Annotated in this window: 167 protein-coding genes, 5 pseudogenes and 1 riboswitch (2 of these 173 cut by a window edge); of the genes and pseudogenes, 86 read left to right on the forward strand and 86 right to left on the reverse strand. The window is 68.0% G+C overall.

Annotated elements, in window-relative coordinates:
• From QXK92_RS12880 to ctpC, 4 genes are all read left to right on the forward strand, one after another.
• Positions 1-1192: the 3' portion of an LCP family protein gene (locus QXK92_RS12880; RefSeq protein ID WP_371934511.1), read on the forward strand. It extends 284 nt beyond the left edge of the window; 1192 of the gene's 1476 nt are visible here — the last part of the coding sequence; its start codon lies beyond the left edge, outside the window; the stop codon is at positions 1190-1192.
• On the forward strand, positions 1180-1899 hold the full coding sequence (locus QXK92_RS12885; RefSeq protein WP_306241992.1) for a TIGR03089 family protein: 720 nt from the start codon (positions 1180-1182) through the stop codon (positions 1897-1899). Before QXK92_RS12880 ends, QXK92_RS12885 begins: the two co-directional genes overlap by 13 nt.
• A 183-nt stretch (positions 1900-2082) precedes the next feature.
• On the forward strand, positions 2083-2364 hold the full coding sequence (locus QXK92_RS12890; RefSeq protein WP_306241993.1) for a DUF1490 family protein: 282 nt from the start codon (positions 2083-2085) through the stop codon (positions 2362-2364).
• 82 nt (positions 2365-2446) lie between these two features.
• Positions 2447-4543, forward strand: coding sequence for a manganese-exporting P-type ATPase CtpC (ctpC, locus tag QXK92_RS12895; RefSeq protein ID WP_306244392.1), 2097 nt, complete (start codon positions 2447-2449; stop codon positions 4541-4543).
• A 57-nt stretch (positions 4544-4600) separates the two neighbouring features.
• On the opposite strand, the gene QXK92_RS12900 is transcribed toward ctpC, so the two are convergent.
• Positions 4601-5266 carry a cation transporter gene (locus QXK92_RS12900; protein WP_306241995.1) on the reverse strand — a complete coding sequence of 222 codons (666 nt, stop codon included), beginning with the start codon at positions 5264-5266 and terminating at the stop codon, positions 4601-4603.
• 135 nt (positions 5267-5401) lie between these two features.
• Between QXK92_RS12900 and QXK92_RS12905 the strand changes: the two genes are divergently transcribed.
• From QXK92_RS12905 to QXK92_RS12915, 3 genes are all read left to right on the forward strand, one after another.
• Positions 5402-6328 carry an SAM-dependent methyltransferase gene (locus tag QXK92_RS12905; RefSeq protein WP_306241996.1) on the forward strand — a complete coding sequence of 309 codons (927 nt, stop codon included), beginning with the start codon at positions 5402-5404 and terminating at the stop codon, positions 6326-6328.
• Positions 6328-7494, forward strand: coding sequence for a CoA transferase (locus tag QXK92_RS12910; protein WP_306241997.1), 1167 nt, complete (start codon positions 6328-6330; stop codon positions 7492-7494). Before QXK92_RS12905 ends, QXK92_RS12910 begins: the two co-directional genes overlap by 1 nt.
• 219 nt (positions 7495-7713) lie before the next feature.
• Positions 7714-11340, forward strand: a complete 3627-nt coding sequence (locus tag QXK92_RS12915; protein WP_306241998.1) for a PE family protein — start codon at positions 7714-7716, stop codon at positions 11338-11340.
• On the opposite strand, the gene QXK92_RS12920 is transcribed toward QXK92_RS12915, so the two are convergent.
• Entirely contained in the window at positions 11337-11999 is a 663-nt protein-coding gene (locus QXK92_RS12920; protein WP_306241999.1) for a TetR/AcrR family transcriptional regulator, read from the reverse strand. The genes QXK92_RS12915 and QXK92_RS12920 overlap by 4 nt on opposite strands.
• 312 nt (positions 12000-12311) lie before the next feature.
• On the opposite strand from QXK92_RS12920, the gene QXK92_RS12925 reads away from it, so the two are divergent.
• Positions 12312-14579 (forward strand): bifunctional SulP family inorganic anion transporter/carbonic anhydrase, encoded by a 2268-nt coding sequence (locus tag QXK92_RS12925; protein ID WP_306242000.1) that lies wholly within the window; start codon positions 12312-12314, stop codon positions 14577-14579.
• On the opposite strand, the gene QXK92_RS12930 is transcribed toward QXK92_RS12925, so the two are convergent.
• From QXK92_RS12930 to QXK92_RS12955, 6 genes are all read right to left on the reverse strand, one after another.
• Positions 14565-15005: a response regulator gene (locus tag QXK92_RS12930; protein ID WP_306242001.1), complete on the reverse strand. Its 441-nt coding sequence runs from the start codon at positions 15003-15005 to the stop codon at positions 14565-14567. The two genes, QXK92_RS12925 and QXK92_RS12930, sit on opposite strands and share 15 nt — an antisense overlap.
• Complete coding sequence (locus tag QXK92_RS12935; protein ID WP_306244393.1) at positions 15002-16534, reverse strand: CHASE3 domain-containing protein; 1533 nt, start codon at positions 16532-16534, stop codon at positions 15002-15004. The genes QXK92_RS12930 and QXK92_RS12935 overlap by 4 nt, the downstream gene beginning before the upstream one ends.
• A 74-nt stretch (positions 16535-16608) precedes the next feature.
• Positions 16609-17799, reverse strand: coding sequence for a PP2C family protein-serine/threonine phosphatase (locus tag QXK92_RS12940; protein ID WP_306242003.1), 1191 nt, complete (start codon positions 17797-17799; stop codon positions 16609-16611).
• A gap of 252 nt (positions 17800-18051) precedes the next feature.
• Positions 18052-19221 (reverse strand): acyl-CoA dehydrogenase, encoded by a 1170-nt coding sequence (locus QXK92_RS12945; RefSeq protein ID WP_306242004.1) that lies wholly within the window; start codon positions 19219-19221, stop codon positions 18052-18054.
• A gap of 20 nt (positions 19222-19241) precedes the next feature.
• Positions 19242-19760 carry a 5-(carboxyamino)imidazole ribonucleotide mutase gene (gene purE / locus QXK92_RS12950; RefSeq protein ID WP_306242005.1) on the reverse strand — a complete coding sequence of 173 codons (519 nt, stop codon included), beginning with the start codon at positions 19758-19760 and terminating at the stop codon, positions 19242-19244.
• Entirely contained in the window at positions 19747-20985 is a 1239-nt protein-coding gene (locus QXK92_RS12955) for a 5-(carboxyamino)imidazole ribonucleotide synthase (protein ID WP_306242006.1), read from the reverse strand. Before QXK92_RS12955 ends, purE begins: the two co-directional genes overlap by 14 nt.
• Before the next feature lie 99 nt (positions 20986-21084).
• Between QXK92_RS12955 and QXK92_RS12960 the strand changes: the two genes are divergently transcribed.
• A complete protein-coding gene (locus QXK92_RS12960; RefSeq protein ID WP_306242007.1) occupies positions 21085-21783 on the forward strand; it encodes a GtrA family protein in 699 nt (232 codons plus the stop codon).
• Here QXK92_RS12960 and QXK92_RS12965 read toward each other — a convergent pair.
• From QXK92_RS12965 to QXK92_RS12975, 3 genes are read right to left on the reverse strand one after another with little or no spacing between them, the layout of a single operon-like run.
• A complete protein-coding gene (locus QXK92_RS12965) occupies positions 21738-22256 on the reverse strand; it encodes a PH domain-containing protein (RefSeq protein WP_306242008.1) in 519 nt (172 codons plus the stop codon). The genes QXK92_RS12960 and QXK92_RS12965 overlap by 46 nt on opposite strands.
• An 11-nt stretch (positions 22257-22267) precedes the next feature.
• Positions 22268-23074, reverse strand: coding sequence for a biotin--[acetyl-CoA-carboxylase] ligase (locus tag QXK92_RS12970; protein WP_306242009.1), 807 nt, complete (start codon positions 23072-23074; stop codon positions 22268-22270).
• Positions 23071-24648 carry an FAD-binding protein gene (locus tag QXK92_RS12975; RefSeq protein WP_306242010.1) on the reverse strand — a complete coding sequence of 526 codons (1578 nt, stop codon included), beginning with the start codon at positions 24646-24648 and terminating at the stop codon, positions 23071-23073. Before QXK92_RS12975 ends, QXK92_RS12970 begins: the two co-directional genes overlap by 4 nt.
• 64 nt (positions 24649-24712) lie before the next feature.
• Between QXK92_RS12975 and QXK92_RS12980 the strand changes: the two genes are divergently transcribed.
• The 8 genes and pseudogenes from QXK92_RS12980 (at position 24713) to QXK92_RS13015 (ending at position 31704) form a co-directional block, all read left to right on the forward strand.
• Positions 24713-26353: an acyl-CoA carboxylase subunit beta gene (locus tag QXK92_RS12980; RefSeq protein ID WP_306242011.1), complete on the forward strand. Its 1641-nt coding sequence runs from the start codon at positions 24713-24715 to the stop codon at positions 26351-26353.
• A pseudogene (locus QXK92_RS12985) lies at positions 26329-26649 on the forward strand (acyl-CoA carboxylase subunit epsilon); the annotation flags it as partial. The gene QXK92_RS12980 and the pseudogene QXK92_RS12985, both read left to right, overlap by 25 nt.
• Positions 26646-27287 carry a nucleoside triphosphate pyrophosphatase gene (locus QXK92_RS12990; RefSeq protein ID WP_306242012.1) on the forward strand — a complete coding sequence of 214 codons (642 nt, stop codon included), beginning with the start codon at positions 26646-26648 and terminating at the stop codon, positions 27285-27287. The pseudogene QXK92_RS12985 and the gene QXK92_RS12990, both read left to right, overlap by 4 nt.
• A gap of 10 nt (positions 27288-27297) precedes the next feature.
• Positions 27298-27786 (forward strand): pyridoxamine 5'-phosphate oxidase family protein, encoded by a 489-nt coding sequence (locus QXK92_RS12995; protein ID WP_306242013.1) that lies wholly within the window; start codon positions 27298-27300, stop codon positions 27784-27786.
• Between the two features lie 14 nt (positions 27787-27800).
• Positions 27801-28694: a sulfurtransferase gene (locus QXK92_RS13000; RefSeq protein WP_306242014.1), complete on the forward strand. Its 894-nt coding sequence runs from the start codon at positions 27801-27803 to the stop codon at positions 28692-28694.
• 4 nt (positions 28695-28698) lie between these two features.
• Complete coding sequence (locus tag QXK92_RS13005) at positions 28699-29118, forward strand: SufE family protein (protein WP_306242015.1); 420 nt, start codon at positions 28699-28701, stop codon at positions 29116-29118.
• A 128-nt stretch (positions 29119-29246) separates the two neighbouring features.
• Positions 29247-31040, forward strand: a complete 1794-nt coding sequence (locus QXK92_RS13010; RefSeq protein ID WP_306242016.1) for an acetyl/propionyl/methylcrotonyl-CoA carboxylase subunit alpha — start codon at positions 29247-29249, stop codon at positions 31038-31040.
• Between the two features lie 277 nt (positions 31041-31317).
• Positions 31318-31704: an STAS domain-containing protein gene (locus QXK92_RS13015; protein WP_306242017.1), complete on the forward strand. Its 387-nt coding sequence runs from the start codon at positions 31318-31320 to the stop codon at positions 31702-31704.
• On the opposite strand, the gene QXK92_RS13020 is transcribed toward QXK92_RS13015, so the two are convergent.
• The 3 genes from QXK92_RS13020 to QXK92_RS13030 form a co-directional block, all read right to left on the reverse strand.
• The gene (locus QXK92_RS13020; RefSeq protein WP_306242018.1) at positions 31675-32463 is read right to left on the reverse strand and encodes an RNA polymerase sigma factor SigF; all 789 of its coding nucleotides are present in this window, start codon (positions 32461-32463) and stop codon (positions 31675-31677) included. The two genes, QXK92_RS13015 and QXK92_RS13020, sit on opposite strands and share 30 nt — an antisense overlap.
• Positions 32464-32470: 7 nt before the next feature.
• A complete protein-coding gene (locus QXK92_RS13025; protein ID WP_306242019.1) occupies positions 32471-32908 on the reverse strand; it encodes an ATP-binding protein in 438 nt (145 codons plus the stop codon).
• Between the two features lie 424 nt (positions 32909-33332).
• The gene (locus tag QXK92_RS13030; protein WP_306242020.1) at positions 33333-33725 is read right to left on the reverse strand and encodes a hypothetical protein; all 393 of its coding nucleotides are present in this window, start codon (positions 33723-33725) and stop codon (positions 33333-33335) included.
• Positions 33726-33924: 199 nt separating this feature from the next.
• Between QXK92_RS13030 and QXK92_RS13035 the strand changes: the two genes are divergently transcribed.
• Genes QXK92_RS13035 through nei2 form a run of 3 tightly spaced genes read left to right on the forward strand, consistent with a single transcriptional unit; the run spans position 33925 to position 39926 of the window.
• On the forward strand, positions 33925-34602 hold the full coding sequence (locus QXK92_RS13035; protein ID WP_306242021.1) for a TetR/AcrR family transcriptional regulator: 678 nt from the start codon (positions 33925-33927) through the stop codon (positions 34600-34602).
• A 33-nt stretch (positions 34603-34635) separates the two neighbouring features.
• Positions 34636-39174 carry an ATP-dependent helicase gene (locus QXK92_RS13040; RefSeq protein ID WP_306242023.1) on the forward strand — a complete coding sequence of 1513 codons (4539 nt, stop codon included), beginning with the start codon at positions 34636-34638 and terminating at the stop codon, positions 39172-39174.
• Positions 39175-39176: 2 nt separating this feature from the next.
• A complete protein-coding gene (gene nei2 / locus QXK92_RS13045; protein WP_306242024.1) occupies positions 39177-39926 on the forward strand; it encodes an endonuclease VIII Nei2 in 750 nt (249 codons plus the stop codon).
• A gap of 9 nt (positions 39927-39935) precedes the next feature.
• On the opposite strand, the gene QXK92_RS13050 is transcribed toward nei2, so the two are convergent.
• The 3 genes from QXK92_RS13050 to pstS form a co-directional block, all read right to left on the reverse strand.
• Positions 39936-40853 carry a PHB depolymerase family esterase gene (locus tag QXK92_RS13050; protein ID WP_306244395.1) on the reverse strand — a complete coding sequence of 306 codons (918 nt, stop codon included), beginning with the start codon at positions 40851-40853 and terminating at the stop codon, positions 39936-39938.
• A 23-nt stretch (positions 40854-40876) separates the two neighbouring features.
• Positions 40877-42085 (reverse strand): PPE family protein, encoded by a 1209-nt coding sequence (locus QXK92_RS13055; protein WP_306242025.1) that lies wholly within the window; start codon positions 42083-42085, stop codon positions 40877-40879.
• Positions 42086-42180: 95 nt separating this feature from the next.
• A complete protein-coding gene (gene pstS, locus QXK92_RS13060; RefSeq protein ID WP_306242026.1) occupies positions 42181-43254 on the reverse strand; it encodes a phosphate ABC transporter substrate-binding protein PstS in 1074 nt (357 codons plus the stop codon).
• Positions 43255-43570: 316 nt separating this feature from the next.
• Between pstS and QXK92_RS13065 the strand changes: the two genes are divergently transcribed.
• Positions 43571-43840, forward strand: a complete 270-nt coding sequence (locus tag QXK92_RS13065; RefSeq protein WP_306242027.1) for a DUF732 domain-containing protein — start codon at positions 43571-43573, stop codon at positions 43838-43840.
• A gap of 79 nt (positions 43841-43919) precedes the next feature.
• A complete protein-coding gene (locus tag QXK92_RS13070; protein ID WP_306242028.1) occupies positions 43920-44129 on the forward strand; it encodes a hypothetical protein in 210 nt (69 codons plus the stop codon).
• Here QXK92_RS13070 and QXK92_RS13075 read toward each other — a convergent pair.
• Genes QXK92_RS13075 through mgtA form a run of 3 tightly spaced genes read right to left on the reverse strand, consistent with a single transcriptional unit; the run spans position 44126 to position 50550 of the window.
• The gene (locus QXK92_RS13075) at positions 44126-47029 is read right to left on the reverse strand and encodes an arylsulfatase (protein ID WP_306242029.1); all 2904 of its coding nucleotides are present in this window, start codon (positions 47027-47029) and stop codon (positions 44126-44128) included. The genes QXK92_RS13070 and QXK92_RS13075 overlap by 4 nt on opposite strands.
• Positions 47026-47892, reverse strand: coding sequence for a pseudouridine synthase (locus QXK92_RS13080; RefSeq protein WP_306242030.1), 867 nt, complete (start codon positions 47890-47892; stop codon positions 47026-47028). Before QXK92_RS13080 ends, QXK92_RS13075 begins: the two co-directional genes overlap by 4 nt.
• A 45-nt stretch (positions 47893-47937) precedes the next feature.
• The gene (mgtA, locus tag QXK92_RS13085) at positions 47938-50550 is read right to left on the reverse strand and encodes a magnesium-translocating P-type ATPase (RefSeq protein WP_306242031.1); all 2613 of its coding nucleotides are present in this window, start codon (positions 50548-50550) and stop codon (positions 47938-47940) included.
• Between the two features lie 378 nt (positions 50551-50928).
• Here mgtA and QXK92_RS13090 point away from each other — a divergent pair, with 378 nt between their 5' ends.
• Positions 50929-51543: a DUF5994 family protein gene (locus QXK92_RS13090; RefSeq protein WP_306242032.1), complete on the forward strand. Its 615-nt coding sequence runs from the start codon at positions 50929-50931 to the stop codon at positions 51541-51543.
• Positions 51544-51569: 26 nt separating this feature from the next.
• Here QXK92_RS13090 and QXK92_RS13095 read toward each other — a convergent pair whose 3' ends face one another.
• The 4 genes and pseudogenes from QXK92_RS13095 to QXK92_RS13110 form a co-directional block, all read right to left on the reverse strand.
• On the reverse strand, positions 51570-55466 hold the full coding sequence (locus tag QXK92_RS13095; protein WP_306242033.1) for a PE family protein: 3897 nt from the start codon (positions 55464-55466) through the stop codon (positions 51570-51572).
• Positions 55467-55839: 373 nt separating this feature from the next.
• Positions 55840-57378: an FMN-binding glutamate synthase family protein gene (locus tag QXK92_RS13100; protein WP_306242034.1), complete on the reverse strand. Its 1539-nt coding sequence runs from the start codon at positions 57376-57378 to the stop codon at positions 55840-55842.
• 49 nt (positions 57379-57427) lie between these two features.
• Complete coding sequence (locus QXK92_RS13105) at positions 57428-59179, reverse strand: glycerol-3-phosphate dehydrogenase/oxidase (RefSeq protein WP_306242035.1); 1752 nt, start codon at positions 59177-59179, stop codon at positions 57428-57430.
• Between the two features lie 18 nt (positions 59180-59197).
• Positions 59198-60674 (reverse strand): annotated as a pseudogene (locus QXK92_RS13110) (NAD(P)H-quinone dehydrogenase); the annotation flags it as partial.
• A gap of 58 nt (positions 60675-60732) precedes the next feature.
• On the opposite strand from QXK92_RS13110, the gene QXK92_RS13115 reads away from it, so the two are divergent.
• Positions 60733-61218 carry a gamma-glutamylcyclotransferase gene (locus QXK92_RS13115; RefSeq protein WP_306242037.1) on the forward strand — a complete coding sequence of 162 codons (486 nt, stop codon included), beginning with the start codon at positions 60733-60735 and terminating at the stop codon, positions 61216-61218.
• On the opposite strand, the gene QXK92_RS13120 is transcribed toward QXK92_RS13115, so the two are convergent.
• Entirely contained in the window at positions 61165-63453 is a 2289-nt protein-coding gene (locus QXK92_RS13120; protein WP_306242038.1) for an MMPL family transporter, read from the reverse strand. The genes QXK92_RS13115 and QXK92_RS13120 overlap by 54 nt on opposite strands.
• A gap of 161 nt (positions 63454-63614) precedes the next feature.
• On the opposite strand from QXK92_RS13120, the gene QXK92_RS13125 reads away from it, so the two are divergent.
• The 4 genes from QXK92_RS13125 (at position 63615) to QXK92_RS13140 (ending at position 74234) form a co-directional block, all read left to right on the forward strand.
• Positions 63615-65132, forward strand: coding sequence for an NAD(P)/FAD-dependent oxidoreductase (locus QXK92_RS13125; RefSeq protein ID WP_306242039.1), 1518 nt, complete (start codon positions 63615-63617; stop codon positions 65130-65132).
• Between the two features lie 393 nt (positions 65133-65525).
• Positions 65526-71852 carry a type I polyketide synthase gene (locus tag QXK92_RS13130; RefSeq protein ID WP_306242040.1) on the forward strand — a complete coding sequence of 2109 codons (6327 nt, stop codon included), beginning with the start codon at positions 65526-65528 and terminating at the stop codon, positions 71850-71852.
• Positions 71849-73207 carry an aminotransferase class I/II-fold pyridoxal phosphate-dependent enzyme gene (locus QXK92_RS13135; protein ID WP_306242041.1) on the forward strand — a complete coding sequence of 453 codons (1359 nt, stop codon included), beginning with the start codon at positions 71849-71851 and terminating at the stop codon, positions 73205-73207. Before QXK92_RS13130 ends, QXK92_RS13135 begins: the two co-directional genes overlap by 4 nt.
• 1 nt (position 73208) lies before the next feature.
• Positions 73209-74234 (forward strand): alcohol dehydrogenase catalytic domain-containing protein, encoded by a 1026-nt coding sequence (locus QXK92_RS13140; RefSeq protein ID WP_306242042.1) that lies wholly within the window; start codon positions 73209-73211, stop codon positions 74232-74234.
• Between the two features lie 18 nt (positions 74235-74252).
• Here QXK92_RS13140 and QXK92_RS13145 read toward each other — a convergent pair whose 3' ends face one another.
• Positions 74253-75422 (reverse strand): M20 family metallopeptidase, encoded by a 1170-nt coding sequence (locus tag QXK92_RS13145; RefSeq protein ID WP_306242043.1) that lies wholly within the window; start codon positions 75420-75422, stop codon positions 74253-74255.
• Complete coding sequence (locus QXK92_RS13150; RefSeq protein WP_306242044.1) at positions 75419-76600, reverse strand: M20 family metallopeptidase; 1182 nt, start codon at positions 76598-76600, stop codon at positions 75419-75421. Before QXK92_RS13150 ends, QXK92_RS13145 begins: the two co-directional genes overlap by 4 nt.
• Before the next feature lie 409 nt (positions 76601-77009).
• Here QXK92_RS13150 and QXK92_RS13155 point away from each other — a divergent pair, with 409 nt between their 5' ends.
• On the forward strand, positions 77010-78713 hold the full coding sequence (locus QXK92_RS13155; RefSeq protein WP_306242045.1) for a PPE family protein: 1704 nt from the start codon (positions 77010-77012) through the stop codon (positions 78711-78713).
• A gap of 19 nt (positions 78714-78732) precedes the next feature.
• Here the strand turns inward: QXK92_RS13155 and QXK92_RS13160 are convergent, their stop codons facing one another.
• Positions 78733-79407 carry a cutinase family protein gene (locus tag QXK92_RS13160; protein WP_371934162.1) on the reverse strand — a complete coding sequence of 225 codons (675 nt, stop codon included), beginning with the start codon at positions 79405-79407 and terminating at the stop codon, positions 78733-78735.
• Here QXK92_RS13160 and QXK92_RS13165 point away from each other — a divergent pair.
• Positions 79387-80241 (forward strand): purine-nucleoside phosphorylase, encoded by an 855-nt coding sequence (locus QXK92_RS13165; RefSeq protein WP_306242046.1) that lies wholly within the window; start codon positions 79387-79389, stop codon positions 80239-80241. The genes QXK92_RS13160 and QXK92_RS13165 overlap by 21 nt on opposite strands.
• A gap of 3 nt (positions 80242-80244) precedes the next feature.
• Complete coding sequence (locus tag QXK92_RS13170; RefSeq protein WP_306242047.1) at positions 80245-81804, forward strand: phospho-sugar mutase; 1560 nt, start codon at positions 80245-80247, stop codon at positions 81802-81804.
• 80 nt (positions 81805-81884) lie between these two features.
• Here the strand turns inward: QXK92_RS13170 and upp are convergent, their stop codons facing one another.
• On the reverse strand, positions 81885-82508 hold the full coding sequence (gene upp, locus QXK92_RS13175) for a uracil phosphoribosyltransferase (RefSeq protein WP_306242048.1): 624 nt from the start codon (positions 82506-82508) through the stop codon (positions 81885-81887).
• A 93-nt stretch (positions 82509-82601) separates the two neighbouring features.
• Between upp and QXK92_RS13180 the strand changes: the two genes are divergently transcribed.
• The 4 genes from QXK92_RS13180 (at position 82602) to QXK92_RS13195 (ending at position 86060) form a co-directional block, all read left to right on the forward strand.
• A complete protein-coding gene (locus QXK92_RS13180; protein ID WP_306242049.1) occupies positions 82602-83462 on the forward strand; it encodes an alkaline phosphatase family protein in 861 nt (286 codons plus the stop codon).
• Between the two features lie 33 nt (positions 83463-83495).
• On the forward strand, positions 83496-84827 hold the full coding sequence (locus tag QXK92_RS13185) for a primosomal protein (RefSeq protein WP_306242050.1): 1332 nt from the start codon (positions 83496-83498) through the stop codon (positions 84825-84827).
• Between the two features lie 128 nt (positions 84828-84955).
• Positions 84956-85483: a PE family protein gene (locus QXK92_RS13190; RefSeq protein ID WP_306242051.1), complete on the forward strand. Its 528-nt coding sequence runs from the start codon at positions 84956-84958 to the stop codon at positions 85481-85483.
• Positions 85484-85574: 91 nt separating this feature from the next.
• Positions 85575-86060: a PE family protein gene (locus QXK92_RS13195; protein WP_306242052.1), complete on the forward strand. Its 486-nt coding sequence runs from the start codon at positions 85575-85577 to the stop codon at positions 86058-86060.
• Here the strand turns inward: QXK92_RS13195 and QXK92_RS13200 are convergent.
• Together QXK92_RS13200 and QXK92_RS13205 are read right to left on the reverse strand one after the other, a co-directional pair.
• The gene (locus tag QXK92_RS13200; RefSeq protein ID WP_306242053.1) at positions 86057-86947 is read right to left on the reverse strand and encodes an alpha/beta fold hydrolase; all 891 of its coding nucleotides are present in this window, start codon (positions 86945-86947) and stop codon (positions 86057-86059) included. The two genes, QXK92_RS13195 and QXK92_RS13200, sit on opposite strands and share 4 nt — an antisense overlap.
• Positions 86948-86960: 13 nt before the next feature.
• Positions 86961-87110, reverse strand: coding sequence for a hypothetical protein (locus tag QXK92_RS13205; RefSeq protein ID WP_306242054.1), 150 nt, complete (start codon positions 87108-87110; stop codon positions 86961-86963).
• A 240-nt stretch (positions 87111-87350) separates the two neighbouring features.
• Here QXK92_RS13205 and QXK92_RS13210 point away from each other — a divergent pair, with 240 nt between their 5' ends.
• Together QXK92_RS13210 and QXK92_RS13215 are read left to right on the forward strand one after the other, a co-directional pair.
• Positions 87351-90596 (forward strand): LuxR C-terminal-related transcriptional regulator, encoded by a 3246-nt coding sequence (locus QXK92_RS13210; RefSeq protein ID WP_306242055.1) that lies wholly within the window; start codon positions 87351-87353, stop codon positions 90594-90596.
• A gap of 130 nt (positions 90597-90726) precedes the next feature.
• Complete coding sequence (locus tag QXK92_RS13215; protein WP_306242056.1) at positions 90727-91038, forward strand: hypothetical protein; 312 nt, start codon at positions 90727-90729, stop codon at positions 91036-91038.
• A 77-nt stretch (positions 91039-91115) separates the two neighbouring features.
• Here QXK92_RS13215 and QXK92_RS13220 read toward each other — a convergent pair whose 3' ends face one another.
• Genes QXK92_RS13220 through QXK92_RS13230 form a run of 3 tightly spaced genes read right to left on the reverse strand, consistent with a single transcriptional unit; the run spans position 91116 to position 93879 of the window.
• Entirely contained in the window at positions 91116-92198 is a 1083-nt protein-coding gene (locus QXK92_RS13220; RefSeq protein WP_306242057.1) for an adenosine deaminase, read from the reverse strand.
• The gene (locus QXK92_RS13225; protein WP_306242058.1) at positions 92195-93481 is read right to left on the reverse strand and encodes a thymidine phosphorylase; all 1287 of its coding nucleotides are present in this window, start codon (positions 93479-93481) and stop codon (positions 92195-92197) included. The genes QXK92_RS13220 and QXK92_RS13225 overlap by 4 nt, the downstream gene beginning before the upstream one ends.
• Complete coding sequence (locus QXK92_RS13230; protein ID WP_306242059.1) at positions 93478-93879, reverse strand: cytidine deaminase; 402 nt, start codon at positions 93877-93879, stop codon at positions 93478-93480. Before QXK92_RS13230 ends, QXK92_RS13225 begins: the two co-directional genes overlap by 4 nt.
• 274 nt (positions 93880-94153) lie before the next feature.
• Between QXK92_RS13230 and sdhC the strand changes: the two genes are divergently transcribed.
• Genes sdhC through QXK92_RS13250 form a run of 4 tightly spaced genes read left to right on the forward strand, consistent with a single transcriptional unit; the run spans position 94154 to position 97537 of the window.
• Entirely contained in the window at positions 94154-94492 is a 339-nt protein-coding gene (gene sdhC, locus QXK92_RS13235) for a succinate dehydrogenase, cytochrome b556 subunit (RefSeq protein ID WP_306244400.1), read from the forward strand.
• The gene (locus tag QXK92_RS13240) at positions 94489-94956 is read left to right on the forward strand and encodes a succinate dehydrogenase hydrophobic membrane anchor subunit (RefSeq protein WP_306242060.1); all 468 of its coding nucleotides are present in this window, start codon (positions 94489-94491) and stop codon (positions 94954-94956) included. The genes sdhC and QXK92_RS13240 overlap by 4 nt, the downstream gene beginning before the upstream one ends.
• A 23-nt stretch (positions 94957-94979) precedes the next feature.
• Positions 94980-96734: a succinate dehydrogenase flavoprotein subunit gene (sdhA, locus tag QXK92_RS13245; protein ID WP_306242061.1), complete on the forward strand. Its 1755-nt coding sequence runs from the start codon at positions 94980-94982 to the stop codon at positions 96732-96734.
• Positions 96734-97537 carry a succinate dehydrogenase iron-sulfur subunit gene (locus tag QXK92_RS13250; protein WP_306242062.1) on the forward strand — a complete coding sequence of 268 codons (804 nt, stop codon included), beginning with the start codon at positions 96734-96736 and terminating at the stop codon, positions 97535-97537. The genes sdhA and QXK92_RS13250 overlap by 1 nt, the downstream gene beginning before the upstream one ends.
• Here QXK92_RS13250 and QXK92_RS13255 read toward each other — a convergent pair.
• Complete coding sequence (locus QXK92_RS13255; protein ID WP_306242063.1) at positions 97534-99999, reverse strand: serine/threonine-protein kinase PknD; 2466 nt, start codon at positions 99997-99999, stop codon at positions 97534-97536. The genes QXK92_RS13250 and QXK92_RS13255 overlap by 4 nt on opposite strands.
• 42 nt (positions 100000-100041) lie before the next feature.
• Between QXK92_RS13255 and QXK92_RS13260 the strand changes: the two genes are divergently transcribed.
• Entirely contained in the window at positions 100042-100902 is an 861-nt protein-coding gene (locus QXK92_RS13260; RefSeq protein ID WP_306242064.1) for a hypothetical protein, read from the forward strand.
• On the opposite strand, the gene QXK92_RS13265 is transcribed toward QXK92_RS13260, so the two are convergent.
• Positions 100814-101371, reverse strand: a complete 558-nt coding sequence (locus QXK92_RS13265) for a hypothetical protein (protein WP_371934163.1) — start codon at positions 101369-101371, stop codon at positions 100814-100816. The genes QXK92_RS13260 and QXK92_RS13265 overlap by 89 nt on opposite strands.
• 78 nt (positions 101372-101449) lie before the next feature.
• On the opposite strand from QXK92_RS13265, the pseudogene QXK92_RS13270 reads away from it, so the two are divergent.
• Positions 101450-102052 (forward strand): annotated as a pseudogene (locus QXK92_RS13270) (carboxymuconolactone decarboxylase family protein); the annotation flags it as partial.
• Here the strand turns inward: QXK92_RS13270 and QXK92_RS13275 are convergent.
• Positions 102053-102604: a hypothetical protein gene (locus QXK92_RS13275; protein WP_306242065.1), complete on the reverse strand. Its 552-nt coding sequence runs from the start codon at positions 102602-102604 to the stop codon at positions 102053-102055.
• A 179-nt stretch (positions 102605-102783) separates the two neighbouring features.
• Here QXK92_RS13275 and QXK92_RS13280 point away from each other — a divergent pair, with 179 nt between their 5' ends.
• Positions 102784-104196 carry a PE domain-containing protein gene (locus tag QXK92_RS13280; RefSeq protein ID WP_306242066.1) on the forward strand — a complete coding sequence of 471 codons (1413 nt, stop codon included), beginning with the start codon at positions 102784-102786 and terminating at the stop codon, positions 104194-104196.
• On the opposite strand, the gene QXK92_RS13285 is transcribed toward QXK92_RS13280, so the two are convergent.
• The gene (locus QXK92_RS13285; protein ID WP_306242067.1) at positions 104180-105100 is read right to left on the reverse strand and encodes a sigma-70 family RNA polymerase sigma factor; all 921 of its coding nucleotides are present in this window, start codon (positions 105098-105100) and stop codon (positions 104180-104182) included. The genes QXK92_RS13280 and QXK92_RS13285 overlap by 17 nt on opposite strands.
• 194 nt (positions 105101-105294) lie before the next feature.
• Here QXK92_RS13285 and QXK92_RS13290 point away from each other — a divergent pair, with 194 nt between their 5' ends.
• Both QXK92_RS13290 and QXK92_RS13295 read left to right on the forward strand, forming a co-directional pair.
• Positions 105295-105489, forward strand: coding sequence for a LuxR C-terminal-related transcriptional regulator (locus QXK92_RS13290; RefSeq protein WP_306242068.1), 195 nt, complete (start codon positions 105295-105297; stop codon positions 105487-105489).
• Positions 105490-106815 carry an aspartate aminotransferase family protein gene (locus QXK92_RS13295; RefSeq protein ID WP_306242069.1) on the forward strand — a complete coding sequence of 442 codons (1326 nt, stop codon included), beginning with the start codon at positions 105490-105492 and terminating at the stop codon, positions 106813-106815.
• Positions 106816-106822: 7 nt separating this feature from the next.
• Here QXK92_RS13295 and QXK92_RS13300 read toward each other — a convergent pair whose 3' ends face one another.
• The 5 genes from QXK92_RS13300 to QXK92_RS13320 form a co-directional block, all read right to left on the reverse strand.
• A complete protein-coding gene (locus tag QXK92_RS13300) occupies positions 106823-107272 on the reverse strand; it encodes a YqhA family protein (RefSeq protein ID WP_306242070.1) in 450 nt (149 codons plus the stop codon).
• Positions 107256-108506, reverse strand: coding sequence for a cytochrome P450 (locus QXK92_RS13305; RefSeq protein ID WP_306242071.1), 1251 nt, complete (start codon positions 108504-108506; stop codon positions 107256-107258). The genes QXK92_RS13300 and QXK92_RS13305 overlap by 17 nt, the downstream gene beginning before the upstream one ends.
• Complete coding sequence (locus tag QXK92_RS13310; RefSeq protein ID WP_306242072.1) at positions 108503-108958, reverse strand: 2,4'-dihydroxyacetophenone dioxygenase family protein; 456 nt, start codon at positions 108956-108958, stop codon at positions 108503-108505. Before QXK92_RS13310 ends, QXK92_RS13305 begins: the two co-directional genes overlap by 4 nt.
• Positions 108959-109072: 114 nt before the next feature.
• Complete coding sequence (locus QXK92_RS13315; RefSeq protein WP_306242073.1) at positions 109073-111343, reverse strand: VIT domain-containing protein; 2271 nt, start codon at positions 111341-111343, stop codon at positions 109073-109075.
• Positions 111340-111957, reverse strand: coding sequence for a MerR family transcriptional regulator (locus tag QXK92_RS13320; RefSeq protein ID WP_371934554.1), 618 nt, complete (start codon positions 111955-111957; stop codon positions 111340-111342). Before QXK92_RS13320 ends, QXK92_RS13315 begins: the two co-directional genes overlap by 4 nt.
• 124 nt (positions 111958-112081) lie before the next feature.
• On the opposite strand from QXK92_RS13320, the gene QXK92_RS13325 reads away from it, so the two are divergent.
• From QXK92_RS13325 to QXK92_RS13350, 6 genes are all read left to right on the forward strand, one after another.
• Positions 112082-113317 (forward strand): D-alanyl-D-alanine carboxypeptidase family protein, encoded by a 1236-nt coding sequence (locus QXK92_RS13325; RefSeq protein WP_306242075.1) that lies wholly within the window; start codon positions 112082-112084, stop codon positions 113315-113317.
• A gap of 20 nt (positions 113318-113337) precedes the next feature.
• Positions 113338-113661 (forward strand): hypothetical protein, encoded by a 324-nt coding sequence (locus QXK92_RS13330; RefSeq protein WP_306242076.1) that lies wholly within the window; start codon positions 113338-113340, stop codon positions 113659-113661.
• Positions 113658-115007 carry a sugar porter family MFS transporter gene (locus tag QXK92_RS13335; RefSeq protein ID WP_306244401.1) on the forward strand — a complete coding sequence of 450 codons (1350 nt, stop codon included), beginning with the start codon at positions 113658-113660 and terminating at the stop codon, positions 115005-115007. Before QXK92_RS13330 ends, QXK92_RS13335 begins: the two co-directional genes overlap by 4 nt.
• On the forward strand, positions 115007-115180 hold the full coding sequence (locus QXK92_RS13340) for a hypothetical protein (protein ID WP_306242077.1): 174 nt from the start codon (positions 115007-115009) through the stop codon (positions 115178-115180). Before QXK92_RS13335 ends, QXK92_RS13340 begins: the two co-directional genes overlap by 1 nt.
• Before the next feature lie 127 nt (positions 115181-115307).
• Positions 115308-116423 carry an N-acetylglucosamine-6-phosphate deacetylase gene (gene nagA, locus QXK92_RS13345; RefSeq protein ID WP_306242078.1) on the forward strand — a complete coding sequence of 372 codons (1116 nt, stop codon included), beginning with the start codon at positions 115308-115310 and terminating at the stop codon, positions 116421-116423.
• A gap of 63 nt (positions 116424-116486) precedes the next feature.
• Entirely contained in the window at positions 116487-116846 is a 360-nt protein-coding gene (locus QXK92_RS13350; RefSeq protein WP_306242079.1) for a nuclear transport factor 2 family protein, read from the forward strand.
• Here QXK92_RS13350 and yhjD (QXK92_RS13355) read toward each other — a convergent pair.
• The 3 genes from yhjD (QXK92_RS13355) to trpS are packed head-to-tail and all read right to left on the reverse strand — an operon-like array spanning position 116830 to position 119760.
• Positions 116830-117861 carry an inner membrane protein YhjD gene (yhjD, locus tag QXK92_RS13355; RefSeq protein WP_306242080.1) on the reverse strand — a complete coding sequence of 344 codons (1032 nt, stop codon included), beginning with the start codon at positions 117859-117861 and terminating at the stop codon, positions 116830-116832. The genes QXK92_RS13350 and yhjD (QXK92_RS13355) overlap by 17 nt on opposite strands.
• The gene (gene yhjD / locus QXK92_RS13360; RefSeq protein WP_306242081.1) at positions 117858-118739 is read right to left on the reverse strand and encodes an inner membrane protein YhjD; all 882 of its coding nucleotides are present in this window, start codon (positions 118737-118739) and stop codon (positions 117858-117860) included. Before yhjD (QXK92_RS13360) ends, yhjD (QXK92_RS13355) begins: the two co-directional genes overlap by 4 nt.
• Position 118740: 1 nt before the next feature.
• Complete coding sequence (gene trpS / locus QXK92_RS13365; RefSeq protein ID WP_306242082.1) at positions 118741-119760, reverse strand: tryptophan--tRNA ligase; 1020 nt, start codon at positions 119758-119760, stop codon at positions 118741-118743.
• A 191-nt stretch (positions 119761-119951) separates the two neighbouring features.
• Between trpS and QXK92_RS13370 the strand changes: the two genes are divergently transcribed.
• The 4 genes from QXK92_RS13370 (at position 119952) to QXK92_RS13385 (ending at position 124280) form a co-directional block, all read left to right on the forward strand.
• Entirely contained in the window at positions 119952-120749 is a 798-nt protein-coding gene (locus QXK92_RS13370; RefSeq protein ID WP_306244403.1) for an alpha/beta fold hydrolase, read from the forward strand.
• A gap of 56 nt (positions 120750-120805) precedes the next feature.
• Positions 120806-120924, forward strand: a riboswitch (SAM riboswitch).
• A gap of 121 nt (positions 120925-121045) precedes the next feature.
• Positions 121046-122401, forward strand: coding sequence for a bifunctional o-acetylhomoserine/o-acetylserine sulfhydrylase (locus tag QXK92_RS13375; RefSeq protein WP_306242083.1), 1356 nt, complete (start codon positions 121046-121048; stop codon positions 122399-122401).
• 11 nt (positions 122402-122412) lie between these two features.
• Positions 122413-123552, forward strand: a complete 1140-nt coding sequence (locus QXK92_RS13380; RefSeq protein WP_306242084.1) for a homoserine O-acetyltransferase — start codon at positions 122413-122415, stop codon at positions 123550-123552.
• Positions 123549-124280 (forward strand): class I SAM-dependent methyltransferase, encoded by a 732-nt coding sequence (locus QXK92_RS13385; RefSeq protein ID WP_306242085.1) that lies wholly within the window; start codon positions 123549-123551, stop codon positions 124278-124280. Before QXK92_RS13380 ends, QXK92_RS13385 begins: the two co-directional genes overlap by 4 nt.
• 16 nt (positions 124281-124296) lie before the next feature.
• Here QXK92_RS13385 and QXK92_RS13390 read toward each other — a convergent pair whose 3' ends face one another.
• From QXK92_RS13390 to QXK92_RS13405, 4 genes are all read right to left on the reverse strand, one after another.
• Positions 124297-124863 (reverse strand): carboxymuconolactone decarboxylase family protein, encoded by a 567-nt coding sequence (locus QXK92_RS13390; RefSeq protein WP_306242086.1) that lies wholly within the window; start codon positions 124861-124863, stop codon positions 124297-124299.
• Entirely contained in the window at positions 124860-125171 is a 312-nt protein-coding gene (locus QXK92_RS13395; RefSeq protein ID WP_306242087.1) for a hypothetical protein, read from the reverse strand. Before QXK92_RS13395 ends, QXK92_RS13390 begins: the two co-directional genes overlap by 4 nt.
• Before the next feature lie 60 nt (positions 125172-125231).
• Positions 125232-129995, reverse strand: coding sequence for a serine/threonine-protein kinase (locus QXK92_RS13400; protein WP_306242088.1), 4764 nt, complete (start codon positions 129993-129995; stop codon positions 125232-125234).
• Positions 129996-130097: 102 nt separating this feature from the next.
• Complete coding sequence (locus QXK92_RS13405; protein ID WP_306242089.1) at positions 130098-131543, reverse strand: FAD-binding oxidoreductase; 1446 nt, start codon at positions 131541-131543, stop codon at positions 130098-130100.
• Positions 131544-131749: 206 nt separating this feature from the next.
• On the opposite strand from QXK92_RS13405, the gene QXK92_RS13410 reads away from it, so the two are divergent.
• The gene (locus QXK92_RS13410; protein WP_306242090.1) at positions 131750-132181 is read left to right on the forward strand and encodes a DUF732 domain-containing protein; all 432 of its coding nucleotides are present in this window, start codon (positions 131750-131752) and stop codon (positions 132179-132181) included.
• Between the two features lie 52 nt (positions 132182-132233).
• On the opposite strand, the gene QXK92_RS13415 is transcribed toward QXK92_RS13410, so the two are convergent.
• Positions 132234-132527, reverse strand: a complete 294-nt coding sequence (locus QXK92_RS13415) for a DUF3017 domain-containing protein (RefSeq protein ID WP_306242091.1) — start codon at positions 132525-132527, stop codon at positions 132234-132236.
• Positions 132528-132534: 7 nt separating this feature from the next.
• Positions 132535-133380: a bifunctional methylenetetrahydrofolate dehydrogenase/methenyltetrahydrofolate cyclohydrolase gene (locus QXK92_RS13420; protein WP_306242092.1), complete on the reverse strand. Its 846-nt coding sequence runs from the start codon at positions 133378-133380 to the stop codon at positions 132535-132537.
• 81 nt (positions 133381-133461) lie between these two features.
• Between QXK92_RS13420 and QXK92_RS13425 the strand changes: the two genes are divergently transcribed.
• Positions 133462-134658 carry an NADH:flavin oxidoreductase gene (locus tag QXK92_RS13425; RefSeq protein ID WP_306242093.1) on the forward strand — a complete coding sequence of 399 codons (1197 nt, stop codon included), beginning with the start codon at positions 133462-133464 and terminating at the stop codon, positions 134656-134658.
• Here the strand turns inward: QXK92_RS13425 and QXK92_RS13430 are convergent.
• The 3 genes from QXK92_RS13430 to QXK92_RS13440 form a co-directional block, all read right to left on the reverse strand.
• The gene (locus QXK92_RS13430) at positions 134655-138521 is read right to left on the reverse strand and encodes a PE family protein (RefSeq protein WP_306242094.1); all 3867 of its coding nucleotides are present in this window, start codon (positions 138519-138521) and stop codon (positions 134655-134657) included. The two genes, QXK92_RS13425 and QXK92_RS13430, sit on opposite strands and share 4 nt — an antisense overlap.
• A 27-nt stretch (positions 138522-138548) precedes the next feature.
• The gene (locus QXK92_RS13435) at positions 138549-149210 is read right to left on the reverse strand and encodes a PPE family protein (RefSeq protein WP_306242095.1); all 10662 of its coding nucleotides are present in this window, start codon (positions 149208-149210) and stop codon (positions 138549-138551) included.
• 231 nt (positions 149211-149441) lie between these two features.
• A complete protein-coding gene (locus tag QXK92_RS13440; RefSeq protein WP_306242096.1) occupies positions 149442-160640 on the reverse strand; it encodes a PPE family protein in 11199 nt (3732 codons plus the stop codon).
• Positions 160641-160929: 289 nt separating this feature from the next.
• Between QXK92_RS13440 and QXK92_RS13445 the strand changes: the two genes are divergently transcribed.
• From QXK92_RS13445 to QXK92_RS13455, 3 genes are read left to right on the forward strand one after another with little or no spacing between them, the layout of a single operon-like run.
• Positions 160930-163581 (forward strand): ATP-binding cassette domain-containing protein, encoded by a 2652-nt coding sequence (locus QXK92_RS13445; protein ID WP_306242097.1) that lies wholly within the window; start codon positions 160930-160932, stop codon positions 163579-163581.
• A gap of 29 nt (positions 163582-163610) precedes the next feature.
• Positions 163611-166175, forward strand: coding sequence for an ATP-binding cassette domain-containing protein (locus QXK92_RS13450; protein ID WP_306242098.1), 2565 nt, complete (start codon positions 163611-163613; stop codon positions 166173-166175).
• Between the two features lie 16 nt (positions 166176-166191).
• Positions 166192-167289 (forward strand): FHA domain-containing protein, encoded by a 1098-nt coding sequence (locus tag QXK92_RS13455; RefSeq protein ID WP_306242099.1) that lies wholly within the window; start codon positions 166192-166194, stop codon positions 167287-167289.
• Between the two features lie 53 nt (positions 167290-167342).
• Here QXK92_RS13455 and QXK92_RS13460 read toward each other — a convergent pair whose 3' ends face one another.
• From QXK92_RS13460 to QXK92_RS13470, 3 genes are all read right to left on the reverse strand, one after another.
• A complete protein-coding gene (locus QXK92_RS13460; RefSeq protein WP_306242100.1) occupies positions 167343-167705 on the reverse strand; it encodes a hypothetical protein in 363 nt (120 codons plus the stop codon).
• 447 nt (positions 167706-168152) lie between these two features.
• Entirely contained in the window at positions 168153-169400 is a 1248-nt protein-coding gene (locus QXK92_RS13465) for an amidase domain-containing protein (RefSeq protein WP_306242101.1), read from the reverse strand.
• A gap of 88 nt (positions 169401-169488) precedes the next feature.
• Positions 169489-169806, reverse strand: a complete 318-nt coding sequence (locus QXK92_RS13470) for a YbaB/EbfC family nucleoid-associated protein (protein ID WP_306242102.1) — start codon at positions 169804-169806, stop codon at positions 169489-169491.
• A 108-nt stretch (positions 169807-169914) separates the two neighbouring features.
• Between QXK92_RS13470 and QXK92_RS13475 the strand changes: the two genes are divergently transcribed.
• On the forward strand, positions 169915-170250 hold the full coding sequence (locus QXK92_RS13475; RefSeq protein WP_306242103.1) for a hypothetical protein: 336 nt from the start codon (positions 169915-169917) through the stop codon (positions 170248-170250).
• A 428-nt stretch (positions 170251-170678) separates the two neighbouring features.
• Positions 170679-171140: pseudogene (locus QXK92_RS13480) on the forward strand (ABC transporter permease); the annotation flags it as partial.
• A gap of 14 nt (positions 171141-171154) precedes the next feature.
• On the opposite strand, the gene QXK92_RS13485 reads toward QXK92_RS13480, so the two are convergent.
• The 6 genes from QXK92_RS13485 to QXK92_RS13510 form a co-directional block, all read right to left on the reverse strand.
• Complete coding sequence (locus QXK92_RS13485) at positions 171155-171700, reverse strand: pentapeptide repeat-containing protein (protein WP_306242104.1); 546 nt, start codon at positions 171698-171700, stop codon at positions 171155-171157.
• 5 nt (positions 171701-171705) lie between these two features.
• Positions 171706-172299, reverse strand: coding sequence for an ATP/GTP-binding protein (locus QXK92_RS13490; RefSeq protein WP_306242105.1), 594 nt, complete (start codon positions 172297-172299; stop codon positions 171706-171708).
• On the reverse strand, positions 172280-172654 hold the full coding sequence (locus QXK92_RS13495) for a DUF742 domain-containing protein (protein ID WP_306242106.1): 375 nt from the start codon (positions 172652-172654) through the stop codon (positions 172280-172282). The genes QXK92_RS13490 and QXK92_RS13495 overlap by 20 nt, the downstream gene beginning before the upstream one ends.
• Positions 172630-173061, reverse strand: coding sequence for a roadblock/LC7 domain-containing protein (locus tag QXK92_RS13500; RefSeq protein WP_306242107.1), 432 nt, complete (start codon positions 173059-173061; stop codon positions 172630-172632). The genes QXK92_RS13495 and QXK92_RS13500 overlap by 25 nt, the downstream gene beginning before the upstream one ends.
• A complete protein-coding gene (locus QXK92_RS13505; protein WP_306242108.1) occupies positions 173058-175709 on the reverse strand; it encodes an ATP-binding protein in 2652 nt (883 codons plus the stop codon). The genes QXK92_RS13500 and QXK92_RS13505 overlap by 4 nt, the downstream gene beginning before the upstream one ends.
• Before the next feature lie 220 nt (positions 175710-175929).
• Positions 175930-177633: an alpha/beta hydrolase domain-containing protein gene (locus tag QXK92_RS13510; protein WP_306242109.1), complete on the reverse strand. Its 1704-nt coding sequence runs from the start codon at positions 177631-177633 to the stop codon at positions 175930-175932.
• Positions 177634-177788: 155 nt separating this feature from the next.
• Here QXK92_RS13510 and QXK92_RS13515 point away from each other — a divergent pair, with 155 nt between their 5' ends.
• On the forward strand, positions 177789-178253 hold the full coding sequence (locus tag QXK92_RS13515; RefSeq protein WP_306242110.1) for a tRNA (cytidine(34)-2'-O)-methyltransferase: 465 nt from the start codon (positions 177789-177791) through the stop codon (positions 178251-178253).
• Here the strand turns inward: QXK92_RS13515 and QXK92_RS13520 are convergent.
• From QXK92_RS13520 to QXK92_RS13535, 4 genes are all read right to left on the reverse strand, one after another.
• Positions 178250-178924 carry a bifunctional 2-polyprenyl-6-hydroxyphenol methylase/3-demethylubiquinol 3-O-methyltransferase UbiG gene (locus QXK92_RS13520; protein WP_306242111.1) on the reverse strand — a complete coding sequence of 225 codons (675 nt, stop codon included), beginning with the start codon at positions 178922-178924 and terminating at the stop codon, positions 178250-178252. The genes QXK92_RS13515 and QXK92_RS13520 overlap by 4 nt on opposite strands.
• Before the next feature lie 109 nt (positions 178925-179033).
• Entirely contained in the window at positions 179034-179204 is a 171-nt protein-coding gene (locus QXK92_RS13525; RefSeq protein ID WP_306242112.1) for a hypothetical protein, read from the reverse strand.
• A gap of 49 nt (positions 179205-179253) precedes the next feature.
• The gene (locus tag QXK92_RS13530; RefSeq protein WP_306242113.1) at positions 179254-180822 is read right to left on the reverse strand and encodes an FAD-dependent monooxygenase; all 1569 of its coding nucleotides are present in this window, start codon (positions 180820-180822) and stop codon (positions 179254-179256) included.
• A gap of 20 nt (positions 180823-180842) precedes the next feature.
• The gene (locus tag QXK92_RS13535; RefSeq protein ID WP_306242114.1) at positions 180843-181481 is read right to left on the reverse strand and encodes a nitroreductase family protein; all 639 of its coding nucleotides are present in this window, start codon (positions 181479-181481) and stop codon (positions 180843-180845) included.
• A 22-nt stretch (positions 181482-181503) separates the two neighbouring features.
• Between QXK92_RS13535 and QXK92_RS13540 the strand changes: the two genes are divergently transcribed.
• Entirely contained in the window at positions 181504-181914 is a 411-nt protein-coding gene (locus QXK92_RS13540; RefSeq protein ID WP_306242115.1) for a TIGR03667 family PPOX class F420-dependent oxidoreductase, read from the forward strand.
• Between the two features lie 79 nt (positions 181915-181993).
• Here the strand turns inward: QXK92_RS13540 and QXK92_RS13545 are convergent, their stop codons facing one another.
• Positions 181994-185296 carry an error-prone DNA polymerase gene (locus QXK92_RS13545; RefSeq protein ID WP_306242116.1) on the reverse strand — a complete coding sequence of 1101 codons (3303 nt, stop codon included), beginning with the start codon at positions 185294-185296 and terminating at the stop codon, positions 181994-181996.
• A gap of 305 nt (positions 185297-185601) precedes the next feature.
• Here QXK92_RS13545 and QXK92_RS13550 point away from each other — a divergent pair, with 305 nt between their 5' ends.
• From QXK92_RS13550 to QXK92_RS13565, 4 genes are all read left to right on the forward strand, one after another.
• A complete protein-coding gene (locus QXK92_RS13550) occupies positions 185602-186723 on the forward strand; it encodes a wax ester/triacylglycerol synthase domain-containing protein (protein ID WP_306242117.1) in 1122 nt (373 codons plus the stop codon).
• A gap of 36 nt (positions 186724-186759) precedes the next feature.
• Positions 186760-187890: a trehalose-phosphatase gene (gene otsB / locus QXK92_RS13555; protein ID WP_306242118.1), complete on the forward strand. Its 1131-nt coding sequence runs from the start codon at positions 186760-186762 to the stop codon at positions 187888-187890.
• A gap of 106 nt (positions 187891-187996) precedes the next feature.
• Positions 187997-190417 (forward strand): PE family protein, encoded by a 2421-nt coding sequence (locus tag QXK92_RS13560; RefSeq protein ID WP_306242119.1) that lies wholly within the window; start codon positions 187997-187999, stop codon positions 190415-190417.
• Between the two features lie 107 nt (positions 190418-190524).
• A complete protein-coding gene (locus QXK92_RS13565; RefSeq protein ID WP_371934512.1) occupies positions 190525-191955 on the forward strand; it encodes an APC family permease in 1431 nt (476 codons plus the stop codon).
• Positions 191956-192001: 46 nt separating this feature from the next.
• Here QXK92_RS13565 and QXK92_RS13570 read toward each other — a convergent pair whose 3' ends face one another.
• A complete protein-coding gene (locus QXK92_RS13570) occupies positions 192002-192871 on the reverse strand; it encodes a MaoC family dehydratase (protein ID WP_306242122.1) in 870 nt (289 codons plus the stop codon).
• A 93-nt stretch (positions 192872-192964) separates the two neighbouring features.
• Here QXK92_RS13570 and QXK92_RS13575 point away from each other — a divergent pair, with 93 nt between their 5' ends.
• Positions 192965-193675, forward strand: coding sequence for a histidine phosphatase family protein (locus tag QXK92_RS13575; protein WP_306242123.1), 711 nt, complete (start codon positions 192965-192967; stop codon positions 193673-193675).
• Positions 193676-193725: 50 nt separating this feature from the next.
• A complete protein-coding gene (locus QXK92_RS13580; protein WP_306242124.1) occupies positions 193726-195744 on the forward strand; it encodes an SDR family oxidoreductase in 2019 nt (672 codons plus the stop codon).
• Here QXK92_RS13580 and cmaA1 read toward each other — a convergent pair whose 3' ends face one another.
• Positions 195745-196608: a cyclopropane mycolic acid synthase CmaA1 gene (gene cmaA1 / locus QXK92_RS13585; RefSeq protein ID WP_306242126.1), complete on the reverse strand. Its 864-nt coding sequence runs from the start codon at positions 196606-196608 to the stop codon at positions 195745-195747.
• Between the two features lie 14 nt (positions 196609-196622).
• Here cmaA1 and QXK92_RS13590 point away from each other — a divergent pair, with 14 nt between their 5' ends.
• Both QXK92_RS13590 and QXK92_RS13595 read left to right on the forward strand, forming a co-directional pair.
• Positions 196623-197558: a nucleoside hydrolase gene (locus QXK92_RS13590; RefSeq protein WP_306242127.1), complete on the forward strand. Its 936-nt coding sequence runs from the start codon at positions 196623-196625 to the stop codon at positions 197556-197558.
• Between the two features lie 337 nt (positions 197559-197895).
• Positions 197896-198243 (forward strand): WhiB family transcriptional regulator, encoded by a 348-nt coding sequence (locus tag QXK92_RS13595; RefSeq protein ID WP_371934165.1) that lies wholly within the window; start codon positions 197896-197898, stop codon positions 198241-198243.
• Positions 198244-198416: 173 nt separating this feature from the next.
• Here QXK92_RS13595 and QXK92_RS13600 read toward each other — a convergent pair whose 3' ends face one another.
• Positions 198417-199994, reverse strand: a complete 1578-nt coding sequence (locus QXK92_RS13600) for a DNA polymerase Y family protein (RefSeq protein ID WP_306244405.1) — start codon at positions 199992-199994, stop codon at positions 198417-198419.
• A gap of 2 nt (positions 199995-199996) precedes the next feature.
• Positions 199997-200626, reverse strand: a complete 630-nt coding sequence (locus tag QXK92_RS13605; RefSeq protein WP_306242128.1) for a hypothetical protein — start codon at positions 200624-200626, stop codon at positions 199997-199999.
• A 32-nt stretch (positions 200627-200658) separates the two neighbouring features.
• Between QXK92_RS13605 and QXK92_RS13610 the strand changes: the two genes are divergently transcribed.
• Complete coding sequence (locus tag QXK92_RS13610) at positions 200659-201369, forward strand: hypothetical protein (protein WP_371934513.1); 711 nt, start codon at positions 200659-200661, stop codon at positions 201367-201369.
• A gap of 6 nt (positions 201370-201375) precedes the next feature.
• Here the strand turns inward: QXK92_RS13610 and QXK92_RS13615 are convergent, their stop codons facing one another.
• Both QXK92_RS13615 and guaA read right to left on the reverse strand, forming a co-directional pair.
• A complete protein-coding gene (locus QXK92_RS13615) occupies positions 201376-202302 on the reverse strand; it encodes a phytanoyl-CoA dioxygenase family protein (RefSeq protein ID WP_306242132.1) in 927 nt (308 codons plus the stop codon).
• Positions 202303-202358: 56 nt separating this feature from the next.
• A complete protein-coding gene (gene guaA / locus QXK92_RS13620; RefSeq protein WP_371934167.1) occupies positions 202359-203912 on the reverse strand; it encodes a glutamine-hydrolyzing GMP synthase in 1554 nt (517 codons plus the stop codon).
• Positions 203913-204038: 126 nt separating this feature from the next.
• On the opposite strand from guaA, the gene QXK92_RS13625 reads away from it, so the two are divergent.
• The 4 genes from QXK92_RS13625 (at position 204039) to QXK92_RS13640 (ending at position 209762) form a co-directional block, all read left to right on the forward strand.
• Positions 204039-205961: a PPE family protein gene (locus tag QXK92_RS13625; RefSeq protein WP_306242134.1), complete on the forward strand. Its 1923-nt coding sequence runs from the start codon at positions 204039-204041 to the stop codon at positions 205959-205961.
• Between the two features lie 168 nt (positions 205962-206129).
• A complete protein-coding gene (locus QXK92_RS13630; protein WP_306242135.1) occupies positions 206130-206528 on the forward strand; it encodes a cold shock domain-containing protein in 399 nt (132 codons plus the stop codon).
• A gap of 80 nt (positions 206529-206608) precedes the next feature.
• A complete protein-coding gene (locus QXK92_RS13635) occupies positions 206609-207400 on the forward strand; it encodes a beta-phosphoglucomutase family hydrolase (protein WP_306244406.1) in 792 nt (263 codons plus the stop codon).
• A complete protein-coding gene (locus tag QXK92_RS13640; protein ID WP_306244408.1) occupies positions 207390-209762 on the forward strand; it encodes a glycoside hydrolase family 65 protein in 2373 nt (790 codons plus the stop codon). Before QXK92_RS13635 ends, QXK92_RS13640 begins: the two co-directional genes overlap by 11 nt.
• Before the next feature lie 10 nt (positions 209763-209772).
• On the opposite strand, the gene QXK92_RS13645 is transcribed toward QXK92_RS13640, so the two are convergent.
• A complete protein-coding gene (locus tag QXK92_RS13645; protein WP_306242136.1) occupies positions 209773-210402 on the reverse strand; it encodes a C39 family peptidase in 630 nt (209 codons plus the stop codon).
• Positions 210403-210499: 97 nt separating this feature from the next.
• Positions 210500-211069 (reverse strand): TetR/AcrR family transcriptional regulator, encoded by a 570-nt coding sequence (locus QXK92_RS13650; protein ID WP_306242137.1) that lies wholly within the window; start codon positions 211067-211069, stop codon positions 210500-210502.
• Between the two features lie 61 nt (positions 211070-211130).
• Here QXK92_RS13650 and QXK92_RS13655 point away from each other — a divergent pair, with 61 nt between their 5' ends.
• Together QXK92_RS13655 and QXK92_RS13660 are read left to right on the forward strand one after the other, a co-directional pair.
• Positions 211131-212036 (forward strand): TauD/TfdA family dioxygenase, encoded by a 906-nt coding sequence (locus QXK92_RS13655; protein ID WP_306242138.1) that lies wholly within the window; start codon positions 211131-211133, stop codon positions 212034-212036.
• 65 nt (positions 212037-212101) lie between these two features.
• Complete coding sequence (locus QXK92_RS13660; RefSeq protein WP_306242140.1) at positions 212102-213001, forward strand: TauD/TfdA family dioxygenase; 900 nt, start codon at positions 212102-212104, stop codon at positions 212999-213001.
• A gap of 80 nt (positions 213002-213081) precedes the next feature.
• Here QXK92_RS13660 and QXK92_RS13665 read toward each other — a convergent pair whose 3' ends face one another.
• The 3 genes from QXK92_RS13665 to guaB form a co-directional block, all read right to left on the reverse strand.
• Complete coding sequence (locus QXK92_RS13665; RefSeq protein ID WP_306242141.1) at positions 213082-214818, reverse strand: GMC oxidoreductase; 1737 nt, start codon at positions 214816-214818, stop codon at positions 213082-213084.
• 122 nt (positions 214819-214940) lie between these two features.
• Positions 214941-216068 (reverse strand): GuaB3 family IMP dehydrogenase-related protein, encoded by a 1128-nt coding sequence (locus tag QXK92_RS13670; RefSeq protein WP_306244410.1) that lies wholly within the window; start codon positions 216066-216068, stop codon positions 214941-214943.
• Between the two features lie 8 nt (positions 216069-216076).
• Positions 216077-217666: an IMP dehydrogenase gene (gene guaB, locus QXK92_RS13675; RefSeq protein ID WP_306242142.1), complete on the reverse strand. Its 1590-nt coding sequence runs from the start codon at positions 217664-217666 to the stop codon at positions 216077-216079.
• Positions 217667-217857: 191 nt separating this feature from the next.
• Between guaB and QXK92_RS13680 the strand changes: the two genes are divergently transcribed.
• Positions 217858-218271, forward strand: coding sequence for a DUF5319 domain-containing protein (locus tag QXK92_RS13680; protein WP_065135424.1), 414 nt, complete (start codon positions 217858-217860; stop codon positions 218269-218271).
• Between the two features lie 212 nt (positions 218272-218483).
• Here the strand turns inward: QXK92_RS13680 and QXK92_RS13685 are convergent.
• From QXK92_RS13685 to QXK92_RS13695, 3 genes and pseudogenes are all read right to left on the reverse strand, one after another.
• Positions 218484-219374: pseudogene (locus tag QXK92_RS13685) on the reverse strand (anti-sigma-D factor RsdA); the annotation flags it as partial.
• A complete protein-coding gene (gene sigD / locus QXK92_RS13690; RefSeq protein WP_055579203.1) occupies positions 219367-219942 on the reverse strand; it encodes an ECF RNA polymerase sigma factor SigD in 576 nt (191 codons plus the stop codon). The gene sigD and the pseudogene QXK92_RS13685, both read right to left, overlap by 8 nt.
• Before the next feature lie 80 nt (positions 219943-220022).
• Entirely contained in the window at positions 220023-220868 is an 846-nt protein-coding gene (locus tag QXK92_RS13695; RefSeq protein WP_306244412.1) for a hypothetical protein, read from the reverse strand.
• Positions 220869-221217: 349 nt separating this feature from the next.
• Between QXK92_RS13695 and QXK92_RS13700 the strand changes: the two genes are divergently transcribed.
• The 3 genes from QXK92_RS13700 to QXK92_RS13710 all read left to right on the forward strand — a co-directional run bounded on the left by QXK92_RS13700 (position 221218) and on the right by QXK92_RS13710 (position 225148).
• Positions 221218-222690: a PPE family protein gene (locus tag QXK92_RS13700; RefSeq protein ID WP_306242144.1), complete on the forward strand. Its 1473-nt coding sequence runs from the start codon at positions 221218-221220 to the stop codon at positions 222688-222690.
• Positions 222691-223128: 438 nt separating this feature from the next.
• Positions 223129-224382, forward strand: a complete 1254-nt coding sequence (locus tag QXK92_RS13705; RefSeq protein ID WP_306242145.1) for a PPE family protein — start codon at positions 223129-223131, stop codon at positions 224380-224382.
• A gap of 457 nt (positions 224383-224839) precedes the next feature.
• Entirely contained in the window at positions 224840-225148 is a 309-nt protein-coding gene (locus tag QXK92_RS13710) for a WhiB family transcriptional regulator (RefSeq protein WP_306242146.1), read from the forward strand.
• A 62-nt stretch (positions 225149-225210) separates the two neighbouring features.
• On the opposite strand, the gene QXK92_RS13715 is transcribed toward QXK92_RS13710, so the two are convergent.
• Both QXK92_RS13715 and QXK92_RS13720 read right to left on the reverse strand, forming a co-directional pair.
• A complete protein-coding gene (locus tag QXK92_RS13715) occupies positions 225211-225747 on the reverse strand; it encodes a peroxiredoxin-like family protein (RefSeq protein WP_306244414.1) in 537 nt (178 codons plus the stop codon).
• A gap of 49 nt (positions 225748-225796) precedes the next feature.
• Complete coding sequence (locus QXK92_RS13720) at positions 225797-226723, reverse strand: LLM class F420-dependent oxidoreductase (RefSeq protein ID WP_306244416.1); 927 nt, start codon at positions 226721-226723, stop codon at positions 225797-225799.
• A 256-nt stretch (positions 226724-226979) separates the two neighbouring features.
• Here QXK92_RS13720 and QXK92_RS13725 point away from each other — a divergent pair, with 256 nt between their 5' ends.
• A complete protein-coding gene (locus QXK92_RS13725) occupies positions 226980-228749 on the forward strand; it encodes an NAD-binding protein (protein ID WP_306242147.1) in 1770 nt (589 codons plus the stop codon).
• Here QXK92_RS13725 and glnA read toward each other — a convergent pair.
• Entirely contained in the window at positions 228746-230182 is a 1437-nt protein-coding gene (gene glnA, locus QXK92_RS13730) for a type I glutamate--ammonia ligase (RefSeq protein WP_306242148.1), read from the reverse strand. The two genes, QXK92_RS13725 and glnA, sit on opposite strands and share 4 nt — an antisense overlap.
• A gap of 112 nt (positions 230183-230294) precedes the next feature.
• Between glnA and QXK92_RS13735 the strand changes: the two genes are divergently transcribed.
• Positions 230295-230686 carry the 5' portion of a superoxide dismutase family protein gene (locus QXK92_RS13735; protein WP_306242149.1) on the forward strand. The gene runs 346 nt beyond the window's last position, so the window shows 392 of its 738 coding nt (coding positions 1-392); its start codon is at positions 230295-230297; its stop codon lies off the right edge, out of view.

The following is a 230686-nucleotide window of genomic DNA, read 5'->3' on the forward strand; positions in this document are numbered from 1 at the left end:
CATCATCCTGGTCCGCATCCCCAACAACGGGAAGTCGGCGACCGCGATCTCGATCCCCCGCGACTCCTACGTCCAGGCCCCCGGGCTGGGCAAGACCAAGATCAATGGCGTCTACGGCCAGACCCGCGAGATCAAGCGCACCAGCCTGGTACAGGCCGGCGCCTCGCCCACCGAAGCCGCGACGGCGGGCACCCAGGCCGGTCGCGAGGCACTCATCAAGACGGTGGCCGACCTCACCGGCGTCACCGTCGACCATTACGCCGAGATCGGGTTGCTCGGCTTCGCCCTGATCGCCGACGCCCTGGGTGGCGTCGAAGTCTGTCTCAAAGACGCTGTCTACGAACCGCTTTCGGGTGCCGACTTCCCGGCCGGCCAGCAGCGGCTGAACGGCCCGCAGGCCCTGAGCTTCGTCCGGCAGCGGCACGAGCTGCCGCGCGGCGACCTGGACCGGGTGGTCCGGCAGCAGGTCGTCATGGCCTCGCTGGCACACCGGGTGATCTCCGGTAAGACGCTGTCCTCCCCCGCCACCCTCAAACGCCTGGAGGCGGCGGTCCAGCGCTCGGTGGTGATCTCGGAGGGCTGGAACATCATGGACTTCGTCCAGCAGGTGTCGAAGCTGACCGGCGGCAACGTCGCGTTCGCCACCATCCCGGTGCTCGACGGAGCCGGCTGGAGCGACGACGGCATGCAGAGTGTGGTGCGGGTGGACCCGCACGCGGTGCAGGAGTGGGTCGGCGGCCTGCTGCATGAGCAGGACCAGGGCAAGACGGAGGAACTCGCCTACACGCCCGGCAAGACCACGGTGAACGTGATGAACGACACCGACATCAACGGCCTGGCCTCCGCGGTACTGGATGTGCTGAGCGCCAAGGGCTTCGCCGCCGGCACGGCAGGCAACAACGACGGCGGCCACGTCAAGAACAGTCAGGTGCGCGCCGCCAAGACCGACGACCTCGGCGCCCAGGAGATCGCGCGGCAACTGGGCGGTCTACCCGTCGTCGCCGACTCCTCCATTGCGGCCGGGTCGGTGCGGGTGGTGCTGGCCAACGACTACACGGGTCCCGGCTCTGGCCTGGACGGCGGGTCGCCGACGCCGGCCCGCGCCTCGACCGTCGGATCGGTCAACAGCAACGTGCCAGCGCCGTCGCCGATCCTCACGGCGGGCTCGGAGAAGCCGGAGTGCATCAACTGAACCCGACCCTGGCCGGGGCCATCCTGGACCCGATGCTGCGTGCCGACCCGGTCGGCCCGCGCATCACCTACTACGATGACGCGACCGGCGAGCGTATCGAGCTGTCGGCGGTGACACTGGCCAACTGGGCCGCCAAGACCGCCAACCTGTTACGCGACGAGCTGGGCGCCGGGCCGGATAGTCGGGTCGCGGTGTTGCTGCCGGCGCACTGGCAGACCGCGGCGGTGTTGTTCGGGGTGTGGTGGATCGGTGCCGAGGCGGTGCTCGACGGGCCGGCTGATGTCGCACTGTGCACCCTGGACCGGCTCGACGAAGCCGACGCTGCCGTCGCCGGCGGCGAGGTTGCCGTGCTGTCGCTGGACCCCTTCGGCCGAGCCGTCCCCGACCTGCCGATCGGCGTCACCGACTATGCGACCGCCGTGCGGGTGCACGGCGATCAGATCGTGCCCGAACCCCGGCCGGGACCGGCGCTGGCCGGTCAGTCGACCGGCCAGCTGATGGCCGCCTGCGTGCAGTCGGCGGCGATGCAGGGCCTGGCGCCGGGCGAGCGGGTGCTGTCCACGGCGACGTGGGAGCGGCCGGAGAAGGTGGTGGACGGGCTGTTGGCGGTGTTGTCGGTCGGCGGATCGCTGGTGCAGGTGGCCAATCCGGATCCGGCGGCGCTGCAGCGGCGGGTCGAGATGGAGAAAGTGACCAAGGTTCTCTAGCGCGCGGCGCCCCCAGCACCCCCTCGCCCGCTGACTCTGCGCGATTGGCGGGAAAGTGCGAGAGGGGCCCGCCACACACGCAGACTCAGTCCAAGCGCGGCGAGCCGCCCGGGCAATACATGTTGATATCGCTATATTTCGATGTTAGCGTTGCCGGAAAGACGACAAGGGAAAGGTGCGGCAATGGCGGTGCAGGTGCTTTTGGCCAAGGCGGCTTCGACAGTGATCACCGGCTTGGCCGGTGTGACCGCGTACGAGGTGCTGAAGAAAGCCGCCAAGAAGGCGCCGTTGCACGAAACCGCGGTCAAGGGAGCCGAATTGGGCCTGCGCAGCACCCGCAGGGCCGAGGTGGCCGCCGAGTCGGCCCGGCTCAAGATCGCCGACGTAATGGCCGAGGCGCGGGAACGGATCGGCGAAGAGGCGCCCACGCCGGCCGTCGGTGACGTCCACGACCACGACCACTGATCCCGTGGCCCTCGCGCTGGTTCCTGACATCGCGCCGGCCGAAGACCCTGCGCTGCAGGTGATTTCCGATGCGGCCGGACGCATGAGAGTCCGGGTCGACTGGGTCTGCCGCAATTCCCGGCGCGCTGTCGCCGTGGAGGAAGCCGTCGCCAAATGCAACGGGGTACGCGTGGTGCACGCCTACCCGCGCACCGGTTCCGTCGTCGTCTGGTACTCGCCCAGACGCTGTGACCGCGCCGCCGTGCTGGAGGCGATCAGCGGCGCGGCACGCGTCGCCGCGGACCTGATCCCTTCCCGCGCACCGCATTCCGAGGAGATCCGTAACAGCGACGTGCTGCGCATGGTGATCGGCGGTGCGGCGCTGGCGCTGCTCGGCGTGCGGCGGTACGTGTTCGCCCGGCCGCCGCTGCTGGGTCCCAGCGGCCGGATGGTGGCCACCGGCGTGACCATCTTCACCGGCTACCCGTTCCTGCGTGGCGCCCTGCGCTCCGTCGGCTCGGGCAAGCTCGGCACCGACGCACTGGTCTCGGCGGCGACGGTGGCCAGCCTGATCCTGCGCGAGAACGTCGTCGCGCTCACCGTCCTGTGGCTGCTCAACATCGGCGAGTATCTGCAGGACCTGACCCTGCGCCGGACGCGGCGAGCCATCTCGGAGTTGCTGCGCGGCAATCAGGACACCGCCTGGGTCCGGCTGGCCGAGGGCCAGGAGGTTCAGGTCCCGATCGACACCCTGGAGATCGGCGACGAGGTGGTGGTGCACGACCACGTCGCCATCCCGGTCGACGGCGAGGTGGTCGAGGGCGAGGCGGTGGTCAACCAGTCCGCGATCACCGGCGAGAACCTGCCGGTCAGCGTCGTCGCCGGGGCACACGTGCACGCCGGTTCGGTGGTGGTGCGCGGGCGCCTGGCGGTGCGCGCCGAGGCCGTCGGCAACCAGACCACCATCGGGCGCATCATCACCAGAGTCGAAGAGGCACAGCATGACCGGGCCCCGATCCAGACCGTCGGCGAGAATTTCTCGCGCCGATTCGTGCCCACGTCGTTCGTCGTCTCGGCCCTGACCCTGCTGGTCACCGGCGACGTCCGGCGCGCCATGACCATGCTGCTGATCGCCTGCCCGTGCGCGGTGGGCCTGTCCACCCCGACGGCCATCAGCGCCGCGATCGGCAACGGCGCGCGCCGCGGCATCCTGATCAAGGGCGGATCGCACCTCGAACAGGCGGGCCGGGTCGACGCGATCGTCTTCGACAAGACCGGAACGCTCACCGTGGGACGGCCGGTGGTGACGAATATCGTCTCGCTGCATAAGGATTGGGAGCCCGAGCAGGTGCTGGCCTATGCCGCCAGCTCGGAGATCCACTCGCGCCACCCGCTGGCCGAGGCCGTCATCCGCTCCACCGAGGAGCGCCACATCAGTATCCCGCCGCACGAGGAGTGCGAGGTGCTGGTCGGTCTGGGCATGCGGACCTGGGCCGACGGCCGCACGCTGCTGCTGGGCAGTCCCGGCCTGTTGCGCGCCGAGAAGGTCAAGGTGTCCAAGAAGGCGCAGGAGTGGGTCGGCAAGCTGCGCCACCAGGCCGAGACGCCGTTGCTGCTCGCGGTGGACGGCACCCTGGTGGGCCTGATCAGCCTGCGCGACGAAGTGCGGCCGGAGGCCGCGGAGGTGCTGAACCAGTTGCGCGACAACGGTGTTCGCCGGATCGTCATGCTCACCGGCGACCATCCCGATATCGCCGAGGTGGTCGCCGACGAGCTGGGCATCGAGGAGTGGCGCGCCGAGGTGATGCCCGAGGACAAGCTCGAGGTGGTGCGCCGGCTGCAGGACGAGGGATACGTCGTCGGGATGGTCGGCGACGGCGTCAACGACGCGCCGGCGCTGGCGGCCGCCGACATCGGCATCGCGATGGGCCTGGCCGGAACGGACGTCGCGGTGGAGACCGCCGACGTCGCGCTGGCCAACGACAACCTCTACCGCCTGCTCGATGTACGGGACCTGGGCGCGCGGGCGGTGGACGTGATCCGGGAGAACTACGGCATGTCGATCGCGGTCAACGCCGCCGGCCTGCTCATCGGCGCCGGGGGCGCGCTGTCACCGGTGCTGGCCGCGATCCTGCACAACGCGTCGTCGGTGGCCGTGGTGGCCAACAGTTCGAGGCTGATCCGGTACCGGCTGGACTAGCGCCGTGGCGATCGCAAGCGCGGCGGAGCCGGGCGCTGCGGGTCGCCACCACCGGGTCTAGCAACAGTCCTTGCCGCGCCAGGCCAGCACACCCTGCCACATGGCCACGCACGCCACGGCCAGTCCGATCGCCGGATCGACCCACCACCCGGCGGGCCAGGCCGCGGTGATCGCCAACCCGGCCAGCACTCCGGCCGCCTGCGTGGCGCACAGATAGTTCTGGGTGCCCTCGCCCTCGGTCGCACCGGAGTGCAGGCGCGCACCCACCCGGTGGTTGGCCCAGCCGAGAGCCGGCATCAATACCAGTGCCAGCGCGGTCAGCCCGATGCCCAGCACCGAGGTCTCGGAGTGCTCGCCGCCGAGGAAATGCCGGATGGATTCCGCGGCGACATAGGGTGCCACCAGCCAGAACGACACCGCGACGCCGCGTTGTGCGCGCCGCTCGGCGGTCGGGGACAGGGTGCGGTCGCCGGTGAAGCGCCACAGCACCATCGCGCTGGCCAGCCCCTCGGACGCTCCGCCCAGCGCCCAACCGGTCAGGGCGATCGACCTGACCGCGATGCCCTCCCATAGCCCGACGCCACCCTCGATGAGCAACACCGCCAGGCTGATCCACGCCAGCCGGCGGGCCCAGACCACGTTGCGCTCCCAGTCGGCAGACTCCTGGTGGCACGCGTGGTCGACGACGCCGGCAGGTTCACCAACAGCGCCCGGACGAGTCATTTCCGCGATGGTAGTGGCCCGCCCGCGGGTGCGCCCGGACCGACGCGCACCCGGCCCCCGTCGGACGCCTTCACCCGTCCTCTCCACCTGGTTAGTTACAGTGGCTAACCACCAGGTCAGCTGCGGGAGGATCACATGGTGCGCACCGACGACGACACCTGGGACCTGGCGTGCAGTGTGGGCGCGACCGCCACCATGGTGGCGGCCGGACGTGCCCGCGCCAGCAGAGCGGGGTTGATCGACGACCCCTTCGCCGAGCCGCTGGTACGCGCGGTCGGCATCGACTTCTTCACGCGATGGGCACGCGGTGAACTGGATACCGCCGACGTCGACTTCCCCGACGCCCCGTGGGGCATGCAGCGCATGACCGACCAGCAGGCGGCCCGCACCCGCCACATCGACGAGTTCTTCGCCGCTACCCAGCGGGCCGGGATTCGCCAGGCGGTGATCTTGGCGTCCGGCCTCGACGCACGCGGATACCGGCTGCCGTGGCCGGAGGACACCATCGTCTTCGAGATCGACGTCCCGCAGGTCATCGAGTTCAAGTCGGTGACCTTGGCGGCGCTGGGCGCCGCTCCCACCGCCGACGTGCGGGGCGTGCCGGTCGACCTGCGACACGACTGGCCGTCGGCGCTGCGCGCGGCCGGCTTCGACACCACCTCCCCCACCGCCTGGGCCGCCGAGGGCCTGTTCGGGTACCTGCCGCCGGCCGGCCAGGACCAGCTGCTCGACGACATCTCCGCGCTCAGCGCCGGCGGCAGCCAGCTGCTGGCGGAGGTGTTCTTCGCCGCTCCGGCCAGCCGCGAGCTCTACGACGCCATCTTCGCCAGGTGGTACGAGCACGGCCTGGGCGTGGAGATGGACCGGCTGGGCTACCCCGGCGACCGCAACGACGTCGCCACCTATCTGCGGCGACACGGCTGGCACGTCACGCGCATCCTGCTCAACGAGCTGTTGGTGGCCAACGGGTTTCGGCCGCATACCGTCGGCCGCTCCAGCGACGAAAACCTGTTCACCGAGAACTACTACTGCACCGCGGTGCTTTCAGGAAGGTCCGTTTGATGCCGAATTCCGCCAAGCCCCTGGACGGCTTCCGGGTACTCGACTTCACCCAGAACGTGGCAGGGCCGCTGGCCGGTCAGATCCTGGCCGACCTGGGCGCCGAGGTCGTCAAGATCGAAGCGCCCGGCGGCGAGCAGTCCCGCAGACTCACCTCGGTGCTACCCGGCCGGCCGCCGCTGGCCACGTATTTCCTGCCCAACAACCGGGGCAAGAAATCGGTGGCGGTGGACCTGACCCAGGAGGATGCCAGGCAGCAGATTCTGCAGCTGGCCGACACCGCCGACGTCGTGCTGGAAGGATTCCGGCCCGGCGTCATGGAACGACTGGGTCTGGGCCCCGACGAGTTGCGGGCGCGCAATCCCAGGCTGATCTACGCGCGGCTGAGCGCCTTCGGCGGCAACGGCCCCAACGGCACCCGCCCGGGCGTCGACCTGATGGTGGCCGCCGAGGCCGGCATGTGCACCGGCATGGCCACCCCCACCGGCAAACCGCAGATCATTCCGTTCCAGTTGGTCGACAACGCCAGCGGGCACGTGCTGGCGCAGGCGGTGCTGGCCGCGCTGCTCAATCGGGAGCGGCACGGGGTGGGCGATCTGGTGCAGGTCGCGATGTACGACGTCGCCGTCAGCCTGCAGGCCAATCAGCTGACCATCCATCTGAACAAGCCCAGCGATCCGCCCGCCCAGCCCGCTTCTCCGGCCAAGAAGCGCAAGGGGGTCGGCTTCGCCACCCAGCCGTCAGACGCGTACAAAGCCTCCGACGGCTATCTGTTGATCAGTGCCTACGTGCCCAAGCACTGGACGAAGCTGTGCCAGATCATCGGCCGGCCCGACCTGGTCGAAGACGAGCGGTTCGCCGACCAGCGGTCGAGGGCGATCAACTACCCCGAGTTGACCGAGGAACTGGAATCGGCGCTGGCCGCCAAGACCGCGGCCGAGTGGGTTGAGCTCCTGCAGGAAGGCGGCCTGATGGCGTGCCTGGCCTACACCTGGAAGCAGGTGGTGGACACGCCGCTATTCGCCGAGAACGACCTGTCCCTGAAGATAGACGGCGGGGACGACGCCATTACCGTCGTTCGCACGCCGGCGCGTTACTCGAGCTTCGACGCCAGGGTCACCGATCCACCGCCGGCGGCCGGCCAGCATAATGACCAGTTTCTGACCTAGTCAGGTCATTTCCGCTGGAAGAAGCCGCTTCGAGCGCTTTCTCCAAAAGACCGCATCGCGAATCTTCTGAGGAATATTCAATTTCTTTTTCTGAAGAAAATTCAGTTTCTCTGTCGCGCCATTTTTTATGCGTAAAACACTGCAATTCTTCGTCCAATCGGATTAAGGTCCTTCTCGTCTTGAACGAGATACCGACTACGGACGGGGTGTAACGCAGCGATGTTCTTTACGACGGTTGCCCCAGAGGCGCTGACAGCGGCGGCGGCGAACGTGCAGGGCATCGCCGCGGCGCTCGGTGAGGCCAACGCGGCGGCCGCCTCCGGAACTACCGGCGTGCTGGCCGCGGGTGCCGATCAGGTGTCGACGGCACTCGCGTCGCTGTTCTCCGGTCACGCCCTGGACTACCAGGCGGTCAGCGCGCAGGCGGCCCTGTTCCACTCGCAATTCGTCGAGGCGCTCGACGGGGCGGCGAACTCGTACGCCGCCGCTGAGGCGGTCAACGCAAGCCCGCTGCAATCCATCCAGTCGCTGCTGTCGCGTCCGATCATCGGCAACGGTGCCGACGGCACTGCGGCCAGCCCCAACGGCCAGGACGGCGGCTGGCTGTACGGCAACGGCGGCAACGGCTACAACGGCGCTGGTGGCAATGGCGGTAGCGCGGGGCTGATCGGCAACGGCGGCGCAGGTGGCACCGGCGCCGACGGGGCCGCCGGGTCCGGCGCAGCCGGTGGCACCGGGGGGTCCGGCGGGCGCGGCGGCTGGCTGTGGGGCAACGGCGGCGCGGGTGGCGCCGGCGGCGTAGGCGGCAGCGGCGCCACCGGCGCCGCGCACGTCACGGGTAGCGCTGGCGGCAACGGAGGAACCGGCGGAGCCGGAGGCGCCGCCGGCTTGTTCGGCACCGGCGGCGCGGGTGGCGCCGGCGGTGCCGCGGGGCAGGGCGGCGGCAGCACCGCGTCGCCCAGCAATCCAACCGGCGAAGGCGGCATAGGCGGGATTGGCGGTGTCGGCGGCGCCGGCGGTGCCGGAGGCTGGCTCTACGGCCAGGGCGGGGCGGGCGGCATCGGCGGTGCGGGCGGTGCCGGCGGCACCGGCGCTGACGGCACCGACTACCAGGGCCAGGCGTATGGCGGGTTCGGCGGGAACGGCGGTGCTGGCGGAACGGGCGGCGGCGGCGGATCCGCGGGCCTGTTCGGCGACGGCGGGGCGGCCGGCCTCGGTGGCCGCGGCGGCGACGGCGGGACCGGTGGAATCGCCACTCCAACGTGGAATGGCAGCGGCGGATTCGGCGGCTACGGCGCAGCCGGCGGTAGTGGCGGCGTCGGGGGTGACGGCGGTTGGCTGCTCGGCACGGGCGGCGCCGGCGGCAACGGCGGACACGGCGGCAATGGTGGGGTCGGCGGCCAAGGCTTGGGCCCGGCCAGCGGCGGCGACGGCAGCAAGGCAGGCGTCGGCGGCAGCGGGGGTGCCGGTGGCGGCGGCGGACGATTGTTCGGCACCGGCGGCGCGGGAGGCAACGGGGCCCTCGGCGGTAATGGCGGCAAGGGCGGTATCGCCGGCACCGTCGCGCCCACCCAGGGCGCCGCTCCGCCGCTGGGCGGCAATGGCGGCGACGGCGCAGCCGGCGGCGTAGGCGGCACGGGTGGTAGCGGCGGCTGGCTGTTCGGCGACGGTGGCGCCGGCGGCGCCGGCGGCGGCGGTGGCCACGGCGCGAATGGAGTCGCCACCACCGTCGATACCACCAGTCGCGGCGGCAGCGGCGGTGATGGCGGCGCCGGCGCAATGGGTGGTCGCGGCGGCGCCAGCGGCTGGCTGATCGGCACCGGCGGGGCCGGTGGCAACAGCGGCGACGGCGGCGGTGGCGGCAACGGTGGCGCGGGTTACGGCACGTACAACAAGGGCGGCAACGCCGGCAGCGGTGGCGCCGGCGCCACCGGCGGAGCCGGCGCGGACTCGGGACGACTGTTCGGCACCGGCGGCAACGGCGGGATGGGCAGCAACGGCGGTGCTGCCGGCCAAGCCGGTACCGGCCAGGGCGGCAACGGCGCCGCAGGCAGCGTCGGCGCCAACGGCGACGGCGGCGCCGGCGGGTCGGCATGGGTGTTCGGCGACGGCGGCGACGGCGGTTACGGCCCAGTGGCCGGCGGCGCCGCGGGCCGCGCCGGATATGTGATCGGTGACGGCGGGGCCGGCGGCAGCGGCGGGCAGGGCGCGGCCGGGGCAGACGCCGGACAGCTGTTCGGCACCGGCGGTCGCGGGGGTGACAGCTCGGCCTCCGCGACGGCCGGCGCCGCGGGCGGCCGCGGCGGCTGGCTGTACGGGGTGGGCGGCGGCGGCGGCAACGCCGGCGCCGGCGCCAACGGAGGAACCGGCGGCAACGGCGGCTACCTGTTCGGCGACGGCGGCAGCGGCGGCAACGGCGGTGCCGGTGACACCGGTACCGGCGGCAATGGCGGCGCCGCAGGCAGCGCCGGGCTGTTGATCGGCGACGGCGGGTCCGGCGGGAACGGCGCGCCGGGCGCCTACGGGTTCGACGGCGGGCTGGGGGCGCAGGGTGCGGCCGCCGGTCGGCTGATCGGCAATGGCGGCAACAGCGGCAACACCTTCGCCGCCGGAGTGTCCGGCCACGACGGCGGCGCCGCCGGTCTCATCGGCGGAAACGGCGGCAACGGCGGCGACTCGGGCGCGGGCGCGGCCGGCGGCCGGGGCGCGGACGCCGGTTGGCTCATCGGCGCGGGCGGCGACGGCGGCAATGCGGGCAACCTCGACGGCACCAACCCGTCCGGAGTGAACGGCGCCAACGGTGGCATCGGGGGCCGCGGCGGCTATCTCTACGGGGTCGGCGGCGACGGCGGCGACGGCGGATCGGTGGAAGTCTCCGGCAGCGGCGGTAACGGCGGTCAGGGCGGCTCCGTCGGGCTCTGGGGCAGCGGCGGCGACGGCGGCAACGGCGCGCGGGGCGGTGACGGGAGCGGCAGCGCCGCCGGCGGCAGCGGCGGCACCGGCGGCGCCGGTGGCGCGGCCGGATTGCTCTACGGCGCCGGCGGCAACGGCGGCAACGGCGGATGGGGCGGCCTCACCTACTACACGGCGGGTGCCGGCGCGACCGGTGGCCTCGGCGGCGCCGCCGGCAACGGTGGCCACGGTGGATACCTCTGGGGTGTGGGCGGCGCCGGCGGCAGCGGCGGCAACGGCGGCTTCGGCATCGCCGGTAACGGCGTCCAGATCGCCGGCGGCAGCGGCGGCGCCGCAGGTGCCGGCGGCGATGTCGGCCTGATCGGTGTCGGCGGCGCGGGAGGCGCCGGCGGTGAAGGCGGCAGCGCCTACAACCTGTCCGGAACCTTCAGTAAGGCCCCGGGCGGAGCCGGAACCGACGGCGGCGACGGTGGCCACGGCGGATACCTGTGGGGCGTCGGTGGGGCCGGCGGCAACGGCGGCGATGCCGGCACCGGTGGCAATGTGAGCTCCGTCAGCGCCGCCGGCAACGGCGGCGACGGCGGCAGCATCGGGCTGGGCGGCATCGCCGGCAATGGTGGAGCCGGCGGCCACGGCAGCAACGCCGGCGTCTCGACCGGCCAGGGTGGTGCCGGCGGCAACGGCGGCAACGGCGGGAGTGCCACCGGTCTGATCGGTTATGGCGGCGATGGTGGCATCGGCGGCGACGGCGGCAGTGCCACCGGAACCGGCGGCAATGGTGGCAACGGCGGCAACGGCGGCAACGTCAACAGCCTCATCGGTATCGGCGGCAACGGCGGGGCCGCCGGCGCAGGCCAGTCCAGCGCGGACGACGGCACGGCGGGCGCCGCCGGACACGGCGGCCTCATCGGTATCTCGGGGGTCGCGGGCTAGCTCAACTGGTCGAGATCGACGTCACCGACCCAGGCGAGATCCGGCAGCGGCACCCGGCTGATCCGCACCGCCTCGTCTGCCGGCATACCGAACAGCCTGAGCAGGCCTTCGGTGACCTCGTCCACCGTCTTCGCGTCGTCGCGATCCGGCTGGTCGTGCAGTAGCTGACCCAGCGCCAGCAAAGACCCGGCGCCGAGCACCATCGCCAGTTCGGGGTCCGTGACCGTGAACCGCCCGGCGGCCGCCGCGGCGCCGATGTCCCGGACACCGCGCGGGCCCAAGCCCTTGTCCGCCATGATCAGTTGCATCCCCAGCGCGAGTCCTATCCGGCTTTCCTTGGGCCGCAGCCGGAACAGCCGTCCCGTCAGGCGGTAGCGGGCGGCGAACTTCTCCGCCGGGTCCTCGATCGCGTCGGTTAGCGCGTCCAGCAGTGCCCCCTGCGCTTCGATGACGTCGTTCACCGCGGCCTGAAACAGTTCTTCCTTGCTGTCGAAGTGGTTGTAGAACGATCCGACACCGACGTCGGCGGCCTGGCTGATGTCCTGCACCGGCACCTCGAGCTGGCCGTTGGCGATGAACGTCTGCGCGGCCTTGATCAGTGCGGCCCGGGTGCGCTGCTTGCGCAGGTCCATACGGCTGGGTGACTTGTCGGTGGCCATTTCCCTCTCCCGGTAGACAGCGCCCTCACCTTAGATCAGAAGCGCGGACTCTCACCGAACCCCAACGTTCCGCTGGTGCAGCCCGGGGCGGCGCCGCGCATTCTTTGAATTGGGAATGAATCGGCGTGGGATTTGCCGAATCCCGCAGGCCCACATGGACGATTTGGTCAGGCGTTGGTAGTGGGATTCAAAGAAATTTGCTGATCACAAATATATGGCGAATCCGGGTCGCCGACGCCCGGTGGACATCAGATGGACCCCATCCGTTCACGCCGGTCCGTTTGCCTGGGCAGACCGACCCAGAGGAGTGTTATGAGTAGCGCTGTCGTCGAGCCGCAGCAGTCGCGAAAGATCCTGCCGAACTTGCGCTACGACGTCCCGGCATCACTGGTCGTCTTCCTGGTGGCGCTGCCGCTGTCGCTGGGTATCGCGATCGCGTCGGGGGCGCCGCTGATGGCCGGGCTGATCGCCGCGGTCAGCGGCGGCATCATCGCCGGCTCGGTCGGCGGGTCGGTGCTGCAGGTCAGCGGACCGGCCGCGGGCCTGACGGTGGTGGTGGCCGGACTGATTGACGAGTTCGGCTGGGAGATGACGTGTGTGATCACCGTCTGCGCGGGAGCCGTGCAGATCCTGCTGGGCCTGGTGCGGGTCGCGCGTGCCGCACTGGCCGTCGCCCCGGTGGTGGTACACGCCATGCTGGCCGGTATCGGCGTGACCATCGTGTTGCAGCAGATTCACGTGCTGCTGGGCGGATCGTCGCGCAGCTCCGCGTGGGCGAACATCGAGGCGCTGCCCAGCGGAATCCTGAACCACGAGTTGCACGAGGTGATCGTCGGCAGCACCGTGATCGCCATTCTGCTGCTGTGGCCGAAGCTGCCACCCAAGGTCAGGTTCATCCCGGGTGCGCTGGTGGCGATCGTGGCGGCCACCGCCCTGTCTCTGATCGTCGACCTCCAGGTGGAGCGAATCAACCTGTCCGGCAACTTCTTTGAAGCCATCGGGCTGCCCCACCTACCGCCGCTATCGCCGGGCGGGCACCCGTGGACACAGGAGATCGGCGCGGTCGCACTGGGGGTGGTGACGGTTGCGCTGATCGCCAGCGTCGAGTCGTTGCTGTCCGCGGTGGGCATCGACAAGTTGCACAGCGGGCCGCGCACCAACTTCAACCGGGAGATGCTCGGGCAGGGCAGCGCCAACGTGGTCTCCGGCCTGCTCGGCGGACTACCGGTCACCGGCGTCATCGTGCGCAGCTCCACCAACGCGGCAGCGGGTGCCCGTACCCGCACATCGGCGGTGCTGCACGGCGTCTGGATCCTGTTGTTCGCGTCGCTGCTGACCAGTCTGGTGGAGCTGATTCCCAAGGCAGCGCTGGCGGGCCTGCTCATCCTGATCGGCATTCAGCTCATCAAGCTGGCCCACATCAGGGTCGCGGTACGCACCGGGAACTTCGTCATCTACGCCATCACCATCGTCTGCGTGGTGTTCCTCAATCTGCTGGAAGGGGTGGCGATCGGGCTCGCTATCGCAATCCTCTTCCTGCTGGTGCGACTGGTCCGCGCGCCCATCGAGGCCCGGCCGATCGGCGACGAATCCAAGCAGTGGCACGTCGACATCGACGGCACCCTGAGCTTCCTGCTACTGCCGCGGTTGACCAATGTGCTGTCGACACTGCCGCCGGGTACCGAGGTCACCCTCAACCTGAACGCCGACTACATCGATCACTCGATCTCCGAAGCGATTTCGGACTGGAAGACCGCGCACGAGGCGACCGGAGGCTCGGTGCACATCGTCGAGACTTCGCCCGCCAATCTGTCCAGCGCGCACAGCAGCCCGCCCAAACGCCACTACACCGCGCGCTCGTTGCGCGAAGCTCCGTGGCCGTCGCGGCGTGATGCCAATGATGGCGGTACGGACTCGTCGATCCTGGACGGCGTCAAGCAGTACCACCGCGTGGGGGTGGGCGCCCTGCACCGGCACGTCCACGAACTCGTCAGTTCGCCGAACCCGGACACCCTGTTCCTCACCTGCGCCGACTCCCGGATCCTGCCGGACACCATCACGGCCAGCCGGCCCGGGGATCTCTACATCGTCCGCAATGTCGGCAATCTGGTGCCCACCGATCCCGCCGAGCGCTCCGTGGATGCCGCGCTGGACTTCGCGGTCAACCAGCTGGGGGTCAGTTCGGTTGTCGTCTGCGGACATTCGTCGTGCCGCGCGATGCAGGTGGTGCTTAACGACGACACCGGCGTGGCGAACCGACCGATAGGCCAGTGGCTGCACTACGCGGACGACAGCGTCGCCGCGTTCCGGGACTGCCACCCCGCCCGGCTGAGCAGCACGTCCAACGGCTTCGCTTTCAGCGAACTCGACCAGCTGTCGATCGTCAACGTCGCCGTCCAAGTCGGGCGACTCACGCGCCACCCGCTCCTGGCGCCGCTGGTGGCGTCCGGGCAGCTGCGCGTCGTCGGCATCTTCTTCGACTTCGCGACCGTGCACGTACACGAGATCAACGAGCACGGCATCGTGCACGCCACCGAAGCGAGCCCGGTTGCGAAGGAAGCGGTCTCAGCCGTTCGGTAGACGAACCACCTGCACGAAGAACTCGTCGATCTGGCGCACCGCATTCATGAACTGGTCCAGGTCCACCGGCTTCGTGACGTAGGCATTGGCGTGCAGTTTGTAGCTGCGCAGAATGTCCTCTTCGGCCGAGGACGTGGTGAGCACCACCACCGGAATTCGACTCAGCTCCGGGTCGGACTTGATCTTCTCCAGCAGGTGCCGGCCGTCGTACTTCGGCAGATTGAGGTCGAGCAGGATCAGATCCGGCCGCGGCGCGTGCTCGTAGCCGCCCCGGCGGTAGAGGTAGTTCAGGCCTTCCTCACCGTCGTGCGCCACATGCAGCCTGTTGTTGAGCTTGTTGTGCTCGAACGCTTCCCGGGTGATCAGCTCGTCGCCGGGGTCGTCTTCCACGAGCAGGATGTCGATTGCGCGGGCGGGTGATGTCATGCGTCTGCTCCTTCGAGTGTGGCCTCAGCGTCGGGTTCAGCCTCGGATTCCGGTATGGGTAGCGTGAATTCGAAGCGCGTCCCATCGGTGTAAGTGGTGTCGATCCAGACTGTCCCGCCGTGGTGTTCGACGATCTTCTTGCACATCGCCAGTCCCAGCCCGGTTCCACCATAGGTGTCGCGGCCGTGCAAGCGCTGGAAGATGATGAACACCTTGCTGACGAACTCCTCGGGGATGCCGATGCCGTTGTCGGACACGCTGAACACCCAGTTGCCGCGGTGGTTGTCGACACCCTGGCGACAAGCGATGACGATGCGCGGCGCGCGGTCTTCCCGGCGGAATTTCACGGCGTTGCCGATCAGGTTCTGCCACAACATCGTCAGCAGCGTGGGATCGCCGAAGACCTGGGGCAGCGGCTGCTTCGGGTGGACGACCTCGGCGCCGGACTCCTCGATCGCCGCGGCGAGGTTGGCGACTGCCGTGTCCAGGGCTGTGCCGAGTTCCACCTTGGTGTACTTGGTGTTCAGGCGGCCGACCCGGGAGAAGCTGAGCAGGTCGTTGATCAGCACCTGCATGCGTTTAGCGCCGTCGACGGCGAAATCGATGTATTGGATGCCCCGCTCGTCGAGCTTGTCGCCGTAGCGTTTCTCCAGTAGCTGGCAGAACGACGCCACCTTGCGCAGCGGCTCCTGCAGATCGTGGGACGCGACGTAGGCGAACTGCTCGAGCTCCGCATTGGACCGGCGCAGCTCGGCCGCCTGCTCGTCCAGCTGGAGTTGGGCCGACTGCGACGCCTCGAGTTCGGAAACGATCCGCTGCCGCATGTTCTCCACGTCGACAGCGATGCCCCGGATATCCGCGGGCCGGCGCGGCGGTTCGATGCTGTCACTGAAGTGGCCGTCGGTGATCTGCCGGCACGAAGCGGCCAGCCTGGCCAGCGGACGGGAGACGGCACGCTGCACCAGGATCCCCAGCAGGGCCGCCGTGACGAAGAAAATCAGCACCATGGCGCCCAGCACCTGGTCCCGCCAGTTGTTCATGCGTAACAGTTGGCCGGCGCCGCGGTCTCGGGCCGCGCTGAGGTGGTCGTTCTGCGCGGCGAAAAGCTGTCGGATGTAGTCGAATTCGGCTTTGCCAAGCGCCACCGTCGCGCCGGGCACCACGGCCGGCGTGTTCGGGGTCACGCTCGCGATGAGCGGCTCAGCGTAATCCCTGCGCCAATTGGCGGCGGTGGCCTCGATGGCATCCAGGTCGGCGGTCAGGTCGGGGCGACGGGTGAGCCTGCCCCGCAGCTCCCGGGCGGCGACCTGCTCGGCGGCCACCCCCTCGTAGTAGGGCCCGAGGAACTGCCGGTCCGCGGAGATCAGGTATCCCCGCAGCCCGGTTTCCTGGTCACGCAGTGCCGATTGCAACTGGTACGCCGATACCCGCGCGGGCTGGATGTTGTCTCGGAGCTCGCGGGCCAACTCGTCGGTGCGGTCCAGCAGGACGGCACCGATCACCGCACCCAGCAGCACCAGTAGGCCCATCGTGGACAGCACGAGGGCGAGCCATCCCCTGACGGTGAACTGCTTTTTCGGCAGCGAACCCGACGCGTCGGTCCTCACGGGCGACCGGTCCGCTCCACGCGCACCACCGCGATGTCGTCGGTGAGCCCACCCTGGTCCTGAGCCAGCTCCTGGGCTCCGTCGATCAGGGCGTCGACGAACTGCGCACCGGCCAGCCCTGCGTGCCGGCACGCCAGCTCGAGCAGGCCGTCCTCGCCGAGCCGGCGCGGCCCGCGGCCCGCGTAGCCTTCGAAGAGCCCGTCGGTGAGCAGCAGCAATCCGTGACCGGCCGGCACTTCCAGCTGGTGTTGCGGCCAGTCGCTGCCGCGCAGGCCCAGTGCCGGACCGTACGGAGGCTCGATCCACTCGACCGAACCGGGCCCGTGCAGCAGCATCCCGGGATGACCCGCGCGGATGGAGGTGACCGGCCCCTGTGCCGGAATCGCCAAACTGAGCACCGTGGCGAAGACGCCGTTCTCGGCCCGTTCGGCGTGTAGCACCCGTTCCAGCTGACGCATCTGTTCCACACCGTGAATACCGGCGAAAGTCAAAGTGCGCCAAGCGATCCGCAGCGCCGCGCCGAGCGCCGCCTCGTCCGGGCCGTGCCCGGCGACGTCGCCGATCAGCACGTGGGTCACCCGGTCGGGTGTCTGCACCACGTCGTAGAAGTCGCCACACAGCAGGGCGTTCTCCCGGCTCGGCCGGTATCGGGCCACGATGTCGACGCCCGGGTCGTCCAGCAGCAGCGGGGACGGCAACAAGCCCCGTTCCAGCAGCGCGTTCTCGCGGGCGCGCAGCTGGCTGGCGTGCAGGTCGGCGGCGATCAGCTCGGCGCGCTTGCGTTCTATCGCGTAGAACAGCGCGCGCCGCAACATCTCGGGTTCGACGCGGCCCTTCACCAGGTAGTCCTGCGCACCGGCGGCCACCGCGGACGCGCCGAAGTACTCGTCGTTGAGTCCGGTCAGGACGACGATCGGCACGGTGGCGTCGCTCTTGAGGATGCGGTCCAGGGCGTCGATGCCGTTGGCGTCGGGCAGGTTCAGGTCGAGCAGGACGCAGTCCGGCCGGGCGGAGGCGAGCTGGCGCTCGGCGTGTTCCATCGACTGCGCCCACACCACCTCGATGTCGGCGACGGTGTCGGCGATCAGTTCTTCGACCAGCACGGCGTCCGCGCGGTCGTCCTCCACGAGCAGAAGAGACAGCGATTGCCACGTCGCCGCCGGGTCCAAGGGACCGGCCACCGTCATGAGGGACCCGCCGGTCCGCGGTGCGCAGGCGCAATCGCCTCAGTCACCTCACACCCCCTGGGCAGTGGAAACGTTTGAGCGGCACGACAGCGCGACGGCAGCGGCGAGTACGCCGACACCGCCCCTGCGCGTTCGTTGCCACCCCGACTGGCTGCTCAATCGCGGGGACTTGGTCGTCAGCTGGATACTAAGCGGTTGGACTGGGGTTCTCTCCCCAGTTGAAGAAACTGCATGGCATCTAACCAGAGGTGCTCAGCGCAGCAGCGCCCGTGACATCACGACCCGCTGTATCTGGTTGGTTCCCTCGTAGATCTGGGTGATCTTGGCGTCGCGCATCATCCGCTCGACCGGGAAGTCGACGGTGTAACCGGCACCGCCGAACAGCTGTACCGCGTCGGTGGTGACCTCCATGGCCACATCCGACGCCAGACACTTCGACGCCGCGGAAATGAAGCCGAGGTTGCCCTCACCGCGTTCGGCGCGCGCGGCCGCGGAGTACACCATCAGCCGCGCCGCCTCCACCTTCATCGCCATGTCGGCGATCATGAACTGCACGGCCTGGAAGTCGCTGATCGACTGACCGAACTGCTTGCGGTCCTTGGTGTAGGCGATCGCGGCGTCCAGCGCCCCCTGGGCGATGCCGACGGCCTGGGCGCCGATGGTCGGGCGGGTGTGGTCCAGGGTGGCCAGCGCCGTCTTGAACCCGGTGCCGGGATCGCCGATCATCCGGTCGCCCGGAATCCGGCAGTTCTCGAAGTACAGCTCCGTGGTGGGCGAGCCCTTGATGCCGAGCTTGCGCTCCTTGGGGCCGACGGTGAAACCCTCGTCGTCGATGTGCACCATGAACGCGGAGATACCGTTCGCGCCCTTGTCCGGGTCGGTCACCGCCATCACCGTGTACCAGCTCGACTTGCCGCCGTTGGTGATCCAGGCCTTGGCGCCGTTGAGGATCCAGTCGTCTCCGTCGGCCTTGGCCCGGGTCCGCATGGACGCCGCGTCCGAGCCCGCCTCACGTTCGCTCAGTGCATAGGAGGCCATGGCGGAGCCGTCCGCGATCGAGGGCAACACCTGCTTCTTCAGCTCGTCGGAGCCGCGCAGTATCAGCCCCATGGTGCCCAGCTTGTTGACCGCGGGGATAAGCGAGGCGGAGGCGTCGACCCGGGCCACCTCCTCGATGACGATGCAGGCCGCCACCGAGTCCGCGCCCTGACCGCCGAACTCCTCGGGCACGTGCACGGCGTTGAAGCCGGACGCGTTGAGTGCGTCCAGCGCCTCCTGGGGGAACCGGGAGTTCTCGTCCACGTCGGCGGCGTGCGGCGCGATCTCCTTCTCCGCCAGCGCGCGAATCGCCGCCCGCAACTCCTGGTGTTCCTCGGGCAACTGGAACAAATCGAACGACGCGTCTCCGGACCAACCAGCCATCTCTGCCAGCCTCCTCTTTCCTATTCGCGGGCTAACTTACCCGCAAGTCTTTGCAGTTCCGCATCCTTGGCTCGCACGGTTTCGGCCAGCTGATTCTGAAACGCGACAATGCGCGCCCGTAGTTCCGGATCTGACGATCCGAGCATCCGGACCGCCAGCAGACCGGCGTTGCGGGCGCCGCCGATGGACACCGTGGCCACCGGAACGCCGGCCGGCATCTGCACGATCGACAGCAGCGAGTCCAGGCCGTCGAGCCGGGCCAAGGGTACCGGCACGCCGATCACCGGCAGCGGCGTCGCCGAGGCCACCATCCCGGGCAGGTGGGCGGCGCCACCCGCCCCGGCGATGATCACCTCGATGCCGCGATCGGCGGCCTGCCGGGCGTAGTCGAACATCACACCCGGGGTGCGGTGCGCCGACACGACGCGGACCTCGTGCGCAACGTCGAACTCGGTGAGCGCGGCCGCGGCGTCCTGCATCACCGTCCAGTCGCTGTCGCTGCCCATGATCACGCCGACCCGGGGGTTAGTCATGGTCATGTGGATCCCATCCATCCGTCCATTGCCCGTGGGCCAACCAGTGTGCGGCCAGATCGGCACGTTCGCGCAGCTCGGCGAGGTCTTGCGGACCGGCGGCATCGGTGCCGAGGAAGTTGATGTGACCGACCTTGCGGCCAGGGCGCTCGGTCTTGCCGTAGAGGTGTACGCGGGCATCGGGCATCCGGGCGAACAGATGGTGCAGCCGTTCGTCGATGCTCATGTCCGGTGTCTGCGCCGCGCCCAGCACGTTGGCCATCACCGTCACCGGCACGGTGGCGTCGGTGTCGCCCAGCGGGTAGTCCAGCACCGCGCGCAGGTGCTGCTCGAACTGGCTGGTGCGGGAACCGTCCATGGTCCAGTGCCCGGAATTGTGTGGTCGCATCGCCAGCTCATTGACTAGGAGGGGCCCAGCAGCGCTCCCCGTTGTCTCGAACAGTTCGACGGCCAGCACGCCGACCACGCCCAGCTCCCCGGCCAGCCGCAGCGCGAGCCGCTGGGCGTCGGCGGCCACATCCGGCGCCAGATCCGGCGCCGGCGCGATCACCTGCACACAGATGCCGTCCTGCTGCACCGTCTCGACCACCGGCCACGCCGCACCCTGGCCGAACGGCGAGCGGGCGACCAGCGCCGAGAGTTCGCGGCGCAGCGCCACCCGCTCCTCGACCAGCACCGACACATCGCCGGCGAGGTACTCGCCCGCGATCTGGCGGGCGTGGGCAAGATCACGTGCCATCTGCACGCCGCGCCCGTCATAACCGCCGCGGGCCGCCTTCACCACCAGTGGGCCGCCCACCTCCCCCGCGAACGTGTCCAGCTCATCCAGCGCGTCCGCGTCTTCGATGCCCAGGTAGCGCGGCACCGGGGCACCGAGAGCCTCCAGCCGCCGCCGCATCACCAGCTTGTCCTGGGCGTGCACCAGCGCCTCCGGCGGCGGCAGCACGTTGACGCCCTCGGCGACCAGCTTGACCAGCAGTTCGTTGGGCACATGCTCGTGGTCGAAGGTCAGCGCCGTGGCACCGGCGGCGACCCGGCGCAGGTCCTCCAAGTCGGTGTGCGAGCCGACCACCACGTCGGGGGCGACCTGGGCGGCCGGCTCGTCGGCGGTGTTAGCCAGCACGCGCAGGCTCTGCCCCAGGGCGATGGCGGCCTGATGGGTCATCCGGGCTAGTTGCCCACCGCCGACCATGGCCACCAGCGGGGTACGTGGTCTCGGCACGGCCATCATGTTGTCACGGCGCCTGACCGGCGTGTTTTCCGGCTCTCGTACCAAATCGTTATGTACCATTTTGCGCCGAATTCGAGATCGTCCGTAGACTGGCGTGCTGTGTCCTTTGCCGATGCCACAATTGCGCGCCTCCCCGGGGTGGTTCAACCCTTTGCGATGCGCCACCACGAGCTGATCAAATTTGCCATCGTGGGCGGCACCACATTCATCATTGACTCGGCAATTTTCTACACGCTGAAGCTCACAATTCTCGAATCGAAGCCGGTCACGGCAAAGGTGATCGCCGGGATTGTGGCGGTCATCGCGTCCTACGTGCTCAACCGCGAGTGGAGCTTCCGGGACCGCGGCGGCCGCGAGCGCCACCACGAGGCCCTGCTGTTCTTCGCGTTCAGCGGCGTGGGCGTGCTGTTGAGCATGGCTCCGCTGTGGTTCTCCAGCTACGTGCTGCAACTGCGGGTGCCGAACGTGACGCTGACGGTGGAGAACCTCGCCGACTTCCTGTCGGCCTACATCGTCGGCAACCTGCTGCAGATGGCATTCCGGTTCTGGGCGTTCCGGCGCTGGGTGTTCCCCGACCAGTTCGCGCGCAACCCGGACAAGGCGCTGGAGTCCGCGCTGACGGCCGGCGGCATCGCCGAGGTCTTCGAGGACGCCTTGGAGGGCGGGCTGGAGGACAGCAACGTCACGCTGCTGAAGTCGTGGCGCAACCGGCGGGCCAAGGGCACCGGGCGCCTGGGCGCCTCGGGCGCGGCTCAGCTTGGCGACTCCTCCGAGCCGAGGGTGTCGAAGACTTCGTGATACAGCAGCGCGTGCACCTCGCGTAGCCGCGGAATGTTGTAGAACTCCAGCGGGTCCTGGGACGCCGATTCGATGATCAGCGTGCCGGTCCGGAACATCCGCTCGAAAATCTTGTCCCGGAATTCCACGCTGTTGATCCGCGCCAGGGGGATGTCGATGCCGCTGCGGGTGAGCACCCCGTGCCGGTACATCACCCGCCGGTTGGTGACGACGAAGTGCGTGGTCAGCCAGGACAGGAACGGCCACACTGTCAGCCAGCCGATGATGATCAGCCAGATGCCCCAGACGACGCCCTGCAGGATGTTCTTGGTGAGCTGCGCCCACTGGGTCGAGTTGACGAAGCCCGACCCCACCCCCGCCAGCGCCGTCACCAGCAGCAACGTCAGGACGGGCAGGATCAGCCGCTTCCAGTGCGGGTGACGATGAATCACGACCTGCTCGCCGGCGGCCAGCGCGTTGTCGGGGTAGCCCATGTCGCGCGAGATTACCGCAGGTGCACCACATCGCCCGCGGAAATCACGACGGTCTCGCCGGACTTCGCGGCGTCGCTGTCCCAGGTTTCCAGGATCAGCCGGCCCTGCTCGTCGATGTCGCGGGCGATCCCGACGATCTGCCGGCCACCGGGAAGTTCGGCGCGCACCCGTGAACCGAGTGTCAGGCTGCGGGCCCGGTAGTCGTTTGCCAGCTGGGGGTCGGCGCCGTCGGCGGCGCGCCAGCCGGTGATCCGCTCCCCGAGTTCGCGCAGGATCCGGCAGACGAGCACGTCGCGGTCGGGGTGCTCGACCCCCTCGCCCCGCAACGAGGTGGCTCCAGGCACGCCGGCCGGGGCCTCGCTCACGTTGAGGCCGACGCCGATCACCGCGTACGGCTTGGTCACCTCGGCCAGGATCCCGGCCAGCTTGCCGTGCCCGGTCAGCACGTCGTTGGGCCACTTGAGGCCCGCCTCGACGGTGGTGGCGGTGGCCACCGCGTCGGCCACCGCCAGGCCGGTGGCCAGTGACAGCCACCCCCAGCCGGAGGTCGGGACGTCATCAACCCGCACGCCGACCGACATGGTGATCTGCTCTCCCGGGGACACCCATTGACGGTCATGGCGCCCGCGCCCGGCCGTCTGGTGCTCGGCGATCAGCACCTGGCCGTCGATGTCGGTGCCGGACGCGGCGCGCGCCAGCAGGTCGGCGTTGGTGGAACCGGTCTGTCCGACGACATCGAGGCGCTGCCAGTAGGACTGCCCGCCGATGACCTGGGTGCGCAGTGCGGCCTCGTCGAACAGCTGATCCCGATCAGTCATCCGGTCAGCCTATCCAGCATGTCCCGCACGGCCAGGTAACTGAACACCATGCTGGTGCCGATCGGGTTGCCGCCACCCGGGTACGCGGTCCCACTGGGTGCGGCCATGGTGTTGCCGGCCGCATACAGGCCCGGAATGGGGCGCCCGGACCTGTCGAGCACCCGCGCCGCGGTGTCGGTGCGCAGCCCGCCCTTGGTGCCCAGGTCCGAGATGCCGAACGCGGCGGCGTGAAACGGCGGCCGGTCGATGGGCACCAGGGGCGACGCGCCGCCGGAGAACGCCCGGTCGAACGCCTCGTCGCCGCGGCCGAAATCCTTGTCGACTCCGGTGCCGGCGAAGTCATTGAAGCGGGCCACGGTGGCAGCCAGTCTCGGCCCGGGGACACCGATCTTGGCGGCCAATTCCTCCAGCGTGTCGGCGGTGTGCCACAGCCCGGCCTCGACATACTTCTCGGTCTCGACGATCGGGACGTTGGCGGCCTTGACCGGCGGCCGCTCGCCTTCCTTGTCGTCGTAGACCATCCAGTACGGCAGGGCCAGCGAGCCGTCTTGCAACTGGGCGATGATCTCGCGGCCGGCCCGGTCATAGGCCCGGGACTCGTTGACGAATCGGTCGCCGTCCTGGTTGACGAAGATGCCGCCGGTGAACCACAGCGCGAAGGCGGAGCGGCCGTCGGGGTGGGTCATGCCGGGCGACCACCACGCCTGGTCCAGCAGGTCGGTGTCCGCACCGGCCGCGACGCCCGCCTGCAGCGCCCGGCCCAGACTGCCCGGGCCGCCCATGGTGTCGCGTGCGACTCCCGGCACGCCATGAAGGCGGCGAAGCTCGTCGTTGTTCTCGAAGCCGCCCGCTGCCAGCAGCACTCCGCGACGGGCCCAGATGGCCGTGCGCTTGCACTCGCTCTCGACGATGGCACCCTGGACGGCGCCGTCGGTGACCACCAGCTCGACCAGCGTTGTGTTGAGGCGCAGAGTGGCGTTGGGGTACTGGCCGATGGCTTTGAGGAACCGTGCGATCAGCGCCCGGCCGCCGATGTAGTAGTCGGGCGGGGTCGGTGCGCCCAGCCGATCGGTGTCCAGCGGCCCGCGGATCGCGTCGCGCAGTTCGGGAGCGGCGGCCACCTTCAGCGGCTTGGCCGCGATGTGGCGCTGGCCGTCCAGGCGGGCCTTCGGCGCCTTGCCGTAGTAGTCGGGCCACGGCAACGGCACGAACTTCAGGTCGGGATCCTGCTCGAGGTATTCGATCAGCGGCGCACCGCCACGGACGAAGGTCTCCTGCAGGTCACGTGGAGTCCGGTCGCCGACCACCGCGTGGTAGTAGGTCAGTGCGTCCTCGATGGTGTCTTCGAGACCGCCCCAGTTACCGGCCCGCAACAGCACCGGATTACACGGAAACCACACCCCACCGCCACCGGAATACGCGGTGGTACCGCCGAACTTGTCGGTCGCCTCGATCATGAGCACGTCGAGGCCTTCGCGGGCGGCGGTATACGCGCCGGTGACACCACCGCCGCCGGACCCGGCAACCAGGACGTCGCGCTCTTCTGACCAGTCCACCGCACCTTGGGCGCCCATGACCGGAGACTACTTAAGGGCTGCTTAAGGACCGGGCAGGGGCCTGCCGATAACATCGACTCCCATGACAAGCGTTGCCGACCACACGGCCGAACCCGCTGCCGAGCACACCATCGACATCCACACCACCGCGGGCAAGTTGGCGGAGCTGCACAAGCGCAGAGAAGAGTCGCTGCACCCGGTGGGTGAGGCGGCCGTCGACAAGGTGCACGCCAAGGGCAAGCTCACCGCTCGCGAGCGCATCACCGCCCTGCTCGACGAGGACTCGTTCGTCGAGCTGGACGCACTGGCCAAGCACCGCAGCACCAACTTCGGGCTGGAGAAGAACCGCCCGGTGGGTGACGGCGTGGTCACCGGCTACGGCACCATCGACGGGCGCGACGTGTGCATCTTCAGCCAGGACGCCACCGTGTTCGGCGGCAGCCTGGGCGAGGTCTACGGCGAGAAGATCGTCAAGGTCCAGGAGCTGGCCATCAAGACCGGCCGGCCGCTGATCGGCATCAACGACGGCGCCGGCGCCCGCATCCAGGAGGGTGTGGTCTCCCTCGGCCTATACAGCAGGATCTTCCGCAACAACATCCTGGCTTCGGGCGTCATCCCGCAGATCTCGCTGATCATGGGCGCCGCGGCCGGCGGGCACGTCTACTCCCCCGCGCTGACTGACTTCGTGATCATGGTCGACCAGACCAGCCAGATGTTCATCACCGGCCCCGACGTCATCAAGACCGTCACCGGCGAAGACGTCACCATGGAGGAACTCGGCGGCGCCCACACCCACATGGCCAAGTCGGGCACGCTGCACTACGTCGCCTCCGGAGAGCAGGACGCCTTCGAGTGGGTCCGTGACCTGCTGAGCTACCTGCCGCCCAACAACGCCACCGACGCCCCCCGCGAGCCGTTCCCGGTGCCCGCCGGGGCGATCGAGGAGAACCTCACCGACGAGGACCTCGAGCTGGACACGCTGATCCCGGACTCGCCCAACCAGCCCTACGACATCCACGAGGTGATCACCCGGATCCTCGACGACGACGAGTTCCTGGAGATCCAGGCGGGGTACGCCCAGAACATCGTCGTCGGGTTCGGGCGCATCGACGGCCGGCCGGTGGGCCTGGTCGCCAATCAGCCCACCCAGTTCGCCGGCTGCCTGGACATCAACGCCTCGGAGAAGGCCGCCCGGTTCGTCCGGACCTGCGACTGCTTCAACATCCCGATCGTCATGCTGGTGGACGTCCCCGGCTTCCTGCCCGGCACCGGCCAGGAATACAACGGCATCATCCGGCGCGGCGCCAAGCTGCTGTACGCCTACGGCGAGGCCACCGTCCCCAAGATCACGGTCATCACCCGCAAGGCCTACGGCGGCGCCTACTGCGTCATGGGTTCCAAGGACATGGGCTGTGACGTCAACCTGGCCTGGCCGACGGCACAGATCGCCGTGATGGGCGCCTCGGGCGCGGTCGGCTTCGTCTACCGCCAGAAGCTGGCCGAAGCGGCCAAGAACGGCGAGGACGTGGACGCGCTGCGGCTGGAGTTGCAGCAGGAGTACGAGGACACGCTGGTCAACCCGTACATCGCCGCCGAGCGCGGCTATGTCGACGCGGTGATCCCACCGTCGCACACCCGCGGCTACATCGGCACAGCGTTGCGGTTGCTGGAGCGCAAGATCGCACAGTTGCCGCCGAAGAAGCACGGGAACATTCCCCTGTGAGCGAGGTGAGCGACGTGAGCGACGTGAGTGACGTGAGCGACGTGAGTGACGTGACCGAAGGCACCGACGGCACCGGGGTGCCGCACCCGCACGAGCCGCACCTCCAGGTCCTGCGGGGGCACCCCACCGACCAGGAGCTGGCCGCGCTGGTCGCCGTCCTGGGCACCATCGGGCATGCGCCCGAGCCGGCCCCGCCCGAGCCCTCCCGCTGGGGCCTGCCGGTGGATCAGTTGCGCTATCCCGTCTACAGCTGGCAGCGGATCACCCTGCAGGAAATGACGCACATGCGCCAATGACGCGGCTGGTGCTCGGGTCGGCCTCGACGGGCCGGCTCAAAGTGCTACGTCAGGCAGGCGTCGATCCCCTGGTGCGGGTCTCCGGCCTCGACGAGGACGCGATGATCGCGGCGCTGGGACCCGAGGCCGCGCCGGACGAGGTGGTGCGCGCGCTGGCCCGCGCCAAGGCCGAACACGTGGCGGCCACGGTTGACGAGCGCGACGTGACCGCGAATTGTGTTGTGCTGGGCTGTGATTCGATGCTCTACCTGGACGGCCGGTTGTGCGGCAAACCGGCGTCCGTCGAGGACGCCCGCGAGCAGTGGCGGTCGATGGCCGGGCGCTCCGGGCAGTTGCACACCGGGCACTGCCTGATTCAGCTGCGCGACCATGGAGTGGTCCGCGTGGAATCCGAAACATCAATCACCACGGTGCATTTCGGCACACCGACGGACTCCGACCTGGAGGCATACCTGGCCAGCGGTGAGCCCCTGCGCGTCGCCGGAGCGTTCACGGTGGACGGCCTGGGCGGGTGGTTCATCGACGGAGTCGACGGCGACCCGTCGACCGTGATCGGCGTCAGCCTGCCACTGCTGCGCTCGCTGCTGGCGCGCTGCGGATTGTCGGTCGGCGACCTGTGGGCGGGCAACGCCGCCTAGCCTCGAAACCATGGCCACCTGGACCGAGTTCGTCACGCAGGCCCCTCAGATCGCGGCCACCTTCATCCGCCGTCATCGCGCCACGGGCAACCTGTGCATGCTGGCCACCCTGCGCTCCGACGGCTTCCCGCGGATCAGCCCGATGGAGCCGCGGATATTCGAAGACCAGTTGTGGATCTCCGGCATGCCGGACACCACGAAATACCGCGATCTGCAACGTGATCCGCGGTTATGCCTGCACACCGCCACCGTCGACACGCAGGTCGAAGACGGTGACGCCAAGCTGTGGGGGCGGGCCCACACCGTCCCCTACGGCCCGCTGAACCAGCGCTTCGCCGATGCGCTGTTCGACGAGATCGGGCTCGACCTGCGCGGCCAGGAGTTCGATCTCATCGGCGTCGACATCACCGGAGCCTCGGCGGTACACGTCGGCGACGGCCACCTGGACATCACCATCTGGAAGCCGGGCCAGGCCGAGCGGGTGGTGCGCAAGCACTGAGTAGGCTGGCGCACGTGCCGCTTCCTCCGGATCCCAGCCCCACCCTGCAGGCCTACGCCCATCCCGAACGGCTCGTGACCGCCGATTGGCTGTCCGCCCACCTGGGCTCACCCGGCCTGGCGATCGTCGAATCTGATGAAGATGTGTTGCTCTACGACGTGGGCCACATCCCCGGCGCCGTCAAGATCGACTGGCACACCGACCTCAACGACCCACGGGTGCGGGATTACATCAACGGCGAGCAGTTCGCCGCGCTGATGGACAGCAAGGGCATCGCCCGGGATGACACCGTGGTGATCTACGGAGACAAGAGCAACTGGTGGGCTGCCTACGCGCTGTGGGTGTTCACCCTGTTCGGCCACCCCGACGTGCGGTTGCTCAACGGCGGGCGGGACCTCTGGCTGTCCGAGCGGCGCGACACCACCCTGGACGTGCCCCGCCGGAACTCGTCGGGCTACCCCGTCGTGCAACGCAACGACGCCCCGATCCGGGCCTACAAGGACGACGTGCTGCAGGCCATCGGCAGTGAGCCGCTGATCGACGTGCGCTCTCCCGACGAATACACCGGCAAGCGCACCCACATGCCCGACTACCCCGAGGAAGGCGCGCTGCGCGCCGGCCACATCCCCACCGCGCGGTCGATTCCGTGGGGCAAGGCGGCCGACGAGAACGGGCGCTTCCGTAGCCGTGAGGAGCTCGACGAGCTGTACGACTTCTTGAGCCCCGACGACCGGACCATCGTCTACTGCCGCATCGGCGAGCGGTCCAGCCACACCTGGTTCGTGCTGACCCACCTGTTGGGCAAGCCGGATGTGCGCAACTACGACGGCTCGTGGACCGAGTGGGGCAACACCGTGCGGGTGCCGATCGTCGCCGGCATTGAGCCAGGTGAAGCACCAGGGCGATGAACCGATGAGCATGCCGGCGCCCCTGGCTGACGTGGTGTCCGACTTCGCCGAGGTCCAGGGCCAGGACAAGCTGCAGCTGTTGCTGGAGTTCGCCAACGAGCTCCCAGCACTCCCGGCCGATCTCGCCGAGGCGGCGATGGAGCCGGTTCCCGAGTGTCAGTCGCCGCTGTTCCTCCATGTGGACGCCAGCGACCCGGACCGGGTGCGGTTGTACTTCAGCGCTCCCGCCGAGGCACCCACCACGCGCGGATTCGCCGCCATTCTGGCGGCCGGGCTGGACGAGCAACCGGCCGACGCCATCCTCGGGGTGCCCGAAGATTTCTATACCGAACTCGGTCTGGCCGCTCTGATCAGCCCTCTTCGGCTGCGCGGCATGTCGGCGATGCTGACGCGAATCAAAAGACGGCTGCGCGAAGCAGCCTGAAGGGGGAACCGCGTGACCGCCTCCGCGGCGCGCCGCATAAACTTCCCCCGATAAGACTTGTAAGAAAATCTCTTAAAGAGAAATTTCTTCCACGACAGACGAAGAAGACGTCGATACAGGAGGCGCTAGTGCCCAGTCACGCCAGCTCGAAGATCTCCAAGGTTCTGGTCGCAAACCGCGGTGAGATCGCAGTCCGGGTGATCCGGGCAGCCCGGGATGCCGGACTGGCCAGCGTGGCTGTTTACGCCGAGCCCGACGCGGACGCGCCACACGTCAGGCTCGCCGACGAGGCGTTCGCATTGGGCGGGCAGACCTCGGCCGAGTCCTACCTCGACTTCGGCAAGCTGCTGGACGCGGCCGCCAAATCCGGTGCCAACGCCGTGCACCCCGGCTACGGCTTCCTGTCGGAGAACGCCGACTTCGCCCAGGCGGTGATCGACGCCGGCCTGATCTGGATCGGGCCCAGCCCGCAGTCGATCCGCGACCTCGGTGACAAGGTCACCGCGCGCCACATCGCCGCCCGTGCCCAGGCCCCGCTGGTGCCGGGCACCCCGGACCCGGTCAAGGACGCCGACGAGGTGGTCGCCTTCGCACAGGAATACGGCGTGCCGGTCGCGATCAAGGCGGCCTTCGGCGGCGGCGGGCGCGGCATGAAGGTGGCCCGCACCATCGAGGAGATTCCGCACCTGTACGAGTCCGCGGTGCGCGAAGCGGTCGCCGCCTTCGGTCGCGGCGAGTGCTTCGTCGAGCGCTACCTGGACAAGCCCCGCCACGTCGAGGCACAGGTGATCGCCGACCAGCACGGCAACGTCATCGTCGCCGGCACCCGCGACTGCTCGTTGCAGCGCCGCTTCCAGAAGCTGGTCGAGGAAGCGCCTGCGCCGTTCCTGACCGACGCGCAGCGCAAGGAGATCCACGAGTCGGCCAAGCGGATCTGCAAAGAGGCGCATTACTACGGCGCCGGCACCGTCGAGTACCTGGTGGGCCAGGACGGCCTGATCTCGTTCCTGGAGGTCAACACCCGTCTGCAGGTCGAGCACCCGGTCACCGAGGAGACCGCGGGCATCGACCTGGTCCTGCAGCAGTTCAAGATCGCCAACGGCGAGAAGCTGGACATCACTGAAGACCCGACGCCGCGCGGGCACGCCATCGAGTTCCGCATCAACGGTGAGGACGCCGGCCGCGGCTTCCTGCCCGCCCCCGGCCCGGTCACCAAGTTCCACCCGCCGAGCGGCCCCGGTGTGCGCCTGGACTCCGGCGTCGAGTCCGGCTCGGTGATCGGCGGCCAGTTCGACTCGATGCTGGCCAAGTTGATCGTCTACGGCGCCGACCGGCACGAGGCGCTCGCCCGCGCCCGGCGCGCCCTGGACGAATTCGAGGTCGAGGGCCTGGCCACGGTGATCCCGTTCCACCGCGCCGTTGTCTCCGACCCGGCGTTCATCGGTGACGAAGACGGCTTCACCGTGCACACCCGCTGGATCGAGACCGAGTGGGACAACACCATCGAGCCTTTCACCGGCGGCGACCCGATCGATGAAGAAGAGAGCCGGCCGCGGCACAAGGTGGTCGTCGAGGTCGACGGCCGCCGCGTCGAGGTCTCGCTGCCCGGCGATCTGGCGCTGTCCAACGGTGCGCCCGACGCCGTCGGCGTGGTGCGCCGCAAGCCCAAGCCGCGCAAGCGGGGTGCGCACTCCGGCGCGACCGCCTCCGGCGACGCGGTGACCGCACCGATGCAGGGCACCGTGGTCAAGGTTGCCGTCGAGGAGGGCCAGGAGGTCGCTCAGGGCGACCTGGTGGTGGTCCTGGAGGCGATGAAGATGGAGAACCCGGTGACCGCGCACAAGGACGGTGTCATTACCGGTCTGGCCGTGGAGCCCGGCGCCGCCATCACTCAGGGCACGGTGCTCGCCGAGATCAAGTAGGCGCTTGCAGACTGCGTCGAGTGTGCGCACACCGCGTCGAGTGTGCGCACACCGCGGCCGACACGCCGGCGGGGGCGTTACAGCCGCACACTCGACCGTTCCTGTGAATAGGGCTCCCTCGTTTGTCGGGCCTGCAGACCGCGGGTAGGGTCGAAAGCAGGTTGAGTTCACAGCCGCCTGGAAACACCGTCTTGTAGGTGCGACTTCCGACCGCGGCATTTCGCTTACTCGATGTGATCCACAGCAACGAACGATCGTCGACTGATGGAGTTCACAAATGTCTGTGACACAAACCTGGCTGAAATGCGAGAACGCCGAGTTCAACGCCCAATGGGAACAGGGTTCAGGCATGGTCAGCGCTTGCGGTGAGCTTGATGCCGCCAACGCTGACCTGCTCGCCGAATACGTCGCGCGGTGCGTCAAGCACTGCCGCTGGCTGACGCTGGATCTGACGGGCCTGAAATTTATTGGCACAGCCGGATTTTCGGCTCTACACCGGATCAATGTGGTGTGCTCGGGAGCCGATGTGCGCTGGGCGATAGTGCCCAGCCTGGCCGTCGCGCGGTTGCTGCGCATCTGCGACCCCGACGGGGTGCTGCCCACCGCCGGGCCGAAACAGCCGGCGCAGGCGCGACTACTCCAGTTGATCCCGGAGTCGAGCTAGCGACTTGGCCAGCAGGCGGGATACGTGCATCTGCGAGATGCCGACCCGCTCGGCGATCTGAGTCTGCGTCATCGACTCAAAGAACCTCAGGACCAACACCATTCGTTCCCGCTCCGGCAGCGCCTCCAGCAGCGGGCGCAGTGCTTCGCGGTTCTCGATGCGGTCCAGACCCTGGTCGACGTCGCCCAGAGTGTCGGCGATGGCGCGCGCGTCGTCGTCTTCGTTGCCGCCACCGCTGTCGATGGACAGGGTGTTGTAGGAGCTGCCGGCAACCAGGCCCTCCACCACTTCGGCGCGGTCCATACCCAGCTCGGCGGCGAGCTCGGTGGCGGTGGGCGCTCGGCCCAGTCGCTGCGACAACTCCGCGGTGGCGGTGCCCAGCCGCAGGTGCAGTTCCTTGAGCCGGCGCGGAACCTTGACCGACCAGCTGTTGTCGCGGAAGTGCCGCCGGACCTCACCCATGATGGTGGGCACGGCGAAAGAGACGAAATCAGAACCGGTTTCGACGTCGAAGCGGACCACCGCGTTGACCAGCCCGACGCGGGCCACCTGGATCAGGTCGTCGCGGGGTTCCCCCCGGCCTTCGAACCGGCGAGCGATGTGGTCGGCCAACGGCAGGCAGCGTTCCACGATCTTGTCCTGATGACGCTGAAACTCCGCCGAGCCGGCCGGGAAGCCGGCCAGCTCACGGAACATGTCCGGGACATCGGCGTATTCATTGGGACGCGAATTTGAACCGCCGGCAGTTTGCTGTGTCAACTGGCAGTCACTTACTGGGGGCCGCCCGTCGCGCGGTCAACGAGATGCCGAAGACACTGCCCGCGGCGTCGGGCTCGCGACCGTCATGGAAAGTCTGGACATCGTCGGCCAGGGAGGTCAGGACGTGCCAGCTGAAGCTGCCCGGCGCCACGACGTCATGCGTGTCGCAGGCCGCGGAGGCCTCGACCACGAGTTCGTCGTCGCGGGGGTCGACCACCAGCGTCAGGACCGCGCCGGGCGTCGCCGAGCGGATCAGACGCGTGCAGGCCTCGTCTACCGCCAGCCGCAGATCCGCTACCGCGTCGAAATCCAGGTCCTCGAAGGTGCCGATGGCACCCACCAAGGTGCGCAGCATCGCCAGGTTCTCCAGCCGTGCGGCAACGTTCAATTCGACGGCGCGGTATCCGCGTTGGCGCCCGTCAGCGCGCTGTTCCGCATCGGTCATCTGGCCTCCCGGCAATATTCGGCCGACACTACTCCCGGCAGGGGTCCCGGCAGGGTCGCCGGATTGCGGCCCGCCGTGGACCAAGGGGTCGAGCCGGTTGGTCATGATCGCCACCGGGTATCTAACCAGTTGCGGGCGAAGTCGACATAACCGGCACAATCCCCGGTGCGAAAAGGGTCTGGATCGGTGTCGACGTAATTCGGTTCCCCATGATGGGGTAACCACGCTGACGCGGAACTGCCGTTACTCATCATGGTGCAGAGTTGATACCCCAATGTCGGTACGGATAAAACTCCGCCGACCAGGTTTCCGTGTGTGACCTTCCTGACGCAGCCCGCCGCCACCACAATGCTCGGCCGCACAGCGGATCGATGCGCCAGCCGGAGGGCACAGAGCTGACTATTCGCGGCTAATGCCGCGGATATCAGAATGCGAGGGCGAGGGCCGGCCCCGCGATGTGCGGCACGCTCATGGCCAGGGTCACCAACATCAACGTCAGCAGGAACCATCCGGCGCCGTGCCACCCCCACCAGGTGCCCTCGTCGCGCCACACCCGGTAGGTCCGCACGAACGCCCACAAGCCGGCGACCAGCAGGATCAGCGGACCGCCCAACGCCAGCATCGTGCGCTCCGGCGGACCGCAGGCGACGGTGTCGGTGCTGGCGCCGCCGCAGGTGCTGACCCACAACGCCGCGATGACGACGAAGCCGACCGCGGCGGCGGTGGCCAAGGCGGCGAAGCGGATGGCGGCATGGACTTCCCTGTCGTCCTGACCCGCGCGGTCACCATTGCGCAATCTCTCGTCTGCTGTTCGCATCGGAGCACCTCTTGTATCTCGCCGATCGCCTGCGGTGATTGCCGGATTTTGTTAGCCGCAGAGCGTTTTTTATGCCATACCCAGCGACAACGCCGTGCAAACCGGCTGCGGTCCGTGTCACAACCTGCCGGCACTTCCGCCGGCCGTTGGGATACGCGGGTAGCGGCGCGCATATCCGCCGTGAGTAATATCTGTCCTTATGGCGACAGCCAGGAGGCGGTTATCCCCTGAGGATCGACGCGCTGAACTGCTCGCTCTGGGGGCGGAAGTCTTCGGTAAGCGACCCTACGACGAGGTGCGGATCGACGAGATTGCCGAGCGCGCCGGGGTTTCGCGTGCGCTGATGTACCACTACTTCCCTGACAAGCGGGCGTTCTTCGCCGCCGTCGTCAAGGATGAAGCGGACCGGCTCTACGCGGCGACCAACACCCAGCCTTCCCCGGGCATGACAATGTTCGAGGAGATCCGGATGGGCGTGCTGGCCTACATGGCCTACCACGAACAAAACCCGGAGGCCGCCTGGGCGGCGTATGTGGGCCTGGGTCGTTCCGACCCGGTTCTACTCGGCATCGACGACGAAGCCAAGAACCGCCAGATGGAACACATCATGACCCGCATCGCGGAAGTCGTCGGCGGGATACCGGGACAGGCCGCCCTGGAAGCCGAGGTGGAACGCGATCTGCGGGTCATCCTCAACGGCTGGCTGGCATTCACCTTCGAGACCTGCCGGCAGCGGATCATGGATCAGACACTGGAAGCCGACCGGCTTGCCGACGCCTGCGCGCACACGCTGCTGGACGCGATCGCCCGGGTCCCGCAGATCCCCCCGCAGCTGGCTGAGGCCATGGCGACCGCACGGTTCAAGCCGCAGGTTTAGTCGCGTGTCGGTGCCCCTTGGCACCATGGCAAGGTGAGCACTTCCACGCCGGCCCCGCAGTCTGCACTGGACCGGTTCAGCGCGATCACTCGCGACTGGTTCGCCAGCACGTTCGCCGCGCCCACCACCGCGCAGTCGCAGGCGTGGGCTGCTATCGCCGACGGCGATAACACCCTGGTCATCGCGCCGACCGGCTCGGGCAAGACGCTGGCCGCCTTCCTGTGGGCGCTGGACAGCCTGGCCGCCGCGCCAGATCGGCCGCGCGGCACCCGGGTGCTGTACGTTTCGCCACTCAAGGCGCTCGCGGTCGACGTCGAGCGCAACCTGCGCACTCCGCTAGCCGGGCTGACCCGGCTCGCGCAGGCCCGCGGCCTGCCCGCGCCCGAGATCAGCGTGGGTGTCCGGTCCGGAGATACGCCGCCCGCCCAGCGCCGCCAACTCGTCAACTCACCGCCCGACGTTCTGATCACCACCCCCGAGTCGTTGTTCCTGATGCTGACGTCGGCGGCGCGCGAAACCCTGGCCGGCGTCCAGACGGTGATCGTCGACGAGATCCACGCCATCGCAGCCACCAAGCGCGGCGCGCATCTGGCGCTGTCGCTGGAGCGGCTGGACGAACTGCGGGAGGGCCGCGGCGCCCAGCGCATCGGCCTGTCGGCGACCGTGCGTCCGCCGGAGGAACTGGCCCGGTTCCTGTCCGGGCAGTCGCCGACCACGATCGTGGCGCCGCCGTCGGCCAAGACGGTCGAGCTGTCGGTTCAGGTACCGGTGCCCGACATGGCGAACCTGGCCAACAACTCGATCTGGCCCGATGTCGAGGCCCGCCTGGTCGACCTGATCGAATCGCACAACTCGACCATCGTGTTCGCCAACTCGCGGCGGCTGGCCGAGCGACTTACCTCACGGCTCAACGAGATTCACGCCGAGCGCACCGGTGTCGAGTTACCGGCGGGCAGCAATGCACAGGTCGCCGGCGGCGCGCCGGCCTACGTGATGGGTAGCGGCCAGAGCTTCGGCGCACCGACGCTGCTGGCCCGCGCGCACCACGGGTCGGTCAGCAAAGAACAACGCGCCATCGTCGAAGAAGACCTCAAGAGCGGACAGCTCAAAGCCGTGGTGGCCACGTCCAGCTTGGAACTGGGCATCGACATGGGCGCAGTCGATCTGGTGATTCAGGTGGAGGCGCCGCCGTCGGTGGCCAGCGGCCTGCAACGGATCGGCCGGGCCGGCCACCAGGTCGGCGAGGTCTCGCGCGGGGTGTTGTTCCCCAAGCACCGCACCGACCTGATCGGCTGCGCGGTCAGCGTGCAACGGATGCTCACCGGCCAGATCGAGATCATGCGGGTGCCGGCCAACCCGCTGGACATCCTGGCCCAGCACACGGTGGCCGCGGCGGCGTTGGAGCCTCTCGACGCCGACCGCTGGTTCGACACCGTGCGGCGCAGCGCGCCGTTCGCGACGCTGCCGCGCAGCGTGTTCGAGGCGACCCTGGACCTACTGTCCGGCAAGTATCCGTCGACCGACTTCGCCGAACTCCGGCCGCGGCTGGTGTACGACCGCGACCACGGCACGCTGACCGCCCGGCCCGGCGCGCAGCGGCTGGCCGTCACCTCCGGCGGCGCCATCCCCGACCGCGGGCTGTTCACCGTCTACCTGGCCACCGATTCTGAAAAGCCCTCGCGGGTAGGCGAACTCGATGAGGAGATGGTCTACGAGTCGCGCCCCGGCGACGTCATCGCACTCGGTGCCACCAGCTGGCGCATTGTCGAGATCACTCACGATCGGGTGCTGGTGGTGCCCGCGCCGGGGCAGCCCGCCCGGCTTCCGTTCTGGCGCGGCGACAACGCCGGCCGCCCCGCCGAACTCGGTGCCGCCCTGGGCGCGCTCACCGGCGAACTGGCCGCCCTCACCCGCGATGAGTTCGATAAGCGTTGTGCCGGTTGGGGTTTCGATGAGTACGCCCGGGACAACCTGTGGGGGCTGCTGGACGAGCAGCGCGCCGCGACCCGCGTGGTGCCCACCGACATGACGCTGCTGGTCGAGCGGTTCCGGGACGAACTGGGCGACTGGCGGGTGGTCCTGCACTCGCCCTACGGGTTGCAGGTGCACGGCCCGCTCGCGCTGGCCGTGGGCCGGCGGCTACGCGAACGCTACGGTCTCGACGAGAAGCCGACCGCCTCCGACGACGGCATCGTGGTGCGGCTGCCGGACACCGAGGAAGCGCCGCCGGGCGCCGAACTGTTCGTGTTCGATCCCGATGAGATCGATCCGATCGTCACCGCGGAGGTCGGGGAATCGGCCCTGTTCGCTTCCCGGTTCCGGGAGTCGGCCGCCCGGGCCCTGCTGCTGCCGCGCCGCAACCCCGGACGCCGGTCGCCGTTGTGGCAGCAGCGTCAGCGCGCCGCCCAGTTGCTCGAGGTCGCGCGCAAGTATCCCGATTTCCCGATCGTGCTGGAGACCGTCCGCGAGTGCCTGCAGGACGTCTACGACGTGCCGACCCTGAGCAATCTGATGACGCAGATCGGTCAGCGCAAGGTGCGGGTGATCGAGGTCGAGACCGCGCGCCCGTCACCGTTTGCCGCCTCGCTGCTGTTCGGGTACGTCGGGGCGTTCATGTACGAGGGCGACGTCCCGCTGGCCGAGCGGCGAGCGGCGGCCCTGTCGCTGGACAGCTCGCTGCTCGCCGAACTGCTCGGCCGCGTCGAGCTGCGCGAGCTACTCGATCCCGAGGTCATCGCCGGCACCGGCCGGCAATTGCAGCACCTGTCGTCCGACCGGCTGGCGCGCGACGCCGAGGGCGTCGCCGACCTGCTGCGCCTGCTCGGCCCGATGACCGAGGACGAGATCGTCGCCCGGGCGACGGCCGAAGACGTCGGGGGGTGGCTGGAAGGTCTGCGCGCCGCCCGGCGGGCGCTAACGGTGTCTTTCGCCGGGCGCAGCTGGTGGGTCGCCGTCGAGGACATCGGCCGGCTCCGCGACGGGGTCGGGGCTGCAGTCCCGGTAGGCCTGCCCGCGGCGTACACCGAATCGGTGGCAGACCCGCTGGGCGAGCTGCTGAGCCGCTACGCGCGAACCCACACGCCGTTCAGCACCGCCGAAGCCGCCGCCCGGTTCGGGTTGGGGCTGCGGGTGACGGCCGACGTGCTGGGCCGCCTGGCCGCGGACGGCCGGCTCATGCGCGGCGAGTTCGTCGCCGCGACGTCCACCGGCGCCGGCTCCGAGCAGTGGTGTGACTCCGACGTGCTGCGGATTCTGCGGCGCCGTTCGCTGGCCGCGCTGCGGGCCCAAGTCGAGCCGGTCAGCACCGCCGCCTACGGGCGGTTCCTGCCGGCCTGGCACCAGGTGGGCACCTCCGACACGGGGGTGGACCGTCTGGCATCCGTGATCGATCAGCTGGCCGGTGTGCGGATTCCGGCCTCGGCGCTGGAGCCGCTGGTGCTGGGGCCGCGAGTTCGTGACTACTCACCCGCCATGCTCGACGAGCTGCTCGCCGCCGGCGAGGTCACCTGGTCGGGCGCGGGGTCGATCTCGGGCAGCGACGGCTGGATCGCGCTGCATGCGGCCGACTCCGTGCCGCTGACGCTGTCCCCGCCCGCCGAGATCGAGTTCACCGACGTGCACCGGGGCATCATGGACGCCCTGTCCGGCGGCGGCGCGTACTTCTTCCGCCAGCTCGCCGGCGCCGGCGGGTCGGAGTCCGAGCTGAAAGCAGCGCTCTGGGAACTCGTCTGGGCCGGCTGGGTCACCGGCGACACCTTCGCTCCGGTGCGCGCCCTGCTGGGCGGCAGCACCGGCCCGCGCAGGCGCTCGGCGCCCGCGCACCGCACCCAGCGCGCACCGCGGCTGAGCCGCTACAGCGTCGCGCACGCGCAGGTCCGCTCGGCCGACCCCACGGTGGCGGGGCGGTGGTCGGCGCTGCCCCCGCCGGAGCCGGACTCCACGCTGCGGGCCCATTTCCAGGCCGAGCTGCTGTTGAACCGCCACGGGGTGCTGACCAAAGGCGCGGTGGCCGCCGAAGGTGTGCCCGGCGGCTTCGCCACGCTCTACAAAGTGCTGAGCGCGTTCGAAGACGCCGGACGCTGCCAGCGCGGGTACTTCGTGGAGTCGCTGGGCGGCGCACAGTTCGCGGTCGCTTCGACCGTGGACCGGCTACGCAGCTACCTCGACGGGGTGGACCCGCAACGACCGGATTACCGCGCGGTGGTGCTGGCCGCGACCGACCCGGCCAACCCCTACGGCGCGGCGCTGCCGTGGCCCGCCTCCAACGCCGAAGGTTCGGCGCGGCCGGGCCGCAAGGCCGGGGCGCTGGTGGTGTTGGTGGACGGCGAGCTGTGCTGGTTCTCCGAACGCGGCGGACGGTCGCTGCTGACGTTCACTGACGACCCGGACGCCAGCCACGCGGCGGCCGTCGCGCTGGCCGAACTCGTCTCATCCCGGCGGGTGCCGGCGCTGCTGGTCGAGCGGGCCAACGGCGTGTCGGTGCTGACTCCCGACGGCCCCGCCACGGCGGCGCTGGATGCGTTGGTTGAGGCCGGGTTCTCCCGCACGCCACGCGGACTGCGGCTGCGGTAGCCATGCCCGAAGGTGACACCGTCTTTCACACCGCCGCCGTGCTGCGAGAGAACCTGGCCGGTCGCACGCTCACGCGCTGCGATGTCCGGGTGCCCAAGTTCGCCACTGTGGACCTCACCGGCCAAGTGGTCGACGAGGTCCTCAGCCGGGGCAAGCACCTGTTCATCCGGGTCGGTCCGGCCAGCATTCACTCCCACCTGAAGATGGACGGCAGCTGGCGGATCGGCCGTCAGCGCGTGGATCACCGGGCGCGCATCATCCTGGAAGCCGGCGACGTCCGCGCCGTCGGCAACGATCTCGGCGTGCTGGAGATCCTCGAGCGCGAGCACGACGAGGCCGCTGTCGCACATCTGGGCCCGGATCTGCTGGGGCCCGACTGGGACGCGCGGGTCGCCGCCGCCAACCTGGTCGCCGAACCGGATCGCCCTATCGCTGCGGCGCTGCTGGACCAGCGCGTGATGGCCGGCGTCGGAAACGTCTACAGCAACGAATTGTGTTTCGTCTTCGGGCATCTGCCCACCGCGCCGGTGCGCGCCCTGGCCGATCCGCTGCGTCTGGTGTCGCGGGCCCGGGAGATGTTGTGGACCAACCGTTCTCGCCGCAACCGCACCACCACAGGCGACACCAGGGCGGGGCGGCAGGTGTGGGTGTACGGACGGGCGGGCCAGCCGTGCCGGCGTTGCGCCACCCCCATCGCCTACGACGGTGAGGCCGAACGCGTGCAGTACTGGTGCCCGTCCTGCCAGCGGTGAGCCGTGCGCTCAGTCGCGACCGTGCGTCAGGAAGAACTCGGCGATCACCTGCGAGCCGTCGAAAACCCGGGTGGTGGCCCCGATGACCGTCTTCGGCAGGTACTGCTTGCCGCCCGGCCAGGTGTGCCCGCCCTTCTCGATCTGATACAGGATCACCTCGGTGCCCTCGGCGCACCCTTCGGAGTCGTAGCGGCGCACCACGGTCCCGTCGTTGACCGGGGGCAGGTCCTCGATCGTCGGCGGTCCCTGGCATCGGTCGACGGCGCGCCAGCGGTCGACCAGGCTGTTGACCGAGATGGCGTGGCTCAGTCCGCCGCGGCCCCGGACGTCGCCGCCGTTGTAGGGCACCACCGGATCGCCGGTGCCGTGCGCATCCAGCACCGACACCGGCCGCGACGGGTTACAGGCCACGCCGACACCGAGCGTGCCGGAGATCGGCGCGATCGCCGCGAAGACGTCGGCACGCTCGCAGGCCAGCCGGTTAGACATGAACCCGCCGTTGGACATCCCGGTGGCGAACACGTGGCCCGTAGGAACTTTGAAATCATCGCGAAGCTTGGTCACCAGAGAGACCAGGAAACCGACGTCGTCGAGCCGTTTGCGGTCGGCCGGGGCCGCACCCCGCCCGTCACCCCAGCTCTTGTCGTAACCGTCCGGGTACACCACCAGCAGGCCGTTGGCGTCGGCGACAGAGTCGAAGTCGGTCAGCCCGCGCTGGCCGGCGCCGGTGCCGCCGCCGCCGTGCAGGTTGAGCACCAATCCGACCGGCGGCCCTGGTGGGACGTGCACCAGATACGTCCGGTTCAGTCCGCCGTAGGGAAATATCCCCGCCTGATCCCGCGCACGGGCCGCCGCAACCTGCCGCTCGTTGCACCCGACCAAGCCGGCAAGCAGAACGGCCAGCAGGAGCAGTCGCACCCAGGGCATGCCGTCAAACGTACCGACTCTGCTCACCCCGCTGATGGTGGACGGGTCATGAAGGTGCCCTTGAGCTCCAGGCCCATCGCCAGGTCTTCGTACTTCTGCTCCTTGCGCTTCTTCCAGCCGCTACCGGCCGAAATGGGCGGTGCCATCAGCGGCGGCAGCATCGAGAAGTCGCCACCCGCGTCCGCGCCGGGCAGCGGCGACGCGGCCGACGCCAGCTGGACCGGCATGTGTGCCCCGGTCAGCACCGCGGTGGCCGCCGGTGGCGCCGAGAGGTTCCCCATCGACACGGCGACGCCCATCGCTGCCGCCGGTTCCGCCGAGCCCAGAGCGCCGGCGGCATCGGACAGCGACGCCGCCGAGGCCGTCAGAGCCGATTCGCCCTCCGAGAGACCCTCAGCGATATCCGGGGCCACCGATTGCAGCGCCTGAGCCGAACTGAACTGGGCGAAGTAGCTGAGCATGTTGATCGGGAAACCCGACGAGATGAACTGGTTCGCGTAGGTGTTCGCCAGCCCGAACCAGCCCTGGTTGGGGTCGAACGTGACGCCGATCGCCTGCAGCAGCGCGTCGGTCGGAGACACCGGCGGGGCGACTGCGTCCGCGGGCGCCACCGCGGCGGCGGCATTGGCGAGCACGTTGGACACGTTGCTGGATGTCGCCGACGCGGCTGCGCTCTGCACCGCTTCGCCCTGCGCCGCGGGGCCCTCCGGTGTGGTGATCGACGGCGGCGAGGCGAACAGCGGCAGCTGCAGGGCCTGCGCCGAAGCCGCCTGGTAGCGATACATGGCTGCGGCGTTGCTGACCCACATGCGTTCGTACTGCGCCTCGGTCTCGGCGATGGCGGCAACGTTCTTGCCCAGGCCGTTGGTCGCGAGCAGCCGGGCCAGCTGGATCCGGTTGGCGCTGACCACCGACGGGTGCACCACGGCGGCCTGTACGGACCCGAAGGCTGCCGCTGCGGCCTGCGCCGAAGAGCCCAGCGCCAGACACTGCTGCGCGGTGCCACCCAGCCAGGTGAGGTAGGTTTCCACCGCCTGCACCATGGCGGTCGACGCCGGTCCGTGCCAGGCCTCGGTCACCGACGCCAGCACCGGAGCGTAGGCGCGGATCGACTCCTCCAGGTCATAGCCGAGCCGCTGCCACGCATAGGCGGCGTCGACCAGCGGCTCCGCTCCAGGCCCTGAGTGGATCAGCGCCGAGGTGACCTCGGGTGGCAGTCCGATGAAATCCATGCCATACACAATGTCAACTCAGGTAAATTTTTGCGAAACATTGCGTTGTCTGGCAGAGGAAATACCCAGGAACATTGCGCGTCAGCGCGCCGCGATCAGGAGACTGCGGCCACCGCGGCCGACAGGCGCGAGCGGAACTCGTCGGGCACGGGCGCGTAGCCATTGTCGGCCAGGCCGTTCTGACCAGGGCCGGTGGCGCTTTGCAGGAACGCCTTGACGGCAGCACCGAGCTGCGGGTCGGGATACTTCGAGCAGACGATCTCGTAGGTGGCGAGCACGATCGGGTAGGCGCCGGCCCGATTCGGTCGGTAGAACGAGATCGTGTCGAAGGCGAGGTCGTTGCCTTCTCTGATGAACCAGGCGGCCGAGATCGTCTTGCCGACCGAGGTGGCGTCGATGCCGACCGGATCCGGGCCCGCCGAGGTGATGACTCTGGCCGCGTCCAAGTGCCGGGCCAGGGCGAACGACCATTCGACGTAGGTGACCGAACCTTCGGCGTTCGCGACGGCCGCCGCGACGCCGTCACTGCCGGCCGCGCCCTCCCCCGCGCCGCCGTTGAACACCTTTCCCGCGCCCCTGCCCCACGCGTCGTTACCGGCAGTGTCGAGATATCGCTGGAAGTTGTCGGAGGTGCCGGACTGGTCGCTGCGGAAGACCACCCGGATGGGCGCGGCGGGCAGAGCGACGCCCGGGTTCAGCGCGGCGATCGCCGGATCGTTCCACGCGGTGATTGCGCCGTTGAACACCTTGGCCGCGGTCGGTCCGTCCAGATTCAGCGACGGCACGCCGCTGAGGTGGTAGGCGATGGCGATCGGCCCGAACACCACCGGCAGATTCCAGACCGGCGAGCCACACCGCTGCCGCGCCCGCTCATACTCGGTCTTGCTTAGCGGGGAATCCGAGCCGGCGAAATCGGTTTGGCCTCCCAGGAATTCGCTGATTCCGGCACCCGAACCGTTGGCGGTGTAGTTCAACGAGTGCCCAGGGCAGGCCTGTTCGAAAGCCTTGGCGAAGCGGGTCATTGCATTCACCTGGGCGGTGGAGCCACTGGCTTTGAGCGTCGGCGGGCCACCGCAGGCTCTGACGCCGGTGTCACCGGCACACGCCGACACCATTCCCGCACCGATGGCCAACACCGTCAGCCCGGCGCCGAATCGATTGAGGTCCAATTCAATTCCTCGACGAATACCGACGGGTAGTCATGCGGAACACTAACAAGTTCGGAGCACCGAGATTTGTTCTAAAGCGGGCCGGCACCATGCCGATTCGACGATTTCAGCTGCAGTTCGCGACCGGTTCACGGTCTGGAAAACTCACCCGGTCACCGTCACGGATCGAGGGGATGGCACCCATCTCCCTTCGTAACATGCGATGATCGCGATGTAAGCATCGTGTTACGTCGCACTTGTCCGCGGGGAGGTCCCAGTGATGGCGCTGTGCCGCTCACTCTCACGCGCTCTCGTGCCGGCAGCGGCGCTCACGCTGGTGACAGCGACGGTCTTGCCGACCGCCCACGCCGACGGTGTCGACAACCAATTCCTCAATGCGCTCCAGTCGCACGCCATCAATTTCGGGACACCGCAGGCCGCGATACTGGCCGCGCACAAGGTATGCGACGAACTCGACGCCGGTCGACTGAAGGCCGATGTCGCTAATGAAGTGGCGGGTAGCAGCAACCTGGACGGTTATCACTCCGGGTACTTCGTCGGTGTCAGCATCGCCGCTTACTGCCCCAGGCACCACCAGACGAACTAGTCAACGTTAACTGAGTCGTAACCAGGCGCCGGCGTCGCAACACCTAGACTTTCGATACGCATATCACCGGGAGTGATGAGTGATCAGGAAAGTGTTGTTCGGTGTGGTCGTCGTACTGACTACCGCGATAGCCACCGCCAGTCCAGTCGTCGCCGAACCCAGCCCGTTCAGTGTCCTGAACTGCAGCTGCGACGGCAGTGCCTCGTTCCAGCCTCGCGGCACGATGAACGAGCAGATCGACACCGGAATCCAGAACGGCCTGGCCGACCTGTTAGGCGACGGCGGCTAACCAGCGGCGCCGCGCCCGACGGCCTGCACCGAGGCATGTTCATGCAGTGCCATTTCGGTCTCGGGCGCGACCGGCATCAGGTCGAAGACGACCTCCTTGACGGTGCCGGTGAACGCGTACGGCGCCTTGTCCTCGTACTCACGGTCGACGACGAGCCCGTTGTCACGCCCGACGTCGAGCCCGGCATACGAGGTGAACGACAGGCTGACCGTCTGGGGCAGCTCGCCCTCACCGATCTGGCGGTCGCCGGCCCACAGCGTCACCCGCCCCCCGGAGCCGACGACAGGCTGAGCCGAGTCGAACAGCATGCGGACGGTGACCTCCCCGGTGGGGATCGGTTCGGTGGACACCTGCCGGTAGGTCTCGACACCCAGGAAGGAGTAGGTGTGGTGCAGCCGGCGCTGTTCGTCGACCCAGAGCGCGAAGCCGCCCATGAAATCGGCGTTGGCGACGATCACGCCCTGGGCGTCCTCGGGCACCGTCAGGCGCGCCTCGATCGCGTAGGAGCGGCCGTAGATGCGAGGCACCATGCCGCGCTGGATGTTCTGCACATCGCCCTTGAAAGCGAACCGGGTGGTGGTCGGAAGCGGCGGCAGATCGCCGAACATCACCGCGAGCCCGCCCAGTAGCGGCAGCACCCGGTTGCGCTCGGCTTCCTGCCACCACAGCTCCTGCAGCTCGGCGAGCTTATCCGGGTGGTCGGCGACGATGTTGTTGGCCTGGGAGAAATCGTCGGGCAGGTAGTAGAGCTCCCAGACGTCTTTGTCGGGGTCGTAGACACCGGGCGCGAAGCGCTGCATGGTTTCCGGCGACAGATCCCACGGCGCCCGATCCAGCCGGGTCGATGCCCACCATCCGTCTTTGTAAATGGCGCGGCTGCCGAACATCTCGAAATACTGCATGGTGCGGTGCTCGCCGGCCGCCGCATCGTGCAGGCTCTCCAGGAAGCTGGTGCCGTCCATCGGCTCCTGCTCGATGCCGTCGACGCTGGTCGGCACCGGTAAACCGATCGCCTCCAATACCGTTGGGGCGATGTCGATGCAGTGGGTGAACTGGCTGCGCAGCTTGCCGTCGGGCCGGATGCGGCTCGGCCAGGAGATGACCATGGGGTCGCGGGTGCCACCGAGGTGACTGGCCATCTGCTTGCCCCACTGGAACGGCGTGTTGTTGGCGTGCGCCCAGCCCGAGGCGAAATGCGGCGCGGTGAACTCGTCACCCAGCGCCTCGATGCCCCCGTACTGCTCGATCAGCGCCAACTGTTGGTCGGCGTCGAGATCCAGGCCGTTGAGGAAGGTCATCTCGTTGAAGGATCCGGTGTTGGTGCCTTCCATGCTGGCGCCGTTGTCGCCCCAGATGTAGATCACCATCGTGTTGTCGGACTCGCCGAGTTCGTCGATGGCGTCGAGCAGCCGGCCGACGTTGTAGTCCGCGTTCTCGGAGAACCCGGCGAACACCTCCATCTGGCGGGCGTACAGCTTGCGCTGGCTGTCGGTGAGGCTGTCCCAGGCCGGGAAAAGGTCCGGCCGCTCGGTCAGCTCGGCATCGGGCGGAATGATGCCCAGCTGCTTCTGACGCTCGAATGTCTTCTGCCGGTAGACATCCCAGCCCTCGTCGAACTGTCCTTGGTATTTGTCCGCCCACTCCTTGAACACGTGGTGCGGTGCGTGGGTGGCGCCGGTCGCGTAGTACATCATCCAGGGCTTGGTGGAGTTCTGGGCGCGCACGGTGTGCAGCCACTCGACGGCCTTGTCGGTGAGGTCGTCGGGGAAGAAGTACGGCCGGTCAGCCGACGGCGCCTCCGGGATGCCGATGACCGTGTTGTCCTGCGTGATGATCGGGTCGTACTGGCCGGCGGCCCCGCTCGGGAAACCCCAGAAATGGTCGAATCCCCAACCCAGCGGCCAGTTGTCGAACGGACCGGCGGCGCCCTGTACGTTGTCCGGAGTCAGGTGCCACTTGCCGAAAGCGGCTGTCACATAACCGTTGTCGCGCAGAATCCGGGGCAGCGCGGCGCAACTGCGCGGCTTGACGGTGGCGTAGCCGGGGTAGGGGCCGGGGAATTCGCAGACCGACCCGAAGCCGACCCGGTGGTGATTGCGCCCGGTCAACAGCGCCGCGCGGGTCGGCGAGCACACCGCCGTGACGTGAAAGCGGTTGTAGGCCAACCCGTTTTCGGCCACCCGGGACAGTGCCGGGGTGCTGATGCCGCCGCCGAACGTGTCCGGGCCGCCGAAACCGGCGTCGTCGATCAGCACGATCAGCACGTTCGGGGCATCCTCCGGTGCTGCCGCGCCGGGAACGATCGTCCAGTCACCGACCGACTCGGCCACGGTGCGGCCGATGGTGCCGCCGAAATTGCGTTGCGGTATCGGCAGTTTGGTGCGATCGGGGTTGAACTTGCCCATCGCCTCCTCCAAAGCCGAGCCCAGCGCGCGCAGGGTCGAACGGCTGAGCTCGGCAACCGATTTCATCGGCGAGCCGGCCATCGTCTGCTCCACCGCGAGGCGGCCCTGCGCCGGCGTCACGGCGATGATCAGGGCGCTGCCCGCCGACAGGGCCTCCCCGATCTTGTCGCCCAGCCCACTGGTGATGCGGTGATGGGCGAAGGTGCCCGCCAGGGCGCCGGCCGCGGCGCCGAACGCGGCGGTGGCCAGCAGAGCCGGCGAGAACAGGCCGACGGCCAGGCCCGCGCCGGCACCCCACGCGGCGCCCCGGCGGCCGAGTTTGTTGCCGGTGTCCAGCAGCACTCCGTTGCCGTCGGCGTCCTTGCCGACCAGCACCGCACCCTGCAACGGCAAGGTCTTGGCGTTGGCCCGCCCCGTCAGATTCTCGAAGTCACTGCGTGCAGTGTCGATGTCCTGATACCCGGCGACGATGACGAGCGCGTTGTCTTCACTCATGACCAGACTTCCTCTCGGCGGCTGACGAACTCGCGACGCGACCCGGTCACCGGGTCATCGAACTCGATGCGGTGGGCCAACAACTGCAGCGGCGTGCTGAAGTCGTGGTCTTCGGTATGAATCACTCTGGGGTACAACGGGTCTCCGTGAATCGGCACGCCCAGCTCGGCCATCTGCAGCCGCAGTTGGTGGGTACGGCCGGTCCGCGGGGTCAGGCGGTAGAGACCGTCCGGCGACTGGAGTTCGACCAGGGTCTCGGCATTGGGCACACCGGGCTCGGTCACCGCCTGCAGGTTGCCACGGCGCTTGACGATGCGACTGCGTACCACCCGCGGCAGCACCAGCCCAGGGTCGACGGCGGCCCGCGCCAGATAGGTCTTGCACACCAGCCCGCGGGCGAAAAGAGTCTGATACCTGCCTCGGAGCTCGCGCCGGGTGGTGAACAGCAGCACTCCCGCGGTCAGCCGGTCCAGCCGATGGGCCGGACTCAGCTCGGGAAGGCCCAGGCTGCAGCGCAACCGCACCAGCGCGGTCTGGGCGACGTGCCGGCCCCGCGGCATGGTCGACAGGAAGTGCGGTTTGTCGACCACGACGATGTCGTCGTCGCGATGCAGCACCGGGATGTCGAAGGGCACCGGCACTTCGTCGGGCAGATCCCGGTAGAGGTACACGCTGGCCCCGGCGGGCAACACGGTCTCACTGCCGATCGCCGTGCCGTCGGCGTCGACCACTTCACCGGCCAGCACTTTCGCACCTGCCTGAGCACCGAACCGGTCGGTCAGTTCGGACAGCACGTGTCCGCCGCGCAGGCGTACCCGCACCGGCCCCAGGGCGTCCCGAACGCCGATCAGTGCAGGCTCCATCGCGAGCAGACTATCCACCCGCGCGGGTGCGCGCGACGAAATCCGCTAGACACGGTGGTGGTGGAAGCGGGCGGCGCGCCGGCGGATCCGGTGGGCGCGTCCCCGCGTGCGCTGGGGCTGGCCGGCCAGGCGTATGGGTTCGGCGTAGAACATCGCCTTCGCCAGTTCCACCAGAACGAGGTAGACCACGACGAAGCCGCCGAGGGCGGCGAAGAACTGCCACGGCAATGGGGTGAAGCCCAGGGTGGCGGCCAGCGGGGACACGGTGAGGGCGACGCCGATCGCGACCACCGTCAGGCTGGTGGCGGTCAGCAGCCCGCTGGGTCTGCTACGGAAGAACGGGACCTTGCGGGTTCGGATCGCGAAGATGATAAGAGTCTGTGTAGCAAGCGATTCCACGAACCAACCGGTGCGGAACTCGACGGCGCCGGCGTCGAGCACACCGAGCATCAACCCGAAGGTCATGAAGTCGAACAGCGAACTGATCGGGCCGAAGATCATCATGAACCGGCGGATGAATGCCACGTTCCAGTGCGACGGCGCGTGCAGTTGTTCCTCGTCGACGCGGTCGGTGGCGATCGGCAGTTGGGAGCTGTCGTAGAGCAGGTTGTTCAGCAGGATCTGGCTGGGCAGCATCGGCAGGAACGGCAGCAGCGCCGACGCGGCGGCGGCACTGAACATGTTGCCGAAGTTGCTGGAGGTGCCCATCAGGACGTACTTGATGGTGTTGGCGAAGATGCGCCGCCCCTCGGCCACCCCGGTGGCCAGCACGCCCAGGTCCTTCTCCAGCAACAGAACGTCGGCAGCATCCTTGGCGACGTCGGTGGCGCTGTCCACGGAGATGCCGACGTCGGCGGCATGCAGTGCCAGGGCGTCGTTCACGCCGTCGCCGAGGAATCCCACCGAACGTCCGCTGCGCCGCAGGGTGGCGATCAGCCGTGCCTTCTGCTCGGGAGTGATGCGGGCGAAGATGGTGTGCGTGCGGGCCGCCTCGGCGAATTCGTCATCGTTTTCCAGCGGCTCCAGCTCGGTGCCCGTGACAGTGCCTTTGGACACCAAACCCAGATCCCGGCAAACTTTTTCGGCGACCCTCGGGTTGTCGCCGGTGGCGATCTTCAGTTCGATGCCCAGACCGGCCAGGGCTGCCAGGGACCGGCGCGCGGCGGCCTTGGGCTCGTCGGCGAAGACCAGGAAGCCAGCCAGCGTCAGGGCGCACTCGTTGTCGGGACTGATCATGGCGAGGTCATCGGCGGGCCTGGTGGCGACCGCGACCACACGGCGCCCGGCGCCGAACAGACCGGCCAGGGTTTCAGCCGCGGCCTCCGGCGTTGTGCCGCAACGGGTCAGCACCTGTTCGGGTGCGCCCTTGACGATCAGCAGGCGGCCGCCGTCGACTCCGTCGACCAGTGCCGAGGTCGCCCTTCGCTGATGGTCGAAGGGCGACATCGCGATGCGACGCACTCCGGCGACCAGCCGCTGCGCCCGCGGCGCCTCCCATAGCGCGGCATCGAGCGCATTGGCGCTGGCGCCACCGGATTCCGGGTCGACGTCGGTGGCCAGCAACCCGAGCCGCAGCACCGGTTCCGACGGTGCGCCGGTGGGGTCGATCGTGTCGACCAGCCGGATGCGCCCCTCGGTCAGGGTGCCGGTCTTGTCGGTGATCAGGATGTCGATGTCACCCAGGTCTTCGATACAGACCAACCGCTTGACCAGAACTTTCGCCTTGGCCAGCTGCCGCGATCCGGTTGCCAGGCTGGTGCTGACCACAGCGGGCAGCAGCTGGGGGGTGATGCCGACCGCGATCGCCAGCGAAAAGAGCACCGAATCGATAACCGGCTTTTCCAGCAACAGATTGCTGGCCAGGATGACCACCATCAGCGCTATCGCGACCTGCAGCAGCAGATACGAGAACCGGCGTAACCCGACCTGAAACTCCGTTTCCGGCTGGCGGGTGTCCAAACCCGCTGCGATGCGGCCGAATTCGGCGTTGCGTCCGGTGGCGTACACCACCGCGGTGGCCTCGCCGGCGCTGACGATGGTGCCCATGAAGGCCAGGTCGGTCAGGTCGGCGAGCGCGGTGTCGGCCGGCACCGGTTGCGGCGCCTTCTCCTCGCCGGTCGATTCCCCGGTCAGGATGCTCTCGTCACATTCCAGGCCGCTGACGTCGATCAGCCGGACATCGGCCGGCACCGCCTCGCCGAGTGAGAGCCGGATCACGTCACCTTGAACAAGTTGAGTGACGTCGACGGTGACGAATTCACCGTCGCGGCGCACCACGGCGTTGTGGTGGACCCCGGCATGCAGCCGGGCCGCGGCATTCTCGGCGCGGTACTCGTTGAAGAAACTGAGGCCGGTGCTGGCCAACAGGATCACGCCGATGATCAGGGCCTGCATGCTGTCGCCGAGGAAGAACGACACGGTCGCGGTGACCGCCAACAGGATGAGCACCGCGTTGCGCAGTTGCCGGGCCAGGATCGCGAGGGCGTTGACCCGGTGTGTCCGCACCACGTTCGGGCCGTAGCGGGCCAGCCGGGAGGCCGCTTCCGCGCCGGACAATCCGGCGGGCGAAGAGTCCAGCAGGCGCAGGACTTCCTCAAGAGGAGCCGCGGCAACCTCGTTCGCGGTCAATGTCGGCGGCACGGCAGGACTCTCGCGCACTTGACCAGATTGCACAAGTGACAAAGGGCATCGGAACGGCCACCCAATCACTCCTGGGGTACCGCGCTGGATGAAAGTGCGCGGTCTGGGCGACGATCCGCGCGACCACCAGCGTGCGGGAGGCGCACCTGAACCACACGCGGACCCGGTTGGTGGTCACGCCGGACGCCGAGGGGCCGGACCGTCCACTTGTGCCGCATGGTCGCCGGGGCGCAACGCCGCCGCCGTCCAAGACTCCCCCGACTGCCCGACGTGCTGGCGGCGCCGCGGGGTCATCAGCGCCGTAAACGATTTCGCCCCAAGCACTTAACCGAAAATTCGCCCACAGTTGGGCCACTGCGCTCGCGAGCTACTCACGACGAACGTACCGTAAGTCTGATGACGCGGCGACCAACTCGGTTGGAAATAAAGCCCTTTCGGCCCATCTCTGAGCACGTTGACGGGGCATGGTGGCCGCGGTCCACGCGGTTGGTCGACGAACTGCCCGGCCTGGTGACGTCATTGGCCGACGAGCTAGGCCCGATTGCCATGGTCGGCTACCACCGCAACAGCTGGGACAGCGCTCCCCCGGTCCTCGAAATCGGCGGTCGCACTATCGAACTGCTCGGCTTCAGCGGCGACGAGCCGGCCAGCATCATCCTGATCGGCCAAGACGGGCATCACTTGAGCCTGCAGGTCATCCCGCCGGACACCGGCGAGCGCAGCGGTGAGCAGGCGCTGCAGGAAGCGCGCTCAGGCGCCGACGACGAGGTCAACGCCGCGAGCCGTTCTCTGGTGGCGCGATCGGTGGCCGACGTAGCAGAAAAACTGGCCCAGCACGAAGGCCGCGGCGACCAGCAACGCACGGCGGCGCTGCGCCCGCAGATCAGGCAATGGTGCGAGCAGGCCGCGCAACAGTTCATCGACGCGCCGGTGCAGACGTTCGTCCCGATCCTCGTCGAGCACATCGTGCGCGGCCGGCTGATGGACGCGCGCGTACCTGCGCAGGGCTGACCCGCCGCCTATCGCGCAATCCCAGCTCACCCAGGATTACCGTCCGCGCCGCCGGACCCGCCGTTGTTTCCGGCGCCGCCCTTTCCGCCCGTGCCGCCGGCGCTGAGCTGACCACCGCTGCCGACGCCGCCGGAACCACCGTTCCCGCCCTTGCCGCCGAAGCTCGCGAGGGTGCTCGTGCCCGCCGCACCGCCGTTACCGCCACTGCCGCCTTTGCCGCCGAGCGCTCCGGCACCACTTCCGCTCGTCGCGCCGGCATTACCGCCGACGCCGCCGGCCCCGCCGGTGCCGCCGGTGCCGCCGGAACCGACGTTGCCGGTGTTGAGGCCGCTGCCGCCGATGCCTCCCTGGCCCCCGCTGCCGGCCGCACCGCCGGCACCGGCACTCCCGCCCGCGACACCGGCCGCTCCTTGACCGCCGGCGCCACCGGCACCGCCTTGGCCGCCATTGCCACCGGCATTGGCTCCGGTAACGCCGGCAGTGCCGCCCTGGCCGCCCTGGCCGCCGACAGCCCCCTGACCGCCGGCACCCCCGGCGCCTCCGGCGCCCGCACCGTTGCCCGCCTGCCCGCCGGCGCCGCCGGCGCCGCCGACGCCGCCCTGGCCGCCGGAACCGCCGTTGCGACCACTGAAGCTCCCGGTCGGGCCCGTGGCGCCGGTGCCACCGTTGCCCGCGGCGCCGCCGGCGCCGCCGGCTCCACCTGCGCCATTGGTGCTACCGATGCCGGCTGAGCCACCTGTCCCGCCGACCCCACCGGCACCCCCGTTGCCGCCGCCGCCGCCCTGGCGGCCTTGACCCGAAACGTTCGACGTCGAGTTCGCACCGGAGCCACCGGTGCCACCCTGCCCGCCTTGACCGCCGGCCCCACCGCTGGCGCCTTGCCCGATTGCGCCGGCTGCGCCGCCGTTGCCGCCAACGCCACCAGCACCGGCTTTGCCGCCGGCACCGCCCCCGCTGCCGAGGTCGGCGGTTCCAGAAGCGCCGTTGCCACCTTGACCGCCCTGACCGCCGGCGCCGCCACTGCCATTGCTTCCGTTCACGCCACCGGCGTTGCCGCCGGCGCCGCCGGTGCCGCCACGGCCACCGTTGCCGGCGGCATCGCCAGTACCGTTCGTGCCGTTGCCGCCCGCACCGCCGGTTCCGCCGGTGCCACCGGTGCCGCCGCTGCCGGCAGTTCCGCCGGTGCCCACGGCACCGACCGCGCCGCCGTCACCACCGCGTCCGCCGGTGCCGCCGGTGCCTCCGGTGCCGACGTCGCCTAACACGCTGTTGAAGCCGTTGGCGGCAGCACCGCCGGCACCGCCCTTGCCACCGGCACCGCCGCTGCCCCTGGTACCCGTTGCGCCGCCGGCGCTTCCGCCCTGGCCGCCGGCTCCGGCATTGCCGCCGGCGCCGCCGTCGTGTCCGGAACTGCTGATGCCGGCGGCTCCGGCACCGCCGTTGCCTCCGGTGCCGCCCTGACCACCGCCACCCATCGCACCCGCGGCGCCGGGACCGCTGCCGGCCGCGCCGCCGGTACCGCCGGTGCCACCGGCACCGGCGTCGCCGCCCTTACCTGCTCCCAGGCCGAGGTCGGGACCACCCTTGCCACCGTCTCCGCCGATTCCGCCCTTGCCACCGGTCCCGCCGGCACCGTTGGTGCCGGTGGCACCGCCGGCGGCGCCGCCTTCGCCGCCCGTGCCGCCGGTGCCGCCGGTACCGCCGACGCCGCCGGTCGCACCGGCCTCGGTGGCCGCGTTGCCCGCGTTAGCGGCACCACCGGTGCCACCGGTGCCGCCTTGGCCACCGTTGCCCGCCTTGCCCGCCATCCCCGAACCGGTCCCAGCCGCACCGCCCGCACCACCCTGGCCGCCGCCGCCCCCGAGTCCGCCCGTGACGCCGCTGCCGCCGGTCCCGCCGGTCCCGCCTTGGCCGCCGGTGCCGCCATCGCCGTTGGTGCCACCCGCGCCACCGGAGTTACCGCCGGCACCGCCAACACCGCCTCGTCCGCCTTGAGCACCCGTCTGGGCGATCCCGTTGGTGCCGTCGGCACCCTGACCGCCGATACCGCCGGTGCCACCGGTGCCGCCGCTGCCGGCAGTTCCACCGGTGCCCACCGTGCCTGCCGCGCCGCCGTCACCACCTGCGCCACCCGCTCCGCCGGTGCCTCCGGGGCCGAGTCCAGCCACTCCCAAGCTCCAACCGCTGCCCCCGGCGCCGCCGGCGCCGCCGTTGCCACCGAGCCCGCCCGTGCCGGTGATGCCGCCGGCACCGCCGGCATCGCCACCCTGACCACCGGCACCACCGCGGCCGCCGGCGCCGCCGTCATTTGCGGAGCTGCCGATACCGGCAGACCCTGCACCGCCATGACCGCCGATACCACCCTGTCCGCCATTGCCGACGCTGCCCGCCGCGCCGGGGCCGGTTCCGGCTGCGCCGCCGGTGCCACCCTTGCCACCGGCTCCACCGTCGCCGCCGTTCCCGGCTCCCAGGCCCAGGTCAGGGCCCGCTTTCCCGCCGTCCCCACCGATGCCTCCCCGGCCGCCCGTTCCGCCGGCGCCGTTGACGCCGCTAGCGTCGGCGGCGCTGCCGCCGACACCACCTCGTCCGCCGGCGCCGCCGCTCAATCCGGCCCCACCGGTCGCGCCGCCCTTGCTGCCGGCGACACCGGAGTCGCCTGCCCCACCCGTCCCGCCGGTTCCGCCCTGGCCGCCGACTCCCGCGTGGCCTGCCAGACCGGTGGTTCCCAGGAACCCGCCAGCGCCGCCGGCTCCGCCGGCACCCGAGTTACCGCCGACGCCGCCGTCGCCGCCGGTGCCGCCAATTACCCCATGGCCCACACCGGTCCCGCCGGTTCCGCCGGTTCCGCCACTGCCGCCGGCCCCGCCGGCCCCGCCGGTGCCGCCGGAGCCCAGCAGCCCGCCCGCGCCGAACAGTCCGGTGTTGGAGCCGCCGGCTCCGCCGACGCCACCGTTACCCCCGAGGCCACCGGTTCCGCCGGTGCCACCGCCGGCGGTACCGTCGGCGCCCGCCAGACCGCTGCCGCCGTCACCGCCCAGCCCGCCGGCGCCACCGGCCCAGCCCGCAATCGACCTGTTGGCCCCGCCGAGACCGCCGTTGCCACCTTGTCCCCCGGTCGCACCGGTTCCGCCCATCCCACCGGCCCCACCGGCTCCGCCGCTGCCGGCTAACAGACCGCCGGCTCCGCCGGCGCCGCCGTTGCCGCCGGCTCCGCCGTTGGTACTGACTCCGCCGGCCGCGCCCATTCCACCGGCCCCGCCCGCTCCGCCGTGGCCGAAGAGCGTCGCCGATCCGCCGGCCCCGCCGGACTGGCCGAACGCACCGGTCCCGCCACTGCCGCCATTGCCGAACAAGATTCCGCCGGTACCACCGGCGCCGCCGCCGGCCCCCGATCCGCCGGCGCCGCCCGCCCCGCCGTTGCCGATCAGGCCCGCCGAACCCCCGGCTCCACCGGCCTGGCCGGGTGCTCCGGAACCGCCACTGCCGCCGTTGCCGAGGAGGAAGCCGCCGGCCCCACCGGCCTGACCGGTGCCGACGGCGCCGTTGGCACCATCACCAATCAGCGGACGACCGAACAGGGCATTGGTCGGTGCGTTGATCACTCCGAGCACGCCCTGTTCAAAGGCCTCCAGGGGTGACGCGGCGGCCGCTTCGGCTGCGGCGTAAGAGTTCCCGCTGACCACCAGAGTGCGGGTCAGTTGCTCATGAAACGTTGCCGCCTGCGCAGCCAGCACGCGGTAGTCCACAGCGTGCTGAGAAAAGAGTGCCGCAATGGCGGTAGACACCTCGTCGGCTGCCGCGCTGACCACACTCGTCGTCGGTCCGGCCACGGCCGTGTGGACACGCGCCAGCGTTTCGCCGATGCTCTCGATGTCGGCGGCCGCTGAAGCCACGATTTCCGGGGAAATAGATACGTATGTCATCTCATGCCTCTTCGAATACATCGGGAAACCAGCAAGCGGCGTAGGCCGCGGGGAATTACCTGACTATAACCCGATGAGCATTCCCGATCGCGGCGTTTCCGGGAAATTCAAAGCTCCGCACAAAATGTCTGAACTACGGACGTTCGAGCACCAATTTAGGCTTCTGAACAGCTGATATGAGTTCGACATGGCAGTGCTGGCGCGAATTATCGGCCAGCTGAAGCGCAATTATGCGCGGCATTAATAATCGGAACCTAATTGGGCCGCTGCATTCGTTGCAATTGTTTATACCCAAGATCACCGAGTATCGATATGTGCAATGTGCACGATTTCTGGGCAGCCGGCAGTGCACAATGCCCGGCGTGACCCAGCCTCAGTTGGTGCGCGTTGTCTGCAATGCCGTGATCGCCTCGACGTCGGCCGGTCCGGGCAGCCCCCAGTCGGGCTTGTAGTCGAACAACTCTTCAGCCCGGGCCGACTGCAGGTCGACATCGAGCACCTCGATGGCGTTCAGCGGAACCAGCGCGGGGTGCACGTGGCCGCAGGCCCGGGCCAGACACATCAGCTCGAAGCGCAGGGTGGCCAGGTAGTTGGCGCAGCGGACCGACTTCAGCGCCGGATCCAGCCCGTGCTGTAGCCAGGCCGACTGCGTCGCGACTCCGGTCGGGCAGCGTCCTGTGTGGCAACGCTGGGCCTGAATGCAGCCGATGGCGAACATCGCCGTGCGCCCGACGTTGATCATGTCGCAGCCCAGCGCCAGGGCCAGCAGCGCGTTCTCCGGAATACCGAGTTTGCCCGACCCGACGAAAACGACGTCGTGCTGCAGACCCTGTTCGGCGAAGGCGCGGTACACCCGCGGGAAGGCCCACTTGAACGGCAGCGCGACGTGGTCGCTGAATACCAGCGGCGCCGCGCCGGTACCGCCCTCGCCCCCGTCCACCGTCACGAAGTCCACACCCCGGCCGGTGCGCGCCATCCGCGCGGCCAACTCCGGCCAGAACCCGTCCTCCCCGACCGCCGACTTGATTCCCACCGGCAGTCCCGTCGCCGCGGCGATCGTCTCGACGAACTCCAGCAGGCCGTCCACATCGTGGAACGCCGAGTGCCCGGCCGGGCTCTTGCAGTCCACCCCTGGTGCGATACCGCGGATCTTGGCGATCTCCTCGGTGACCTTGGCGCCGGGCAGCATGCCGCCCAGCCCCGGTTTGGCGCCCTGGCTGAGCTTGATCTCGATGGCCCGGATCGAGGGAGTCGCAGCCACCTCGTCGACCAGGCGGGGCAGGCTGAAGGTGCCGTCCTCGTTGCGGCAGCCGAAATAGCCGGTGCCGATCTGCCAGATGAGGTCGCCGCCGTTGCGGTGGTACGGCGACACCCCGCCCTCACCGGTGCTCTGCATGGCCCCGGCCATTGCGACGCCCTGATTCAGCGATGTGATCGCGGCGCCGCCCAGCGCGCCGAAGCTCATCCCCGAGACGTTGACCAACGATGGTGGCCGAAATGCCTTGGCGCGCTTGCGCGCTCCGCCAAGCACCTTGCCGGCCGGCAGCGGCACCTTCGGGTCGGGGTGGCCGGGGTCGCCGTCCGGGGCCGACACCGGAAACGCCGCATGCTTGATGATCGGGTAGTTGTGGGCGCGTTCCAGGTCGTTGTCGGTGCCGAAGCCGAAGTACCGGTTGCTCATCTTCGACGAGGTGTACACCCAGCGCCGCTGGTCGCGGCTGAACGGCTTCTCCGCGTTGTTGTCGGTGACGATGTACTGCCGCAGCTCCGGGCCGACCGCCTCCAGGACGAACCGCAGGTGGCCGACGATCGGATAGTTGCGCAGGATGGTGTGCCGGCGCTGCCAGAGGTCCCAGCCGGCCAACCCGGCTATGCCGCCTCCCAGCACCGCACTCACGGAGCGTTTCTTCACGCCCCCATGCTCACCCGGGCCACCGACAGATGGCTAGGGACGTGAGTCCTCAGTTGAGCGGTACCGGCTCGAGGATTTCGGCGCGCGCCTCGGGTGCGCTGGCCCGTAACTCGTCGGCCGAGACGTCGTCGGGCTGCGCCTGCGAGAGCACCTCGGCCTCCACCCGCGCCTTGTAGTTGGCCACCTCGCGGTCGACGTCCTGCGCGCTCCAGCCCAGCACCGGTGCGACGAGATCGGCCACCTCGCGGGCACAGTCGACGCCGCGGTGCGAGTACTCGATGGAGATGCGCATCCGCCGCGCCAGAATGTCCTCGAGGTGCAGTGCCCCCTCGGCGGCGACCGCGTAGACGGCCTCCACCTTGAGGTAGCCGGGCGCATCCTTGATGGGGCTGAGCAGTTCGGGGCGGCCGGCCGCCAGCGCCAGCACGTCGTCCATCATCGAGCCGTAGCGGTCCAGCAGATGCCGGACCCGGTAGGGGTGCAGTCCGACCCGCTCGCCGACGTGCTCGACCTGGTTGATCAGCGCGAAGTACCCGTCGGCGCCCAGCAGGCTCACCTTCTCGGTGATGGACGGCGCGACTCTGGTCGGGATGAACTGCACCGCGGCGTCGATCGCGTCGGCCGCCATCACGCGGTAGGTGGTGTACTTGCCGCCCGCGATGGCCACCAGGCCGGCCGCCGGCACCGCCACAGCGTGCTCGCGGGAGAGCTTGGAGGTCTCGTCGCTCTCCCCCGCCAGCAGCGGGCGCAGGCCGGCGTACACACCGTCGATGTCGGCGTGCGTCAGCGGGGTGGCCAGCACGGCGTTGACGGTGGTCAGGATGTAGTCGATGTCGGCCTTGGTGGCGGCCGGGTGCGCCAGGTCGAGGTTCCAGTCGGTGTCGGTGGTGCCGATGATCCAGTGGCTGCCCCACGGGATGATGAACATGACCGACTTCTCGGTGCGCAGGATCATCGCGACGTCGCTGACGATGCGGTCGCGCGGCACCACGACGTGGACGCCCTTGGAGGCCCGCACCTGGAAGCGTCCGCGCTGTTTGGACAGCGCCTGGATCTCGTCGGTCCACACGCCGGTCGCGTTGACGACGACATGACCGCGGACCTCGGTGATCGAGCCGTCCTCGGAGTCGCGCACCCGCACGCCGGTCACCCGGTCGCCCTCACGCAGCAGCGCGACCACCTGGGTGGAGCACCGGACCACCGCGCCGTAGTGGGCGGCGGTGCGCGCCACCGTCATGGTGTGGCGGGCGTCGTCGACGACGGTGTCGTAGTAGCGGATGCCGCCGATCAGGGCGCTGCGCTTGAGGCCGGGACTCAGCCGCAGTGCGCCGGCGCGGGTCAGATGCTTTTGCGCCGGAACGGATTTCGCGCCGCCGAGCTGGTCATAGAGGAAGATGCCGGCGGCGATGTAGGGCCGCTCCCACCAGCGCTTGGTCAGCGGGAACAAGAACGGCAGCGGCTTGACCAGATGCGGCGCCAGCGTGGTCAGGGACAGTTCCCGTTCGAACAGCGCCTCGCGCACCAGCCCGAACTCGAGTTGTTCGAGGTAGCGCAGGCCGCCGTGGAACATCTTCGACGAGCGACTGGACGTGCCCGACGCCAGATCCCGGGCCTCGACCAGGGCCACCTTGAGCCCGCGGGTGGCGGCGTCCAGCGCACACCCGGAGCCCACCACGCCGCCGCCGATCACCACCACGTCGAACTGCTCGCTGCCCAGGCGCTCCCATGCCTGTGCGCGCTGCTGGGGTCCCAGCGACCCCTCGGACCAGGTCGGCTCGCTGTCGTTGCTCGGGTTGCTCACGACGAAGGACTCCTGTCGGTTACTTGTCGGTAGGCGTGCGTACCCAGGCTAGTTCGTCAGGCGTTTGTTGAGTCGGACTTCAGTCCAGATCGTCGTGCGCCATCAGCCGCCGCGCCGCTTCGGTGATCGAACCGGACAACGAGGGGTAAACGGCGAGCGTCTGCGCCAGCTCGTTGACGGTGATGCGGTTGGTCACGGCGACCGCGATCGGCAGGATCAGCTCCGAGGCGATCGGGGCCACCACCACGCCGCCGATGACGACGCCGGTGGACTTGCGGCAGAAGATCTTGACGAAACCCTGCCGCAGCCCCGACATCTTGGCCCGCGCGTTGGTGTGCAGCGGCAGCATGATGGTCCGCGCGCTGAACTCGCCGTCGTCGATCGCCGACTGCGGCACGCCGACTGCGGCGATCTCGGGCCTGGTGAAGACCGTCGCCGCCACTGTGCGCAGGCGGATCGGGTTCACGCCCTCGCCCAGCGCGTGGTACATCGCGATGCGGCCCTGCATGGCCGCGACCGAGGCCAGCAGCAGCAGACCGGTGCAGTCGCCGGCCGCATAGATGCCGGGCACCGACGTGCGCGACACCCGGTCCACCTTGAGGTAGTCGCCGGGCCCCAGGTCGATCCCGACGCGTTCCAGCCCCAGGCCGGCGGTGTTGGGGATGGACCCGATGGTCATCAGGGCATGGCTGCCCTCGATGGTGCGGCCGTCGGTCATGGTGACCAGGACGCCGTCATCGGTGCGGGTGACCGACTCGGCGCGGGCGTTCTTGAACAGGTTGACGCCGCGTTCGGCGAAGGACTCCTCCAGCACGGCGGCGGCGTCGGCGTCCTCGTAGGGCAACACCCGGTCCCGGCTGGCCGCCACCGACACCTGCACGCCGAGCTCGGTGTAGGCGTGCACGAATTCGGCGCCAGTGACCCCGGAGCCCACCACGATGAGGTGTTCCGGCAGCTCGGTGAGCCCGTAGAGCTGGCGCCAGGTGAGGATGCGTTCGCCGTCGGGTTGGGCTGACGGCAGGATGCGCGGGCTGGCTCCGGTGGCGATCAGCACGAAATCGGCGTCGTGCTCGGTGACGGTGCCGTCCGGGGCGGTGGCTTTGAGGCGATGCCGGGCCAGGCCTGGCGTGGGGTCGACGAGTTCGCCGCGGCCCTGCACCAGCTTGACGCCCACGGCCCGTAGTTGTTCGGCGATGTCTGCCGACTGCTCGGAGGCAAGCCTGCGGACCCGGGCGTGGATCTGCGGCAGGTCGATCTTGGCGTCGTCGATGTCGATTTCGAAGCCAAGCCGCGGCGCGCGGCGCAACTCGGTGCGCAGCCAGGTGGAGGCGATGAACGTCTTGGACGGCACACAGTCGTCCAGAACGGCCGCGCCGCCGACACCATCTGAATCGATGATGGTGACGTCGACGTCGTCGGGCTTTGCGTTGGCGGCCACCAGGGCCGCTTCGTAGCCGGCCGGGCCTCCACCGAGGATCACGATGCGGGTCACCACAGCCCATAACCTAGCCCGACGAGGATGCACTCCGCAGGGCGGAGTTTAAGCTTTTCCCGTGCCGCTCTACGCCGCCTACGGGTCGAACATGCATCCCGAGCAGATGCTCAAGCGTGCACCCCACTCGCCGATGGCGGGAACTGGCTGGTTACCGGGGTGGCGGCTGACGTTCGGCGGCGAGGACATCGGCTGGGAAGGCGCGCTGGCCACCATCGTGGAAGACCCGGATTCGCGGGTGTTCGTGGTGCTGTACGACATGACGCCGTCCGACGAGATGAACCTGGACCGGTGGGAGGGCTCCGAGTTCGGCGTCCACAAGAAGATCCGCTGCCGGGTGGAGCGCGAATCCTCCGACACCGACATCGACCCGGTGCTGGCCTGGCTGTACGTGCTGGACGGCTGGGAAGGCGGCCTGCCGTCCGCGCAGTATCTGGGTGTCATGGCCGACGCTGCCGAAATAGCCGGTGCGCCAGCCGATTACGTGCACGATCTACGCACTCGGCCGGCCCGGAACATCGGCCCGGGGCCAAGCAGTCCGGAGTAGTGGCCGCCCCCGGGGCGACCGCGCCGATTCGCTGATCCCGATGCGCCGGTGCAGCCGCGCCAGCGGCGCCGGCGCCCACCAGTTCCACTGACCCATCAGGTACATGAACGCCGGGACCAGGACCATTCGCACCACAGTGGCGTCGACCAGTACCGCGATCGTCAGCCCCAGTCCGAACATCCGCATGAACGAGACTTCGGCGGTCGTGAGGGCGGCGAAACTGATCGCCATGATCAACGCCGCCGTGGTGATCACGCGACCGGTGTGAGCGAGCCCGAGGGTGACGCTCTCGTCGTTCGCGGCGCGCCGGGCCGGCCCCGGCAGTGCGCGCGCCGACTCACACCAGTACTCGCGGATCCGCGCGATCAGGAAAACTTCGTAGTCCATCGACAGTCCGAACGCGATGCAGAACAGCAGCACGGCCAGGTTGGCGACCAACGTGCCGGTACAGGTCGTGCCCAGACCTGCGAGATGTCCTTCCTGAAACACCCAGACCAGCGCCCCGAACACGGCCGTCAACGACATGAAGTTCAGGGCGATCGCCTTGACCGGCAGCACCACACTTCCGGTCAGCAGGAACAGCAGCGTGAAGGTGACGACGGCGATGAACCCGAGCACCCACCCCATCCGGGCCCGGACGGCGTCCACGCTGTCGCGATTCGTCTGGGCCAAGCCACCGAACTCGACCGCGCGCGCTAGTGGTGGCCGTACCGCGTGCAACGCGTCGAGCTGGGCGTCGGAGACGCGCGAGTACAGCGGCGCCCTGCTGTTCACGGTCAGGAATGCGCTACCGCCCGAAACGCCGGCCGGTGCGTCCGCCGGCCCGGCCATGCGGCCGCCGATGTAGGTGCCCTGCGGCGCCGAGACGTCCAGGACATCGTCGACCTTCGACAGCGCGGCGGCGTACCGGCCGAGTTCACCCGGGGAAATGCCGTCGGCATCGGGGATCACCACTTGAATGGATTTCGCACTGTCATCGGTGAACTCGCGGCGCAACTGGTCACCCACCTGACGCGACGAGGCCGACACCGGGAGCACCCGCTCGTCCGGGTAGCCCCAGCGCGCATGCAGAAACGGCGCGCCGAGCAGCAGTAGCAGCGCAACGACGGCCAGCCCCGCCGGCACCGCGACACGCCGGACGAATCTGCTTGTCCGATACCAGAAAAGCCGTTCGACGCGACGTTGCCCGGGGTCGGGCCGCCCGCAGCGCCGCCGTAAGTCCAGCGCATCCAAGCGGTCGCCGAGCACGGCAATCGCCGCCGGTGCCGCGATGATCGCACTGGCCGCCGCGAATGCCACCGTGGCGATCCCGGCGTAGGCGAACGACCGCAGGTAGTACATCGGAAACAGCGCCAGGGCCGACATCGACAGGGCGACCGTGATCGAGGAGAACAACACCGTGCGGCCGGCGGTCGACACGGTGCGCCGGATCGCCTCATCGCAGGGCGAGCCCCCGGCGATCTCCTCGCGGTAGCGGCTGATGATCAGCAAGGTGTAGTCGATCGCCAGTGCCAGGCCCATCGCCATGGTGAGGTTCAGCGCGTAAACGGACACATCGGTGGCGTAGGTGATCAACCGAAGCACCGAGAGCGACCCCAGGATCGAGAACACCCCGACGGCGACGGGCACCGCGGCGGCGAGCAACCCGCCGAAGGCCCACACCAGCACGACGAAGCTGAGCGGAATAGCGATGAGCTCCATGCGCAACAGGTCGCTGGTGGTGCGGTCGTTGACCTGGGCGTAGATCATCGCGCTGCCGCCGACACGGACGACGACGCCGGTCTGGCCGGTGACCACCTCACCGGCCAGTCGCTTCGCGTACTTCTGGGCCCCGTTCTCCCCGCCCGCGAGGTTGGCGACGATCAGACCGGTCCTGCCGTCCCGGCTCACCATCCCCGCCGGTGCCGGCTGGGTCCACGGCGAGGCGACGCTGAGCACATACGGCGACGCACGCAGCTTTCCGACGATGGCCAGTGCCGCTGCGCGGGCCGATGAACTGAAGGCGCCCTGCGGATCGGTCACCGTCACCAGCAACTGCTGGTCACTCTGGCCGAACGTGCCGGTCAGCAATGAACTCGCGTCCGCCGACTGCGAGTTCGGGTCTTCGAATCCGCCCGCGGACAGGCGGTCGATCACCGGAATGCCGAACATGGCGGCGCCGATCATTACCAGGGCGACGACGGCGAGGATGCGCCGTGGCACCGTCGTCGCCAGAATCGCTATTCGCTGCAGCATGAATGGTGTTCCCGCCAAGATTGGGGACGGATTGATCGAAAAAATTCTCGATCAAATGTATTGCCGGCTCCGGATTAGCGTCAAAGCCTCGGGAGAAATCACAGGAATTACCCAGCATTTTTGAAGGCGCCGAGTGCGCCCGGCGTTGATAGCATGCGCGAATGACCGAGCACCTTGACGTAATCATTCTGGGGGCCGGCATTTCCGGAATCAGCGCGGCCTGGCACCTCCAGAATCAATGCCCGGGGAAAACCTACGCCATCCTGGAACAGCGCGACCGACTCGGCGGTACGTGGGATTTGTTCCGCTATCCGGGCGTCCGCGCCGACACCGACATGTACACGCTGGGCTTTCACTTCCAGCCGTGGGCCGGCCGGGCCATCGCCGGCGGCGAACCCATACGCGACTACCTCGGCCATACGGCGGCTGAGTGGGGTATCGACAAGCGAATCCGCTTCAACCACAGGGTCATCAGGGCGGACTGGCGGAGCGCGGAGAGCCGTTGGGTGCTGCGCGCCGAGCAGGTGAACACCGGAAGCAGGATCGCCTCCTCCGTGACGATCTCCTGCTCGTTTCTGATCGTCTGCACCGGTTATTACAGCCACGAGCAGGGCCACTCCCCCAACTTCCCGGGTTCGCAGGCCTTCCGCGGACCGATCATCCACCCGCAGCACTGGCCGGCAGAACTCGACTACGCCGGCAAGCGGGTGGTGGTCGTCGGCAGCGGTGCCACCGCCGTCACTCTGGTTCCGGCACTTGCCGATTCGGGCGCCAAACACGTGACGATGCTGCAACGCTCCGCGACCTACGTCGTGGCCGAGCCGGAACGGGACGTCGTCGCCGACATGCTGAATCGCCGGCTGCCGCAGGGCGCTGCCTATGCCGCGGTCCGCTGGAAGAACATCCTGCGGCAGGCGGCGTTGTACCGGGCCTGCCGGCGGTGGCCGCAACGGATGCGGGCACGACTGATCAAGCAGGCCCGCCGGCAGCTTCCCCAGGGCTATGACGTGGAAAAACACTTTGGCCCGCAATACAATCCGTGGGATCAGCGGCTGTGCGTGGCGCCCAACGGCGATCTGTTCCGCACCATCCGGCAGGGACGGACCGAGGTGGTCACCGATACCGTCTCCCGGTTCACCGCCACCGGGATCCTGCTCGATTCGGGGCGTGAGCTGCCGGCAGACATCATCGTGACGGCCACGGGCCTGAACCTGCAGCTCTTCGGGGGCACGACGGTCAGCATCGACGGCCGGCCCGTCGACCTCGCCCGCACCATGACCTACAAAGGGGCGATGCTCTCGGGTGTGCCCAACCTGGCGTTCGCGTTCGGCTACACCAATGCGTCCTGGACCCTGAGGGTCGAGCTGGTGTCGGAGTTCATCTGCCGATTGCTGACCCACATGGACACCGACGGTCTGACAACCGTGGTGGCCGAGCACCCGGGTGCCGGCGTGGAGGAACGGCCGTTCATTGAGGACTTCACGCCGGGTTATGTGCTGCGCGTGCTGGATTGGATGCCCAGGCAAGGCTCGCGCAGCCCGTGGCGGGTGACCCACAGCTACCTGCGCGACCTTCGGCTGATCAGGCACGGCAAGATCGCCGACGACTGGCTGCGGTTCAGCACGAACCGCCCGGACGTGCCGGCCGCCCCGAACGTGCCGCTCGCTCCCGCAGGCTGACCCGGCGCGAAGTCGGCTGCCCGACAGCGCATCTCGCCTTTGCCGAACCGTCGCAGACCGCCCGCGCCGCCCCAGATCAATATGTCAACTAGGGTTGACCGCAAGAGTGATCGTGGTTACACTTGCCGCTAAGAACAATTGCATACTGCATCTTTCTCTCACTCTCCCGATCGAGGAGGAGACCCGCGATGACGCTTCTTTGAATATGAGTAAGCCTTTTCTCAACCGGCGGGAAATCAGCACGCCGCCTGATCACATCTCTGCGTAGGACTTCGCGCGAACTTTCCGGCGCGACGCCCTTTATTTCTTGCGCGGTTTTATTCCAACCATCGCGCGCGCCTATGACTTTCTTTTAATTGTTTATCACTGTCTTTCAGCCTGAGGAGTTGGCCGATGAGCCGAATCGCGATCGTCGGAATCGGATGTCGCTACGCCGGCGGTGTGGATTCACCGCAATCTTTCTGGGATTTTGTCGTCAACAAAAAGGACGATGCCATTGTCGACATCCCGGCCGATCGCTGGGACTACAGGCGCTTCTACGACCCGGACAAGGGTGCCGCCGGCGCGATGTACACCAAGCGCGGCGCGTTCCTGCACACAGATCCGTGGGAGTTCGACCCGGAGTTCTTCGGCATCTCACCGCGCGAGGCGACCAGCATGGACCCGCAGCAGCGCCTGATCATGGAGGTCGCCTGGGAAGCGGCCGACGATGCGGGTGTGGCCGGCCGGCTGGCGGGCGAGGCGGTCGGCGTCTACGTCGGCGCGTTCAACGTCGACTTCTCGGTGTCCACCATGGCCGCGGCCGCGCTCCCGCACATCGACATGAACACCTCGACGGCCGCCTCGTTCACCATGCTGTCCAACCGGCTCGCCTACGCGCTCAACCTCGTGGGCCCCGCCCTGACCATCGACACCGCGTGCTCGTCGTCGCTGGTCGCATTTCATCTGGCGTGCCAGGGGATCGCCAACGGCGACTGCGAGATGGCTCTGGCAGGTGGCGTCAACCTCATGCTGCAACCGGAAACCTTCGTGTCGATGTGCAAGGGCGGCTTCCTGGCGGCGGACGGCCGCAGCAAACCGTTCTCGGCCCACGCCGACGGCTACGGCCGCGGCGAGGGCGCCGGCATGGTTGTATTGCGCAGGCTCGAGGACGCCGTACGCGACGGCGACCGGATCTATGCGGTCGTGGAGGCGACGGGGAGCAATCAGGACGGCCACACCACCGCCATCACCGTTCCGAACGGTGATTCGCAGGAGGCACTGGCGCGTTTGGTCTGCGCCCGATCCGGCCTGGCCCCGCACCAGGTCACCTATATCGAGGCGCACGGCACCGGAACACCGGTCGGCGACCCGATCGAATTGGGCGCGCTGGGGCGCGTGTACGGGTGTGCGGACGGCCGCGCCAGGCCGCTGTCGGTGGGCTCGCTGAAAGCCACCCTCGGACACACCGAAGCGGCCTCCGGCATCGCGGGTGTGATCAAAGGCGCGCTGGCCATCTACCACCGGACGCTGCCGCCGCAGGGCTGGTTCGACGATCCCAATCCGGAGATCCCGTTCGACGAGCTGCGGTTGTCCATCCAGGTCGAACCGGAGGCGCTCGATGCGTCCATCGACCGGATGGCGGTCGCCGTCAACGGTTTCGGATACGGCGGCACCAATGCCCATGTGATCCTCGCCGCACCGGAGGCACGCCCGGCGCCGCCCACGCCGGCCGCTCCCACCACCCGCCGAACAGCCGGTGTGTTTCCGATCTCAGCACGCAGCGAGGCGGCGACGCGTGCCCTCGCGGGTGCCTACGCCGACCTGCTCGAGGCGGGCGCGGCTCCCGGCGAGCTCATCGAGGCCGCATGGAATCGCCGCGCGCACCAACGCCATCGGGCGGCGGTGACGTTTTCCGATCCGGCGGATCTGTCCGAGCGGCTGCGGCAGGTGTGCAGTGGCGGCGCCCCGGTCGGTTCGCTGGTGGACAATTCCGCGGGGCTGGTCTTCGTCTTCTCCGGAATGGGTACGCAGTGGTGGGCCATGGGCCGCGACCTGCTCACCGCGGGTGGCGTGTTCGCGGCCGAAGCCGCCCGCATCGACGAGGCCTTCCAGGACATCGCCGACTGGTCGATCGTGGCAGAGCTGTCGCGCCCCGAAAACGAATCCCGGATCACGTCCACGGCAATCGCGCAACCGACGACCTTTCTGCTTCAGGTGGCACTGACTCGCGAGCTGGCCCAGTTCGGCATCACACCCAGCGCACTGGTCGGGCACAGCATGGGTGAAGTGCCGGCCGCATATCTGGCGGGTGCGTTGTCCCTGCACGACGCCTTGCTGGTGACCTATCACCGTGCCCGGTTGCAGGCGACCACGGCCGGGACCGGCGGCATGCTCGCCGTCGGTTTGCCCTACAGCGAGCTGGAACCGCTGCTCGGCGCTGACATGCGCATCGACGTCGCGGCCATCAACGGCCCCTCGGCGGTGACGGTCGCCGGCGTAGTGAGTGAGCTGCAGGCTCTCGCTCAGATTCTCACCGAGCGAGGCGTCTTCAATCGCCTGCTGCGCGTGGAGGTTCCCTACCACAGTCACCGGATGGACCCGATACTCGCCGAATTACGTTCGGAGTTAGGTGTTCTCGCGCCGCAACAGCCCACCGTCCCGCTCTACTCCACGGTCACCGCGGCAGCGGTCACCAGTGGGCTGGATGCCGAGTACTGGTGTGCCAACGTGCGCCGGCCGGTCCGCTTCGCCGACACCGTCAAGGCACTGATGGCTGCGGGCCACCGCACCTTTCTCGAGGTCGGTCCGCACCCGGCGCTGTCGGCGAACATCCGCGAACTGCTGCTCAAGACCCACGAACCGGGCGCCGCGATCCCGACCCTGCGCCGCAACGAGCCCGATGCCGAGAGCATCCGTCAGGCGATCGCCGACCTGTACACCGCCGGCGCACTCGACGCCACGGACCTGTGCAGGACAGTGACCCCGCACGTCGAGCTGCCCCGGTATCCCTGGCAGCGCCAGCGCCTGCGCGACGAACTGCCCGAATTCACGCAGATGAAATTCGGCACCGAGGACAGCTTTTCGATGCTGGGAGACCCGGACCTCGACCATCCGGCCGCATGGGAACTCCACGTCAGCGGGCAGGTACTCCCGTGGCTGACCGATCACGTGGTCAACGGCGTGTGTCTGCTGCCCGGCATGGCGTACGTGGATGCCGCACTGAGCGCGGCAGCCGCCCGCAGCGGACTGAAATCTGCGATCGTCGAGGACATCCGCTTTGCCGCTCCGCTGTTCTTCGATCCGGCCGACGGCGCTATCCTGCGCACCGAACTCGACGAGGCCAGTCGCCGCTTCACCATCCGGTCTCGCGCGGCCACCGGCAGGACCTGGACCACCCACGCCACCGGCCGCCTGGTCGACGGAAAGTGTTCGCCCACCAAGCATCACGTCCCCGATGCCGCCGACATGACCGCCATCGATCCCGGCGACCTGTATGCCGCGATGGCCGGCAACGGCATGACCTACGGTCCGAGCTTCCGGCGCGTCACGTCGTTGCGCGCGAACCTCACTCAGGCCGTCGGCACCGTGGACGCGCGACCGGATGAGGGCACCCGGCACCTAGCGCACCCCGGCGTCATCGACGCTGCGTTGCACACCATTTCGCCACTCATCGAACAGTCCGTCGGGCGCACGCTGGGCACCATCGTGCCGATCGGCGTCGACGTGGTGCGGGTATTCGGCCCATTCCCCGAGTGCGTCGAGGTGATCACCACGGTGCATCCGAACGATCCGCTGCGCGCGGACATCGCGATTCTGGACTCGCAGCGTATGGCGTGCGCCCAACTGTCGGGGGTGCGCTTCGGGTCCATCACGCCCGGGCAGGGGCCGATCGACCGTCTCGATCCGCTCTTCTACGAGGAGGTGTGGGAGCTGTGTGACGAGCTGGACATCGCGACCCTGCCGTCCCCGGAGCACACTGCGACGTTGGTGTTGGCCCTCGGTGACGAGCCCAGCCCGCGGGCCCGGCAGCTGGCCGAGGCGCTTTCGCACGCCACCCTGTACCACTGCGCCGACGCGGCCGACGTCGACGCCGAACTGATGCACCTGCTGGGGGTGGCATCCGGACACTTCCCGCAGATACATGTCTGCGTCGTGGCGGGGCGCGCCACCGACGACAGCTCGGAGCTGTGGCTGCTGAAGCAGATTGCCATCACCACCGAAAGATTCGTCCGGGAGAACAAGGGCGAGCAACCGGAGGAACTGGAGGCACGCGGCGACGAGGGCTTCTACGCGAGTCTTGTTACCGAGCAGGCTTTTTCGCATCCAAACGACGTTTCCGCGCCGGACGTCAGCCACGCCGGCCTGGCGGGGGCGCGGCGCTCCCTGATCGCCGAGCAGTCGCGGTTGCGCTGGCGGTTGATCGACGTGGGGCCCGACACCGAGCTCACCGAACTGCTGCCCGAGGTGTCGGTTCCGGGCGCGTTCACCCAGGACAAGACCGACGAGATCATCTTGCGCAACGGATCACGGTGGGCCGTCGTCGTGACTCAGACGCTGTCGCAGCGGGTTGAGTCGATGGCACAGCAACACCCGCTCACCGACCCGGACGCCAACTTCGCCGTCGATCTGCCCAAGTCGAGGATCCTGTCGGAACTGGGCTGGCGAAGTTGTGCCCGCCCGGCGCCCGGGGCCGGCGAAGTGGAGCTGCGCATGCAGGTCGTCGGCCTGAACTACAAGGACGCCATCAAAGTCGTCGGGTTGCTCGGCAAAAGAGAACTCGAGGGGACACATTTCGGCACCGACCTGGGCATGGAAGGTGTCGGAGTGATCACCCGGGTCGGACCCGGGGTGGCCGGTTTCGAGATCGGCGACGTCGTGACGACCGCTGCCAGGGGAATGCTCATCCGCTACCAGATCGCCGATGCGGCACTGTGCATCAAACTGCCGGAGTCCGCTGCGACCCGGTTCCGGCCCGAATTCTGCACCAGCATGACCGCTTTCATCACCGCCGAGTACGCGCTGCTCGAGTTGGCCCGGCTGAAGGCGGGCGAGACCGTGCTGATCCACGGCGCCGCCGGCGGCGTCGGGCAGGCCGCGATCCAGATCGCAAAGCTTTGCGGCGCAACCGTTATCGGCACGGCGAGCACCAATGAGCGACGCTCCTTCGCGCTGGGCTCGGGCGCCGATTACATGATCGACTCACGCTCGCTGAACTTCGTCGACGACGTGCGCGAGCTCACCGGCGGCCGCGGTGTGGACGTGATCATCAGCAGCGCACCGGGCGAGATCCTCCGCCACAACTTCGAAGCCGTCGTCGAGTTCGGCCGGATCGTCGAAGTCGGCAAGGCCGACATCTACGGGAACAGCACGCTGGACATGGGGGTGCTGGACAAGAATCTCGGCTATTTCCAGATCGACATGGACCGGTTCATGAAGTGGGACCCGCAGGCCTGCCTGAAGCGGGAAGCCGACATCTACGAGAAATTCGCCAGCGGCATCTATCTGCCACTGCCGGTCGAGGTTTTCGATGCCGCCGACATCGGACGGGCCTGCGAAGAGGTGTTCCGCTCCAGCCGGACCAGTCGCGTCGCGCTCCGCCTCGCCGACAACACACCACCGGTGAAGCCCGGTTGGCACGACGTCGTCACCGACCCCGACGCCAGCTATCTGATCACCGGCGGACACGGCGGCTTCGGACTGGCCACCGGCCGGTGGCTGGTGCGGCGTGGCGCCCGGCACCTGGTACTGGCCAGCAGAAGTGGTGCGACCACCGAGCTGGCACGCAGGCAGATCGCACGGTGGCGCAACACCGGAATAACGGTCGCCGAGGAACTGGTCGACATGACCGACGCCCGCGCAGTCGCGGCCCTGGTGGACCGCTGCTCGTCGGGTAGCCGTCCGCTGCGCGGTATCTTCCACGCTGCGGGAGCCATCGCCGATCAGCGGATCGCCGACATGAGCCTTGCCGACCTCAAGCGGGTCTACGACGTCAAGGTCAACGGAGGGCGCGCGCTGTGGTCGGCCGTGCAGGCCGCGGGCATCACCCTCGACCAGTTCGTGTTCTACTCGTCGGCCGGCGCGATGCTCGGACTGCTCGGGCAATTCGGTTACGCCGCGGCCAACTTCGCCGTGCAGGCCCTCACCGATTCCATTGCGCAACAAGGCCGCCCGGCGATATGCATCGGCTGGGGCCACATGTCCGGGACAGGCGGCGGCATGGCAACCGACGAGAACCTGGCCCGGCACATGATCGCCTGTGGCGTCGATCCGATCGAAATGGACGACGGGCCACTCTATTTGGAAGAAGCACTGCGGCTCGGTGTCCGGCGGGCGTCGATCATCTCGATCAACTGGTCGCAGTTGGACACGGTGTTCGGCCACTTCCGGCAGTTGTTGCGCACCTCGACGGTCATCTCGACCGCCGCGGAATCGAACTCCGCCCAGGACCGGCTGCGGGCCAACCTGATCGCCCTGGACGAGGACGAGCGCGGCGCGGTGCTCGGGTACATGCTCGCCGAGCAACTCGCCACCGTCATGGGCGTGTCGACGGACTCCATCGATATCGACGTCCCCGTCATGGAACTCGGTCTGAACTCGCTGATGGCCGTCGAATTCAGCGCCCGCACCGGCGAGGCGATCGGTGTGTCGCTCAATACGCTGATGCTCGGACCCAGCTACAACCTGCGCAAAGCCGGTGCCGCACTGGCCGAGACTATCGTCGCGGGAGCTGGGAAATGATCGACACCAAGCGCGACGAAGCGGCGATGCGCGACATGGCCAGCCGGCTGCTTGCCGGACGCGGCAACGGAGCCTCGGCCGGCCCGCTGCCGCGTCCGGCGGCGCCGGCCCCGCGCAGTACCCGGCAACAGTTCGCCGACCACCCCCTGGTGGCGTCGGCCTGCGAACTGAACTCACGCAGACGCGCCATCTGGGAGCTGACCGGAATGCCCAGTCCGCTGTTCCTCGAGCGCAAAGGCTACAACACCGCCGTCATCGACGGACCGGCCCAGCAGCTGACCAACTTCGCCGGCTACAACTACCTGGGCCTGGCCCATCACCCGAAAGTGGTTCGCGCCGTTCAGGATGCGGTCGCGCAGTACGGGGCCTCCGCGTCGAACAGCCGCATCACCTCGGGTGAGATAGCGTTGTATCCCCGTCTCGAGCAGCGCCTGGCCGAGATCTACGACGTCGAGGCGGCGATCCTCGCCACCAGCGGATTCCTCACCAACGCCGGGGTTCTCGGATATCTGCTGAACGACGGTGATGCTGCGGTATGCGACTCACTCATCCACGCCAGCGTGGTTGCCGGCGCCAGGTGGGGCGGAGCGCGCGTCATGACGTTCCGGCACAACGACCCGGACTCGTTACGCGGCATTCTGCGCGCATCCCGGGACCGTTTCAATCGGGTACTCGTCGTGATCGAAGGGCTCTACAGCATGGACGGCGACATCGGCCTGCTGCCCCAAATCGCCTCCGTGGCACGCGAGTTCGACTGCGGAGTCATGGTGGACGAGGCCCACTCCATCGGCGTGCTCGGCCCCCACGGGCACGGCGTACGTGAGCACTACGGGCTGCCCGGAGACGCCGTTGACATCTGGATGGGCAGCCTGTCGAAGGCGCTCGGCAGCTGCGGCGGTTTCATCGCGGGCAACGCGAATCTGATCGAAGCACTCACCACCGCTCCCGCGATGCTGCTCACCGTCGGATTCCCGCCTACCGCCGCGGCGGCCGCGCTCACCGCCCTGGAAGTGCTGGAGAGCGAGCCCGACCGGGTGCAGCGCCTGTGGCGCAACACCGCGATGTTCACCACTGCCCTGCAAGACCTCGGCGTGGACCTCGGGCTGTCACAGAACACACCGATCTGCCCGGTGATGGTCCCCAGCGTGGCCAGGGTCGTGTTCGCCTCTTCGCTGCTGTTGCAGCGCGGAATCTACGTCGGCCCGGTGACCGCTCCGGCGGTTGCGCCGGGTCAGGAACGCCTGCGGTTCTTCATCACCAGCGAGCACACCGAGGATCAGCTGAAGACCACGGCGGGCCAGGTCGCAGAGGTGATCGAGATCGCCGGCAAGCTCGACGACACCATTCCGGTCTGACATGCGCGCGGTAGTTCTCGACGGGCCGCGCAGTGTTCGCGTCGAAACGCGGCCCGATCCGGCCCTCCCCGGACCCGACGGGGCCATCATCGCGGTGACCGCCGCAGGCATCTGCGGATCCGACCTGCACTTCTACGAAGGCGACTATCCGCTGGTCGAGTCCGTGGCCCTGGGTCACGAGGCGGTCGGCACAGTGGTCGAGGCCGGACCGCAGGTCCGCACCGTCAAGGTCGGCGACCTGGTCATGGTGTCTTCGGTGGCCGGCTGCGGCGCCTGTCCGGGCTGCGCCACCCGCGATCCGGTCACCTGCTCGGCCGGCCTGCGGATCTTCGGGTCCGGCGTGCTCGGTGGCGCGCAGGCTGATCTGCTCGCCGTACCCGCCGCCGATTTCCAGTTGCTCAGAATCCCTGACGGCATCTCCACCGAGCAGGCCGTGCTGCTGACCGACAACCTCGCCACCGGCTGGGCGGCGGCGCAACGGGCCGACATCCCCTTCGGCGGCACGGTCGCGGTGATCGGCCTGGGCGCGGTCGGACTGTGCGCCTTGCAGAGCGCCTTCACCCAAGGTGCGGCAACGGTTTTCGCGGTCGATCGGGTGCAGGGCCGACTGGCACGTGCGGCCACGTGGAGTGCGACGCCGATCCGGGCGCCGGCGGCCGAGGCCATCCTCGCCGCGACGGGCGGCCGTGGCGCGGATTCGGTCATCGACGCTGTCGCCACCGACGCGTCGCTGACCGACGCGATCGGGGCCGTCCGGGCCGGTGGCACCGTTTCGGTGGTGGGATTGCATGACCTGCAACCGTTTCCGCTTCCGGCACTGCCCTGCCTGCTGCGCAGCATCACGCTGCGAATGACGACGGCGCCGGTGCAGCGCACCTGGCCGCAGCTGGTTCCGTTGCTGGCCTCCGGCCGGCTCGACCTCGACGGCATCTTCACGACGAGGATGTCGCTGGCCGACGCGGCCGCCGGCTACGCGGTTGCGGAGTCACGGTCCGGCGAGCACGTCAAAGTGCTGCTCACGCCGTGACCGGAAAGCCGGGCAACCCTAGAAGGCGGCCGACTGCTCGATGATGTTGACCATCACCCGCACCCCGATCCCCAGCGCCCGCTCGTCGAGGTCGAATGTGGGCTGGTGCAGGTCCAATTGCGGCCCTTCACCCGACCAGACGCCCAGCCGCGCCATCGCGCCGGGGACTTCTTCGAGGTACCAGGAGAAGTCTTCGCCCCCACCGGATTGCCGGGTATCGGCCAGCACGTCGGGGCCGACGGCCTCGATCGCGTGGGTGAGGATGCGTGTCGAGACGTCCTCGTTGACCACGGGCGGCACTCCCCGCCGGTATTGCAGGGAATGTTCGATGGCCAGCGGCGACAGCAGTCCGGCTACGGCTTCGCGGATGATCGCCTCCAGATCGATCCAGGTCTGGCGGCTGGCCGTGCGCACGGTGCCGGCCAGCACACCGGACTGAGGTATCGCGTTGGGCGCCACGCCCGCATTCACCGCGCCCCACACCAGCACGGTGCTGTTGCGGGGGTCGATGCGGCGCGACAGCACGCCGGGCAGCCCGGTGATCAACGTGCCCAGACCGTAGACCAGGTCGGCAGTGAGGTGCGGGCGCGAGGTGTGCCCGCCGGGTGAATACAGAGTGATCTCGAGCTGGTCGGCCGCCGAGGTGATGGGCCCCAGCCGGACAGCGACCTTGCCGACCTCGAGCCGGGGGTCGCAGTGCAGCGCGAAGATCCGCGACACCCCGGTCAACGCCCCGGCCGCGATCGCGTCGATCGCGCCGCCGGGCATCAGCTCCTCGGCCGCCTGGAAGATCAACCGCACCCCGACCGGCAGCTCGGGCACCGATGCCAGGGCCAGCGCGGTGCCCAGCAGGATCGCGGTGTGCGCGTCGTGACCGCAGGCGTGCGCGATGTTGGGCATCGTCGACGCGTACGGGGCGCCGGTCCGCTCCGCCATCGGCAGTGCGTCCATGTCGGCCCGCAACGCAATCCTGGGCTGATGCTCGGGGCCGAAATCGCAGACCAGCCCCGTTCCGCCGGGCAGCACCTTCGGGTTCAGCCCCGCGTCTGCCAGTCGCTCCGCCACGAACTGGGTGGTGGCGAACTCCTGGCGCCCCAGTTCGGGATAACGGTGGATGTGCCGGCGCCAGTCGACGAGGTCGTCGTAGTGGGCAGCCAGCCACGACTCGGCGCTGTCGACCAGGCTCACGATGCCGCCCGCTGTTGCCGGGCCGCCAGCACCCGGTCCCGCTGAGCCGGGTCCGCGGCGAGCGCAACCACGGTGCGCGCGAGCATGATCGCGCCTTCGACCACCGCCCGGTCGGCGCTGGGACCCGCCGCGGCGGCCGCGAAAGCGCGCTGGTGCACCGTCGCGCCACCAGCGTCGACCCCGATCACCGGGTGGATTCCGGGCAGCACGTGCGTCACGTTACCCATGTCCGTGCTGCCCAACGGCAGCGCCGCCTCCACGGCCGGCGCCACCGGTTCGCGTCCGAGCCGGCGCATCTCTTCACGACACACGTCCGCCAGCCACTGATCGGGCCGCAACTCGGCGTAGGCCGGGCCGGCCTCGTTGATCTCGTACTCGCAGCCGGCGGCCAGCGCGCCGGCGGCGAAACAGGAGTACATCCTGCCTTCCAGCTCGCGCAGCGAGTCGTACTCGACCGCCCGCATGGCGTACTTGAGCGCCGCCTGCCCCGGGATGACGTTCACCGCCTGCCCGCCGTCGGTGACGATGCCGTGCATCATCTGTCCGGGCGCCAACTGCTGACGCAGCAGACCGATCGCCACCTGCGCCACGGTCACCGCGTCGGCGGCGTTGAGGCCCAGATGCGGCGCGACGGCCGCGTGCGACTCTTTGCCCCGGTATTCCACGTTGACCTCGGACAACGCCAGGGACCGCGCGCCCGCGATGTCGGTGGGCCCCGGGTGCACCATCACCGCCGCCGCAACGTCGTCGAACGTCCCGGCCCGCAGCATCAGCGCCTTGCCGCCGCCGGACTCCTCAGCGGGTGTGCCGAGAAGGGCCACCGTAAGGCCGAGTTCGTCGGCGACCTCGGCCAGCGCCAGCGCGGTCCCCACCCCGGACGCCGCGATGATGTTGTGTCCGCAGGCGTGACCGATTTCCGGCAGGGCGTCGTACTCGGCGCAGACTCCGACGACCAGCGGACCGCTGCCGAAGTTCGCGCGGAACGCGGTGTCCAGTCCCGCGACCGGGGCGATCTCGAAACCGCGTTGGGCGACAAGCTCTTTGGCTTTGGCGCAGCTGCGGTGTTCGGCGAAGGCCAGCTCGGGCTGCGCGTGGATGGCGTGGGACAGCTCGACGAGGTCGCCACCGCGGCGCCGCACCGCGGCCTCGACGCGGTCCAGCGCGCTGGGTGTGGGCACTCGGAGCATCTTGGCAGTATCTCACCGCCACGTGCCCCACTACGATCGCCTACTGCGCCGAATGTGCTTGGCGGCTGTCCCGCCATTCGCAGGATCCAGTGGGTGACGACGCTGGTGGGCACCTGGGTGAGCTACGGCGGATTCCCGGCCACTGTATTGATCTAACGCGGCTCCTGCGGGACCGTAGCCCGTCCTGCGGCGCTTTCAAAAACAGTCCGGGAAGCGAAATCCACACATCCGAACACTGTCAGCATCGACGCTTTCGGTCTCCAATTCGGGCTCCTGAAGCCGCTGAAACCGGAGGCCGTGAAACGTACGCCGCTTGATTGCGGCAAAACGGCGCGCGACGCAACGCCCCGTCACATTCTTCTGAATCTGCACTGGTCATGGACGACTTCGGGAGGTCGCAATGGTCAACTTCGCGGTGTTACCGCCGGAAATCAACTCGTTGCGGATGTTTGTCGGTGCGGGCTCAGCGCCGATGCTGGCGGCCGCTGCGGCGTGGTCCGGGCTGGGTGAGGAGCTGGGCTCGGCGGCGAATGCCTTTTCCGCGGTGACCTCCACGCTGGCCGGGCAGTCCTGGCAAGGCCCGGCCTCCCAGGCGATGTCGGCGGCCGCGGCCCCCTACGCGGCGTTCCTGCAGGCCGCCTCGGACCAGGCCCACGGCGCGGCCGGTCAGGCCCAAGTGGTGGCGCGTGTGTTCGAGGCGGCCAAGGCCGCCACCATCCACCCGCAAGCGATCGCGACCAACCGCCAAGCGTTCCTTCAACTGGTCCGGTCCAACTGGTTAGGGCTCAACGCCCCGGCGATCGCGGCCGTCGAGAGTCTCTACGACGATTTCTGGGCCGCGGATGTGGCGGCGATGGCCAGCTATCACGGTGGCGCCTCGGCCGCGGCCGCGCAGTTGACGTCCTGGCAGCAGGCGCTGCAGGGCCTGCCGGGCATCGGCGGGCTGTTCGGCGGGCAACCCGCCGCACCGGCCGCGCCAGGAGATCCCAACCTGGGCATCGGAAACAAGGGCGGCGGCAATATCGGCAACGGCAATGACAGCGGTACCGGCCAGGGCAATATCGGCAACGGCAACACCGGCAGCTTGAATCTGGGCGGCGGCAATTCCGGCAAGCAGAACATCGGCAGCGGCAACAGTGGCAACGCCAACATCGGCGCGGGCAACTTCGGCAACTCGAACTACGGTTTCGGCAACCTCGGCACCGGCCCCATCTCGACCAGCGGCCACAACGTCGGCCTGGGCAACTTCGGAAACTACAACACCGGTTTGGGGAACGCCGGCAACAACAACCTGGGCGGGGGCAATACCGGCAACAACAACATCGGTTTCGGCCTGACCGGCAATAACTTGGTGGGTGTTGGTGGTACGTATTACGACCGGGCGGCCGGCGTGTTCCATTTCGATGGCCTGAATTCGGGCAGCGGTAATATCGGGTTGTTCAACTCAGGCACTGGCAACATCGGCTTCTTCAATTCCGGTGATGGAAACGTCGGTATCTTCAACGCGGGCAGAAATATTCTGCCCGCGGAGCTGGGCAACATTCAAAGCCTGGGCATCGGCAACTCCGGCTACGGCAATATCGGTATCGGCAACACCAGTTCCGGAAACTTCGGCATCGGCAACAGCGGCTCGTTCAACACCGGAGTGGGGAATGCGGGCGGCTACAACACCGGCTACGGCAACTCGGGCAGTTACAACACCGGCAGCCAAAACTCCGGCGCCCTCAACACCTTTGACGGCAATTCGGGCGCTGTCAACACCGGGTTCTTCAATTCCGGCGACACCAACACCGGCTTCGGGTCGACCACCGACACCGGATTGACCAAGTCCGGCTTCAACACCACCGGCTATCTGGTGTCGGGCTTCAACAACACCGCAATCGGCCCCAATGCTCAACTTATGTCGGGGTTCTTCAACACGGCCAGCGGCGGCAACTTTTACAACGGCAACATGTCAGGCTTTTTCAACACCGGTGTGCCAACTACCCAGCCGCCCGTATACCTGCCGCCCTTCACCGCGAGCGGCTACAGTTCCGGCTTCTTCAATATGGGCTCCTTCGGCGGGGGCTTGTTCAGCATTGTTCAGCTGTTCAAGAACCTCTAGCCGGTGCTTGGCAGAGCGGTCAGACCCGCGCGGCGATGAACCCCGCAGCCTGGCCGGGGTACGGCGGGTCCGCGTATTCGCGGTGGGCGAGCCGGTCGCGGCCGCCGACCGTGCACACCGGGTCACCGGGACTGCACAGGTCGATGGCCCGCCCGGCGAACTGACCGGTGGACGACAGCGGGACGTTGAACCGGATACCCGGGTTCCCGAACACCGCGACGGCGGCGACCTTCTGGGCGAGCACCGGGTCGAGCTCGGGGGCCGAGCCGAATTCGCCGACGGTGTCCCCCAGGGGCGGCACACCCGCCAGCATGGAGACCGCGGCCGCGCCCTGGGAGAAGCCACCCAGCACGATCCGCGTCCGCGGGCACTGATCCGCCATGAACGCGATGTGGTCGCGCGCGTCGTTCGCCCCGTCGGCGGTGGTGAGGAAGTTGTAACTGGCCGCGTAGTTCACCGGGTACACGCCGAGGCTGCGTGAGCCCAGGGCCGGCCGCAGCGCGGCCTCGAGCGCGTCGCCGACCACGCCCATCCCGGGCGGCTCGGCGGTTCCCCGGGCGAAAACGAGCTCGACGTTGGGACAGTCATCGGCGCCCGCCGTCGGGACCGGGCCGCCGAGCAGAGCTCCGAAGGCCAGCACGACGGCCGCGGCGAAAATTGAAGACGATTTGTGATGCCGCACAAGGCAGATCATCACACACGCCGGGCAGCGGTGCCCGAGCAAGTACTCTCGCCCAGTGTGACCAGCGAACTCGCCGCGCAGGCAGCGGCCGTCATCGCCGAACGCACCGGTGTGGTGACACACGACGTCGCCGTGGTGCTGGGCTCGGGATGGTCGCCGGCGGTGGCCGCCCTGGGCTCCCCGACCACCTTGCTGGCCCAGGCCGATGTTCCCGGATTCGCGCCACCCAGGGCCGAGGGGCACAGCGGCGAGATCTTGTCGGTACCGGTCGGCGCGCACCGGGTGCTGGTGATGGCCGGACGCATCCACGCCTACGAAGGACACGACCTGCAACACGTGGTGCACCCCGTTCGGACAGCCTGCGCGGCGGGCGCGCAGGTCGTCGTGCTCACCAACGCGGCAGGCGGGTTGCGTACCGACATGGCGGTGGGACAGCCGGTGCTGATCAGTGACCACCTCAACCTCACCGCGCGTTCCCCCCTGGTGGGCGCGCAGTTCGTCGATCTGACCGACGCCTACGCGCCGCGCCTGCGCGCGCTGGCCCGCGCCTGCGACCCGGAGCTTGCCGAGGGCGTGTACGCCGGCCTGCCGGGCCCGCATTACGAGACGCCGGCGGAGATCCGCATGCTACGGGTGCTGGGCGCCGACCTGGTGGGGATGTCGACGGTGCACGAGACCATCGCGGCGCGGGCGGCCGGTGCCGAAGTGCTGGGGGTGTCGCTGGTGACGAACCTGGCGGCCGGGATCACCGGCGAGCCGCTGAGCCACGCGGAGGTGCTGGCCGCGGGGGCCGCGTCCGCGGCGCGGATGGGATCGTTGCTGGCCGACGTGATCGCCCGGTTCTGACCCGTGACGCCCGAGGATTGGATCGCCCACGACCCCGACCCGCATACCGCGGCCGAGCTTGCCGCGCTGGATCCGGCTGAGCTCGCCGCACGGTTCGCGCACCCGCTGACCTTCGGCACCGCGGGCCTGCGGGGGCCGGTGCGCGGCGGGCCGGACGCGATGAACCTGGCCGTGGTGTTGCGGGCGACCTGGGCGCTGAGCCGGGTACTGGAGCCGTCCACGACGGTGGTCGTCGGGCGCGACGCCCGGCACGGCTCGGCCTCCTTCGCTACGGGGGCCGCTGAAGTTCTTGCCGCACTTGGGTTTTCGGTACTGCTGTTTCCCGTTCCGGTACCCACGCCGGTGGTGGCGTTCGCGGTGCGCGCCACCGGAGCGGCAGCCGGCGTCCAGGTCACCGCGTCACACAATCCCGCCGGCGACAACGGCTACAAGGTGTATCTCGACGGCGGTATCCAGATCGTCTCCCCCACCGACCGCCAGATCGAGGCCGCCATGGCGCAGGCTCCGCCGGCCGATGAGATCGCGCGGATCCCCGTCGCACCCGCCGAAACCGATCTCATCGAGCAGTACGTCCGTCGCGCGGCGGCGGTGCGGCGCGGCACGGGTTCGGTCCGGGTGGCGCTGACCGCGATGCACGGGGTGGGTGGCGCGCTCGCCGTGCAGACGCTGCACCGGGCCGGTTTCGACGACGTGCACGTGGTCGACGCGCAGTTCGCGCCCGACCCCGATTTCCCCACCGTCGCGTTCCCCAACCCCGAGGAACCCGGTGCCGCCGACGCACTGCTCGCCCTGGCTGCCGACGTCGACGCCGACGTGGCCATCGCGCTGGACCCCGACGCCGACCGTTGTGCCGTGGGGATCCCCGCGCAGGACGGGTGGCGGATGCTGTCGGGCGACGAAACCGGTTGGCTGCTAGGCGATTACATCCTGTCGCAGCCCGCGCGCGGCCCCCGGACGGTGGCCAGCACGGTGGTGTCGTCCCGCATGCTGGCCGCGATCGCCGCGCAGCACGGCGCGGTGCACGTCGAGACCCTCACCGGATTCAAATGGCTGGCGCGCGCCGACGCCGAGCGACCCGGGACGCTCGTTTACGCGTATGAGGAGGCGATCGGACACTGCGTCGACCCCCAGGCCGTCCGGGACAAGGACGGCATCAGCGCCGCGGTGTTGATGTGCGACCTGGTGGCCTCATTGCGCGGCCGCCCGGTGTCCGACCTGCTCGACGATCTCGCCCGTCGCTACGGCGTGCACGAGGTGGCCGCGGTGCCCCGCCGCGTCGCCGACCCGGACGAGGCGGCCGCGGTGTTGCGGAGGCTTCGCGCCGATCCGCCGGACCTATTGGGAGGCTTCGCCGCGTCCCATACCGACATCGCCGACGCCCTGATCCTGCACGGCGGTGACGACGACACGTCGGTACGGGTGGTGGTGAGACCGTCGGGCACCGAACCGAAACTGAAGTGCTACCTGGAAGTCCGGTGTGCGGTGCACGGTGACCTGGTGGCCGCGCGGCAACGGGCCCGCGCGCTGTCCGGGGCGTTGGTCGCGCAGATCCGGCAGTGGTGAGTGGTAGCAAATGGCGGCGACCCGTCCCCCGCAAGCGGGAGGTGCCCCAGCGCCCGGCTGCGCCGGGCTTGCGATCGCCGCTAGCGCGGCCCGAACTGCCGGTCTCCGGCGTCACCCAGGCCGGGCACGATGAACGCCGTCTCGTTGAGCCCCTCGTCGATCGCCGCGGTGAACAACCGCGCGCTGGGCGCCACCTTCTCGACCGCGGCGATACCCTCCGGCGCCACGCACACGCACAGCACCGTGATGTCGGTGGCACCGCGCGACAACAACAGGCCGATGGTGTAGACCATCGACCCTCCGGTGGCCAGCATGGGGTCCAGGATCATCACCGGCAGGTCGGTCAGGTCGTCGGGCAGCGATTCCAGGTAGGGAACGGGCTGATGGGTGTGCTCGTCTCGGGCGATGCCGACGAACCCGACGTGCGCCTCGCGCAGCACCGCGTGCGCCTCGTTGACCATGCCCAGCCCGGCCCGTAGCACGGGCACCAACAGCGGCGGCCTGGCCAGCCGCACCCCGACGGTGTCGCCGACCGGCGTGCGGATCTGCACCGGCTCGGTGGGTGCGTCGCGGGTGGCCTCGTAGACGAGCATCAACGTCAGCTCACGCAGGGCGGTCCGGAAGCCGGCGTTGTCGGTGCGCTCGTCGCGCAGCACGGTAAGCCGGGCCGCCGCCAGCGGGTGGTCGATGACATGGACGTCCACGGCAAGTGACCCTATATAACAATCGGATTCAGGCCTGCTGACACGCGCATTTTCGTTCGCTCCGCGGGTCCCGAGCGCACCTATACTCCCGGCATGCGGGGTCTGCGACGGCACTTGACCAGGGCTTTCTGCGCCCTGACTCTGAGCGTGGCGGTGCTGCCGGCGCCCCGGGTGGCGCTGGCCGCCGCGACGCTGCCGGCGTATGCGCACGTCGTGATCGTGATCGAGGAGAACCGCTCGCAGGCCAACATCATCGGCAACAAGGCGGCGCCGTGGATCAACGCGCTGGCCGCCGGCGGGGCCATGATGGCGCAATCGTTCGCCGAGACACATCCCAGCGAACCGAATTACCTGGCACTGTTCGCCGGCAACACCTTCGGGCTCACCAAGGACAGTTGCCCGGTGGACGTCGGCGCCCAACCGAACCTCGCGTCCGAGTTGCTGGCCACCGGGCATACGTTCGGCGGCTACTCCGAGGATCTGCCCGCGGTCGGCTCGACGGCATGCAGCGCGGGCAAGTACGCGCGCAAGCACGTGCCGTGGGTGAACTTCAGCAACGTCCCGCCCAGCGTCTCGGTGCCCTTCTCCACCTTCCCGGGCCCCGGGAACTACGCGAGCCTGCCGACGGTGTCGTTCGTGATCCCGAACAACGACAACAACATGCACGACGGCTCGATCGCCCAGGGCGATGCCTGGCTCAACAGCCAGATGTCGGCGTACGCCAACTGGGCCCGGGCCAACAACAGCCTGCTCATCCTCACCTGGGACGAAGACGACGGCGGACCGCGCAATCAGATTCCGACCGTGTTCTACGGGGCGCACGTGCAGCCCGGCAGCTACAACGAAACCATCAGCCACTACAACGTGCTGTCCACGCTGGAGGAGATGTACGGGCTGCCCAAAACGGGTTACGCGGCAACTGCTCCGGCCATCGCAACTATTTGGGGCGGGTAAGCGTCAACAGGCCGGGTCGCTATTGTGTGCCGCATGGCTGCTGACCTCGTGCCCATCCGCCTGAGCCTGTCCGAAGGCGACCGCTACACGCTGTGGGCGCCCCGCTGGCGCGACTCCGGCGACGAGTGGGAGGCGTTCCTCGGCAAGGACGAAGACCTCTACGTTTTCGACAGCGTGGCCGACCTGACCGCCTTCGTCCGCGGCAACGACGACAACGATCTGGTCGACCACCCGGCGTGGGCGGACATCACCGAGGCCAACGCGCACAAGCTGGACCCGGCCGACGACAAGCGGTTCGACCTGGTCGCCGTGGAGGAACTGGTCGCCGAAAAGCCCACCGAGGAGTCGGTGGCCGCGCTGGCCGGGACACTGGCGATCGTGTCGTCCATCGGGTCGGTGTGCGAGTTGCCGGCGATCTCGAAGTTCTTCAACGGCAACCCGACCCTGGGCACCGTCTCCGGTGGCATCGATCACTTCACCGGCAGGGCGGGCCAGAAGCGGTGGGACGCCATCGCCGAGATCATCGGCCGCAGCTGGGACGACGTGCTGAAGGCCATCGACGACGTGGTCAGCACACCCGACGTGGACGAGGAGCTGTCGAAGCAGGCTGAAGAGGAACTCGACGAGGAACTCGAGGAAGAAGACGAGCCCGAGGAGACGGACGAGTCGGACGAGGGCGCCGAGGAGGCCGCTGAGGAAGCCGACGAGGACGACGAGGACGACGAGGACGACGAGGACAAGGACGAAGACGAAGACGAAGACGAAGACGAAGTCGAGGACGAGCGTGCCGAGGGCGACACCGTCGTGCTGGGCAGCGACGAGGACTTCTGGGCGCAGGTCGGCATCGACCCGGTCCGGATCATGACTGGGGCCGGCACGTTCTACACGCTGCGCTGCTACCTCGACGACCGGCCGATCTTCCTGGGCCGCAACGGGCGCATCAGCGTATTCAGCTCAGAGCGGGCGCTGGCCCGCTACCTTGCCGATGAGCACGACCACGACCTGTCGGACCTGGCGACCTACGACGACATCCGCACCGCGGCCACCGACGGCTCGCTCAAGATCGATATCACCGACGAGAACGTCTACGTGCTCAGCGGGCTGGCCGACGACTTCGCCGACGGGCCGGAGGCGGTGGATCGGGAACAGCTCGAACTCGCCGTCGAACTGCTGCGCGACATCGGTGACTACTCCGAAGAGAGCACTGTCGACAAGGCCCTGGACAAGGGCAAGCCGCTGGGCAAACTGATCGCCTACGTGCTCGAGCCCGATTCGGAAAGCAAGCCGGCCGGGCCGTACGCCACGGCGGTCCGGGCGTGGGAGAAGTTGGAATCGTTCGTGGAGTCGCGGCTGAGGCGCGAATAGCGCCGAGAGCCGGCGACGACGTTCAGCGTGAGCGTCGCGGCTAAGGCGCGAATAGCGCCGTAAAGCCCAGCGGTTTAAGTAGTCGACTACGCAAGACAACCCGTCGCGTCCGGCGTCACGATAATCCCGTGATCGTCACACCTGAGTCGATTGTCCAGGCGGCAACGGATCTGACTGCCATCGACACCACCATCCACGCGGCCCGGCTGCAAGCCGCGGCCCCGACGCGCACGTTGCTGCCGGCGGCGGCCGACGAGGTGTCGGCGGGTATCACAAACTTGTTTGCTCAGCACGCCGAGGATTTTCAGAAGGTGGCTGCTCAGGCATCGGAGTATCACGACCAATTCGTGCACACGATGACCGCGGCAGCCGGCTCCTACGCCGGTGCCGAAGCGGTCAACACCAATTCGCTGCTGCAGGTGCCCTTAGAGATCGTCGGCCGGTTGGTCGACAGCGGCCTCACCTCGTACTATCAATTTTCGGCGTTGATCGCCTCCTTGCCGCAGCCTTTTTCGCAGATACTCGGCGCGATGCTCGGTCTGCCGGTTCTCATAGTGATGGCTCCGTTCGCCTTGTTCTTCACAATCTTCCTCATCGCATCGTTCGCTTTACTTGCGTACAACGGAGTGTCGATATTCCCGCCCTACAACTTGTGAAGTCTCGAGACGGTGACGGTCCTAACACGACTGGGTAGCTCATTCGAGCACTGCTTGCCGCCGGCACCTCGCCCCTGCTTGCATGGTCGCCATGTCCGCGGTCGTCGCCGTGCCGGATCTGCTTGCCCAGGCCGCAACGCAGGTGACGTCCATTGGCGGGGTGCTCGAATCAGCGAGCGGGACGGCGGCGGCATCAACGCAGGCGCTGCCTCCCGCGGCCGCGGACGAGGTCTCCGCCGCCGTCGCACAGCTGTTCTCACGCTTCGGCCAGGACTATCAATACGCCGCGGATCAGGCCGCGGCGTATTCCCAACAGTTCGTCCAACACCTCACCGCGGCGGCGAACAGCTACGCCAGCGTGGAAGCCGCCAACGTGTCGGTGCTGGCGCCCGCCGCCGCCGGCATCCCCACCCTGGATCAGATCTTCTCGTCATTGGTCAGCACGGTGACGGGGCTGTTCTGGCAAACGCTGTCGTATCTCTACTATCTCGGCTTCCTGTTGCTCATCCCGATCTACGCAGCGCTGGCCTTGTGGCTGCCGGTCGCATTCCTGGGTTCACTTTTCGGGCTTACCTAGATATCGGCCGCGCAGGCCGCAAAAATAGCGTCCCAGTCCTCGATATCGAAGTGGTCCTTGCCCGCCGACCAGTGCAGATCCACGTGGGGAATCGCGCGTTCAAGGTAACGGCCCATAGCGTGCGGGATAAATGAGTCGCAGTCGCCCTGCCAAATGTGGGTAGGCACCGCGATCTCTTCCACCCGGAATGTCCAAGGCTGATAGTCGAGAAACGACTCATAGGCACCGCCCCGGCCACCCTGCCGGAAGGCTTCGAGCTGAGATGCGCGGAACTGCCGCGCGAAGAGGTCGTCCCGCAACTTTCGACGCTCTGGGTCGGGAACCCACGCCGTCAGAAGCCGGCAGAACAAACCCGGCCAGTACTTTGCGCACCAGCCCAGCGGCACGAATGCGGCGTCGAAAGGCCAGGATCCCAGCCGCGCAAGACCGCGATAAACACGGTCCTGCGGGCTCAAGGCACCGACGATCTCCGGCGTCGCCAGTGGACCCCAAGGTCCAAACGCGCCGATGAATCGAAGCCGCGTCGGCGGTATCAGGGCACCGCAGGCGAACAGGTGCGGCCCGGCTCCGGAATGCCCGACGACACCGAATTGGTCCACGCCCAATGCGTCGGCCAGCTCGCAGACGTCGGCCGGCCAATCGGAGAATGCGCGACCCGGCTGAAAGGTCGACCGCCCGAATCCGGGGCGGTCGGCCGCAATCAGCCGGAACCCGTTCCGCTTGGCTGCACCGTCGGCGAACACACCCTCCAGTCGGGAGCTCGGCGTGCCGTGGAAGTAGAACGTGGGATATCCGGTGGCGTCGCCCCACTCCTGGTAGGCCAACGTGCGGCCGTCGGGCAGAAGATGGAGTTGCGCCTCGTCGGTGCGGATGCGGTCGGGAAGCACACCGTGATGCTATTCAGAGACGGTCCATGGCGCGGGACATGCTCGAGGACTCGAGGAACGCGTAGCGCCTCGGCTGGGTCTGACGCCTGGCGGCGCGCTTCTGACTCGGGCCTTCACCGTCCAGGCCGAGGATGGCGATGGCGCGGGTGCGGATCTTGCTCATGGGTATTTCCCTTCGGTTGTGGGGGTCGAGAAGTTCGATGGACCAACTGTCGCCCGTTAGGCCGTCCGCGGGCATCGTCCGAAATACGTAAAGCCGGACAGGGGCGGGTCGTAGATTTCGCGGGCCCGCGGATCATCTCTACGTACTTCCGCTTAGATCCCTTGCTTGAAGTGGGTGAACGCTGGCTAGCATGAGCGAGATCCACCCCTCTTTGCTGAGGGCCAAAGGGAGCGTGAGCGCGTGTTGCTGACCGGGACAGTGACGCTGCTGGTAGCCGGCATCCAGGGCGCGGCCGGGAGGCCGATCCCGACTGACTCGGGAACGCCCGAATTCATGCTGCTGGACCGCCTCCTTTCTGAAGCCGCCGCCACCCACGGCGGTGTCCGGGTCCAGCCCGACGGGCATTTCGATCGCGAGAGTTTCGTGATCGCTTTCGGGGGTGCCGGAGCCGCGCTGGCATGCGCGCTGCAATTGCAGTTGACGCGACTCGACCCCATTCGGTTGCCCATCGGCTTACACACCGGCGATGTGCGCCTCAGCGACGACGCCACGAGCTACGTCGGCACCACGATCACTCGTGCGAGCCGGTTGTGTGCCCTGGCGCACGGCGGGCAGACTTTGCTCTCGGCCACCACCGCCGACGTCGTGGCCGACCAGTTGCCGGCCAAGACCTGGCTGAGCGACTGCGGCGCACATCAGCTACGGGACCTGGCGCGCCCGGAACAGGTACACCAGCTGTGCCACCCCGAGTTGCAGAACGAGTTCCCACCGCTGTGCACGACACACGGCGGCGTGGCAGCAGCTCTGCCGGTCCACCTGACCAATTTCGTGGGCCGCCGCCGCGAGATCGCCGAGGTGACCGAGATCCTCCGCGACAACCGGCTGGTGACGCTGATCGGCGGGGGCGGTATCGGGAAGAGCAGACTTGCCGTTCGGGTCGCAACCCAGCTAAGGCCTGTGTTTCCGGACGGCTTGTACTACGTCGACCTCGAGCCAGTCACCAGCGCCGACTTCGCACCGGCGGCCGTGACCCGGGCGCTGGGAGTCGCGGACAAGCCTGGTCGCTCGGTGGACGAAGCGGTACTACGTCACCTTGGCCAGCGCCGTGTGCTGATCGTGCTCGACAACTGCGAGCATCTGCTGGACAGCGCCGCCCGGCGGATCGGCGCACTACTGCGATCCTGCCCCGGCGTGACAATGCTGGCCACCAGTCGTGAGCCACTCGCGGTGGCCGGCGAGGTGACCTGGCGGGTGCCGGCGCTGTGCTACGAGGACGATGCGATCGCCTTCTTCGTCGACCGCGCCCGTTCGGCCCGGCCGAATTTCGGGATCGCCGATGACAACGCGAACCTGGTGAGCGAGATCTGCCGACGGTTAGACGGGATGCCACTAGGCATCGAGCTTGCGGCCGCGCGGGTTCGCTCGCTGTCGCTGCCGGAAATCAGGGCGGGCCTGGACGACAAGATCCGGCTGCTCACCGGCGGCGCCCGCACGGGGCTGCGCCGCCACCAGACTCTGCGCGCATCCATCGCGTGGTCGCACGAATTACTGAGCGAGTCAGAGCAAGTGCTGTTCCGGAGGTTGGGGGTGTTTGTCGGGCCCTTCGGACTCGATGCGGCACACGCGGTTGTCGGCTTCGGGGACATGCCGCGCTATCAGGTGCTCGACGGCCTGTCATCGCTGGTCGACAAGTCGTTGGTGGCGGCGGACAGTTCACCCGGCGGCACGCGTTATCGGCGGTTCGAGGGAATCGGTGAGTTCGCGATGGAGCGATTGGCCGAGGCCGGGGAAGTCGAAACCACGCGCAGGCGTCACGCCACGCACTACCTGGCCATGGCGGCGGTGCTGGACAGTCCCGGCCGTAACGACTACCTACAACTGCTGGACGGCATCGAGACCGAGATCGACAACCTGCGCGCCGCCCTGGCCTGGTATCGGGACAACTCTGGATTCGAATCGGCGTTGATGATGGCGTCGTCGCTGCAGCAGCTGTGGCTTGTCCGGGGGCACATCTCCGAGGGTCGCGACTGGTTCGAATCGCTTGTCGCACAGGCAGAGAGTGACGGCGTCGAAATCGATGCCGCGGTGTGGGCGCGAGCACTGGCCGACAAGGCCGTACTCAAGATGTTCATCGACGCGACCCCCAGCATCGAGGATGCCCAGCAAGCGCTGAAGCTCGCCCGCGACGTTGGCGACCCGGCACTGACCGCCCGTGCTCTCACCGCCTGCGGTCTGACCGCCGGTTTCAACTATCAGACGCAGACGGTCCAGCACTACTTCGCCGAGGCGGCCCAGCTTGCCCGTGCTCTGGGTGATCGCTGGCGGCTCAGCCAGATCCTCAGTTGGCAGAGCAGCGCCGCGATAGTAGCCGGGGACGCGAACGCAGCGCATGCTCTTGGCCGCGAAGGGCGTGACCTCTGCGACCTGATCGGTGACCGCATCGGCTCGCGTCAGTGCCGGTTGGCGGTGGCCTACGCGCAGCTGTGGCGGGGCGACCTGGCCGGCGCGGTCGCGCAGTTCGGTGCGCTGGTCGAGGACGGGCCCGACGCGGATGTTTTCACCTCGCTAGGTCTCAAGGGCCTGGGCGATGCGCTCGCCTACCAGGGCGACGTGAGTGCCGCGCGCGCGGCCAGTGCGGCCGCCATCGAAAGTGCCACCGGCGAATACTTTGTGGGACTTGGCTATTCGACGCTGGCTCTGACCGCGCTCGCCGACGGTGACGTCGGCACGGCGCGAGAGGCGGACGAAAAAGTCTGGCAAAATTTCAATGTCCAACCCCAGTCCGCCAATTTCTGGCGTGCCTTCAAGGCTCAGGTCCAGCTCGCGAGCGGAGACACCGCCGGCGCGCGGCAATCTGTCGAGGAAGGTGTGGAATCGGCGTCGGGCTGGCACCGGTCCCTGGCGCTGACCACCCGGTGCCGCATCGCGATCGCGCAGAAGGAGCCCGGACAAGCGAGGCGCGACGCATACGACGCGCTCTCGTGTGCCGCCGAAGTCGGTGCCCACGGTGGTGTTCCGGACGTCCTGGAATGCCTGGCGTGCCTGGCCGTCGACGACGGCAACTATCGCGAGGCCGCCCGGTTGTTCGGTGCGGCTGAGGCGCACCGAGTTCGCACGGGCTCGGTACGTCTCAAGGTTTACGACGGCAACTACGACGCGTCTGTGAACGTCCTGCGCTCGGCGATGAGCGACAACGAGATGGCGGCCGCCTGGGCTGAGGGCGCCGCCCTCTCCACTGCCGATGCGATAACCCACGCGCAACGCAACCGGGTTGAACGCAGACGCGCAACCAGTGGCTGGCCGTCTCTGACTCGGGCGGAACTCGACGTGGTGCGCCTTGTGGGCGAAGGACTTTCGAACCGGGACATCGCCGAACGGCTGTTTGTTTCACCGCGCACGGTGCAGACCCACCTCACCCACGTCTACACGAAACTCGGGTTCAACTCGCGAGTGCAACTCGCGCAGGAGGCCGTCCGGCGCGCCTGACGCCGTCATCTGCCCCTCCAATATCACCAAGTCCTTATCGCTCTTGCCGGCGATCATTCAATTCCGCTGAATTCGCACTGTCGGGGGGTGAGAGGTAGCTGGCAACGGCGGTAACGGCGGTACCGGGGGGTTGCTGGCAGCCAATGGCGGCGCTGGCGCGCCCGGCGGCATCGACGGTTGCGTCGGCGGTATCGGTGGAGTCGGCGGGTCCTGCGGGCTGCTCATGGGCCTGACGGGCGGCGGCGGGGGCAACGGCTACGGTGGCGCCGGCGGCCAGGCCCGGCATATTCAGCGCCGGCGGAGTGGGCGGCACGGGGTGGCATGCCACCGTTGGCCCGGCGCCTGCCCAGGGCCTCGCGGTGCCAACGGCACAGCGAGCGCAGCCGGTGTCACGGGGCGCGGGGTCAGGACTGCCACGAGCCGCGGGACCTCGCGACACTGACACCACACACACGACACGCCGAAAAACGTGTACCTGCATTCAAAGTCGAAAGAGCGCGGCGCGCGCCGATCCGACACCTACCCGATCAGCGCCGCATACCGCGGCTTGATCACCTCGTCGATTATGGCCAGCCGCTCGTCGAAGTGGATGAACGCCGACTTCATCGCGTTGATCGTGAAGCGCTGCAGATCGGTCCAGCCGTAGCCGAACGCCTCCACCAGCCGGTGCATCTCCTGACTCATCGTGGTGTCGCTCATCAGCCGGTTGTCGGTGTTGACGGTCACCCGAAAACGACTGCGCGCCAACAGATCGAACGGATGCTCGGCGATGCTGGCCACCGCGCCGGTCTGCACGTTGGAGCTCGGGCACAACTCCAGCGGAACTCGCTTGTCCCGCACGATCGCCGCGAGCCGGCCCAACGTCACGTCACCGTCCGGGTCGACCTGGATGTCGTCGACGATGCGCACCCCGTGACCCAGCCGGTCGGCGCCACAGAACGCGATCGCCTCGTGAATGGACGGCAGGCCGAACGCCTCACCCGCGTGAATTGTGAAGCGCGCGTTGTGGTCCCGCATGTATTCGAAGGCATCGAGGTGCCGGGTGGGCGGGTACCCGGCCTCGGCGCCGGCGATGTCGAATCCGACCACACCCTTGTCGCGGAACCTGACCGCCAGCTCGGCGATCTCCCGCGACATCGCCGCATGCCGCATCGCGGTGACCAGGCAGCGCACCTTGATCGGGTTGCCCGCAGCGGCGCACGCCTGCTCCCCCGCGGCGAATCCGGCCAGCACCGCGTCGACGACGTCGTCGAACGACAGCCCGCGGTTGATGTGCAACTCGGGGGCGAACCGGATTTCGGCGTACACCACCGCGTCCGCGGCCAGATCCTCCACACATTCGTAGGCGACCCGGTACAGCGCTTCCGGCGTCTGCATCACCGCCACGGTGTGCGAGAACGGCTCGAGGTAGCGCTCCAGAGAACCGCTGTGCGAGCGGGTACGGAACCACGTCGCCAACTCCTCGGCATCAGTCGCCGGCAACTCGTCGTAACCCACCTCGCCGGCGATCTCCAGCACGGTGGACGGGCGCAGTCCGCCGTCCAGGTGGTCGTGCAGCAGCGCCTTGGGCGCCTGCTGAATCTGTTCGAGGCTCAGGTTCATCGCGTGATCCGATCGATAATCAACGGCCTGCGCGCGGGCGCGTCGTCTCCCACGGTGAAGGCACCGTCCAATTCCGCCAGCGCGGGACTCAGACGCTCCGGTGTCTCGGTGTAGAGCGTGAACAACACCTCGCCCGCTGCGACCGGCTCCCCCGGACGCCGATGGATCGTGATGCCCGCCCCGTGCTGCACCCGCGCCCCCGGCCGGGATCTGCCCGCTCCGAGGCGCCATGCCGCCAGCCCCACTGCCATCGCGTCGATGTCGCCCATTGTGCCGCCCCGGGCGGCCGTCACGGTTTCCGAATACCCACCAATCGGCAACGGTTTCGACAAATCACCGCCCTGGGCGGCCACCAGCCGGGCGAACCGGTCCATCGCGGTGCCGTCGTGCAACGTCTGCGCCGGGTCGACACCGTCGACCCCGGCCAGCTCCAGCATCTCCGCGGCCAACCGCAGGGTCAGCTCCACCACGTCGGACGGCCCGCCGCCGGCCAGCACCTCGAGCGACTCCTGCACCTCCACCGAGTTGCCGACGGCCCGGCCCAGCGGGCACTCCATGTCGGTGAGCAGCGCGCGGGTCGGCACCCCGTGCGCGATGCCCAGCTCGACCATGGTGTGCGCCAGCTCGCGGGAGCGCGCTTCCGGCTTGAGATATGCACCCGAGCCGACCTTGACGTCGAGCACCAACGCTCCGGCGCCCTCGGCCAGCTTCTTGCTCATGATCGAACTCGCGATCAACGGCAGCGACTCGACGGTGCCGGTGATGTCGCGCAGCGCGTACAGCTTGGCGTCGGCCGGCGCCAGCTCACCGGCCGCGAAGATGGCGGCGCCGACGTCGCAAAGTTGTTCGCGCAGCCGCTGGTTGGACAGGTTCGCACTGAAGCCCGGGATGGATTCCAGCTTGTCCAGGGTGCCGCCGGCGTGGCCCAGTCCGCGCCCGGCCGCCTGCGGAACCGCGGCGCCGCAGGCCGCGACGACGGGCACCACGGGCAGCGTGATCTTGTCGCCGACTCCACCGGTGGAGTGCTTGTCGACGGTCGGCAGACCGAGGTCGGTGAAATCCATTCGCGGACCCGAGGCCAGCATGGCCGCGGTCCACCGGGCGATCTCGTCACGGTCCATCCCGCGCAGGAAGATCGCCATCAACAGGGCCGACATCTGCTCGGGCGCAACCGTGCCCTCGGTGTACGCGTCGATCACCCAATCGATCGCGGCGTCAGACAGCCGGCCGCCGTCCCGCTTGGTGCGGATCACGGTGGGCGCATCGAATGCGTTGTCAGTCAACGAGATTCCCGAAAAAGGTCATGGGGACCGAAGGCGTCGGGCAGCAACTCACCGAGTGATCGCGCCCCGCCGGGATGGTCGATCAACATCTCCGGGCCGCCGTGTTCGAGCAGCACCTGACGGCATCTGCCGCACGGCATCAGCGGCGCACCGCCGGAGTCCACGCACGCGAGCGCCAGCAACCGGCCGCCACCGCCGGCGTGCAGTGCGCACACGACACCGCACTCGGCGCACAGACCAAGTCCATATGAGACATTTTCCACATTGCATCCGGTCACGATCCGACCGTCATCGACCAGGGCCGCCGCACCAACCGGGAACCGCGAATACGGCGCGTAGGCGTCAGCCGAAGCAGCGATTGCCTTGTCCCGCAGCACATTCCAATCAACTTCAGCCATTCGCATCCCCGCCCGCAGTTGAGCTGACCCGACCAGCCCACCCTAGCCCGCCGCGCAAGACAGGACGCGGATCACATCGTGGCGCTACCGCGGGCAACCTCCGCCGAGCTAAGCTCGCGATTACCGGTTTATGCGTTTGATCAGCCGGTTTCCCAACGGCGTGAATGAGGTGAGTATTCAGGTGGTCTCGAAGACGGCAACCACGGATCCGCCGGTTTCGGAATCGACACGCAAGCGCAAGCCACCGCGGACTCTTTACCGCGGCGACCCCGGCATGTGGGCGTGGGTGTTGCACCGCATCAGCGGGGCCACCATCTTCTTCTTCCTGTTCGTCCACGTCCTGGACTCGGCGGTGCTGCGGGTCAGCCCACAGGCCTACAACACGGTGCTGGCGGACTACAAGACGCCCATCGTCGGACTCATGGAGTACGGACTGGTGGCCGCCGTGGGCTTCCACGCGCTCAACGGGATCAGGGTCATCCTGATCGACTTCTGGTCCGAGGGCCCCCGCTACCAGCGGCGGATGTTGTGGATCGTCGCCGTGACGTTCCTGATCATGCTGGTGATGGCCGGCGTGGTGACCGGTATCCACATGTGGGAGCACTTCAAATGAGCAGCCCCGACCTGCAACTCGGACCCGGTCAGACCGCACCGGTGCAGCAGCGCGCCTACTACCGGCCGGCCAGCCTGGACAACCCTCGTTCGCCGCGCCGCCGTGCCGGCATCCCGAACTTCGAGAAGTTCGCCTGGCTGTTCATGCGGTTCTCCGGCATCGCGCTGGTCTTCCTGGCCATCGGCCACCTGTTCATCATGCTGATGTGGGACAACGGCGTGTACCGCATCGACTTCAACTACGTGGCGCAGCGGTGGGCCTCGCCGTTCTGGCAGGTGTGGGACCTGCTGCTGCTATGGCTGGCACAGCTGCACGGCGGCAACGGGATTCGCACCATCATCGATGACTACAGCCGCAAGAACATCACCCGATTCTGGCTGAACGCGCTGCTGACGGTGTCGATGGTGTTCACGCTGATGCTCGGGACTTACGTGTTGATGACGTTCAACCCCAACGTTTCGTAACAGACCTTGTTGAAAGGTGAGCGGTGATCGAACAACACCGATATGACGTGGTGATCGTCGGCGCCGGCGGTGCCGGGATGCGCGCCGCCGTGGAAGCCGGTCCGAGGGTGCGCACGGCGGTGCTCACCAAGCTCTATCCGACCCGCAGCCACACCGGCGCGGCACAGGGCGGCATGTGCGCCGCACTGGCCAACGTCGAAGAGGACAACTGGGAGTGGCACACGTTCGACACCGTCAAGGGCGGCGACTATCTCGCCGACCAGGACGCCGTGGAGATCATGTGCAAGGAGGCGATCGACGCCGTCCTCGATCTGGAGAAGATGGGGATGCCGTTCAACCGGACCCCCGAGGGCCGCATCGACCAGCGCCGGTTCGGCGGCCATACCCGCGACCACGGCAAGGCTCCGGTGCGCCGGGCCTGTTACGCGGCCGACCGCACCGGCCACATGATCCTGCAGACGCTGTATCAGAACTGCGTCAAGCACGACGTGCAGTTCTTCAACGAGTTCTACGCGCTGGACCTGGCTCTCACCCAGACCCCGACCGGCCCGGTGGCCACCGGGGTGGTGGCCTACGAATTGGCCACCGGCGCCATCCACGTCTTCCACGCCAAGGCGATCGTGCTGGCCACCGGCGGCTCCGGCCGGATGTACAAGACCACCTCCAACGCACACACGCTGACCGGTGACGGCATCGGCATCGTGTTCCGCAAGGGACTTCCCTTGGAGGACATGGAGTTTCACCAGTTCCACCCGACCGGGCTGGCCGGTCTGGGAATCCTGATCTCCGAGGCGGTGCGCGGTGAGGGCGGCCGGTTGCTCAACGCCGACGGCGAACGCTTCATGGAGCGCTACGCTCCGACGATCGTCGACCTGGCGCCGCGCGACATCGTCGCCCGCTCGATGGTGCTCGAGGTGCTGGAGGGCCGCGGCGCCGGACCCAACAAGGACTACGTCTACATCGACGTCCGCCACCTCGGAGAGGACGTGCTGGAGGCCAAGCTCCCCGACATCACCGAGTTCGCCCGCACCTACCTGGGGGTGGACCCGGTGCACGAGCTGGTGCCGGTCTACCCGACCTGTCACTACGTGATGGGCGGCATCCCGACGACGGTCACCGGACAGGTGTTGCGCGACAACACCAATACGGTGCCGGGACTGTTCGCCGCCGGCGAGTGCGCGTGCGTCTCGGTGCACGGCGCCAACCGGCTGGGCACCAACTCGCTGCTGGACATCAACGTCTTCGGACGCCGCGCCGGCATCGCCGCGGCGAATTACGCCGAGGGCCACGACTTCGCCGACATGCCGCCGGACCCCGCCGCGATGGTGGTCGGCTGGGTGCGCGACATCCTGTCCGAGCACGGCAACGAACGCGTCGCCGACATCCGCAGCGCCCTGCAGCAGTCCATGGACAACAATGCCGCGGTGTTCCGCACCGAGGAGACGCTGAAGCAGGCGCTCACCGACATCCACGCCCTCAAGGAGCGGTACTCCCGAATCACCGTGCACGACAAAGGAAAACGCTTCAACAGCGACCTGCTGGAGGCTATCGAGCTGGGCTTCCTGCTGGAGTTGGCCGAGGTCACCGTGGTCGGCGCGCTCAACCGCAAGGAGTCCCGCGGCGGCCACGCCCGCGAGGACTACCCGAACCGCGACGACGTCAACTACATGCGCCACACGATGGCCTACAAAGAGGGCACCGACCTGCTCAGCGATATCAGGCTGGACTTCAAACCCGTCGTGCAGACCCGCTACGAGCCGAAGGAGCGGAAGTACTGATGTCTGTGGAGACACAAGGAGCGACTCAGGTCGAAACCACCGACCCGCCACTGCCCCCCGTTCCGGAGGGGGCGGTGATGGTCACCCTCAAGATCGCCCGGTTCAACCCGGATGACCCGGACAAGTACGCGGCCACCGGCGGCTGGCAGAGCTTCCGGGTGCCGTGTCTGCCCAGCGACCGGTTGCTGAACCTGCTGCTCTACATCAAGGGCTATCTGGACGGGACGCTGACCTTCCGGCGCTCCTGCGCGCACGGCGTGTGCGGTTCCGACGCGATGCGCATCAACGGTCTGAACCGGTTGGCGTGCAAGGTGCTGATGCGTGATCTGCTGCCCAAGAAGCCGGGCAAGCAGCTGACCATCACGGTCGAGCCGATCCGCGGGCTGCCCGTGGAAAAAGACCTCGTGGTCGACATGGAGCCGTTCTTCGACGCGTACCGGGCCATCAAGCCCTACCTGATCACCACCGGCAATCCGCCTACGCGGGAACGCATTCAGAGCCCCACCGACCGCGCCCGCTACGACGACACCACCAAGTGCATCCTGTGCGCCTGCTGCACCACGAGCTGCCCGGTGTTCTGGTACGAGGGCAGTTACTTCGGCCCGGCGGCGATCGTGAATGCGCACCGGTTCATCTTCGACAGCCGCGACGAGGCCGCCGCACAGCGCCTCGACATCCTCAACGAGGTGGACGGGGTGTGGCGCTGCCGCACCACGTTCAACTGCACCGAGGGCTGCCCGCGCGGGATCCAGGTGACCAAGGCCATCCAGGAAGTCAAGCGGGCGGTGATGTTCTCCCGCTAGCGCTGCGGCAATTTCAGCACGCGATTGTTCCCGGTGTCGACGACGTAGACATTTGCGGCAGAGTCCACCGCGACTCCTTGCGGGCCCTTGAGCCCGTTGAACGGCAACGTGATCGACGTGGAGGTGTCCTTGGTGAGCTTGACAACGCGATTGGCCTGGCTGTCTGTCACGTAGAGGTCGCCGGCGTCGTCGACCGCGACGAAATCCGGATGGCCGACCGCGTACGGCAACACAGTGGCCACCGATCCCGTCCACGGCAGCCTCAGCACCCGCTCGTTCTCCCGGTCGATGACGAACAGGCCACCGTCGGCGCCTACGGCAACTCCAGCGGGATCGTTGAGCCCGGTGAAGGGCAGTTCCCGCTGACTGGAATTAACCCCGCCCAGTGCCAGTACTCTGTCGTGCCCGGAGTCGGCGACGACGATCCGGTCGGCGCCGGATTTGCGGGTGTAGATGGCCACGCCAGCGGGCCCCGCCAGGTCGGTCAGCGGCAGCACGGTCGGGCTGGTCGTTCCCGCGGCGAGTTCGAGCACCCGGTTGTTCCCCGGCTCGGCGACGGCAAGATTGCCCTGCTCGTCGACGGCTATTCCGCCCGGATGGTTCAGGCCGGCGAACGGTTCGACGGTCTGGGTGGTGGAGCGTGCGGCGAGTTTCACCACCCGGTTGTTGCCGGTGTCGGTGACGAAGACGTTGCCGTTGGCGTCGACCGCGACCCCGAGCGGCCCGTCGAGCCCGGTGAACGGCAGGACGACCTGGGTCTGTGCGGTCTCCGACCGGAACGGAAATCTGTTGGTGAACGCCAGGAATGCGATGCCGGCGACGAGCGCGACCACGACCGCGGCAGCACCGAACCCAAGGGTGCGACGACGGCTGCGCGTCGGGGATGGGACCGTGCGGGCATCCTGCGTCGAATGGAGTACGTCGGGGACCTCGGCCGGCGCCGCGGGTTTGGTGGCGAGGGCCGCGCGGGCGGCAACGGCCAGTTCCGGCGCGGACTGGTATCGGTCATCGGGGTCCTTCGCCATGCCGCGCGCGATCACCTCGTCGAACCCGGCGGGCATCGCCGGGTCGGAGCTGCTGGGCCTGGGTGGGTCGCCGAACAGATGCGCGGCGGTCAGGCCCTCTATCCCGGCGCCGCTGAATGGCGGGCGCGCGGTCAGGCACTCGTAGAGGACGCAGGCCAGCGAGTAGACATCGGCCCGAGCGTCGGCGATCGTGCCGGCCTTGAACCGCTCCGGAGCCATGTACGCCGGACTTCCGGGGGCGATGTCGGTGCGCGTCAGGCGGGCCGCGGATGCTTCGTGCACGAGCCCGAAATCGATCAGATACACGAATTCTTCGCCGACCATCAGCAGGTTCGACGGTTTGACATCGCGATGCACCAGCCCGGCCTTGTGTGCCGAATCCAGCGCCACGGCAACCTGTTCGACCACGCGCACCGCCTGCTGCGGACTCATCGGCCCGGCATGGTCGAGAACGTGGTGCAGGTCGACGCCGTCGACGATCGGCATCACCAGATACAGGCGCCCGTCGATCTCACCGGCCTCGTAGATCGGGATGATGTGCGGATTGGCCAGCCGGCCCGCGGCATATGCCTCGCGCCGGAAACGCTCCTGGTAGCCGGGCTCCGCGGCCAGCTCCGGTCGCAGGACCTTGACGGCCACGTCGCGGCCCAACAAGGTGTCGTGCGCCCGATAGACCGAGCCCATACCGCCGGCGCCGAGCAACTCGAACAGCCGGTACCGCCCGAACTCCGTGTCCCCGGCCGTCTTCGTCACCACGGGCGCCAGAGCCGCTCGGGCCGCGACGGCCAACTCGCCAGCGGTGGGATGGCACTCGTCTGGATCCTCGGCCATGCCGCGCGCGATCACGTCGTCGAATCCGGCAGGAAGGACGGTGTTGTGGGCGGTGCCGGGCGGCTGCCCGGTCAGGCACTGATGGAGGACGCGGGCCAGGGCGCGGATGTCTTCGCGCGGGTCACCCGGGCTCGAACTGTCCACGGTGGCAGCGAAATCCAGCAGATAGACGAACTCGCCGCCCACCACGAAGGTGTTCGCCGCGCTGACGTCACCGTGCGTCAGCCCGCAGCTGTGGCCGGCCTCCAGCGCCGCGGCAACCTGCTCGATCACCCGCACGGCCAGCTCCGGGCTCATCGGCCCGTCGCGCTGCAAGATGGTCTGCAGGTCGACGCCGTCGACAACGGGCATCACCAGGTAGAGACGGCCGTCGATTTCTCCGGCCTCGTAGACCGGGATGATGTTCGGATTGTTCAGGCGCGCAGCGGCAGCCACCTCCTGCCGAAACCGGTCCTGGTACGCCGGCTCGGCGGGAACCATCTTGATGGCCACGTCGCGGGTCATCATCGTGTCCAGGGCCCGGTAGACCGTGCCGGTGCCGCCCCAGCGGAGCACCTCGAGCAGCCGGTAGCGCCCGAAGACTTCGCCTTCCACGTCCCCCGTCACCGAGCCTCCTCCGAAGCGTTTCTGGATGCTATCAACGCAGGTATGCAAAGAACCCCCGCTCTCGCCAGGCACTTCTACGACCGCTTCGAGCCGATCCATGCGCTGACCTATTTCGCGCCCGAGGCTCGAGCGGCGCTGGACGCATTGGGTTATCGCGGATTCTGGATGGGGTACTTCGCTGCGCGTTCGGCACCGCTGGGCGCCGTGCCGCCGGAGGTCGTGACCGCGGTGTTCTACAACTTCGCGCACGCGCGGGTGGCCAGGTCGCTGCCGGCCGCATGGCAGATCGCCGGGCCGGATCGCGCGTTACGCGCCCGCCAGGACTCGGCCGTCGCGGCCCTACACCGATGCGGCGTCACTGAAGACGAAAACCTCTGTACAGCAGCAGAATTGGCTATGCGCGCGGCACGGGAGGCGCCGGTCGGCGGGCGGGCGCTGTTCGCGGCCAACGTCGCGCTGCCGGTGCCGTCGGACCCGGTCGCCGCGCTGTGGCATGCGACGACGCTGCTGCGGGAGCACCGCGGCGACGGGCACGTCGCGGCGCTGGTGGCGGCCGGGATCTCGGGGCGCGAATCGAACGTCTTTCATACCGCGGCGAGCGCGGTGTCCGAGGAGTTCATGAAGCGTTCCCGTCATTACGACGACGCCGAGTGGGAGGCCTGCCGCCAGAGCCTCGCCGACCGTGGCCTGCTGGACGGCGGTGGCGCATTGACGCCGCAGGGCCGCGACCTCAAGGAAGAGATCGAGACCACTACCGACGCACTGTCGTTGCGTGCGTTCGATGCTCTCGACGACGACGAAGTGCAGGCGTTGTTCAGCGCGCTGACTCCGGTCGCGCGGACGGTGATCGCCGCGGGCGACGTGCCCGCCGCCACACCCATGAGTGCCCGCCTCGACTTCTAGCGTTGAAGTCGGCGTCCGGTGCCAGGGTCGCGCCTTCCTTGGATGCCGCGTAGGCGGCCACGAGACTGTCGATCACGCCGTTCCAGGACTCCTCGTCCACGCACAGGCGGCTCGCGGTGAGTACCAGCCGGTCTGGCGTGCCGGGCAGCAGCGACACCGCGAACAATCGCCCGGTGCGCATGTCGTAGCTGGCGCGCTGCCTGGCGATCACCTCCGACACCGTGACGCCGGGAGGTTCCACGGCCCAGCTCCAGCTACCGCCGGGGCGCGACAGCCAACGGTCGCGGCTGGGTTCGAAGACCGCGCCGAGCACCGGGTTGGCTTCGAAGACCGCGTCCACGGCGGCGCGGATGCCCGGCTGATCCAGCCGCGGGTCGGCAATCAGCACCTCCTCATGGGCCCAGTCCTCGAGTTCGGTCAGCTGCGGAAATTCGGTAATGGCCCAGTACGACGACGATGCGTGCTCCACCTGCCCAGAGTCGACCGCCGCGCTTGGAGAATTCTTGGCGGATTCTTGGAGGCCCTGTCACAGGTTGGCCGACTGTCTCGTCTGGAAGGTATGACACAGAAAACCCGTATCGAACCCTTGCCTCCGAAGCGCGCCGGCCTGTTGGTGCGCACCATGTACCGAATCGCCAGGCGCCGCTTCGGCGAGGTGCCCGAGCCCTTCACCGTCGCCGCGCATCATCCGCGGTTGCTGGTCGCCAATGCCGTGCACGAGACGATGCTGCAACGCGCGTCGCAGACCCTGCCGGCCAGCGTGCGCGAGCTGGCGGTGTTCTGGACCGCGCGGACCGTCGGCTGTTCGTGGTGCGTGGACTTCGGGGAGATGTTGCAGCGGCTGGACGGCCTGGACATCGACCGGCTCAAGGACATCGACGGTTATGCGACCTCGCCGCTGTTCTCCGACGACGAGCGCGCCGCGATCGCCTACGCGGACGCCATGACCACCGACCCGCATGCGGTGACCGACGAGCAGGTCGAGGATCTGCGCGCCCGCTTCGGCGACGCCGGAGTGATCGAGCTGACCTATCAGATCGGCGTCGAGAACATGCGGGCCCGGATGTATTCGGCGCTGGGCATCACCGAGCAGGGCTTCAACTCCGGGGATGCGTGCCGGGTGCCCTGGGCTGACGCGCCCGGTGCGTGATCACTGATGGTGCGGTCCCATCATGCCGGGGCCCATCATGCCCTGCATCATCGCGGGCATGCCGTCGCGCACGAACCCACTGACTTCACGGGCGTGTGCGCGAATCGTCTCCACGAGTGTGGGGTCATCAGCCGTCTCCTCGGCGACCACACCCGTTGGGATGTAAGTGAGTTGGCGCCGGTATCCGCCGGCACTGCGAAACAGCGTCGGCAGGGTCGGGCTCATGCACATCACCTCGGCGCCCTGACCCAGCCGGCTGTACATGTCGGAGACGTGCGCCTGCAACTGCGCGACCAGGTCGGGGGAACGTGACTCCGTGGTAGTGCGCACGCCGCCCGGTACCTCGTCCACCGTGCGGGTGATCTCGCTGTGCCGGGCGAACATGTCCCGATAGACAGCCATGTCGGCCGCACCCATCCCACCGGGACCATTGGTGAGCCGCACCTGCGGCGCCGGCGGTCCGGCCAGGCCGCGCAGGACAGCGCCGACCGCACCGCCGGCGGCCAGCGCTCCGAACACGGCGAGAGCCGCGCGGCGATTCATCAGGGGCATCGTGACCTCACTCAACAGCCACCGACCACTGCGCCAATGGTCTCCCCGACGACCTCAGCGCGGTAGGGCCTTTGGGCCCACGGCATGCGAATCGTTCAATTTCTGAACTAAATCTGCGACGACCTCGTACATTTGGCATCAGTCCTGAGTGTCGGGCCACCGGGGAAGGGGAGCCGCCGATGTCGTCGTACGTGATCGCAGTGCCGGAGGCGTTTGCCCTGGCGTCGGGAGAATTGACCGGAATCCGCGCGGCGATCGAAGACGCCGCCGCGGCGGCCGCACCCTCGACGACGGGCATTGCCGCCGCGGCCGCCGACGAGGTGTCGGCGGCCATCGCCACCTTCTTCGGCAGCTACGCCGACGAGTTGCAGGCGCTGACCGCACGGACGACGACACAGTTCCAATCCGCTTTCGAGCGTGCGGTGAGTGCCGCGGGAGCCGCCTACGCCGCCGCCGAGGCCGCAAACGCGGGGCCGTTGCAGGGGTTGCTGCAACAGCTCGGCAGCGCGTTGTCCACCAGTCCGCTGTTCAACGGCACGGGTGCCGCGACGGTGGGAGCGCTGCTCAACTTCGCGACAGATTCCGTGGGCCTGGGCAAATTCATCAATTTCCCCTCCACGTTGCCCGTCACAGGCACGGGCGGAGTGACCGGCGTCCGGGTCGGCTTCTCGTTCGTGAAAATCCCGATCGGGCCGACGTCGTTCCTGGGCTTCCCGATTCCCCAGTTCAACTACCCCGCTCCGGCGTTGTGGTACTTCCCGACACAGGCGAGCGGAGCGGTGAACGCCAACGGCACGGTGTATTTCTCGCACGGCTTCGGCGCGTTCGGGTGGTTGTACCAGCCGCTTGCCATCGAATTGGCAGGTCAGACCAACAGCGTCGTCGTGACTCCGACCGTGCCGTCGATTCCGTTGCCGCTGGGCCTGTGGATCGGCAGCCCAGAGATGCAACAGGGCGTGGCGTCGTTGTTCCAGGGTCCCCAGACGGCCCTGAACATCAGCGCGCAACGCGCGGGATTCGTCGGCACGCTGCCGCAGGACTTCATCCTGTCCGGCCACTCCGCCGGGGGTGGCCTCACTTCGATCGCGGCCGGCAACTACCTGGCGAATCTGGGTGGTGGCACCAACCATCTCAAGGGCGTGGTGATGTTCGACGGCGTCGCCAACAACAACGCGGTATTCGCAGGCGCGATCAACCAACTGCAGGCGGCCAATGTTCCGATCTACACCGTGGCGGCGCCGCCTCAGTCGTGGAATGCCTTCGGAAACACCACAAATCAGTTGACCAGCCTGTACCCGGGGCAATTCGTCGGCGCCGAGATCGCGGGCGGCTCCCATGTCGACTCGATGCTGGGCCGTGGACCGCTGATCGACTTGGCTTTGCAGGTGATCACCCAGTTCTCCCCGCCCGGCGCCACCGCGGCCGTATACACGCTGTCGACGGGCTGGATCAACGACATGTGGGCCGGGCTGGATCCGACCAGCCCCGATCACGTCGGGATCTACGGGCCCGCGCCCAGTTACGACTACGTGCCGCCCGGCGGTCAGTCGATCTCCCTGCCGCCGGCCACGGCGATCATCCTGCCGGTGTAATCCGCAGCGGCGACCCGGTGAACTTGTCGGGATTAGCGATGTCCCACAACGCAACCACCTTGCCGTCGCGCACGGTCATCGCCGTGATGCGCGGCGCCATCTCCCGGCGGCCTTCGGCAGCGGGGAATCCCGTCGTGTAGGCACCCAATTCGCCGTTCACCAGTGCCAGATGATTCGCGGTGTAGAACGCGTCGCCGTAGCGGCGGGCCAGGCCCATCATGAAGCGGACCACCTTGTCGGCGCCGTGAATGACCTGAACGGCGGTGGGCGCCTTGCCATTCGAATCACCGGTGAACGTCACGTCCGGATGCAGCAGGGACACGACGGTGTCGATGTCACCGGCGGCCATGGCGGCCATCAACCGGCCGACCACCTCGGCGTGCGCGGGGTCGGGCTCCGGCGGCGGCGCCGCGGCGACCGCCTTGCGGGCCCGCGACGCCAGCTGGCGCGCGGACGCTTCGCTGATGCCGAGCACGTCGGCCACTTCGGCGAACGGCACGGCGAACCCGTCGTGCAGCACGAACGACACCCGCTGATCCGGGGTGAGCCGCTCCAGCACCACCATGGCCGCGAACCGGGCGTCCTCGGCGGACACCACGGCCGTCAACGGGTCGGCCGCGTGAGCGTCCGAGAAGCCCGTGACGACCGGCTCCGGCAGCCAGTTGCCGGTATAGGTCTCCCGCCGGTGCGCCGCCGAGCGCAACCTGTCCAGGCCCAGCCGGCTCACCACCGTGGTGAGCCAGGCTCGCAGGTCGTGGATGACGCCGTCCTGAGTGCTCCAGCGCAGCCAGGCTTCCTGCACGATGTCCTCGGCGTCGGCCACGGTTCCGGTGAGCCGGTAAGCGACCGACAGCAGATGCGGTCGCAGTGCCTCGAATTCATTCACCTGCGTGGTGGCGACCATAACCCCGAGGGTAACGCCGACTGTTGGCGCAGCCGTTTTCACGAATAGATTCAACTGCTTCGCTAGAGTTCTGCCCACGGTCGATCCATGGCCACGACGATTCGGTGCGTGGAATGGCCCGGGCCGGAAAGGCCGGGGTGGGTGGGCAAGTCACGACTGGCTGGCGAGGCCGTGCTGGCGGCGACAGCGCGAGGATGGACCGTCGGGAGGTCGCGGTGCTGGTGGCTCGTGGGTTGTCGAATCACGAGATCGCCGCGCGGTGTCGCTGTCGGGTGCGGACCGTCGAAAGCCACATCTACCGGCCGAGCAATATACGAGGGGTCAGCGGCCGCGCCGCTCTGACGGCGATGATGCGCAGCGTCGGCGACGGTGTCCCTACCATCAAGTAGATGGACAACCTGTGGCTGCACTTCACCCGGCACGGCCCGGACTTCACCCCGCCGGTGATCACGCGCGGTGAAGGCGTCACCATCTTCGACGACCGCGGCAAGAGCTACCTCGACGCACTGTCCGGCCTGTTCGTGGTGCAGGTCGGGCACGGCCGTGCCGAACTCGCCGAAGTCGCGGCCCGGCAGGCGCAGACGCTGGCCTTCTTTCCGCTGTGGGGGTACGCGACGCCGTCGGCGATCGAACTCGCCGAACGCGTTGCCGGCTACGCGCCGGGTGATCTGAACCGGGTCTTCTTCACCACCGGCGGCACCGAAGCCGTCGAGACCGCCTGGAAAGTCGCCAAGCAGTATTTCAAGCTGACCGGCAAACCCGGTAAGCACAAGGTGATTTCGCGCTCGATCGCCTATCACGGGACCACCCAGGGGGCACTCGCGATCACCGGCCTGCCGAAGTTCACGGCACCGTTCGAGCCGGTGACGCCGGGTGGCTTCCGGGTGCCCAACACGAACTTCTATCGCGCCCCCGAGCCCTACGGTGCCGATGCGAAGGCATTCGGCCAATGGGCAGCTGACCGCATCGCCGAGGCGATCGAGTTCGAGGGACCCGACACCGTCGCGGCGGTGTTCCTGGAACCGGTGCAGAACGCCGGCGGGTCCATTCCCCCGCCGCCGGGTTACTTCGAGCGGGTTCGGGAGATCTGCGACTCCTACGACGTGCTGTTGGTATCGGACGAGGTGATCTGTGCCTTCGGCCGCATCGGATCAATGTTCGCGTGCAACGACTTCGGCTACGTGCCGGACATGATCACCTGCGCCAAAGGCCTGACGTCGGGCTACGCTCCGCTGGGCGCCATGATCGCCAGCGAGCGGCTGTTCGAGCCGTTCAACGACGGCAAGACCATGTTCCCGCACGGCTACACCTTCGGCGGGCACCCGGTGTCGACGGCGGTCGCGCTGGCCAACCTCGACATCTTCGAACGCGAAGGCCTCAACACCCACGTCAAGGAGCACTCCCCCGCGCTGCGCAGCACGCTGGAGAAGCTGTACGACCTGCCGATCGTCGGCGACGTCCGCGGCGAGGGTTTCTTCTTCGGCATCGAGCTGGTCAAGGACCGGGACACCAAGCAGACCTTCCCCGACGACGAACGCTCCGCGTTGCTCGGACGGGTGTCGGCGGCAATGTTCGAGGCCGGGTTGTACTGCCGCACTGACGATCGCGGCGATTCGGTCATCCAATTGGCGCCGCCGCTGATCAGCGGTCAGGCCGAGTTCGACACCATCGAATCGATTCTGCGCGGCGTGCTCACCGGGGTGAGCACCGGCTGAGGCGTCCTCAGGCGTGCTCGCCGAACCGGATGAACAGGGCCAGAGCGATGGTGACCACCGCGGTTGCCGTACCGAAGTAGAGGGTGTCCAGGGCGCCGGTCATCAGCATCCGTTCGACGAACTTGATTACCACGACCACCACCAGAACCTGGATGATCGGGCGCTTGAGGTCGCCGAGATTGCGCACCGTCAACCACTCCGGTAGGTGGAGGTCGGCGACGAAAAGCTCGAAGAGCCCGAGCGCGACGATGAGTTGCACCGTCGCCACCAGGAACAGGTCCACGACCTCCAGCAGGCTGATCACCGCGGAGTCTTGCCGCCAACCGCCGTGGGCCAGCATCACGATGAGTTCCACCGCACGCCCGGACGCCCACAGCAATGTGACCGCAGTCGTCACCGCCAGCCCGCACACCGCGATCACGATCAGGAAGCGGAGATGCTCAAAGACCGATCGCACGCCCCACCCCTGACGCCGCGCTGCCCAGCCGGACCGGCAGGCGCTTGAGCGAGTTGTTCAGGTTCGATCGGATTCGCACCGGGTCGCCGTTCAGCTCGATCGTGGGGAATGCCGCCAGTAGCTCTTCGAAGAAGATCCGTCCCTCGAGTCTGGCCAGGTGGGCGCCGAGGCAGAAGTGGTTGCCCATCCCGAAGGACAGATGGGGGTTGGGGTGGCGACGGATGTCGAAGGACTGCGGATTGTCGAACACGCTCTCATCGCGGTTGGCGGAGGTGTAGTACATCGCCACCTTGTCGCCGGCGCTGATGGGTGTTCCCGCCAGCACGGTGTCGACGACCGCGGTCCGCCGGAAGTAGTGCAGCGGGTTGTCGTAGCGGACGATCTCCTCGACGGCGCGCGGGATGAGCGACGGGTCGGACCGTAGCTCGGCGAGCTGGTCAGGATGCCGCAGCAGCGTGAGCAGTCCGGAGGAGAGGATGCCTTTGGTCGTGTCGTTGCCCGCGGTGACCAACTGCACGAAGAAGCCGCCGAACTCGGCGTCGGTCATCGGGCGTCCGCCGAAATCGCCGTGCAGGATTGCCGAGGTGAGATCGTCGGCCGGCGCGCACCGACGCCGCCGCGCCGCGAAATCGATTGCGTACTGGGCCATCTCGGCCCCACCCGCGCCCTCGCCATACCCCGGACCCGCAAGCTCCGGATCCTGACTGGCGGTGATGCGCTCGGCCAGCTGTTGCAGATACCGCCAATCCTGTTGGGGCAGGCCGAAATACTCGCCGATGACGTGGGTCGGCAGCGGCGCCGCCACATCGTGGACGAATTCGACATCGCCGCGGTCCCTGGCCTGCGCCATGATCGCGCCACAGATCTCGCGGACTCGCTCCTCCAGCCGGGCGATCGCGCGTGGCCGAAAGTGCGGCGACAACGGTGCGCGATGCGCGTGGTGTCGCGGCGGATCCATCGCCGCGAGCATGTTGCGCATCCTGGCCAGGCTCTCGGGCGCAGGGTTCTCGATGACGATGCCGCCAACATTGGCCGAGAAGATCTCCGGGTGGCGCGCGACCTCGACCACGTCGGCGTGCCGCAGCACGGCCCAGAAGCCCGGTTCGCCGTGCATCGGCTGCCAGTGCACCGGGTCGGTGCGCCGGAGCACGGCAAGTGCCTCGTGCGGTGCACCGTCGGCGAAGGCGTCCGGGTCGGCCAGGTCGACGAGGTGCGGGGCGGTCGGAGTACTCATCCCACAAGCACATTCGGCCGTGGGAGGCCGGCGGCCTCGCACCGCGCGAGGTAGGTCGCCAACGTACTGGGCCCGTCGTAGGCGCTTTCGACATTGCCGTCGGCGTCGAGGTTGAGGTTGGCACCGTAGATCTGGAACCACACGTGGGTGTCGTCCTCGAGGACCTGCAAAGTGTGGACCGATCCCGCGGGCTCGTAGAGGAACGAGCCGGCCCTGTTGACGTAGGAGTACTCCTGGTATTTCCAGGCTCCCGACGTGGTGTAGCCGTACACCGGCCCGGTGTGCTTGTGCCGCTGCACTTCATAGCCGGCCTGGAAGACGTTTTCGACGATCCACAGCCCCTCGTCCCGTCTCACCTGCAGGACCTTCAGCAGCGACCCGTCGCCGACGTCGACGTAGGGCAGTTCGTCGGCGCCGATATGAACGGCGTGCGGGACATCGACCAGCGTCATCGTGCGAGCCTCCGAATCAATGGTGGGACCGGCCCAGATGCTCCTTCACGATATACGAAGACATTTACATGTCAATTATTTCACGAAGTTTATTATGACTATCCCCGAGCCGGGTCACCTCCAGAAGCGACGCTTCGCCGGCCGGTCACCGGGTGCCATCGCCCGCTTGACCGCATCGACGGCCACCAGAACCTCGCGGCTGTGCGGCCCCCGCGGCTGTTTCAGGAACCGCGCCAGCGCCACGCACAGCTGGTCCAGCGCCGCCCGCAGCTCCGGATCCGTAGCCGCATCGCGGTGCTGCTTCAACTCCTCGAGGACCGATTCGAGACCGGAACGGCGCACCTGTGTCGCCTTCTCGACCTGCTTGAGCAGCTTGTCGAGCGAGCGCGGCGGGGCGGGTTCGGCAGGCGCGGCACCCTCGGCGGCGGCCGACCGGGGCATGGCCCCAGACGGTGCGGGCATGACCGCCTCGGGCACGGGCATCGCGTAGGCCTGAGCCGCCCCGACAAAGCCGACGTTGCTCGCCCATCCCGACGGTTGCTCGACGGGCTGAATCACCTCGGTCAGCGGCCCCGCCTCGGTGCGCTCAGGGTCGATCGCGACGAAGGCGGTGAACCGGGACAGCACCCCGAAGCGCAAGGAGTGCTCCACCAGCCTGGCCGCCAGCTCGTCGTCGGCGGCGTACGACGCGTAGTCATCCTCCAGGTCACGGACCACCGAGCGAGCCCAAATCGTCCGCACCGCAACCGCTTCCGGCACCACCCGGGCAGCCAGCGCAGTCGCGAAAGAGCCGTCGGCGCTGATCTGGAACGTCGCCTCCCCGGCGCCACGGTATCGCCCGGAGACCACACACGGCACCCCGGCGAAGACGTCGGGCGCGCGATTGGGGGTGATCGTGTCGTCCAGAAGCGTTACTCCTTCGGCACTCACCCGTACCGACGTCAGCGCGGGACGCCCGATAGTGCGGGCCAGCCGCGCCATCGCCTCGTCGAGGCGCTCCTCGGATTCGACCAACTCCGATCGGCCGTGCCCCAGCCGTGCCAGCCGGTCGAGGAATCCGGCATTGACCGCACGATCAATGCCCACGCAGTAGATCGCGGTCCGGCCGATCGCCGGAGACAGCGTCCGCAGCAGGTGGTCCTCGCCGGTGATCTGACCGTCGGTCACCAGCACGACGCTGGCCTGCCGGTCTTCGGCAGTCCCGGCCACGATGTCCACCGCCTTGTGCAGCGGCCCGGCCATCTCGGTTCCGCCGCGGCTTTCCAGCGAGCCCAGCCACGACGCCGCCGCGAACCGGTTGCGGTCCGTCGCCTCGACCAGGCCGCCGGCCAGACCCGTGGGGATGTCGATGCGGTCGTCGAAGGCCAGCACACAGAACCGGTCCGCGGAGTCCAGCATGTCGACGATCCGTCCGGCGGCGCGGCGGGCGGCGATCATCTTCCAGCCGTGCATCGACCCCGAACGGTCCAGCAGTACCACGACATCCCTTGGCGCACTGGATGGTTGCACCGGCGGAAGCAGCGTCACCGACCAGGTGCCCTCCTCGCCGTCGGCGTCGGGGACCAACAGGGCCGACGACGACAGCTCGCTGCGGTCGACCCGGAAGCGCAGCACGAAGTCCCGGTCGGCGCGCGCGCCCGGCTGCACCTGCAACCGTGTCAATCCGCCGGCTTCGCTCACCGCGGTCGGCAGCGAGGACCGCAGATCGGTCACCGCGAGTCCGGCTCCGTCGAGGCTCAGCGAAAGGTGAAGGTCCGGGCGTTCATCGGAGTCGACGAGGCGCGGCGGGGTGACCCGGGACGCGTCGGGCACCGCATCGGTGTCCGAGGCCAGCCCCGGCCCGGTCTGGTCACCCGGCAGCGGCGTGCCGGTGGTGTAGCGCGGCGCGACGACCAGCGGGAACCGGAAGGTGGCCTCGCCGTCCTCGAATGACAGGGGCCCGGTCAGCCGCATCTCGATGATCGCTTCCTCGCCGGGCCCGAGATTGCCCACCCGCACCGAGAACACGTCGGAGCGGTCCTCCTCGACGATCGCCGCGCGCTGGCCGGAGACCAGGGCCTGCTCATAGTCGGCGCGAGCCTGGCCGCGTTCCTTGAGCACCCCGACCACGCGTCGTCCGGCCAGATCGGCGGCGAAGTCGGTGACGCCGGCGCGGGCCGGCAGCGGGAAGACATAGGTGGCCTCGAGCGCGGTGTCGCCGGTGTTGACGAAGCGCTGCCGCACCGTGGAGCTGGCCGTCATGCCGACCAGGACGGTGTCGACGCTGAGCGACTTCAGCGGCAGCGCACGGCCGTCGTCGGCACTCAGCTGTCCGCAGCCGGGCCGACCGGTCCGGGTCGGTTGTGCGGGTTCGACGGGGAGCAGGGGTAGCAACTGAGTGCTCATCTAGGGTCCTTTCCGGGGTTGGCGAGCAGGTCCAGCAGCGGCGCGGCGGCGCGGCGCAGCGAGTCGAGTGGCGGCAGTGGGCCGTCGATCAGCACGGTGACAGTGTCGGAAAGTCGGACGGCCCGCAGGTGGGTGACGACGGGCGCGGGTTCCGCTTCGGTGCCGGCTTCCGGGACGGCTGCGGTGACGGCGTCCGGGACGGCTGCGGTGACGGCTTCCGGGACGGCGCGCCAGAATGCGCCGGCCGCGCGGGCGGAGTCCGGTGCGGGTTCGGGGTCCCCCAGACCCGGCGGCATGGCACTGTCCGGGATCGCGGCCAGCGACTCCAGCTGCTCCGCCGACATCGTCGCGAAACGCTCGGCGATCTCGTCGAGCGACAGCCCCTGACCCTGGAGCCGCTTGATCGCGACCAACCGCACCAGGTGCGTGCGTCCGTATGTCAGGGCGCGGCCGCGGTTTCCCGGCCGGGGCAGCAGACCGCGCGACGTGTAGTAGCGGACCATCCGCTCGGCGGGGACGGCCTTGGCCTGCCGGTTGTCCGGTGCCGCGCCGGAGGCCTGCACGGCGTCGGCGGCCGCGGCGGCGAATTCGGGCAGGGTCAGCAGTCTCATGATATATGACAGTGTCATATAGATTTCCGACACTGTCAATTAGAGAGTCCCCAGTTGTAACTTTCGCAACATCCGTCACAGCGCGCCGTCCGGCGATACGCGGGTCGATCGCTTAATCTGCTCACCGATGCCCTTCACACGGACCTCTCTACGCGCCGCATCGTGCCTGGCGGCAGCCGTTTTCGCGGTCACCGGGTCAGGCGCGCTCGCCAATGCCGAGCCCAGCGCCGAGGTGAATCCGCAGGCCGCCAACTGTCCCTACAAGATCAACACCCCGCCCGCGGTGGACTCCTCCGAGGTGCCCCGCGCCGGTGAGCCTCCGCTACCGCTGGCCCTGCCGCCCACACCGATCGGCGGTAACGCGCTCAGCGGCTGCGGCATCATCGCCGCCCCCGACACTCCCCCGGTGCCCGGCGACGTCTCCGCCGAGGCGTGGCTGGTCGCCGACCTGGACAGCGGCGCCGTCATCGCCGCCCGCGACCCGCACGGCCGGCACCGCCCCGCCAGCATCATCAAGGTGCTGGTCGCAATGGCGTCGATCAACGCGTTCAACCAGAACAAGGCCGTCCCCGGCACCGACGACGATGCGGCCGCCGAAGGCACCAAGGTCGGCGTGGACGCCGGCGGCACCTACACCATCAATCAGTTGCTGCACGGCCTGCTGATGCACTCCGGCAACGATGCTGCGCACGCGCTGGCCATGCAGCTCGGCGGCATGCAGCAGGCGCTGGAAAAGCTCAACGTGCTGGCCACCAAGCTGGGTGGGCGGGATACCCGGGTCGCCACGCCGTCGGGACTGGACGGGCCCGGCATGAGCACCTCGGCCTACGACATCGGGCTGTTCTACCGCTACGCCTGGCGCAACCCCGTCTTCGCCGACATCGTCGCGACCCGGACCTTCGACTTCCCCGGGCACGGCGACCACCCCGGCTATGAGCTGGAGAACGACAACCAGCTGCTCTACCACTACCCCGGGGCGATGGGCGGCAAGACCGGCTACACCGACGACGCCGGCCAGACGTTCGTGGGTGCGGCCAACCGCAACGGCCGGCGTCTGATGGCGGTGTTGCTGCACGGCACCCGGCAGCCGATCGCGCCGTGGGAGCAGGCGGCGCACCTGCTGGATTACGGCTTCAGCACCGCGCAGGGCACCCAGGTGGGCTCGCTGATCGAACCCGATCCCTCGCTGGTGAGCACCAAGGAGAGTCCGGCTGCACGGGCACCCGACAACAGTCAGGCCGCCGGCCTGATGTCGTCGGCCGACTCGTTGCCGATCCGGGTCGGGGTCGCCGTCATCGGCACCGTCATCGTGTTCGGATTGATACTGGTAGCGCGCTCGATGAACAGCCGGACGCAGCACTGAGAAGCACTAGACTCTGCCGGATGACCGCCCTGTACGAAGACGCCGGACTCACGCTGGATGAGGACGGAATCACCGTCAATCGCTACTACTTCCCGTTCGCCAATGCCAAGCGGATCGCCTACTCCGACATCCGCGGCATCCGGCGCGAGAAGATGGGCTGGGCGACCGGCAAAGGGCGGATCTGGGGCGCGGCCGATCCGCGCTACTGGTTTCCGCTGGACCCCCGCCGCGGCCGCAAGTCGACTCTGCTGGTGATCGACGTGGGCCGGCGGGTGCGGGTGTGCATCACTCCGGACGACCCGGAAGCGGTCATCAAGATACTGAAAGCCAAGGTAAAAGCCTGAGCGGGCGGGGTTTGCTGGTCGGGCTAACCGCCGCCAGCGTCGGAGTCATCTACGGCTACGACCTCTCCAGCATCGCGGGCGCCCGATTGTTCATCGCCCAGGATTTCCACCTCACCACCCGGCAACAGGAGCTGGTCACCACGATGGTGGTGATCGGTCAGATCGTGGGCGCCCTGGCGGCCGGGGTCATCGCCAACGCGATCGGCCGCAAGCGGTCCACGGTGCTGCTGACCGCGGGGTACGCGCTGTGCGCGATCCTGGGCGCGTGCGCGGTGTCGCTGCCGATGCTGCTGGCCGCGCGCCTGCTGCTGGGCGTGGCTATCGGTGTCGCCGTCGTGGTTGTCCCCGTGTATGTGGCCGAATCGGCGCCGACGGCCGTGCGCGGCTCGCTGCTGACCGCCTACCAGGTCACCATCCTGGGCGGCATCGTGCTCGGATACCTGGTGGGATACCTGCTGGCGGGGGCGCATGCCTGGCGCTGGATGCTGGGCATCGCCGCCATACCCGCCATCGTGCTGCTGCCGCTGCTGCTGCGAATGCCTGACACGGCGCGCTGGTATCTGCTCAAGGGGCGGTTCGAGGATGCGCGCCGGGCGCTGTCACTGGTGGAGCCCGACCCCGCAGCCGTCGAGACCCAGCTGAACGAGATCGCCGACGTGCTGCGGGCCGAGGGCGGCGGGAAGGTCTCGGAGATGGTCCGGCGTCCGTACCTGCGAGCCACCGTCTTCGTCGTCGTGCTCGGCTTTCTGGTCCAGATCACCGGCATCAACGCGATCATCTACTACAGCCCGACGATCTTCGCCGAGATGGGGTTCCGGGGCGATTTCGCTTTACTGGGGTTGCCGGCGCTGGTTCAACTCGCCGGGCTCACCGCGGTGTTCGTCTCGCTGTTCTCCGTGGACCGATTGGGCCGGCGCCCAATTCTGTTGTCCGGCATCGTGATGATGATCGTTGCCGATGCCACGCTGATGATCATTTTCGCCAATAGCTCCGGCAGCGGTCTTGTCCTGGGATTCGGCGGCATCCTGCTATTCATCGTCGGCTTCAACTTCGGGTTCGGCTCCCTGGTGTGGGTTTATGCGGGAGAGAGTTTCCCGTCACGCCTGCGCTCGCTGGGTTCCAGCGTGATGCTCACCTCGACGCTGACCGGCAATGCGCTCATCGCCGGATTCTTCCTCACCATGCTGCAAATACTCGGCGGCGCAGGGGTTTTCGCAGTCTTCGGCGGATTGACGGTGGTGGCCTTCGGCGTCGTCTACCGGTACGCGCCGGAGACCAAGGGCCGTGAGCTCGAGGAGATCCGCGTGTTCTGGGAGAACGGTGGGCGCTGGCCCGACGAGTCGTGATGACGCCGGCTAAGGCGGCCTGGCGAGCCGGAGGCGACGGCGGCGACGGCGGCGACGGCGTCGACGCACCAGGTGGTCTCGGCGGTGGCGGCGGCACCGGCGGACTCGGCGCCTTGCCCGGCGGCAGCGACGGCAGCGACGGCACCGACGGCGCCGACGGCGCCAACCTGTAGCCGGCTGCGGCCAGCACCGCTGCACAACTCCAGGGGTAGGGTTACGGTTCGATCGGCCGGGTCATCGAAGTCGAAGGGATCCACGCGTCATGCCCACCGGGAACCTGACGGCCGACGCACTCGCCTCATGACGCTGATCCGGGCCGGCACCGTCGTCGTCGACGCCGAGGTCTACCGTCCGGGCTGGGTGCGCACCGAGCGGCGGCTCATCGCCGACTGCGGATCCGGCACGCCGACTGCGGAGCCCGACGTTGACCTCCCCGATTGTGTTGTGGTGCCTGGCTTTATCGACATGCACGTGCACGGGGGCGGCGGCGCGTCGTTCAGCGACGCACCGGCCGCCGCTGCACAATTCCACCGACGTCACGGCACGACCACCACCCTGGCCAGCCTGGTCACCGCCGCGCCCGCCGAGCTCATCACCTCCGTTCGGCTACTGGCCGACGCGACCAGGGAAGGCGTGGTGTCCGGGACCCATCTGGAGGGTCCGTGGCTGAGCGCGTCGCGCTGCGGCGCTCACGACCACACACAGCTTCGATTTCCCGACCCCGCCGAGATCGACGCGGTGCTCACCGCCGCCGGCGGCACCATCCGGATGGTCACCCTGGCACCGGAACTGCCCGGCAGCGACGACGCGATCCGACGCTTCCTTGACGCGGGAGTCGTTGTCGCCGTTGGCCATACAGACGCGACATATGAACAGACCCAGCATGCGTTGGCGCTGGGCGCCACCGTATGCACCCACCTGTTCAACGCGATGCCGCCGCTGAATCACCGTGAACCCGGACCGGTGCTCGCCTTGCTTCAGGACCCCAGGGTGACGATCGAACTCATCGCCGATGGCGTGCACGTCCGGCCCGAGATGGCAGCCGCGGTGCTGGGCTGGGCCGGCGCCGACCGCGTCGCCGTGATCACCGACGCCACCGCGGCGGCCGGCAGCGAGGAGGGTGAGTACCTGTTGGGGACGGTGCCGGTGGTGGTGGCCGGCGGAGTGGCCACGGTGCGCGGCACCGCCACGATCGCCGGCAGCCTGGCGACGATGGATCAGCTGTTCCGCGCCGTGGCCGGCACCGCGGGGCTGGCCGCCGCGGTCCAGACGACCTCGACCACCCCGGCCCGGGCGCTCGGACTCGACCGGGTAGGGGTCATCCGCGCCGGCTATCAGGCGAATCTCGTTGTCCTGGGCCAGGATCTGCGGGTGCGCCAGGTCATGGTGGAGGGCTCCTGGCTGGCCGATCGGTAGCCGGCTGTCACGTCTGGGCGGGCCGGCGCGTCATAGCTGTGTATCCCAAAGATTGGAGTCCCCATGACGCACCCGTTCCGCGCCGCCGTCGAGGCCGGTCAGTTCGCCACCATCGGCAGCATCTTCGCCGAAGACGGGGTATTGCACAGCCCCATCGCACACCGGCCGTACCGCGGCCGTGCCGTGATCGCGACGGTGGTCGGCACTGTCGCCACGGTGCTTGACGACTTCCACTTCGTCCGGGAACTCGACGGCGCGTTGATCTTCCAGGCGACCGTGGACGGACTGGAGATTCAGGGCTGCGACATCCTGCACACGGACGACGACGGGCTGGTGGACGAGATCACGGTGATGATGCGGCCGCTCAAAGCCGTCGCCGCGTTCGCCGCCAGGATGCGCGCCGAACTCAGCGACGGCGCCTGAACAGCCGCGAAAGCGTCAGCGCCCCAACGGCTCCCGCCGCCATCGCGGCCACCGTCTGACGCGGGCGCAGACCCTCTTCCACCAAGATTCGCGGACTGATGACCGCCGGCGGCGGCGGGTCGACGTGCCTATCCCGCGGGTCCTCGGGTGCCGCCGTGGCGGCCCACGCGGTGCTGAACAACAGCAGCGACCACGTCACGAACGCGAACACCATCAACCCCAACACCGGACCGAACGCCGCACCCGCCGGGCTGCGCACCACCGTCTGCAGGTAGATCGAACCCACCTGCTTGAACGCCTCGAATCCCAGCGCCGCCATCAGTCCGGCCCGGACCGAGGTGGCGAAATGCACCGACTCCCGGGGCAGCCTGGCGATCATCCAGGTGAACAGCAGCCACGTCACCAGCACCGAAACCAGTACGGACACACCCCGGAAGATCTCGTCGAACACCGAATAGTCGGGAATGTGAAGCCATCTCAGCACCGCCGCCATGGGCCTCCGCTGCCCCAGCGCGCTGAGCAGGACCGTCACCATGAGCACCAGAAAGGTGCCGACCATGGCGGTCAGGTCGGACAGTTTGGTGCGCACATAACCGTCGGGTTCCACGTGCTGTTCCCACATCTCGCTCAGCGCCTCGCGCAGGTGCCACATCCAGCCCAGACCCGCCCAGGCCGCTGTCGCCAGACCGATCAGGCCGACCGACGCGCGTGCGTCGATCGCCGAATTGATCAGGTCCACCAACTGCTGCCCCAACTCACCGGCCACCGCGGACCGGATGCGGCCGTCGATCGTGTTCAGCAGCTCCGGCCGGCCCGCCAGGATGTAGCCCGCTGCCGCGAAACCGACCATGAGCAAAGGGAATAACGCGAAGATAGTGTAGTACGTCAGGCCCGCCGCGAAGAACGTGCCCTTCTGCTTGGCGAAACGCTGGTACGCCCGCAGGATGTGGTCCAGCCAGGGGTGGCGGATGCGCAACCGCTGCAGGATTCCGGGCTTGTCAGCCGGTTCGGTCATGCCGCCCCCGACGCGGTCGCGGCCCATGCGGTGCTGTACAGCACCAACACCCAGGTGACGTAGGCGAACACCAGCAGACCCAGCACCGGCCCGAACGTCGCCCCGGCGACACTGCGCATCACCACCCTCAGGTACAGCGAGCCCACCCACTTGAACAACTCGAACCCGGCAGCCGCCATCAGGCCGGCCCGCATCGAGGTGGCCAAACCCACCGATTCCCGCGGCAATCGAACAATGACCCAGCTGAACACCAGCCACGACACAACGAAAGATATCACCACCGAAACGGTCCGGAAAATCCAGTGGAACACCGAAAGTTCAGGTATTCCAAGCATATTCAGCACTACTTTCATCGGCTCGGCGTGGGCCAGCGCAGCGAGCGTCATGGTGGACACCACCACCGCGAAGGTGCCAAGCACGGCGGCCAGGTCGGACACGATGGTGCGCGCGAAGCTCAGCGAGTCCGCCCGGTGGCCCCAGATCCTGCACAGCGCTTCCCGCAGCCGGTACATCCAGGTCTGGCCCATCCAGGCGGCGAAGAGCAGCCCGACCACACCCACGGAGGTGTGCGCCGAAATCGCCGAGTTCATCAGCGTGACCAGTTGCTGGCCCAGCTCGGGGGACACCCAGGAGCGGGTTCGCTCGTCGATCGCGTCCACCAACTCCGGACGCCGCGACAACGCAAAGCCGCCCACCGCGAAAGCGATCATCAGCAAAGGAAACAACGCGATCAGCGTGTAGTAGGTCAGACCCGCCGCGAAGAGGTTCCCGTTGCACTCCCGGAATCGGAGGAAGGCGCGAACAAGGTGGTCGAGCCAGTCATGCCGCGCCCGCAGCCGATCCACGAGGCCGGCCCCGGTCTGCTCTTCGACGGTCAACTCATTCCCTTTGCGGCAGGAAACCTAACCGATCGTAGACCCGTTGCAGGGTTTTGCTGGCGACATCGTTGGCGCGCTGCGCGCCGGCGGCGAGGATGGACTCCAGCTCGGCGGGATCGGACGTCAGTTCGGCCACCCGCGCCCTGATCGGGCTGATGTATTCGACGACGGCCTCGGCGGTGTCCTTCTTCAAATCGCCGTAGCCGCGACCGGCATACCCATCCACCAGCGTGTCGATCGCGATCCCGGTGACCGCCGACTGGATGCTCAGCAGGTTCGAGACGCCGGCCTTGGCCTGCGGGTCGTAGCGGATCTCGCGCTCGCTGTCGGTGACCGCCGAGCGAATCTTCTTGGCGGACTTGGCCGGATCGTCGAGCAGGCTGATCAGGCCGGCGTCGGTGGAGGCCGACTTGCTCATCTTCGACGTCGGGTCCTGCAGGTCGTAGATCTTGGCGGTGACCTTCGGGATCAGCACGTCGGGCACCACAAAGGTGTCCGGGAAGCGGCTGTTGAACCGCTGCGCGATGTCGCGCGCCAACTCCAGGTGCTGACGCTGGTCCTCGCCCACCGGCACCAGGTCGGTGTCGTAGGCCAGCACATCGGCCGCCTGCAGCACCGGGTAGGTGAACAGGCCGACGGTGGTGGAGTCGGCGCCCTGCTTGCTCGACTTGTCTTTGAACTGCGTCATCCGGGAGGCCTGGCCGAAGCCGGTGAAGCAGCCCAGCACCCACGCCAGCTGGCTGTGGGCGGGTACGTGGCTCTGCACGAAAATCGTGGCACTGTTCGGGTCGATGCCCAGCGCCAGGTATTGCGCGGCGGTGACCAGCGTGCGGCGCCGCAGCGCTTCGGGATCCTGCGGAATGGTGATCGCGTGCAGATCCACGACGCAGAAGAACGCCTCGTAACCGTCCTGCAGGCCCACCCACTGGGCCACCGCGCCCAGGGCGTTGCCGAGGTGAAGGGAGTCGGAGGTGGGCTGCACGCCGGAGAAGATCCGGCGGGTTCCGGTAGGGGTGCTCATGATGTCCCGATCTTTTCACGGGGCCCTGGGCCGCTCGGCGCCAGCCAGCGAGCGCCCGGGGGGCGGCTTGCGGTACCGCCGGTACCGCATTTACTGTCGAAATTATGCGACGTCTGCGTAGACCGTCATCGGCGGGCGCCACTCGGAAGCCGATCCATCTCGGACCCACCGACGGCTCGGCCGAGCCGGTGCTGCTGCTGCACCCGTTCCTGATGTCCCAGACGGTGTGGGAGGTCGTCGCCCAGCAACTCGCCGAAACCGGCCGCTACGAGGTGTTCGCACCCACGATGGCCAGCCACAACGGGGGTCCGCGCGCCGGCAACTGGTTCCTGTCGTCGCAGGTGCTCGCCGATCACGTCGAACGTCAGATGGACGAACTCGGCTGGGAAACCGCCCACATCGTCGGCAACTCGCTGGGCGGCTGGGTCGCGTTCGAGCTGGAGCGGCGCGGTCGCGCGCGCAGCGTCACCGGCATCGCCCCGGCCGGTGGCTGGACGCGCTGGAGCCTGGCCAAGTTCGAGGTGATCGCCAAGTTCATTCTGGGCATTCCGCTGCTGATCTTCGCCTGGCTGTTCGGGCCGAACGTGATGCGCGTGCCGTTCAGCCGTCAGCTGGCGACCTACGCCATCAGCGCGAAGCCCGAAGGCGTCAGCGAGCGCGAGCTCAGCGTCATCATCGACGACGTCGCGCACTGCCCGGCCTACTTCCAGCTGCTGCTCAAGGCACTGCTGATGCCCGGCCTGCAGGAACTGGCCGAGAACGCCGTCCCGGCGCATCTGGTGATCTGCACCAAGGACCGGATCGTCCCCTCCCCCAGGTTCAGCAAGCACTTCCGTCACCATCTGCCCGACGACCACCAGTTCACGGTGCTCGAGAATGTGGGGCACGTACCGATGTTCGAGGCTCCGGGACGCGTCACCGAAGTGATCCTCGATTTCCTCGAAGAAGTGTCGCCGCCCGTCCGCGCCATGGAACCGCCGGCGGGCTGACCCGCCACAACTGCCGATTTGGCAGGACACAGCAGCCATACGATAAGCTGCGAATCGGTCATGAGCGCCAGCGTCAAGCCCCGGCTTGCTGGCCGGCAACCCTCCAACCGCGGTGGGGTGCCCCGGGTGATGACCAGGTTGAGTAGCCGCAACGGCTACGCGGCAAGCGCGGGTCCGCCATTGATCGGGCCCCTGAGCTGACAGGGAAACGTGATGCGCATTCTCCCCGGTTATCCAGCTCTGTCCGCTGTGCCTTTCTTTGCCTAACCGCCATTTCAGAGCAGAAAGCGACCAGAGTGAGCCTCGACAACGACACCGACCCGACGTCGCAGTGGTCCTTCGAGACCAAGCAGATCCACGCGGGCCAGCGGCCGGACCCGACGACCAACGCGCGCGCCCTGCCGATCTACCAGACCACGTCGTACACCTTCGACAACGTCGCGCACGCGGCCGCTCTCTTCTCGCTCGCCGAACCGGGCAACATCTACACCCGGATCGGCAATCCGACCACCGATGTGGTCGAGCAGCGCATCGCCGCGCTCGAGGGCGGCGTGGCCGCGTTGTTCCTGTCCTCCGGGCAGGCCGCGGAGACCTTCGCCATCCTCAATGTCGCCGGCGCGGGCGATCACATCGTGTCCAGCCCGAGGCTGTACGGCGGCACGTACAACCTGTTCCACTACTCGCTGGCCAAGCTCGGCATCGAGGTCAGCTTCGTCGCCGACCCGGACGATCCCGATTCCTGGCAGGCCGAGGTACGGCCCAACACCAAGGCGTTCTTCGGCGAGACCATTTCCAACCCCAAGATCGACATCCTGGACACCCCCGCCGTCTCGGAGGTCGCCCACCGCAACGGGGTCCCGCTGATCGTCGACAACACGATCGCCACGCCCTACCTGATCCAGCCGCTCGCCCAGGGCGCCGACGTGGTGATCCACTCGGCCACCAAATATCTGGGCGGGCACGGCTCGGCGATCGCCGGGGTGATCGTCGACGGCGGCACCTTCGACTGGACCCAGGGCCGCTTCCCCGGCTTCACGACTCCCGACCCCAGCTACCACGGCGTGGTCTACGCCGAGCTGGGACCGCCCGCCTTTGCACTGAAGGCCCGGGTGCAGCTCTTGCGCGACCTCGGCTCCGCCGCGTCGCCGTTCAACGCATTCCTGGTGGCCCAGGGCCTGGAAACGCTGAGCCTGCGCATCGAGCGGCATGTCGCCAACGCCCAACGGGTCGCCGAGTTCCTGGCAGCCCGCGACGACGTGCTGTCGGTCAACTACGCGGGGCTGCCGAGTTCGCCCTGGCACGAGCGGGCCAAGAAGCTGGCGCCCAAGGGCACCGGCGCCGTCCTGGCCTTCGAGCTGGCCGGCGGCGCGGAGGCCGGCAAGGCGTTCGTGGACGCGCTGCAATTGCACAGCCACGTCGCCAACATCGGCGACGTGCGTTCGCTGGTGATCCACCCGGCATCGACCACCCACGCCCAGCTGAGCCCCTCCGAGCAACTGGCCACCGGCGTCACCCCCGGTCTGGTGCGCCTGGCGGTGGGCATCGAGGGCATCGACGACATCCTGGCCGACCTGGAGCGTGGCTTTGCTGCCGCCGGGGTATATAGCGCCTCGAAGACAAGCAGCGACCCGCAGACCGTGGCGGCCTTCTGAGGAGACCTGAAATGACGATCTCCGACGTGCCTACCCAGACGCTGCCCGCCGAAGGCGAGATCGGCGTCGTTGACATCGGCTCGCTGAGGCTGGAGAGCGGCGCGGTGATCGACGATGTCCACATCGCCGTGCAGCGCTGGGGCGAGCTGTCGCCGGCGCGGGACAACGTCGTCATGGTGTTGCACGCGCTCACCGGCGACTCGCACATCACCGGACCCGCCGGCCCGGGGCATCCGACCCCGGGTTGGTGGGACGGGGTGGCCGGCCCGGGTGCACCCATCGACACCGACCGTTGGTGCGCGGTGGCCACGAATGTGCTCGGCGGGTGCCGCGGCTCCACCGGCCCCAGTTCGCTGGCCCGCGACGGAAAGCCTTACGGCTCAAGGTTTCCCCAGATCACGGTGCGCGACCAGGTGGAGGCGGATCTGGCCGCGCTGGCCGCGTTGGGAATAACCCGGGTGGCCGCGGTCGTTGGCGGGTCCATGGGGGGTGCCCGGGCTCTGGAGTGGATGGTCGGTCACCCGGAACAGGTGCGAGCCGGGCTGCTGCTGGCGGTCGGGGCGCGCGCCACGGGCGATCAGCTCGGCACCCAGACCACCCAGATCGCCGCCATCAAGGCCGACCCGAACTGGCAGGGCGGCGACTACTACGAAACAGGTCGCTCCCCCGATGACGGGCTGCGCATCGCGCGGCGCATCGCGCACCTGACCTACCGCGGCGAGGTCGAACTCGACCGCCGGTTCGGCAACGACCCGCAGGACGGCGAAGACCCGACGGCCGGCGGCCGCTATGCGGTGCAGAGTTACCTGGAACACCAGGGCGACAAGCTGCTGTCGCGGTTCGACGCGGGCAGCTACGTGGCGCTGACCGAGGCACTCAACAGCCACGACGTCGGACGCGGACGTGGTGGCCTGCACGCTGCGCTGACCCGGTGCCCCGTCCCGGCGGTGGTCGGCGGCGTCACCTCCGACCGGCTCTACCCGCTGCGGCTGCAGGACGAGCTGGCCGAGCTGCTGCCCGGCTGCGCCGGGGTGCGGGTGGTCAAGTCGGTCTGCGGGCACGACGGCTTCCTGGTGGAATCCGACGCCGTCGGCGTGTTGCTCCGCGAGACCCTCGATCTGGCGCTCGCGCAAGGCGCGTGTTCGCGGTGACCCGCTCCAGGCGTGACCGCTCCCTGTCGTTCGGCTCGGCGGCGGCCGCCTACGAGCGGGGCCGCCCGACCTATCCCCCCGAGGCCATCGACTGGCTGCTGCCGGCAGGCGCGCGCCAGGTGCTCGACCTCGGTGCGGGTACCGGCAAGCTGACCACCCGGCTGGTCGAACGCGGGCTGGACGTGGTGGCGGTCGACCCGGTTCCCGAGATGCTGGAAGTGCTGACCGCTTCGCTGCCCAAAACCCGCGCGCTGCTGGGGACCGCCGAAGAGATCCCGCTGGACGACAACAGCGTGGACGCGGTACTGGTGGCTCAAGCCTGGCACTGGGTGGACCCGGCTCGCGCCATTCCCGAGGTGGCCCGGGTGCTGCGGCCGGGGGGACGGCTGGGCCTGGTGTGGAACACCCGGGACGAACGCCTGGGCTGGGTACGCGAACTGGGTGAAATCATCGGCCGCGACGACGATCCGCTGCGCGATCGCGCGACGCTGCCCGAACCGTTCTCCGAGGTCGAGCGCCACCAGGTGGAATGGACGAATTACCTGACGCCGCAAGCGCTTATCGACCTGGTGGCCTCGCGGACCTACTGCATCAACTCGCCGGCCGAAGTACGCACGCAGACCCTCGACAAGGTCCGCGGGCTGCTGGCGACGCATCCGGCGCTGGCGAACTCCGCCGGGCTGGCGCTGCCGTACGTCACGGTGTGCGTGCGGGCCACCCTTTCCTGACCGGCCGTCCTGAATCTCAGCGGTAGCCGCGCTTGAGCAGGTACCGGGCGCCGGCGTTCATCGCCTCCGGTCCCGCGACCTCGAAGTCGAACGCGTCGGCCAGCCGGTTGGTGATGCCGAAGACGAGGGCAACGGCGAGTGCGTCGGTGATCTGTTGCGCGGTAACGCCGTTGGCCAGCACCGCGCGCATGTCTGCCGAGTCGGGGGTGTCCGGCTTTGCCAGCATCCGCAGCGTGGCGCGCAGCGGTTCGCCGATGGGTGCGGTGTCCAGGTCGGCCAGGACGGCTGCCACCATGGCCGGGTCGCCATACCACTGGCTCGAGGTGGCGGAGTGCGCGGCGATACAGAACGGGCAGTCGTTGGCCTGGGACACCACGGCCGCCATCAACTCGCGTTCGCCGACGGACCATTCCGACGGTCCGCGCATCGCCTCGTGCGTCAGCGGGCCGGCGCCGTAGAAGTCGGTTCGGTACAGAGCCAGCTTCACGGCGTCGACGACGGGTTGCCGGGTCATCAACCGGATCACCGTGAACAGCGCCTTGGTCAGGACGGAGTGGCCGCGGTCCAGGACGGTCAGCCTCATCGGCCCGCTCCTGTCGCTGCTGCCAACGCGGCCAGCGCGCAGTCGTACCGGCGGCCGGCCTGGCCGACGGCCGCGCAGACCGCGACTTCGAAGATCTGGTCCTCGCTGAGGCCGGCGGCCCGGGCGGCGGCCACGTCGTCGTCACTCACCTGGTACGGGCGGTGGGCGATCTTGTGGACCAGTGTGGCTATCGGCTCGCTGAGGCGGGCGTTGTCGAACGCGGCCCGGCGCAGTTCGGCCGGTGCGTGCGCGTCGCTGTCGAGGATGCGGGCGACCAGCGCCCGGTGCAGTGCGGTGATGTCGGTCATGTCGTTCCTCCCCTCTCCACAGTGTCGACGAACGGCGGAGCCCCGACGTGACAACACCCCCTATTGCGGAACCGGCAGATCGGGACACAGCGTCAGGTACCCGACCTTGGGTGATATCCACTGTTGCCAGTCTTCGTGGCTGACGTTCGAGGTGAGTTTGGAGCAGAGCAGACCGACGGTCGCGTCAAGCGGGGTGGGCGAGAGTCGCACGGTGGTGTCCGCGCTGCCGGAAGCCAGGCTGCGCCCGTCCGGACTGAACGCCACACTGAGGACGGTGTCGGTGTGACTCATCAGGGGTTGGCCCAGCGGGTGTGCGTGGGTCAGATCTTCCAGGTCCCACAGCTGCACATCGTGGTCGGCGGCCGCGGACGCCAGCGTGTGGCCATCCGGACTGAACGCCACCTGATACACGTAGCCCGTGTGGCCGTGCAGAGGACGGCCCAGCGATTTCGGGTGCGCCAGGTCGGTCACGCTCCACAGCAACACGGTGTCATCGCCACTGCCGGCCGCGAGCGTGCGCCCGTCGGGGCTGAACGCCACGCTGTACACGGTGCTCATGTAAGGCCGAAACGGCTGGCTGAGCGGCGCCGCATGGTTTCGGTCGGCGACGTTCCACAGCCGGATGGTGGCGTCGTCGCCGCCGGAGGCCAGGGTGCGGCCGTCGGGGCTGAACGCAACACTGCGCACCGGCGCACTGTGAGCGGTGAGCGGACCACCCAGCGCAACCGGATGCGCCACGTCCGCCAGATCCCACAACCGGACGGTGCCGTCGTCGCCGCCCGAGGCCAGGGTGCGGCCGTCGCGGCTGAACGCGACACTGCGCACCGGCGCACTGTGGCCGGTGAGCGGACCACCCGACGCAACCGGATGCGCCACGTCCGCCGCATTCCACAGCCGGACGGCGCCGTCGTCGCCGCCGGAGGCCAGCGCGCGCCCGTCGGGACTGAAGGCCACACTCTCGACGGCGCCGATGTGACCTCGTAGTGGCTGGCCCAGCGCTCGCGCGTGCACCGGGTCCGCGAGATCCCACAACCGGATGGTGGCGTCGTCGTTGCCCGAAGCCAGGGTGTGCCCGTCGGGGCTGAACACCACACTGTGCACCGCACCGGCATGGGTCTGGAGCGGCAGCGCCGTGTCGAGGTTCCACAGCTGGATGTTGCCGTCCTGGCTCCCGGAGGCCAGCGTGCGCCCGTCCGGGCTGAACGCGATGCTGGGCACGTTTCCACTGTGACCCGCAAGGGGTCCACCCAACGGACCGGCGTGCGCCGAGTCTGTCACGTCCCACAACCGCACGGTGTCGTCGTCGCTGCCGGAGGCCAGGACGCGCCCGTCAGGACTGAAGGCAAGACTCTGGACGATGCCGGTGTGTCCGAGCAGGCGCTCGCCGAATTGCCTCGGGTGTGCCGGGTCGGCGAGGTCCCACAGCTGGATGTCGCCGTCACCGCTGCCGGAGGCGAGGGTGCGCCCGTCGGGACTGAAAGCCAGATCCTGCACGAAACGGGTGTTGCCCGACAGGGGTTCGCCCAGCGGGGTGGGATGGGCCGGATCGGCGACATCCCACATCCGCACCCGGCCGTCGCCGCCGCCGGAGGCCAGCACCCGCCCGCCGGGACTGAACGCCACACTGGCGACACCACCGCCCTGAACCTGCAACGGCCCACCCAGCGGACCCGCACGCCCCGGATCGGCGACGTCCCACAACCGCACCGTGCCGTCACCACCACCGCAAGCCAGCACCCGCCCATCGGGACTGAACGCCACACTGGCGACACCACCGCCCTGAACCTGCAACGGCCCACCCAGCGGACCCGCACGCCCCGGATCGGCGACGTCCCACAACCGCACCGTGCCGTCACCACCACCGGCAGCCAGCACCCGCCCATCGGGGCTGAACGCCACGCTGGCTACGGCGTCGCCCTGGCCCTGCAGCGGCCGGCCCAGTGCGCGTGGGTGCGCCGGGTCGCCGACATCCCACAACCGCACGGTGCCGTCGCCGCCACCGGAGGCCAGCGTGTGCCCGACGGGGTTCATCGCCACCGTGCCGACCGGTGCGGGGGTGGTGATGATGATGCGGGTGTTGTTCAGCACGCTGGCGGCGGTGTAGAGCGCGCCACGGCCGGCGGCAGGATCCGAACGCAGCCGCTGCGCCGCCAGAGTGGCGGTCAGCGCCCGGATGTTGCTGTCCGTAATGGTTCCGGAGAACACCGCGGCGGCCTGGGAGTCGAGTTCCGCGGCCAGTGCGTTGCGTGCTTCGCGGGTGGCCTGCCGGAACATGACCACCGCGACCACGGCGCCGACGACGGCGATGACGGCGATGACGGACGTGCCGGCGAGAACCGCGCGCAGGATCCGGCCCCGCTGTCGTAGTGCCGCGGCGCTGTCCTGGGCCTGTTCGCGGGCCTGGGTTTCGGCGGCGGCGAGTTTTCGGGCGGCGTCGAGTTCGGCCTGCTGGCGCTGCATTTCGAGCTCAGCCTGGTCGTTCTCGCGCTGCCGCGAGGCGCTCAGATAGTCGCGGACGTTGTCCAGACGGTCGCGGAATCCCGGTTTCGCCGCCAGGTTTTCCGCCGCGGTCAGCCGGGGGCCGTGCAGCAGCCAGGCGTCCTCACGGTGCTTCTTGTGCCATTCAGCGGCACCGCGTTCCAGCGCGTCGGCGGCCTTGAGATCCTCGCCCTCCTCGGCGAGCCAGCCCGCGAGTTCTTCCCACTGGCGCAGCAGGCTTTCCAGGGCGACCTCGACGACCACCACGCCGTCGCGCAGGTCCTTCATCAGCAACCGCCGCGCGATCAAACGCTCCAGCAGCGGGTGACTGTCGGCCGGCAGGTCGTCCCAGCGGGCCAGGCGCCGCATCGGCTGGTCGTTGTCGGGATTGATGGTGGCCAGCCAGGGAATGAACGCCGCCCGCAATCGGTGCAGCTGCTCGGCTCGCTCACCGGGTTCCGACGACAGCAATTCGCGGATCTCGGCCTGGACGACGCCGTCGATACCGCCCCGCTCGGCATACGGCTTGAGGGTGAGCCGGCCCGTCGACCCGTAGTCGCGGTACAACCAGGCCAGGGTCAGCGACAGCAGCGGAAGGGTGTCGGCGCCGGCGGTGGCATCTGCCAGCAGCTGGCGCACCAGGTCCTCGTCCAGGTACAGGGGCCGCCCACCGTCGGTCGATCGCTGCGCCGGCCCGGTGATCACGCTGTGGAACTGGGTGGCGTCCATCGGACGCAGATCGAACTGCCTGGTCTGCAGCCCGGCGAGTTGTGGCGCGGCCTGCATCAACCCGTAACAGTCGGTGCGCACGGTCGCCACCACGATGAACGGCAGCCGGTCCGCGCCGAGCGCGAGGTCCCGTATCAGTGCCAGGAACCCGGCCGCCTCGGCATCGGTGGTGAAGAGCTCCTCGGCCTGATCCAGCGGCAGCACGATGGTGGGCGGCGCGCCGTCGCCGGCCGTGTCGAGCACGTCCCGGCATTCCACCAGCCAGGTCCGCAGCTGCGCTGCGTCGCCGCGGCTGCATGCGTCCTTGATGTCCCCCAGCGGCGGATCGTTGAGGCCGCTTCGCCGCCGGGTGGCACAGATCGCCTGCGCCAGCCCGCACGCCCCGGTGAGCGCCCTGAGCTCGGGCCGGACGATATCCAGGACGAGGTAGCTGCGCGCCTCCCTCTGCAGCCGGGGCACTATGCCCGCGCGCAGGAAACACGACTTGCCTGCTCCCGATGCGCCGAGCACCACGAACAGCGTCTCGTCACTCTCGCGCATCGCGTGCAGGGCATCCATGGCCCGCACCAGCTCCGCGTCGCGGCCGAAGAACACCCCCGCGTCGATTGGCTGGAAGGGTTCCCACCCGCGGTAGGGCGGCCGGTCCGGCTCCGAGGCCGGCGGCCATGGGAAGGACGCCGCGCCGATACCCGACGAGGTCGCCGATCCGGGCGGCGCGGCGCCGCCTGTGCGCAGTGCCTCCGCGGGGGTCAGCGGACCCGTGCGGCCGGGGTCCGCGGGTTCGCCGGCCTGCCCGCGCACCGGAGTCGCCAGCGCGGCCGCAGCCGCCGCCGCCAGCTCGCCCGCGCTCGAGTAGCGCTCGCCGGGCTGCTTCGCCATGCCGCGGGCGACGACGTCGTCGAAGCCGACCGGGATAGTGGACCGGCGCTCGGTCGGCAGCGGCGGCGGCGTGGTGAGGTGCGCCGTCATCTGTTGTGCCACCAGGTCACCCTCGAACGGCCGTTCCCCGGTGAGGCATTCATAGAGCACACACGCCAGCGCGTAGACGTCGGTGCGGGCATCGGCGACGTCGGTCATCAACCGTTCGGGGGCCATGTATGCCCAGGTGCCGACGGTGCGGCCGGCGGTGGTCAGTTTGGAGGCCGAGCTGTCGTAGGCGACACCGAAGTCGATCAGGTAGACGAAGTCGTGGTCGGTCAGCAGGGCGTTGGATGGTTTGACGTCCCGGTGCACCAGCCCGTGCGCATGAGCCGAATCCAGGGCGGCAGCGATCTGTTCGATGATCCGCACGGCCCGGGCCGGCGCCATCGGCCCGTCGCGCTTGAGGGCGGTATCGACGTCGACGCCGTTGATGATCGGCATCACCAGATACAGGCGGCCGTCGATTTCACCGGTGTCGTGAATCGGGATGATGTGTGGTTCGGTCAACCGCGCGCAGGTCAGGGCCTCGCGGCTGAACCTCTCACGAAAGCCCGCCTCGCGGCCGCGGTCGGCGGGCAGGATCTTGATCGCGACGTCGCGTCCCATGACGGTGTCGCGGGCCTTGTAGACCTCGCCCATACCGCCCTGGCCGATCAGCTCGACCAGCCGGTACCGACCGAACTCGCCCGCTTCCAACCCACGCGCTCCTCTGCCACTGCTCCCGACACCCGATCACGCGGTGATACGCACATTGAACCGGGCCGATGTTTGTCGATGGGGGGATTTGGCAGGACCGGTTTACAGGGACAGCCCCGAATACATCACCCCGGTGGGGTCGTATTGCTGCCGTACGGACGCCAGCCGCGCCAGATTCGACCCGAAGTACCGTGCCGCCGGGGTGTTCGGTTCCAGATAGTTCACGTAGCCACCGGCCGAAACCTGTTGCACCGTCGTGTGCGCGGTGGCCACCCAGGTGCTGGCCGTCGAGGTCTGGCCGCTGCCGTTCTCGACGTACCACTGCGCGACGGCGGCATGGCGCCGCCACGGGAAGGCGGACCCGTCGGGGTCCACGTCGCCGACCGCGCCGCTCAACGTGTCGACGATCACCGACGCCCGCCCCCCGGCCGGCGGCCACTTCCCGAGGGCAGCCACAATCGCTTGCGCCGCAGCCGAATTCATGGTGCCGATGACGTCAGACCCGGCGACGAAACCGCGCGGCGAGCTCGAGGCGCTGCCGCCGGCGAGATACATCACCAAGTCCATGTGCGTCATCGTCTTGTGCTCGGTCGCGGTCGGCTGGGCGCCCACCGCCGACTGGATCGCCGAGGCGACCGCCTGACCCGAGCCGGCCGGGCAGGTCGCCAGCACGTGGCAGCTTCCCTCGGTCCCGTTGACCGACAGGTCGACCAACCCCCAGGTGTTGCGGTCGGCGGCAGCGAGCCAGGTCTGCCACCCGGTCAGCACCTGCGCGCCGGCCGCGGGAGCGAAATCCACCCGCACCACGTCGGAGTCGGCGACCGGGAACGTGGAGAACGACATCGACGTCGTCACGCCGAAGTTGCCGCCGCCACCACCGCGCAGGGCCCAGAACAGGTCGGGGTGATCCTCGGCCGACGCGGTGACCGTCTCACCGCTGGGCAACACCACCGAAGCCGAACGCAGCGCGTCGCAGGTCAACCCGGCGTGCCGGGAGTCGGCCCCCATACCGCCGCCCAGCGTCAGGCCCGCGGCGCCCACGGTGGGGCAGCTGCCGGTGGGAATCGCCCGGCCGGCCGACGCCAGCGCCTGGTGCACCGCGTACAGGGTCGTCGCGGCCGGCACCGTGACCGTGCCGTTGGCGCTGTCGACGTTCACCCCGCCGGTCAGGCCGCGCAGGTCCAGGACCATGGCGCCGGTGGCGGTCGATGCGCCCGTGTAGGAGTGCCCGCCGCCGCGGGGGGCCACTTTGAGTTTGTTGGCAGTGGCGAACGCCAGCGCCTTCGCCACGTCGGATGGCGAGGTGACCACCACGATCGCCGCCGGCGCAGCGGCGTTGTAGTTCGAGTTGAAGACCTGTTTGCCGGTGGTGAAGGCGGCGCCGTCGGCGGGCAGCAGCACCTTGCCCCCGATCGAGGAGGCCAGGCTGCTCCAGGCGCCGGTCGGTTCCGCCCACGCCTGGGGCCGCGATACTCCGAACAGAGCCGAACCCGCCAGCGCCCCGGCGGCGCCGCGCAGAAAAGCCTGACGAGAAATCATGAGCCGCATTGTTAATCGGCGCGGCATCGAACGCGGCCCGCCGCCGACGTGTCGGCGCACAGCGTGACGTTATTGTGTCCGTTGCGGCGGCAAAACGCCGGTCCTGCCAAACCTTTACGCCATCGTGTCCTGAATGAGACTGTGAGAGACGAAGGTTCGAGAGGTCGCTTGAGTGCCAGTGAGGGTGCTCTCCAACAATCCTGAGGGAGCCCACCATGCAGCCATGGCGTCACCAACCCCTGACCGTTCGATTACTGGCGGGATCGGCAGCCCTGCTGGCCGCAGGCGCGGTGTTCGCCGCCCCGGCCGAGGCCAGCCCCGTCGACGACGCGTTCATCACCGCGCTGAGCAACGCCGGCATCAACTACGGCGACCCCCTGAACGCCGAGAACCTGGGCAAGTCGGTCTGTCCGATCCTGGCCCAGCCCGGTGGGTCGTTCAACACGGCCGCTTCCCGCGTTTTCGCCAGCCAGAGCGGGATGTCGCCGGAAATGGCCGGGATGTTCACCACCATCGCGATTCAGATGTACTGCCCGTCGGTGATGGCCGACGTCGCCAGCGGCAAGATGCCGGGTGCGCTGCAGCAGATCCCGGGCGTCGGAAGCATTCCGGGCCTGGCCAATATCCCGGGGATGCCCGGGAATTAACCCCGATGGCGGCGACCCGCAGCGCCCGGCTGCGCCGCGCTTGCGATCGCCGCTAACCAGTCCCCAGCGGGTCGATCGTCCACGCGACGTAGACCATCGCCGCACCCACCGACGCGGTGGTGAGGAAGTCGGTTCCCCGGCTGCGCACCACCAGCAGACCGGCCCGCTCGTCGGGAAGGGCCAGTCGCAGCGCGGCGGCCACCCCGACACCGATGCCGATCAGCAGCGAGCCGCGGCGCCAGAAGTTGGCGCCCGCCAGCACGAACGCCACCAGGAAAATCAGCCCGACGAGCAGGATCGGCCACTGGGCGCGCACCGCACGCCCCAGAATGGCCCGGACCGTCATCGGAACGTCACCGCCGTTCGGCCAGCTCGACGACGTTGGTCAGCAGGAACGCACGGGTCAGCGGACCGACGCCGCCGGGGTTGGGTGAGATGTGGCCGGCGACGTCCCAGACGTCGGGATGCACGTCTCCGGTGAGCTTGCCGTCCACCCGGCTGACACCGACGTCGACGACGGCAGCGCCCGGGCGGACCATGTCCGCGGTCAGCATGTGCGGCACCCCGACCCCGGCAACGATGATGTCGGCCTGCCTGGTCAGCGCGGGCAGATCGCGAGTTCCGGTGTGACACAAAGTGACTGTGGCGTTCTCCGAACGCCGGGTGAGTAGCAGCCCCAACGGGCGGCCCACCGTCACACCGCGCCCGATGACCACCACGTGCGCCCCGGCGATCGGCACGTCGTAGCGCCGCAGCAGGTGCACGATGCCGCGCGGGGTGCACGGCAGCGGCGCCGGCATGTTGAGCACCAGCCGGCCCAGGTTGGTGGGGTGCAGGCCGTCGGCGTCCTTGTCGGGGTCGACCCGCTCGAGCGCCGCGTTCTCGTCCAGGTGCTTGGGCAGCGGCAGCTGCACGATGTACCCGGTGCACTCGGGGTTGGCGTTGAGTTCGTCGATGGTCTCGTTCAGCGTTTCGGCCGAGATGTCGGCGGGCAGGTCGCGCCGCAGCGAGGTGATGCCCACCTTCGCGCAGTCGGCGTGCTTGCCGCGGACGTAGGCCTGCGAGCCCGGATCGTCTCCGACCAGAATGGTGCCGAGCCCGGGCGTGCGGCCCGCGGCCGTCAAGGCGGCCACTCGCTTGGTCAGGTCGACGAAGATCTCGTCGCGGGTGGCCTTGCCGTCCAGCGTGATTGCGCCCACGCCAGACAGTCTGACATGCCCGCTGCGCGGCCTCGCCGCACCCAACGTGGCCGGTGTTGCGATCACGATTAGGCTGCCTATATGTCTGCAGCCCCAGACGTCTTGAGCCCCGCCAAACTCGGTCCGCTGACCCTTCGAAACCGGACCATCAAGTCCGCGACATTCGAAGCCCGCACGCCGAATGCGCTGGTGACCGACGATCTCATCGAGTACCACCGCAAACCCGCCGCCGGTGGCGTCGGCATGACCACCGTCGCCTACTGCGCCGTCTCGCAGGGCGGCCGCACCGAAGGCAACGGCATCTGGATGCGGCCCGAGGCGGTACCGGGCTTCCGGCGCCTCACCGACGCCATCCACGCCGAAGGCGCGGCCGTCAGCGCCCAGATCGGCCACGCCGGCCCGGTCGCCAACGCCCGCAGTAACGGGGCCACCGCGCTGGCGCCGGTGCGGTTCTTCAACCCCATCGGCATGCGGTTCGCCAAGAAGGCCAGCGCGGACGACATCGACGACGTACTGGCCGATCACGCCAAGGCGGCCCGGTTCGCGGTCGAGGCCGGCTTCGATGCCGTCGAAATCCATCTGGGCCACAACTACCTGGCGAGTGCCTTCCTGTCGCCGCTGATCAACCGCCGCACCGACGAGTTCGGCGGGTCGCTGGCCAATCGCGCCAAGGTGGCCCGCGGGCTGGTGATGGCCGTGCGCCGCGCCGTCGACCAGGGCCCGCGGCAGATCGCGGTCACCGCCAAGCTGAACATGTCCGACGGCGTGCGTGGCGGCATCTCCCACGAGGAGTCACTGACCACGGCCAGATGGCTGGAGGAGGACGGCGGGCTGGACGCGATCGAGCTGACCGCGGGCAGTTCACTGGTCAACCCGATGTACCTGTTCCGCGGCGACGCGCCGCTCAAGGAGTTCGCCGGCGCCTTCAAGCCGCCGCTGCGCTGGGGCATGCGGATGACGGGCACCAAGTTCCTGCGCGAATACCCCTACAAAGAGGCGTATCTGCTGGACGAGGCCAAGCTGTTCCGCGCCGAGTTGAAGCTGCCGTTGATCCTGCTCGGCGGCATCACCAACCGCGAGACAATGGACCTGGCGATGGCCGAGGGCTTCGACTTTGTCGCGATGGGCCGGGCGCTGCTGGCCGAACCGGACCTGATCAACCGAATCGCCCGCGACGGCGCGAGCGTCCGGTCGGCCTGTACACACTGCAACCGGTGCATGCCCACCATCTACAGCCGCACCCGCTGCGTGGTCACCGGAGAGCCGGACACGCGCTAGGCCTGACCGCCCTTCCCGCCCGTCCCGCCGGCGCCGCCGACGCCGCCGACAAAATCGTTGGGGGGCGCGGGTTGCCCGGCACCGGCGGGGCCGGGCCCGGAGCCGAGGTATGTGTCGCCTCCGACGATCGACGCGCCGCCTTTGCCGCCGGCACCCCCGCCGCCGCCGGAACCGCCGCCGCCTTCGGCGCTGAGTTGACCGACACCGCCGTTGCCGCCCTTGCCGCCGTTACCGCCGTCGCCGCCCGGGCCGCCGTAGCCGGTGCCGCCGCCGCCGGCGTTGCCGCCTATCCCGCCATTGCCAGGTGCCGCAACAGCACCGATATTGCCGCCGTTGCCGCTGTCCCCGCCGTTCCCACCCTTGCCACCGGCGCCGTGCAGGCCGGTGCCGCCGACCCCGCCGGTGCCGCCCCGGGCGCCGTTGGCGTTATCGCCGGGGCCACCGTCGCCACCGCGGCCGCCGGTACCGCCGTCGCCGCCGTTGGCGCCCGTGCCGCCGTTACCACCGTTTCCGCCCTGAGCCGCAAAGGGATTGATGTAGCCGATGGTTCCGTCGCCGCCGCGGCCGCCGGCACCCCCGGCGCCGCCGTTACCGCCGTCTCCCTGGACACCGTCCGCGCCGGTTGCGCCCTGAGTCGAACCGGAACCGCCCAGACCAGCGAGACCCGCTTTGCCGCCCGCGCCGCCGTCGCCGCCGCGGCCCCCTTCGCCGGCATGCTGGTCGATGCCGGACTTCGCCATCCCGCCGCTGCCGCCGGTCCCGCCGGTGCCGCCCGTCCCGCCGGTTCCGGCGGTGCCGCCGGTGCCGCCGGCGCCCACCGTGCCGAACTTGCCGCCGTTGAGCGGGTTGGCAGCGCCCCTGGCGCCGCCCTGTCCGCCTTGGCCGCCCTGCCCGCCCTGTCCACCTGTCCCGCCTGCGTTGGCGTCGGTGCCGTCCACCCCGAGACCACCGTTGATGCCGTTCAAACCCGTGCCGCCCTTACCGCCGGTACCGCCGGTACCGCCGACACCGCCGATACCGCCGTCACCGCCCTGCAGGCCGTGGTCACCGGCCGCGCCCCCGGCGCCGCCCTTGCCGCCGATGCCGCCGGTACCGCCGATGCCGCCGGTGCCGCCCGGGGTGGGGTTATCGATGCCGGTCTGACCGATGCCCCCTTTGCCGCCGTTGCCGCCGTCGCCGCCGCTGCCGTATTCCCCACCTTTGCCGCCGGCTCCGCCGGTACCGCCGGCACTGCCCTGGGTGAGGGCGTCGGCGCCGTTGCCGCCATGGCCTCCGTGGCCGTTGTTGCCCTGGGTGAGGCCGTCCTGGCCATTGATCACCGGGGTGGAGCCGGTGCCGCCGATGCCACCCTTCCCGCCGGCGCCGGCGTTGCCGCCGTTACCGCCCGCTCCGCCGGTACCGGTGCCGCCGGCGGCGAAGGTGCCGTCCGCGCCGTTGCCGCCGTCACCGGCCAGACCACCCGTCCCGCCGTTGCCACCGGCACCGCCGGCGCCCTGAATACCGTTGCCGCTCTTGCCGGTACCGGCCGCGCCGCCCTGACCGCCATGTCCGCCGGCGCCGCCCGCCCCGCCGTTGCCGCCCGTGCCGCCTGCCTCACCCGCCGTGGTGGCATCCGCGCCGCCGGTGCCGTCCGAGCCGTTCCCGCCGGAGCCGCCCCTGCCGCCGGCACCGCCGTTACCGCCTTTGCCGGCGATGGTGCCGCCGTTGCCGCCCGCGCCACCGGCGCCGCCGGCCCCGCCGGGGTCGCCGTTCGCCCCGCTCTGGCCAACGCCGCTGACCGGAGCGCCGAACATACCCGCCGCGCCGTTGCCGCCGGCACCCCCGTTGCCGCCGTTGCCGTAGGCGCCACCGTTGCCGCCGGCCCCGCCGGCGGCACCAGAAAGTCCGGCGATCGGAGCGTGGGCGCCGGCCCCGCCGTTACCACCGTTGCCGCCGCTGGTCGGCCCGAATCCGGCCTTGCCGTTAGCGGCGAAGGCGGTGCCACCGCTGCTGCCACCGAGACCGCCGCTGCCGGCTGCGCCCGGTGTTCCACCGTTGCCGCCCTTCCCGCCGACACCGCCGTTCACGTTGAACACGCCGTCGCGGCCGTTACCGCCGTTCCCGGCGACTCCTCCGTTACCTCCGTCGCCACCCGCTCCCCCGGCGCCGTGGCTGCCCGCCGTGCCTGCCGGCGCGCTCCCGCCGACCCCGCCGGCGCCACCGTTGCCACCGGCGCCGCCTTTGCCGCCGCTGGCGCCGTTCTGACCGTCCGCGCCCGGGCTCAGGCCGTCAAAACCGCTCAGCCCGTTGCCGCCGTTGGAGCCGTGGCCGCCCATTCCGCCCGCGCCGCCAGCACCGCCGTTGCCGGCCTTGGCTCCGCCGTTGCCACCTGCTCCACCGGCTCCGCCGTTGCCGCCGTTGCCGCCGTCATCGGGGTAGGTGCCGGAGAAGGCAGGCCTGCCGAACATGCCGTTGCCGCCGCTGCCGCCGGCGCCTCCGCTGCCGTACAACCCGCCATGACCGCCGGCCCCACCGTTGCCGCCGGAACCACCGTCGACGACGGCATCCGTGCCGTTGCCCCCATTGCCGCCGTTGCCGCCGCTGGTCACAGTGCCGCCGGTCTGACCCGCCGCACCCCGGGTGCCGTTGCCGCCGGCGCCGCCTGCCCCTCCGACGCCACCGGCGCCGGGGTTGCCGCCGTTTCCGCCGGCGCCTCCATTACCACCGCCGGCCACACCCGTGGCGCCGTGGCCGCCGTTGCCGGCGGCACCGCCGCTACCGCCGTCACCGCCGGCCGCGCCCAAACCGTGGCCGCCGTCTGGGATGTAGAGGTTGTTGAGCCATCCGCCCACTCCACCGGCACCGCCGGTACCACCCCTGCCGCCGGCACCGCCGTTGCCACCGGCCTGCCCGTTATCGCCCGCACTGACGGCGCTCTGGCCAGCACCGCCGATCCCGCCGGCCCCACCGTGACCCCCGAGACCGCCGGAACCGCCGGAACCGATGAATTGCCCGCCCTTGCCGCCCACACCGCCGGCCCCGCCCGCACCGCCGGACCCACCGTCGAGACCAGCGGCCCCGGCTATGCCGGCGCTACCGAGGCCGCCGGCCCCACCGTCACCGCCGTTGCCGTATACCGTCCCGCCGCTGCCGCCGTTGCCGCCGAGGCCGCCGAGACTGCCCGGGGCACCGCCGTCGCCGCCGGCGCCGCCGGCCCCGCCGTGCCCGAACAGTTGGGCGTTGCCGCCGAGTCCCCCTGTCCCGCCGCTGCGCCCGGCGCCTCCCACCCCACCGTTGCCGAACAACCATCCGCCGCTTCCCCCGTTGCCGCCGCTACCCCCGATGCCGCCGGGGTTCACCGCGGCTCCGCCGGCGCCGCCCGGCCCGCCCGCGCCGATCAATCCGGCAGCCCCGCCGGCGCCGCCCGGCTGACCTGCCGCGCCGGAACCCCCGGCGCCTCCATTGCCGTACAGAATCCCGCCGGCACCGCCGGCCTGACCGGTGCCCGCGGCCCCGTCCGCACCGTTGCCGATCAACGGGCGCCCCAGCAGTGCCTGCGTGGGCGCGTTGATCACCGCCAGTGCCTGCTCCAACGGGGACGCGTTGACCGCTTCGGCACCGGCGTACGCCGCGCCGGCAGCGGTCAACGACTGCGCGAACCGGTCATGGAACAACGCCGCCTGCGCGCTGGCGACCTGATATTGCTGGCCGTAGGTGCCGAACAGCGCCGCAACCGCCGCGGACACCTCGTCCGCTCCCGCAGCCACCATCTGGACCGTGGGGGCCAGTGCCGCCGCGTTGGCGGCGCTGACCGCCGCACCGATTCCGGTCACCTGGGCCGCGGCGGAAGCCACCAGATCCGGAGCCGCGAGCACGAAAGACATCGAGATACCTCCTTTGACGCGACGGGCTTAGGACGGCCCGATGCCGGTGAACAGCCAGCCCGCGAGTTGTCGGCCGACGTTGGCAAAACCAGAGTCGAAGGCCGCAGCGATGAGGCCGAGGGTGCCGGTGTTGAACGCCCCCGAGAGGCCCGCGCCGCGGTTGAGGATGCCGGACAGCTGCGTGCCGAAGTTGTAAAAACCCGAGGCGGCGCCCAGCGACACGTCGGACATGGCGTTGTACCAGCCGGACATGCCAGTGCCGGTGTTCCAGTACCCCGAGCCGCCGCCCCCGCCGGCGTTGAAGAAGCCCGACGAGGCCCCGGTGGTGGTGTTCAGGAAGCCGGGTGTGCCACCGAACCCGACGATGGGCACGTTGACGGGGCCGAGCGCGCTGTCCAGATGCAGGTCGAGCGGAATCCGGTCGATGACGACCAGCGGCGGGATGTCGATCGCCGGGATGGCATTGGACAGGCTGAGCCCCAGCGGAAGCTGAGGGATCGCACCGCCGGGGACGGTGATTCCCGGAATGGTCAGCGACAGCGGCAGGCCGATGCTGACTGGATCCAGCGGGATGGTGAAGCCCGGGAAGTCGATCGTCGCGGAGTCCCAGGCCACGGCTGTGATGGTGAATCCCTTTGCGGTGGAGGTCGATCCGCCGGGACTGGCCGTCACGACCTTGATCGGTGGTAGGTAGCTGGGCGTCAGCCACACGTCCGACATCGATCCGGAGGTGCTGGTGACGTCGCCGATGGTGACGGGCCCCAGGATCAGGCCGGGGGTGGTGAGGGAGAAGGGTTCGACGGTGATCGAGCCGATGTCGATGGTGGGGTTGACGCCCAGGTGGATGGTGGGGATGTCGAAGGAGGGGATCGGCACCGGGCCGATGCCCCCGGCGGCGGTGATGCCCCACGGGATCGGCGGGATGTAGATGTGCGGCAAGACGGTGATGGGACCGATGCCCCCGGTGACGTCGGCGGCCACGAGGGGGAATTGCGGAAGGGTGTAGTCGAGCGAGTAACCGATCAGGCCCTGATATTCGCCGCGCCACAGGATGCCGTTGCTGTAGTTGCCGCTGATGAAGGCCCCGGTGTTGACGCTGCCGGAGTTGGCGAACCCGGTGTTGGCATCACCACTGTTCAACCAGCCCGTGTTGGTATCCCCAGGATTGAGATCACCGGTATTGGTGTCGCCCACATTGAACGACCCGGAGTTGTAATGCCCGACATTGCCCACACCACTGTTGAAATCACCCGCATTGAACAACCCGGTACTGGCCGTCCCACTGTTCCCGACACCGGTGTTGTAGCTACCCGAGTTGAACAACCCCACATTGCCGGTCCCGGAATTGAAGAACCCGATATTGCCGGTCCCCGAATTGAACAACCCGAGATTGCCCGACCCCGAATTCAACCCACCGATACCGGTCAGGTTGTCCCCCACCAACCCGATCCCGAGATTGTTGCTGCCCGAATTGGCCAACCCGATATTGCCCAGACCCATGTTGGCCGCACCGAAGTTGCCGCCACCGGCGTTACCGAACCCGGCGTTGCCCCCCACCCACGCCCCCAGCGCCGCATTGCCGAAACCGACATTGCCGTCGCCGACATTGCCGAACCCGTAATTGCCGGACCCGACATTGCCCAACCCCACGTTGTGCAGGCCCAGATTGCCCAACCCCACGTTCAGATCCCCGACATTGCCCCACCCCAGATTCAGCGAACCCGCACCGGCCCACCCCCCGCCGATACCCGAGAGCATCGCCGGCGTCACCAGACCCAAAGCACTGGTGTTGTACACCCCCGACACCCCAGCGCCCCAATTCAACAAACCCGACTGCAACATCCCCACATTGCCCAACCCCGACGCCGTCCCCACCACCGCACTCGACGCCTGATTCCACCAACCCGACACTCCCGCACCGAAATTGCCGAAACCCGAACCCCCACCCCCACCACTGTTGAAGAAACCCGACGACGGCAACGCCGTCGTATTCCCGAAGCCCGGGGTCAGTGGAACGTCGATCAGCCGAACGTGGCTCGCGATGACGTATGCGGTGCCGTCGACGTTGGCCGAGATCTCCGGCCAGGTGATGGACGGGATGGTGACGGCCTGGGTACCGGCGATGACGTCGAGGTTCAGCAACGATGCGTTGCCGAACCTCAGGCCACCCGGGAATAGGGTGAGCGCGTCGATGCTGCCGGGAACGCGGAAGCCCACCGGGATCTGCCCGACAGAGATGACCGGAGTATTGAACGCCCGGGTGGCCGCGTTGACCAGGATGTCCGATCCACCACCGAAGCCCGGGCCCATCACGATCTGGCCCGTGGCGTAAGGAACGCCCGAATTCCCGCCGATCGAATAGAAAGTCACCGTCGGATCGTTTGTCCATATTTCGATCGGGTCTATCTTCGTGTAGGCGCCGACGCTGGCGGACACGATCTGGTGAATGGTGGCAGAAATGCTGGGAATACTGACGGATGGCAGGGTGAACGGCCCGATGTTGACGATTCCCGTGATGTTCGGGTCGGGGATGGCGATATTGATTTCGGGAATGATGAACTCACCCATCGCGACGTTGCCGCTGAGATGCAGGTTGGTGGAAGGAATTGGGATCGGCGGGAGGACGACGGGCCCGAAGCCACCGGCCACGTGCGCATCCACCAGCGGGATCTGGGGAATGTCCAGGTTATAGGAGTAGCTGAACAGGCCCTGGTATTCGCCCCGCCACAGGATGCCGTTGCTGTAGTTGCCGCTGATGAAGGCCCCGGTGTTGACGCTTCCGGAGTTGGCGAACCCGGTGTTGGCATCACCACTGTTCAACCAGCCGGTGTTGGTATCCCCCGGATTGAGATCACCGGTATTGGTGTCGCCCACATTGAACGACCCGGTGTTGTAATGCCCGACATTGCCCACACCACTGTTGAAATCACCCGCATTGAACAACCCGGTGCTGGCCGTCCCACTGTTCCCGACGCCGGTGTTGTAGCTACCCGAGTTGAACAACCCCACATTGCCGGTCCCGGAATTGAAGAACCCGATATTGCCGGTCCCCGAATTGAACAACCCCAGATTGCCCGACCCCGAATTCAGCGCCCCGATCCCGGTCAGGTTGTCCCCCACCAACCCGATCCCGAGATTGTTGCTGCCCGAATTGGCCAACCCGATATTGCCCAGACCCATGTTGGCCGCACCGAAGTTGCCGCCGCCGGCGTTACCGAACCCGACGTTGCCCCCCACCCACGCCCCCAGCGCCGCATTGCCGAAACCGACATTGCCGTCGCCGACGTTGCCGAACCCGTAATTGCCGGACCCGACATTGCCCAACCCCACGTTGTGCAGGCCCAGATTGCCCAACCCCACGTTCAGATCCCCGACATTGCCCCACCCCAGATTCAGCGAACCCGCACCGGCCCACCCCCCGCCGATACCCGAGAGCATCGCCGGCGTCACCAGACCCAAAGCACTGGTGTTGTACACCCCCGACACCCCAGCGCCCCAATTCAACAAACCCGACTGCAACATCCCCACATTGCCCAACCCCGACGCCGTCCCCACCACCGCACTCGACGCCTGATTCCACCAACCCGACACTCCCGCACCGAAATTGCCGAAACCCGAACCCCCACCCCCACCACTGTTGAAGAAACCCGACGACGGCAACGCCGTCGTATTCCCGAAGCCCGGGTTCGCCGGGATGAGCGTCAGGGCGACGCTGCTGTGCGGCACGCTGACGTTGACGTCGAAGTGCAGCGGCAGGTCGATCGAGTAGCCGCCCGGGAAGAAGGTGATCGGATCGAGCAGACCGGTCGCATCGATGGTCAGGGGAATCGCCTGTTGCGGAATGTTCAGGCCCCCTGGGAACAGGGTGAACGCGGGCAGGCCACCGGACAGATCGATGGTCAGCGGGATGCTGGACGTGGCGATCTGCGGGATTTCGATGGCCGGCAGGCTGATGGTGAGCTGTCCGGTGGTCGCCGGGCCGGGTCCGGTGTGAATGGTGATGCCCTTGTCAGGCGCCAGGAAGGGACCGGTGCTGCTCGAAGTCGACCCGACCAGCCAGTTCACGCCGAGTGCCGTCAGCTTGATGACGGGTAGCGACTGAGTCGTTTCCCCGGTGCCGGCAGGGGTGCTCAGGGGGACGACGATGTTCTGCGCGGGAATCGTGGTGGGTCCCAGCAGGACGATCGGCGCGATCTCCATGACTTCGTGCATGTCCAGGCCCAGCGCCGGAACGTCGATCTGCGGGATGGTGAACGGGCCGATCTCGAACAGTTCGTGGACGTCGAACAACGACATGCCCGGGAGATCGATTTGCGGAATCTCGACTGGCCCGAGATTGACCGTTTGGTGCAGGTCGAGAATGGTCGTGGCAGGGATCTCGATATTGATCGACAACCCGGCCAGCCAGTGCCGGTCCCCAGTCCACAACACCCCGTTGTTGAAGCTGCCGGAATTGAACGCTCCGGTGTTGACGTTGCCCGTGTTGAACATCCCGGTGTTGGTGTCGCCGACGTTGAACCAGCCGGTATTGACATCGCCGGAATTGAAGTCACCGGTATTCGTGCTGCCGACGTTGAAGCTGCCCGTGTTGTAGTGGCCGGCATTACCGACGCCGGTGTCGAAATGACCGGCATTGAACAACCCGGTACTGGCCGTCCCACTGTTCCCGACGCCGGTGTTGTGACTACCCGAGTTGAACAACCCCACGTTGCCGGTCCCGGAATTGAAGAACCCGATATTGCCGGTCCCGGAATTGAACAACCCCAGATTGCCCGACCCCGAATTCAGCGCCCCGATCCCGGTCAGGTTGTCGCCGACCAACCCGATCCCGATGTTGTTGCTGCCCGAATTGGCCAACCCGATGTTGCCCAGGCCCATGTTGGCCGCGCCGAGGTTGCCGCCGCCGGCGTTACCGAACCCGGCGTTGCCTCCCACCCAAGCCCCCAGGGCCGCATTGCCGAAACCGACATTGCCGTTGCCGATGTTTCCGAAGCCGTAGTTGGCGTTCCCGATGTTGCCGAATCCCAGGTTGCTCATGCCGAGGTTGCCGAACCCCACGTTGCTGCCGCCGACGTTGCCCGCGCCCAGGTTCAGCACGCCGTCATTGCCCAGGCCGATGTTGATGCCGCCGACGTTGCCCAGGTTCAGCGCGTTGGCGAAATCCAGATACTTCAACTCGGCGAAGAACGGATCGAAGATGCTGGGCGGGGCGGGATAGGTGATCATCGCGATCAGACCGTCGAGGGACAACCCGGACATGTGGTGGCCCATATTGCTGAAACCCGACATCAGCGCCGGTGTCTCGGGATTCAGCGTGGTCACGTTGAACAGGCCGGAGATGCCGGCGCCGAAGTTCATGAAGCCGGAGCCGCCGCCACCGCCGGTGTTGAAGATGCCTGAGGACGGCAGGGTGGTCGCGTTGCCGAAGCCGGTGACCGGCTTGATGTCGATGATCGAGATATTGATCGGCGCAACTGTGGTGAGCAGGTCGAAGTTCACCGGGATTGCCGGGACGGTCATTCCCTGGATGGAGACGGCCGGGATGTCCGCCGCCACGTTGATCGGCACGGTCCCCGAGATCGACATTCCCTTGATGACGGAGGCCGGAATGTCGATGGGCGGTATGTCGATGGGGATGTACTGAGTGATGTCGATGGCGTCCAGCGGAACTTCGGGGATGGTGATGGTCAAAGGCGCCGTGACCGCGGCGACGGCCGGGAAATCACCGAGCGCGACAGGGCCGAGCTCCCCCTCGAAAACGATATTGAGGCCGCCCGGGTCCAGCACGAATTTGTACGGGAATGCCGGAATATTGATGTTGCGCAGGATCACCGGGCCGTAGGCGTAGTTCCCGGTGATGTCGGTCGACTGCAGCAGCGTGGTCTCCGGCGCGAAGAACCGCACCAGGGCACCGCCGTCAAACCCGATGTGGATTGCGGGGATGGGGATGTCCGGTACGGCGAAGCCGTAGTTCACATCTGCGGTCAGCGCGAAGCGGAGCGGCGGAAGGATGTCGATGTCGGGAATGACGATCGGGCCGACACCACCGGTTGTGGTGACGTGTATCGGGAATTCGGGAATCGTGATCCCGTAGGAGAACCCGAACAGGCCCTGGTGGTCGCCCCGCCATAGCGAGCCGTTGCCGTAGCTACCGGTCATGAAGGCGCCGGTGCCGACGTTGCCCGCGTTGCCCACACCGGTATTCGCGCGACCGGTGTTGAACCAACCGCTATTGATGCTGCCCGGATTGAAGTCGCCGGTGTTGACATCGCCGACGTTGAAGCTGCCGGTGTTGTAGTGGCCGGCGTTGGCCAGGCCGGTGTTGACATTGCCGGCGTTGAACAATCCGACGTTGCCGGTCCCGCTGTTGAAGAATCCGAGGTTGTTGCTGCCCGAGTTGAACAACCCGATGTTGCCCTGCCCCGAGTTGAAACCGGAGGTGAGGCCACCGATTCCGTACTGGTTGTCGCCGACCAGCCCGATACCGATGTTGTTGTTGCCGATGTTGGCCAACCCGAGGTTGCCGTTGCCGATATGGCCGAACCCGACGTTGCCGTTTCCGAGATTGCCGAACCCGATGTTGCCGCTCCCGGCGTTGCCCAGGCCCAGGTTGAGGTCGCCGAGATTGCCGAAGCCGATATTGGAGTGGCCGACGTCGGCCAGGCCGAGGTTGACAAGCGCGGGGTTCAGCACGGTGCCGTTCAGGAACGCTCCCGACAGCAGCTGGCCGACGTTGCCCATACCGGAGACCGCCGCGGGCGTGGCCAGGTCCAGCACGCTGGTGTTGTAGACACCCGAGACACCCGAGCCGAAGTTGAGCAGACCCGAGCCGAGCCTTCCGACGTTGGCGAACCCAGAGGTTGTCCCTGCCAAAGCATTTGAGGCCAGGTTTCCCCATCCCGACATGCCCGAGCCGAAGTTGCCGAAGCCGGACCCCCCGCCGGCACCGGTGTTGAAGAATCCCGAGGACGGGGTGGTGGTCGTGTTCCCGAAACCCGGGACCGGCGGCACGTCGACGATCGGGAAACGGATGGCGCCGATGGTGACCGTCCCGTCGATGGTGGCCGGGACCGACATCGTGAAGCCGTTCGGCAGCAGCGTGAACCCGTCGATTCCACCGACCAGGTTGGCGACCCCCGCTGAGCCTTCCGGGATGGTCAGGCCCTGCGGGAAGAAGGTGAAGGCGTCGTTGCCGCCGGTCACGCTGGCTTGCACCAGCCGTTGCGCGAGAATGTCGAAGCCGTTCGGGAGAAGGTTGATCTGAGGGACGTTTACGTTGAACGCGAGGGGAATTGGGCTTCCCGGTGTGGCACCGCCGAACGTGGGGCTGGGTACCTTGATGTTCATCAGGTAGCCCGTTCCCAGGGTGACCTCCTTCACCTCGACCAGCGGGTTGCCCAGGGTGAAGGAGTTGAGGGCGAGCGATACCGCGCCGCCGAAGGCGTCGAGCGCCTTCAGCGGCCCGATGGTGTTCGCCCCGAGATCCACGGTTCCCAGCCCTTGCACGGGGATGGCCGGAACGGTGATCGGGTCGAAGTGGATCGGGCCCAGGCCGATCGATGCGTTGGCGACCCGGAAGTGCAGTGCAGGCACCGCAACGGGCGCAATGTGCACGGGTCCGACGAGACCCGCAACGTGGGCGGTGACCGGGAATTCGGAGATATACGGCCCGAAGTACGCGCCGAACAGACCCTGGTAGCCGCCCCGCCAGAAGACGCCGTTGCTGTAGTTGCCCGACATGAAGACTCCGGTGCTCACCGAACCCGAGTTGGCAAAGCCGGTGCCGGCGTGCCCGGTATTGAACCATCCGGTGTTGATGCTGCCCGGGTTGAGGTCGCCGGTGTTGGTGCTGCCGACGTTGAAGTTGCCGGTGTTGTAGTGGCCGGCGTTGGCCAGTCCGGTGTTGAAGTTGCCCGCGTTAAAGAGCCCAGTCGATCCGGTTCCGCTATTGCCGATGCCGGTGTTGAAGTCGCCCGAGTTGAACAACCCGAAGTTCCCGTTGCCGCTGTTGAAGAACCCGGTGTTGCCGGTGCCTGAGTTGAACAAGCCGATATTCGCGCTGCCGGTGTTCAGGTAGCCGAAGCCGGTCAGATTGTCGCCGTTGAGCCCGATACCGATGTTGTTGTTGCCGGTGTTGGCGAACCCGATGTTGTCCAGGCCGGTGTTGGCGGCACCGAAGTTGCCGCTGCCGGCGTTGCCGAACCCGAGGTTGCCCAGGCCCGGCAGGCCCAACGCCACACCCGAGTTACCGAACCCGATATTGCCGTGCCCCAGGTTGGCGAACCCGAAGTTTGCGTCCCCGACGTTGCCCAGACCCAGGTTGTGCCCGCCGAGGTTGCCCAGGCCCAGGTTGTAGTCCCCGACATTGCCCAGTCCGAGGTTGAAGTTGCCGACGTCGGCGAATCCGAAGTTGGCCATGACCGTCCGATTGAGTGCGGTGCCGATCGACACCATCCCGGCCAAGTTGTGGCCCACATTGCCCAGGCCGGAGACCACCCCGGGAGCCGTCATGTCCAGCCCGCTGGTGTTGTAGAAGCCCGAAATCCCTGAGCCCCAGTTCAGCAGGCCCGAACTCCAGGTGCCGGCGTTGCCCACCCCGGAACCCGCCCCCGTCAACGCGCCGGACGCCTGGTTCCACCACCCCGACAGGCTCGATCCGGCGTTGCCGAACCCCGATGTCCCGCCCGCGCCGGTGTTGAAGAATCCCGACGACGGTGCCGTCGTTGTATTCCCGAAACCGGGGCTTGCCGGCATGTCGAGGAGATGGACCGGGATGGGCCCGACGGTGATGCCTGCCCCGATGTCCAGCGGGATGCGGTCGATGGTGATCGCCGGAATGGTGAACCCGTCGATCTGCCCGGAGATGTCGATCGTCACCGGAATCGGATCCCCGGGGATGCTGAAACCCGGAATGGTGAAGCCCGGGGTTCCCACCGACAACGTGGTGAGCAGATCGAGTGCCGCATTGGGGACGGCGATACCGTCCGGGAACGCCGTGATCGCCGGCGTATTCCAGTTCATCACCAGGTTCAGCGCGGGGAAGTTGGTGTTGATCCGGATAGGACCGGTGGTATTGACGGTGCCGTCGCTGGAAATCGTTTGCATCGCCGGGATTTGGATCACCCCCGGGATCCCCACGTTGGTGCCCAGGTTGCCGGCGGGGATGGTCACGTTGAGCGGCCCCCACTGTTGGGCGTTGGCAAGTTTCAGTGGGGAGAGGGTGAGCGGCCCGACGCTGATCGAGATGGGGGTGCCCCCGCCGAATGCGGGTACCACGATGTCCGGAATGACAAGGGGCGGAAGGTAAAACGTGTGATGGATGTTCAACGGGATGGTGGGGAGAATCGGGATGGGCAGCAAGGTGATGGGGCCGATGCCGCCGACGAGGCCCAACCGGATCGGGATGGGCGGGATCGAGAAGCCCGCCTCGGACCCCCACAGGCCCTGGTAGTCGCCGCGCCACAACAGTCCGTTGCTGTAGTTGCCGGACACGAAGGCGCCGGTGTTGACGTTGCCCGCGTTCGCGACGCCGGTGTTGGTGTTGCCGGTGTTGAACCACCCGGTGTTCACGTTGCCCGGGTTGACGTCGCCGGTGTTGAAGCTGCCCGCGTTGAAGCTGCCAGTGTTGTAGTTGCCGGTGTTCCCCAGACCCGTGTTGAAATCACCGACATTGAAGAAGCCGGTGCTCGCCAACCCCGAATTGCCCAGCCCGGCGTTGTAACTGCCCGAGTTGAACAGGCCGAAGTTGCCGGTGCCGGTGTTGAAAAAGCCGATGTTGCCGGTGCCCGAGTTGAACAACCCGATATTGCCGGTCCCCGAATTCACCCCGGCGATACCCGTCAGGTTGTTGCCGCTCAGTCCGATACCGACGTTGCCCGTGCCGGTGTTGGCGAATCCGAGATTGCCCGAGCCCATGTTGCCGAAACCGACGTTTTTCATGCCGGCGTTAGCCAGGCCGATATTGCCGCCGGCCAGCAATCCGAGTGCGGAATTACCGAATCCGAAATTCGCGTCACCGATATTGCTCAGACCAAGGTTTAGACTCCCGGAATTCGCGAAACCCAGGTTCTGGGTGCCGGCATTGGCCGCGCCCAGATTCAGAATCCCCACGTTCCCCGCGCCGATGTTGCCATTGCCGACCTGGGCAAGTCCGGCGTTCAGGGTGAGCGTCTTGACCATGTCAGCAAACGACGGCAGGGGGGCTAACGCCGCCGCGGCACCCGCATGGTAGCCGGCCATTGCCGCCACATCCTGGGCCCACATCTGCTCGTAGGCGGCCTCGGCAGTCGCGATGGCCGGTGTGTTCTGCCCAAACAGATTCGACAACACCAACGACAACAGGTGGGACCTGTTGGCGGTGATCAGCAGCGGGTGGACCGTCCCCGCCAGCGCCGCCTCGAACACGGCGGCCGCAACCCGGACCTGCCCGGCGGTCGCCTCCGCGGCGGCGGCCGCCGAATCCAGACAGGCCGAGTACGAATTGGCGGCGGCCGTCATCGCCTGCGAAGACGGGCCGAGCCAGAAGGTATCAGCCACCCCCGCGGTCAGCGAGTCGAACGACGTCGCGACCGAACTCAGCTCGGAGGCCAGTACGTCCCACGCAGCGGCCGCGTCCAGCAAAGGTCCCACACCCGCGCCGCCATACATCAAGATGGAATTTACTTCGGGGGGGAATGCATGGAAGCTCACCCGCCTCGCCACCTCATAGTCTTTCAGTGCAATCCACGCAAACCCTGATTAGCAATTTGTGTGGTTGTTATTTGGTGAGCCATTCGAACATCTACACCGCGTCGGAGCGCGACGCGGCGCGCGACCAATGATGCTCTGCGCAATACGGTGACCCAAGGTCAAATTGCCCACATCGGTCCCGCTAAATAGTGCAGAGTGCACAGCCGCCCGTGGCACTGGCTAAGGCGCGGATCAGGGCCCTGTTCCGATATAAATCAGGCCGGACAGTTTCTGGCCGATATTCATCCAGCCGGAGTTGAACGCCTGGGTGATCAGGTCGAGCGTGCTGGTGTTGAACACCCCCGACATGCCGGCGCCGCGGTTGAGCAGCCCGGAGAGCTGCGTGCCGAAGTTGAGGGCTCCCGATGACGATCCGAGCGACGGGTCGGAGATCGCGTTCAGGAACCCGGACAGCCCCGCCCCGGAATTCCAGAAGCCCGAGCCCCCGCCGCCGCCGACGTTGAACAAGCCCGACGACGGCAGCAGAGTCGTATTCCAGAAGCCTGGAGTCCTGCCGAAATCGACGATCGGAATCTCGATCGGACCGACGGTCGACGTGACGTGCAGGTCCAGCGGAATCCGGTCGATGACGGCGGTCGGGAGCCCGAACGCGGGCGTGGCGAAGTTCAGCCCGAAGTTCAGCGGGATGCTGGGAATCCCGCCGCCGGGAATGCCGGAGCCGGGGATGGTCAGGGATATCGGTAGTCCAATGTGGATTGGTGCCAGCGGAATGGTGAACCCGGGGAACGTCGCCGTCCCGGCCAGAATCGTAATCGGGTTCACGGTGAATCCCGGCGACGAGCCGGGGATACCGGCCTGGCTGCCCGAGATCGTGATCGCTCCGGGTACGCGCAGGGCGTAGCTGGCGACCACGACGAAGTCTGAACTGCCCCCGGAGATGGACGTGCTCGGGGCAGTGCTGTAGTTCACCACGAAGCCGGGGACGCTGACACTGAATTGGCCGACGCTGATCGGGCCGATATCCAGGGTGGGGTTGATGCCGAGGTGGATCGAGGGGATCGGGATGGACGGGATGCTGACCGGGCCGATGCCACCATTTGTGTTGATGTACAACGGGATTGACGGAATCTGGATCGGCGGCAGCACCGTGATCGGCCCGACGCCGCCGATCAGGTCGCCACCGACCGCCGGGAACTGCGGCACGGTGTAACCGAGTGCGACGCCGGCCAGGCCCTGGTAGTTGCCACGCCAGAGGATGCCGTTGCTGTAGTTGCCGGACATGAACGCGCCGGTGTCGATGCTGCCGGTGTTGACGAAGCCGGTGCTGGCATGTCCGGTGTTGAACCAGCCACTGTTGATGTCGCCCGGGTTGAAGTCGCCGGTGTTGACGTTGCCGGCGTTGAAGCTGCCCGAGTTGTAGTGCCCGGCATTGCCCAGACCGGTGTTGAAATTCCCGGCATTGAACAGCCCCGTGGACGCCGTGCCGGCATTGCCGATGCCGGTGTTGTAGTTGCCCGAGTTGAACAGACCGAAGTTGCCGGTGCCGGTGTTGAAGAACCCGACATTGCCGGTCCCGGAGTTGAACAAGCCCAGATTGCCCGACCCCGAATTCAGCGCTCCGATTCCGGTCAGGTTGTCGCCGCTCAGCCCGATACCCACGTTGTTGTTACCGGTGTTGGCCAACCCGATATTGCCCAGGCCCACATTGGCCAGCCCCACGTTGTTGTTGCCGGCATTGCCCAGCCCGACGTTGCCCAACCCGGCCAGACCGGCCGACAACCCGCCGTTGCCGAACCCGACGTTGCCGTGCCCGACATTGGCGAACCCGACATTGAGGTCACCGATGTTGCCCAGGCCCAGGTTCTGCGACCCGAGGTTGCCCAACCCCAGGTTGAGGTCCCCGATATTGCCCAGGCCCAGGTTGAAGTTGCCGACGTCGGCCAGACCGATGTTGGCGATCAGCGTCCGGCTCACCCCGTCCCCGGCCGTCAACAACCCCGCCACGTGATGACCCACGTTGTTCAAACCCGACACCAACGCCGGCGCCCCCAGGGCTGCGGTGTTGTAGAACCCCGACACCCCCGAACCGAAGTTGAGCAGGCCGGAATTCAGCGTGCCGACGTTGAAGTAACCCGAACCCGTGCCCAGCAATGCGTTGTGCGCCTGGTTCCACCAACCGGACATGCCGGCACCGAAGTTGCCCCAGCCCGAACCCCCACCGGCCCCGCTGTTGAAGAAGCCGGACGACGGGACGGTCGTCATGTTGCCGATGCCCGGTGTGGCCGGGATGTTGACGAACGGGATGTTGCTGGAGATCACGTACACGGTGCCGTCGACGTTGCCCAGGATCTGCGGGAAGGTGATCGCCGGGATGTCGACGCCCAGGCTGCCCGCGCTGACGCCGAGGTTGACCAGGTTGGCCGCCGGGAACGTCACGCCGCCGGGGAAGACGGTGATCGGGTCGACGAAGCCGGGTACGTGGAAACCCGCGGGAATCCGGCCGATGTTGAGTTCGGGGGTGTTGAAGCCTTGGGTGACGATGTTGATGAAGGTGTTGGCTTCGCCCGCCAGGCCACCATTGGCCGTGATGTTGTTGACCGCGAACGGCGTGGGGGGATCAAGGATCGACGACGGGAAGTAATCCGCGCCGAACGAATAGTAAGTGGGGCCAAGGTAGATGCCGGACCTGTCACCCTCCGTCCAGATGAGGAACGGACTGATAGCTGTGTTCGGTCCCCGCACCGGGTCGGTGTGCATGACGACTTTGATGGAGTCGATGCCGGGGATGTGGACGGACGGGACATGGATCGGACCGAATCCGATGCTTCCGATGATGTCGGGGTTGAGCGCGGGGATGTCGATCTGCGGAATGGTGAACGAGCCCATCGCGACGTTCCCGCCCAGTTGCAGGTGGGTGGCCGGGATCGGGATGGGGGGAATGACCACGGGGCCGAACTCGCCGCTGCCGTGAATGTCCAGCAACGGAATGTGCGGCAGCGGATATTCGTAGTGCAGGCCGAACAGACCCTGGTATTCCCCGCGCCAGAACAGGCCGTTGCTGTAGTTGCCCGACATGAATGCGCCGGTGCCGACGTTGCCGGTGTTGACGAAGCCGGTGTTGGCGTCGCCGGTGTTGAACCAGCCGGTGTTGATGTTGCCCGGGTTGAAGTCGCCGCTGTTGGTACTGCCGGCGTTGAAGCTGCCGGTGTTGTAATGACCGGGGTTGGCCAGGCCGGTATTGAAATTGCCCGCATTAAAGAACCCAGTAGAGGCCGTTCCGCTATTGCCGATACCGGTGTTGTAGGTGCCGGAATTGAACAACCCGAAGTTGCCGGTGCCGGTATTGAAGAACCCGACGTTCCCGGTCCCCGAGTTGAACAGGCCGATATTGCCGCTTCCGGAATTCAGCGCGCCGATGCCGGTCAGGTTGTCCCCGACCAGGCCGATGCCGATGTTGTTGTTGCCGCTGTTGGCGAACCCGATATTGCCCAGTCCGACGTTGGCCAGGCCGACGTTGCCACCGCCGGCGTTGGCGAAGCCGACGTTGCCGATGCCCGGCAGTCCCACCGTCAGGCCCGCGTTGCCGAACCCGACGTTGCTGCTTCCGACATTGCCCAGTCCCAGATTGCCGTCACCGACGTTGCCGAAGCCCAGGTTCTGCAGGCCGATGTTGGCAGCGCCCAGGTTCCAGCTGCCGATGTTGCCCAGTCCGACGTTGAGGTTGCCCACGTCGGCCAGCCCGACGTTGACGATGGGGCTCTGGTTGCCCGTCGTCCCCGCGGTGAAAAGCCCGGCCAGGTGCTGGCCGACATTACCGATTCCCGAGAGCTCCGCGGGTGTTCCCAGCGGCAGCGTGCTGGTGTTGAACAGGCCGGACACCCCTGAGCCGAAGTTCATCAGTCCCGAGTGCAGCGAGCCGGCGTTGAGCACGCCGGATGCGGACCCGGTGAACGCGCTCGTCGCCTGGTTCCACCAGCCCGACACGCCCGCACCGAAGTTGCCGAAGCCGGACACCCCACCTGCGCCGCTGTTGAAGAAGCCGGACGACGGTGTCGGCGAGGTGTTGCCGAAGCCCGCGGTCCGCGGGATGTCGATCAGCGTGACGCTGCTCTGCGGCATGGTGACGTTCAGCGCCGCGTGCAGGGGCAGCGAATCGATCGTGAGACCGTTCGGGAAAATGGTGATCGGGTCGAGAATTCCGGTGGCGTCGATAGTGAACGGAATGGCGTTCTGCGGAATGTTGAGTCCGCCGGGGAACAGGGTGAAGGCCGGCAGCCCGCCGCTGATGTCGATATTCAGCGGAATGGCGTCGGTCATGATCGTCGGGATATTGATGACCGGAATGGTGATCGAGTTGTAGCCGGACGTGGCGAAGCCGGTGCCGGTGTAGAAGGTGATGCCTGTGACCGGTTCCCGTGCCCAGCCGGCGTTGCCGTCGAATCCGAGGCCGTTGGGTTGCCCGATGGTCCATACGGCATCACTGATCAGCGGAACCCGCACCTTGACGATCGGCAGGGTGAATTCCGAGGCGAGGCCGGGCGGGTTGTTGAACGGCGTGGTGTAGGTCTGTCCGCCGAGCGTCATGCCCTGCAGGAAGACGATCGGCGGGATCTCCAAAGTCTGGTGAATATCGAGCTCGAACGCCGGAATATCGACCTGTGGGATGACGTAGGGCCCGACATTGATGATCTGGTGGACGTCGAACAGCGACATTCCCGGAATGTGAATGGGGTCGCTGAGTTTGATGGGCCCGAAGTCGAAGGTCTGGTCGAAGTCGAAAATGGTGCTCGCCGGGATTTGCAGGTCGTAGCGGAAGCCGAAGGTGCCGTGCCAGTCACCGGTCCACAGGGCGCCGTTGTTGAAGTTGCCAGAGTTGAACGCGCCGGTGTTGACGTTGCCGGTGTTGAACAGCCCGGTGTTGGTGTTGCCGACGTTGAACCAGCCGGTGTTGACGTTGCCCGGGTTGAAGTCGCCGGTGTTGGCGTCGCCGACGTTGAAGCTGCCGGTGTTGTAGTGCCCGGTGTTGGCCACGCCGGTGTCGAAATTGCCGGCATTGAAAAGACCAGTAGAGACCGATCCGCTGTTGCCGATGCCGGTGTTGTAGCTGCCCGAGTTGAACAATCCGAAGTTGCCGGTGCCGGTGTTGAAGAAGCCGACGTTGCCGGTCCCCGAGTTGAACAGGCCGATATTGCCGCTTCCGGAATTCAGCGCGCCGATGCCGGTGAGATTGTCGCCGGACAGGCCGATGCCGATGTTGTTGGTGCCGGTGTTGGCGAAGCCGATATTGCCCAGGCCGGCGTTGGCGAAGCCGGTGTTGGCGTTGCCGGCGTTGCCGAAGCCGACGTTGCCCAGACCGGCCAGTCCCGCGGTCAGGCCTGAGTTGCCGAATCCGAAGTTGCCGTCACCGATGTTGCCGAACCCGACGTTGCCGTCGCCGAGGTTGCCGAAGCCGAAGTTCTGGGCGCCGAGGTTGCCGAAGCCGAAGTTGGCGTTGCCGGAGTTGCCCGCCCCGAAATTGAGGTCGCCGAGGTTGCCGAAGCCGGCATTGATACCGCCGACGTTGCCGAGGTTGAGCGCGTTGCGAATGTCGAGGTTTTCCAGTTCCGCGATGACGTTGTCGAAGAATTCGGAGATGACGCTGGGGCCGGAGGGATAGGTGATCATCGCGTACAGGCCCTTGTAGGAGATCCCGGACAGATGGTCGCCGAGGTTGCTGAAACCCGAGATGAACGCGGGGGTGTTGAAGTCCACACCGGTGACGTTGAACAGGCCCGAGATGGCGGTGCCGGAGTTGAGTAATCCCGAGGACAGGCCGCCGGTGTTGCCCAGGCCGGAGAGGGTCCCCAGCATCGATTCTTTGGCGGCCTGGTTGAGCAGACCCGAGATGGCCGAACCCTCGTTGAAAAAGCCCGATCCGCCGCCGGCACCGGAGTTGAAGAATCCCGAGGAGGGCGCAGTGCTCGAATTTCCGAAGCCCGGGACCGGCTTGAGGTCGATGATCGAGATGTGGAACGGACCCGCCGTCAGCGGAATGTCGTAGTTCAGCGGGATCGCCGGGATGGTCATGCCGGTCAGGGAGATGGCCGGGGTGTCCAGCGAGTAGTTGAGCGGCAGGATGTCGCTCATCGACATCCCCTTGATCGTCTGCGCCGGGATATCGATCGGCGGGATGTCGATCGGGATCGCCTGGCTGATTGAAATCGCCTGCAAGGCAATGGGATCCATAGCCTGCTGGATCGGCACTGACAGGCCGCCGAGGGTCACGAAATCGAGGATCAGCGGGGCGACCAGTTCGAAGCCGATGGACGGCGGCAGGTTGAAGGGCGGATCTTGCAGCGCTTGGGGAACCGCCAGGTTGATGTTGAAGGGATTGAGGACGATGTTCGAGGCGGTGAGCGGGCCGGCGGTGACGTTTCCGGTGACGTTCAACGCGGAGAGCAAGGTGGTGGCCGGCGCCTCGAAGTTGACGTTGGCCCCACCGCCGAAGCCGATGTGAATGGCCGGAATCGGAATGTCCGGCAACGTGAAGCCGTAGTTGGCTGCTCCGCTGAGGTCGATGTGCAGCGGCGGCAGGATATCGATGTCCGGGATGACGATAGGGCCGACGCCGCCGGTAGTGACGATGTGGATCGGGAACTCGGGGATCGTGATGCCGTAGTAGAAGCTGGCTTGGCCGGCGTTGTTGCCCCGCCAGAACAGGCCGTTGTTGCCGTAGCCGCTGATGAAGGCGCCGGTGTTGAGGGTGCCGGAGTTCAGCAGGCCGGTGTTGGAGTGGCCGGTGTTGAACCAGCCGGTGTTGATGTCGCCCGGGTTGAAATCGCCGGTGTTGGTGTCGCCGGCGTTGAAGCTGCCGGAGTTGTAGTGCCCGGTGTTGGCCAGTCCGGTGTTGAAGTTGCCGGCATTAAAGAGACCGGTGGAAGCCGTCCCTGAGTTGCCGATGCCGGTGTTGTAATTGCCGGAGTTGAACAGGCCGAAGTTGCCGGTGCCGGTGTTGAAGAACCCGACGTTGTTGGTGCCGGAGTTGAACAAACCGACGTTGCCCTGCCCGGAATTGAGCCCACCGATGCCGGTGAGGTTGTCCCCCACCAGTCCGATGCCGATGTTGTTGTTGCCGGTGTTGGCGAATCCGATGTTGCCCAGACCCAGGTTGGCCAGCCCGATGTTGCCGCCGCCGGCGTTGCCGAAGCCGACGTTGCCGATACCGGGCAGACCCACCGACAGACCGGAGTTGCCGAACCCGTAATTGGACGTGCCGACGTTGGCGAATCCGACGTTGCTGGTGCCGATGTTGCCCAGGCCCAGGTTCTGCACCCCGATGTTGGCCGCACCCAGGTTGACGTCGCCGACGTTGCCGAAACCGAGGTTGCCGACGCCCAGGTCGGCCCACCCGATATTGGCGATGCTGCTGCCGGCATTGAGGGTGGTGCCGGCCAGGAAAAGTCCGGATAGGTGGTGACCGATGTTGCCCAGACCCGAGACCAGGGCGGGCGACCCCAGCGCGGCGGTGTTCAAGAAACCCGACACTCCGGCGCCGGAGTTCAGCAGGCCGGATCCGAGCCCACCGAAGTTGGCGAGGCCTGACGTCGTGCCCGTCAGCGCGCTCGAAGCCTGGTTCCACAGGCCCGACATACCGACGCCCGAGTTGCCCCACCCGGACCCCCCGCCCGGGCCGGTGTTGAAGAAGCCCGAGGAGGGGGTGGTGGTCGAGTTGCCGAACCCGGGCGTCGCCGGCAGGTTGATCAGCTGAATGGGGATCTCCCCGACGTAGGCGACGCCGTCGACAGTGGCCGGGATGCTGAGCGTGAAGCCGTTGGGCAACAGGGTGAAGGCGTCGATGCCACCGACCAGGTTTGCCACCCCGGCGGAGGCCTTCGGGATGGTCAGGCCGTTCGGGAAGAACGTGAAGGCGTCGTTGCCACCGGATACGTTGACCGTGGCCACCGTCTGGCCCGGAATGGAGAAACCGTTCGGGAGCAGGGTCAGCGCGTCGCTGGCAAAGGTGATCCGCAGCGGGATGTCGCTGCCCGGGGTGGGGCCGCTGATCCGCACCCCGCCCAGCGACAGGTTCGACAGGAAGAACCCGTTCGGGTTGCCGTACTTGTCGATCGCGACGAAGGGATTGTTGAAGAAGAACGAGCCGATGCGTGCCGAAACGGCGCCACCGAGCTGGTCGAGAAGCCGGATCGGAGCGATCGAATTGGCTGCCAGGTCAACCGAACCCACCGCATCGATGGGGATCGCCGGGACGGTGATGGGCGCGACGTTGATCGGGCCCAGGCCGACCGCCGCGTTGGTGACGGCGAAGTGGACCGCCGGGACCGGGATGGGCGCGACGTGGATGGGGCCGACCAGACCGGCGACGTGCAGCGTGACGGGGAACCGGGAGATGGTGGGGGCGAAGTAGGCGCCGATCAGGCCTTCGTAGTTGCCGCGCCACAGAATGCCGTTGCTGTAGTTGCCGGACATGAATGCGCCGGTGTCGGTACTACCGCTGTTGGCGATGCCGGTGCTGGCATGTCCGGTGTTGAACCAGCCACTGTTGATGTTGCCCGGGTTGAAATCACCGGTGTTGACGTTGCCGGCGTTGAAACTGCCCGAGTTGTAGTGCCCGGCATTGCCCAAGCCGGTATTGAAGTTGCCGGCATTGAAGAGACCGGTAGAGGCCGATCCGCTATTGCCGATGCCGGTGTTGTAACTGCCGGAGTTGAACAGCCCGAAGTTGCCGGTCCCGGTGTTGAAGAACCCGACATTGCCCGTCCCGGAGTTGAACAAGCCCAGATTGCCCGACCCCGAATTCAGCGCCCCGATCCCGGTCAGGTTGTCCCCTGAGAGACCGATCCCCAGATTGTTGCTACCGGTATTGGCCAACCCGACATTGCCCAACCCCGCATTGGCCAACCCGATGTTGTTGCTGCCCGCATTGCCCAATCCGACATTGCCCAGCCCGGCCAGACCCGTCGACAATCCCGAGTTGCCCAGCCCGACATTGCCGTTGCCGATATTGGCGAACCCGACGTTGAGGTCACCGATATTGCCCAGGCCTAGGTTCTGCGACCCGAGGTTGCCCAACCCCAGGTTGAGGTCCCCGATATTGCCCAGGCCGAGATTGAAGTTGCCGACATCGGCCAGACCGATGTTGGCGATCAGCGTCCGGCTCACCCCGTCCCCGGCCGTCAATAAGCCCGCTACGTGATGACCGACGTTGCCCAGACCCGACACCACCGCCGGCGCCCCCACCGCCGCGGTGTTGTACAAGCCCGACACTCCCGAACCGACGTTCAGCACGCCCGAACCCAGCGATGCGGCGTTGAGGTAGCCCGAACTCGTGCCGACCAGGGCACCGGCCGCCTGGTTCCACCAGCCTGAGACACCGGACCCGAAGTTGCCGAAACCCGACACCCCGCCCGCGCCGCTGTTGAAGAAGCCCGACGACGGCGCGGTGGTCGTGTTCCCGAAACCCGGGGACGCGGGAATGTTGATGCCCTGAATCGGGATCGGGCCGATCCGGATGCCGGCACCGACGTCCAGCGGAATGCGGTCGATGGTGATGGCCGGGGTGGTGAACCCGTCAATCTGGCCATCGATGTCGATGGTGAACGGAATCGGTTGTCCCGGGATGCTGAATCCGGGGATGGTGAATCCCGGGGTTCCCAGCGACAGATTGGTGAGCAGCGACAGCGGGTTGTCGGGAATGCTGATCGCATTCGGGAAAAGCTTGACCTCCGGGGTATTCCAGTTGACGTTGAAATTCAACACGGGAATTCGGGTGTCAATGTGGATCGGCCCGGTAACGGTGCCGTCGGAGGCGGTGGTCGCCGGTATCGTGACGATTCCCAGAGCGTTGAAGGGACCGGCCGAGAAAACGATAGACGGAAATTGCTGTTGCGCGACGAGCGTGATCGACGAAACCGTGAGCGGTCCGATGTTGATCGGTATGCCGGTGCCCACCGAGAATGCCGGAATGGTGATGTCGGGAACGGCCAGGGGCGGGATGTTGAAGGTGTAGTGGATGTTCAGCGGTATGGCCGGGATGATCGGAATCGGCAACAGCGTGATCGGGCCGATGCCGCCGTTGATGCCGATCCCGATGGGAATGGCCGGAATCGACGATCCGGCGCCGAAGCCGAACAGACCCTGGAAATCACCGCGCCACAGCATGCCGTTGCTGTAGTTGCCCGAGATGAAGGCTCCGGTGTTCACGTTGCCGGAGTTGGCGATTCCCGTATTGGTGTTGCCGGTGTTGAACCAGCCGGTGTTGACGCTGCCCGGGTTGAAGTCACCGGTGTTGGCGTTGCCGATGTTGAAGCTGCCGGTGTTGTAGTGGCCGACATTCGCCAGCCCTGAGCTGAAGTTGCCGGTGTTGAAGAACCCGGTCGAGCCCATCCCGGCGTTGCCCACACCGGTGCTGTAGCTGCCGGAGTTGAACAACCCGAAGTTGCCGGTCCCGCTGTTGAAGAACCCGACGTTGTCGGTGCCCGAGTTGAACAGGCCGATGTTGCCCTGCCCGGAGTTGAGCCCCCCGATGCCGGTCAGGTTGTCACCGGTCAGACCGATGCCGATGTTGTTGTTGCCGGTATTGCCGAAGCCGATATTGCCCAGGCCGATGTTCGCAAGGCCGACGTTGCCGCCCCCGGCATTGCCGAATCCGACATTACCCAGACCGGCGGTACCGAGTGTCAAGCCGGAATTGCCGAGGCCCCAATTGGCGGTTCCGACATTTCCCAGCCCGAAATTGCCGTCACCGACGTTCGCGAAGCCCAGATTGCGCACACCGGCATTAGCGGCGCCGAGGTTGAACGCACCGACGTTGCCCAGGCCGACGTTGTAGTTGCCGACATGAGCCCATCCCGCGTTGAGGCTGAGCACCTTCGAGGGGTCGGTCAGGACGGCGTTGACGAATGCGTTGGCGCCGCCGACGAGGTCGGCGAACGCGGGCAACCCGGACGCCACCGCGGCCGCGCCGGCGTGATAGCCCGCCATCGTGGCCACATCCTGGGCCCACATCAGTTCGTAGGCTGCCTCGGCGGCCGCAATGGCCGGCGTGTTCTGGCCGAAGATGTTCGTCATGGCCAGCGACGTGCGCTGCAGCCGGTTGGCGACGATCGTCAGCGGATCCACGAGCGCCGTCAGCGCCGCCTCGTACACCCCCGCGGCCGCCCGGGCCTGCCCGGCCATCACGGACGCCTGTGCCGCCACCTCGGTCAACCACCCGGCATACGGTGCGGCCGCGGCCGCCATCGCCGCCGACGCCGGACCCTGCCATGAGGCGTTGGCCAAACCGGAGGTCACCGACCCGAACGATTGCGCCGCGGCTCCCAGCTCAGCTGCCAACCCGTCCCAGGCGTTGGCCGCCGTCAGTAACGGCTCCGAACCGGCGCCTGCCCGCATCAATAAAGAATTAACTTCGGGAGGCAAGAGCTGAAAGTTCAACCGCACCACCTTCCGTCGATTTGGGTGCAGATCATGGTCTCATCACTCGTCATTAGGCGTAGCGCCTTTGACCAAGCGGCTCGATTTCCGCAGCACCGGCTCGTGGGCGTAGATATTCGCAGCCGAAAGGCCGATGACTCCAGTGCGAAATAACCAATTGAATTCAATATTGTTGTGCAAAGTGCACAATCGCCCGGGGTAAACCCCGGACCGGCCCCGTGGCGCACCGGCGCGCTGCGCGGCTTGCCGCGGGATATGCACTGCTTATCTAGGGGCTAAAGTTGGTTCGATGCCTCCACCCGCGCCGCCAGCGCTGACCGTTCGGTACGACGGGTCGGAGCGCACGTTCGCGGCGGGCCACGACGTGGTCGTCGGTCGCGATCTGCGCGCCGACATGCGCATAACCCATCCGTTGATCTCGCGCGCCCACCTACTGCTGCGCTTTGACCAGGGCCGCTGGCTGGCCATCGACAACAACTCGCTCAACGGCACCTACTCCAACGGCCGCCGGGTGCCGGTGGTCGACATCAACGACGGCCAGACGGTCAACATCGGCAACCCGGACGGGCCGCTGCTCATCTTCGAAGTCGGGCGCCACCGGGGCCCGGCCGGGCGCCCACCGCAAACCGAATCGCTGCCGGTCCTGCAGCCGTCGGGGCCCGCCGGGCCGTCGGGTGCCATGCCAGCCGGGCCACCAGGACCCCCGCCGCCTCCAACCGGACGCCAGGCCACCTGGGTGGGACCGTTGCCGGGACGACAGAATGCCGGCGGTCCCCCACCGCCGCCACCGGGCCAGCCGGTCTACCCGAGCAGCGGGGCCGGATGGGCCCCGCCCGGTTACCCGTCGAGCGGACCGCCACCGCACGCCGCGTCCTCATCGCATATCCCGCACCCGCCGCCGCCGCCGACGCCCAGGCAGCCGCTGCGCGCTCCCGGCCCACCCGCCGGCGCGAAGCCGCCCGAGCAGAGCAACATCGCCACCAAGATGTTCCAGGCCCTGCTGGGCACGGGCACCCACGAGAAGCCGGCCGGTTCGGTCACCATCGGCCGCTCCACCGACAACGACATCGTCATCCAGGACGTGCTCGCGTCCCGGCACCATGCGTTCCTCACCCTCACTCCGCTGGGCGCGGAGATCAGGGACAACAGCAGCGTCAACGGCACCTTCGTCAACGGTGTGCGGGTCGGGTCGGCCATCCTCACCGAGGGCGACCTGGTCACCATCGGCAACGTCGACCTGACGTTCACCGGCGGCACGCTGGTCCGCCGTACCGCGGTGGCCTCGCGCACCGGCGGCCTGGAAGTGAACTCGGTGACGTTCACCGTCGAGGGCGGCAAGCAACTGCTCGACCACATCTCGCTGACCGCCCGGCCGGGCACGCTGACGGCGATCATCGGCGGGTCCGGCGCCGGCAAGTCCACGCTGTCGCGCCTGATCGCCGGCTACACCAGCCCCAGCACCGGCAACGTGACCTTCGAGGGCCACGACATCCACGCGGAGTACGCCTCGCTGCGCAGCCGGGTCGGCATGGTCCCCCAGGACGACGTGGTGCACCGGCAGCTGACGGTCAGCCAGGCCCTCGGGTACGCCGCCGAGTTGCGACTGCCACCGGACACCAGCAAGGCCGACCGCGCTCAGGTGGTCGCCCAGGTCCTCGAGGAACTCGAGCTGACCAAGCATGCCGAGACCAGGGTGGACAAGCTGTCCGGTGGCCAGCGCAAGCGGGCGTCGGTGGCCCTCGAACTGCTCACCGGACCGTCGCTGCTGATCCTGGACGAGCCGACCTCCGGGTTGGACCCGGCGCTGGACCGGCAGGTGATGATGATGCTGCGCCAGCTGGCCGACGCCGGCCGCGTGGTGCTGGTGGTCACCCACTCGGTGTCCTACCTGGATGTGTGCGACCAGATCCTGCTGCTGGCGCCCGGCGGGAAGACCGCGTTTCTGGGCACGCCGAACCAGATCGGCGAGGCGATGGGCACCACCAACTGGGCCGACATCTTCACCAAGGTGGGCGCCGACCCGGACGAGGCGAACCGCCGCTTCCGGGAAGGAAACCGGGAGCCGGAGCGTCCGTCGCAAACCAGTCCGGCGGCCGACCTCGGCGAGCCGGTGCACAACAACGGGTTCCGGCAGTTCTCCACCATCGCGCGCCGCCAGGTCCGGCTGGTGGTCTCCGACCGCGGGTATACGGTCTTCCTGGCGTTGCTGCCGTTCCTGATCGGCGTGCTGACGCTGACCGTCCGCGGCAAAACCGGGTTCGGCATGGCCGATCCGCTCAGCAGTGCGCCCAACCAGCCCGGGCAGATCCTGGTGATGCTCAACGTGGGAGCGGTGTTTATGGGCACTGCGCTGACCATCCGTGACCTGGTCGGCGAGCGGCCGATCTTCAAGCGGGAGCAGGCGGTCGGGTTGTCCACCGGCGCATACCTGGCCGCCAAGATCGTGGTGTTCTGCGCGTTCGCGATCATGCAGGCCTTCATCGCGACCACCATCGCGGTGATCGGCTGGGGCAAACCGCTCTCGGATGCGGTGCTGCTGGGCGACGTGAGATTCGAGCTGTTCGTCACGGTCGCCGCCACCTGTGTGGCGTCGGCGATCCTGGGCATGGCCCTGTCGGCGATCGCCAAATCCCAGGACCAGATCATGCCGCTGCTGGTCACCGCGATCATGTCGCAGCTGGTGTTCTCCGGCGGCATGATCTGGGTGACCAACCGCACCGGCCTGGACCAGCTGTCCTGGGCCACGCCGGCCCGGTGGGGCTATGCGGCGGCGTCGTCGACCATCGACACCCACCGCCTCACCCCCGGCCCGACCGACCCCAAGGACCAGCACTGGAACCACACCGCGAGCGCCTGGCTGTTCGACATGGCCATGCTCGGCGTGTTGTGCATCATCTACAGCACCATCGTCTGGTGGAAGATCCGGCTGAAGCGCCGTTAACGGCGGCGCGCGCCGCTTACTCTGTCCGGATGAATACAACCTCACCGGTGCTGACAGTCCGATCAGACCGTTCGCACCGCGAGTTTGCAGCGGGACCCGACGTGGTGGTCGGCAGCGATCTGCGCGCCGACCTGCGGGTCGCGCATCCCCTGATCTCCCGCGCGCACCTGCTGCTGCGCTTCGACCAGGGTCGCTGGCTGGCGATCGACAACAATTCGCAGAGCGGCATTTTCGTCGACGGCAAGCGGGTGCCGGGTGTGGACATCCGCGACGGCCAGACCATCAACCTGGGCCAGCCGGACGGGCCGCGCATCACCTTCGAGGTCGGCCACTACCACGGCGACGTGGGCGTGCTGCCGCCGACGGAACGGGTGCCGGTGATCAACCCGCACGACGTCGCGCGGACCACCGCCATCCCGACCATCCCGCCCGACGCGGCCCGAGACGCGCGTCAGCCCGGCCCGCAACCGCCGACCCGGGCCGCACAACCCAACGTGCAGCCACCCACCCGGGCGGCCCAGCCGCACTTTCAACCCCCCACTCAGGCGGCCCAGCCCCACCTGCAGCCGCCTACCCGGGCGGCCCAGCCCCACCTGCGGCCTCCCGCGCCCGCGGGCCACGACGACACGGTGTCCCAGGCTCAGACCGGCACCGTGCGGGTTCCGAACGTGGTACCGGCGGCCCCTGCCACCTCCGCCCGCATCGGCCGGGCAGCCGATAACGACATCGTCGTCGCCGATGTCCTGGCCTCGCGATATCACGCACAGTTGTCGCCCGCGCCGGCCGGAGCCGAGATCCGCGACCTCAACAGCATCAACGGGACCTTCGTCAACGGCCTGCGGGTCGGATCGGCGATCCTGTCCGAGGGCGACGTGGTCACCATCGGCAACGTGGACCTGGCGTTCGTCGGCGGCATCCTGGTGCGGCGCACCGAAGCCGCGACGCGCACCGGCGGCCTCGAGGTCCGCGACATCGTGTTCTCGATCAACAACAACCGGCTGCTGGACAACGTGTCGATGACGGCGCGGCCCGGCACGCTGACCGCGATCATCGGCGGGTCGGGCGCGGGAAAGAGCACCCTCTCGCGGCTGATCGCCGGGAACACCACCCCCAGTTCCGGCGCGGTGACCTTCGAGGGTCACGACATCCACCAGCAGTACGCATCGCTGCGCAGCAGGATCGGCATGGTCCCGCAGGACGACGTCGTACACCGGCAGCTGACGGTCAACCAGGCTCTGAGCTATGCCGCCGAGCTGCGCCTGCCGCCCGACACCAGCAAGGACGACCGCGACCAGGTGGTGGCGCAGGTGCTCGACGAACTCGGTCTCACCAAACACGCCGACACCCGCGTCGACAACCTGTCCGGCGGCCAGCGCAAGCGCGCGTCGGTGGCGCTGGAGCTGCTGACCGGGCCGTCCCTGCTGATCCTCGACGAACCCACGTCGGGACTGGACCCCGCGCTGGACCTGCAGGTCATGACCATGCTGCGGCAACTCGCCGACGCCGGCCGGGTGGTCCTGGTGGTCACCCACTCCCTGACCTACCTCGACGTGTGCGATCAGGTGCTGCTGATGGCGCCGGGCGGCAAGACGGCGTATCTGGGTCCCCCGGACCAGATCGGCGACGTGATGGGGACGACCAACTGGGCGCACATCTTCGCCAAAGTCGGCGCGGACCCGGACGAGGCGAACCGCCGATTCCTGGCCCAGAAGCAACCGCCCGCGACCGCGGCGGCCCCGGCACCGGCAGACCTCGGCGCCCCGGCCCACACCAGCGTGCGCCGCCAGTTCTCCACCATCACCCGCCGCCAGATCCGCCTGGTGGTCAACGACCGCGCCTACTTCGTCTTCCTGGCCGTCCTGCCGTTCATCCTGGGCGGGCTGGCCCTGACCGTGCCCGGCAACACCGGGTTCGGAATGGCCTCGCCGACCAGCAACACCCCCGACGAAGCGGCTCAGATCCTGACGCTGCTCTCCATCGCCGCCGTCTTCATGGGCACCGCACTGACCATCCGGGACCTGATCGGAGAGCGCCCCATCTTCCAGCGGGAGCAGGCGGTCGGGCTGTCCACCTGGGCGTACCTGGGTGCCAAGCTGACGGTGTTCTTCGTCTTCGCCGTGCTGCAGGCCGCGATCGCCACCGCAATCGTGATCGCGGGCAAAGGTGCCCCTACGCAGAAGGCGCTCGTCCTGGGCAATCCCAGCCTCGAGCTGTTCACCACGGTCGCGGCCACGTGTGTGGCTTCGGCGGTGGTCGGGTTGGTGCTGTCGTCGCTCGCGCGGTCGAACGAGCAGATCATGCCGCTGCTGGTGGTGTCGCTGATGCTGCAACTGGTGCTGGCCGGCGGCATGATCCCGGTGACCGACCGCGTCGGGCTGGACCAGATGTCCTGGGCGATTCCCGCCCGGTGGGGTTACGCCGCGTCGGCCGCGACGGTGAACCTGCGCGAGCTGGTGCCCGGTTCGCTGAGTCCGGAGGACAGCCACTGGACCCACTCCCGCCCGGCGTGGCTCTTCGACATGGGCATGCTGGCCGTCCTCTCGGTGGTGTACAGCCTCGTCGTGTGGTGGAGGATCCGACTCAAGCGCCGCTGACGCCTAGGGTGAAGGAGTGACCCGAGCGCAGCAGCCCGTGCTGACCGTTCGGACCGGACCCGTGCACCGCACCTTCCCCCCCGGGCGTGACGTGATCGTGGGCAGCGACATGGCCGCCGACCTGCGGATCGCGCACCCGGTGGTGGGCCGGGCGCATCTGCTGCTGCGCTTCGAGCAGGGCGGCTGGATCGCCTTCGACAACAACTCACCCAGCGGGATCTTCGTCGACGGCAAACGGGTGCCGCTGGTGGACATCCGAGACGGCCTGACGGTCAGCCTCGCCCGGCCCGACGGACCGAGGGTGAGCTTCGAAGTGGAACAGCACCGCGACGGATCGATACCGGAGACGGACCGGATCCCGGCCGCCGAGCGTCCCTCGCACCGACCCCCGCGGCTGTTCCGGCGGCCTCTGTCCCCCGGCCACCCGCCGGTCGCGTTCCCGCCGGCCGCGGATCCGGATGCACCGACCAACCGGCTGGGCCCGGTGACCACGGTGTCGCAGTTCCCGACTCGGGGCATCAACGTGCTGGGCGCTGCCGACAATCTGGCCGCCCCGGTCGGCCGCACCGCGTGGATCGGACGGGCGGAGGACTGCGACATCGTCGTCTCCGACGTGCTCGCGTCGCGCCGCCACGCCTACCTCGCTCCGACTGCCCTGGGCACCGAGATCCGGGATAAGCACAGCATCAACGGCACTTTCGTCAACGGCATCCGGGTGGGCTCGGCCGTGCTGAGCGACGGCGACGTCGTGACCATCGGCAACATTGACCTGACCTTCACCGGCGGCACGCTGGTCCGCCGCACCGCGGCCGCCGCCAGCGCCGGCGGCCTGGAGGTCAACGGACCGTGGGAGATTTGCAACATGCTTCTATGTGCCGGTAACCGCCGCCCTGACCGCCGCGGCAACCTCGGCAGGATCGACGTGAGCCCAGAACCGCAACACCGTCCATCCCGCTGCCGCCAGAGTCGCGTCGGTCGCGCGATCACGCTGGCGGTTCCGCTCCACCTTCTCGTTCCAATAGTCGGCGTTCACCCTCGGCCGTCGATGGTGATCCGGGCAGCCGTGCCAAAAACAACCGTCGATAAACACGGCGACTCGACGGACGACGACTAGCGTAGGGCCAAGGCGCGCGTCCCAGCAGGGTCAGACCCTGGTGGCGGGAGAACTTACTGTTCGGGTGGTTTTCCAAGTCCGTTTAGTGCTGTGGCAATACGGCTGATGCCGGTCGCATTGTCAGTGTCAATGTTCATGCCGTGGGTGTTGTCCGCGTTGTAAAGAGCTTGGGCGGAGGAAACGATTGCGTGTCCTGTTCCGTCCAAGATCGTTATGGTGGAATCCATTTCGCGTTTCAGTAAGTCTGCCAATGCCACCAGCTTGGCCCCTGTCGCGAAGCCAAGGTTCCCGGAAGCGGCAGGTCGCGCTGAATCGAACAAGGGGACAAGCGCGCCGCGCGCCTGTGCCGACTCGGTCTCGATGGTCTTTCCGGCATTCTTGACCTCGCTGGGCTCGATCTGAACACCATCGCTCATCGTGTCGCGCCCTCGTCTGACTTCTCAACTATCCGTGACATGGCATGCCACTTCCGTCGATACCTTGACCCGGCGGTCCTGGTGCCTCTGTATGGAGATACCCCATTAGCAGTATCCACAGAGTCACCAGGAATGACACGGCTAACAGCGCTAGCGCGCCAAGCTTTGCCCACCATCGGTGGTGGCTGGTCAACATGACAACGAGTCCGATGCTCAGGCTGAGCACCGCTGCGCCTGCTAATGAGACAGTGATCCAACCAAGCATCCGGGTGTCCGGCAGGGGCGGGGGCTGATGACAATGGTGGCTAACCACATCGCCTATCCATGCGTCATCGCGACGTGATGCGATGAACAGTGACAGAAGAGCACTGCTGAGCAGGATCGCTGTACCGACAAACCACCACCACGGTTTTCCTCTCCACGGCACGTGGTCAGTAACATTGCGAGTCACCATGTCTCCTTCGGGCGGACGATGATCACGTTCTGGCCGCCCTCTTCCTGCAAACCCATCGGCCACCTGTCTTGGAGGCTGTAGTTGACCGCACCCGGCGTGTGCTGGGTGTACAGGACTTCACCGTCGGGGAGAACAGCGGACACAATTGCCGCGTGATGACTGGTTTCGCCCCCATGCGTGGCGGAGTTATCCCAGTTGAAGTAGATGACATCACCGGGACGAGCGCCCGAAGGCGGGAGTTGTAACCCGCCGTTGTTTAAGAAAAAGTCTCGTTGCGCATCAGCGTTGTACCACGATTTGGTGAACCGTAATCCATCTAGGTCTTTGCCCTTAAAGCCAGGGATGTCAGGTATCAAATTGGTCCAGTCCAGCTTACTCCACTGGCCTTGTTTTTCACTCAATCCGCCGGCTCGCAGCGATTCGGACACGAATAACGCACAGTTATTGTCGAACCGGTTTAGCCCCTCATTATTGGCGTTGGCACGAGCCCATCTGAGGGCTTCAATCGAGTTGTACCCGTTGCCGCTGTTGGTCAATTGAGCCTTCACCTCAGCCGGTACACCGGGTAGATCGTGCAGCTCGACGGGCGCGGCAAGCATAAGTTGATGCTGTTGTTGTGGGGTGAGCGCAGCCCACCACTTCCCGACCTCTTCAGGGCTCAGGCCGTCTGGAAGCTGATCGCGCATCTCCTCCACCGCGTTGCGAACCGCGGAGCTTTGTGCGCTCTGGGTTTGCTGAACTGTGGTGGTGTCGGGGTCGAGACTCACCATGCTTAGCGCCTCGGCGCAAAGCTGGTCGGCCTGGGTGGCAGCCTCAACGGCGTCGGCGATTCTTTCGTGGAACTTGAGCGCAGCCAGCAGATCGGCGATCGGGTCCACGCTGGCTTTAGGCAGCCCAATTCTGCCGTCGTTGCTCACTGAAAACCCCTTAGCTGTTGCCTCGGATACGGCCGCTTTCAATTCCTGCTGAGCAATCTCCACCGCATCTTGCAAGGTGTCCAGCGGGGTGGTCGCCCCCCGAGCCAGGATGCCAATGTTCGTCATTCGATCGGCTATCTTGACCAGCATATTGCGGGCCAAAGTACCGGTACGATCTGGCCAGTGTTCCTTAAGCGGTTTGGTCCCGTTGGCGTGAATATTGCCTGCGGTGCGCTCACATTGTTTGGCCACCTCCAATATGTCGTCGGCCGCGGCCTGCCACAGCGCGGGCTGGGCATCGCGCAATTGCGCGAAGGTCACCACCAGGTCCTCCTGAATGACAAATAATCTTGACTAAAAATGGGGAGCAGCCAGCGCGTCAGGCGGCTGGGTTCCTTTATTGATCCGCTGTTCAACGGAGCCGGTCGATCGAAGTATGTAGATGGTCCAGTAGGCTCAAGCCCAGACCATGCGTCCGGTCGTAGTCCGCGATCAAATCAGCCAGGCGATCTAACCGGTTGTTAAACGCTTCGGCACACACCGCTGCGATCGCCTCAGCGAGCCGATCCACCGACACACCCGATACCTGCTGATCTAGCCATACCCTAGCAACGCGTCCTTTGCTATCGACTTTGACCGATACCAGCCCACCCTCTGAACGAGCCTCACCAACTACGTCGTCAAGCGCACGAGCCAGATCCTCGCGGTCGTAACCGTCATTAGCGCCCATCTTGGTGGGACCTTTCACCTTCGCTATGTCGTTGCCAATCGAAAACATATCCCCCGCATCTCAGGGCTGCTGACGGGCGGCTCGCAGCGTGGAATATCCTCTTGTGGCATGTTTGGCTGGCTTACGCAGAACCAACGCGACGCGGCGGCGGCTCAAACCTGGGCTGGTTTCTACAGCTACGCCACCGCTAACGGTTTGCACATGCTCTGCATTGAGAAGGTGTATCAACACGCTCATCGGGGCAGCAAAGCCATTGTCTTCATCTACGGCGAGAACGCGGGCGCTCGACGTGATGCCTGGTTTTGGTGGACCCAAGTGCAGCAGGGATCGGTGGTTGCTGCGTATCTCAGTGAGGGATGGGGGCCACACACCAATCGCGACCACGTGCTGTACATCGGGGATGAACACAATGAGACAACAGGTGTCTATGCCGCGGCTGGCTAGAAACGCACCTGGACGTTCGATACGGTCGGGCCAGGACCAGCCGCGGGTCTTCATATCAGTGTTGAGCGCGTCGGTGATGCCGCGTGCCGACCACACCGCCGGATCGATCCCCGCAGCGGTGATCGCCTCGCAGATCCCACCGATATGACCCCGGTGCAGTCCGTGGCAGCCGGCGACCAGCTCAGCGGCCAGCCGCTGCACTGACAAGGGTCGCGGCGCAGCGCGGTAGCGCCGCCGTGCGGAGGTGTTTTTGGCGGATTGTTCTCGGTGCGCGTGCGCGCTTGGTGAGTGAGTCCCTACGGGACTTAAACAACTAAGACCCGCCTTCGGCGGTAGGTCGCGATTATCCACAAGCCCGGCTCGGGATTGCGTCGTGACGAAGGGCGTCAATGACACCCTATGCGCGGCGACCGGGCGCGACTCACGACGCGGTCGCCACCGGCATCGTGCTGGTGGGCAAGGGTGCGCCGACGCAGCGGGCGGTGCTGCTGGGTGACCCCAGCTTCGAGCTGTTCGTCAGCATCGCGGCGACATGCGTGGCGTCGGCCATTCTCGGTTTGCTGCTGTCGTCGATCGCCCGGTCCAGCGAACAGATCATGCCGTTGCTGGTGTTGTCGCTGATGCTGCAACTGGTGCTGGCCGGCGGCGTGGTGCCGGTGACCAACCGGCCGTTCCTGGACCAGCTGTCCTGGCTGGTGCCCGCACGCTGGGGTTACGGGGCCTCGGCTGCGACGGTCAACCTGCGCGAACTGGTGCCCGGATCGATCAGCCCCGAGGACAGCCACTGGACGCACTCGCGCCCGGCGTGGCTATTCGACATGGCGATGCTGGCCGCGCTGTCGGTGGTCTATTCGGCCGTGGTGTGGTGGCGCATCCGGCTCAAGCGCTGACGCGCCCGGCCCCCTCAGGCGTCCAGGCGCAGGCCGTGCGCCAGCGCGAACGCCAGTGCCTGCGGGACATCGATGCGTGCACCGGTCAACGACGCGGTCGTCCACAACGCCGGGTCGGCGCTGGCTCCGCGCAGGTCGGCGTCGTCCAGCCGGGTGCCGGTGGTGCGGGCGCCGCGCAGGTCGGCGCCGCGCAGCACGCTGCGGCGCAGATCGGTCTCCACCAGGCTCGTCTCGCGCAGCCGGCACCCGCTCAGGTCGACACCCCGCAGGTCGTTCCCGCCCAGCACCGCCAGGGTGAAGTCCACCTCGTCGAACGTCGCCGGGCGCAGCCGGCACTGCGCGAACACCGAGCCGAGCATGCTGCATTGCGCAAAGGTGCTGTGCCACAGCGTAGTTCGAGTGAACACACAGTTACGGAAGGCCGATCCGCGGTGCTGCGACTCGGCCAGGTTCACGCCGCTGAAGTCGCATTCGGTGAAGACGACGCGTTCGGTGTGCAGCCTGCTGAAGTCCTCGTCGCGAAAGTCCTCGGCGGTGAATTCGCGGTCCGCCCACTCCAAGGTGGTCAGTTGCTGGCCAGGCTGGCCAGCGCGTATTCGCTCACCGCGATCAGCGCGTCGCGGGCCGAGTGGCGGTTGCGGGCGTCGACGCTGATCACCGGAATGTGGTCGGGCAGCGTCAGCGCCCTGCGCACCTCCCCCACCGGATACCGTGGCGCGCCCTCAAACTCGTTGACCGCGACCACGAACGGCAGCCGGCGATGTTCGAAGAAGTCCACGGCCGCGAAGCTGTCCTGCAACCGCCGGACGTCGACCAGCACGATCGCGCCGATCGCGCCGCGCACCAGGTCGTCCCACATGAACCAGAACCGGCGCTGGCCGGGGGTGCCGAACAGATAGAGCACCAGGTCGTCGGCCAGGGTGATACGGCCGAAGTCCATCGCGACGGTGGTGGTGCGCTTGTCCGGGGTGGCTTCGAGCATGTCGACGCCGGCCGAGGCGTCGGTGACCATCGCTTCGGTCCGCAGCGGCATGATCTCCGATACCGCACCCACAAAGGTGGTCTTGCCCGCGCCGAAGCCGCCGGCGATCACGATCTTCGTCGACGCGGTGTCGTGCGCGCCGGGGTCAAAGCGCGCCTCAGAGTGCCCTAAGACCACGCAGGGTCCTTCCTATGAGCTCGTGCCGCTCATCGCGGGTCGAACGGTCGGTCAAGGTCCTGTGCACCCGAAGGTAACCGGCCGTGACCAGATCGCCGACCAGGACGCGCGCAACACCGACCGGTAAATCCAGCCGGGCCGAGATTTCGGCGACGGACGGGCTGCCCACACACAGCTGCAGGATCTGGCCGCGGGTGTCTCCGGCCGGCCATTGGTGCACCAGCCCCGCCTGCAGGGTCTGCACCGGCGCCTCCAGCGGCAGTTCGACGTCGGTGCCGGTCCGCCCGGCCGTCAAAGTGTACGGCCGGACCAGGTTCGGTTGCCCGCCGGTTACCGCCGGCTCGCGTTGGTCCACTGCGGTCCGGATTCAGCGCGGCGGGAGGACTGCACCACGTTGCCCACCTGTTCGACAAGGATGGCCATCTCATACCCGATCTGACCGATATCGCACGACGGCATCGCCAACGTGGCCAGGTGCGAGCCGTCCCCGACGCGCATCAGCAGCAGGAACCCGTTCTGCATCTCGACCACCGACTGCAGCACCTGTCCCCCCTCGAACAGCTGGGAGGCGCCGGTGGCCAGGCTGGCCAGCCCGGACGCCACCGCGGCCAACTGGTCGGCGCGTTCCCGCGGCAGGTGCTCGCTGGCCGCGACCGGCAACCCGTCCACCGACACCAGCAACGCGTGCGCCACGCCGGGAACCTCACGCACGAATTTCGACACCAGCCAGTCCAGTGGGCTGTACGACGATTGGACCGTCATTGCTCGCCTTCCTGGGCATCGCGGGCGTGTGACCGGGCGGAGCGCACCCCGCTGAAGTGGCTACCGATGGAGGTGCGGACCGCGTCCGGGTTACGCGCCGGGAAACCGCCGTTCGGCGCGGCCGGGGCCTGCTCGGCGTCCGCGGCGCCGGGCACCAGCCGCGCCCCGGGTGTGCGCATCGGCAGCCCGCGCTCGGTGCGCGACTCGACCGGGGTCTTCTCGGCTTCGGCGGCCGCCGACCAGCCACGGTCCCACACCGTCTGCCAGTCCAGGTCGGGGCTGTCGACCAGCTGGTGGGGGTCTTGGTCGCCCATGATCTCCGACAGCATCCGCTGGTAGATGACGTCGTCGTCCTGCGGATCCGACGGGGTGAGGTCGGGCGGCTCGGGTTTGGCGGCAGGCGGTTGCGATTCAGCCGGGCGGCGGGCGAAGAACGCCGAGGTGTCCGACGCCGTGCTCCCGGCCTGCGCGGGCTGCGCCGCCGGTGGCTGGGCGGTCCCCTTCTCCCACCATGGCGTGGGCAGCGGGCGCTTGGCCGGCGGCTGCCCGGCGTCACCCGCCTCAGCCTGCGCGGGGGCTTCGGTGATTCCGCTGGACCCGGGACTGCGGCGGGGCAGCGATGTCACCGACGTCCCGGTCTGGCTGACCTGCAACTCGGGCCCGGTGGGCTCCGGCTCGGGCGGTCGCACCGCGAAGAACTGGCGCTGCGGCGGCTGCTGTTGCTGCGCCTGGCCTTCGACCAGCACCGCCAGCGGCAGGTAGACCTCCGCTGTCGTACCGCTGCCGGCCTCGCCGCTCGCCGGCCCGCGCAGCCCGACCCGCAGACCGTGCCGCGCCGCCAGCCGCCCCACCACGAACAGACCCATGTGCCGAGCGTTCTCCGGGGTGACCTCTCCCCCGGCCTGCAGCCGCATGTTGGCCATCCGCCGGTCGGACTCGGTCATGCCCAGCCCGGCGTCGGCGATGCGGAGCAGCACGCCGCCCTCGCTGCCGCGCACGGCGGAGACCTTGACCGGGGTGGTCGGCGGTGAGTAGCGCAGCGCGTTGTCGATCAGCTCCGCCAGCAGGTGGATGATGCCGCCGGCTGAGCCGCCGAGCACAGTACAGTCGGCCACCGCGCTGATCTCGACCCGGCGGTAATCCTCGACCTCGGACACCGCGGCGTTGATCACCGTCGCCAGCGGAACCGGTTCGCGCTGGTCACGCCCGATCTGGGCGCCGGCGAGAACGAGCAGGTTGGCGCTGTTGCGGCGCAACCGGGCCGCCAGGTGATCCAGCCGGAACAGGTTGTCCAGCCGCTCGGGATCCTCTTCGTTGCGTTCCAGCCGGTCGATGAGAGACAGCTGCTGGTCCACCAGGGACCGGCTGCGCCGCGACATGGTCTCGAACATGTCGTTGACCAGCAGCCGCAGCCGCGCCTCGTCGCCGGCCAGCAGCAGCGCCTGGGTGTGCAGTTCGTCGACGGCGTGCGCGACCTGACCGATCTCCTCGGTGGTGTACACCGCCAGCGGCTGCGGAATCGGCTCGGCGCCGCCCCGCACCCGGTCGATCTCGCCCTCGAGGTCGGTGTGGGCGACCTTCAGCGCGCCGTCACGCAGCACCCGCAGCGGCTTGATCAGGGCACGCGCCACCAGCAATACGACCGCCAGGGCGAGTCCGATGGCGACCAGCACCAGCACGGTGTCACGCACCGCGGCGTCGCGGCGCGCTGTGGCCTGGCCCTGCACCGAGTTGGTCACCGAGGCCGTGGCGTCGTTGATGATCTGCTCGGCAATGCCCTGGGTGGTGTGGATCGAGCGCAGCAGGTCCTCGTTGCTCACCAGCGCACTGTCGGGGTCGGACATGATCGCCATCCGGGCCACCATCTGCTGCTGCAGATCCTTGGCGGCCGGCGAGCCGGAGCCCAGCACCTCGCTCATGCCGAACAGGGTTGACGGCTCGGTGCCGGCCAGCGTGATCATCGCGGTGCGCAGCTGGGGCTCGGGCAGGTCGGCCCCGCGGGTCACCAGGATCTCCTGCATGGTCATCTGCCCGCGCGCCCCGACGGCGCGGCTCAGGCCCTCCACCTGGGCGCGGATCTGCTCACTGTCGACGTGCACAGACGCGTTGATGGCATCCTCTGCGGTCAGCAGCAGCGGCGCGTAGGTGGTGATCCGGTCGCGCAGGCCGATGCTGTTGTCGAGAACCTTGTCCAGCAGCGACTGCCCGCCGTTGAGCAGCGTGTTCACCCCGGAACGAACGTCGGGGATCACGTCGGTGTCGGCCAGCCGCGTCTGCAACTCGTACTTGCGGGCCGAGAAGTTCTTCTTCGCGCCCTCCACGTCGCGTCCGGTGGAACTGGCCAGCAACGCGACGTCCAGCGCCGACATGTACTTGGTGATGGCCGGTATCAGGTTGGCGCGGGCCGCGGCCAGGCGCAGGTCCCCGGACGTGGACAGCTCTGACTGCACGCGCAGCACACCGAACGTCGTCGCCAGCAGCAGCGGCACCAGGGCGATCGCGAGGACCTTCCAGCGCACCGGCCAGTTGCTCAGCGACCACCTCGGCGGACGCCTGGCCGGCTTGGCCGGCTTCGCAGGCGCCATGGGCGGCGGAGCACTGGGCGGGGCCGCCGCGACCGAGTTGGTCGGGCGGGCGAACATGGTCACGTGCCGGCGGCCGGGCCGGCCGCACCTTCTGGTGGCGTCGCGCGAAACGAGAGACTCATGAGACTTCCTGCTGCTTTATTCGCCGGCAGATGGCCGCGGGCGTGAAATGCCTGGCAATTCGACGAGTATGACAGCCGCCAGCCGGGGTCTCCACAATTGTTACTGAGTAGATAAGGTTCGCCGCAACAAGCCGTTACACCGACGCTCCGGTCCGGCAAACTCACGCGGGATAGTCGGCCACCGCCTTCTTCACCACCGCGTCCACCTCCGCGCTGAGCAGGAACCGCTGCGCGACCAGTGTCTGCGCGGCCGACCGCACGGCGGCGGCGTAGTCGTCGCGGGTCGGGTAGCGCTCGGCCACCGACGGACGGCCGGGGCGAAACGGCAGCTTGCTGCCGATGCGCTCGTACATGACGTCCGGCAACTCCTCGACGAACCGGCGGGCGTTCCAGCCCGTATAGGTGGCCAGCGGCGCCGCAACCGCCGGGAGCTGGATGCCGGCCACCTCGTTGCCGTCCTCGTCGACCGCCGAGACCAGGTCGACGTGTCCCGCCGCGGGCAGCCAGGCGGGGGCAGGCGTGTGCGCGTGGCCGAACGCGGACAGCACCTCCTTGCGGGCCACCGCAGTGCCGTCGCTGGTCCGCGGCACGCGGCTGGCCGGCGGCTCGACGCCGTCGGCGACCCAGTTCTCCAGGGCGACCAGCAGTGCCCGGGTGACCGGTGTGACGTCGAGGTGGTGCACCGGGTTCGCGGCAGGCAGGGCGTCCTTGATCTTGCTGCTGCCGAAGTGGTCGGTGCCGGCCAGCAGGTAGCTGCGCACGTCGGGGTCCTCCGGCAGGTCGGCGCCGGTCTCGGGGTCGACGTGCACCAGCGCGCCGTCGCCCTGCCAGTACTCGGTGGCGCTGTTGGCGAAGATCGTCTTCGGCACGCCGCCGAGTTGCCGCTGCAGCGCGAGCAGGTCGTTGCCGAACGGTCCCGCGACGCGGACGCCACCGGGCGTCGACGGCTGCGCGTAGCGCTGGTTGAACTCACCGCGGTTGGCGCTGGCGAAATCGCTGAAGACCCCGTCGAACACCGGCATCCCGGACTCGTCGATGTTCAGGCCGTCGGACAGGAATTGCCGCAGCAACCGGCCGGCCTGGGAGACGCCGTAGGCGAAAGTGTGGTCGATGCCCATGCTGTCGTCGGCCCGCAGATGGGAGACCACGTCACGGATGGCCAGCAAACCGCAGCCGGCGACCGGGGCCAGCGCGCTGCGGTACACCAGCTCGTACCAGTGGAACGGCTGGAAGCCGCCGTCCAGGGCGACGTGGGTCTGGTCGGTGAAGCGCCACTTGTCACGGGCGATGGTGGTGGGCTCGGCGTCGGGTGCGGTGCGCACGGTCAGCACCGCGTCGGGGTCCTCTACGTCGACGGTCGGGTAGGCGGTGAAGGTGAACAGTGCCTCGGCGCCCGGGATCGACTCGATCTCCGGTGCGGAGAAGCTGAGCGGGTGGTCGTCGCGGACGGTGTCCGAACGCCACTCCAGGCGCAGGAAGCCGGGTTGCACGGCGGCCTGCGGCGCGGTCAGGCCGAGGATCGCCGGTCCGCGCTGCACGTCCCACTGCCAGCCGCACGAGGCGATGGTCCAGCCGCGCTCCAGCAGGAATCCGTTCTTCAGCCACGGGGCGTTGGTGGGGACGCCGCGGTTGGGCACCACGAACAGCAGCTTGCCGTTGCCACCGGCGACCGGGCGCAGCAGCCGCAGGTCGGCCTCGAAACGCACCAGTCCGTCGGCGTCGCGGGGTGCCAGCGACAGGTCGGCGATGCGCTCGTTCGCCCGGTATTCGGGGTCGACGGCGAACGTGACCGTCGCCTCCACGTTCTCGTAGCGGTTGTCGGCGTGCGGGTAGATGTTGTGCACCTGAACTGACTCGACTGACATCTCGGCTCCTCCCCGGTGGGTCTGAGCCAAGATTTCTGCAGAGCCCTTGGCGAGTTCTTGAAGACGCCTTGGCGGCGACGTCAAGAAAGGCGCAAGGATTTCGCAAGCCGCGCAGTCGACTTCGGGGGCGCCAGGGGTTTTGCCATGATTCACGGATGTTCCGGCTGATGTTCGTATCCCCCCGCATAGCGCCGAACACCGGCAACGCCATCCGCACGGCCGCGGCGACCGGCTGCGAGCTGCATCTGGTGGAGCCGTTGGGGTTCGATCTGTCCGAGCCCAAACTGCGCCGCGCCGGACTGGACTACCACGACCTGGCGTCGGTGACCGTGCACGGCTCGCTGGAGCAGGCCTGGCAGGCGCTGGGCGCGGAGCGGGTGTTCGCGTTCACCGCGCAGGCGACCTCGCGCTTCGCCGAGGTGGCCTACCGTCCCGGCGACGTGCTGATGTTCGGGCCCGAGCCGACCGGGCTGGACGCGGCCACGCTGGCCGACCCGCACATCACGACGCAGGTGCGGATCCCGATGCTGGCCGGCCGGCGCTCACTGAATCTGTCCAACGCCGCGGCGGTGGCCGTCTACGAGGCGTGGCGGCAGCAGGGGTACGGCGGCTCCGTCTAGCGCGGACGCGCCTGCAGCCATTCCGTGGTCTCCGGCGCTTCGGTGTCCAGGCGCAGCCCGGCCTCGTGCAACTCCTCGACGAGTTGCGCCGTCGGCAGCAGCCGGAACTCGAAGGGCTGGCTGAACACCCGGCCGTCGACTTCCAGGCCGAACTCGCCGGCGACCACCCCGTCGCGGCTGGTGTGGATCGTCATGGTCTGCACGCTGGACCCGCTGACCATGCGGTGCCGGCCCTCGGTGCGCATCGCGAACCACTGTGGGAAACGCCACTGGATCAGCGCGGTTCCGGTGGGTTTGAGGTGCCGTGCGGCCGCGGCGAGCGCGGTGCGGCGCACCTCGGGACTCAGGTAGTTGAGCAGGCAGCCGGCCATCACCACGGCGTCGAACCGCTCTTGCAAGCGCAGCTCTGCGAAGGTGGCGTGCACGGTGCGGGCAGTGCGCACATGGGTGAGCATCTCGGCGGATTCGTCGACAGCGGTGACCTGGTGCCCGAGTTCGGCCAGCGGGTCGGCCAGCCGTCCGGCGCCGGCGCCGAGGTCCAGCACCGAGCTGCCCGGCGGGATCAGGCTGCTGATCTGTTCCAGATCGGCGCCTGCCGGCAGCCTGCTGAAGATCTCGACGGCACTTCCATCGCGCGATGACGGCACCCCACAGATATATACCCCTGACATGCAGAAGCAGGCTCGTGCGTGAGCACGAGCCTGCTTTCCACAGGGCACGTCGGGGGGGCAGGGGGGAAACGTGCCACAGCTTGGGGGCGCCGTCAGTGCGGCGCGGTCATCAGTTGCAGTCGTCGGTGCCGAAGGACGGCAGGGTGTAGACGGCTTCGATCTCCTGGAACAGAATCTCGTGGCTCATCGGGTTTATCCTCTCGGTCGAAGCTTTATCGGTGTTGTTGTCATTGAGAATGCCCGACGAAATCCGGCTGCGGTGTCCTCCGATAGGGGACATTGCGGGATGAAATCCGTGTCCTCCGATAGGGGGACAAACGGGGGACAAATCAGGCCGGCGTGATCCCGAACCAGCTGGTCAGAGCGCAGCGGAGGGCTTCGGTGTCGGGTGTGGGCGACGACGACGCCCAGGCCACATAGCCGTCGGGCCGGACCAGGACCGCCTGCGCGGCCACCTCGCCCACCGCGCGTCCGGTCGCAATGGTGAGCAGCCGGGAACCGGCCGCCGCGCGGGCCGCCACCACACCGTCGGTCAAGTCGATGAGTAACGGCCGGCCGTCGCGGGCGAGCTCGGCGACGCGCCTGATGCCATCGGCGCCGGCCACCGCGAAGTCGGGCACCCAGCGCCCCACCCACGGATGGTCGCTGCCGGTCCCGTAGCGGGTGTCGGCGCCGGAGACCAGGTCACCGAGGTGACCGACCACCCCCGGTAGGGTCAGCAGTTCGCCGAACAGCTCCCGCAGGGCAGTGATCTCGGGCCCGGGCCGGATCAGGGCGAGCTGCGCGCGGCTGTGCATGATCAGCCGCTCGGCCACCGGCCTGCGCTCGCTTTCGTAGGTGTCGAGCAGTTCGGGGCCGACGCGGCCGTCCAGCACTGCCGCCAGCTTCCAGCCCAGGTTGACCGCGTCCTGCAGTCCGAGGTTGAGCCCCGGACCGCCCAGCGCAAAGTGCACGTGTGCGGAGTCGCCGACCAGAATCACCCGGCCATCCCGGTAGCGAGACGCGATCCGGGAATTCATCCCGCTGAACTTGCGCAGATCCGGTGGCACGTCCGGGTCCGCCGGGCGCAGCGGCACGGGAGCACCGAGCAGCCGTTGGACGCTGGCCTCGTGTTCGCGCAGCGTCATCGGCGGGGCGTCGGCCGGCGCGGGATCGGGCTCTTCGCGCGGCGTGCCCGCCAGTTCGATCGTGAACACCACCGCCTGGCCGGCCAGCATCCCCCACGCGAAGATGCCCCGGTCGGTGCGGACGAACTGGCGCGACGGCACGGGCCCGACGCCGGGCACCTCGAGTGCCCCGCTGACCGGATCCACCCAGTCGTCGGGCGGCACCACTCCGAAGGCCATCCGCTCGACCACGTCGTAGGAGGACGTGCCGCCGAAGTCGATGCCCGCCAGTTTGCGGGTCACGCTGGTGCCGCCGTCGGCCCCGATCAGGTACTGCGCCGTCAGCTCGTAGCCTCCGTCGGGACCGGCTACCTGCACGGTGATGCCGTTGTCGCTCCCGTCTCGGTGCTCGTCGAATCCGTCGAGCCGGTGCCCCCAGCGGAACTCCACGTCGAGTTCGTGGGCTCGCTGCACCAGCACTTCGATGAGCCGTGGTTGTTCGACGTGCAGGATGAACAACTGCGGGTTTGCCACGTCGGTGAAGTCCAGGCTGAAGGCGCCGAAGCTCGACCCGGGAACCGGCTGCGGCGGGTCATCGGTCCCGGCCAGCGCGGCGTAGAGGCCGCGGTGGTCGAGGATCCGAACCCCTTGTCCGACAATGCCGTTGGCGCGCCGGTACGGGTTGGGGCCGGACATCGGGTCGAGCACCACGGGCCGCACACCGGCCATCGCCAGCTCACAGGCCAGCATCAGGCCGTTGGGCCCGGCCCCGGCGATGACGACGTCAGCCACAGGCAGAAACTACCCGTGGTTTACCAGCCGTTCCAGTGCGTCAGGCTGTCGGCCGGGAGCCGTTTGGCCGGCCGGAAGTCGGTGCCTTTGGTGTAGGCGATCGGGAACAGCCCGCCCTGGCTGTACTCGTCGTAGGGGATGCCCAGGATGTCGGCCACCTTGCGTTCGCCGTCGCCGAGCAGGTGCAGAGTGGTCCAGCAGGAGCCGAGACCGCGCGAGCGCAACGCCAGGCAGAAGCTCCACACCGCCGGAAACAGCGAGGCCCAGAAGGACACCCCGCCGATCGGCGAGCTCTCTTCCCGGCCGCTGATGCACGGGATCAACAGGACCGGCGCCTGGTGCATGTGCTCGGCGAGATAGGTCGCCGAATCGCGGACCTTCGCCATCCGCTCGCCGCGGCTGTCGTCGTATTCGGGAGCCGGCGAGCTGAGGTAACCGCTGGCATTGGCCAGGTAGACGTCACCGATCGCCTTCTTGGTGTCGGCGTCCTCGACGAACACCCACTGCCACCCTTGGGAATTCGAACCGGTGGGCGCCTGTAGCGCCAGCTCGAGGCATTCCATCAAGACCTCGCGCGGCACCGGCTTGTCGAAGTCGAGGCGTTTGCGGACCGAACGGGTGGTGCGCAGGACTTCATCGACGGTCAAGTTGAGGGTCATGATTGGAGGCTACCGTTGAGCCATGAGTATCGAACTGTCGCAAGAGGTTTCCAGCAGGCTCAAATCCGACCAGTACGGCTGGCTGACCACGGTCGCCAAATCGGGACAGCCGGTGCCACGGCTGATCTGGTTCTACTTTGACGGGGCGGACCTGATCGTCTACACCATGCCCGGCGCCGCCAAGGTCGCCCACGTCGAGGCCCGGCCGCAGGTCAGCCTGAACCTGGATTCCGACGGCAACGGCGGCGGCATCATCGTGATCGGCGGGACGGCGGCGGTCGACGCCACCGATGTCGACTGCCGCGACGACGAGCCGTACTGGGCTAAATACCGCGAGGCCTCCGACAAGTTCGGCCTGACCGACTCGATGGGTTCCTACAGCACCCGGCTGCGGATCACCCCGACGAAGGTGTGGACCACCCCGACGGCCTGATCCTGGTGCGCCGAGCGTGACGTGAGGGCGGAAAATCGGCGAAAAATCCGCCACCAGAACACGTTCGGCGCCGGGCGGGTCACCGGAAATCCCGGGACTTCGAGCCGACGGCCAGGCTGATGCGGCCCAATCGTTCGGCGACGACGGTGATGGCGCCGCTGGCGTTCTGCACCTGACCCCGGATCAGCAGCGCCGGCGCCGTGTGCGCGAGTTTGCGGTGCCGTGCCCACACTCCCGGCGTGCAGAGCACGTTGACCATCCCCGTCTCGTCCTCCAGGTTGACGAACGTGACGCCCTGCGCGGTCGCGGGCCGCTGCCGGTGCGTCACCGCCCCCGCGATCAGCACTCGGTCCCCGTCGGGCACCGAACCCAGCTCCGCCGCCGGCACCACCCCCATCGCGTCCAGATCGGCCCGCAGAAACTGGGTCGGATAGCTGTCCGGTGAAACCCCGGTGGCCCAGACATCTGCGGCGGCCAACTCCAGCTCACTCATCCCGGGCAGTTCCGGGACGTGGGACGACGAGCCCACGCCGGGCAACCGGTCCGGTCGTTGGGTGGCCGCGGCCCCGGCCGCCCACAGCCCTTCCCGCCGGGACATGCCGAAGCAGCCCAGGGCTCCGGCCGTCGCCAGCGCTTCGGTCTGCGGCACGGTGAGTTGCAGCCGGGACGTCAGATCCAGCAGAGAACCGAACGGGCCGTTGGCTTTTCGGTCTTCGGCCAGCTTCTCGGCCAGGTCGTCACCGATGTGGCGGACGGCACCCAGCCCGAGGCGGACCTCTGTTCCCCCGTTCTCGAGGGTCGCGTGCGCGAGGCTGGCGTTGACGTCCGGGCCATGCACCAGCACCCCGTGCCGGCGCGCGTCGGCCACCAACGACTGGGGCGAGTAGAAACCCATCGGCTGGGCGCGTAACAGTGCGGCGCAGAACGCCGCCGGGTGGTGCAGCTTGAACCACGACGAGTAGAACACCAGCGAGGCGAAAGACAGGGCATGGCTTTCCGGGAACCCGAAATTGGCGAAGGCGTGCAGTTTCTCGTAGATCCGGTCGATCACGTCATCGGAGGCTCCGTGCAGGGAGCGCATGCCCTCGTAGAACCGGCCGCGCAGCCGCTGCATGCGTTCGCTCGAGCGCTTGGAACCCATGGCGCGCCGCAGTTGGTCGGCCTCGGCGGCGGAGAAGCCGGCGCAGTCGACCGCCAATTGCATCAACTGTTCCTGAAACAGCGGCACACCCAGCGTTTTCCGTAGCGCCGGCTCCATGGAGGGGTGGTCGTAGACCACCGGATCCAGGCCGTTGCGCCGCCGGATGTAGGGGTGCACCGACCCGCCCTGAATGGGCCCGGGACGAATCAGCGCGACCTCCACCACCAGGTCGTAGAACAGCCGGGGACGCAGCCGCGGCAGGGTGGCCATCTGGGCCCGCGATTCCACCTGGAAAACGCCCACCGAATCGGCCCGGGACAGCATCTCGTACACCGCGGGTTCGGAGAGGTCGAGCCGGGCGAAATCCACCTCGATGCCCTTGTGTTCGGCCACCAGGTCCCGGGCGTAGTGCAGCGCCGAGAGCATACCCAGACCCAGCAGGTCGAACTTCACCAAACCGATGGCCGCACAGTCGTCTTTGTCCCACTGCAGCACACTGCGGTTCTCCATGCGGGCCCACTCCACCGGGCACACGTCGGCGATCGGACGGTCGCAGATCACCATGCCGCCGGAGTGAATGCCCATGTGCCGCGGCAGGTTCCGGATCTGCTCGGCCAGGTCGACAACCTGCTCCGGGATACCTTCGATATCGGCGGGCTGCCCACTCCAGTGACTGATCTGTTTGCTCCACGCATCCTGCTGTCCTTGCGAGAACCCCAGGGCGCGTGCCATGTCGCGCACCGCACTGCGCGCCCGGTAGGTGATGACGTTGGCCACCTGGGCGGCATAGTCGCGGCCGTATTTGTCGTAGACGTACTGGATGACCTTCTCCCGCTGATCCGACTCGATGTCGATGTCGATGTCGGGCGGCCCGTCGCGGGCGGGTGACAGGAACCGCTCGAACAGCAGATCGTTGGCCACCGGATCGACCGCCGTCACCCCCAGGGCGTAACAGACCGCGGAGTTGGCAGCCGATCCCCTGCCCTGGCACAGAATGTCGTTTCGCCGGCAGAATTGAGTGATGTCGTGCACCACCAGGAAATAGCCCGGAAACTGCAGTTGGGCAATGACTTTCAGTTCATGCTCGATCTGGGCATACGCCCGCAGCGCCACGTCTGCCGGCCCGTAGCGATCGGCCGCGCCCGCCATGGTCAACGTGCGCAGCCAGCTGTCCTCGGTGTGCCCGTGCGGGACGTCGAACGGCGGCAGTTGCGGCGCGATCAGCGCCAGGCCGAACGCGCACTGCTCGCCGAGCTCGGCGGCGGCGGCCACCACGTCAGGGCCCCCAAAGGGCATATGCGCGAACAACCGGGCCATCTCCTCGCCCGAGCGCAGATGGGAACCGCCCAGGGGGGCCAGCCACCCGGCCGCGGCGTCCAGGGACTGCCGGGCCCGGATCGCCCCCATCGCCATGGCCAGCCGGCGCCGCGACGGTCCCGCGAAATGGGCCCCCGTGGTGGCGACGACGCCGACTCCGAAATGCGGCGCCAGTTCGGCCAGCATCGCGTTGCGCTCGTCGTCGAGCGGCTGACCGTGATGGGTCAGTTCGATACTGACCCGGGCGGCGGTGAACCGGTCCACCAAATCGGCCAGTGCCCGTTTCGCCGCTTCCGGGCCACCCGCGGAAAGCGCTTGACGCACCGACCCTTTGCGGCATCCGGTGAGGATGTGCCAGTGCCCGCCGGCCGCCTCGGTCAACGCATCGAGGTCGTAGCGCAACTTGCCTTTCTCACCACCGGCCAGATGCGCGGCCGCCAGCTGCCGGGACAGCCGTCGGTACCCTTCCGGACCACGCGCCAGCACCAGCAGATGGGGACCGGGTGGATCCGGTTGCTCGGTGCGGGCGACCGATGAGGAAGTGGCCAATGACAGCTCGGCGCCGAACACCGTTCGCACGCCGAGTTCGGTGGCCGCTTCGGCGAACCGCACCGCCCCGTAGAGGCCGTCGTGGTCGGTCAGTGCGAGCGCTCGCAAACCCAGCCGCGCAGCCTCCTCGACCATCTCCTCCGGCGTGCTGGCTCCATCGAGAAAGCTGTATGCCGAATGCGCATGCAGCTCGGCGTAGGCGACCGAAGACGGCGCCGGCAGAGCGGCCGATTTAGCGGTGTAGGACCCACGCTTGTGCGATACCGGAGCGTCACCGGCCGGTATGACCGGAGCCACCTCCCCGGCATGGCGGGGCTTGCTGTCGAGCACCCGTTCCATCTCGGCCCAGCTCGGCGGTCCGTGGTACCAACCCATGCCGACTAGTGTATCGAACACTTGTTCGATACACTAGTCGGGCTATCCCACGAAACATCCTCCCGAACACTTTGACAACGGCGCTGAAACGATTTGCGAACAGCGCTACGCGACGGCGCATCGCAGCAGTTAAACGCACTTTTATCTGGAAAACACATTGTTAACCTGGCCGACCTCGGCAGGTGCAGGCGCGACACCGATACTGGTACAGATTGAAAAAACGACGGCGGGGGCTGGGCATGGCAGAACAGACGACACCGAACACCGGACTATCCAGAGCTCCGAACCCTGGCCGGCATGCCGTGATGACGACCGGAGCGGTCGCCGTCGTGGCCGGGCCGGCTCCCGGGCGCCGAAAGATGAATGATTTGCTGGCGCGACGGTTCGCGCAGTCATACGGCGGCACTCCGGGCGCCGCGCACGTGCAACGCGCGGCCCTCCCCGCACCCGGCGATGACAGTGAACTGTTCGGCGTCATCGCCCACGCGCTGGAACAGCCACTCGAAACCGGCCGGCCTTGGGAATGCTGGATCATCGAAGGCCTGGCTGAGGGCCGATGGGCGTTACTGGTCAAGACGGCCCTGGAACCCGGAGCGGCACACCTTCTGACCCGGCTCTGCGACGACGACGGCGCTGCCGATCCGGTTGCCAAACCCCAGTCCGCGCAGGCGATCCCCGGGCCACCCGGCTGGGCCGACAGCCTGTGGCAGGCGGCGGCCCGCGCCGTCACCGGTGTGCTGCGCCCCTGGCCGGCCGGCAACCAGCCACCCGCCATGCGCCGGTACCGGTCGGTGGTCGTCCCCCGCCGCCCCGTCGACCAACTCGCCCGCAAATTCGGCGTCACCGCCGACGACGTCGCGTTCGCGGCAGTCACCGAGTCGTTCCGAACGGCCCTGATACAGCGCGGTGAGCAGCCGCGGGCGGATGCGTTGCGCGTGTCGGGGCCGGTGTTGACAACCCTCCCTGTCGAGCACCAGGACCCCATCCAACAGCTGCGCGCGGTGCACGCGTCGTCCGGCCGGAGCGCCCCGCCGGACTCACCGCTCACGTTGTGTGCCAAAGTTTTTCATGCGCTGACCCGGCAATCACCACATGCCGTGACACTGGCGCCCGCCGCTGCCGGAGCGCGGTTGCGGCTGATGGGCCGACGGGTCGAGCGGGTCCTGCCGATTCCACCGATCGCCCCGGGCGTCGGGGTCACGGTGATCTCTTACGACGGCGACCTGGTCTTCGGCATCACCGCGGACTATGACACCCCCTGGGACATCAACGGGCTTGCCGCCGGCATCGAGGCGGGCGTGGCCCGGCTGATCGCGCTCAACCGCGACTCGGTCGTGCTGTTCGACCGCCGGCGCAAGCGCCGCACACCGCCTAACAGCGCGGCGCGCTGGCGGCCGCCGCCGGCGCCGGCACGGGTGCGCCACTGACGAACACCGGCGTTGACCACCGTGAGAAGGTGGGTCATGCCAAATTCGGGGCCGGTGACCATCGACCCACGCCATCACGATGCGGTGTTGTTCGACAAGGCCCTGCCGTCCTCGCGACAACTGCTCGACCAGCTGCACGAGGTTCATGTCGGTACCGCCGTATGCGGCTCCGAGGAGCTTGTCGGGACGGCCGGGAAGTTGGGCACCCGGCCGGGACGATGTGCCGTGGTGGCGGCGGACGCACGCGCGGCAAACGCCGCCCGAGAAGCCGGATTCGCATTGGTGATCGCGGTCGGCGCCGAACCGGTCAAGAGTGCCGACGCGGTGGTGGCCGACCCGGTTGCTATCAAGGTCCGCACCGGCGACAAGCGCATGTCCGAGTTGCCCGACGCCCGGCAGGCCGTCAATCTCGCCGGTCAATCCCCCGCAGTGTTCTTCGACTTCGACGGCACCTTGTCGGATATTGTCAACGACCCCGACGCGGCCCGGCCGGTCGCGGGCGCCACCGAGGCGCTGCGGGAACTGGCCGCGCAGTGCCCGGTTGCCATCCTCAGCGGCCGTGACCTGGCCGACGTGTCCAAACGCGTGGGCGTGCCCGGCATCTGGTACGCCGGCAGCCACGGATTCGAACTCACCGCACCCGATGGCACCCACCACCAGAACGAAGAAGCTGCGGTGGCCATACCAGTCCTCGAGCAGGCGGCCGGACAGCTGCGTGAGCAACTCGGCTCGATTCCCGGTGTTGTGGTGGAACACAAGCGCTTTGGCGTCGCGGTGCACTACCGCAATGCCGCGCGCGATCGGGTTGGCGAGGTGATGGCGACGGTGCGCAACGCCGGGCAGCGCGATGCGTTGCGGGTGACCACCGGTCGCGAAGTCATCGAACTACGGCCGGATCTCGACTGGGACAAGGGCAAAACTCTGCGGTGGGTGATGGAGCACCTCGGTGCACAGGCGGGCCACCGATTGCCCATCTATCTCGGTGACGACATCACCGACGAGGACGCATTCGATGCGGTGCGCGCCGACGGCATCCCAATTCTGGTGCGGCACAACGACGATGGCGACCGGGCCACGGCGGCGCTGTTCGCCGTGGACAGTCCCGCCCAGGCCGCCGAATTCACTCATCAGCTGGCCCGGGAATTATCTGACGCTGGCGTGAATTAACCTTCGCCCCACCATAATCCGACTATTTACGGACAACCTCGGCAAAATGACCGAGGCGCGGCCGGATCGGGGTTAGGCTGCGCGGCAGTCTATCGGGAGGACTGCCGTGTCGTTCGTGTATGCAAATCCAGAATTCATGACCGCAGCGGCGGCAGAGGTGGCGGCCATCAGATCAGCGCTCGACGCGGCCGCCGCGGCGGCACTGGCTCCGACAACGCATGTGCAGGCCGCGGCCGCCGATGAGATTTCCGCGGCGGTCACCGTGGCGTTCGGCCAACACGGCGCCTCGTTTCAGGCGATCAGCGCGCAGGCAAGAGCGTTTCAAAGCCAGTTCACGCAGGCGCTGGCCGCTGGCGCCAACTCGTATGCGCTCGCCGAGTCCACCAATGTGCAGCAGATCCTGCTGGACGCGATCAACGCGCCCACCCAGACATTGCTGGGCCGCCCGTTGATCGGCAACGGTGCAGACGGCACGGCGGCCAGCCCGAACGGCGGGGCCGGCGGACTGCTCTACGGCAACGGCGGCAACGGCTTCACGCAGACCACTGCCGGGGTGGCCGGCGGCGCCGGTGGGTCGGCGGGCTTCATCGGCAACGGCGGCATCGGCGGTAACGGCGGGGCCGGCGCGGCCGGCGGGGCCGGTGGCAGCGGTGGTTGGCTGTACGGCAATGGCGGCGCCGGTGGCAGCGGCGGTGCCGCTACCAGCCTCGGTGCCGCCGGCGGTGCCGGTGGCGCCGGCGGCAACGCGTGGTTGTGGGGCTCGGGTGGCGGCGGTGGCGGCGGTGCGGCCGGCGCCGACGGTGACGCGGTCACGCCGGGCGGGGCGGGTGGCGCCGGCGGCTACGGCGGGAACGCCGGGCTGTTCAGCGGTGTCGCCGGCGCCGGCGGCAACGGTGGCCATGGTGCGGCCGGGCAGAACACCCTGACCGCCTCGGCCGGTGGCGCGGGTGGGGGCGGCGGGCACGCCGGACTGTTCGGCAACGGCGGGTCCGGCGGAGCCGGCGGTGTCGGTGGGGAGAACAGCCAGTCCGGCCCGTCCGCGGGCGCCGGCGGAGCCGGGGGCGCCGGCGGCGGTGGCGGCTATCTGTTGGGCGACGGCGGAGCGGGTGGGGCAGGCGGGGCGGGCGGCGCCAACGTCAGCGGAGGAGGAGCCGGCGGCACCGGAGGTGCCGGCGGGGCCGGGGGCGCCGCGGGATGGCTATTCGGCAACGGCGGTGCCGGGGCCGCAGGGGGCGACGGCGGAAGCTCCAACGGCGGCGGCTCCACCGGCGGCAATGGCGGTGCCGGAGGGAACGGCGGCGCCGGTGCGGGCCTCTACGGCAATGGTGGGACCGCCGGTGCCGGCGGCTCGGGCGGTGTGAATGTCGCGAGCGGTAATGGCGGCGCCGGCGCTGCCGGCGGGACAGGGGGCAGCGCCGGACTGATCGGCAACGGTGGTCACGGCGGTGCGGGCGGCGCCGGGTCACACCAGACCGGCGGAACCGGCAACGGCGGCGCCGGAGGCAACGGCGGGGCCGGCGGAACCGGTGGCTGGCTGTCCGGCAACGGTGGCGATGCCGGCGACGGCGGGGCCGGCGGTCGCAACAACGCGGGCGGCACCAATTCCTCCGGCGGTTACGCCGGAGACGGCGGCGCCGGCGGCAGCGCCCGCTTGAACGGGGCCGGAGGCCACGGCGGGCAAGGCGGAGCAGGTGGAAACACGGTCGGCCGACAAGCCGGGTCGATAGGCGGTCACGGCGGTGCCGGTGGTGCCGGGGGCAACGGCGGGTGGCTGACCGGCGATGCCGGCGCGGGCGGTAGCGGCGGCAGCGGCGGCAGTAATACGGCCGCCGCCGGCGGTACTCGCAACGGCAACGCCGGCGGCGCCGGTGGTGCCGGCGGCAACGGGGGCGCCGGAGGCAACGCCGGACTGTTCGGCAACGGTGGTAACGCCGGCACGGGCGGCAACGGCGGTGGCGGCGGCGGCGCCCAGACCGGTGTCGACGGCACACCCACCCAACAGGGCGGCACCGGAGGCACCGGCGGAGCCGGAGGCAGTGGTGGGGCCGGCGCCAACGGCGGCCGCAGCGGCCTGCTGGCCGGAAACGGCGGCAGCGGCGGCAGCGGCGGGACCGGCGGGACCGGTGGCACCGCCGGCAATGGCGGTAAACAGGGTGTCCCCGGCATCGGAGGCAACGGCGGCACCGGCGGGGCTGGCGGCACCGGCGGTAGCGGCGGCACCGGCGCGAACGGCGGCCTGCTCTACGGCAACGGCGGCGGCGGGGGCAACGGCGGTACCGGGGGCGCCGGTGGTCCGTTCGGCGCTGGGGTCAGTGGCGGCTCACAAGGTGCACAAGGAAACGGCGGCCACGGCGGTGCAGGGGCAGTCGGCGGCAGCGCACAGACGATCGGCAACGGCGGCAACGGCGGCAACGGCGGCGACGGCGGACTCAGCACCACCCCGGGAATCGGCGGACTCGGTGCCGCCGGCGGTGCGAAGGGCACGCTGTTCGGTGCGGCCGGGGCACACGGCGGCGACGGGACCTGACCCGTCCGCTCACCCGCATGTGACACGCTGGACACTCCGGTGTCGAGCGTGGGCTACCGCGGCTAGGAGTGTGTCCGATCAGCAAGCTCGGTTTCTGGAGCATCGTCATGCTCGGAATCAACGCCGTCATCGGAGCCGGCATCTTCTTGACCCCCGGCGCGGTCATCAAGCTGGCAGGCCCGCTGGCACCGCTGGCCTACGTCCTGGCCGGCGTGTTCGCCGGCATCATGGCTCTCGTCTTCGCCACCGCCGCCCGATACGTCCGGACCAACGGCGCCTCGTACGCCTATACGACGGCCGCGTTCGGTCAGCGGATCGGCATCTACGTCGGGGTCACGCACGCAATAGTCGCCTCCATCGCATGGGGTGTACTGGCCACGCTGTTCGTTTCGACCTTGCTCAGAGTTGTTTTCCCGCAACAACACTGGGACCGGGACACCCATTTGTTCAGCGTCAAGACGTTGACGTTCCTGCTCTTCATCGGCGTGCTGCTGCTGATCAACCTGTTCGGCAACCGGGTGATCAAATGGGCCAACGGCATCTCCACCGTCGGGAAGGTGTTCGCGCTCGGCGTCTTCGTCGCCGGCGGTCTCTGGGTGATCACCACGCAGCACGTGAACAACTACGCCACGGCAGACGATCCCGGTGTGTATCAACCGGCGCCCTACGCCTTGTTCGGGGTCGTCGAACTCGGTCAGAGCACGCTCACGGGCGTGGTGCTGGCCACTGTGGCCGCGCTGTACGCCTTCACCGGCTTCGAATCGATCGCGAACGCCGCCGAGGAGATGGACGAACCCGACCGCAATCTGCCCCGCGCGATCCCGCTGTCGATTCTGGCGGTCGGCACCGTCTACGTGCTGGCGGTCACGGTGGCAATGCTGTTGGGCTCCAACCAGATTGTGCAGTCCACCGCTACGGTCAAACTGGCCGCGGCGATCGGGAACGACACCTTCCGCAGCATCGTCGTCCTGGGCGCGCTGGTGTCGATGTTCGGTATCAACGTGGCCGCGTCGTTCGGTGCGCCGCGACTGTGGACCGCGCTGGCGGACACCGGCACCCTGCCCCACCGCCTGTCGCGACAGAACCGGTTCGGCGTCCCGATGCTGGCTTTCGCCATCACCGCGGCGCTCGCGCTGGCCTTTCCGCTGGCGCTGCGCTTCGACAGCGAGACCCTGACCGGGCTGGCGGTGATCGCCCGGTTCATCCAGTTCATCATCGTCCCGATCGCCCTGATCGTCCTGGCCCGCGACCGCACCGGCCCGCATTCACAGGTGCGGCGAAACACGTTCACCGACAAGGTGTTACCGGTAGCGGCGGTGGTGATCTCGGTGGCGCTCGCGGTGTCGTTCGACTACCGGACGCTGATCATGCGGCCACACGGCGGCGCCAACTACTTCTCGATCGTGCTGATCGTGCTGACGTTCGTCGTGGTGCCGGCCGCCGCGTACCTGCACTACTACCGCGCGGTGAAACCCAGCCCTGACGGCGTCGACCCGCAGCGCCCGGCTCCGCCGCGCTTGCGATCGCCGCTACCCTGACGGCGTCGACCCGCAGCGCCCGGCTCCACCGCGCTTGCGATCGCCGCTATGACACGTACTCGACTTCGCCGTCGTCGAGCACCAGCCGCGGCCCCTGACCTTCGGCGCCGGAAGCCTCGGTGCGGAAGACCGCCTTGCCCGGCCCGGTCTTCCAAATCAAGGTCGACAGCGTCTCCCCGGGGAACACCGGTTTGGTGAACCGCGCGGCGATCGAGGTGATGTTGGCGGCGACGCCCTGGCCCAACTCGGCCACCAGTGCGCGGCCCGCGACCCCATAGGTGCACAGCCCGTGCAGAATCGGCTTGGGGAAGCCGGCCAGGTTCGTGGCGAACCAGGGATCGCTGTGCAGCGGGTTGCGGTCGCCGGACAACCGGTAGATCAGCGCCTGATCCTCGCGGGTGGGCAGCTCGACACGCACGTCGGGCTCGCGGTCAGGGAACTCCGGAGCCACCGGCCGCTCCCCCTTCTCGCCCCCGAAGCCGCCCTCACCGCGGATGACGAGCGTGGTCAGCGTCTCGGCGACCAGCGTCCCGGAGTCGGGATCGGTACCTTTGCCGCGCAGCATCAGGATGGCGTTCTTGCCCTCGCCCTTGTCCTGGATGTCGACGACCTCCGAGACGACGGACAACTTGCCGGCCGGCGGAAGCGGCGCGTGCAGCCGGACGGTCTGCGATCCGTGTAAGAGCATGGCCCAGTTGAACGTTCCCACCTTGCCGGCGGCCCCGAAAGCCGGGCAGCAGATCACCGCATAGGTCGGTAGCACCTGCTGCGGGATGTCGTGGCTGTTTTCGGTGGTGAAGGAAAGATCCTCGAGCCCGGCTCCCACTCCGAGCGCATACAGCAGCGTGTCCCGGTCGGTCCACTCGAACAGCTGCGGCTTGGTCACCGCTCCGACGGCACTCGGGTCAATCGCCATGCGAGTCTCCTCCAGATGTCAATTCCGCAATTTCGGTGAAGTAACCATCGCAAACCCTTCCCACCAACGGTGTCGGCAGGGCAGGCTATCGCCATGGCGAAGCGCACCTTGGTCCGAAAGGTCTCCCAATTCGTAGCTGTGGCCGCCGTGGCGGTGATCCTGGGGGCCTGCAGCAGCAGCCCGCAGGCACGCAGCATCACCCTCACCTTCATCCGCAACGCGCAGTCCCAGGCCAACGCCGACGGCATCATCGACACCGCGGTGCCCGGCCCCAGCCTCACCGCCGACGGCAAGGGACAGGCTCAGCAGCTCGCCCATCAGGTCGGACACACCGAGTTCGACGCCTTGTACTCCTCCCCCATGGCTGCCGACCAGCAGACCGCCGGGCCACTGGCCACCGAGGTCGGCCGGCAGGTCGAGGTCCTGCAGGGCCTGCAGTCGATCAACGCCGGGTGGTACAACGGCAAGCCCGAGTCGATGGCGAACTCGACCTACATGTTGGCGCCGGTCCGCTGGGTGGACGGCGACGTGGACACCAGCATCCCGGGCTCGGTGAGCGGCAGCGACTTCAACTCTCAGTTCAGCGCCGCGGTCCGCAAGATCTACGACAGCGGACACAACAAGCCGGCGGTGTTCTCCCAGGGCACGGCGATCATGGTGTGGACGCTGATGAACGTCAGAAACCCCAAGCTGAGCCTGCTCAACAGCCACCCGCTGCCCAACGTCGGGCGCGTGGTGATCAGCGGCAACCCGGTCAGCGGCTGGACGCTGGTCGACTGGGACGGCGTGCGCAGCTTCAACTGAGCGCGCGTCAAGGTTGACGCGGGCGGCGCAATGCCGCCACGATGGGCTGCATGCGGTATGTCGTTACCGGCGGTACCGGGTTCATTGGCCGCCGACTCGTTTCCCGTCTACTCGACCACGATCCCGGCGCGCAGGTCTGGGTATTGGTCCGTCGCCGGTCGCTGGGCCGCTTCGAGCGTCTCGCCCTGGACTGGGGTGATCGGGCAAAACCCCTGGTCGGGGAGCTGCCGGAGCTGGATCTGCCCGATCAGGTGATCGCCGAACTCGGACCCGTCGACCACCTGGTGCACTGCGCGGCCATCTACGACATCACCGCCGGCGAGGCCGAACAGCGGGCGGCGAACGTCGAGGGCACCCGCGCGGCCGTCACCCTGGCACAGCGGCTGGGCGCCACGTTCCACCACGTTTCCTCGATCGCGGTGGCCGGTGACTTCCGGGGCGAATACACCGAGGACGACTTCGACGTCGGCCAGAGTTTGCCGACCCCGTACCACCGAACGAAATTCGAGGCCGAGGCCCTGGTACGGAACACGCCCGGGCTGCGCCACCGCATTTACCGCCCGGCGGTGGTGGTGGGCGATTCCCGCACCGGCGAGATGGACAAGGTCGACGGGCCCTACTACTTCTTCGGCGTGCTGGCCAAGCTGGCCGTCCTGCCGTCGTTCACACCGATGATGCTGCCGGACACCGGACGCACCAACATCGTCCCGGTCGACTACGTGGCCGACGCGCTCGTGGCACTCATGCACGCCGACGGCTCGGCTTCTCTAGACGGTCAGACGTTCCACCTGACGGCACCCACCACCGTCGGGCTGCGCGGTATCTACCGGGGCATCGCGCGAGCCGCCGGGCTGCCGCCGCTTCGCGGGACGCTGCCGCGCTCGATGGCGACCTCGGTGCTGAAGGTGAGCGGGCGCGCCAAAGTGGTGCGCAACATGGCGGCCACCCAGCTCGGCGTGCCCGCCGAAGTTCTCGACGTGGTCGACCTGGCCCCCACCTTCGTCAGTGACAAGACACGGGAGGCGTTGCAGGGCACCGGGATTGCAGTCCCCGAGTTCGCCGCATACGCGCCGAAGCTGTGGCGGTACTGGGCTGAACACCTTGACCCCGACCGCGCCCGGCGCGACGACCCGAACGGACCACTGGTGGGCCGGCACGTCATCATCACCGGCGCATCCAGCGGTATCGGGCGCGCCTCGGCGCTGGCCGTGGCGCGGCGCGGCGCCACCGTGTTCGCGCTGGCCCGCAATGGCGAAGCCCTCGACGAGCTGGTCGAGGAGATTCGCGCGGGCGGCGGGCAGGCCTACGCGTTCACCTGCGACATCACCGATACGGCGTCGGTGGAGCACACCGTCAAAGACATCCTGGGCCGCTTCGACCACGTCGACTATCTGGTGAACAACGCCGGTCGCTCAATCCGCCGCTCGGTGGTCAATTCGACCGATCGCCTGCACGATTACGAACGCGTCATGGCTGTCAACTACTTCGGTGCGGTGCGGATGGTCTTGGCGCTGTTGCCGCACTGGCGTGAGCGCAGGTTCGGTCACGTCGTCAACGTCTCCAGCGCCGGCGTGCAGGCACGAAACCCGAAGTACAGCTCGTATCTGCCCACCAAGGCGGCGCTGGACGCGTTCGCTGACGTGGTGTCCACCGAGACGCTGTCCGACCACATCACGTTCACCAATATCCACATGCCACTGGTGGCGACGCCGATGATCGCGCCGTCCAAGCGGCTCAACCCGGTGCCGGCCATCAGTGCCGAGCGCGCGGCCGCGATGGTGGTGCGCGGCCTGGTGGAGAAACCGGTGCGCATCGACACCCCGATGGGCACCCTCGCCGAAGCCGGACATCAGTTCGCGCCCCGGCTGTCCCGCCGGATTCTGCACCAGCTCTACCTCGGCTATCCCGATTCCGCCGCCGCCCGCGGTGTCGCCAAACCGACCGAAGCCGTTGCCCCGCAACCCCGTAGGCCCAGGCGCCCCAGCCGGGGCGTGCGCGCCGTCCCGCGGGTGGGGGTGCCCAAGCCGGTCAAGCAGATGGCCCGGCTGGTGCCGGGCGTGCACTGGTGATCACTTCTCGCAGGTGAACTGGTCGACGTCGATGTAGCCCATGCGGAACATCTCGGCGCAACCGGTGAGGTACTTGATGTAGCGCTCGTAGACCTCCTCGGACTGCAGCGCGATGGCCTCGTCCTTGTGCGCCGCCAGTGCCGCTGACCAGATGTCGAGAGTCTTGGCGTAGTGCGGCTGCAGCGATTGCACGCGGGTGACGGTGAATCCGTTCGCGGTGGCCCGCTCCTGCACCATCGGTATCGACGGCAGCCGACCACCCGGAAAGATCTCCGTCACAATGAATTTGACGAACCGGGCAAACTCGAACGTCAGCGGCAGACCGCGTTCCTTCATCTCCAGCGGGTGCAGCCCGGTGATGGTGTGCAACAGCATGATTCCGTCATCCGGCAGCAGGCGGTGCGCGAGGGTGAAGAACGCGTCATAGCGCTCGTGCCCGAAATGCTCGAACGCGCCGATGCTGACGATACGGTCGATCGGCTCGTCAAACTGCTCCCAGCCCTGCAGCAGAACACGTTTGGTGCGCGGGCTGTCGGATTTCGCGAACAGCTGCTCGACGTGATTGGCCTGGTTCCTGCTCAGGGTGAGGCCGACGACGTTGACGTCATAGCGCTGCACCGCGCGCATCATGGTGGCGCCCCAGCCGCATCCGACGTCGAGCAGGGTCATACCCGGCTGCAGTCCGAGTTTGCCCAGTGCGAGATCGATCTTGGCGATCTGCGCCTCTTCCAGCGTCATGTCATCGCGCTCGAAATACGCGCAGCTGTAGGTCTGGGTGGGGTCCAGGAACAGCCGGAAAAAGTCGTCGGACAGGTCGTAGTGCGCCTGAACGTCGTCAAAATGCGGGGTCAGATCATCGGGCATTCGCCCAGCGTATCGTGGCGCCGGTGAGCGCCGTGTTCGTCGATGTCGACACCGGCATCGACGACGCCCTCGCCCTCATCTATTTGCTGGCAAGCGACGCCGATCTGGTGGGCATCGCCTCCACCGGGGGCAATATCGCGGTCGAGCAGGTGTGCGCGAACAACCTTGGCCTGCTGGACCTGTGCCGGGCCGCCGCCATCCCCGTCTCCCGCGGAGCCGACCGGCCGTTGAACGGCGAGCGTCCGCGGCGCGGGGATTTCCACGGCCCCAACGGTGTGGGATATGCCGAGCTGCCGCGCAGCGATCGGCGGCTCACCGAGCACGATGCCGCGACGGCCTGGGTGCGCGCGGCACGCGCTCATCCCGGCGAGCTGGTCGGGCTGGCGACCGCGCCCTTGACGAACCTGGCGCTGGCCTTGCGCATGGAGCCGGCGCTGCCGAGCCTGGTGCAGCGACTGGTGGTCATGGGCGGGGTGTTCGACGGACAAGGTCCGCCGGAATGGAACATCAGGGTGGATGCGGACGCGGCGGCCGAAGTGTTCGCGGCCTGGGCCGGCCAACCACGACTGCCCGTCGTGTGCGGGTTGGACCTGACGCGCACGGTGGTCATGACGCCCCCGATGCTGGACGGTCTGCCCGCCGCGTCGCCGGTGATCCGGTTCATCCGGGAGGCGATGCGGTTCTACTTCGAGGTGTACCGGGACCGTGGCCTCGGGTACCTGGCTCATCTGCACGATCCGCTGGCCGCGGCCGTGGCGCTGGACCCGCAGCTGGTGGTGACCAGGACCGCCACGGTGCACGTCGAGGTGGCAGGCAACCCGGGCATGACCTCAGCCGACTGGAATGGCGCAGGAAAGCCGAACGCACAGATAGGCATTGACGTCGATTCCGAGGCATTCTTCGCGCGGTTCATGTATCGGGTCAAAGAGTTCGCCAACCGGTTGCGCTGACCGGCGGCTACCGGACGCTCCGGTTTGGGGTGCTGTTCCCAGGGTATCTTCGGACCGTGCCGGCGGGCGGTGCCCATCGCCCAGACACCGCCCCTTACCCGGCCACAAGACCGGAAGTCAAGGTCAAGCAGCTGAAACCATACCAACAGTATGGCACATGCGTCCCAAAAAATACCGTTGAACGGTTGCGCAATTGACCCCTGACCCCCTAATTTATAAGCACGGTGAGATTCAGATCACGTATGAGGCGACAAAGCAACGAAGCGTTGGTCACAACTTGGTCTGCACCGCGGGGAGGCGGCCGCACATCACGGCCGGATAGTGAGGGGAAGACTTCGTGTCAGGAACACGACCGGCCGCTCGGCGGCTGAACCTTGTCGCCGTCAGCAGCGCCCAGCACGCCGAAGACGGCGGCGAACGAGGTTGGGTATCACAGGGCCTGTGCAGGTCCAAAGACCCCGATGAGCTGTTCGTGAGCGGAGCGGCGCAACGCCAAGCGGCCGCCATCTGCCGACACTGCCCGGTATTGCGGGAGTGCGGCGCGGACGCGCTCGACAACAAGGTCGAATTCGGCGTCTGGGGCGGCATGACCGAACGGCAGCGCAGGGCCCTGCTCAAGGAGCACCCGGACGTCGTGTCGTGGTCGACCTTCTTGAACAAGCGCAAGTCGCGCTCCGCCGGCTAGTCCGGCGCAGCAGTCATCATTACTTTTCTGTTACAACGCCGATCGCCAATCTTGGCCTGATTGCCGAAACCCGCACCACTGCAACGGATCCGCCGAATCGAGCGGGCGCTCCGGAGCGGCTGATTTTTCACCGGCGGTAAATCCGCAGCATTTCGGCTGATCAGAGTGCGTTCTCACTCGTAGATTCCCTCCAAGAACCACCTCCTCTGCCGGTAACACAGCAAAAGCGCCCGCTCGCTCTCCAACAGCACTTGGGCACGAGCGACACGGTTGACTCGCTGCCCGGCCTCTGGCCGGTCATCCCACCACCGCTCGTCGACGGGCCATGGCCCGGCCCACCACCGCAGCTGGTCGTCCCGACCCCGGACGGCCAGCCGGGCAGGATCGGCGGAGAACACGCCCCGGCTGGTCACCCGAACCGGATTCCCTTGAACATCAAGCAATTCCACGGGGTCATCGACCAGCACCGCCGGCGACGGCTCGGGCAGTTGACCGGGCCACGGCTGAGCAGGATCAGCCCGCGGCACCGGTTCGTCACCCAGCGGGGTAAACGTGATTCGCTCGGCCGGCCCACGTCCACCGGACAGCACCGGCACCTGCACCGCCTCCGGGCCCAGCAGTCCCTGCACCCGTACCAGCGCCCGCCGGGCCCGAAGCCTGTCCTCCTCACCAAGACCACCCCACAACGGCAGTTGCAGCGCCCCGGCCGAGACCACTTCGACGGCCTGCAACCGCAACAGCGTCACCGGCCCACCCAAAGGGCGGCCCCGAGCGATCCGATGACTCAGCCATCCATCGAGTTGCCAGCGCACCCGGTCGGCGGTGGCGTCCTCGGTCAACGGTTCGGCGCACCGCCACACCCGGCTCAGCTCCTCACCGGTGGCGGTGACCGCGTGAATGGCCAGTCGGGTGCACCCCACTCCGGCGGACAACAGCGCCTGGTGCAGCGTGGCGGCCAGCGAGCGCCCCGCGAATGCCGCAGCGTCCACCCGGTCGATCGGCGGATCGCAATCCAGCACCGCACCGAGTTCTTGCGGTGGTTCACGCCCGGAGGGCCCCCGTTCCGATTCACCGCTGGCGAACCGGTGCGCAGCCACCGCGTCGGCTCCGAACCGGGAAGCGACGTCGGTACGCGACAGCGCGGCGAACTGCCCGATGGTGCGAATTCCCATCCGCCACAACAGATCTGCCAGCTCGTCCCGTCCCGGACCGGACAGGCTGGGCTCGGTGGCGAGCTGGCGGATCGACAGCGCCGACAAGAACCGTGCATCCCCTCCAGGCTCTATCACCCGGCCCGCACGCGCGGCGAAGACGGCGGTGGACAAGCCGTCGGCGATGCCGACCTGACACTCGGCGCCGGCCGCGGCCACCGCGTCGATCAACCGCTCGGCCGCCTGCTGCTCGGACCCGAAGAATCGGGCCGCGCCACGCACCGGCAACACCAGAAGGCCGGGCCGCAGCACCTCGGGGCGGGGCACCAAATCCTCCACGGCGGCAATCACCCCTTCGAAGAAGCGGGCGTCGCGGTCCACGTCGGCGGCCACGATGTGCAGTTCCGGACACCGTGCCGCAGCCTCCCGCCGCCGCAGCCCGCGCCGCACCCCGGCCGCCCGGGCCGTCGCCGAACAGGCGATCACCCGGTTCGCCAACGTCACCGCAACCGGATCCGTCGCGGACTGGCCCGCGGCCGCCGCCGCCGCGACCGCGGGCCAGTCCATGCACCAGATCGCCAACACACGGGAAGCCATCAGAGTCAGCCGGTTCGCGCTCGATCGGCCGACCGTCCGCAACGGCTGATCTGCAGTCGTACCTCACTGATGCGCCCCACCCCTGGAGGAGTCGCGCCCCCGAAAGACGGAGTCAGTTCGTAGCCGCAGACCCGGGCTTCCAGTCGCGTCGACGCCCCTTCCCAGTCACCGTCGGTGACCAGCACCGTGCATCCCTTCTGCCGGGCACGGGACACCACCGCCCGCGCCCGGGTGCGCGTCACCCGACGCCCCCCCAGGCCGAGGACCACCAGATCCATGCCGTCGATGAGCACCGCGGCCACCTCAACCGGATCGTTTCCCGGGTCCGGCACCACCGCGATCCGGCTCAGGTCCGCCCCCATTTCCACGGCGGCCAGCAACCCGATGTCCGGCTGCCCGATGATCACCGCATTCCCGCCGGCGGCTGTCACCGTGGCCACCATGCGCAGGGCCAGCGACCGCGCTCCCGTCAGCACCGCCACCGTTCCGCGCGGCAACGGCGCCGTACCCACCGGCACCGGATCCTCAGCGGGGGCGGTATCCTTCCCAGATAATGCGGCGATCTTCTGGCGCAGCTGTTTAAGCTGCTCAGCACGGCTTTCCTGGTGTTGATCGGAGGCAAAAGCCGCAGTCATGACCAGCCTCCCAACCAGATGTTTTCGAAAGTATGTTCGATACGTTTCGAGTAAACACCCACCCCCCGACAGCGTCAAGGCGCGAACGGGGGCGCCGGGTGCACCTCCGCCGGCCCGCCCTGGTGCTGGTGTGGCTGCTGATAGCCGGCGGCACTGGTGTGGCGCATGGTTCAGCAAACGCCGAGCCAGGCATGTGCCACCCGGCCGAGCTGTTCGTCGCCGACAACAGCGACTCACCCGGACGCGATGAGCCATGGTTGTTCGAACTCCCGGCGGGAGCCACGCTCGCGCTCAACGGCGCGCCGGTCTCGGGTTCGGTTCTCGTGGACGGCGTCTTCTGGTCCGACGAGATGCAGCAGGTCACCATCGAACGGGCACGCGAGTTCCATGTGTGCGCTGTCGACGAACCCGCGCTGCACGCCGCCGCCGAGGCCGTGCGTCGCCAATTCAACCAGCAGGCGGTGCTGACCTTCGATTACCCGACCGAGGATGCACGCGACGCACACGCGACCCTCATCACGGTGCCCGGCATCGATTTCGCACGCTTCCGTGACGCGTTCATCGCCGACGAGGCCGCACACCACCAATTGCTCGGTGGATCGGTCACCACCACAGTCGACCCCGCACTGATCCTGGTCACGCGCAACAGCGATCTGGACATCGCGCGCCGGCTCGTCGAGGCTTCCGGCGGCGACTGGGCCACCGCCGTCATCGCATACGGCGATCGCGAAATCGTCCGATAACGGCCGCTAGTTGGCTGCCACTCCGGTCGGGACCGGAAACGCCGCCGGGATCGGGGCTCCCGGCATGAACCGCTGAAAGAGCGAGGTGGCAATCGCCCCGATCTCATCACTGAGGGGGTACATGTGGCGGTATTGCAGCACCTGCTTGCCGATCAATCCGAGCCGCTCCTCGAAGGTCGGCACCCGGGCGGGATCCAGCAGGGGGTTGTTGAACGGCGGACGGTCGGCGCGCTGGAACTCGAAGGCGGCGCTGATCCGCGGCGCCGAGCCCAGCCGGCTGCCGCGCCCACCCCAGTGCAGTACCGCCTGATTCCAGGCCAGCACCGAACCGGCCGTCGCCGGCAGTGCCCGGATGTCCTGCGGGTTGTAGACGACGGTGTTGTTCTCGCCGTCCCACCGGCGTTGCCGGAACCGGTCGTCGAGGTGCGCGGGCAGCATGTACATGCATCCGTTGAGCGGGGTGGCATCGGTGAACGGCAGCCAGACCGTCAGCGTGTGGGGCGAGTTGTCGTCATCGAGAGTGGGAATCACCCGATCGCGGTGCGGACCCCAGCCCAGCGCGTTCTCGTTGGGGTTGACGTGCCAGACCCAGAAGTCGGGCAGCGCCTGATAACCCTCACCCAGCACCGACGTCAGGAATCGCGAAAGACCTTGGAAGGCAAGCCATAACTCGTCATAGACGAACGCGAACGCCAGCGGGATGCCGCGCTGAAACAGCGTCGAGACGGCATAGCGGATCGGTGCGATGGTGGCTTCCGACAGAGCGCCGGCTACCTGGACGTAACCCTCGCGCTTCAAGTTGGCCAGCAGTGGGTCGATTTCGCCGACCGCTGCCGGTCTCGCGTAGCCGCCGGCTTCGATCGACATCCCCGGGCACAACTCGCCCCAGAACTCGCGACGCTCCGCGTGAGCAGCGGAAAGGCTACCGATCATCGCGATATCGTATCCCAGCACCGCCGCTGCGGAGGTCCATCAGATCAGGGGAGAAACTATTCCCACTCGATGGTGCCGGGCGGTTTGCTGGTGACGTCCAGCACCACCCGGTTCACCTCGCGTACCTCGTTGGTGATGCGGGTCGAGATCCGCTCCAGCACCTCATAGGGCACCCGCGTCCAGTCCGCGGTCATGGCGTCCTCGCTGGACACCGGGCGCAACACGATCGGGTGCCCATAGGTTCGCCCGTCACCCTGCACGCCCACCGAGCGGACATCGGCCAGCAGCACCACCGGGCATTGCCAGATCTGGTTGTCCAGTCCCGCCGCCGTCAGCTCTTCCCGGGCGATCAAGTCCGCGCGTCGCAACGTGTCCAGCCGGTCGGCAGTGACCTCGCCGACGATCCTGATGCCCAGTCCGGGGCCCGGGAACGGTTGGCGCGCAACGATTTCCTCCGGCAGTCCCAGCTCCCGGCCCACCGCGCGCACCTCGTCTTTGAACAGCAACCGCAGCGGTTCGACGAGTTTGAACTTCAGGTCGTCGGGCAGACCGCCGACGTTGTGGTGGCTCTTGATGTTGGCGGTGCCGCTGCCGCCGCCGGACTCCACCACGTCCGGATACAGCGTCCCCTGCACCAGGAAATCAACTTCGCTGCCGTGCAACACATCCCGCACCGCGCCCTCGAACGCCCGGATGAACTGCCGGCCGATGATCTTGCGCTTACCCTCGGGATTGCGGACACCCGAGAGCGCCTCGAGGAAGGTCTGGGCGACGTCCACGGTGACCAGGTTCGCTCCCGTAGCGGCGACGAAATCACGCTCGACTTGCGCACGCTCGCCGGCGCGCAACAGCCCGTGGTCGACGAAAACGCAGGTCAGCCGGTCGCCGATGGCGCGCTGCACCAGCGCGGCGGCCACTGCCGAATCCACCCCACCGGACAGTCCGCAGATCGCCTGCCCGTCACCGATCTGCTGACGCACCTGCTCGATCAGCGCGCTGGCGATATTGGCCGGCGTCCACTCCGCGCCGATCCCGGCGAAGTCGTGCAGAAATCGGCTGAGCACCTGTTGGCCGTGCGGGGTGTGCATCACCTCGGGGTGGTACTGCACGCCGGCCAGGCCACGGTCGCGCGCCTCGAAGGCGGCCACCGCCGCCCCCGCGCTACTGGCCACCACCTCGAATCCCTCCGGTGCCGCCGTGACGGCGTCGCCGTGACTCATCCACACCGGCTGCACCCCGGGGAGATCCGAATGCAGTTCGCCGCCAAGGACTTTCAGTTCGGTGCGGCCGTACTCGCTGGTGCCGGTGTGCGCGACGGTGCCGCCGAGCGCCTGCGCCATGGCCTGGAATCCGTAGCAGATTCCGAACACCGGCACCCCGAGGTCGAACAACGCCGGATCCAGCTGCGGGGCGCCCTCGGCGTAGACACTGGCCGGCCCGCCGGACAGTACCAGCGCCAACGGTTCGCGGGCGCGGATCTCCTCGACCGTGGTGGTGTGCGGGATCACCTCGGAGAACACCCGCGCTTCGCGGACCCGTCGGGCGATCAACTGGGCGTACTGAGCACCGAAGTCGACCACCAATACGGGCCGCGGCGAGGCTGATTCCACGGGCACCGAGTTTAGCCATGTGACGGACTCCACGGTTGTCAACCTGAGTTGACGAAGATCACAACCGCTCCTATAGTCCCCTGGGTCGTCTACTCACGTTGACAGTTTGGATGGTAGGTGGTTGTGGTGGATTTCCTGGTCTCGCCGCCGGAAGTCACGTCTGCACGCATCGCGCGCGGACCAGGTTCGCTGCCGCTGCTGGCTGCGGCAGCGGCATGGGAGGGGCTGGGCGAGGACCTGGCGTCCACGGCCGACGCGTTCACGTCGGTGGTGTCGAATCTGGCGGAATCGGCATGGCAGGGAACCTCGGCGACAGCCATGGCAGAACTGGCGTTCTCGTACGTGTGCTGGTTGCGGGACGCCGCGACGGGTGCCGCGCAAGCGGCCCGCCAGGCGACAGCCGCCGCTGCCTCTTACGACACGGCACTGACCGCCACCGTGCCGCTGGAGATACTGGCGGGCAACCGGACTCAGTTGCTATCGCTGGTCGCCTCCAACATCCTGGGGTTCAATGCGCCTGCGATAGCCGCCACCGAGGCGGCGTACGAGCAGATGTGGGCCCAGGATGTGGCCGCGATGGCGGACTACTACGCCGGTGCCGTGGCCGCGGCCGCTGCGCTCACACCGTGGCAGACGCTCATCCAGCCCTCAGGTGCCGCCTCGGCGGTGTCGGCCACGTCGGCGGCTTCGGCGCTGTCCGCCACATCGACGGCTTCGGCCGCGGCGCCCAACGTCACCCTGGTGATCGGCGGCAGCGGATTCCCGTTGCCATCACAGAGCTACGTGAACACCGTCATGGCCAACTACGTCACACCCAATTTCCCGGCCTTCACCGTGACCAACGCCCAGGCCCTGCTGACACCCGCGCAGTCGTACTGGATCACCGGCATCAAGACCCTGACCGAGGAAGCGTCCTGGGCGCAGGGGCTGACGATTCTCGACAGCGCAATCCATACCCAGTTGGCAGCGGGCAATACCGTTGTCGTTCAAGGGTTCTCGCAGGGCGCCGGGATCGCGTCGCTGGAGATGGCCAACCTCAAAGCCGCCGGCGTGCCCAGCGATGCGGTGAGCTTCTCCCTGGTCGGGAACCCGATGAACCCCAACGGTGGGCTGTATTCACGCTTCGACGGCCTGACCCTGCCGAGTTTGGGCAAGATGTTTCCAGGCTCCACCCCGGCCAATGATTATCCGACCGTCGTGTACACGATTGAATACGACGGCTTCGCCGACTTCCCCCGCTACCCGCTCAACTTCGTCGCCGACGCCAACGCGATGCTCGGCGCGCTCTACGTTCACCCGCTGTACCCGACCCTCACGCCGGCACAGGTCGCCACCGCTGTGGAGTTGCCCACCGAGGGGCCCACCATGACGAAGTACTACATGATCCCCACTCATAACCTGCCGCTGCTCGAGCCGTTACGAACCTCGTTCCTGGGCAATACGATCGCCGATCTGATTCAGCCCGACCTGAAAGTGATCGTGAACCTCGGCTACGGCGACCCCGACTACGGTTACTCGACCAGCCCGGCCAATGTCCCCACCCCGTTCGGACTGTTCCCGAACGTCAGCCCCGTGACCGTCTGCAACGACCTGGTCACCGGAACCCAGCAGGGCATCAGCGCCGCCTCCGCCGATCTCAGCACCTGGCACCCACCGTCGCTGCCGAGCGTGTCGGCGTCCGGTGTCCCCCACCTGAGCCTGCCGGCATTGCAGCCGCTGTCGGTCGACGGCTTCATCCAGGGCCTGCAGACAGCGAACACCAACATCACCACCGCCGCCACCAGTGCCATGGCGTCGGCGTACTCGACGCTGCTGCCCACCGCCGACACCTTGACCGCCATCGCCGTCTCACTGCCGTCCTACGACGTGAACCTGTTTCTGGACGGCATCAGGCAGGCCGTCGCCGGCGATCCGGCAGGCCTGATCAACGCGGTCGGGTATCCCCTCGCCGCCGACACCGGACTGCTGACCTTCCTCAGCTTCTTCCTGGCCTACGCCTACTACGGCGCAGCCAAGTCAATCGTCAGCGATGTCGCCGGGATCCTGTAGCTGGCGGCTACCTCGATCGCGCGTCGTTGCGGTGCTGAGAGCCGCCAGAACCGGCGCACGCGGTACCAATTTCCCGGCCGCCTGGGCCGAATAACGCCCGGCGGGTCGGGCCGGTGCCCGGCGGTATGATCGCCGGGGTAGCGGACGGATCGATCAGGGGCTAAAAGGGTGCGGGTCACGGGCAGAATTGTGCGGTTTGACGGGGTGCGTGGTTACGGGTTCATCACCCCGGATATCGGCGGTGAAGACGTGTTCCTGCACGTCAACGACCTCGAGATGGAGAAAGGCCGGGCCGTGCGGGGCGCCCAGGTCTCTTTTGAGATTGACGAAGGAAATCGAGGAAAATTCGCGCGGGAAGTACGTTTGTCGAACGGTTCTGCGCCCGTTGACGACGAGCCGTCAGCAGCCGGCGACGAATATTTCGACGTGCTTTCGCCCGAAGAATTCCGCAACACAATTACCGAGAAGCTATTACACATAACTCCAGCACTGAATGCTCAGCAGATCCTCGCGGTGCGGAGCAGCTTTGAAGAGGTGGCCCGCAAACACGGCTTAATAGATTCATAGTTTGCCGCCGGCGCCTCACCGGGCATGTGGAGGGGTGTTGCCAACTACATCGCCAACTACATGGAAGCGGGGTTGTGCCAGTGGTATCTGCGCTCGGTCTGCCGGAGAAAGTGCGCGCCTGCCTGTTCGACCTCGACGGTGTGCTCACCGACACCGCGAGCGTGCACACCAAGGCGTGGAAGGAGATGTTCGACGCCTTCCTGAAGCAGCGCGCCGAGCAGTCCGGAGGAGAGTTCGTTCCCTTCGACGCCGACGCCGACTACCGCCAGTACGTCGACGGCAAGAAACGCGAAGACGGCGTCCGGTCATTCCTGCAGAGCCGTGACATCGAGCTGCCCGACGGTGGTCCCGACGATTCCGCCGACGCCGAGACCGTCCACGGCCTGGGCACCAGGAAAAACGATGCCTTCCAAGCGGTTCTGCACAAAGACGGTGTGAAGGTGTTCGACGGGTCGCGCCGCTACCTGGAGGCGGTCCAGGAGGCGGGCCTGAAGATCGCGGTCGTGTCGTCGAGCGCCAACACCCGCGACGTGCTCGAGATCACCGGGCTGGACCGCTTCGTCCAGCAGCGGGTGGACGGTGTGACGTTGCGCGAGGAGGACATCGCCGGCAAGCCGGCCCCGGACTCCTACCTGCGCGGCGCCCAGCTGCTGGAGGTCGAGCCGGACGCCGCCGCGGTCTTCGAGGACGCGATCTCGGGCGTGCAGGCCGGACGGGCCGGTAACTTCGGACTCGTGGTGGGTGTCGACCGCGTCGGTCAAGCCGACGAGCTGCGCGACAATGGCGCCGACGTGGTGGTGACCGATCTCGCCGAACTGCTCGGTGGCGATGAACAACCCGATGACAATGACGGGAAACAACATGATCTCTGAGGAAGCGTTTCCGGTTGAGCCCTGGCAGATCCGCGAGACCCGGCTCAATCTGAATCTGCTGGCACAGTCGGAGTCTCTGTTCGCATTGTCCAACGGGCACATCGGATTACGCGGCAACCTCGACGAGGGCGAACCCTACGGCTTACCGGGCACCTACCTGAACTCCTTCTATGAGATCCGGCCCCTGCCCTATGCCGAGGCCGGATACGGATATCCCGAAGCCGGGCAGACGGTCGTCGACGTGACCAACGGGAAGATCATCCGGTTGATGGTCGACGATGAGCCGTTCGACGTCCGCTACGGCGAATTGCTGGACCACGAGCGGATTCTCGACCTGCGCGCCGGGACGCTGACCCGCTGCGCACACTGGCGCTCCCCCACCGGCAAGCAGGTCAAGGTGACGTCCACCCGGCTGGTGTCCCTGGTGCACCGCAGCGTCGCCGCGATCGAGTACGTCGTAGAAGCCATCGACGATTTCTCCCGCGTCACCGTGCAGTCCGAACTGGTCACCAACGAGGACCAGCCGGAGACCTCCGACGACCCCCGGGTAGCGGCCATCCTGGAACACCCCCTGGAGGCCGTCGATCACGAAATCACCGAGGGCAGAGCGCTTCTCATGCACCGCACCCGCAGCAGCGCACTGATGATGGCGGCGGCGATGGATCACGAGGTCGAGGTTCCGGGCCGGTGCGAGATCAGCACCGACGTCCGCGCGGACCTGGCGCGCACCACGATCATCTGCGGTCTGCGGCCCGGGCAGAAGCTACGCATCGTCAAGTACCTCGCGTACGGCTGGTCCAGCCTGCGGTCGCGCCCGGGACTGCGCGACCAGGCCGCCGCGGCGCTGTCCAGCGCCCGCTACAGCGGCTGGCAGGGACTGCTGGACGGACAGCGCGCCTACCTGGACCTGTTCTGGGACGCGGCCGACGTCGAAGTCGAGGGGGATCCGGAAAGCCAGCAGGCCGTCCGGTTCGGGATGTTCCACCTGCTGCAGGCCAGCGCCCGGGCCGAACGTCGGGCCATCCCGAGCAAGGGCCTCACCGGGACCGGTTACGACGGCCACGCCTTCTGGGACACCGAAGGTTTCGTGCTGCCGGTGCTCACCTACACCGTGCCGCACGCCGTCGCCGACGCGCTGCGCTGGCGCGCCTCGACGCTGGACCTGGCCAAGGAGCGGGCCGCCGAACTCGGCCTGGACGGCGCGGCGTTCCCGTGGCGCACCATCCGCGGTCAGGAGTGCTCCGCATACTGGCCGGCCGGCACGGCGGGCTGGCACATCAACGCCGACATCGCGATGGCCTTCGAGCGCTACCGCATCGTCACCGGCGACAACTCGCTGGAAGAGGAGTGCGGCCTGCCGGTGCTGATCGAGACCGCGCGGCTGTGGATGTCGCTGGGTCACCACGATCGGCACGGCGTCTGGCATCTGGACGGGGTGACCGGCCCCGACGAATACACCGCGATCGTCCGGGACAACGTCTTCACTAATCTGATGGCGGCCAACAACCTGCGCATCGCCGCTGATGCCGCCAAGCGTCATCCCGACAAGGCCGGCGCGCTGGGCGTCACCACCGAGGAGATGGCGGCGTGGCGCGACGCGGCCAATGCCGCCCACATCCCCTACGACGAGGAGTTAGGCGTCCATCAACAGTGCGAAGGTTTCACCACGTTCGCCGAGTGGGACTTCCAGACCAACACCACCTACCCGCTGCTGATGCACGAGGCCTACGTGCGGCTCTACCCGGCGCAGGTGATCAAACAGGCCGACCTGGTCCTGGCGATGCAGTGGCAGAGCCACGAGTTCACTCCCGAGCAGAAAGCCCGCAACGTCGACTACTACGAGCGGCGGACGGTCCGCGACTCGTCACTGTCGGCCTGCACCCAGGCGGTGATGTGCGCCGAGGTCGGCCACCTGGAACTGGCCCACGACTACGCCTACGAGGCCGCGCTGATCGACTTGCGCGATCTGCACCGCAACACCCGCGACGGTCTGCACATGGCCTCGCTGGCCGGGGCGTGGACGGCACTGGTGGGCGGCTTCGGCGGACTGCGCGATGACGAGGGCGTCCTGTCCCTCGACCCGCAACTGCCCGACGGCATTTCGCGGTTGCGATTCCGGTTGCGCTGGCGTGGTTTTCGCGTGACGGTGGACGCCGACCACGAGAATGTCACCTACACCTTGCGCGACGGCCCGGGCGGTGAGCTGGTCATCCAGCACGCCGGTGAAGAACTCACCTTGACCACCGAGGAGCCCACCACCATCGCGGTGCGACCGCGCGAGGCACTGCTGCCCCCGCCACCACAGCCGCCGGGCCGCGAGCCGCTGCACCGGCGATCGCTGGCACGGACGAGCGCGGGCTGACGGCCACCGGTCACTTGGCTATGACGGCGAAGTGGCCACTGGTGGCCCACGACGCTTCGAAGACGGAGAAGGGAACCACCTCGTCGCGGCCGTAGTCGACGCCACTGTCGTTGAGGTGCACGACATTGGCCCCGGTGTCGATGCCGGTGACGACGACGAAGTGGTCTTCGTGGGCATGGTCGCCAGGCTGATTCCACAGCGTCTCGCCGTTGACCGCGGCGAGCACTTTGCGGCCGGCACCCAGCTCCGGTGCCAGCGCCCCAATGGTGAACTGGCCCCTGACGCTCGGAATACCGTAGTGCCCCAACAGAACTGCCACGTCCCAAGGGTCGGTGCCGTTGCCGTTGAAGATCGGTCCGGTCCCAGCCGAGTTCGGGGTGTTGGCCGCCACCGCCTTGACCTCGTCCTCGCTGGGTTCGTTGCCGGTGAGCTGACCGACCACGTCGGCCACCGCGACCTCGGCGCACGCCATGTTGTCGTGCTGACGGCGCCAGAATGGTGCCGCCGCTGCGGGATCGCCATACATCCGGGCTCCCCCCGGATTAGCCTGTGCCGCAGCGGGAAACGCGATTACCGACGCAGTGGCCAGCGTTAACAGCGCGCCGGCGAGCCCCAACTGCTTTGATGCCTTCGTTTTCATGATGCAAAGGATCCGCCGAAGCGCTGGCCAGAACTTTGGGAAATCCCTGCAAAATTCTTGCGCCGCAGGCAGCGCAGTTCTCGGCGGCGCCGCGAAATCAGTCGGGCTGGACCATGCGGGTCAACTCGGCATCGACGGACTGCCGCAGCTCGGCATCGGCCAGGTCGTCCAAACCTGTCGACGCCCGAAGGAACGGCTCGAACAGCCGCCAGCCGAACTGCAGGGCAGCGGCATTGGCGACCGCCAGCCGCGCGCTGCGATCGTCGGGAAAATTCGGGCGCACCGCCTCGAGCAGCTGCGCCATGCCGGGAAACTGCGTCTGCAGCTGCCCGATCGGGTAACCGTCCAGCACGGTGCGGGCGATCACCCGCAGATGCCGCTCGGTGGCTTGCTCCACCTCTGCGTCCGGGACGCCACGTTGCCGCGCCGCGGTGGTGGCCGCACCCAAGTGGTCGAGCACCGCGCCGACCAGCTTTTCCTTCGTACCGAAGTGACGAAAAACCAAGCCGTGGTTCACCTTTGAGCGGGCGGCAATGTCGCGGATCGAGGTCGCGGCGGGTCCTCGCTCGGCGAACAGATCAGCGGCGGCCTCCAGCACCGCGGCCGCCACCTCTTCTCGCCCGGTGGGAATCGCGCCGCGCGAAACACTTGCCGCCCGTGTAGTCACGCGTCTACGTTAGCGGAGGTAGTCAATTGACTACAGCAGTCGGCCCGAAAAGGACAACACGATGACAAATACGGTTACCGTCACCAAGCTGAGCAGCCGGATCGGCGCTCGCCTCGACGGAGTGCGCCTGGCCGGCGACCTGGACCAGGACACGGTCGACCAGATCCACCAGGCGTTGCTCACCCACAAGGTCATCTTCTTCCGGGGCCAGCATCACCTGGACGACGCCGGCCAGCTGGCATTCGCCGAGTCACTGGGCACCCCGGTCGGCCACCCGGCCGCTAAAGCGTTCGGCGCCGGAGGTGCCCTGGGCCCGATCATCACGCCGATCAACTCCGAGTGGGGCAAAGCAACTTCCTGGCACACCGACATGACCTTCGCCGCCAACCCGCCGGCGGCCTCGATCCTGCGGGCGATCACATTGCCCAGTTACGGCGGCACCACCCTGTGGGCGAACACCGCTACCGCCTACGACGCCCTACCCGGGCCGCTCAAGGATCTTGTCGAGAATTTGTGGGGTCTGCATACCAACAAGTTCGACTACGCGATCAGCGAGGCGGACCTGGAATCGTTGAGTGATGCCCAGCGGGCCATGGTGACCGGGTTTCAGCAGCCGGATTTCCGCACCGAACATCCGGTGCTGCGGGTACACCCGGAAACCGGCGAACGCACCCTGCTGGCCGGCAATTTCGTGCGCCACCTCATCGGGTTGGACCCGCACGACTCCGACGTTCTGTTCGACCTGCTGCAGTCGCGGATCACGCAGCCGGAGAACACCATTCGCTGGAGCTGGGAGGCCGGCGACGTGGCGATCTGGGACAACCGCGCCACTCAGCACCGCGCCGTCGACGACTACGACAACCAGCACCGGCTCATGCACCGCGTCACACTGCTCGGCGACGTCCCGGTCAACGCCCGCGGCGAGCGCAGCCGGGTGATCAGCGGCGCCCCCCTTGCCGTGGCGTAGTCAGGTGACTACACTCGCTGCTATGTAGTCAGTTGACTACACCCCTCTTCCGTGAAGGAACAGCGATGACAACCCTGATAGCAGTCGACAAGCTGGGCAGCCGCATCGGCGCGCAGATCAACGGCGTTCGCCTGGGCGGCGACCTCTCCCCGGCAGTCGTGGCGGAGATCCGCGCCGCGCTGCTGACCCACAAGGTGATCTTCTTCCGCGACCAGCAGCACCTCAACGACCAGCGGCAACTCGAGTTCGCCGCCCTGCTCGGCACCCCGATCGGCCACCCGGCGGCCACCGCTCTCGCACCGGACGCGCCAGTCATCACCCCGATCAACTCCGACCTCGGCAAGGCCAATCGCTGGCACACCGACGTCACGTTCGCCGCCAACTACCCGGCCGCTTCGATCCTGCGGGCGGTCTCGCTGCCCAGCTACGGCGGTTCGACGCTGTGGGCCAACACCGCGACGGCCTACGCCGACCTGCCCGAGCCACTGAAGTGTCTGGCCGACAACCTGTGGGCGGTGCACTCCAACCGCTACGACTATCTGGACAAAGCGATCCGCAACGAGCAGCTGACCGACCTGCAGCGCGCGTTCCGGCAGGCGTTCGAGATGCCCGACTTCCAGACCGAACACCCCGTGGTGCGGGTACACCCCGAGACCGGGGAGCGGACCCTGCTGGCCGGCGACTTCGTGCGCAGCTTCGTCGGGCTGGACAACCGCGAGTCCAGCGCCCTGTTCGACCTGCTGCAGAACCGGATCACCGTGCCGGAGAACACGATTCGCTGGAATTGGCAGCCGGGTGACGTGGCCATCTGGGACAACCGGGCCACCCAGCACCGGGCCGTCGACGACTACGACGACCAGTACCGGCTGATGAACCGGATCACGTTGATGGGCGACGTGCCCGTGGATGTCTACGGACAGCGCAGCCGAGTGGTCAGCGGGGCGCCGCTGGCGCTGGTGAGCTGACGGGTGAGCCGATCAGCCGGTCTTAATGATCAGCCGGTCTTAATGATCAGCCGGTCTTAATGATCAGCCGGTCTTAATGATCAGCCGGTCTTGCTGACCGGGTCGATCGGCAGCCACCGCAGCGCGCCCGGCGCGTCGGCGGGCACCACCGGATTCTCCGGCGCGATCGGGTCCAGCCTCCGGTAGGAGTCGCCCTGCAGCGGCCGCTCGTCGTTCTGGCCCTTGTTGGGCCAGAGCGACGCTGCCCGCTCGGCCTGCGCGGCGATCGACAGCGACGGGTTGACGCCCAGGTTCGCCGAGATGGCCGCGCCGTCGACGACGAACAGCGACGGGTAGCCGTACACGCGGTGGTAGGGATCGATGACGCCGTTCGACGGGCTGTCGCCGATCGCCGCGCCGCCCAGGAAATGGGCGGTCAGCGGGATGTTGAACAACTCGCCCCAGGTGCCGCCGGCCACGCCGTCGATCTTCTCCGCGATGCGGCGGGTCACCTCGTTGCCCACCGGGATCCAGCTCGGGTTCGGCTCGCCGTGCCCCTGCTTGCTGGAGAACCAGCGGATGCCGAGCCTGCCGCGTTTGGTGAACGTGGTGATCGAGTTGTCCAGGTGCTGCATCACCAGCGCGATCGTGGTGCGCTCACTCCACTCCTTGGGGTAAAGCATCCGCAGCATCAGCCTGGGGTTCGCGCGGGCCTGGTCCAGCAGCTGACGCCAGCGCGGCACATCGGTGCCCTGCGGTCCCGAGCCATCGGTCATCAGCGTCTGCAGCAGGCCCATCGCGTTCGATCCCTTGCCGTAGCGGACGGGTTCGACGTGGGTGTCGCTGGTCGGGTGGATCGACGAGGTGATCGCCACGCCGTGGGTCAGGTCCAGGTTCGGATCCACCTTCAACGTCGCCGCGCCGACGATGGATTCGGAGTTGGTGCGCGTCAGCACGCCGAGCCGGTCGGACAACCGCGGCAGCTTGCCTTTGTCCCGCATGTTGAACAGCAGGTGCTGAGTACCCCAGGTGCCGGCGGCCAGGATCAGGTGCGAGGCGGTGTAGGTGTGCCGATCGCGGCGCACCCAGCTGCCGGTGCGGACCGTCTTGACCTCCCACAGCCCGTCGGCGCGCTGCTCGAATCCCTTCACCGTGGTCATCGGAATCACCTGCGCGCCAGCAGATTCCGCGAGCGCGAGATAGTTCTTCAGCAGCGTGTTCTTGGCACCGTGCCGGCAACCCGTCATGCAGCATCCGCATTCCATGCAGCCGGTGCGCGCCGGTCCCGCGCCGCCGAAATACGGGTCGGGCACCGTCTGCCCCGGCGTCTGCTTGCCGTCGGGACCGAAGAACACCCCGACCGGGGTGGGCACCCAGGTGTCGCCGCAGCCCATCTCGTCGGCGACCTCTTTGAAAATGCGGTCGGCATCGGTGAAGGTCGGGTTGTAGACCACACCGAGCATCCGCTGCGCCTGCTGATAGTGGGGCATCAGCTCGTCACGCCAGTCGGTGATGTCCTTCCACTGCTGATCGTTGAAGAACGGGTCGGGCGGGATGTACAGCGTGTTCGCATAGTTCAGCGAGCCGCCGCCTACGCCGGCACCAGCCAGGATCATCACGTTCTTCAGCGGATGGATGCGCTGAATGCCGTAGCAGCCCAGCTTCGGCGCCCAGAGAAACTTCCGCAGGTCCCACGAGGTTTTGGCGAAATCTTTGTCTTCGTACCGACGGCCGGCTTCGAGCACCCCAACCCGGTAGCCCTTTTCCGTCAGGCGCAGCGCGCTGACACTGCCACCGAAGCCTGAACCGATAATCAATACGTCAAAGTCCGGTTTCATCGGAGCAGTATGACCCGCTTTACATCGGGCGCGTCAAGCAGTCTGCCGAGCAGACGCAAAATCGCGTGTTTTGGCGCTGCAACGTGCGATTTCATGTCTGCTCGCGACAGAACCGGGCCCCCTCAGCTGGCGACCGTCAGGCCGACCTTCTGGAACTCCTTGAGGTCGCAATAGCCCGCCTTGGCCATCGACCGGCGCAGACCGCCAACCAGGTTCAAGGTGCCGAACGGATCGTCGGAGGGCCCGTTGAGAACGCGCTGCAGCGGCGGGCGCTCGCCGACCGCGATCTGCAACAGAGCACCGCGTGGCAACGACGGGTGCGCGGCGGCCGACGGCCAGAACCAGCCTTCGCCCAGCGCCTCGGCCGACTCGGCCAGCGGCGTGCCGAGCATCACCGCGTCGGCGCCACACGCGATGGCCTTGGCCAGCTCGCCGGAGGTGTGGATGTCGCCGTCGGCCAGCACGTGCACGTAGCGGCCGCCGGTCTCGTCGAGGTATTCGCGCCGGGCGGCGGCGGCGTCGGCGATCGCGGTGGCCATCGCCACGCTGATGCCCAGCACCTCGTCGGTGGTGGTCACCCCGCGGGTGGAGCCGTAGCCGACGATCACCCCGGCCGCGCCGGTGCGCATCAGGTGCAGCGCGGTGCGGTGGTCCTGCACGCCGCCCGCGACGACCGGGATGTCCAGCTCCGAGATGAAGGTCTTGAGGTTCAGCGGCTCGCCATCGCTGGCGACGCGTTCGGCCGAGACGATCGTTCCCTGGATGACCAGCAGATCCACGCCGGCCTGCAGCAGCACCGGGGTCAGCGCCTGCGCGTTCTGCGGGCTGAGCCGCACCGCGGTGGTGACGCCGGCTTCCCGGATGCGGGCCACCGCCGCACCGAGCAACTCAGGGTTCAGCGGGGCCGCGTGCAACTCCTGCAGCAACCGGATCGCCGCCGACGGCTCGGGTTCTTTGGTTGCGGCCTCGATGAGCTGGGCAATCTTTGCCTGCACATCAGAGTGCCGCCCGATCAGCCCTTCGCCGTTGAGCACCGCCAGCCCGCCGAGCCGGCCGAACTCGATGGCGAACTCCGGGGACACCAGGGCATCGGTCGGGTGCGCCAGCAGCGGGATCTCGAACCGGTAGGCGTCGAGCTGCCACGCCGTCGACACATCCTGTGACGAGCGGGTGCGCCGAGACGGCACGATGTTGATCTCACTGAGTTCATAGGTACGACGGGCGCTACGGCCCATGCCGATCTCAACCATGGTCACCGTCAGCGGGCGTAGTAGTTCGGCGCTTCGACGGTCATCGCGACGTCGTGCGGGTGGCTCTCCTTGAGTCCGGCGGGCGTGATCCGGACGAATTGCGCCTGCTGCAGCACCTCGATCGTGGGCGAGCCGGTGTATCCCATTGCCGCACGCAACCCGCCGGTCAACTGGTGGATCACCGAACCGAGCGGGCCGCGGAACGGCACCCGCCCTTCGATGCCCTCGGGCACCAGCTTGTCTTCGGACAGCGCGTCGTCGGCGAAATAGCGGTCTTTGGAATAGGACTTCGCTCCACCCCGGCCTTGCATCGCACCCAGCGAGCCCATGCCGCGGTAGCTCTTGTACTGCTTGCCGTTGACGAAGATCAGCTCGCCGGGCGCCTCGGCGGTGCCGGCGAGCAGCGAGCCGAGCATGGCCGCCGACGCGCCCGCGGCCAGCGCCTTGGCGATATCGCCGGAGTACTGCAGCCCGCCGTCGGCGATCACCGGCACACCCGCGGGGCGGCATACCGCGACCGCCTCCAGAATCGCCGTGATCTGCGGTGCGCCGACACCGGCGACCACCCTGGTGGTGCAGATCGAACCGGGCCCGACGCCCACCTTCACGGCGTCGGCGCCGGCGTCGACCAGCGCCGCGGCCGCCGAGCGGGTCGCGACGTTGCCGCCGACCACGTCGACCCGGTCGCCCACCTCGAGCTTGAGCTTGTTCACCATGTCCAGCACCAGCCGGTTGTGCGCGTGCGCGGTATCGACCACCAGCACATCCACCCCGGCGTCGACCAGCATCATCGCGCGCACCCAGGCGTCGCCGCCGACGCCGACGGCCGCTCCGACGAGCAGCCGACCGTCGCTGTCCTTGGTGGCCAGCGGGTGCTGCTCGGTCTTGACGAAATCTTTGACGGTGATCAGCCCGGTCAGCCGGCCGTGGCCGTCCACGATCGGCAGCTTCTCGATCTTGTTGCGGCGCAGCAGGCCCAGTGCCGCCGAGGCGCTGACCCCCTCCTGAGCGGTGATCAGCGGCGACTTGGTCATCACCTCGGCGACCTGCCGGTTCTGGTCGACCTCGAAGCGCATGTCGCGGTTGGTGATGATGCCGACCAACGCGCCGTCGTCGTCGACCACGGGCAGACCGGAGATGCGGAACCGCGCGCACAGCGCGTCGACCTGGGCCAGCGTGTTGTCCGGGCGGCAGGTGACCGGATCGGTGACCATGCCGGCCTCGGAGCGCTTCACCATCTCCACCTGGCCCGCCTGTTCGGCGACGGGAAGGTTGCGGTGCAGCACGCCCATACCGCCGGCGCGCGCCATCGCGATCGCCATCCGGGATTCGGTGACAGTGTCCATCGCCGAGCTGACCAGCGGCACCTTGAGACGGATCCGCTTGGTGAGCTGGCTGGAGGTGTCCGCGGTGGCCGGCACCACATCAGAGGCCGCGGGCAGCAGCAGGACATCGTCGAACGTCAGGCCCAGCATAGCGATCTTGTGCGGGTCGTCGCCTCCGGTGGGCACCGCGTCTCCGGACAGGCCGCCCACGCGCACGTACGGGCTGCCGACCAGGTCGGAGCTGTCTTCGAGGCCGGACATGCCACGGGACATCGGCGGGGCCCTCCAAATGCAGGCTGGGGTAAGAAAGATCATCCTATCGGCTTCCGGGGACAGCCCGACTCGCGACTTCGCTGTGTCATCTGGGTAGCGGCGCCGACGCGCCACGGTGCCGTGCCCGGGGGCCTGGGGCGCGCCCCGGCAATTTCTGGCGTTATCACTACCGGCCTGCGTAGGCTATGGGGGTGCGTGACCACCTCCCGCCGGGTTTGCCTCCCGATCCCTTCGCCGACGACCCCTGTGACCCGTCGGCGGCCCTGGAGGCCGTCGAGCCGGGTCAGCCGCTCGACCAGCAGGAACGGATGGCCGTCGAAGCGGATCTAGCGGACTTGGCGGTATACGAGGCACTGTTGGCGCACCGCGGGATCCGCGGCCTGGTGGTCTGCTGTGACGAGTGTCAGCAGGACCACTACCACGACTGGGACATGCTGCGGGCGAACCTGCTGCAACTCCTCATCGACGGCACGGTGCGTCCGCACGAGCCGGCCTACGACCCCGAGCCGGACGCCTACGTCACGTGGGACTATTGCCGCGGGTACGCCGACGCCTCGCTCAATGAAGCGACGTCGGACGCCGACGGTTTTCGCCGCCACCTCTGAGGCGCGCGCTCCCTGATTGAAGGCCTGATTTAAGGCGCAGTGCCGCCCGGGAACGGTGTTCTCGGGGTAGCCGGCCCGGAAGTCCTGTCCCACAGTTGCCCCGACGGCGTCGACGGAGCCGGTGAAGCCGCTCCCGCCGCCGGCGAGTTCGGCGTGACCGATGTACCCGGCTTGGGCTTACTTGTGGTGGTCGGCGTCGCCGTGCCGTCCCTCGTCGCAGGTGACGGCGATGTCGACGGCGTGGTGGTCGACGCGTTGGGCTTCGTGGTGGTGGGTGTCGTTGACGGGCTGGGCGCCGTCGTGGTGGCCGGCAGCGGCGTGGTGGTGGGGGTCAGTGTCGGAGTGGTCGAGTCGACCGGTTCCGTCGGCTCCGGCGACGTCGATCCCTCGACCGCCACCGGGGGTGACGCCTCGGTGGCAGGCGCCAGCGGCTGTGGCGTCCACGAATTCGCCGGGGCATCGGGAACCGCCAACTTGGTGGAGGGCGGCGAGGCGGGGCGGGCCGTCGCGTTGGGGTCGCGCTTTTCCACCTTGGTGTTGAGCTGATTCACCTCTTCGAGCAGGCCCTGCCGGCGGCCACCGTCGTTGACGGCCTGCAGCGTGCTGCTGACTTCGGCCAGTTGGGTCTGCGCCTGGGCCCACTGACCCTGGGCGATCATCTGCTCCACCTTGGCCAGGTCGGCCTTGGCGGACAGCACGATCTGATCGTCACTGACCCGCGGCTCGTTGAACATCATGGCGTGCAGGCCGTACAACAGGTCGCCGGGCCGGGCGTCGCCGACGACCGCACCGAATCCGCTGAGGATCAGCAGGGTCGCGGCCACGGAGCCGACGGCGGCGAGGCCGCGCCGGCCATGGCTACGGTCCATCATCCCGTCGCGCAATGCGTCCTCGGCCTCGTCCTGGGAGACCAGCGCACTCGCCGGCGGCCAGCGAAGGTCGTCGCGCCATTCACCCAGCAGTGCCGTCAGTGCCTGGTCGTTCAAGTCGTCGGAACCGCCGAATGCGCCCTCGGTGCGTGCCGCGAGCGCGTCGAGGAGCAGATCGGTGTGGGCCACCTCGTCCAGCGCCGGACGATCATTGCCGAAATCAGAACTACGCATATTCACCTGCCGCGACGATCTCGTCTCTCAACCGTTGAAGGGCGCGGTGTTGCGCCACCCGAACGGCACCCGTCGTGCTGCCGACGGCGGCAGCGGTCTCCTCCGCGCTCAGACCCACCACCACGCGCAGGATCAGGATCTCTCGTTGCTTGGCCGGCAGAATTTCCAGCAATTCGTTCATCCGGGTCACCGAGTCGGCTTCGATGGCCCGCTGCTCCGGACCGGCATCAGAAGACCGGCGCTCGGGCACCTCTTCGGCGGGGTAAGCCAGGTCGCGGCCGGCGGCCCGGTGGGCGTCGGCGACTTTGTGCGCCGCGATGCCGTACAGGAAAGCCAGGAAGGGCCGCCCTCGGTCCCGGTAGCGCGGCAACGCCGTGATGGTCGCCAAGCACACCTCCTGAGCCACGTCATCTGCAGACAGTCCGCCACGTTCGACGGTGCCGACGCGGGCTCGGCAGTATCGGACGACGATCGGACGGATGGTCTCCAGCACCTCCCGAAGCGCGTTCCGGTCCCCCGCAGCGGCCTCCACAACCACTGCGTCGAGACGTTCTCCCTGCATTGTCATCGACGGTGGTTTCTCCAAAGTCACAGACGGGACTCATCCCGGGCTAACTCGCTGAGCGACAATAACGGGCGGACAGAAGGTCAAGCAGTACGCCAGGTCCCGCCGGCGCGTTGTACTTCACCTGCGCAAATATCCCGAATTTCGACGAGTTCGGGCAGCCCCTGTGGCTCAACCGTGACGCTTCCGGTATCGATCAGCAAGCAAGCCAGCGCCCACCGAAGCGGGTTCAGGCCCAGCGGTTCAGCGGCCTGAAGTGCCTGTTCCGCCACCGACCGGGCCCGATCGAGCGCCCCGGCGCTGCACAGCGCGGCAGCCAGCACCACGTCGCTTTTGACGCGGTGCCGCGCGGACCCGCCGGTCATGGACTGTGCCTTCTGGACCGCTTCTTCCGCGCGGCGCACGGCGGTCGAGCCGTCACCGGAGGCCATGGCCAGCTCCGCACCCACCCAGCCTCTGCGCACCGCGAGCCGGTCGGCCGTCTGCGGCGCCAGCACAGCTCCGTCCAGCGCGGCGTCCGCCCGCGTCAGCAACGTCGCCGCCGCGGCAAACCGGCCCACGCCCAGCGCGTCTGCGGCCAGACCGACGAGGGCGTCGGCCCGCGCCTCGGGATCATCGCCCGCCAGCGCGAAGGCCCGCCCGTCCCAGCCGCGCGCCAGGGTGTGCCAGCCCAGCTGGCGCAGAAACGATCCCTGGGTGCTGTGTGCCAGTGACGCGAGCGGGCCGGCAGTGACGCGCTGTCGCAGCGTGGCCAGGTCGGCGTAGGCACTGCCGTAGCGACCCTGACCCCCGGCGGCCACGGCTCGCAGCCACAGCTGCCGCGGTGTGCGCGCGGTCGGAAGTGGCCACTCACCCGGACCGCCCCCGAACGCGGCATCCTCAAATGCCTTGTCGAGCTCAGCAACGCCCGACGCCTCGCGTGCAGTGATGATTTCGCCCCCGCCTGTCGACGCTTCGACAAATCCCGCCGAAAGATTACTGCATGCGGTGGGCAGAATCGCCCGCCGCGTCCCGAAAGTTGAATACAAATTGTGGGTGAACGGCTCCGCTCCGCCCACGAACGAGGGCGATGACACCGCCACTCGGCCCCCGTCACCGGATCACCACGCGATCCGAATTCGAATATTCGAATGGCATTCCGATTTACGGTCAAATTCATTAAGAAAGGGGGCTGACATTTGTTGCCACCGCCATTATGTTTCTTACTGCCATGATTTCGGCGTGATCGGGTCGGCACCCCCGCACGTGAGACGGAACAGGCAGGAAGGACCCTTCGCGATGAGCTTCTTCACGTCCCTGCCAGAGGTCACGTCAGAGCAGATGTTCAGCGGGCCGGGCGCGGGCCCGATGCTGGCCGCCTCTGCGGCATGGGCGGCATTGGCCGATGAGCTGGACACCGCCGCCACTTCGTTCGCTTCACTGATTTCCGACCTGCTGACCTCGGGGTGGCAAAGCCCGGCAGCGAGAACCATGGCCGGTGTCGCCGCGCAGTACGGGGACTGGCTCGACGCGGCAGCCTCCCACGCCGGCGGAGCGGCGGCCGGAGCCCAATCGGTAGCCAGCGTCTACGAAGTCGCCCGGGCCGCCGTGGTGAACCCGATCGCGATCGCGATCAACCGCAACCGTCTGGTGTCGCTGGCGCTGACCAACATCTTTGGCCTCAATGCCCCGGCAATCGCGGCCACTGACGGTGAATACGAAGAAATGTGGGCCACGAATATCGCCGCGATGGTGGGCTACCACGGCGGCGCGAGCGCGATCGCCCAACAGCTGGTGCCATGGCAGAACGCGCTGAGCGGCGTCTGCCGTCAGATCGCGCCGGCAACCGGAGGCGTCGGCGGTACCGCATTGCCACCGGCCCCGGCCGCCACGGCGGTCGAGTACGGACTGATCGCCGGACTCATCGCAACCAGGCTCGGCTCGGGTATCCGGGTGCTGAGCTCGGTCGATACGCTATTCACCGCGACGATGGGGCAGCTGACCAGAGTTGCCTCAGAGCTGAGCGGCCCGGTGTTGATCACCCAGGCGGCGGCGCAGCTTTCCGCCGTGGCGGCGAACCCCGCCCTGCTCACCCGGGCCGCATCGGACATGTCGGCCGTGGCATTCAGTCCGGCGATACTCACCCAGGCGGCAGCGCAGCTGTCGGCCGTCGCGGCCGCACCGACAGCGATCGCCGCCGTTGTCGCCGACCCCGCGCTGGTCACTCAGGCGGCAGCACGCCTGTCGACAATCGTGGCGAACCCCGCTGTGCTGGCGCCGCTCGCTGACCCGACGCTGCTTACCCAGACCGCCGCCCAACTATCGGCCGTCGCAGCCAACCCGGTCCTGCTCACCCAGGCCGCCGCCCAGCTGTCCGCCGTCGCGGCCAACCCGGTCCTGCTCACCGAGGCAGCAGCCCAGATGTCGGCGATCGCGGCAAACCCGGGTCTGATCGCCTCCGTCGTCAGCCCGATCATGCTCACCCAGGCGGCCGGCCAACTGTCCGCCGTCGCAGCCAACCCCGGCCTACTCACCCAAGCCGCCGGCCAACTGTCCGCCGTCGCAGCCAACCCCGGCCTACTCACCCAAGCCGCCGGCCAACTGTCCGCCGTCGCAGCCAACCCGGGCCTGCTCACCCAAGCCATCGAACAAGCGGGTGGTGCCATCTCCCTGACCCCGATCTCCATCGACCCGACGCTGATCACCCAAGCCACCACCTTGGCGCCGGTCGCTACCGCACCGGAGGCCGCCGCGCCGGCGTTGCAGGCTTGATCTGCCCACCGGTAAGAGCTTCTGACCGCAAATTGCGGATGACGCTCGCAGCCGGACAATTGCCGACGGTTGGTATGTAACCGCCCGGCCGAACATACCGAAACTGACACTGGGACGCGTTCGACACACAATCGGAATTGTGCGCTGAAAACTTCGCGAAATGGACTCCCGCGTTAAGCGGATCCCCATTATCTTTTCTCTTGTCACGATTCCCGGATCAGCGGTGATCGCCGAGCGCTTCAGCCAAAGGATGTGGTGCGTAATGGTGGCGGCCGGAGAGGGAATGGCGGCATCGGTCGGTGGGCGGCGGAGCACCGCCGCGCACACGGCGCCGGGGAGGCGGCAGCAAAGTTCAGACGGGGGTCAGGGTAGATCACCTCGGAGCCGCCATCGCGATGGCGGTCAGGCCGGACGTACCGGCCAGGAAGGAACACTGCGATGAGTTTCCTGGTGTCGTCACCGGAGGTCACTTCAGCCCAGATGTACGCCGGCGCAGGTCCAGCACCCATGTTGGCCACCGCGGCCGCCTGGGACGGGCTGGCCGACGAATTGGGGTCGGCGGCCAAGTCGTTCACCTCGCTGCTCTCGGACCTGACGGCCTCCGCCTGGCAGGGACCCGCGGCATTGGCGATGGCCGCCGTAGCCAAGACGTACGCCGAATGGCTCGGCGGTGCCGCCAGCCATGCCGGAGGGGCGGCGACGGGCGCCAAAGCTGTGGCGAGCATTTACGAAGCGGCCCGTGCTGCCGTCGTGCATCCGGTCGAAATCGCGGTCAACCGGAACAACGTGGTGTCGCTGGCGATCCACAACATCTTCGGCATCAATGCGCCGGCGATCGCGGCCAAGGAGTTCGAATACGAAGAGATGTGGGCCAGGGACGTGGCCGCGATGGTGGGCTACCACGGCGGTGCCGTCGAGGTGGCGCGGCAGTTGGTGCCGTGGCAGAGCGCGCTGAAATCCCTGCCCGGGCAGGTTGCGGCGGCAACCGGGATCGGAGTGGCTGCGTTGCCGCCGGCGCCCGCGGCCACGGCCGTCGAGTACGGCCTGATCGCCGCCCTGATCGGCGTGGGCGCCATAGGTGCGATTTCGACGGTGGGTGACCAGTTGGGGAAGGTGGGCTACGCCGTCGGTACGGCCTTTGCGCCCGCGACGAAGGCGGTGACAACGGCCGCGGCCGCGGTGGCGGCAAGCGCTAATGCGGCCGTCGCGCCGGTGGCCAAGGCGATCGCCGAGACCCCCGTCGTGGCGGCGGCGAACGCAGCGATCACGCCCGTCGTCCAACAGATCGCGACGTCGGCCAATGGCGTGGTGGCGACCGCGACCGGCCAGCTGTCGGCGATCGCCGGCTCGGCCCAGGACGCACTGGCCCAGCAGCTCGCGACGGTCGCCGCCAACCCGCAGGTCCTGAACAACCTCCTGCAGGCGTCGTTGGCCAATCCCGCGCTGCTCAACCAGATCGTGCCGCTGCTGGCGAATAATCCGGCGCTGGTGACCACCGCGTTCGGGCTCCTGTCCAGCAATCCACAGTTGGTGATGAGTCTGGTGGCGCAGGTGCAGAGCAACCCGGCACTGGCCGCGCAGCTATTCGGGGCGTTCGCTCAGCTCCAGGCCAGCAACCCGGCGCTGGCGGCACAGTTGGTGGAGCTGGCTAAGCAACTGGGCAGCCAACTGGGCATCGGCCAGGCTGCCTGAGGCGGGGCGCCCTTTCCCTGCATCACCGCTGCGGTCCAAAGAATGTCCGGGCGGCGGTAACGCACGCGCACCTAAGGTTTCAATCACCGTGATATCTGCGAATCATCGGTAAAAAGTTTGTGCGCTCCGTGTTACCGGAATATTACCCAAGATGGCTTTGGTGGCTATTACAGCTTGCTCACATGATAGCCCTGAGCTGGCGTTTTACCCTGACGAACCGATCCGGTTAGCACACCTAGCCTTCGGCAAAGGCGTCACAGATGAACGCGGAGTTAATTCTCAAACAACGGGCACGTATTTCACCACACCGTGGGCCTATTGACGGCATTTCGATAGCCCACCTAGCGTCTAACGTGTTCGGTGTAGTCATCGGTGACGCCACTGCCATTCAGTTGCACAACTCGCCTCGTTCGCGAGCCTGCCCACTCAGGTGTGCCGTGCAGAGAGGGAATCAGCAATGCCACAGCCGGAACAGCTACCTGGACCCAACGCCGACATCTGGAACTGGCAGTTGCAGGGGTTGTGCCGCGGTGTCGACTCGTCGATGTTCTTTCATCCCGATGGTGAGCGTGGCCGCGCGCGGATGCAACGCGAGCAGCGGGCCAAGGAGATGTGCCGGCGTTGCCCGGTGATCGATGAATGCCGTACCCACGCACTAGACGTCGGCGAGCCCTACGGGGTATGGGGTGGCCTTTCGGAAGCCGAGCGCGACATGCTGCTCAAGGGCTCCCTCGGACGCAACCGCGGAATCCGCCGCTCGGCCTGATTACGGCAAGACGACGCAGGCCCGGGTGGCGTACCCCGGGCCTGTGTTCTGTCGCGCCTGGTTCAGCCGGCAGCCAATCTCAGCAGTTCATCTACCGACCATTGATCGTCGGCGTGATCACCGTATTTGCGCGCGAGTACCGTCGCGTCCGGACCGATCAGGAAGTCGGCGGGCTTACCCAGGTGATTCTCCGTCGGCGCCAAACTTCCGAACATCGATCGCACGGACCCCATCCGGCGTACACCGCGACCGGCGGCGTGCATCGCTCGGGGATGAAGGACCGAACGCAGGGAGGATCCGACTGCGAACTCGCCGTACAACCGGCGATCGGGATCGGCTATCACTGCGAACGGCAAGTCGGCCTGATAGCGGCGAAGCGCCTCGGCGTGCGAATGGAAGACCACCACCTCGGTGATCCCGGCGTCGGCGATCTCTTCGTGCCGGGACGCGATCTCGCGCAGGTGCAGGCTGCAGATAGGGCACGCGGCAAACCGCCGGAACTGAAGATGCACGAGGCCACCGGCAGCGGGAATCGCGACGGCGTCACCGTCGATTGCCGTCACTGTCCGCGCATCGATCAGGTCGCCTACATTCAGCATCACCCGTGCTCCGATCTCCGCCGCTTCACTCCGGGGCAGCGTAACCCCCTCATCCCGCGTCGAGGAGCGGCCGAAGCGCCTCACCCACCGCCGAGACGACGCCCGGGGTGTAACCGTGAGTCGGCAGATTGACGATCACGCCGTCGATGCCCGCGTCGAGGACCCGGCTCTTGATCTGCTCGGCCACCTGCTCGATCGTGCCGGTGACGGCCCGTCCGCCGCGCGCTTCGCCGATGTCCTGAGGTGCGCCGTACCCGTCGACCACCACCGTCAGCAGACAGCTCGTTTCCAAAGTTGCCGGGTCGCGGTCGATTTCGGCACAACGCTGCCGTAGTACCTCGAGCTTGGCCGGCAGGACGTCCATGTCGGCAATGATATTGAGGTGGTCCGCGTACCGGGCGGCCAGCCGGAACGTCTTCTTTTCGCCGCTGCCGCCGAGCATGACCGGAATATGGTCTCGATAGCGTGGCTCGTTGATCGCGTTCTCGGTCCGATACCACTTGCCGGAGAAGCTGGGCCGCTCGCCGTGGAACATGGGCACGATGATCTGCAGCGCCTCGTCGAGCTTTTCGAACCGCTCGGTGAAGGTGTCGAAGTCGAAGCCCAGCTGCCGGTGTTCCAGCTCGAACCAGCCGGCCCCGATGCCGAGGATCGCACGTCCCGCACTCACCACGTCCAGCGTCGTGACCTCCTTGGCCAGCAACGTCGGGTTGCGGTAGGTGTTGCCGGTCACCAACGTCGACAGCTGCACGCGCTCGGTGGCGGTCGCCAGGGCACCCAGCGCCGTGTAGGCCTCCAGCATGGGTTCATCCGGTTCGCCCAGCCCGGGCAATTGGTAGAAGTGGTCCATCAACAGCACGGTGTCGAATCCGGCACTCTCGGCCTCCTGCGCCTGCGCCTTCACGGCGGGGAACAGGTCGGCGACCGGGGTGCCGTAGGAGAAGTTGGGAATCTGCAATCCGAGTCGAATGGTCATGTAGTGGTGTAACCACACCTGGCCGGGATTAAGTCCCGGTTCGGCCGGATCCGTTGCACCGCGGCGCATTGTCGCCACCAACATTGCGGGTGGATGACCGGCACGAGTCGATCTCGTTGCACATCACCGACTATGCCTGTGCGGCATAGTAATTCACTACTCTTCGCACCCCATTCCGGTGGCACTATTCGCCCCCTTGACCGATAGTCATAGGGACCACACAGAAACGAACGCACGAGGACAACGAACCGGCGACATGGCCGAAATCTTTCAATTCCACCGCGAGATCATCGTCAGCGGCGACGACCCGCTGTCGAGGACCATCGCCGAGGAGCTTCGGGGCGCCGGCGCGCGGATCATCAAGATCAACACCGCCGCCGACCTGCGCGCCGCCGGGGTACACCGCGCCCGTGCCGTCGTCTGCGCCGGGCCCAACGATGCGGTGAACCTCGAGATTGCCTTACTGGCACGGGAATTCAGTCCTAACGTACGGGTGGTGGCACGCCTGGCCAACGAGGTGCTGCGCCGAGGGGTGGCCGGCGTCAACGGACCCGGCGCGATCCTGGATCTCGCCGACCTGGCGACGCCCTCCATCGTCGAAGCGGTGCTGTCCCGCAACGCACACCAATTCGAAGCTGCGGGAATCGATTTCGTCGTCTGGGGTTCCGAGGCGCCGCACGACGGGACGCTGCGCGAGATCCACGCCGACCTGGCGCCGGTGGCCGTCGTGCACGGCAGGAACTCCCCCGTCCCCGGCGAGGTGGTGCCCTGCCCGGGACGCGACCAACAGGTCTACGCCGGCGACTGGACCTCCATGATCGGCGTCAAGGACGAACTGGAGGCCCGCGGGATCACCGTGCCACCACCGACGGCGACGCGGTCGCGCCACTCCCGCATGCGCCGCGCCATCGATGCGACCCGTGCCATGCTCGACGACCTGAATCCGATGGTGTACCCCTCGCTGGTGTTCACGGCATTGCTGACGCTCGGCTCGACCGTGGTGGTGCGCCTGGGCCATCACAACCCGGACCTGTCCTGGCTCGACGCTCTCTACTTCGCTTCCGAGACGATCACCACGGTCGGGTACGGCGATTTCAGCTTCGCGTATCAATCCACGTTTCTGCGCTTGTTCGCTGTCGGACTGATGTTCGGCGGCGTGATCATCACCGCGGTTCTCACGGCGTTTCTCGCGGACCTGCTGCTGTCGCGGCGCTTCGTCAACACCACCGGACGGCTACGGGCCCGGCACATGCGCGGCCACATCGTCGTCATCGGCCTCGGTTCGATCGGTGTCCGGGTGGTCACCGATCTGACCGCTGCCGGTTACGACGTCCTGGTGGTCGAGCAGAACGAGAACAACCCGTTCCTGCAGACGGTGGCCGAACTGGACGTACCGGTCATCTTCGGTGACTCGACGATGCGTCAGACGCTGGAGGCGGCGCGAGTCGATCATGCGCGCGGTGTGGCAGTAGTGACCCGCGACGACATGGAGAACATCGAAACGGGGATCGTGCTGCTCGAGATCCTGGGATCCGACACGACGGTTCCGATCGTCATGCGGGTGCAAGGGCGCGCCCTGGGCACTGCGATCAACCGGCGGTTCGGCTTCGAGAACGTGCGGTCGATCGTCGACCTGGCGGCTCCCTGGTTCATCGGGGCGGCGATGGGCCTGCAGGTGCTGGGCACCTTCTGGGTCGGCCAGCGCTCCTTCATGGTGGGCGCGATGCTGGTGGCGGCGGGCAGCGAACTGGACGGACTCTTGATGCTCGAGCTGTCCACCCAGACCCGGGTCATCGCCATCATCCGCCCGGAGGGCCCGATCAGATTGCGCCCCCGCCGCGACGCGCGGCTCAAGGCGGGCGACACCGTCTACCTCATCGGCCCCTACCGGGAACTGATCGCGACGCTGCGCAAGGGCCAACCACCCCCGCTGACCGCGATCAACGGCGAGCGGACGACGACGCTGGCCGCCGCCCGCCGACCCGACGTCCGCCCGCCACGGTGGGCCCAGGACGTCGAGGTTTAGACATCGTAGTAGAGCGCGAACTCAAAAGCCGTGGGCCGCAGGTTGAATGGCGCCAGCTCGTAGTCGCGCTTGTAGTTGATCCAGGTCTGGATCAGGTCAGGCGTGAAGACGCCTCCCTCGGTGAGGTATTCGCTGTCCTCCTCCAGACGGTCGATCACCGCAGAGAGCTGCGTCGGCGCCTGCGCGATGTCCGCGGCCTCTTCGGGCGGTAGGTCATACAGGTCCTTGTCAATGGGCGGGGGCGGTTCGATCTTGTTCCTGATGCCGTCCAGCCCGGCCATCAACATCGCCGCGAACGACAGGTACGGGTTGCCGGAGGCGTCCGGACAACGGAACTCCAGCCGCTTGGCTTTCGGGTTATTGCCGGTGATCGGGATGCGTACGCACGCAGAGCGATTGCGCTGGCTGTAGACCAGATTGATCGGCGCCTCGTAGCCCGGCACCAGACGCTTGTAGGAGTTGATGGTCGGATTGGTGAACGCCAGCAGTGACGGCGCGTGGTAGAGCAACCCGCCGATGTAATGGCGGGCGGTGTCCGAGAGGCCGGCGTACCCGTCCTCGTCGTACATCAGCGGCACGCCGTCTTTCCACAACGACTGGTGGCAGTGCATACCCGAGCCGTTGTCGCCGAACAGGGGCTTGGGCATGAACGTCACGGATTTGCCTGCCTGCCAAGCGGTTTGCTTGACGATGTACTTGTACATCTGGTGATCGTCGGCCGCATGCAGCAGGGTGTTGAACCGGTAGTTGATCTCGGCCTGGCCACCGCTGCCCACCTCATGGTGCCCCTTCTCCAGGGCGAAGCCGGCGTTGGTCAGATGGGTGAGCATTTCGTCGCGCAAGTCGACGTAGTGGTCGGTCGGGGCGACCGGGAAGTACCCGCCCTTGGGGCGTACCTTGTAGCCGCGGTTCGGGCTGCCGTCCGGCTCCGTCTCCGCCCCGGTGTTCCACCATCCGGAGGTCGCGTCGACCTTGTAGAACGCGCCGTCGATGCGCGAATCGAAGCTCACCGAATCGAAGATGTAGAACTCGGCCTCGGGCCCGAAGTAAGCGGTGTCGGCGATGCCGGAGGTGATCAGGTAATTCTCGGCCTTGCGGGCGACGTTACGCGGATCGCGGGAGTAGGGCTCCAGGGTGAACGGGTCGTGCACGTGGAAATTCACGTTCAGCGTGGGGGCCTTGCGGAACGGGTCGATGGTCGCGGTCTCCGGGTCCGGAAGCAACAGCATGTCGGACTCGTGGATCGACTGGAATCCGCGGATCGAGGATCCGTCGAAGGCCAGGCCCTCCTCGAACACGTTCTCGTCGAAGGCGTAGATGGGAATTGTGAAGTGCTGCATGGTGCCTGGCAGGTCGCAGAAGCGGACATCGACATACTCGATGCTCTCGTCCCTGGCGAGTTTGAATATGTCGTCGGGTGTCTTTTCGGACAAGGGATGCTCCTTTTTCGGCTATCCGCTGGTGCGCACCTCCCATTGACACATGCCGTGCCGCACGCCGCATCCGGAGAGGTTTGGCATAGGACAATCGGGGTAGGCACGCCTCATGAAAAAGGGCGTAACACTCGCGGTCGCGGCGCTGGCCACGACAATCGCACCATTGGCCGCCTGCTCGACGCAGCAGGGCGGCAGCACCTCGTCGTCGTCTGGCGGGCAGAGCGGCGCGGAGAAGCTGAGCACTCAGCTGAAGGGTGCTGATGGTAGCCAGATCGCTACGGCCACTTTTGATTTCGCAAGCGGTTACGCGACCGTGACGGTGGAGGCCGGCCCCAATTCGGTGCTGACTCCCGGGTTCCACGGGCTTGCTGTCCACTCGGTGGGCAGTTGCGAGCCCAGCGCCTTCGAGTCCGCGGGAGGCGTGTACCAGGCGTCCGGCCATACGGGGTATCCCGCCAGCGGCCGGCTGACCGCCTTGCAGGTCCGGCCCGACGGCTCGGC

This window comes from Mycobacterium sp. TY815 (genome assembly GCF_030755135.1).
In the GTDB taxonomy this organism is placed as follows: Bacteria; Actinomycetota; Actinomycetes; order Mycobacteriales; family Mycobacteriaceae; genus Mycobacterium.

Bases quoted from the DNA above. Each gene is read 5' to 3' on its own strand.
- QXK92_RS12890 (WP_306241993.1), top strand. From the start codon at position 2,083: ATGGCGGTGCAGGTGCTTTTGGCCAAGGCGGCTTCGACAGTGATCACC.
- ctpC (WP_306244392.1), top strand. From the start codon at position 2,447: ATGAGAGTCCGGGTCGACTGGGTCTGCCGCAATTCCCGGCGCGCTGTC.
- QXK92_RS12900 (WP_306241995.1), bottom strand. From the start codon at position 5,266: ATGACTCGTCCGGGCGCTGTTGGTGAACCTGCCGGCGTCGTCGACCAC.
- QXK92_RS12905 (WP_306241996.1), top strand. From the start codon at position 5,402: ATGGTGCGCACCGACGACGACACCTGGGACCTGGCGTGCAGTGTGGGC.
- QXK92_RS12910 (WP_306241997.1), top strand. From the start codon at position 6,328: ATGCCGAATTCCGCCAAGCCCCTGGACGGCTTCCGGGTACTCGACTTC.
- QXK92_RS12915 (WP_306241998.1), top strand. From the start codon at position 7,714: ATGTTCTTTACGACGGTTGCCCCAGAGGCGCTGACAGCGGCGGCGGCG.
- QXK92_RS12920 (WP_306241999.1), bottom strand. From the start codon at position 11,999: ATGGCCACCGACAAGTCACCCAGCCGTATGGACCTGCGCAAGCAGCGC.
- QXK92_RS12925 (WP_306242000.1), top strand. From the start codon at position 12,312: ATGAGTAGCGCTGTCGTCGAGCCGCAGCAGTCGCGAAAGATCCTGCCG.
- QXK92_RS12930 (WP_306242001.1), bottom strand. From the start codon at position 15,005: ATGACATCACCCGCCCGCGCAATCGACATCCTGCTCGTGGAAGACGAC.
- QXK92_RS12935 (WP_306244393.1), bottom strand. From the start codon at position 16,534: ATGGGCCTACTGGTGCTGCTGGGTGCGGTGATCGGTGCCGTCCTGCTG.
- QXK92_RS12940 (WP_306242003.1), bottom strand. From the start codon at position 17,799: ATGACGGTGGCCGGTCCCTTGGACCCGGCGGCGACGTGGCAATCGCTG.
- QXK92_RS12945 (WP_306242004.1), bottom strand. From the start codon at position 19,221: ATGGCTGGTTGGTCCGGAGACGCGTCGTTCGATTTGTTCCAGTTGCCC.
- purE (WP_306242005.1), bottom strand. From the start codon at position 19,760: ATGACCATGACTAACCCCCGGGTCGGCGTGATCATGGGCAGCGACAGC.
- QXK92_RS12955 (WP_306242006.1), bottom strand. From the start codon at position 20,985: ATGATGGCCGTGCCGAGACCACGTACCCCGCTGGTGGCCATGGTCGGC.
- QXK92_RS12965 (WP_306242008.1), bottom strand. From the start codon at position 22,256: ATGGGCTACCCCGACAACGCGCTGGCCGCCGGCGAGCAGGTCGTGATT.
- QXK92_RS12970 (WP_306242009.1), bottom strand. From the start codon at position 23,074: ATGACTGATCGGGATCAGCTGTTCGACGAGGCCGCACTGCGCACCCAG.
- QXK92_RS12975 (WP_306242010.1), bottom strand. From the start codon at position 24,648: ATGGGCGCCCAAGGTGCGGTGGACTGGTCAGAAGAGCGCGACGTCCTG.
- QXK92_RS12980 (WP_306242011.1), top strand. From the start codon at position 24,713: ATGACAAGCGTTGCCGACCACACGGCCGAACCCGCTGCCGAGCACACC.
- QXK92_RS12990 (WP_306242012.1), top strand. From the start codon at position 26,646: ATGACGCGGCTGGTGCTCGGGTCGGCCTCGACGGGCCGGCTCAAAGTG.
- QXK92_RS12995 (WP_306242013.1), top strand. From the start codon at position 27,298: ATGGCCACCTGGACCGAGTTCGTCACGCAGGCCCCTCAGATCGCGGCC.
- QXK92_RS13005 (WP_306242015.1), top strand. From the start codon at position 28,699: ATGAGCATGCCGGCGCCCCTGGCTGACGTGGTGTCCGACTTCGCCGAG.
- QXK92_RS13015 (WP_306242017.1), top strand. From the start codon at position 31,318: ATGTCTGTGACACAAACCTGGCTGAAATGCGAGAACGCCGAGTTCAAC.
- QXK92_RS13025 (WP_306242019.1), bottom strand. From the start codon at position 32,908: ATGACCGATGCGGAACAGCGCGCTGACGGGCGCCAACGCGGATACCGC.
- QXK92_RS13030 (WP_306242020.1), bottom strand. From the start codon at position 33,725: ATGCGAACAGCAGACGAGAGATTGCGCAATGGTGACCGCGCGGGTCAG.
- QXK92_RS13035 (WP_306242021.1), top strand. From the start codon at position 33,925: ATGGCGACAGCCAGGAGGCGGTTATCCCCTGAGGATCGACGCGCTGAA.
- nei2 (WP_306242024.1), top strand. From the start codon at position 39,177: ATGCCCGAAGGTGACACCGTCTTTCACACCGCCGCCGTGCTGCGAGAG.
- QXK92_RS13050 (WP_306244395.1), bottom strand. From the start codon at position 40,853: ATGCCCTGGGTGCGACTGCTCCTGCTGGCCGTTCTGCTTGCCGGCTTG.
- QXK92_RS13055 (WP_306242025.1), bottom strand. From the start codon at position 42,085: ATGGATTTCATCGGACTGCCACCCGAGGTCACCTCGGCGCTGATCCAC.
- QXK92_RS13075 (WP_306242029.1), bottom strand. From the start codon at position 47,029: ATGAGTGAAGACAACGCGCTCGTCATCGTCGCCGGGTATCAGGACATC.
- QXK92_RS13080 (WP_306242030.1), bottom strand. From the start codon at position 47,892: ATGGAGCCTGCACTGATCGGCGTTCGGGACGCCCTGGGGCCGGTGCGG.
- QXK92_RS13090 (WP_306242032.1), top strand. From the start codon at position 50,929: ATGACGCGGCGACCAACTCGGTTGGAAATAAAGCCCTTTCGGCCCATC.
- QXK92_RS13095 (WP_306242033.1), bottom strand. From the start codon at position 55,466: ATGACATACGTATCTATTTCCCCGGAAATCGTGGCTTCAGCGGCCGCC.
- QXK92_RS13120 (WP_306242038.1), bottom strand. From the start codon at position 63,453: ATGCTGCAGCGAATAGCGATTCTGGCGACGACGGTGCCACGGCGCATC.
- QXK92_RS13125 (WP_306242039.1), top strand. From the start codon at position 63,615: ATGACCGAGCACCTTGACGTAATCATTCTGGGGGCCGGCATTTCCGGA.
- QXK92_RS13130 (WP_306242040.1), top strand. From the start codon at position 65,526: ATGAGCCGAATCGCGATCGTCGGAATCGGATGTCGCTACGCCGGCGGT.
- QXK92_RS13135 (WP_306242041.1), top strand. From the start codon at position 71,849: ATGATCGACACCAAGCGCGACGAAGCGGCGATGCGCGACATGGCCAGC.
- QXK92_RS13140 (WP_306242042.1), top strand. From the start codon at position 73,209: ATGCGCGCGGTAGTTCTCGACGGGCCGCGCAGTGTTCGCGTCGAAACG.
- QXK92_RS13155 (WP_306242045.1), top strand. From the start codon at position 77,010: ATGGTCAACTTCGCGGTGTTACCGCCGGAAATCAACTCGTTGCGGATG.
- QXK92_RS13165 (WP_306242046.1), top strand. From the start codon at position 79,387: ATGCCGCACAAGGCAGATCATCACACACGCCGGGCAGCGGTGCCCGAG.
- QXK92_RS13160 (WP_371934162.1), bottom strand. From the start codon at position 79,407: ATGATCTGCCTTGTGCGGCATCACAAATCGTCTTCAATTTTCGCCGCG.
- QXK92_RS13180 (WP_306242049.1), top strand. From the start codon at position 82,602: ATGCGGGGTCTGCGACGGCACTTGACCAGGGCTTTCTGCGCCCTGACT.
- QXK92_RS13185 (WP_306242050.1), top strand. From the start codon at position 83,496: ATGGCTGCTGACCTCGTGCCCATCCGCCTGAGCCTGTCCGAAGGCGAC.
- QXK92_RS13195 (WP_306242052.1), top strand. From the start codon at position 85,575: ATGTCCGCGGTCGTCGCCGTGCCGGATCTGCTTGCCCAGGCCGCAACG.
- QXK92_RS13205 (WP_306242054.1), bottom strand. From the start codon at position 87,110: ATGAGCAAGATCCGCACCCGCGCCATCGCCATCCTCGGCCTGGACGGT.
- QXK92_RS13220 (WP_306242057.1), bottom strand. From the start codon at position 92,198: ATGAACCTGAGCCTCGAACAGATTCAGCAGGCGCCCAAGGCGCTGCTG.
- QXK92_RS13230 (WP_306242059.1), bottom strand. From the start codon at position 93,879: ATGGCTGAAGTTGATTGGAATGTGCTGCGGGACAAGGCAATCGCTGCT.
- sdhC (WP_306244400.1), top strand. From the start codon at position 94,154: ATGTGGGCGTGGGTGTTGCACCGCATCAGCGGGGCCACCATCTTCTTC.
- QXK92_RS13240 (WP_306242060.1), top strand. From the start codon at position 94,489: ATGAGCAGCCCCGACCTGCAACTCGGACCCGGTCAGACCGCACCGGTG.
- QXK92_RS13250 (WP_306242062.1), top strand. From the start codon at position 96,734: ATGTCTGTGGAGACACAAGGAGCGACTCAGGTCGAAACCACCGACCCG.
- QXK92_RS13260 (WP_306242064.1), top strand. From the start codon at position 100,042: ATGCAAAGAACCCCCGCTCTCGCCAGGCACTTCTACGACCGCTTCGAG.
- QXK92_RS13275 (WP_306242065.1), bottom strand. From the start codon at position 102,604: ATGCCCCTGATGAATCGCCGCGCGGCTCTCGCCGTGTTCGGAGCGCTG.
- QXK92_RS13280 (WP_306242066.1), top strand. From the start codon at position 102,784: ATGTCGTCGTACGTGATCGCAGTGCCGGAGGCGTTTGCCCTGGCGTCG.
- QXK92_RS13285 (WP_306242067.1), bottom strand. From the start codon at position 105,100: ATGGTCGCCACCACGCAGGTGAATGAATTCGAGGCACTGCGACCGCAT.
- QXK92_RS13290 (WP_306242068.1), top strand. From the start codon at position 105,295: ATGGACCGTCGGGAGGTCGCGGTGCTGGTGGCTCGTGGGTTGTCGAAT.
- QXK92_RS13295 (WP_306242069.1), top strand. From the start codon at position 105,490: ATGGACAACCTGTGGCTGCACTTCACCCGGCACGGCCCGGACTTCACC.
- QXK92_RS13305 (WP_306242071.1), bottom strand. From the start codon at position 108,506: ATGAGTACTCCGACCGCCCCGCACCTCGTCGACCTGGCCGACCCGGAC.
- QXK92_RS13310 (WP_306242072.1), bottom strand. From the start codon at position 108,958: ATGACGCTGGTCGATGTCCCGCACGCCGTTCATATCGGCGCCGACGAA.
- QXK92_RS13315 (WP_306242073.1), bottom strand. From the start codon at position 111,343: ATGAGCACTCAGTTGCTACCCCTGCTCCCCGTCGAACCCGCACAACCG.
- QXK92_RS13325 (WP_306242075.1), top strand. From the start codon at position 112,082: ATGCCCTTCACACGGACCTCTCTACGCGCCGCATCGTGCCTGGCGGCA.
- QXK92_RS13330 (WP_306242076.1), top strand. From the start codon at position 113,338: ATGACCGCCCTGTACGAAGACGCCGGACTCACGCTGGATGAGGACGGA.
- QXK92_RS13340 (WP_306242077.1), top strand. From the start codon at position 115,007: ATGACGCCGGCTAAGGCGGCCTGGCGAGCCGGAGGCGACGGCGGCGAC.
- nagA (WP_306242078.1), top strand. From the start codon at position 115,308: ATGACGCTGATCCGGGCCGGCACCGTCGTCGTCGACGCCGAGGTCTAC.
- QXK92_RS13350 (WP_306242079.1), top strand. From the start codon at position 116,487: ATGACGCACCCGTTCCGCGCCGCCGTCGAGGCCGGTCAGTTCGCCACC.
- yhjD (WP_306242080.1), bottom strand. From the start codon at position 117,861: ATGACCGAACCGGCTGACAAGCCCGGAATCCTGCAGCGGTTGCGCATC.
- trpS (WP_306242082.1), bottom strand. From the start codon at position 119,760: ATGAGCACCCCTACCGGAACCCGCCGGATCTTCTCCGGCGTGCAGCCC.
- QXK92_RS13380 (WP_306242084.1), top strand. From the start codon at position 122,413: ATGACGATCTCCGACGTGCCTACCCAGACGCTGCCCGCCGAAGGCGAG.
- QXK92_RS13390 (WP_306242086.1), bottom strand. From the start codon at position 124,863: ATGAGGCTGACCGTCCTGGACCGCGGCCACTCCGTCCTGACCAAGGCG.
- QXK92_RS13395 (WP_306242087.1), bottom strand. From the start codon at position 125,171: ATGACCGACATCACCGCACTGCACCGGGCGCTGGTCGCCCGCATCCTC.
- QXK92_RS13405 (WP_306242089.1), bottom strand. From the start codon at position 131,543: ATGCGGCTCATGATTTCTCGTCAGGCTTTTCTGCGCGGCGCCGCCGGG.
- QXK92_RS13410 (WP_306242090.1), top strand. From the start codon at position 131,750: ATGCAGCCATGGCGTCACCAACCCCTGACCGTTCGATTACTGGCGGGA.
- QXK92_RS13415 (WP_306242091.1), bottom strand. From the start codon at position 132,527: ATGACGGTCCGGGCCATTCTGGGGCGTGCGGTGCGCGCCCAGTGGCCG.
- QXK92_RS13425 (WP_306242093.1), top strand. From the start codon at position 133,462: ATGTCTGCAGCCCCAGACGTCTTGAGCCCCGCCAAACTCGGTCCGCTG.
- QXK92_RS13430 (WP_306242094.1), bottom strand. From the start codon at position 138,521: ATGTCTTTCGTGCTCGCGGCTCCGGATCTGGTGGCTTCCGCCGCGGCC.
- QXK92_RS13445 (WP_306242097.1), top strand. From the start codon at position 160,930: ATGCCTCCACCCGCGCCGCCAGCGCTGACCGTTCGGTACGACGGGTCG.
- QXK92_RS13450 (WP_306242098.1), top strand. From the start codon at position 163,611: ATGAATACAACCTCACCGGTGCTGACAGTCCGATCAGACCGTTCGCAC.
- QXK92_RS13460 (WP_306242100.1), bottom strand. From the start codon at position 167,705: ATGAGCGATGGTGTTCAGATCGAGCCCAGCGAGGTCAAGAATGCCGGA.
- QXK92_RS13470 (WP_306242102.1), bottom strand. From the start codon at position 169,806: ATGGGCGCTAATGACGGTTACGACCGCGAGGATCTGGCTCGTGCGCTT.
- QXK92_RS13475 (WP_306242103.1), top strand. From the start codon at position 169,915: ATGTTTGGCTGGCTTACGCAGAACCAACGCGACGCGGCGGCGGCTCAA.
- QXK92_RS13500 (WP_306242107.1), bottom strand. From the start codon at position 173,061: ATGACGGTCCAATCGTCGTACAGCCCACTGGACTGGCTGGTGTCGAAA.
- QXK92_RS13510 (WP_306242109.1), bottom strand. From the start codon at position 177,633: ATGTCAGTCGAGTCAGTTCAGGTGCACAACATCTACCCGCACGCCGAC.
- QXK92_RS13515 (WP_306242110.1), top strand. From the start codon at position 177,789: ATGTTCCGGCTGATGTTCGTATCCCCCCGCATAGCGCCGAACACCGGC.
- QXK92_RS13520 (WP_306242111.1), bottom strand. From the start codon at position 178,924: ATGTCAGGGGTATATATCTGTGGGGTGCCGTCATCGCGCGATGGAAGT.
- QXK92_RS13525 (WP_306242112.1), bottom strand. From the start codon at position 179,204: ATGTCCCCTATCGGAGGACACCGCAGCCGGATTTCGTCGGGCATTCTC.
- QXK92_RS13535 (WP_306242114.1), bottom strand. From the start codon at position 181,481: ATGACCCTCAACTTGACCGTCGATGAAGTCCTGCGCACCACCCGTTCG.
- QXK92_RS13540 (WP_306242115.1), top strand. From the start codon at position 181,504: ATGAGTATCGAACTGTCGCAAGAGGTTTCCAGCAGGCTCAAATCCGAC.
- QXK92_RS13545 (WP_306242116.1), bottom strand. From the start codon at position 185,296: ATGGGTTGGTACCACGGACCGCCGAGCTGGGCCGAGATGGAACGGGTG.
- QXK92_RS13550 (WP_306242117.1), top strand. From the start codon at position 185,602: ATGACGACCGGAGCGGTCGCCGTCGTGGCCGGGCCGGCTCCCGGGCGC.
- otsB (WP_306242118.1), top strand. From the start codon at position 186,760: ATGCCAAATTCGGGGCCGGTGACCATCGACCCACGCCATCACGATGCG.
- QXK92_RS13565 (WP_371934512.1), top strand. From the start codon at position 190,525: ATGCTCGGAATCAACGCCGTCATCGGAGCCGGCATCTTCTTGACCCCC.
- QXK92_RS13570 (WP_306242122.1), bottom strand. From the start codon at position 192,871: ATGGCGATTGACCCGAGTGCCGTCGGAGCGGTGACCAAGCCGCAGCTG.
- QXK92_RS13575 (WP_306242123.1), top strand. From the start codon at position 192,965: ATGGCGAAGCGCACCTTGGTCCGAAAGGTCTCCCAATTCGTAGCTGTG.
- QXK92_RS13580 (WP_306242124.1), top strand. From the start codon at position 193,726: ATGCGGTATGTCGTTACCGGCGGTACCGGGTTCATTGGCCGCCGACTC.
- cmaA1 (WP_306242126.1), bottom strand. From the start codon at position 196,608: ATGCCCGATGATCTGACCCCGCATTTTGACGACGTTCAGGCGCACTAC.
- QXK92_RS13605 (WP_306242128.1), bottom strand. From the start codon at position 200,626: ATGACTGCGGCTTTTGCCTCCGATCAACACCAGGAAAGCCGTGCTGAG.
- QXK92_RS13610 (WP_371934513.1), top strand. From the start codon at position 200,659: ATGTTCGATACGTTTCGAGTAAACACCCACCCCCCGACAGCGTCAAGG.
- QXK92_RS13615 (WP_306242132.1), bottom strand. From the start codon at position 202,302: ATGATCGGTAGCCTTTCCGCTGCTCACGCGGAGCGTCGCGAGTTCTGG.
- QXK92_RS13640 (WP_306244408.1), top strand. From the start codon at position 207,390: ATGATCTCTGAGGAAGCGTTTCCGGTTGAGCCCTGGCAGATCCGCGAG.
- QXK92_RS13645 (WP_306242136.1), bottom strand. From the start codon at position 210,402: ATGAAAACGAAGGCATCAAAGCAGTTGGGGCTCGCCGGCGCGCTGTTA.
- QXK92_RS13655 (WP_306242138.1), top strand. From the start codon at position 211,131: ATGACAAATACGGTTACCGTCACCAAGCTGAGCAGCCGGATCGGCGCT.
- QXK92_RS13660 (WP_306242140.1), top strand. From the start codon at position 212,102: ATGACAACCCTGATAGCAGTCGACAAGCTGGGCAGCCGCATCGGCGCG.
- QXK92_RS13665 (WP_306242141.1), bottom strand. From the start codon at position 214,818: ATGAAACCGGACTTTGACGTATTGATTATCGGTTCAGGCTTCGGTGGC.
- QXK92_RS13670 (WP_306244410.1), bottom strand. From the start codon at position 216,068: ATGGTTGAGATCGGCATGGGCCGTAGCGCCCGTCGTACCTATGAACTC.
- guaB (WP_306242142.1), bottom strand. From the start codon at position 217,666: ATGTCCCGTGGCATGTCCGGCCTCGAAGACAGCTCCGACCTGGTCGGC.
- sigD (WP_055579203.1), bottom strand. From the start codon at position 219,942: ATGACAATGCAGGGAGAACGTCTCGACGCAGTGGTTGTGGAGGCCGCT.
- QXK92_RS13700 (WP_306242144.1), top strand. From the start codon at position 221,218: ATGAGCTTCTTCACGTCCCTGCCAGAGGTCACGTCAGAGCAGATGTTC.
- QXK92_RS13705 (WP_306242145.1), top strand. From the start codon at position 223,129: ATGAGTTTCCTGGTGTCGTCACCGGAGGTCACTTCAGCCCAGATGTAC.
- QXK92_RS13710 (WP_306242146.1), top strand. From the start codon at position 224,840: ATGCCACAGCCGGAACAGCTACCTGGACCCAACGCCGACATCTGGAAC.
- QXK92_RS13715 (WP_306244414.1), bottom strand. From the start codon at position 225,747: ATGCTGAATGTAGGCGACCTGATCGATGCGCGGACAGTGACGGCAATC.
- QXK92_RS13720 (WP_306244416.1), bottom strand. From the start codon at position 226,723: ATGACCATTCGACTCGGATTGCAGATTCCCAACTTCTCCTACGGCACC.
- QXK92_RS13725 (WP_306242147.1), top strand. From the start codon at position 226,980: ATGGCCGAAATCTTTCAATTCCACCGCGAGATCATCGTCAGCGGCGAC.